The 225,515-nt window shown below is 73.6% G+C and carries 206 protein-coding genes, 1 tRNA gene and 3 pseudogenes (2 of these 210 only partly in view); 127 read left to right on the plus strand and 83 right to left on the minus strand.

Annotation, left to right across the window (positions count from 1 at the left end; all coding sequences use genetic code 11):
- From ABZ810_RS33320 to ABZ810_RS33345, 6 genes are all read left to right on the plus strand, one after another.
- A protein-coding gene (locus ABZ810_RS33320) for a thiamine pyrophosphate-binding protein (protein WP_358410057.1) crosses the window boundary here: on the plus strand, positions 1-1,442 show its 3' portion. 364 nt of this gene lie to the left of the window's left edge; 1,442 of the gene's 1,806 nt are visible here — the last part of the coding sequence; the start codon falls outside the window, past its left edge; it ends in the stop codon at positions 1,440-1,442.
- Complete coding sequence (locus ABZ810_RS33325) at positions 1,439-1,813, plus strand: cupin domain-containing protein (RefSeq protein WP_358410058.1); 375 nt, start codon at positions 1,439-1,441, stop codon at positions 1,811-1,813. The genes ABZ810_RS33320 and ABZ810_RS33325 overlap by 4 nt, the downstream gene beginning before the upstream one ends.
- 85 nt (positions 1,814-1,898) lie before the next feature.
- Positions 1,899-3,062, plus strand: a complete 1,164-nt coding sequence (locus tag ABZ810_RS33330; protein ID WP_358410060.1) for an ABC transporter substrate-binding protein — start codon at positions 1,899-1,901, stop codon at positions 3,060-3,062.
- Between the two features lie 27 nt (positions 3,063-3,089).
- On the plus strand, positions 3,090-3,959 hold the full coding sequence (locus ABZ810_RS33335) for a branched-chain amino acid ABC transporter permease (RefSeq protein ID WP_358410061.1): 870 nt from the start codon (positions 3,090-3,092) through the stop codon (positions 3,957-3,959).
- The gene (locus ABZ810_RS33340; protein WP_358410063.1) at positions 3,956-5,806 is read left to right on the plus strand and encodes a branched-chain amino acid ABC transporter ATP-binding protein/permease; all 1,851 of its coding nucleotides are present in this window, start codon (positions 3,956-3,958) and stop codon (positions 5,804-5,806) included. Before ABZ810_RS33335 ends, ABZ810_RS33340 begins: the two co-directional genes overlap by 4 nt.
- On the plus strand, positions 5,803-6,564 hold the full coding sequence (locus ABZ810_RS33345) for an ABC transporter ATP-binding protein (protein ID WP_358410064.1): 762 nt from the start codon (positions 5,803-5,805) through the stop codon (positions 6,562-6,564). The genes ABZ810_RS33340 and ABZ810_RS33345 overlap by 4 nt, the downstream gene beginning before the upstream one ends.
- Before the next feature lie 129 nt (positions 6,565-6,693).
- Here the strand turns inward: ABZ810_RS33345 and ABZ810_RS33350 are convergent, their stop codons facing one another.
- Positions 6,694-7,686, minus strand: coding sequence for a ThuA domain-containing protein (locus ABZ810_RS33350; RefSeq protein WP_358410065.1), 993 nt, complete (start codon positions 7,684-7,686; stop codon positions 6,694-6,696).
- A gap of 280 nt (positions 7,687-7,966) precedes the next feature.
- On the opposite strand from ABZ810_RS33350, the gene ABZ810_RS33355 reads away from it, so the two are divergent.
- Genes ABZ810_RS33355 through ABZ810_RS33385 form a run of 7 tightly spaced genes read left to right on the plus strand, consistent with a single transcriptional unit; the run spans position 7,967 to position 15,212 of the window.
- On the plus strand, positions 7,967-10,120 hold the full coding sequence (locus ABZ810_RS33355) for a PQQ-binding-like beta-propeller repeat protein (RefSeq protein WP_358410066.1): 2,154 nt from the start codon (positions 7,967-7,969) through the stop codon (positions 10,118-10,120).
- Positions 10,121-10,151: 31 nt separating this feature from the next.
- On the plus strand, positions 10,152-10,292 hold the full coding sequence (gene pqqA / locus ABZ810_RS33360; protein ID WP_358410067.1) for a pyrroloquinoline quinone precursor peptide PqqA: 141 nt from the start codon (positions 10,152-10,154) through the stop codon (positions 10,290-10,292).
- Between the two features lie 8 nt (positions 10,293-10,300).
- Complete coding sequence (pqqB, locus tag ABZ810_RS33365; RefSeq protein ID WP_358410069.1) at positions 10,301-11,200, plus strand: pyrroloquinoline quinone biosynthesis protein PqqB; 900 nt, start codon at positions 10,301-10,303, stop codon at positions 11,198-11,200.
- Complete coding sequence (gene pqqC, locus ABZ810_RS33370) at positions 11,197-11,898, plus strand: pyrroloquinoline-quinone synthase PqqC (protein WP_358410071.1); 702 nt, start codon at positions 11,197-11,199, stop codon at positions 11,896-11,898. The genes pqqB and pqqC overlap by 4 nt, the downstream gene beginning before the upstream one ends.
- Positions 11,888-12,172 carry a pyrroloquinoline quinone biosynthesis peptide chaperone PqqD gene (pqqD, locus tag ABZ810_RS33375; RefSeq protein ID WP_358410072.1) on the plus strand — a complete coding sequence of 95 codons (285 nt, stop codon included), beginning with the start codon at positions 11,888-11,890 and terminating at the stop codon, positions 12,170-12,172. The genes pqqC and pqqD overlap by 11 nt, the downstream gene beginning before the upstream one ends.
- Positions 12,169-13,287 (plus strand): pyrroloquinoline quinone biosynthesis protein PqqE, encoded by a 1,119-nt coding sequence (gene pqqE, locus ABZ810_RS33380; protein WP_358410074.1) that lies wholly within the window; start codon positions 12,169-12,171, stop codon positions 13,285-13,287. The genes pqqD and pqqE overlap by 4 nt, the downstream gene beginning before the upstream one ends.
- Positions 13,284-15,212, plus strand: coding sequence for an FAD-dependent oxidoreductase (locus ABZ810_RS33385; RefSeq protein ID WP_358410076.1), 1,929 nt, complete (start codon positions 13,284-13,286; stop codon positions 15,210-15,212). The genes pqqE and ABZ810_RS33385 overlap by 4 nt, the downstream gene beginning before the upstream one ends.
- On the opposite strand, the gene ABZ810_RS33390 is transcribed toward ABZ810_RS33385, so the two are convergent.
- The gene (locus ABZ810_RS33390; protein WP_358410079.1) at positions 15,193-15,852 is read right to left on the minus strand and encodes a TetR/AcrR family transcriptional regulator; all 660 of its coding nucleotides are present in this window, start codon (positions 15,850-15,852) and stop codon (positions 15,193-15,195) included. The genes ABZ810_RS33385 and ABZ810_RS33390 overlap by 20 nt on opposite strands.
- A gap of 96 nt (positions 15,853-15,948) precedes the next feature.
- Positions 15,949-17,844 (minus strand): TIM barrel protein, encoded by a 1,896-nt coding sequence (locus ABZ810_RS33395; RefSeq protein ID WP_358410082.1) that lies wholly within the window; start codon positions 17,842-17,844, stop codon positions 15,949-15,951.
- A 223-nt stretch (positions 17,845-18,067) separates the two neighbouring features.
- Here ABZ810_RS33395 and ABZ810_RS33400 point away from each other — a divergent pair, with 223 nt between their 5' ends.
- Genes ABZ810_RS33400 through ABZ810_RS33415 form a run of 4 tightly spaced genes read left to right on the plus strand, consistent with a single transcriptional unit; the run spans position 18,068 to position 21,612 of the window.
- Positions 18,068-19,453 carry an MFS transporter gene (locus ABZ810_RS33400; protein WP_358410083.1) on the plus strand — a complete coding sequence of 462 codons (1,386 nt, stop codon included), beginning with the start codon at positions 18,068-18,070 and terminating at the stop codon, positions 19,451-19,453.
- On the plus strand, positions 19,450-20,286 hold the full coding sequence (locus ABZ810_RS33405) for an N-acyl homoserine lactonase family protein (RefSeq protein WP_358410085.1): 837 nt from the start codon (positions 19,450-19,452) through the stop codon (positions 20,284-20,286). Before ABZ810_RS33400 ends, ABZ810_RS33405 begins: the two co-directional genes overlap by 4 nt.
- 25 nt (positions 20,287-20,311) lie before the next feature.
- Positions 20,312-20,761, plus strand: a complete 450-nt coding sequence (aroQ, locus tag ABZ810_RS33410) for a type II 3-dehydroquinate dehydratase (protein WP_358410087.1) — start codon at positions 20,312-20,314, stop codon at positions 20,759-20,761.
- Complete coding sequence (locus tag ABZ810_RS33415; RefSeq protein WP_358410089.1) at positions 20,758-21,612, plus strand: shikimate dehydrogenase; 855 nt, start codon at positions 20,758-20,760, stop codon at positions 21,610-21,612. The genes aroQ and ABZ810_RS33415 overlap by 4 nt, the downstream gene beginning before the upstream one ends.
- Here the strand turns inward: ABZ810_RS33415 and ABZ810_RS33420 are convergent.
- Positions 21,609-22,163: a CBS domain-containing protein gene (locus ABZ810_RS33420; RefSeq protein ID WP_358410090.1), complete on the minus strand. Its 555-nt coding sequence runs from the start codon at positions 22,161-22,163 to the stop codon at positions 21,609-21,611. The genes ABZ810_RS33415 and ABZ810_RS33420 overlap by 4 nt on opposite strands.
- A gap of 178 nt (positions 22,164-22,341) precedes the next feature.
- Here ABZ810_RS33420 and ABZ810_RS33425 point away from each other — a divergent pair, with 178 nt between their 5' ends.
- Positions 22,342-23,337: a hypothetical protein gene (locus ABZ810_RS33425; RefSeq protein ID WP_358410092.1), complete on the plus strand. Its 996-nt coding sequence runs from the start codon at positions 22,342-22,344 to the stop codon at positions 23,335-23,337.
- Between the two features lie 40 nt (positions 23,338-23,377).
- Here the strand turns inward: ABZ810_RS33425 and ABZ810_RS33430 are convergent, their stop codons facing one another.
- Complete coding sequence (locus ABZ810_RS33430; RefSeq protein WP_358410093.1) at positions 23,378-24,058, minus strand: response regulator transcription factor; 681 nt, start codon at positions 24,056-24,058, stop codon at positions 23,378-23,380.
- 243 nt (positions 24,059-24,301) lie between these two features.
- Between ABZ810_RS33430 and ABZ810_RS33435 the strand changes: the two genes are divergently transcribed.
- The gene (locus ABZ810_RS33435; RefSeq protein WP_358410095.1) at positions 24,302-24,871 is read left to right on the plus strand and encodes a hypothetical protein; all 570 of its coding nucleotides are present in this window, start codon (positions 24,302-24,304) and stop codon (positions 24,869-24,871) included.
- A 102-nt stretch (positions 24,872-24,973) separates the two neighbouring features.
- Here ABZ810_RS33435 and ABZ810_RS33440 read toward each other — a convergent pair whose 3' ends face one another.
- From ABZ810_RS33440 to ABZ810_RS33480, 9 genes are all read right to left on the minus strand, one after another.
- Entirely contained in the window at positions 24,974-25,717 is a 744-nt protein-coding gene (locus tag ABZ810_RS33440; RefSeq protein WP_358410097.1) for an arylmalonate decarboxylase, read from the minus strand.
- Positions 25,714-26,343 carry a hypothetical protein gene (locus tag ABZ810_RS33445; protein ID WP_358410098.1) on the minus strand — a complete coding sequence of 210 codons (630 nt, stop codon included), beginning with the start codon at positions 26,341-26,343 and terminating at the stop codon, positions 25,714-25,716. Before ABZ810_RS33445 ends, ABZ810_RS33440 begins: the two co-directional genes overlap by 4 nt.
- Positions 26,340-27,131, minus strand: a complete 792-nt coding sequence (locus ABZ810_RS33450; protein ID WP_358410100.1) for an SDR family oxidoreductase — start codon at positions 27,129-27,131, stop codon at positions 26,340-26,342. Before ABZ810_RS33450 ends, ABZ810_RS33445 begins: the two co-directional genes overlap by 4 nt.
- Positions 27,128-28,078: a hypothetical protein gene (locus tag ABZ810_RS33455; protein ID WP_358410102.1), complete on the minus strand. Its 951-nt coding sequence runs from the start codon at positions 28,076-28,078 to the stop codon at positions 27,128-27,130. Before ABZ810_RS33455 ends, ABZ810_RS33450 begins: the two co-directional genes overlap by 4 nt.
- The gene (locus ABZ810_RS33460) at positions 28,071-28,790 is read right to left on the minus strand and encodes a hypothetical protein (RefSeq protein WP_358410103.1); all 720 of its coding nucleotides are present in this window, start codon (positions 28,788-28,790) and stop codon (positions 28,071-28,073) included. Before ABZ810_RS33460 ends, ABZ810_RS33455 begins: the two co-directional genes overlap by 8 nt.
- Positions 28,787-29,929, minus strand: coding sequence for an aromatic ring-hydroxylating dioxygenase subunit alpha (locus ABZ810_RS33465; protein ID WP_358410104.1), 1,143 nt, complete (start codon positions 29,927-29,929; stop codon positions 28,787-28,789). The genes ABZ810_RS33460 and ABZ810_RS33465 overlap by 4 nt, the downstream gene beginning before the upstream one ends.
- 15 nt (positions 29,930-29,944) lie before the next feature.
- A complete protein-coding gene (locus tag ABZ810_RS33470) occupies positions 29,945-30,886 on the minus strand; it encodes a dienelactone hydrolase family protein (protein WP_358410105.1) in 942 nt (313 codons plus the stop codon).
- A complete protein-coding gene (locus ABZ810_RS33475) occupies positions 30,883-31,698 on the minus strand; it encodes an oxidoreductase (protein WP_358410107.1) in 816 nt (271 codons plus the stop codon). The genes ABZ810_RS33470 and ABZ810_RS33475 overlap by 4 nt, the downstream gene beginning before the upstream one ends.
- A gap of 79 nt (positions 31,699-31,777) precedes the next feature.
- Positions 31,778-33,433, minus strand: coding sequence for a nitrilase-related carbon-nitrogen hydrolase (locus tag ABZ810_RS33480; RefSeq protein ID WP_358410109.1), 1,656 nt, complete (start codon positions 33,431-33,433; stop codon positions 31,778-31,780).
- Between the two features lie 83 nt (positions 33,434-33,516).
- Between ABZ810_RS33480 and ABZ810_RS33485 the strand changes: the two genes are divergently transcribed.
- Entirely contained in the window at positions 33,517-33,798 is a 282-nt protein-coding gene (locus tag ABZ810_RS33485; protein ID WP_358410111.1) for a Dabb family protein, read from the plus strand.
- Positions 33,799-33,801: 3 nt separating this feature from the next.
- On the plus strand, positions 33,802-34,503 hold the full coding sequence (locus ABZ810_RS33490; protein WP_358410113.1) for a hypothetical protein: 702 nt from the start codon (positions 33,802-33,804) through the stop codon (positions 34,501-34,503).
- Here ABZ810_RS33490 and ABZ810_RS33495 read toward each other — a convergent pair.
- The 6 genes from ABZ810_RS33495 to ABZ810_RS33520 form a co-directional block, all read right to left on the minus strand.
- On the minus strand, positions 34,495-35,481 hold the full coding sequence (locus ABZ810_RS33495) for a hypothetical protein (protein WP_358410114.1): 987 nt from the start codon (positions 35,479-35,481) through the stop codon (positions 34,495-34,497). The two genes, ABZ810_RS33490 and ABZ810_RS33495, sit on opposite strands and share 9 nt — an antisense overlap.
- Positions 35,482-35,606: 125 nt before the next feature.
- Complete coding sequence (locus ABZ810_RS33500; RefSeq protein WP_358410116.1) at positions 35,607-37,031, minus strand: aldehyde dehydrogenase family protein; 1,425 nt, start codon at positions 37,029-37,031, stop codon at positions 35,607-35,609.
- Positions 37,028-38,185, minus strand: coding sequence for an FAD-dependent oxidoreductase (locus tag ABZ810_RS33505; protein ID WP_358410117.1), 1,158 nt, complete (start codon positions 38,183-38,185; stop codon positions 37,028-37,030). The genes ABZ810_RS33500 and ABZ810_RS33505 overlap by 4 nt, the downstream gene beginning before the upstream one ends.
- On the minus strand, positions 38,182-39,648 hold the full coding sequence (locus tag ABZ810_RS33510; protein ID WP_358410118.1) for an aldehyde dehydrogenase family protein: 1,467 nt from the start codon (positions 39,646-39,648) through the stop codon (positions 38,182-38,184). The genes ABZ810_RS33505 and ABZ810_RS33510 overlap by 4 nt, the downstream gene beginning before the upstream one ends.
- On the minus strand, positions 39,645-40,913 hold the full coding sequence (locus tag ABZ810_RS33515; RefSeq protein ID WP_358410120.1) for an acyl-CoA dehydrogenase family protein: 1,269 nt from the start codon (positions 40,911-40,913) through the stop codon (positions 39,645-39,647). The genes ABZ810_RS33510 and ABZ810_RS33515 overlap by 4 nt, the downstream gene beginning before the upstream one ends.
- Before the next feature lie 14 nt (positions 40,914-40,927).
- Entirely contained in the window at positions 40,928-42,220 is a 1,293-nt protein-coding gene (locus ABZ810_RS33520; RefSeq protein ID WP_358410122.1) for a flavin reductase, read from the minus strand.
- Between the two features lie 149 nt (positions 42,221-42,369).
- On the opposite strand from ABZ810_RS33520, the gene ABZ810_RS33525 reads away from it, so the two are divergent.
- Positions 42,370-43,197 (plus strand): IclR family transcriptional regulator, encoded by an 828-nt coding sequence (locus tag ABZ810_RS33525; RefSeq protein WP_358410123.1) that lies wholly within the window; start codon positions 42,370-42,372, stop codon positions 43,195-43,197.
- Between the two features lie 29 nt (positions 43,198-43,226).
- Here the strand turns inward: ABZ810_RS33525 and ABZ810_RS33530 are convergent, their stop codons facing one another.
- A complete protein-coding gene (locus tag ABZ810_RS33530) occupies positions 43,227-43,934 on the minus strand; it encodes a hypothetical protein (RefSeq protein WP_358410125.1) in 708 nt (235 codons plus the stop codon).
- Positions 43,935-43,986: 52 nt separating this feature from the next.
- The gene (locus ABZ810_RS33535) at positions 43,987-44,652 is read right to left on the minus strand and encodes a class E sortase (RefSeq protein ID WP_358410127.1); all 666 of its coding nucleotides are present in this window, start codon (positions 44,650-44,652) and stop codon (positions 43,987-43,989) included.
- Positions 44,653-44,849: 197 nt separating this feature from the next.
- On the opposite strand from ABZ810_RS33535, the gene ABZ810_RS33540 reads away from it, so the two are divergent.
- The 6 genes from ABZ810_RS33540 to ABZ810_RS33565 are packed head-to-tail and all read left to right on the plus strand — an operon-like array spanning position 44,850 to position 51,898.
- Positions 44,850-46,184 (plus strand): hypothetical protein, encoded by a 1,335-nt coding sequence (locus ABZ810_RS33540; RefSeq protein WP_358410128.1) that lies wholly within the window; start codon positions 44,850-44,852, stop codon positions 46,182-46,184.
- A gap of 3 nt (positions 46,185-46,187) precedes the next feature.
- Positions 46,188-48,122 carry a hypothetical protein gene (locus tag ABZ810_RS33545; RefSeq protein WP_358410129.1) on the plus strand — a complete coding sequence of 645 codons (1,935 nt, stop codon included), beginning with the start codon at positions 46,188-46,190 and terminating at the stop codon, positions 48,120-48,122.
- Entirely contained in the window at positions 48,119-49,747 is a 1,629-nt protein-coding gene (locus ABZ810_RS33550) for a hypothetical protein (RefSeq protein ID WP_358410131.1), read from the plus strand. The genes ABZ810_RS33545 and ABZ810_RS33550 overlap by 4 nt, the downstream gene beginning before the upstream one ends.
- Entirely contained in the window at positions 49,744-50,313 is a 570-nt protein-coding gene (locus ABZ810_RS33555) for a neocarzinostatin apoprotein domain-containing protein (protein ID WP_358410133.1), read from the plus strand. The genes ABZ810_RS33550 and ABZ810_RS33555 overlap by 4 nt, the downstream gene beginning before the upstream one ends.
- On the plus strand, positions 50,310-50,969 hold the full coding sequence (locus ABZ810_RS33560; RefSeq protein ID WP_358410134.1) for a neocarzinostatin apoprotein domain-containing protein: 660 nt from the start codon (positions 50,310-50,312) through the stop codon (positions 50,967-50,969). The genes ABZ810_RS33555 and ABZ810_RS33560 overlap by 4 nt, the downstream gene beginning before the upstream one ends.
- Positions 50,969-51,898 (plus strand): hypothetical protein, encoded by a 930-nt coding sequence (locus ABZ810_RS33565; RefSeq protein WP_358410136.1) that lies wholly within the window; start codon positions 50,969-50,971, stop codon positions 51,896-51,898. The genes ABZ810_RS33560 and ABZ810_RS33565 overlap by 1 nt, the downstream gene beginning before the upstream one ends.
- Here ABZ810_RS33565 and ABZ810_RS33570 read toward each other — a convergent pair.
- Genes ABZ810_RS33570 through ABZ810_RS33580 form a run of 3 tightly spaced genes read right to left on the minus strand, consistent with a single transcriptional unit; the run spans position 51,888 to position 55,265 of the window.
- The gene (locus tag ABZ810_RS33570) at positions 51,888-53,312 is read right to left on the minus strand and encodes an MmgE/PrpD family protein (RefSeq protein ID WP_358410138.1); all 1,425 of its coding nucleotides are present in this window, start codon (positions 53,310-53,312) and stop codon (positions 51,888-51,890) included. The two genes, ABZ810_RS33565 and ABZ810_RS33570, sit on opposite strands and share 11 nt — an antisense overlap.
- A complete protein-coding gene (locus ABZ810_RS33575; RefSeq protein WP_358410140.1) occupies positions 53,305-54,081 on the minus strand; it encodes a cyclase family protein in 777 nt (258 codons plus the stop codon). The genes ABZ810_RS33570 and ABZ810_RS33575 overlap by 8 nt, the downstream gene beginning before the upstream one ends.
- Positions 54,081-55,265, minus strand: a complete 1,185-nt coding sequence (locus ABZ810_RS33580; protein WP_358410141.1) for a CoA transferase — start codon at positions 55,263-55,265, stop codon at positions 54,081-54,083. The genes ABZ810_RS33575 and ABZ810_RS33580 overlap by 1 nt, the downstream gene beginning before the upstream one ends.
- Positions 55,266-55,350: 85 nt before the next feature.
- Here ABZ810_RS33580 and ABZ810_RS33585 point away from each other — a divergent pair, with 85 nt between their 5' ends.
- On the plus strand, positions 55,351-56,781 hold the full coding sequence (locus tag ABZ810_RS33585; protein ID WP_358410142.1) for a dihydroorotase family protein: 1,431 nt from the start codon (positions 55,351-55,353) through the stop codon (positions 56,779-56,781).
- A 115-nt stretch (positions 56,782-56,896) separates the two neighbouring features.
- Positions 56,897-58,363, plus strand: coding sequence for a sigma-70 family RNA polymerase sigma factor (locus ABZ810_RS33590; RefSeq protein ID WP_358410144.1), 1,467 nt, complete (start codon positions 56,897-56,899; stop codon positions 58,361-58,363).
- A gap of 39 nt (positions 58,364-58,402) precedes the next feature.
- On the opposite strand, the gene ABZ810_RS33595 is transcribed toward ABZ810_RS33590, so the two are convergent.
- From ABZ810_RS33595 to ABZ810_RS33605, 3 genes are all read right to left on the minus strand, one after another.
- Positions 58,403-59,398: a CAP domain-containing protein gene (locus tag ABZ810_RS33595; RefSeq protein ID WP_358410145.1), complete on the minus strand. Its 996-nt coding sequence runs from the start codon at positions 59,396-59,398 to the stop codon at positions 58,403-58,405.
- A gap of 115 nt (positions 59,399-59,513) precedes the next feature.
- On the minus strand, positions 59,514-60,701 hold the full coding sequence (locus tag ABZ810_RS33600; RefSeq protein ID WP_358410146.1) for a DUF4437 domain-containing protein: 1,188 nt from the start codon (positions 60,699-60,701) through the stop codon (positions 59,514-59,516).
- Positions 60,702-60,706: 5 nt separating this feature from the next.
- Positions 60,707-62,227: an AMP-binding protein gene (locus tag ABZ810_RS33605; RefSeq protein ID WP_358410148.1), complete on the minus strand. Its 1,521-nt coding sequence runs from the start codon at positions 62,225-62,227 to the stop codon at positions 60,707-60,709.
- A gap of 92 nt (positions 62,228-62,319) precedes the next feature.
- Between ABZ810_RS33605 and ABZ810_RS33610 the strand changes: the two genes are divergently transcribed.
- From ABZ810_RS33610 to ABZ810_RS33660, 11 genes are all read left to right on the plus strand, one after another.
- Positions 62,320-62,847 (plus strand): MaoC family dehydratase, encoded by a 528-nt coding sequence (locus ABZ810_RS33610; protein WP_358410383.1) that lies wholly within the window; start codon positions 62,320-62,322, stop codon positions 62,845-62,847.
- Positions 62,844-63,806 (plus strand): LLM class flavin-dependent oxidoreductase, encoded by a 963-nt coding sequence (locus tag ABZ810_RS33615; RefSeq protein WP_358410150.1) that lies wholly within the window; start codon positions 62,844-62,846, stop codon positions 63,804-63,806. The genes ABZ810_RS33610 and ABZ810_RS33615 overlap by 4 nt, the downstream gene beginning before the upstream one ends.
- A 73-nt stretch (positions 63,807-63,879) precedes the next feature.
- Entirely contained in the window at positions 63,880-65,085 is a 1,206-nt protein-coding gene (locus ABZ810_RS33620) for a CoA transferase (RefSeq protein WP_358410152.1), read from the plus strand.
- Complete coding sequence (locus ABZ810_RS33625; RefSeq protein WP_358410154.1) at positions 65,082-66,359, plus strand: MmgE/PrpD family protein; 1,278 nt, start codon at positions 65,082-65,084, stop codon at positions 66,357-66,359. The genes ABZ810_RS33620 and ABZ810_RS33625 overlap by 4 nt, the downstream gene beginning before the upstream one ends.
- Positions 66,349-67,368, plus strand: a complete 1,020-nt coding sequence (locus tag ABZ810_RS33630) for a Rid family hydrolase (protein ID WP_358410156.1) — start codon at positions 66,349-66,351, stop codon at positions 67,366-67,368. The genes ABZ810_RS33625 and ABZ810_RS33630 overlap by 11 nt, the downstream gene beginning before the upstream one ends.
- On the plus strand, positions 67,365-67,865 hold the full coding sequence (locus ABZ810_RS33635) for a MaoC family dehydratase N-terminal domain-containing protein (RefSeq protein ID WP_358410157.1): 501 nt from the start codon (positions 67,365-67,367) through the stop codon (positions 67,863-67,865). Before ABZ810_RS33630 ends, ABZ810_RS33635 begins: the two co-directional genes overlap by 4 nt.
- Entirely contained in the window at positions 67,862-68,272 is a 411-nt protein-coding gene (locus ABZ810_RS33640) for a MaoC/PaaZ C-terminal domain-containing protein (RefSeq protein WP_358410158.1), read from the plus strand. The genes ABZ810_RS33635 and ABZ810_RS33640 overlap by 4 nt, the downstream gene beginning before the upstream one ends.
- Positions 68,269-69,411 carry an acetyl-CoA acetyltransferase gene (locus tag ABZ810_RS33645; RefSeq protein ID WP_358410159.1) on the plus strand — a complete coding sequence of 381 codons (1,143 nt, stop codon included), beginning with the start codon at positions 68,269-68,271 and terminating at the stop codon, positions 69,409-69,411. Before ABZ810_RS33640 ends, ABZ810_RS33645 begins: the two co-directional genes overlap by 4 nt.
- On the plus strand, positions 69,408-69,854 hold the full coding sequence (locus tag ABZ810_RS33650; RefSeq protein WP_358410161.1) for an OB-fold domain-containing protein: 447 nt from the start codon (positions 69,408-69,410) through the stop codon (positions 69,852-69,854). The genes ABZ810_RS33645 and ABZ810_RS33650 overlap by 4 nt, the downstream gene beginning before the upstream one ends.
- Positions 69,855-69,858: 4 nt before the next feature.
- The gene (locus tag ABZ810_RS33655) at positions 69,859-71,022 is read left to right on the plus strand and encodes an acyl-CoA dehydrogenase family protein (RefSeq protein ID WP_358410163.1); all 1,164 of its coding nucleotides are present in this window, start codon (positions 69,859-69,861) and stop codon (positions 71,020-71,022) included.
- Complete coding sequence (locus tag ABZ810_RS33660) at positions 71,019-71,864, plus strand: CoA ester lyase (protein ID WP_358410164.1); 846 nt, start codon at positions 71,019-71,021, stop codon at positions 71,862-71,864. Before ABZ810_RS33655 ends, ABZ810_RS33660 begins: the two co-directional genes overlap by 4 nt.
- 30 nt (positions 71,865-71,894) lie before the next feature.
- On the opposite strand, the gene ABZ810_RS33665 is transcribed toward ABZ810_RS33660, so the two are convergent.
- Positions 71,895-73,091 carry a CoA transferase gene (locus ABZ810_RS33665; protein ID WP_358410166.1) on the minus strand — a complete coding sequence of 399 codons (1,197 nt, stop codon included), beginning with the start codon at positions 73,089-73,091 and terminating at the stop codon, positions 71,895-71,897.
- An 85-nt stretch (positions 73,092-73,176) separates the two neighbouring features.
- Between ABZ810_RS33665 and ABZ810_RS33670 the strand changes: the two genes are divergently transcribed.
- The gene (locus ABZ810_RS33670) at positions 73,177-74,064 is read left to right on the plus strand and encodes a hydroxymethylglutaryl-CoA lyase (RefSeq protein WP_358410167.1); all 888 of its coding nucleotides are present in this window, start codon (positions 73,177-73,179) and stop codon (positions 74,062-74,064) included.
- A gap of 75 nt (positions 74,065-74,139) precedes the next feature.
- Here the strand turns inward: ABZ810_RS33670 and ABZ810_RS33675 are convergent, their stop codons facing one another.
- The 3 genes from ABZ810_RS33675 to ABZ810_RS33685 all read right to left on the minus strand — a co-directional run bounded on the left by ABZ810_RS33675 (position 74,140) and on the right by ABZ810_RS33685 (position 75,674).
- Entirely contained in the window at positions 74,140-74,781 is a 642-nt protein-coding gene (locus ABZ810_RS33675) for a hypothetical protein (protein ID WP_358410169.1), read from the minus strand.
- Between the two features lie 111 nt (positions 74,782-74,892).
- Positions 74,893-75,345 carry a hypothetical protein gene (locus ABZ810_RS33680; RefSeq protein ID WP_358410171.1) on the minus strand — a complete coding sequence of 151 codons (453 nt, stop codon included), beginning with the start codon at positions 75,343-75,345 and terminating at the stop codon, positions 74,893-74,895.
- A gap of 116 nt (positions 75,346-75,461) precedes the next feature.
- Positions 75,462-75,674 (minus strand): hypothetical protein, encoded by a 213-nt coding sequence (locus ABZ810_RS33685; RefSeq protein WP_358410172.1) that lies wholly within the window; start codon positions 75,672-75,674, stop codon positions 75,462-75,464.
- 129 nt (positions 75,675-75,803) lie between these two features.
- Between ABZ810_RS33685 and ABZ810_RS33690 the strand changes: the two genes are divergently transcribed.
- Both ABZ810_RS33690 and ABZ810_RS33695 read left to right on the plus strand, forming a co-directional pair.
- The gene (locus tag ABZ810_RS33690) at positions 75,804-76,601 is read left to right on the plus strand and encodes a hypothetical protein (protein WP_358410174.1); all 798 of its coding nucleotides are present in this window, start codon (positions 75,804-75,806) and stop codon (positions 76,599-76,601) included.
- Between the two features lie 123 nt (positions 76,602-76,724).
- Complete coding sequence (locus tag ABZ810_RS33695) at positions 76,725-78,728, plus strand: hypothetical protein (protein WP_358410176.1); 2,004 nt, start codon at positions 76,725-76,727, stop codon at positions 78,726-78,728.
- Between the two features lie 20 nt (positions 78,729-78,748).
- Here ABZ810_RS33695 and ABZ810_RS33700 read toward each other — a convergent pair whose 3' ends face one another.
- Positions 78,749-80,206 (minus strand): sulfatase, encoded by a 1,458-nt coding sequence (locus ABZ810_RS33700; RefSeq protein ID WP_358410178.1) that lies wholly within the window; start codon positions 80,204-80,206, stop codon positions 78,749-78,751.
- A gap of 247 nt (positions 80,207-80,453) precedes the next feature.
- Between ABZ810_RS33700 and ABZ810_RS33705 the strand changes: the two are divergent.
- Positions 80,454-80,702: pseudogene (locus ABZ810_RS33705) on the plus strand (carbohydrate-binding protein); the annotation flags it as partial.
- Here the strand turns inward: ABZ810_RS33705 and ABZ810_RS33710 are convergent.
- The gene (locus ABZ810_RS33710) at positions 80,666-80,833 is read right to left on the minus strand and encodes a hypothetical protein (protein WP_358410384.1); all 168 of its coding nucleotides are present in this window, start codon (positions 80,831-80,833) and stop codon (positions 80,666-80,668) included. The pseudogene ABZ810_RS33705 and the gene ABZ810_RS33710 sit on opposite strands and share 37 nt — an antisense overlap.
- Before the next feature lie 61 nt (positions 80,834-80,894).
- Between ABZ810_RS33710 and ABZ810_RS33715 the strand changes: the two are divergent.
- The 3 genes and pseudogenes from ABZ810_RS33715 to ABZ810_RS33725 form a co-directional block, all read left to right on the plus strand.
- A pseudogene (locus tag ABZ810_RS33715) lies at positions 80,895-81,797 on the plus strand (chitinase); the annotation flags it as partial.
- Positions 81,798-81,938: 141 nt separating this feature from the next.
- Positions 81,939-82,877, plus strand: a complete 939-nt coding sequence (locus ABZ810_RS33720) for a DUF6454 family protein (protein WP_358410386.1) — start codon at positions 81,939-81,941, stop codon at positions 82,875-82,877.
- A gap of 50 nt (positions 82,878-82,927) precedes the next feature.
- Positions 82,928-83,332: a hypothetical protein gene (locus ABZ810_RS33725; protein ID WP_358410179.1), complete on the plus strand. Its 405-nt coding sequence runs from the start codon at positions 82,928-82,930 to the stop codon at positions 83,330-83,332.
- Here the strand turns inward: ABZ810_RS33725 and ABZ810_RS33730 are convergent.
- From ABZ810_RS33730 to pdhA, 3 genes are read right to left on the minus strand one after another with little or no spacing between them, the layout of a single operon-like run.
- Positions 83,329-84,594 carry a dihydrolipoamide acetyltransferase family protein gene (locus ABZ810_RS33730; protein ID WP_358410180.1) on the minus strand — a complete coding sequence of 422 codons (1,266 nt, stop codon included), beginning with the start codon at positions 84,592-84,594 and terminating at the stop codon, positions 83,329-83,331. The two genes, ABZ810_RS33725 and ABZ810_RS33730, sit on opposite strands and share 4 nt — an antisense overlap.
- The gene (locus tag ABZ810_RS33735) at positions 84,594-85,571 is read right to left on the minus strand and encodes an alpha-ketoacid dehydrogenase subunit beta (RefSeq protein ID WP_358410181.1); all 978 of its coding nucleotides are present in this window, start codon (positions 85,569-85,571) and stop codon (positions 84,594-84,596) included. The genes ABZ810_RS33730 and ABZ810_RS33735 overlap by 1 nt, the downstream gene beginning before the upstream one ends.
- Before the next feature lie 2 nt (positions 85,572-85,573).
- Positions 85,574-86,695, minus strand: a complete 1,122-nt coding sequence (pdhA, locus tag ABZ810_RS33740; RefSeq protein ID WP_358410182.1) for a pyruvate dehydrogenase (acetyl-transferring) E1 component subunit alpha — start codon at positions 86,693-86,695, stop codon at positions 85,574-85,576.
- Positions 86,696-86,770: 75 nt separating this feature from the next.
- Between pdhA and ABZ810_RS33745 the strand changes: the two genes are divergently transcribed.
- The 21 genes from ABZ810_RS33745 (at position 86,771) to ABZ810_RS33845 (ending at position 110,549) form a co-directional block, all read left to right on the plus strand.
- On the plus strand, positions 86,771-87,283 hold the full coding sequence (locus ABZ810_RS33745; RefSeq protein ID WP_358410183.1) for an Lrp/AsnC family transcriptional regulator: 513 nt from the start codon (positions 86,771-86,773) through the stop codon (positions 87,281-87,283).
- Positions 87,280-88,353, plus strand: a complete 1,074-nt coding sequence (locus ABZ810_RS33750; RefSeq protein WP_358410185.1) for a P1 family peptidase — start codon at positions 87,280-87,282, stop codon at positions 88,351-88,353. The genes ABZ810_RS33745 and ABZ810_RS33750 overlap by 4 nt, the downstream gene beginning before the upstream one ends.
- A gap of 20 nt (positions 88,354-88,373) precedes the next feature.
- Complete coding sequence (locus ABZ810_RS33755; protein WP_358410186.1) at positions 88,374-88,994, plus strand: TetR/AcrR family transcriptional regulator; 621 nt, start codon at positions 88,374-88,376, stop codon at positions 88,992-88,994.
- Positions 88,995-89,103: 109 nt separating this feature from the next.
- Positions 89,104-91,101 carry a phenylacetic acid degradation bifunctional protein PaaZ gene (gene paaZ, locus ABZ810_RS33760; protein WP_358410188.1) on the plus strand — a complete coding sequence of 666 codons (1,998 nt, stop codon included), beginning with the start codon at positions 89,104-89,106 and terminating at the stop codon, positions 91,099-91,101.
- Complete coding sequence (paaA, locus tag ABZ810_RS33765; RefSeq protein ID WP_358410189.1) at positions 91,098-92,024, plus strand: 1,2-phenylacetyl-CoA epoxidase subunit PaaA; 927 nt, start codon at positions 91,098-91,100, stop codon at positions 92,022-92,024. The genes paaZ and paaA overlap by 4 nt, the downstream gene beginning before the upstream one ends.
- Positions 92,021-92,299 carry a 1,2-phenylacetyl-CoA epoxidase subunit PaaB gene (paaB, locus tag ABZ810_RS33770; protein WP_358410191.1) on the plus strand — a complete coding sequence of 93 codons (279 nt, stop codon included), beginning with the start codon at positions 92,021-92,023 and terminating at the stop codon, positions 92,297-92,299. The genes paaA and paaB overlap by 4 nt, the downstream gene beginning before the upstream one ends.
- Positions 92,299-93,126 (plus strand): 1,2-phenylacetyl-CoA epoxidase subunit PaaC, encoded by an 828-nt coding sequence (gene paaC / locus ABZ810_RS33775; RefSeq protein ID WP_358410193.1) that lies wholly within the window; start codon positions 92,299-92,301, stop codon positions 93,124-93,126. The genes paaB and paaC overlap by 1 nt, the downstream gene beginning before the upstream one ends.
- Positions 93,120-93,608, plus strand: a complete 489-nt coding sequence (paaD, locus tag ABZ810_RS33780) for a 1,2-phenylacetyl-CoA epoxidase subunit PaaD (RefSeq protein WP_358410194.1) — start codon at positions 93,120-93,122, stop codon at positions 93,606-93,608. Before paaC ends, paaD begins: the two co-directional genes overlap by 7 nt.
- Before the next feature lie 2 nt (positions 93,609-93,610).
- A complete protein-coding gene (paaE, locus tag ABZ810_RS33785; protein ID WP_358410196.1) occupies positions 93,611-94,684 on the plus strand; it encodes a 1,2-phenylacetyl-CoA epoxidase subunit PaaE in 1,074 nt (357 codons plus the stop codon).
- A gap of 166 nt (positions 94,685-94,850) precedes the next feature.
- Positions 94,851-96,968, plus strand: coding sequence for an MMPL family transporter (locus tag ABZ810_RS33790; protein ID WP_358410197.1), 2,118 nt, complete (start codon positions 94,851-94,853; stop codon positions 96,966-96,968).
- A gap of 94 nt (positions 96,969-97,062) precedes the next feature.
- The gene (locus tag ABZ810_RS33795; RefSeq protein ID WP_358410198.1) at positions 97,063-98,325 is read left to right on the plus strand and encodes an FAD-dependent oxidoreductase; all 1,263 of its coding nucleotides are present in this window, start codon (positions 97,063-97,065) and stop codon (positions 98,323-98,325) included.
- Complete coding sequence (locus ABZ810_RS33800; RefSeq protein WP_358410200.1) at positions 98,319-99,071, plus strand: DUF1365 domain-containing protein; 753 nt, start codon at positions 98,319-98,321, stop codon at positions 99,069-99,071. Before ABZ810_RS33795 ends, ABZ810_RS33800 begins: the two co-directional genes overlap by 7 nt.
- On the plus strand, positions 99,068-100,312 hold the full coding sequence (locus ABZ810_RS33805; protein WP_358410201.1) for a cyclopropane-fatty-acyl-phospholipid synthase family protein: 1,245 nt from the start codon (positions 99,068-99,070) through the stop codon (positions 100,310-100,312). The genes ABZ810_RS33800 and ABZ810_RS33805 overlap by 4 nt, the downstream gene beginning before the upstream one ends.
- Entirely contained in the window at positions 100,309-101,571 is a 1,263-nt protein-coding gene (locus tag ABZ810_RS33810) for a cyclopropane-fatty-acyl-phospholipid synthase family protein (RefSeq protein WP_358410202.1), read from the plus strand. The genes ABZ810_RS33805 and ABZ810_RS33810 overlap by 4 nt, the downstream gene beginning before the upstream one ends.
- A gap of 2 nt (positions 101,572-101,573) precedes the next feature.
- The gene (locus ABZ810_RS33815) at positions 101,574-102,371 is read left to right on the plus strand and encodes a DUF1295 domain-containing protein (protein WP_358410204.1); all 798 of its coding nucleotides are present in this window, start codon (positions 101,574-101,576) and stop codon (positions 102,369-102,371) included.
- A 53-nt stretch (positions 102,372-102,424) separates the two neighbouring features.
- On the plus strand, positions 102,425-103,996 hold the full coding sequence (locus ABZ810_RS33820; protein WP_358410205.1) for a molybdopterin-dependent oxidoreductase: 1,572 nt from the start codon (positions 102,425-102,427) through the stop codon (positions 103,994-103,996).
- Positions 103,997-104,069: 73 nt separating this feature from the next.
- On the plus strand, positions 104,070-104,696 hold the full coding sequence (locus ABZ810_RS33825; protein WP_358410207.1) for a fasciclin domain-containing protein: 627 nt from the start codon (positions 104,070-104,072) through the stop codon (positions 104,694-104,696).
- An 84-nt stretch (positions 104,697-104,780) separates the two neighbouring features.
- On the plus strand, positions 104,781-105,407 hold the full coding sequence (gene sigK / locus ABZ810_RS33830; protein ID WP_358410209.1) for an ECF RNA polymerase sigma factor SigK: 627 nt from the start codon (positions 104,781-104,783) through the stop codon (positions 105,405-105,407).
- Complete coding sequence (locus ABZ810_RS33835) at positions 105,404-106,123, plus strand: anti-sigma factor (protein WP_358410210.1); 720 nt, start codon at positions 105,404-105,406, stop codon at positions 106,121-106,123. Before sigK ends, ABZ810_RS33835 begins: the two co-directional genes overlap by 4 nt.
- Before the next feature lie 115 nt (positions 106,124-106,238).
- Positions 106,239-108,599 (plus strand): phosphoketolase family protein, encoded by a 2,361-nt coding sequence (locus tag ABZ810_RS33840; protein WP_358410212.1) that lies wholly within the window; start codon positions 106,239-106,241, stop codon positions 108,597-108,599.
- A gap of 345 nt (positions 108,600-108,944) precedes the next feature.
- Positions 108,945-110,549, plus strand: a complete 1,605-nt coding sequence (locus ABZ810_RS33845) for an FAD-dependent oxidoreductase (RefSeq protein WP_358410213.1) — start codon at positions 108,945-108,947, stop codon at positions 110,547-110,549.
- Here ABZ810_RS33845 and ABZ810_RS33850 read toward each other — a convergent pair.
- Positions 110,533-110,940: a DUF3291 domain-containing protein gene (locus ABZ810_RS33850; protein ID WP_358410215.1), complete on the minus strand. Its 408-nt coding sequence runs from the start codon at positions 110,938-110,940 to the stop codon at positions 110,533-110,535. The two genes, ABZ810_RS33845 and ABZ810_RS33850, sit on opposite strands and share 17 nt — an antisense overlap.
- 81 nt (positions 110,941-111,021) lie before the next feature.
- On the opposite strand from ABZ810_RS33850, the gene ABZ810_RS33855 reads away from it, so the two are divergent.
- Entirely contained in the window at positions 111,022-111,573 is a 552-nt protein-coding gene (locus tag ABZ810_RS33855) for a TetR/AcrR family transcriptional regulator (RefSeq protein ID WP_358410217.1), read from the plus strand.
- 44 nt (positions 111,574-111,617) lie between these two features.
- Here ABZ810_RS33855 and ABZ810_RS33860 read toward each other — a convergent pair whose 3' ends face one another.
- Entirely contained in the window at positions 111,618-112,469 is an 852-nt protein-coding gene (locus tag ABZ810_RS33860) for a TetR/AcrR family transcriptional regulator (RefSeq protein WP_358410219.1), read from the minus strand.
- A gap of 189 nt (positions 112,470-112,658) precedes the next feature.
- On the opposite strand from ABZ810_RS33860, the gene ABZ810_RS33865 reads away from it, so the two are divergent.
- From ABZ810_RS33865 to ABZ810_RS33895, 7 genes and pseudogenes are all read left to right on the plus strand, one after another.
- Entirely contained in the window at positions 112,659-113,285 is a 627-nt protein-coding gene (locus ABZ810_RS33865; protein WP_358410220.1) for a GTP cyclohydrolase II, read from the plus strand.
- On the plus strand, positions 113,278-114,078 hold the full coding sequence (locus ABZ810_RS33870) for an inositol monophosphatase family protein (protein ID WP_358410221.1): 801 nt from the start codon (positions 113,278-113,280) through the stop codon (positions 114,076-114,078). The genes ABZ810_RS33865 and ABZ810_RS33870 overlap by 8 nt, the downstream gene beginning before the upstream one ends.
- Positions 114,065-114,832, plus strand: a complete 768-nt coding sequence (locus ABZ810_RS33875; protein ID WP_358410222.1) for a CDP-alcohol phosphatidyltransferase family protein — start codon at positions 114,065-114,067, stop codon at positions 114,830-114,832. The genes ABZ810_RS33870 and ABZ810_RS33875 overlap by 14 nt, the downstream gene beginning before the upstream one ends.
- Positions 114,801-115,763, plus strand: a complete 963-nt coding sequence (locus ABZ810_RS33880) for a zinc-binding alcohol dehydrogenase (protein ID WP_358410224.1) — start codon at positions 114,801-114,803, stop codon at positions 115,761-115,763. Before ABZ810_RS33875 ends, ABZ810_RS33880 begins: the two co-directional genes overlap by 32 nt.
- Positions 115,764-115,823: 60 nt before the next feature.
- The gene (locus ABZ810_RS33885) at positions 115,824-116,222 is read left to right on the plus strand and encodes a 6-carboxytetrahydropterin synthase (RefSeq protein WP_358410226.1); all 399 of its coding nucleotides are present in this window, start codon (positions 115,824-115,826) and stop codon (positions 116,220-116,222) included.
- A complete protein-coding gene (locus tag ABZ810_RS33890; RefSeq protein ID WP_358410228.1) occupies positions 116,219-118,000 on the plus strand; it encodes a glycosyltransferase in 1,782 nt (593 codons plus the stop codon). The genes ABZ810_RS33885 and ABZ810_RS33890 overlap by 4 nt, the downstream gene beginning before the upstream one ends.
- Before the next feature lie 32 nt (positions 118,001-118,032).
- Positions 118,033-118,707, plus strand: a pseudogene (locus ABZ810_RS33895) (lysylphosphatidylglycerol synthase domain-containing protein); the annotation flags it as partial.
- On the opposite strand, the gene ABZ810_RS33900 reads toward ABZ810_RS33895, so the two are convergent.
- Together ABZ810_RS33900 and ABZ810_RS33905 are read right to left on the minus strand one after the other, a co-directional pair.
- Positions 118,672-119,430: a creatininase family protein gene (locus tag ABZ810_RS33900; RefSeq protein ID WP_358410387.1), complete on the minus strand. Its 759-nt coding sequence runs from the start codon at positions 119,428-119,430 to the stop codon at positions 118,672-118,674. The pseudogene ABZ810_RS33895 and the gene ABZ810_RS33900 overlap by 36 nt on opposite strands.
- 178 nt (positions 119,431-119,608) lie before the next feature.
- The gene (locus tag ABZ810_RS33905; RefSeq protein ID WP_358410229.1) at positions 119,609-120,460 is read right to left on the minus strand and encodes a DeoR/GlpR family DNA-binding transcription regulator; all 852 of its coding nucleotides are present in this window, start codon (positions 120,458-120,460) and stop codon (positions 119,609-119,611) included.
- A gap of 272 nt (positions 120,461-120,732) precedes the next feature.
- On the opposite strand from ABZ810_RS33905, the gene ABZ810_RS33910 reads away from it, so the two are divergent.
- From ABZ810_RS33910 to ABZ810_RS33940, 7 genes are read left to right on the plus strand one after another with little or no spacing between them, the layout of a single operon-like run.
- Positions 120,733-121,803 (plus strand): substrate-binding domain-containing protein, encoded by a 1,071-nt coding sequence (locus tag ABZ810_RS33910; RefSeq protein WP_358410231.1) that lies wholly within the window; start codon positions 120,733-120,735, stop codon positions 121,801-121,803.
- Positions 121,800-122,666 (plus strand): ATP-binding cassette domain-containing protein, encoded by an 867-nt coding sequence (locus ABZ810_RS33915; protein ID WP_358410232.1) that lies wholly within the window; start codon positions 121,800-121,802, stop codon positions 122,664-122,666. Before ABZ810_RS33910 ends, ABZ810_RS33915 begins: the two co-directional genes overlap by 4 nt.
- A complete protein-coding gene (locus ABZ810_RS33920; protein WP_358410234.1) occupies positions 122,659-123,921 on the plus strand; it encodes a sugar ABC transporter permease in 1,263 nt (420 codons plus the stop codon). Before ABZ810_RS33915 ends, ABZ810_RS33920 begins: the two co-directional genes overlap by 8 nt.
- A complete protein-coding gene (locus ABZ810_RS33925) occupies positions 123,918-125,435 on the plus strand; it encodes an FGGY-family carbohydrate kinase (RefSeq protein ID WP_358410236.1) in 1,518 nt (505 codons plus the stop codon). The genes ABZ810_RS33920 and ABZ810_RS33925 overlap by 4 nt, the downstream gene beginning before the upstream one ends.
- Positions 125,432-126,925 carry an FGGY family carbohydrate kinase gene (locus tag ABZ810_RS33930; RefSeq protein ID WP_358410238.1) on the plus strand — a complete coding sequence of 498 codons (1,494 nt, stop codon included), beginning with the start codon at positions 125,432-125,434 and terminating at the stop codon, positions 126,923-126,925. Before ABZ810_RS33925 ends, ABZ810_RS33930 begins: the two co-directional genes overlap by 4 nt.
- Positions 126,922-127,545 carry a histidine phosphatase family protein gene (locus tag ABZ810_RS33935; RefSeq protein ID WP_358410240.1) on the plus strand — a complete coding sequence of 208 codons (624 nt, stop codon included), beginning with the start codon at positions 126,922-126,924 and terminating at the stop codon, positions 127,543-127,545. The genes ABZ810_RS33930 and ABZ810_RS33935 overlap by 4 nt, the downstream gene beginning before the upstream one ends.
- Positions 127,542-128,585 (plus strand): 2-hydroxyacid dehydrogenase, encoded by a 1,044-nt coding sequence (locus ABZ810_RS33940; RefSeq protein ID WP_358410241.1) that lies wholly within the window; start codon positions 127,542-127,544, stop codon positions 128,583-128,585. The genes ABZ810_RS33935 and ABZ810_RS33940 overlap by 4 nt, the downstream gene beginning before the upstream one ends.
- Before the next feature lie 14 nt (positions 128,586-128,599).
- Here ABZ810_RS33940 and ABZ810_RS33945 read toward each other — a convergent pair whose 3' ends face one another.
- On the minus strand, positions 128,600-129,421 hold the full coding sequence (locus tag ABZ810_RS33945) for an SAM-dependent methyltransferase (RefSeq protein ID WP_358410242.1): 822 nt from the start codon (positions 129,419-129,421) through the stop codon (positions 128,600-128,602).
- A gap of 213 nt (positions 129,422-129,634) precedes the next feature.
- Here ABZ810_RS33945 and ABZ810_RS33950 point away from each other — a divergent pair, with 213 nt between their 5' ends.
- Positions 129,635-130,657, plus strand: coding sequence for a hypothetical protein (locus ABZ810_RS33950; RefSeq protein WP_358410243.1), 1,023 nt, complete (start codon positions 129,635-129,637; stop codon positions 130,655-130,657).
- A gap of 11 nt (positions 130,658-130,668) precedes the next feature.
- On the opposite strand, the gene ABZ810_RS33955 is transcribed toward ABZ810_RS33950, so the two are convergent.
- The 4 genes from ABZ810_RS33955 to ABZ810_RS33970 form a co-directional block, all read right to left on the minus strand.
- Positions 130,669-131,547 (minus strand): SDR family oxidoreductase, encoded by an 879-nt coding sequence (locus ABZ810_RS33955; protein ID WP_358410245.1) that lies wholly within the window; start codon positions 131,545-131,547, stop codon positions 130,669-130,671.
- 46 nt (positions 131,548-131,593) lie between these two features.
- Positions 131,594-132,892, minus strand: a complete 1,299-nt coding sequence (locus tag ABZ810_RS33960) for a cytochrome P450 (RefSeq protein ID WP_358410246.1) — start codon at positions 132,890-132,892, stop codon at positions 131,594-131,596.
- 41 nt (positions 132,893-132,933) lie between these two features.
- Positions 132,934-134,028, minus strand: a complete 1,095-nt coding sequence (locus ABZ810_RS33965; RefSeq protein ID WP_358410247.1) for a glutamate--cysteine ligase — start codon at positions 134,026-134,028, stop codon at positions 132,934-132,936.
- Between the two features lie 62 nt (positions 134,029-134,090).
- A complete protein-coding gene (locus ABZ810_RS33970) occupies positions 134,091-134,300 on the minus strand; it encodes an HGxxPAAW family protein (protein ID WP_358410249.1) in 210 nt (69 codons plus the stop codon).
- 146 nt (positions 134,301-134,446) lie between these two features.
- On the opposite strand from ABZ810_RS33970, the gene ABZ810_RS33975 reads away from it, so the two are divergent.
- From ABZ810_RS33975 to ABZ810_RS34015, 9 genes are all read left to right on the plus strand, one after another.
- Positions 134,447-136,270 carry a methylmalonyl-CoA mutase family protein gene (locus ABZ810_RS33975; protein ID WP_358410251.1) on the plus strand — a complete coding sequence of 608 codons (1,824 nt, stop codon included), beginning with the start codon at positions 134,447-134,449 and terminating at the stop codon, positions 136,268-136,270.
- Positions 136,267-138,483 (plus strand): methylmalonyl-CoA mutase, encoded by a 2,217-nt coding sequence (gene scpA, locus ABZ810_RS33980; RefSeq protein WP_358410252.1) that lies wholly within the window; start codon positions 136,267-136,269, stop codon positions 138,481-138,483. Before ABZ810_RS33975 ends, scpA begins: the two co-directional genes overlap by 4 nt.
- A 10-nt stretch (positions 138,484-138,493) precedes the next feature.
- Entirely contained in the window at positions 138,494-139,480 is a 987-nt protein-coding gene (meaB, locus tag ABZ810_RS33985) for a methylmalonyl Co-A mutase-associated GTPase MeaB (protein WP_358410254.1), read from the plus strand.
- A 67-nt stretch (positions 139,481-139,547) separates the two neighbouring features.
- Positions 139,548-140,525 carry a GNAT family N-acetyltransferase gene (locus ABZ810_RS33990; protein WP_358410256.1) on the plus strand — a complete coding sequence of 326 codons (978 nt, stop codon included), beginning with the start codon at positions 139,548-139,550 and terminating at the stop codon, positions 140,523-140,525.
- Between the two features lie 101 nt (positions 140,526-140,626).
- A complete protein-coding gene (locus ABZ810_RS33995; protein WP_358410259.1) occupies positions 140,627-141,490 on the plus strand; it encodes a hypothetical protein in 864 nt (287 codons plus the stop codon).
- A 159-nt stretch (positions 141,491-141,649) separates the two neighbouring features.
- Positions 141,650-141,720, plus strand: a tRNA-Asn gene (locus tag ABZ810_RS34000).
- 32 nt (positions 141,721-141,752) lie between these two features.
- A complete protein-coding gene (locus ABZ810_RS34005) occupies positions 141,753-142,193 on the plus strand; it encodes an HNH endonuclease (protein WP_358410261.1) in 441 nt (146 codons plus the stop codon).
- Positions 142,194-142,427: 234 nt separating this feature from the next.
- Positions 142,428-143,363: a hypothetical protein gene (locus tag ABZ810_RS34010; RefSeq protein WP_358410263.1), complete on the plus strand. Its 936-nt coding sequence runs from the start codon at positions 142,428-142,430 to the stop codon at positions 143,361-143,363.
- 234 nt (positions 143,364-143,597) lie between these two features.
- Entirely contained in the window at positions 143,598-144,488 is an 891-nt protein-coding gene (locus ABZ810_RS34015) for a LuxR C-terminal-related transcriptional regulator (RefSeq protein WP_358410265.1), read from the plus strand.
- Between the two features lie 52 nt (positions 144,489-144,540).
- Here the strand turns inward: ABZ810_RS34015 and ABZ810_RS34020 are convergent, their stop codons facing one another.
- Together ABZ810_RS34020 and ABZ810_RS34025 are read right to left on the minus strand one after the other, a co-directional pair.
- The gene (locus ABZ810_RS34020) at positions 144,541-145,965 is read right to left on the minus strand and encodes an ATP-binding protein (protein ID WP_358410266.1); all 1,425 of its coding nucleotides are present in this window, start codon (positions 145,963-145,965) and stop codon (positions 144,541-144,543) included.
- Positions 145,962-147,608: an FAD-dependent oxidoreductase gene (locus ABZ810_RS34025; RefSeq protein ID WP_358410268.1), complete on the minus strand. Its 1,647-nt coding sequence runs from the start codon at positions 147,606-147,608 to the stop codon at positions 145,962-145,964. The genes ABZ810_RS34020 and ABZ810_RS34025 overlap by 4 nt, the downstream gene beginning before the upstream one ends.
- Positions 147,609-147,776: 168 nt before the next feature.
- Between ABZ810_RS34025 and ABZ810_RS34030 the strand changes: the two genes are divergently transcribed.
- A complete protein-coding gene (locus ABZ810_RS34030) occupies positions 147,777-148,832 on the plus strand; it encodes a Gfo/Idh/MocA family oxidoreductase (protein WP_358410270.1) in 1,056 nt (351 codons plus the stop codon).
- 331 nt (positions 148,833-149,163) lie between these two features.
- On the opposite strand, the gene ABZ810_RS34035 is transcribed toward ABZ810_RS34030, so the two are convergent.
- Positions 149,164-149,958, minus strand: coding sequence for a class II aldolase/adducin family protein (locus ABZ810_RS34035; RefSeq protein ID WP_358410271.1), 795 nt, complete (start codon positions 149,956-149,958; stop codon positions 149,164-149,166).
- Positions 149,959-150,071: 113 nt separating this feature from the next.
- Here ABZ810_RS34035 and ABZ810_RS34040 point away from each other — a divergent pair, with 113 nt between their 5' ends.
- The 3 genes from ABZ810_RS34040 (at position 150,072) to ABZ810_RS34050 (ending at position 152,521) form a co-directional block, all read left to right on the plus strand.
- Entirely contained in the window at positions 150,072-151,205 is a 1,134-nt protein-coding gene (locus tag ABZ810_RS34040; protein WP_358410273.1) for a helix-turn-helix domain-containing protein, read from the plus strand.
- Between the two features lie 16 nt (positions 151,206-151,221).
- Entirely contained in the window at positions 151,222-152,100 is an 879-nt protein-coding gene (locus tag ABZ810_RS34045) for an LLM class flavin-dependent oxidoreductase (protein WP_358410275.1), read from the plus strand.
- A gap of 91 nt (positions 152,101-152,191) precedes the next feature.
- Complete coding sequence (locus ABZ810_RS34050; protein ID WP_358410276.1) at positions 152,192-152,521, plus strand: multidrug efflux SMR transporter; 330 nt, start codon at positions 152,192-152,194, stop codon at positions 152,519-152,521.
- Here ABZ810_RS34050 and ABZ810_RS34055 read toward each other — a convergent pair.
- The 7 genes from ABZ810_RS34055 to ABZ810_RS34085 form a co-directional block, all read right to left on the minus strand.
- Entirely contained in the window at positions 152,508-152,894 is a 387-nt protein-coding gene (locus tag ABZ810_RS34055) for a YkvA family protein (protein WP_358410388.1), read from the minus strand. The genes ABZ810_RS34050 and ABZ810_RS34055 overlap by 14 nt on opposite strands.
- A 28-nt stretch (positions 152,895-152,922) precedes the next feature.
- Positions 152,923-153,465, minus strand: coding sequence for a hypothetical protein (locus ABZ810_RS34060; RefSeq protein WP_358410278.1), 543 nt, complete (start codon positions 153,463-153,465; stop codon positions 152,923-152,925).
- Positions 153,466-153,537: 72 nt separating this feature from the next.
- Complete coding sequence (locus ABZ810_RS34065) at positions 153,538-154,395, minus strand: AraC family transcriptional regulator (protein WP_358410279.1); 858 nt, start codon at positions 154,393-154,395, stop codon at positions 153,538-153,540.
- Positions 154,396-154,431: 36 nt separating this feature from the next.
- The gene (locus tag ABZ810_RS34070) at positions 154,432-155,220 is read right to left on the minus strand and encodes a hypothetical protein (RefSeq protein ID WP_358410281.1); all 789 of its coding nucleotides are present in this window, start codon (positions 155,218-155,220) and stop codon (positions 154,432-154,434) included.
- A 174-nt stretch (positions 155,221-155,394) separates the two neighbouring features.
- Positions 155,395-156,801 carry an aldehyde dehydrogenase family protein gene (locus tag ABZ810_RS34075; protein WP_358410282.1) on the minus strand — a complete coding sequence of 469 codons (1,407 nt, stop codon included), beginning with the start codon at positions 156,799-156,801 and terminating at the stop codon, positions 155,395-155,397.
- Between the two features lie 170 nt (positions 156,802-156,971).
- Positions 156,972-157,736, minus strand: a complete 765-nt coding sequence (locus ABZ810_RS34080; protein WP_358410283.1) for a hypothetical protein — start codon at positions 157,734-157,736, stop codon at positions 156,972-156,974.
- A 5-nt stretch (positions 157,737-157,741) separates the two neighbouring features.
- Positions 157,742-158,479 (minus strand): hypothetical protein, encoded by a 738-nt coding sequence (locus ABZ810_RS34085; protein WP_358410285.1) that lies wholly within the window; start codon positions 158,477-158,479, stop codon positions 157,742-157,744.
- 216 nt (positions 158,480-158,695) lie between these two features.
- On the opposite strand from ABZ810_RS34085, the gene ABZ810_RS34090 reads away from it, so the two are divergent.
- The gene (locus tag ABZ810_RS34090; protein ID WP_358410287.1) at positions 158,696-159,148 is read left to right on the plus strand and encodes a hypothetical protein; all 453 of its coding nucleotides are present in this window, start codon (positions 158,696-158,698) and stop codon (positions 159,146-159,148) included.
- Between the two features lie 33 nt (positions 159,149-159,181).
- On the opposite strand, the gene ABZ810_RS34095 is transcribed toward ABZ810_RS34090, so the two are convergent.
- From ABZ810_RS34095 to aceA, 5 genes are all read right to left on the minus strand, one after another.
- The gene (locus ABZ810_RS34095) at positions 159,182-160,138 is read right to left on the minus strand and encodes an ATP-binding cassette domain-containing protein (RefSeq protein WP_358410289.1); all 957 of its coding nucleotides are present in this window, start codon (positions 160,136-160,138) and stop codon (positions 159,182-159,184) included.
- Positions 160,139-160,146: 8 nt separating this feature from the next.
- Entirely contained in the window at positions 160,147-160,956 is an 810-nt protein-coding gene (locus tag ABZ810_RS34100) for an ABC-2 family transporter protein (RefSeq protein ID WP_358410290.1), read from the minus strand.
- Entirely contained in the window at positions 160,949-161,737 is a 789-nt protein-coding gene (locus ABZ810_RS34105; protein WP_358410292.1) for an ABC-2 family transporter protein, read from the minus strand. Before ABZ810_RS34105 ends, ABZ810_RS34100 begins: the two co-directional genes overlap by 8 nt.
- Before the next feature lie 74 nt (positions 161,738-161,811).
- Positions 161,812-163,320, minus strand: coding sequence for a M1 family metallopeptidase (locus tag ABZ810_RS34110; RefSeq protein ID WP_358410294.1), 1,509 nt, complete (start codon positions 163,318-163,320; stop codon positions 161,812-161,814).
- A gap of 193 nt (positions 163,321-163,513) precedes the next feature.
- Positions 163,514-164,797 (minus strand): isocitrate lyase, encoded by a 1,284-nt coding sequence (gene aceA / locus ABZ810_RS34115; protein WP_358410295.1) that lies wholly within the window; start codon positions 164,795-164,797, stop codon positions 163,514-163,516.
- 150 nt (positions 164,798-164,947) lie between these two features.
- Between aceA and ABZ810_RS34120 the strand changes: the two genes are divergently transcribed.
- A complete protein-coding gene (locus tag ABZ810_RS34120; protein WP_358410296.1) occupies positions 164,948-166,387 on the plus strand; it encodes a helix-turn-helix domain-containing protein in 1,440 nt (479 codons plus the stop codon).
- Between the two features lie 31 nt (positions 166,388-166,418).
- On the opposite strand, the gene ABZ810_RS34125 is transcribed toward ABZ810_RS34120, so the two are convergent.
- On the minus strand, positions 166,419-167,231 hold the full coding sequence (locus tag ABZ810_RS34125) for a glycosyltransferase (RefSeq protein WP_358410298.1): 813 nt from the start codon (positions 167,229-167,231) through the stop codon (positions 166,419-166,421).
- On the opposite strand from ABZ810_RS34125, the gene ABZ810_RS34130 reads away from it, so the two are divergent.
- From ABZ810_RS34130 to ABZ810_RS34160, 7 genes are all read left to right on the plus strand, one after another.
- Complete coding sequence (locus ABZ810_RS34130) at positions 167,224-168,861, plus strand: hypothetical protein (protein ID WP_358410299.1); 1,638 nt, start codon at positions 167,224-167,226, stop codon at positions 168,859-168,861. The two genes, ABZ810_RS34125 and ABZ810_RS34130, sit on opposite strands and share 8 nt — an antisense overlap.
- A 76-nt stretch (positions 168,862-168,937) precedes the next feature.
- Entirely contained in the window at positions 168,938-169,843 is a 906-nt protein-coding gene (folP, locus tag ABZ810_RS34135) for a dihydropteroate synthase (RefSeq protein ID WP_358410301.1), read from the plus strand.
- 89 nt (positions 169,844-169,932) lie between these two features.
- On the plus strand, positions 169,933-170,184 hold the full coding sequence (locus tag ABZ810_RS34140) for a hypothetical protein (protein ID WP_358410302.1): 252 nt from the start codon (positions 169,933-169,935) through the stop codon (positions 170,182-170,184).
- Positions 170,185-170,329: 145 nt separating this feature from the next.
- Positions 170,330-171,559, plus strand: a complete 1,230-nt coding sequence (locus tag ABZ810_RS34145; RefSeq protein ID WP_358410303.1) for an acyl-CoA dehydrogenase family protein — start codon at positions 170,330-170,332, stop codon at positions 171,557-171,559.
- 145 nt (positions 171,560-171,704) lie between these two features.
- On the plus strand, positions 171,705-172,346 hold the full coding sequence (locus tag ABZ810_RS34150) for a TetR/AcrR family transcriptional regulator (RefSeq protein WP_358410304.1): 642 nt from the start codon (positions 171,705-171,707) through the stop codon (positions 172,344-172,346).
- Between the two features lie 50 nt (positions 172,347-172,396).
- On the plus strand, positions 172,397-172,732 hold the full coding sequence (locus ABZ810_RS34155) for a phosphomannose isomerase type II C-terminal cupin domain (RefSeq protein WP_358410306.1): 336 nt from the start codon (positions 172,397-172,399) through the stop codon (positions 172,730-172,732).
- 73 nt (positions 172,733-172,805) lie between these two features.
- Positions 172,806-173,774, plus strand: a complete 969-nt coding sequence (locus ABZ810_RS34160) for a phosphotransferase family protein (protein ID WP_358410308.1) — start codon at positions 172,806-172,808, stop codon at positions 173,772-173,774.
- Positions 173,775-173,790: 16 nt separating this feature from the next.
- Here ABZ810_RS34160 and ABZ810_RS34165 read toward each other — a convergent pair whose 3' ends face one another.
- From ABZ810_RS34165 to ABZ810_RS34180, 4 genes are all read right to left on the minus strand, one after another.
- Complete coding sequence (locus ABZ810_RS34165) at positions 173,791-174,408, minus strand: class F sortase (protein WP_358410310.1); 618 nt, start codon at positions 174,406-174,408, stop codon at positions 173,791-173,793.
- A complete protein-coding gene (locus ABZ810_RS34170; protein ID WP_358410312.1) occupies positions 174,395-174,892 on the minus strand; it encodes a hypothetical protein in 498 nt (165 codons plus the stop codon). The genes ABZ810_RS34165 and ABZ810_RS34170 overlap by 14 nt, the downstream gene beginning before the upstream one ends.
- Positions 174,893-175,078: 186 nt before the next feature.
- A complete protein-coding gene (locus tag ABZ810_RS34175) occupies positions 175,079-177,850 on the minus strand; it encodes a family 20 glycosylhydrolase (protein WP_358410313.1) in 2,772 nt (923 codons plus the stop codon).
- 211 nt (positions 177,851-178,061) lie between these two features.
- A complete protein-coding gene (locus tag ABZ810_RS34180; protein ID WP_358410315.1) occupies positions 178,062-179,255 on the minus strand; it encodes an acyl-CoA dehydrogenase family protein in 1,194 nt (397 codons plus the stop codon).
- Positions 179,256-179,308: 53 nt separating this feature from the next.
- Here ABZ810_RS34180 and ABZ810_RS34185 point away from each other — a divergent pair, with 53 nt between their 5' ends.
- Positions 179,309-179,650: a DUF6285 domain-containing protein gene (locus ABZ810_RS34185; protein WP_358410316.1), complete on the plus strand. Its 342-nt coding sequence runs from the start codon at positions 179,309-179,311 to the stop codon at positions 179,648-179,650.
- A 155-nt stretch (positions 179,651-179,805) separates the two neighbouring features.
- On the opposite strand, the gene mctP is transcribed toward ABZ810_RS34185, so the two are convergent.
- From mctP to ABZ810_RS34200, 3 genes are all read right to left on the minus strand, one after another.
- Entirely contained in the window at positions 179,806-181,407 is a 1,602-nt protein-coding gene (mctP, locus tag ABZ810_RS34190) for a monocarboxylate uptake permease MctP (RefSeq protein WP_358410317.1), read from the minus strand.
- A 3-nt stretch (positions 181,408-181,410) separates the two neighbouring features.
- The gene (locus tag ABZ810_RS34195) at positions 181,411-181,746 is read right to left on the minus strand and encodes a DUF3311 domain-containing protein (RefSeq protein WP_358410319.1); all 336 of its coding nucleotides are present in this window, start codon (positions 181,744-181,746) and stop codon (positions 181,411-181,413) included.
- 132 nt (positions 181,747-181,878) lie between these two features.
- A complete protein-coding gene (locus ABZ810_RS34200; RefSeq protein WP_358410320.1) occupies positions 181,879-182,436 on the minus strand; it encodes a VOC family protein in 558 nt (185 codons plus the stop codon).
- A 310-nt stretch (positions 182,437-182,746) separates the two neighbouring features.
- On the opposite strand from ABZ810_RS34200, the gene ABZ810_RS34205 reads away from it, so the two are divergent.
- The 3 genes from ABZ810_RS34205 to ABZ810_RS34215 are packed head-to-tail and all read left to right on the plus strand — an operon-like array spanning position 182,747 to position 186,097.
- Positions 182,747-184,933 carry an anthranilate synthase component I gene (locus ABZ810_RS34205; RefSeq protein ID WP_358410322.1) on the plus strand — a complete coding sequence of 729 codons (2,187 nt, stop codon included), beginning with the start codon at positions 182,747-182,749 and terminating at the stop codon, positions 184,931-184,933.
- 58 nt (positions 184,934-184,991) lie between these two features.
- Positions 184,992-185,141, plus strand: a complete 150-nt coding sequence (locus tag ABZ810_RS34210) for a GPGG-motif small membrane protein (RefSeq protein WP_358410323.1) — start codon at positions 184,992-184,994, stop codon at positions 185,139-185,141.
- Between the two features lie 35 nt (positions 185,142-185,176).
- A complete protein-coding gene (locus ABZ810_RS34215) occupies positions 185,177-186,097 on the plus strand; it encodes an SDR family oxidoreductase (protein WP_358410325.1) in 921 nt (306 codons plus the stop codon).
- An 11-nt stretch (positions 186,098-186,108) separates the two neighbouring features.
- Here ABZ810_RS34215 and ABZ810_RS34220 read toward each other — a convergent pair whose 3' ends face one another.
- On the minus strand, positions 186,109-187,077 hold the full coding sequence (locus ABZ810_RS34220) for a YafY family protein (protein WP_358410327.1): 969 nt from the start codon (positions 187,075-187,077) through the stop codon (positions 186,109-186,111).
- A gap of 97 nt (positions 187,078-187,174) precedes the next feature.
- On the opposite strand from ABZ810_RS34220, the gene ABZ810_RS34225 reads away from it, so the two are divergent.
- From ABZ810_RS34225 to add, 4 genes are all read left to right on the plus strand, one after another.
- The gene (locus ABZ810_RS34225; protein WP_358410329.1) at positions 187,175-187,879 is read left to right on the plus strand and encodes a GntR family transcriptional regulator; all 705 of its coding nucleotides are present in this window, start codon (positions 187,175-187,177) and stop codon (positions 187,877-187,879) included.
- Positions 187,876-189,267: a hypothetical protein gene (locus ABZ810_RS34230; protein WP_358410331.1), complete on the plus strand. Its 1,392-nt coding sequence runs from the start codon at positions 187,876-187,878 to the stop codon at positions 189,265-189,267. The genes ABZ810_RS34225 and ABZ810_RS34230 overlap by 4 nt, the downstream gene beginning before the upstream one ends.
- A complete protein-coding gene (locus ABZ810_RS34235; protein ID WP_358410332.1) occupies positions 189,264-191,093 on the plus strand; it encodes a GMC family oxidoreductase in 1,830 nt (609 codons plus the stop codon). The genes ABZ810_RS34230 and ABZ810_RS34235 overlap by 4 nt, the downstream gene beginning before the upstream one ends.
- 68 nt (positions 191,094-191,161) lie before the next feature.
- Entirely contained in the window at positions 191,162-192,214 is a 1,053-nt protein-coding gene (gene add, locus ABZ810_RS34240) for an adenosine deaminase (protein WP_358410333.1), read from the plus strand.
- A gap of 12 nt (positions 192,215-192,226) precedes the next feature.
- Here the strand turns inward: add and ABZ810_RS34245 are convergent, their stop codons facing one another.
- Both ABZ810_RS34245 and ABZ810_RS34250 read right to left on the minus strand, forming a co-directional pair.
- Positions 192,227-193,486 carry a DUF1266 domain-containing protein gene (locus ABZ810_RS34245; RefSeq protein WP_358410335.1) on the minus strand — a complete coding sequence of 420 codons (1,260 nt, stop codon included), beginning with the start codon at positions 193,484-193,486 and terminating at the stop codon, positions 192,227-192,229.
- Positions 193,487-193,504: 18 nt separating this feature from the next.
- Positions 193,505-195,574, minus strand: a complete 2,070-nt coding sequence (locus ABZ810_RS34250) for a molybdopterin oxidoreductase family protein (protein WP_358410336.1) — start codon at positions 195,572-195,574, stop codon at positions 193,505-193,507.
- Between the two features lie 157 nt (positions 195,575-195,731).
- On the opposite strand from ABZ810_RS34250, the gene thyX reads away from it, so the two are divergent.
- Positions 195,732-196,454 (plus strand): FAD-dependent thymidylate synthase, encoded by a 723-nt coding sequence (gene thyX / locus ABZ810_RS34255; RefSeq protein WP_358410338.1) that lies wholly within the window; start codon positions 195,732-195,734, stop codon positions 196,452-196,454.
- Between the two features lie 3 nt (positions 196,455-196,457).
- Here the strand turns inward: thyX and ABZ810_RS34260 are convergent, their stop codons facing one another.
- Positions 196,458-196,859 (minus strand): VOC family protein, encoded by a 402-nt coding sequence (locus ABZ810_RS34260; RefSeq protein ID WP_358410340.1) that lies wholly within the window; start codon positions 196,857-196,859, stop codon positions 196,458-196,460.
- Between the two features lie 105 nt (positions 196,860-196,964).
- Between ABZ810_RS34260 and ABZ810_RS34265 the strand changes: the two genes are divergently transcribed.
- The gene (locus ABZ810_RS34265; protein WP_358410342.1) at positions 196,965-197,669 is read left to right on the plus strand and encodes a dienelactone hydrolase family protein; all 705 of its coding nucleotides are present in this window, start codon (positions 196,965-196,967) and stop codon (positions 197,667-197,669) included.
- A 5-nt stretch (positions 197,670-197,674) separates the two neighbouring features.
- Here ABZ810_RS34265 and ABZ810_RS34270 read toward each other — a convergent pair whose 3' ends face one another.
- The 3 genes from ABZ810_RS34270 to ABZ810_RS34280 all read right to left on the minus strand — a co-directional run bounded on the left by ABZ810_RS34270 (position 197,675) and on the right by ABZ810_RS34280 (position 199,532).
- The gene (locus ABZ810_RS34270) at positions 197,675-197,959 is read right to left on the minus strand and encodes a ubiquitin-like small modifier protein 1 (RefSeq protein WP_358410344.1); all 285 of its coding nucleotides are present in this window, start codon (positions 197,957-197,959) and stop codon (positions 197,675-197,677) included.
- On the minus strand, positions 197,956-199,044 hold the full coding sequence (locus ABZ810_RS34275) for an exo-alpha-sialidase (RefSeq protein WP_358410345.1): 1,089 nt from the start codon (positions 199,042-199,044) through the stop codon (positions 197,956-197,958). The genes ABZ810_RS34270 and ABZ810_RS34275 overlap by 4 nt, the downstream gene beginning before the upstream one ends.
- Before the next feature lie 83 nt (positions 199,045-199,127).
- On the minus strand, positions 199,128-199,532 hold the full coding sequence (locus tag ABZ810_RS34280; RefSeq protein ID WP_358410347.1) for a PaaI family thioesterase: 405 nt from the start codon (positions 199,530-199,532) through the stop codon (positions 199,128-199,130).
- Positions 199,533-199,712: 180 nt separating this feature from the next.
- On the opposite strand from ABZ810_RS34280, the gene ABZ810_RS34285 reads away from it, so the two are divergent.
- Positions 199,713-200,519 (plus strand): helix-turn-helix transcriptional regulator, encoded by an 807-nt coding sequence (locus ABZ810_RS34285; protein ID WP_358410390.1) that lies wholly within the window; start codon positions 199,713-199,715, stop codon positions 200,517-200,519.
- Between the two features lie 94 nt (positions 200,520-200,613).
- Here the strand turns inward: ABZ810_RS34285 and ABZ810_RS34290 are convergent, their stop codons facing one another.
- Entirely contained in the window at positions 200,614-201,795 is a 1,182-nt protein-coding gene (locus ABZ810_RS34290; protein WP_358410349.1) for a globin domain-containing protein, read from the minus strand.
- A 605-nt stretch (positions 201,796-202,400) separates the two neighbouring features.
- On the opposite strand from ABZ810_RS34290, the gene ABZ810_RS34295 reads away from it, so the two are divergent.
- The 3 genes from ABZ810_RS34295 (at position 202,401) to ABZ810_RS34305 (ending at position 205,028) form a co-directional block, all read left to right on the plus strand.
- Positions 202,401-203,150 (plus strand): gamma-glutamyl-gamma-aminobutyrate hydrolase family protein, encoded by a 750-nt coding sequence (locus ABZ810_RS34295; protein WP_358410350.1) that lies wholly within the window; start codon positions 202,401-202,403, stop codon positions 203,148-203,150.
- Between the two features lie 115 nt (positions 203,151-203,265).
- Positions 203,266-204,219, plus strand: coding sequence for an alpha/beta hydrolase (locus ABZ810_RS34300; protein WP_358410351.1), 954 nt, complete (start codon positions 203,266-203,268; stop codon positions 204,217-204,219).
- Positions 204,216-205,028, plus strand: coding sequence for an enoyl-CoA hydratase/isomerase family protein (locus tag ABZ810_RS34305; RefSeq protein ID WP_358410352.1), 813 nt, complete (start codon positions 204,216-204,218; stop codon positions 205,026-205,028). Before ABZ810_RS34300 ends, ABZ810_RS34305 begins: the two co-directional genes overlap by 4 nt.
- Positions 205,029-205,053: 25 nt before the next feature.
- Here the strand turns inward: ABZ810_RS34305 and ABZ810_RS34310 are convergent, their stop codons facing one another.
- From ABZ810_RS34310 to ABZ810_RS34325, 4 genes are all read right to left on the minus strand, one after another.
- Positions 205,054-205,530 (minus strand): OsmC family protein, encoded by a 477-nt coding sequence (locus tag ABZ810_RS34310; RefSeq protein ID WP_358410354.1) that lies wholly within the window; start codon positions 205,528-205,530, stop codon positions 205,054-205,056.
- A gap of 69 nt (positions 205,531-205,599) precedes the next feature.
- The gene (locus ABZ810_RS34315) at positions 205,600-206,781 is read right to left on the minus strand and encodes an acyl-CoA dehydrogenase family protein (RefSeq protein WP_358410355.1); all 1,182 of its coding nucleotides are present in this window, start codon (positions 206,779-206,781) and stop codon (positions 205,600-205,602) included.
- A 103-nt stretch (positions 206,782-206,884) separates the two neighbouring features.
- Positions 206,885-208,363, minus strand: a complete 1,479-nt coding sequence (locus tag ABZ810_RS34320) for an RtcB family protein (RefSeq protein ID WP_358410357.1) — start codon at positions 208,361-208,363, stop codon at positions 206,885-206,887.
- Between the two features lie 168 nt (positions 208,364-208,531).
- Positions 208,532-209,107, minus strand: coding sequence for a TetR family transcriptional regulator (locus ABZ810_RS34325; protein ID WP_358410359.1), 576 nt, complete (start codon positions 209,105-209,107; stop codon positions 208,532-208,534).
- Positions 209,108-209,453: 346 nt separating this feature from the next.
- On the opposite strand from ABZ810_RS34325, the gene ABZ810_RS34330 reads away from it, so the two are divergent.
- On the plus strand, positions 209,454-212,651 hold the full coding sequence (locus tag ABZ810_RS34330) for a carboxyl transferase domain-containing protein (RefSeq protein WP_358410361.1): 3,198 nt from the start codon (positions 209,454-209,456) through the stop codon (positions 212,649-212,651).
- A gap of 20 nt (positions 212,652-212,671) precedes the next feature.
- Here ABZ810_RS34330 and ABZ810_RS34335 read toward each other — a convergent pair whose 3' ends face one another.
- A complete protein-coding gene (locus ABZ810_RS34335) occupies positions 212,672-213,736 on the minus strand; it encodes an ATP-binding cassette domain-containing protein (protein ID WP_358410362.1) in 1,065 nt (354 codons plus the stop codon).
- A 218-nt stretch (positions 213,737-213,954) separates the two neighbouring features.
- Here ABZ810_RS34335 and ABZ810_RS34340 point away from each other — a divergent pair, with 218 nt between their 5' ends.
- The 4 genes from ABZ810_RS34340 to ABZ810_RS34355 all read left to right on the plus strand — a co-directional run bounded on the left by ABZ810_RS34340 (position 213,955) and on the right by ABZ810_RS34355 (position 222,110).
- Positions 213,955-214,956 (plus strand): NAD(P)-dependent oxidoreductase, encoded by a 1,002-nt coding sequence (locus ABZ810_RS34340; RefSeq protein WP_358410363.1) that lies wholly within the window; start codon positions 213,955-213,957, stop codon positions 214,954-214,956.
- Between the two features lie 192 nt (positions 214,957-215,148).
- A complete protein-coding gene (locus tag ABZ810_RS34345) occupies positions 215,149-216,519 on the plus strand; it encodes a M28 family peptidase (protein WP_358410364.1) in 1,371 nt (456 codons plus the stop codon).
- A gap of 300 nt (positions 216,520-216,819) precedes the next feature.
- Positions 216,820-220,746: a Pls/PosA family non-ribosomal peptide synthetase gene (locus ABZ810_RS34350; RefSeq protein WP_358410365.1), complete on the plus strand. Its 3,927-nt coding sequence runs from the start codon at positions 216,820-216,822 to the stop codon at positions 220,744-220,746.
- A 38-nt stretch (positions 220,747-220,784) separates the two neighbouring features.
- On the plus strand, positions 220,785-222,110 hold the full coding sequence (locus tag ABZ810_RS34355) for a M1 family metallopeptidase (protein ID WP_358410391.1): 1,326 nt from the start codon (positions 220,785-220,787) through the stop codon (positions 222,108-222,110).
- A gap of 15 nt (positions 222,111-222,125) precedes the next feature.
- On the opposite strand, the gene ABZ810_RS34360 is transcribed toward ABZ810_RS34355, so the two are convergent.
- Positions 222,126-223,073, minus strand: coding sequence for a helix-turn-helix transcriptional regulator (locus ABZ810_RS34360; protein ID WP_358410366.1), 948 nt, complete (start codon positions 223,071-223,073; stop codon positions 222,126-222,128).
- A gap of 467 nt (positions 223,074-223,540) precedes the next feature.
- Here ABZ810_RS34360 and ABZ810_RS34365 point away from each other — a divergent pair, with 467 nt between their 5' ends.
- A protein-coding gene (locus ABZ810_RS34365) for an AAA family ATPase (RefSeq protein ID WP_358410368.1) crosses the window boundary here: on the plus strand, positions 223,541-225,515 show its 5' portion. The gene runs 53 nt beyond the window's last position; 1,975 of the gene's 2,028 nt are visible here — the first part of the coding sequence; it begins with the start codon at positions 223,541-223,543; the stop codon falls past the right edge of the window.

Raw genomic sequence — 225,515 nt, forward strand, 5'->3', positions numbered from 1 at the left:
ACTACGGCCGGCATCCCCACCAGGAGGTCAATCTCCACGCCGACGCCGACCAGACGGCGATCTACCGGCCCTTCGTCAAGCGCGCCTGGCACGTCCAGCGGGCCGAGGACCTGGCCCGCTTCACCGAGCGCGCGTTCTGGACGGCGACGTCGGGCCGGCCGGGCGCGGTGCTGCTGAACGTGCCGATGGACCTGTTCTCCCGGCCGGTGCCCGTCCAGGACCATCCGCTCCCGGCGACCGCCGCGGAGCCGGACCTGCCCGCCGAGACCGCGCGGCGGATCGCCGCGATGCTGGCCGCCGCCGAGCGCCCCCTCCTCTACCTCGGCGGCGGCCTTCGCGGCGGGCCCGGCAGGGACGCCCTGCTGGACCTGGCCGAGCACCTGGACATCCCGATGGCGCACTCGCTGATGGGCAAGGGCGCGGTGCCCGACGACCACCCGCTGCTGCTGGGCATGCCCGGCTTCTGGGGGCTGGAGACGACCAACGACTACGCGCGTTCGGCCGACGTCGTGCTGGCCCTGGCGACCCGCTTCGCCGAGACCGACGCCAGCTCGTGGGACCCCGCCTACACCTGGGACCTCGGCGGCGCCTCGGGCGGCCGGCTCATCCAGATCGACATCGACCCGGCCGAGATCGGGCGCAACTATCCCGTCGAGATCGGCGCGGTCGCCGACGTCACCCTGGCCGTGCGGGCCATCGCCGACGCGGTGCGCGAGGCCTGCCCCGACCCCGTCGGCCGGCCCGCGCTGCGCGAACGTATCCGCGCCGCCCGTACCGGCCTGTTCGAGGCCAGCCGCGAACGCGGCCGCAGCGGCGACTTCCCGCTGCGGCCCGAGCGCATCCTCGCCGACCTGCGCGACCAGCTGCCCGCCGGCGCGGTGCTGGTCACCGACGTCGGCTGGAACAAGAACGGCGTCGCCCAGTGCTACGAGCTGCCCGCCGAGGGCCGCTTCATCACGCCGGGCGGCGCCTCGACGATGGGCTTCGGCCCCGCCGCGGCCGTCGGCGTGCAGATCGCCCAGCCGGACCGCGTCGTGGTCGCCCTCGTCGGCGACGGCGGCATGAGCGCCCAGCTGCCGGCCGTGCCGATGGCCGTCGAGCAGGGCCTGCCGGTCATCTTCGTCGTGATGAACAACCGGGCCCACGGGACCATCGCCGACCTGCAGGCCGCCAGCTTCGGCGCCAGCTACGGCTGCGAGTTCCAGGACCCGCAGGGCCGTCCCTACAGCCCGAACTTCGCCGCCTTCGCCGACGCGTGCGGCGCGGACGGCTACGAGATCCCCGCCCCGGACGCGTTCGCCTCAGCGCTCCGGTCGGCGGTCGACCGCCGGCGTCCAGCGGTGCTGGACGTGCCGATGGTCAACGAGCCGGTGCCGACACCCGGGCACTGGAACATCACCGACATCTACCAGGGAGTCTTCCCCGCGGAGGGACCGTCATGATCCGCGTGATCGACCCGTTCGCCCAGGCGCACCCCACCTGGCTGGGCCTCGACGACGCCGGCCACCGCCGCAAGGTCTTCAAGGTCGTCGATCAACACCTGAACGACAGCGAGTTCCTGGTCGGCGGGCTCACCATCTTCGAGCCCGGCGAGGCCAGCTCGCTGCACGACCACCCCGACTCCGAAGAGATCAACTTCATCGTGCGCGGATCGGGGGAGGTGGTGTCGGAGGACGGGCACCGCACCCCGTTCGAGCCGCACACCTTCATGTTCATCCCCAAGGGCGTCAAGCACCAGCACGTCAACACCGGCCGCGAGCCGCTGTGGCTGGTCTTCATCTACGGTCCGCACGGCGAGCTGCCCACCACGTAGCCGCCCCACCCCGCTGCCGTCGTTCCACCGCTTGCCGCCCGAACCCACCCCCGATGCCCGACCTCACACCGACGAGGTGACCTTCATGCTGAGATTTCCCCGCGCGCTCCGCGCCTCAGGCCTGGCCGCGTCCGCGCTGGCCCTGTCCCTGGCCGCGACCGCCTGCGGCGCGCCCGGCGAGTCCGAGGACTCCGGCTCCGGCGGCTCCGGCCCCATCAAGATCGCTCTGGTCGACGCGCAGAGCGGCCAGCTCAGCTCCCTCGGCAAGTGGGAGCACAAGGGCGTCAAGCTCGCCGTCGACGAATGGAACGCGGCCGGCGGCATCAGCGGCCGCAAGATCCAGCTCGACGTGTTCGACGACCAGGGCGACCCGACCGTGGGCACCAACATCGCGCGCAAGATCGACAGCCAGAACTACATCGCGATGCTCGGCACCGCCGAGAGCGCGGTCACCATCGCGATGGCCCCGATCCTCAAGCAGGCCGAGATCCCCAACATCGCGTCCGGCCAGTCGCCGGGCATGGTCGCGCTCAAGAGCCCCTTCCTCTTCCTGAACGGGCCCACCAGCACGACCTACGACGAGACGCTCGCCAAGTACATGGTCGAGAACCGCAAGCTGACCAAGATCGCGATGATCACCAACAACGGCGCGTACGGCAAGGGCGAGCACGACGCCTTCCTCAAGGCGCTCGCGGCGCGCGGCGTCAAGCCCGTCGCCGACGAGATCGTCACCGCCGACCAGAAGGACTTCACCGCGCAGCTGACCAGGATCCGGCAGAAGCAGCCGGCCGCCGTCTTCCTGGGCGCCGAGGAGGTCGAGTCCGGCCTCATCGTCAAGCAGGCCCGCGACCTCGGCATCACCGCGCCGTTCGCCGGCGCCGCGCCGCAGGGCACCCCGGTCTTCATCGACACCGCCGGCGCCAAGAACGCCGAGGGCACCATCGTCAGCTCGCCGTACCTCAGCAACGAGGTCAGCGACGCGGCCAAGAAGTTCGCCACCGCCTACAAGACCGCCTTCAACGAGGAGGCGGAGATGCACGGGGCCAAGGCCTACGACGGCGCGCAGATCCTGCTCACCGCCCTGAAGAACAGCAACGTCGCCAAGGGCAAGGCACTGGCCGAGGCGATCCGCGCGGTGCGGCACAAGGGCCTGCTCGGCGACTTCGTCTACGACGAGACGGGCGTCGGCATCAAGGAGACCGACATCGGGATCGTCAAGGACGGCAAGCTCATCAAGGCCGACGGCTAGCCCGGAAGCGAAACCGGAAAGAGAAACATGCAGGCCTTCTTCCAGACGCTGGCCGGCGGGCTCAGCCTCGGCGCGGTCTACGCGCTGGTCGCCATGGGCTTCTCCCTGGTCTACCGGACCATGGGGCTGGTCAACTTCGCCCATGCCGACGTGCTCATGATCGGCGCCTACGCCGCGTCCACCTTCTACATGTCCACCAAACTGCCGTTCGCGGTGGCGATGGCCCTGGCCATCGTCATCACCGGCATCATCGGCCTGTTCATCGAACGGGTGCTGCGCCCGCTCGAGAACAAGGACTTCACCCTGATGCTGATCGGCACGATCGGTTTCGGCATGGTCCTGCAGGCGGTGGCGATCTTGATCTGGGGGGCGACGGGCCGCGCCGTCGCCTCCCCGGTCACCTCGGCGCCGCTGGACGTGCTCGGCGTCCGGATCCGCACCTACGACCTGGTCGTCCTGGTCATCGCCGCGGTGGCGGTGGTCCTGCTGGTCGGGTTCCTGTCCCGCACCAAGCGCGGCGCCGCCATGCAGGCGGTCGCGATGGACCACGAGGCCGCCACCGCGGTCGGCATCCACGTCGGCCGCAGCAACGCCATCGCCTTCGCGATCGGGGCCGGGCTGGCCGCGCTCGCCGGCGGCCTGGTCGGGCCGTTGCTGTACGTCAACCCGACGATGGGCGGGGCGATCGGGATCAAGGGGTTCGCCGCGGCCATGCTCGGCGGCTGCGGCAACATCCCCGGGGCCATCGTCGGCGGCCTGGCCATCGGCGTGCTCGACTCGTTCGCGGCGGGGCACTTCCAGGGCTACTCCGAGCTCATGGTCTTCCTGGTCTTCACGGTGATCATCATGATCCGGCCGACCGGCCTGTTCGGTGAGATGACGGTGAGCCGCGCATGAACGACCTGCTCCGGCACCGCAACACACCGCGGCTCGGCGGCCTGGCCGGCCTGATCGCGGTGGCCTGGATCCTGCCGTACCAGCTCGGCGGCTACGCCATCCACGTCGTCAACATCGCGCTGGTGTTCGCGCTGCTGGCGATCGGGATGGGGCTGGCGATGGGCATCGCGGGCCAGATCAACCTCGCCCAGGTGGCGTTCTTCGGCGTCAGCGCGTACGCGACGGCGATCCTCACCACCCACAGCGGCTGGGGGTTCTGGCCCGCGGCGGCCCTGGCGATGGTGGCCTCCGCGCTGGTCGGGCTGCTGGTCGGCATCCCGGCGCTGCGGATGCAGTCGCACTATCTCGGCATCGTCACGCTCGGCCTCGCGCTGGGGTTCATCAACTGGACCACCAACGCCGAGGTCGCCGGCGGCGCGGAGGGCATCTCGGCGATCCCGGTGCCGCCGATGTTCGGGATCGACCTGTCCAGCCAGTACCTCTACTACTACCTCGAAGTGATCGTGTTCGCGATCGCGCTGGTCTTCGCCCTGTTCGTGGTCCGCACCGGGCTCGGCCGCAGGCTGATGGCCATGCGCGACGACCCGCTGGCGGCGGGCGCGGTCGGCGCGGAGATCCCGCTGCTGCGCATGACGGCGTTCATGTTGTCGAGCGTGTTCGGCGGCGTCGCGGGCGTGCTGTACGTGGGCCTGATCCGCTACATCGCGCCCGAGACGTTCAACATCGCCAACATGTTCCTGCTGCTGGCGATGGTGGTGATCGGCGGACGGCAGAGCCTGGTGGGCTGCGTGATCGGCGCGGTCGGCCTCACCCTGATCCGCGAGCAGCTGATCGACTACCCGACGTACGCCCAGCTCGGCTTCGGCCTGGTCGTGGTGCTCATGGTGGTGTTCGCGCCGACCGGCCTGGCGGGCATCCCCGTGCGGGCCAGGGCTGCCGTCGACCGGCGCCGCGGCCGGACCGTCGACCGGGCCTCGATGCGGCCGTTCCAGCCGTACGCGCGGGCGGAGAACACGGAGACGGCGGACGAGACCGCCGAGGCCGTCCCGATGCTGGAGATCGACAAGGTCAGCAAGCACTTCCGCGGGCTGAAGGCGCTCGACCAGGTCTCGCTGAGCGTCGGCGCCGGCGAGATCCGCGGCATCGTCGGCCCGAACGGCTCGGGCAAGACGACGTTGTTCAACGTGGTCAGCGGCTTCTACAAGGCGACGAGCGGGGGAGTGCGGCTGGACGGCCGCGCGGTCGCCGGCGAACGTCCCTACCGGCTGTCGGCGCTCGGCGTCGCCCGCACGTTCCAGAACCTGCGGTTGTTCGGTGAGATGACGGTCAAGGACAACGTCCTGGTCGCGCTCGACCGCACCCGCACGTACGCCATCTGGCGCTACCTGCTGTGGCCGGTGGGCGTCTGGCGGCAGGAACGGCGGCTCCACCGCCGCGCCGACGCGCTGCTCGAACGGTTCGGCCTGAGCGAGTTCGCGGGGGCCGCGCCCGGCTCCCTGCCCTACGGGATCCAGCGGCGCATCGAGATCGCCCGCGCCATGGCGGGCGGGCCCCGGCTGCTGCTCCTGGACGAGCCGGCCGCCGGCCTCAACGGCGAGGAGGTCCGCCAGCTCGCCGAGATCGTGCGGTCGATCCGCGACAGCGGCGTGACCGTGGTGCTCATCGAGCACAACATGGGCCTGGTCATGACATTGTGCGAACGGGTGACCGTGCTCGCCAACGGCCAGGTGATCGCCGAGGGCACGCCGGACGAGGTCGCCGCCGACCACGCCGTGATCGAGGCCTACCTCGGCGACTCGGCCATGGCCGACATGCCGCTGCCCGACCCGAGCGAGGTGAGCTCATGACCACGTCCGCACCCGAGCACAAGGCCGCGGACGCGCGGCCGGAGCCCGCGACCCTCACGGTCGACGACCTCTCCGTGCACTACGGGGGAGTCTGCGCGGTCCGGTCGATCGGCTTCACGGTCGCGCCGGGTCAGTCGGTCGGCATCATCGGGGCCAACGGCGCGGGCAAGACCTCCACGCTCAAGGCGCTGATGGGGCTGGTGCCGCGCAGCGGAGGCTCGGTCACGTTCGGCGACACCGACCTGACCAAGGTGAAGGCGCGCGACATCGTCCGGCACGGCATCGGCTACGTTCCGGAGGGGCGGCACGTCTTCCCCGGGCTGCCGGTCGAGAAGAACCTCATGCTCGGCGCCTACGCCCAGTCGTGGCGGGATCCGCGCACCCAGCAGACCCTGGACGAGGTGTACGACCTGTTCCCCGTCCTCAAGGAGATGCGGTCGCGGCTGGCCGGAGCGCTGTCGGGCGGCCAGCAGCAGATGCTGGCCGTCGGCCGCGCCCTGATGGCCAGGCCGCGGCTGATCCTGCTGGACGAGCCGTCGATGGGACTGTCGCCCAAGCTCGTCGAGGACATCCTGGCGGTGCTGCTCCGGCTCCGCGAGGAGGGCCTCAGCATGTTGCTGGTCGAGCAGAACGCCAAGCTGACGTTCGAGGCGACCAGCGACTGCGTGGTGATGGAGAACGGTGAGGTGGCCATGACGGGCACCTCCCGCGAGCTGCGCGAGGACGTCCGCGTGCGGCGCATCTACCTGGGGTTGTGACCGGCCCTGTGTGAAGCGGCGCTGGGCGAAGGCGGCGCTGCGCGAGGCGTTCGACGGTGGCCGGGAGATCTCCGGCCACCGTCGGACGCGCGCACCGCCGCTGCCGGCGGCTCTACCGTCTCGCCGCCGTCAGCGGCAGAAGGGCTTGCGGCCCATGGCCGACTCGATCCCGCCGAGCACCAGGCTCTGGAACTGGCGGGCCCCGGCGAAGGTCGAGCCGTCGTCGGTGAACGCCTTGGCGTCGTGCCCGAGCGTGGTCAGCCAGGCGCGGCCGCCGTCGTAGTACTGGCACCAGGCCACCGGGTGGTTCGCCCCGTGACCCGGGTGCCCGGAACCGCCGGTGACGCCCCGGGCCAGCGAACGTTCGTCCACCGTCGCCAGGATCCGGACCCGCGAGGGGAAGGGGACCAGGTTGTACCACTCGTCGCTGAACGCCCAGCGTGACGGCAGTCCGGCCGTCGAGGAGTCCCTGCGGCTCGTGGTCTGGACGGTGCCGGGCTGGGCCGGGCCGTGGTCGTAGAAGTTGGCGCCGCCCAGCAGGCCCTCGTACCAGGGCCAGTTGTACTCGGTGCCGAACGCGTTGTGGATGCCGACGAAGCCGCCGCCGCCCCGCACGTACTGCCGCAGCGCGGTCTGCGCCGAGTCGTCCAGGGTGTCGCGCGTCGTGCTCATGAAGACCACGGCGTTGTAGGCGAACAGGCGCCCCGCCGACGACAGCTGGGTGACGTCCTCGGTCCAGTCGACGCCGAAACCGTGGTCCTTGCCCATCTTCACCAGGGCGGACTGTGCGACGTTCGCCTCGGCGAGCGGCGGGTTGAGGCCGGCCGCCAGGGCCGGGCCGAGGTTGGCGTGACGGGGCCCGGCGGTGCGGCTGTAGACCAGGATCTTGTAGCCCCCGGCCGGGTCGAAGTTGCCCCAGTCGTGGTAGCAGCGCGGATCGGTGCCGCGGCAGACGCCGTAGTCGGGGTCGCCGAGCTGCTCGGCTCCGCGCGCCGGGGGTGCGGCGGCACGGCCGCCCGCCGCCGCGGGCAGCCCGCTCACCAGGGCGGCCGCGGAGATGACGGCGGCGGTGCCGACGGAGGTCAGCGCGGCGGTGAGCGCGTGGGACGAGGGTCTCCTCATGAAGGGGGGTCCTTCCTCGGGAACACGGGTGGTCCATCTAGTGGTTCGTTTGAACCGCTAAGAGGTTTGCTGACCATCTCATGTGGATCCAGAGACGGCAATACTCGCGCTTTGAGGACCAGTGAAAATGGGGAGCCAACTGCGAGACGCTCTTGCCAGGTGAGCGGGGAGCGGCTTACGGTGTCGTCCGCTAAACGGATCTATCAAACCGTCTAGTGGACCGCTAGGCGGACCTGGGGCGGCCGGAGCCGGGTACGGCGTCCGAGATCAGGAGAGCAACATGAGACGACGGAGATTCCTCACCGGCGCCGCGCTCGTCGGCGGCACCGCGGCGTTCACCTCGGTGACCGAACCCGCCCGGGCCGGCACGGTCGGCGGGCTCGCCGGGCCGGTCCCGCCGCAGTCCCCGGGACTGCGCCCCACCGGACGCGACTTCCCCAAGGTCGGCGGCAACCTCGGCAACCAGAACCACAGCGCGCTGCGCGAGATCACCCGCCGCAACGTCCGCGGCCTGGGCGGCGCGTGGCATCTCAACCTCGAGGGCGGCAGCACCACCGCCACGCAGCAGAGCACGATCGTGGTGGAGGACGGCGTCCTCTACGTGCAGACCCGCCAGCAGAACGTCTTCGCCGTCGACGGCCGCACCGGCGCGGTCAGGTGGAAGACCAACGTCGGCACCGAGCAGACCAACATGCGCGGGGTCGGGCTCGGCGGCGGGCTCGTCTACACCACCTCCGGCGCCAACATCGTCTACGCCCTCGACCAGGAGACCGGCGCCGTCGTGTGGCGGCGCGAGCTGCTGATCCCCGGCGAGGGGGATCCCGGCTGCGACCCGCAGAGCGGCCAGTGCGGCGGCAACCGCGGCGGCCTGGCCGGCGCGATCGTCTACTTCGACGGCCTGATCTACGTCGGCACCGAGGGCAGCACGGCCGGCGCGCGCGGCCGCGGCTACGCCCTCGACGCCCGGACCGGCGAGGTCGCCTGGACGTTCTGGGGCCCGCCCGGCCCCGGCGAGTACGGCAACGACACCTGGGAGGGCGAGACCTGGAAGACCGGCGGCGCGGTCTGCTGGATGCACCCCGCCGTGGACCCCGAGCTCGGCCTGGTCTACTGGACGTTCGGCAACCCGTACCCGCGGACCAACGGCTCGACCCGCGGCGGGCTCAACCTGTTCTCCAACTGCCTGGTGGCCATCGACGCCAGGACGGGCGAGCGCCGCTGGCACTTCCAGTCGGTGCATCACGACATCTGGGACTACGACAACGTGATGGCGCCGGTGCTGGCCGACCTGCAGATCGGGCACCGCAAGCGCAAGGTCGTCGTCTACGGCAGCAAGACCGGCATGTACTACATCCTCGACCGCGCGAACGGGAAGCCGGTCCACGGCATGACCGAACGGCCCGTGCCGCAGGACGCCCGCCAGAAGACCTGGCCCACGCAGCCGTTCCCCGGCGGCGCGCCGTTCGTGCGCCACGCGCCGAGCCAGCACGACACCACGCGGCCGGTGCCGTACTACCCGACCGGGAAGATCTACACGCCGTTCTGGGACGACGCGACCATCCTCTACCCCGGCGCGGGCGGCGGCGCGGACTGGTCGCACCTCTCCTTCAGCCCGCACACCGGGTTCCTCTACGTCGGCTACGGGCTGATCAACTCCTCGTACTCCAACACCAACGGGGGCCGCGTCAACACCGCCCGGCCGCTGGGCGAGTACTTCTCCGGCGGCATCGTCGCGGTCGACCCGCGGACCAACCGCCCGGTGTGGCGCCGCGAGGGCGACTGGTCGCTCGCCCACGGGAACGGCATCCTTAGCACCGCCGGACGGGTGATGTTCCAGGGCCGCCCCGACGGCGTGCTGATCGCGATGGACGACACCGACGGCCGCGAACTCTGGCGGTGGCAGTGCGGCGCGGGCGTGCACACCAGCCCGGTCACCTACGAGATCGACGGCGAGCAGTACGTCGCCGTGCTCGCCGGCGGCAACGGCCTGCCCTACCCCGACATCCCGCGCGGCGACCACCTGTGGGCGTTCAAGCTCGGCGGGAAGGTCGCCCCGGCGCCCGCGCCCGTCCCGCCGTCCAAGCGCAACCAGATCCGCACCGCCGCGGTCGCCGGGACGGCCGCCCAGAACACCGTCACGCTCGGCCGCGTCTGGGACGCCGCCGCGGGCCGTCCCGGGGCCACCGAGAACTTCGTGGCGCAGAACGCCATGGCGCCCCAGCACATGACGGTGCCCGCCGGGACCACCGTCACCTTCGCCAACCCGCCCGGCAACGAGCACAGCCACGGCGCGGCGTCGTTCTTCGAGCACGAGTTCAACACCGGCCGCCTCAAGCCGGGCGAGACCTTCCAGCACACCTTCGACCGCCCCGGCGAGTACTTCTACAACGACCCGGTCTTCCCCCAGAGCACCGGGAAGATCGTCGTCCAGTGACCCGGCCGATCCGCCACCAGAAGGGAACACCATGACCGACAACGCCACGACCGGCGCCGTTCCGGCCGCCGACTCCGCCCCGGCCACCGGCACCACCACCTGGAACACGCCCGACTTCGAGATCATCGAGACCTCCCTGGAGGTCACCGCCTACTTCGGCGCCGAGCTCTGACGACCGGCATGCGGGTCCGGATCCTCGGCACCGCGGCGGGCGGCGGCGTACCCCAGTGGAACTGCGCGTGCCCGGGGTGCGCCGCCGCCCGCGCCGACCCGCGGCTGCGCCGCCGGCACGCCTCGATCGCGGTGGACGACGGGACCGGCCGCCGGTACGTGGTGAACGCGACGCCCGACATCGGCGAGCAGATCGAGGCGTACCCCGAGCTGGCGCCGGGGCCGGGCCGCCGCGAGACCCCGCTCGCCGGGGTGATCCTCACCGATGCCGAGCTCGACCACACGCTCGGGCTCTGGCGGCTGCGCGAGGCGGCGGGGCTGAACGTCATCGCCACCACGACCGTGCACCGGGCGCTGGACGGCGGGCCGCACCTCGGCCAGGTCCTCGGCCCGTACGCCGGGATCACCCGCACCGAGCTGCCGGCGGGCGAGCCGATCGTGCTCGGTGACGGGCGGCTGGAGGTGCGGGCCGTCCCGGTGTCGGCCAAGCGCCCGCGCTACGCCGCCGCGCTCGACCTGGGGGAGGACGGCTGGGTGGCGGCGCTCCGCCTGACCGACCGGCGCGACGGCACCACCCTGGTCTACGCGCCGGCGCTCGCGGCCTGGCCGCCCGCGCTGGACGAGGCGCTCGTCGGGGCCGGCGCGGTCGTTCTCGACGGCACGTTCTGGGACGACGAGGAGCCGCTGCGCGCCGGATTCTCCCGGAAGACCGCCACCGGCATGGGCCACCTGCCGATCACCGGCCCGGACGGCACCGCCGACCGGCTGGCCGCGCTGCCCGCCGCCCGGCGCCTCTACACCCACCTCAACAACAGCAACCCCCTCGTCCTCCCCTGCGACGACGGCCACCGCGAGCTGGCCCGCCGGGGGATCGAGATCGCCCAGGAGGGAGCGGTGATCGAACTGTGAGGTCCCCGTGGACGCCGCACGAGTTGGAGACGCGGCTGCGCGCGCACGCCGCCGAGCACTACCACCACCGCCACCCGTTCAACCTGCGGATGCACGACGGGCTGCTGGCGCCCGAGGAGCTGCGCCGCTGGATCCTCAACAGGTTCCACTACCAGCGGCACATCCCGATCAAGGACGCGCTCGTGCTGTCCAAGCTCGACGACCGCGCGGTGCGGCGGAGCTGGATCCGGCGCGTCCACGACCACGACGACGAGGACGGCGGGATCGAACGCTGGCTGCGGCTCGGCGAGGCCGCCGGGCTGGACCGCGTGCTGCTGCTGTCGGGCGAGGGTGTGCTGCCCGGGGTGCGGTTCAGCGTGCACGGGTACGTCGACTTCTGCCGCAACGGGACCGCCCTCCAGGCCGTCGCGTCCTCGCTCACCGAGCTGTTCGCGCCCGACCTGATGGTCACCCGGATCGCCGCGTGGGAACGGCACTATCCCTGGATCGAGCCGGCCGGCCTCCGGTACTTCCAGGGGCGCGTCGCCCAGGGGCGCCGCGACGCCGGCGAGGCGCTGGCGCTCGTCCACCGGTGGGCGGAGACGCGGCGCGACCAGGAGCGCGTGCTGGAGGCCTTCGCGTTCAAGTGCGAGGTGTTGTGGACGCTCCTCGACGCCGTCGAGCACGCCGGGAGCGGGGTGCGCTCCGATGCCGTCTGACGCGCCCGCGCCCGCCGCCGTGGACTGGCGGCCCGCGCTGCCGCCCTCGGTGCGGCGGCGCCACGACCAGGTGCGCGGCGCCGAGCTCCTGCTCATGCCCGAACGGGTCGTGCGCCTCAACGCCGAGGGCGGCCGCGTGCTGCGGCTGTGCGACGGGCGGACCACGGTCGAGGGCATCGTGACCGCGCTCGCCCGGGACTTCCCGGACGCGCCCATCGCCGCCGACGTCCCCGCGTTCCTCGCCCGGCTCCGCGACCGGGGGTGGCTGCGATGACCGGCGTCCCGGCCGTCGCCGAGGCGCCGTGGGCGCTGCTGGCCGAGGTGACGCACGCGTGCCCGCTGCACTGCCCGTACTGCTCCAACCCGCTGGAGCTGGTGCGCAGGAGCGGCGAGCTGAGCGCCGACGAGTGGGCGCGCGTCTTCGCCGAGGCGGCGGACCTGGGCGTCGTGCAGGCGCACGTCTCCGGGGGCGAGCCGCTGTTGCGGCCCGACCTCGAACGGATCGTCTCCGCCGCCGCCCGCGCCGGGGTCTACACGCAGCTGGTCACCAGCGGCGTCGGGCTCACCGCCGGGCGCCTCGGCGCGCTGCTGGACGCCGGGATCGAGAGCGTGCAGCTGTCGGTCCAGGACGCCCGCGCCGCCGACTCCGACCTGATCGCGGGCACCGCCGCGTTCGCCGCCAAGGAACGCGCGGCGGAGGTCATCAGGGCGGCCGGGGTGCCGTTCGGCCTCAACGTCGTCCTGCACCGCCGCAACCTCGGCCATCTGGCCGCGATCCTCGACCTCGGCCGGGCGTGGGGCGCCGGCCGCGTCGAGCTGGCCAACACCCAGTTCTACGGCTGGGCGCTGCGCAACAGGGCGGCCCTGCTGCCGACGCGCGACCAGCTGGACGAGGCCCGCCGCACGGTGGCCGCCCACCGCGAACGGCACCCGTCCGGTCCCGAGCTGGTGTGGGTCGCGCCCGACTACCACGACGGCGTTCCCAAGCCGTGCATGGGCGGCTGGGGAGCACGGTCGATCACCGTCGGGCCCGACGGGACCGCGCTGCCGTGCCCGGCCGCGTACGCCATCGCCGATCTGGACGCGCCGAACGTGCGTGCCCACGACCTGGGCTGGATCTGGCGGGAGTCGCCCGCGTTCAACGCCTACCGCGGCACCGGCTGGATGAAGGACCCCTGCCGCACCTGCTCGCGCCGGGAGGCCGACTTCGGCGGCTGCCGCTGCCAGGCGTACGCCCTCACCGGCGACGCGGGCCGTACCGATCCCGCCTGCTCGCTGTCGCCCGACCACGGCCTGGTGCTGGCGGCCGTCGCCGCGTCCGGGGACGGCGAGACCGGCCTCCCCGGCCTCGTCTACCGGCGTCCCGGGCGGCGCCGGACCGCGTCGTGACCTCGTTCCCGGCCCTGGCGGCGCCGCTCCGCCTCGGCGGCGTCACCCTGGCCAACCGCATCGTCGGCGCGCCGATGGAGCGCAACTACTGCACGCCCGGCGGCGAGGTGACCGAGGACTACGTCTCCTACCTCCGTGCGCGCGCGGCGGGCGGCGCGGCGCTGGTCTTCACCGAGGCCTCGTACGTGCGCGACGACGGGAAGGGACGCGCCCGCCAGATGGGCGTGGCCCGCGACCGCCACGTGCGGGGCTTGGCGGCGATGGCCCGCGCCGTGCACGAGGCGGGCGGGAAGGTCGGCGTCGAGCTCAACCACGGCGGCCGTACCGCGCAGAGCCGGGTGAGCGGCCACCCGCCGGTCGCGCCGTCGGCGGTGCCGTGCGAGCCCGCGGGCGGCGAGACGCCGCGCGCCCTGGAGACACAGGAGATCTACGACCTGGTCGAATGCTACGCGGCGGCGGCGCGGCGGTGCCGCGAGGCGGGCGTGGACGTGCTGTCGCTGCACGCCGCGCACGGCTATCTGATCCACCAGTTCCTCTCGCCGCTGACCAACCTGCGGTCCGACGAGTTCGCCGAGCCGGGGGCGTTCCTCGACCTGGTCATCGAGGCGGTGCGGTCCGCGGCGCCGGACACGCCGGTGGGCATGCGGATCTCCGCGCTCGAAGGGATGCCCGGCGGGCTCGACGCCGCGCGCACCCTGGCGCTGGTCCGGTCGGCCCGCCTGGACCTGCTCGACTTCATCGACGTCTCGGCGGGCAACTACGAGGCCGCCCAGTGGATGGTGCAGCCCGGCGAATGGGAGCCGGGCGTGCTCGCCCGCCACGCCGAGCCCTACCGCGCGCTCGGCCTGCCGGTGGGCGTCGCCGGGCGCGTCCACGTGCCCGAGGTCGCCGAGGACGTCATCGCCTCGGGACGCGCCGACTTCGTCAGCATGGCCCGCGCCCTGCACGCCGATCCTGACTGGCCGCGCCGCGTCCTGGCCGGCGAGGCGTACCGCCCGTGCATCTCGTGCAACCTGTGCATCGACTCCCTGCACGGCGGCGCTCCGGTGCCCTGCTCGGTGAATCCGGACGCGGGCGAGCGGCCCGCGCCGTCTCCTGTCCGGCCGGGCATCACGCCGCCTGAAGGTGATGTGGTGATCGTGGGCGGCGGCCCGGCCGGGCTGGAGACGGCACGGCTGCTGGCGGGCGCGGGCCGCCGCGTTCGCCTGGTCGAACGGGAGGACCGGCTGGGCGGCGCCTTCCTGCTGGCCGCGCGGCTGCGCTGCAACCCCGAGTACCACCGGCTGCTGCGCTGGTACGAGGGCGAGCTGGAACGGCTGGACGTCGACGTCCGGACCGGCGTCGACGCCACCGACGAGATGATCGCCGCGTTCGGCCCCGCCTCCGTGATCATGGCCACCGGGGGCACCGGCCACGTCCCGGACGTGCCCGGCGCCGGCCTGCCGCACGTCCTCGGGCTCCGGGCCTGGCTGCGGGCCTGGTTGCGGGCCGGCGGCCCGCCCCTGCCGCACTGCACGATCTGGGGCGCGGACGGGGAGGCGATGGCGGCCGCCGACCATCTCGCAGGGCTCGGTGTCACGGTCCTGGTCGTCGGTGCCGGACCGGCCCTGGCACCGGCGGTGGGACGGCGCGCCCGGATGCTCCCGGCGCGGCGGCTCGCCCGCGCGCCGAACGCCGCGATCCTGCTGAACGCGCGGGTCCGGGCGATCCGGCCCGGACATCTGGTCGTCGAGACGCCCGAGGGGACCCGCGAGGTCGCGGCGCCGGGCCCGGTGCTGGTCTCTCAGGGTGTGCGGCCCCGGCGGGACGCGCGGACCGGGCTGCCGGTGGGGGAGGCGGCGGGCGCCTCCGCCTCGCTGCGCGCGGTGCTGGGCGGCGCCGCCTCTCTCGGCGAGGCCGCCCGGGTCAGCGGCCGGCGCCGGTGAGGTAGGCGACGACCATCTCGCCGATCATGCGGCGGTGCCGCTCGCGGTGCTCGGGCGCCGTCATGTCGCGCCCGAACAGCGCGCCGAACGTGTGCTGGTTGGCGATGCGGAAGAAGCAGAACGAGCTGATCATCATGTGCACGTCGATCGCGTCGGCGTCGGCCGTGAAGTCGCCGCCGGCCCGGCCCGCCTCCAGGATCTGCGAGATCAGCTCCGCCACCGGGGCGCCGAGGTTGACCAGCGCCTCTGACTTGCGCAGGTGCTCGGCCTGGTGGATGTTCTCGATGCTGACGAGCTTGATGAAGTCCGGGTGCGCCTCGTGGTGGTCGAACGTGAGCTCCGCCAGCGTCCGGATCGCCTCCACCGGCGCCAGGTGCTGGACGTCGATGCTGGACTCCAGCGAGCGGACCTCGCTGTAGGCCTTCTCCAGCACGGCGACGTAGAGGTTCTCCTTGCCGCCGAAGTAGTAGTAGATCATCCGCTTGGTGGTGCGCATGAGGGCGGCCATGTCGTCCACCCGGGCACCGGCGTAGCCGTGCCGCGCGAACTCGCGCTGAGCGATCTCCAGGATCTCCGCGCGGGTGCGGTCGGCGTCACGCTGCCGTTCTCCGGCGGCGGGCGTTGCGGGCTGCGACGACATGTGACTCCACGGCATGACTACGGAAGCAGGCTCATCCTATGACGCCGGAGGGGCGTTCCGGCGCCGGCCTGTCCGGGGGGCGGGCGTGCGGGCGGGTCAGCCGGACCTGTGGTGGAGCCGCGCGTGCTGGACGGCCAGGCGGACCGGCGCGTTGGCCGCGCCGTACCCCCGGTAGCCGTCCAGGCGCTGCACGACCTCGAAGAACACCCGTCCGGTGGTGGCGGTGTAGAAGTGCAGGAACTCGCCGTGCTCGTCCCGGTCGTACAGGAGCCTCAGCTCGCGCAGCAGCGCGTGCCGCCGGGCGCCCAGGTCGTGCCGGGCCTCGAGGTCGTCGTAGTAGTTGTCGGGCACGGCCAGCGGCGCCGTGCCCGACTCGTGCAGGCGTCGCGCCGTGGCGACGATGTCGGCGCTGGCCAGCGCGACGTGCTGCCAGGCCACGTCCGGCCGCCCGTCGGCGGCGCCGACGTAGGCCACGTTGAGGGCCATCCGCACCCGGTCGTCCGGCGTCGACACCGCGCGGCTGCGCAGCAGGCCGTAGGGGTCGGGCAGCTCCAGGCTCTGGTGCGGGCGGAGCCCGAGGACGCTCTGGTAGAACAGCGACGCCTCGTCGAAGTGGTGCCACGGCTGGGTCAGCGCCACATGATCGATGTGGGTGATGCCGCCCGCGGCCCCGGCGGGGTCGCGGCGGTCCTCGCTGAAGTCGTCCAGCCAGCTGGTGTGGTCGGGCTGCGAGGTCCGGCAGAAGAAGACCTCGGTGCCGTCGGGGGCGGCCACCGCGTCCAGCTGCGCGTCGTGCGGGTCGCGCAGCCGCGGCAGGACGGGGGACAGGAGCGACTCGGCGCGCTTGACCGCCGCCGCCGGGTCGGGGGACTCCAGCCCGATCGCGTTGAGCGCCGGGCCCTCCCGCCCCTCGGGGCTGCCCGCGTTCAGCAGGATCCGCGCCTCGCCCTGCTCCCACAGCTCGACCGGCTTGTGCGCGTGCACCCCGGTCCGGACGAACCCCAGCGCGCCGAGCAGGCGGCCGAGCGGCTCGCCGGCAGCCTCGTCCTCGGACGTGGCTCTGGACGTGGCGCCGGGGGCGGCGGCGGGCGGGACGGCCAGCTCGGCGAACGCGAACCCGGTCGGGGTGACGGCGGGCGGCGGGGCGGTGAGCGAGGCGTGCCCGGGGAGCTCGCCGATCGTGCCGCCGACCCGCTCCTCCAGCGCGATCAGGGAGCGCATGGCGTCCTGGGCGGTGCGCATGGACGCGGCCTGCCGGAAGATGTCGTTGAACACCTCCAGCGACAGCGGCCCGTCGTAGCCCGTGCGCAGCACGTGCGAGACCAGGCCGGCCACGTCGAGGTCGCCCTGCCCGGGGAAGCATCGGTAGTGCCTGCTCCAGTAGAGGACGTCCATCGGCAGGGACGGGGCGTCGGCCAGCTGAAGAAAGAAGATCTTCTCGCCGGGGATCGTCTCGATGGCGTACGGATCGACGTCGCGGGCCAGGATGTGGAAGCTGTCCAGGCACAGGCCCAGGTTCGGGTGGTCGGCGGAGCGCACGATCCGCCAGGAGTGCAGGTAGTCGTTGACGTGCCGGCCCCACGCCAGGGCCTCGTAGGCGACCCGGACGCCGTGCTCGGCGGCGCGCTCGGCCAGCAGCCGCAGGTGCTCGGCGGCCAGGGCGTCGTCGTCGACCGCCGCGGGGGAGACGTTCGAGCAGACCAGCAGGCGGGTCGCGCCGAGCCGCTCCATCACCGCGAACTTGTGCTCGGCCCGGCGCAGCGAGCGGGCGAACTCGGCGGGCGGCACCGCCTCCAGGTCCCGGAACGGCTGGTAGAGCTCGATCCTCAGGCCGAGGTCGGCGCACCGGCGGCGCACCTCCTCCGGGCTCAGGCCGCTCGCGATCAGATCGTTCTCGAAGATCTCGACCCCGTCGAAACCGGCCGCGCCGATGGCGGTGAGCTTGTCGGCCAGCGTGCCGCTGAGGGACACCGTCGCGATGGACCTGCGCATGACGAGACACGCCTCCCGGGAACGGATCGGATTGGACGAACTGGTTCGTTAGCTTATTTCACCTCGTCGTCGCGGTCCATCCATGGAGGTCATCGAGGTTCGGGGACTTGACATGTGACGCCGGCCACCAGCACGATACGGGCAGCCCAAATAATTAACTATCTAGTACGTACGGCTCCTGCTCCCCGCCCCGCCCCCGCACCGCGACCGAGGAGACCCCCGCATGACCGACCACCCCGACGCCCCGCCGCCGGCCGGCCAGGCGCTCTCACCCCACCAGGGCCAGCCCCGCAAGGCCGCCCTCGCCGCCTGGATCGGCAGCGCCCTGGAGTACTACGACTTCTTCATCTACGGGACCGCCGCGGCCCTGGTGTTCGGGAAGGTCTTCTTCCCCGACTCCGAGCCCGCCGCGGGCACGCTGCTGGCGCTGGCGACCTTCGGCGTCGGCTACCTCGCCCGCCCGGTGGGGGCGTTCGTCCTCGGCCACGTCGGCGACCGCTTCGGCCGCAAGAAGGTCCTCGTCTTCACCGTCTCCCTGATGGGCGTCGCGACCTTCCTGGTCGGCTGTCTCCCAACATATTCGCAGGTCGGAGTGCTCGCACCGGTGCTCCTGGTCACGCTGCGGCTGATGCAGGGCCTGTCGGCGGGCGGCGAGCAGGCCGGCGCCAACTCCATGACGCTGGAGCACGCCCCCTCGCACCGCCGCGCGTACTACACCAGCTTCACCCTCAACGGGACCCAGGCCGGCCAGATCCTGGCCACCGCGATCTTCCTGCCGATCGCCGCCATGCCCGAGGACCAGCTCCTGTCGTGGGGCTGGCGCGTGCCGTTCTGGCTCAGCGCGCTGGTCATGATCGCCGCGTACGTCATCCGGAACCGGCTGGCCGAGACGCCGGTGTTCGAGGAGCAGGCGGCGCAGGGCGAGGTCGCCGAGATGCCGCTGGCCGTGCTGTTCCGCGACCACTGGCGGGACGTGCTGCGCGTGATGGTCGCGGCCGTGATCGCCTCGGTGAGCACGATCTTCACCGTCTACGCCCTCTCGTACGCCGTCAACACCATCGAGCTCAGCAAGACGCCGATGTTGTGGGTGGGCGTGCTCGCCAACCTGGCCGCGCTCGCCGCGATCCCGTTCTGGGGCAACATGGCCGACCGGGTCGGGCGCAAGCCGATCTTCATCGGCGGCTCGCTGGGCTGCGCCGTGCTGATGTTCGGCTACCTGTGGTCGATCTCGATCGGCAACTGGGGCCTGATCTTCTTCTTCGGCATCGTGATGTTCGGCCTCGTGCACAGCGCCACCAGCGGTGTGTGGCCGGCCTTCTACGGCGAGATGTTCAGCGCCCGCGTCCGCCTGTCGGGCACGGCCATCGGCACCCAGATCGGCTTCGCGATCGCCGGCTTCGCGCCGACCATCGCGGGGGCTATCGCCGGTTCCGGCAAGGACGCGTGGTTCGGGGTCGCGGTCGTCACCGCCGTCCTGTGCCTGGTGAACGTCGCCGCCGTGGCGACCGGCCGGGAGACCGCCCACGTCCCGACCGAGGAACTGGGCATGAAGCCCGGCGACCGGGTCCCGGCCGGGATGGCGCGCGAGAGCGTCCCGGGACGGTCATGAGCGACGGGTCACCGGACGTGCACGGGTCACCGGACGTGCACCGGTCACCGGACGTGCACCGGGTGTACGCGATCTGCTACGGCCACCGCGACGCCCGGCGCGGCCAGCACTTCCACGGCTACGACGAACGCTGGGACGAGCCCCACCCGACGGCGTACTACGTCTGGCTCGCGGTGTCCGACCGGCACACCGTCGTGATCGACACCGGCATCTCCCCGGACCGGGCGGGCGAGCTCCCGTACCTGGACTACCTGGCCTCCCCGGTGGAGACGCTCGCCGCGATGGGCGTGGCCGCCGGATCGGTCGACCACGTGGTGCTGACCCACCTGCACTACGACCACACCGGCACGGCCGAAGCCTTCGGCGCCGCGCGCTACGTCGTCCAGCGCTCGGAGCTGGACTACTGGACCGGCCCCTGGGCCGAGCGCATCGAACGTGAACGCTGGCTGGTCAGCGACCGCGACATGAAGCACCTGCTCGGCGCCCGGGACGCCGGGCGGGTGCGGCTCGTCGACGGCGACGCCGAGATCGTGCCGGGGCTCAGCGTCCACCACGTCGGCGGCCACACCGCGGGCATGCAGGTGGTCCGGGTCAGGACCGCCCGCGGCCACGTCGTGCTGGCCTCCGACGCGAGCCACTTCTACGAGAACGTCGAGGAGGACCGCCCGTTCGCGATCCTGCACAGCATGACCGGCATGTACGGCGCGTTCGACCGGATCAAGGAGCTCGCCGGCGGGCCCGCCCTGGTCGTGGCCGGGCACGACCCCGAGGTCCTGCGCCGTTTCCCGCGCCTGCCCGGCCCGCTCGGCGACCGCGTCGTGGCGGTCGCCTGACCCCGTGACACCCGACAGGAGATCGATGCAGCCGTCCGTCCTGGTCCTCAACGGACCCAACCTCAACCTGCTCGGCGAGCGCGAGCCGAGCCTGTACGGCACCACCTCGCTGGCCGAGGTGGAGGCCCGGTGCCGCACCGTCGGCGCCGAGCACCGGCTGCACGTCGACGTCCGGCAGAGCAACCACGAAGGGGTCCTGATCGACGCCGTGCACGAGGCGCGGGAGACCGCGGCCGGGATCGTGATCAACGCAGGCGGCTACAGCCACACCTCGGTGGCGTTGCGCGACGCGCTGGCCGCCGCCGGGATCCCGGTGGTGGAGGTGCACCTGACCAACATCCACCGCCGCGAGGCGTTCCGCGCCTCCTCCCACGTCGCCGCGGTCGCCGACGCCGTCATCTGCGGCGCCGGCGCGCACGGCTACGAGCTGGCCCTGCACCACCTGGCCCGGCTGATCGGCAAGGAGCGCGCGTGACCGGCCATCTCATCGGGCTGATCGGCTCGACCATCACCACCTCGCTCAGCCCGGCGCTGCACCACCGCGAGGCCGACCACCACGGCCTGCGCTACCTCTACCGGACGATCGACATCGACGAGCTGGGGCTGCCCCCGGAGGCCGCGGGGGACCTGGTCCGCTCGGCCCGGCGGCTGGGCTTCACCGGCCTCAACATCACCCATCCGTGCAAGCAGACCGTCATCGAGCACCTGGACGAGCTCTCGCCCGACGCCGCCCGGCTCGGCGCGGTCAACACGGTGACGTTCGACGGCGACCGCGCCATCGGCCACAACACCGACTGGACGGGGTTCGCCGAGTCGTTCGCCCGCGGCCTGCCGGACGCCCGGACACGGAGGGTCGTCCAGACCGGGGCGGGCGGCGCCGGCGCCGCCGTCGCCCACGCGCTCCTCACCCTCGGCGCCGACGAGGTCACCGTGGTCGACGTCCGGCCGTCCCGGGCCCAGGCGCTGGCCGCCGAGCTGGAGGCGCGGTTCGGTCCCGGCCGGGCGAGGGCGGGTGCCGTCGCCGACCTCAAGGAGCTGCTCGCGGCGGCGGACGGGCTGGTGAACGCCACCCCGATCGGGATGGTCGCCCACCCGGGCATGCCCGTGCCGGACGCGCTGCTGCACCCGGAATTGTGGGTGGCCGACGTCATTTACCGGCCCATGCGGACCGAGCTCCTCGCCCACGCCGCGAGCCTGGGCTGCCGCACCCTGGACGGCGGCGGCATGGTGGTCTTCCAGGCCGCGCACGCCTTCCGGCTCTTCACCGGCATCGCGCCCGACCCCGAACGCATGCTCGCGCACCTGCTCGACCTCGTCACGCCCTAGTCCGGGGACATGCGGCTGCGGCTCGGGTGCGGCATCGTGCCGGGGCCGGGGCCGGGCTCGGGTTCGTGCACGGGCCGGGGGAGGACCGGCTCGATCCGGTAGAGGGACGGCATGCCGGGCCGCGGGCGGGGCTCGCGGGGCGGGCCCCCGGCGAGCGCGTGGATCAGGTCGTGCGCGGTGAGCAGGCCGATCAGGGCCTCGCGCTCGTCCATGACCCCGACGTAGTCGGTGGCGGCGCTGAGCATGGCGCGGGCCGCGGCGGGGACGGGGTCGTCCGGCCGGACCGCCAGGATCGGCGTGCCCGGCAGGATCTCGCGGACGGGCCGGCGCGCCCGGCCGGGGCCTGACGCCTCCCACGTCGTGGCCAGGCCGCGGGCGTCGATCACCCCCATGAAGTGGCCCTTGTCGTTGACGACGGGCAGATGGTGGACGTGGGCCTGGCACATGAGCTCCCACGCCATGAGCACCGAGTCGTCGGGCGTGATGGTGAGCAGGTCGGTGGTCATGACCTGGGCCACCGTGCGGTCCTCCAGGGGACTGCGTACGGCCATTGTCGACCTCCTGAGATCGGCGGCGGTTCCAGTCTCGGCCGGTGCGGCCCCGGGCGGTCAGGGGCCTTGGTGCCGCGCTCGCGGCCGGAGGTCCCGGCGAGCGGGGACCTTCGGCACTGAACCGGCGCCGTCCCGCGTTGGTGGACTGGTGATCCGGCCCGCGACGAGGGAGAACACCATGGACGCCAAGCTCGCCGAGGACGCGCGCGCCGCGGTGGACGCGGCCACCTGGGCACCGTCGGTGCACAACACCCAGCCGTGGCTGTTCGGCCGGCGGGGCGCCCGGATCAGCCTGCGGGCCGATGCCGACCGGCGGCTGACCGTGGCCGACCCCGACGGCCGGGAGGCGCAGATCAGCTGCGGCGCCGCGCTGTTCACGCTGCGGGTGGCCGCCCGGGAGCTGGGCTACGAGCCGCGGGTGGATCTGCTGCCCGACCCGGACCGGCCGAACCTGCTCGCCGACGTCCATCTGGAGGGACGGGCGGGCGCCACCGACGACAACCGGCGGCTGTACGGCGAGATCCGGCGGCGGCGCACCCACCGGGGCGCCTTCAAGCCCGATCCGGTGCCCGAGGGGCTGCTGGCGTTGCTGCGGCAGGAGGCACAGCGCGAGGGCGCCGCCCTGCGGGTGATCGTGGACGCGCACACCCAGGGGGCGATCGCCGCGCTGACCGTCGCGGCCGAGCACCTCCACCGGCTCACCCCGGCCTACGCGGGCGAACTGGCGCGCTGGGCGCCCGCCCCGGGCAACCCGCGCCGCGAGGGCGTGCACGAGGCGGCCTATCCGAAGGAGGAGCCCCGGACCGAGCCGCACTTCGCCGGGCGCACCTTCGGGCGCGGGCACGGCTGGGGCGCCGAGACGGCCGCCGGCGACCGGCCGGAGGAGCCCGCCGCCGGGGTGGCCTGCGTCCTCACCACCAAGGGGGACGGGCCCGCGGACCGGCTCAAGGCGGGACAGGCGATGCAGCGCGTGCTGCTGCGGGCGGCGGCCGAGGGCGAGGTGTCGGCGGCGTTCCACACGCAGGCCCTGGAGGTCCCCGAGCTCAGGGCGTTCATCGGGGCCCGGTTCTGCGCCGGCGACCACCCTCAGATCATCCTGCGGCTGGGCGTCGCCGCCGGTGGGTTCACCACCGTCCGGCGGCCGGTCGGCGAGGTCCTCACCGAGGAGGCGTAACCGTCCGCGGGGTTGCGCGCCCGCGGGGAGCGCGGCGCCGTCAGCCGGAGTGGGGAGGCGTTGCCTTCAACCGGCTCACGAAGGCCGCCGCCTGGGTGCGGCGGCTCATGCCGAGCTTGGCGAACAGGCTCGACACGTAGTTCTTGACGGTCTTCTCCGCCAGGAACATGCGCTCGCCGATCTGCCGGTTGGTCAGGCCCTCGCCGATCAGGTCCAGGATCTGGCGTTCCTGGTCGGACAGCGCGGCCAGCGGGTCGGCGTGGCGCTCCTGGCGTTCGCGCAGCCGGGCCAGCATCCGGGTGGTGCTGGCGGGGTCGAGCAAGGACTGCCCGGACGCGACCGTGCGGACGGCGCCGACCAGGTCGGAGCCGTGGATCTGCTTGAGGACGTAGCCCGCCGCCCCCGCCATCACCGACTCGAAGAGCGCGTCCTCGTCGTCGAACGAGGTCAGCATGAGGCACGCCACCTCGGGCATCCGGGACCGGATCTCGCGGCTGATGGAGATGCCGTCGCCGTCGGGGAGGCGCACGTCGAGGACGGCGACGTCGGGGCGCGCCGCCGGGATGCGGGCCAGGGCCTGCGCGACCGTCCCGGCCTCCCCGACCACCTCGATGTCGCCTTCGGCGGAGAGCAGCGCGGCCACGCCCCGCCTGACCACCTCGTGGTCGTCGGTGAGGAACACCCGGATGGGGCGGTTCCGTTCGGTGTCCGAGGTCGTCATCGTGGTCTCCCTGTCTCGGTGCGATCAACGTTAGTACCCGACAAATCGGACCTGAAGGGACCAAGGTCCCGGGCGATCCGAAGGGCGGCGGAGGCGGGCCGCCACCCGCCGCGAACGTCCCCGATGCCAGGACCTAAGTCCTTGATCACTCGCGACCAACGTTCCTACCGGCCGGCACCCGGCGGAGAGATCGTAGAGATACCGGGCCACCGAGGCCCGGGACCGGAGAAGAGGTGGAACGTCATGAGTGTTGCGGAGCGTCCCGTCGACAAGCGGCACCGGACCTTGCCGCGACCCCATCTGACCGCCCCCGCCCCGCTGACCGAGTCGGCGGCCGCACGCTACGTCTGGGCGATCACGCGGTTGTCGCTCGCCTGGGTGTTCGTGTGGGCCTTCCTGGACAAGACCTTCGGGCTCGGGCACGAGACCGCCAGGGCGCAGGCCTGGATCGAGGGCGGCAGCCCGACCGCCGGGTTCCTCAAGAACGCGCCGGCGGGCCCGTTCGAGGGGATCTACAAGGACCTGGCCGGCATGGCCTGGGCGGACTGGCTGTTCATGATCGGACTGGCGGGCGTCGGCCTCGCGCTCCTGCTGGGCATCGGCATGCGGATCGCCGCCGCCGGCGGCGCCCTCCTGCTGGTGATGATGTGGACCGCGGTGCTGCCCCCCGAGAACAACCCGTTCATGGACGACCACCTGATCTACGCCCTCGTGATCATCGGCCTGGCCCTGGTCAGCGCCGGGAACACCCTGGGGCTCGGCCGCTGGTGGGGCGAGACCGCGCTGGTCAAGCGCCTCCCGTTCCTCAAGTAGCCGGATCGGGCCGCCGGAGGCGGCGGAGCGTCATCAGGGCCGGAGCCCCCGCTCCGGCCCTTCGCCGTGCCCGGCGGCGGGCGGGCCCGGTCGTCTCCGGGCTCAGAACTCGCGCAGGAGGCGGCCGGCGCCGTGGACCTTGTCGGTGATGCCGTTGTCCCGCAGGGCCATCCACCAGGTGGCGGCGTTGATCGCGATGACGGGCAGGCCGAGCCAGCGCTCGGCCTCGTCGGCGAGCCGGACCATGGAGAGGTTGGTGCCGCACTGGACGAGGGCGTCCACGTCCTCGGCGGCGAGCTCGCGCAGGCCGTCGCGCAGCTCGTCCTCGGTCACGTGCGCGATCGAGACCGCGGTGGGGCACTTCAGGCCGATCACCTTGACGACCTCGAAGCCGAGCTCGCCGAAGAACGTGCGGACGTTCGCGTCGCCGACCGGCTGGTAGGGGGTGATCACGCCGATCCGGCGGGCGCCGACGAGGTTCAGGGCCCGTTCGCAGGCCTCGGCCCCGGTGGCGACCTCCAGGCCGGTCAGGTCGTGGATCTGCTTGACGAACGCGCGGTTGCCCTCGACGCCGCCCCAGAACGTCTCCGCGGACATGCCCATGACCATGTAGTCGGGCTCGCAGGTCATGACCCGTTCGCAGGCCGCGCCGATCTCGTCGCGGATCTGCTCGAGCAGCCGCTCCATGCCGGCGTCGCCCGCCATGTTCTGGTCGCGGATGTGGATGCGGGAGAAGTGGGCGGTGACGCCCGGCACGGTCATGGCGTAGAAGTCCGGCTCGACGATCGTGTTGGTCGAGGGCGCGATGACCCCGAACTTGCGGCGCCATCCGAGTGCGTCGGTCATGCTCTCACCGGTTCCTTGGTGCGGGAGGCCAGGCGCCACGCCCCGTAGGCGAAGGCGGCCTGCGTCAGGGTGTTGCAGCCCTGCTCGATCCACTGCAGCGCGACGGTCTGGTCGGGCCGGGCGGCCAGCGGGCCCAGCACGTACTGCCCGGCGAGCCAGACGCCGAAGAGCGCCGCCGCGGTCGTGTCGCCGTCGGCGCGGGCGAGCAGCGCCAGCCGTACGGCGATGACGCTGACCAGCACGATGGTGAGCACCATCGCGGGCCAGGTGTCCCGGAGCAGGGCGGAGCAGACCAGGCCGAGCACGGGGACCGCGGCGAGCGCGTAGGCGACGCCGCGGCTCTCGGGCAGGAGCGCCCGCGCCAGCAGGGTGAACCCGATCATCAGCAGCGGGAACAGGGCCTGGTTGAGCCACTGGAGGTCGGGGCCGTCGAGCGCCACGATGAGCTTCCAGGTGGCCTTGGACAGCCCGCCGGCGCCGGCGAAGGCCGCGGCGAGGGCGGTGAGGCGCCCGGCCTGCTCGCCCCGCCGCCCGGACACGTACGGGACGAGCAGGGCGATGCCGACCGTGGTCAGCACGACCGGTACGAAGTCCTCGGCGGCGAGCGCGACGGGATAGTCGGTCATGCCGCGTCCCCCGGGTCCCCGAAGAGGTCGCGCTTGCGGAACGAGGCGGTGGCGAAGCGGGCCGCGATCTTGCGCCGGGTGAGCCAGGCGACGCGCCCGCCGTTCCGCGTCCCCGCGAGGACGCGGTCGGCGAGCCACGGGGTCACGGTCTCGACCCGGTCCGCCAGGATGTTGAAGATCTTCTTGGCCTTCTCCAGCTCGGCCGGGTCGTAGTCCTGGATGAGCAGGTCGGTGACGACCATGCCGGGGGAGAGGCGCGCCGCCTTGACCGGGCCGTCCGCGAGCTCCTTGGCCAGCGCGTCGGTGAGGTAGGCGGCGGCGCGCTTGGTCGCGCCGTAGGGGGCCAGGCCCGCGACCCGCCGCCCGTCGCTGCCGAGGCCGTCCATGTTCCAGAGCGTGCCGCCGCCCTGGGCGCGCATCCCGGCGCACGCCACCGCGCTGCCGTGCATGACGCCGAGGAGGTTGGTGCCGACGACCGTGCCGAGCTGGTCGGCCGGCACGTCCCAGACCGGCCCGCGGGAGGTGGAGACGCCCGCGTTGTTGATCCAGTGGTCGACGCGGCCGAACGCGCCGGCGGCGGCGTCCCACAGGGCCTGCACCTGGTCGCGGTCGGTCACGTCGCAGGTGACGCCGAGGAGGCGGTCCGGCTCGTTCAGCTCTTTCAGCGCCCGGTCCACGGCCTCGGGCGTGCGCCCGCAGAACACGACCTGGCAGTCGCGGGCGAGCAGTTCGCGGACGAGCCCGTGGCCGATGCCGCGGGTGCCCCCGGTGACGACGACGGTGGTCATGCCGCCTCCCAGTTCAGGACGCCGTGCAGGACGGAGTGCAGCACGGCGCCGTCGAAGATCTCGTACACGACGGTCAGCGTCCGGCCCGCGCTCATGCCGGGTGCGGCGTCGACGACGAATTCGCGGCCCTTGATCTTCCACGCGCCGGGAAGGTGCAGGCTCAGGTAGTTCGCCCGGCCGTAGGCCTGGGCGTTGCCCCAGGCGTCCGGGCCCTCGGAGAACGAGCGGAAGCCGTCGCGCCGCCAGTCCACGGTGAACCGCCGGTCGGCGGCGCCCTCCCACGTGACGTCCAGCCGGTTGCGCAGCAGGTCCAGCGGCCGCAGGGCGATGGTCACCGTGACCTCGCCGGCGAGCTTCTGGTCGGCACCCCACAACTCGCAGGTGCCGGTGAAGGCGCCGGGCGCCTTGGTCGGCAGGATGAAGGGCGTGGGCCCGTTGCGGGTCTCCTCGCCCAGGAACCCGTCGATGGACGTCCGGGTCTGGGGGTTGGTCTCGTAGTCGGTGCTGCGCCGGTAGACCCCGTTGAAGCAGCCGACCACCGCCCAGCCCTGGTAGAGCACCGACGAGTAGACCTGCGTCTCGCCGTCGGGCAGCACGTGGTTCCAGGTGTTGAGGTCGACCTGCCAGCCGGGACCGTAGTAGTGCGCGTCCACGAAGCCGCCGTAGGGCTGCCCGGTGCCGTGGAAGTCCGGGCCGGTGTAGATCCGGTTCTGGTCGGAGTCGGTGACGCCGAACGCGAACGGCGCCCCCAGCCGGAACCGTCCCGCGAGCGGCCCGCCGCCCTCCAGCCCGCCGTCCATGTAGTACGTGGTGACGCCGTCCTCGAACACCGACGAGCGCCGGATGTCCTCGTACCCGCGCCACGTTCCGTCCGCGTCGAACAACGACGGCCGGCCGTGCCACTCGCCGGCGATCCGGCGCTGCCACTCGCTCGGTTCGTCAGCCACCGCGCACCTCGTCGGCGATCAGCTCGGCGCGGATCCGGTCGGTCTCCTCGTCGCCGAGCAGCCGGGCGACGTTCGCCCACACCGGGTCGACCTCGCGGCTGAACAGCGCGGCGCGGTTGCGGGCGTCCCGCGCGGCCAGGTCGGTGCCGGCGAGGTCGTCGAGCACCTCGCCGGGCAGGCCCTTGTCCAGCAGCGCCCGCCAGTGCCCCAGGTAGGCGTCGGCGAAGCCGCCGACCCGCCGGAACCGCTCCTCGTCGGCGCGGTGCACCAGCATCCAGGGCGACATCATCGCGTACTGGCGCGGCGAGATCGCCGCGCGCGACGCGCCGAACAGCTCGCTCGCCTCCTCGAACACGGGGGTGAGCGGCTGGAACGCGGCGTTGAGGTAGGGGAGGTGCGAGGCGAGCTCGGCCCGCGGGACCAGGTCGAGGTGGAAGGCCAGGTACCCGTTGGCCTCCACCGAGTCGAGGGTGAAGTGCGGCACCGCGGACCCGGCCGGGGTGAACGCGAACACCATGTGGCTGTCCATGCCGATCCGCGGCACCGTGAGGCCGACGTAGACGACCTTGGCCAGGCCCGCCCCGGTGGAGACGGTCATCCGGCCGACCGGGTCGGGCGACATCGGGCTCACGAGGTCCCGCGCGTAGACGGTGCGCAGGTCGTCGGCGAGGGACTCCAGGGTCCGGTCGCAGAGCTCCTTGGGCAGGCTCACGCTCGCTCCTTCTCGACGGCGCCGTTGCCGGCGGGCTCGCCACGGGACTTGTGCAGCCACGCCCGCGCCAGCTCGGGGTCCTCGCGACGGGCGGGGGAGGGGATGACGGTGGCGCGGCGGCGCGGCCCGTCGCCGGTGACCACGTCGTCGTCGCCGACCCACCAGCCGTCGGCCATCAGCTCGCGGCGCCGCCGCCGGTAGGCGACCTGGAGCGCGTCGCTGCGGAGGTGCAGCTCGTCGGACAGGTCGTAGGGCAGCAGTTCCGGGCGCTGGCTCTCGACCACCGGCTTGTCCTGGAGCAGGATCTTCTCGATGCGCTTGAGCGCGTTGCCGTCGGCCCACTTGCCGGTGAAGAAGTTGCGGTAACCGACGATCTTCACCAGGGTGCGGTCCTGGCTGATCGGCACGTTGTGGTCGTAGAGGATCAGGTCGCCGAACGGCAGCCGGACGTGCAGCTTGACGATGTTGGGCAGGTACCAGCCGTTGGTGACCACGACCTGCTCCGGCTTCTCCTTGTAGAGCCGCTTCCACAGGCCCTTGGCGGGCGGCGGGCTGAGCAGGATGTCGGCCTCGGCGTGCCACTCGTCCTGGGTGATCTCGTAGTCGGGGATCTCGGGCTTGTCCGGGTTGCCGAACGAGGTGCCGTGCACGAACGGCGTGTGCGCGGCGTCCACCACGTTCTCGAACGTGCGCTCGTAGTTGGCGTCGAGCTCCATCTCGAAGTAGACCGCCCGGAACGCCGGGTCGTCGTGCTGGGGGAAGTGCGGCAGCGGCGGCCGCTCCTCCTCGGGCAGGTCACCGAGGAACGCCCAGATCAGGCCGTACTCCTCCCGGACGGGGTAGGCGTCGACGCGCGCCTTCCTGGGGATGCCGCGGCCCTCCGGGTTGGCGGGGATCTTCACGCAGCCGCCGTCCGGCCCGTACTGCCAGCCGTGGTAAGGGCAGGCGATCTCCTCGTCGCCCACGAGCCGGCCCATCGACAGCGCGCCGCCGCGGTGCACGCACAGGTCCGACAGGCAGACCACCTCGCCGCTCCGCTTGCGGTAGAGCACGAAGTCCTGCCCGAGGCAGGTGACCTTGCGCGGCGCGCGGGTGACGGCGTGCGCGAACTCCACCGCGTACCAGAAGTTCTTGAGCATGGGCTCCGACTCTCCTTACCTGCGCCGCAGCTCGACGAGCGCGGGATCGGCCTCCGGCGTCACCTCGTCGCCGCGCAGGTGCGCGCGGAGGAAGGAGACGACCAGGTCCGTGTACGCCCGGCGGGCGGCCCCGGGATCGGTCCCGGGGTCGAGATCGAGGAACGCGCGGGCCGCCGTCGGGTCGGCGGGCTCGGCGATCAGGAAGTGGTTGGCGCCGGGCACGACGGCCAGCAGGTCGCCGGCACCGCCGAGCGCCTCGTGGAAGGTGCGGCTCACCGGGTCGTGGCCGGCGCCGCCGTCCTCGCCGTACCGGTCGGAGCTGCCCATGATCACGCCGTCCCGGGTGCCGACGCCGAGGAGCACCGGGCAGTCCGCCTGGGCGGGCAGCACCGTGCCGGCCGGCCAGCCGAGCATCGTGGCGACCATGGTGTGCGTGCCCCAGGCGAAGCAGGCGCGCACGCCGGGGACGAACCGCGCCGACTGCAGGACGACCGTGCCGCCCGCCGAGTGCCCGCCGAGCGCGACGCGGTCCAGGTCGAGCATGCCCTTGAGCAGGTCGACCTCCGTGACCGCCTCCAGCACCGTGGCGATGGCCGGGCAGGTGGGACGGGTGCCGTAGGCGTCCGGCCGCGCCGCGTCCAGGTCGACCCCGGGCGTCAGGCCGACCTGGCCGCCGAACAGCTCGGCCACCCGGTCGAAGGTGACGACGACGAACCCGGCCGCGGCGAGGTCGGCGGCGAACACCCGGTAGGAGTCCTGCCCGACGTTGACGCCCGAGCAGAACACCACCACCGGGAACGGGGCGCCGTCCGGGTCGGGCGGGAGCACACCGGTCAGCCGCTCGGCGTCGGTGCCCGCGGCGCGCGCGGGGTAGTAGATCCTGAGGTGGGCGGTGCCGAACGGCGGCTCGCCGTCCGTCACGGCCGCCCACCAGAGCGACCGGACCGTGGTCGTCATCGCGGCGCCCCGGGCCGCGGCAGCTCGCGGTCGCCGCCCCACAGGCCGCGGACGAGGCGGTCGGTGGTCTCCTGGCCGAAGAACCGCACGCCCATCACGTTGGCGGGGTCGCGTTCGGCGATGTTGCGGCGGATGGCCAGGTCGGACGCGGCGAGCGCGGCCCGCTCGTCCCCGGGCACGGGCTCGGCCTCGTCCACCCAGCCGAGCCACCGGTCGACGTGCTCGTGGGTGAGGCGGCGCACCAGGTCGATGTTCTTCTCGGCGCGCGGGAACGAGTAACACTGGGCGGTGGGGGACAGGCTCGCCCGGATGAAGCCCGCGCGGCTGGTGAACCACTCCAGCTCCGGGTTCTCCTCCTTGACGGCCAGCCAGCCGGCGTTGAGCGGCTCGTAGTAGCGGTCGTAGTAGTCGCCGTCCTGCATCAGGTGAACGCGCGGCACCGAGTCCAGGTAGAACCAGCCCTCCGGCCACACCAGCAGGGCGATGCCGAGGTGCGGCACCTTGACCTGCGGGCCGAGCCACACCGTCAGGTGCAGGTTGGCGAAGCTGGCCTTGGGGTTGCCGAGCCAGGAGTGGACCATCCAGTCGATCTCGGGGCCGGAGTAGGCGGCGAGCCGCCCGCCCGGGCCGTCCGGGTGGTTCCCGTACGACTCCAGCGCCAGCGTGGACGGATCGCGCGCCAGCTCGAAACGGCCGTCGACCTTGGCCTTGAGCTCCGCCAGGAGCTCCTCGAACTGCCGGAAGGTCTCGGTCACGTCGACGACGGGGGACTCGTCCACCATCTGCTCGACGTGCTGCAGGGTCTCCTTCAACAGAACTCCACTCGGTTCGCTAGTGGAAACACCGTTTCCAACCTAGGAACGGCGTCCACGTGTGTCAATGGACGTGCTGTTACGGTGCGGTTTCGCCTGTTTCCGCGAGCGCCGCCACGGCCTTCCAGGGGCGCCCGCCGACCAGGTCGGTGTTCTTCGAGACGTGCCGGTTGCGCGCCTGCGCCGGGTGGACGGTCGCGGCGGTGACCGGGCCGCCGGACGCGGTGACCAGGGGATGGCTGATGCGCCCGGTGAACGGCCCCTCCCACCGGGTCCACAACGTGAAGTCCGCGGGCAGCGCCAGGATCAGCCCCCCGCCCGGCCCCGCCGCGACCACGTTCAGCCGGTTCTCCGCCGAACGTTCGAGCAGGCCCAGCCGGGTCTCCCAGGGTTCGGACGGCGTGAAGGGCACGGCCACGACGTCGGCGTCGGCGATCGCCGCGAGCCGGAACGTCTCCGGGTAGATCGCGTCGTCGCCGACCACGATCGCCAGGCGCCCCCACGGCAGGTCGATCACCTGGATCTCGTCCCCGAGCCCGGTGGCCCAGGCGGCGTGGCGGGCGGTCGCGTGCAGCTGCGGCTGGCGCGCCCGCAGCCCGGCCGCGCCGACCAGCACCCCCACGTGGGACCGCCCGTCCCGGACGCTCGTGACCACGTGCGCGCCGGTGCCGCGGACGGCCGCGCTCAGCTCGGCGGCGACGTTGCCGGGGCCGGCCTCGGTCCCGAAGGAGAGCTCGGGGAGCACCACCAGCTCCGCGCCGCCCCGGGCCGCCTCGCGCACCAGGTCAGCCCGCGCGCGCGGATCCGCGCCGGGCTCCGGGGTCACGACGGCGACGGCCAGCTTCTCGGCGCCCGGCGCGGAGCCCCGCACGCGCGGCGGCTCGGTGATCGGGCGGTAGACCTCGGGGCGCCGGGCGGCGAAGACGTCGGTGCCGTCCGGGCGCGTCTTGGCGTCGGCCAGCTCCGGGTCGATGTCGGCGACCACCACCGCCTCCCCGGTCCGCGGCCCCTTCGCCAGGACGGTGCCGTCCGGCGCCACGATCTGGCTCTCGCCGGCCCCGTGCAGCCACTCCGGCGGCACGCCCAGGCGTTCGCCGATCGAGGGGAGGAGCTCGGCGGGCAGCAGCGGGCCGACCTTGTTGGCGGCCACCACCCACACGCGGTTCTCGGCGGCGCGCACCGGGATGTGCAGGCTCGCCTCGTCGGTGGCGAACGAGTTGAGGCCGTTGAGCAGCACCTGCGCGCCGCGCACCGCCAGATCGCGGCAGACCTCGCTGATCACGCCCTCCATGCAGGCGTACAGGCCGAGCCTGCCGTGCTCGGTCGGCACCACGGGCCCGGTGGCCGTCCCGGGGTCGAGATGATCGCCCTCGGCGCCCATCAGCACGAGCTTGTCGGACTCCGCGACCACCGCGCCGTTGGGGGCGAAGAGCACGTTGGTGCCGGTCGTCCGCCCCCCGTCGCGGGCGAGCGTCACGTTCACCTTGACGTACGCGGCGTGCGTCCGGGCCCTGGCCGCGATCGCGCTCAGGAAGCCGTCCCCGAGCCGGCAGGCGAGCCGGTGCGCCTCCGCCCGGTCGGCGTACCACGACAGGTGGTTGCAGAACTCGGGGAGCACGATCAGCCGCGCGCCCTCGGCCGCCGCGCGGTCGATCATCCGCAGGCACGTGGCGAGGTTGGCCTCGACGTCCCGCCCGACCTCGAACTGGACGGCGGCCACCCGGACCGGACCCATGGAGCCTCCTGGTTCCCCTAGCGAAACGCTGTTTCGCAAACCTACAATCGCGGACTCAGGATGACCAGAGGAAAGGGCCCGCGATGCTGACCCATGTGGTGCTGATGAAGTTCACCGACCCCGCGGACGGCCCCGAGGCCAAGAAGCTGCTCGAAGGGCTCGTGGGCGCGGTCGACGAGATCGCCGCGATGACCGTCGGGCTCGACGTCGTGCGGTCCGGGGTCTCCCACGACCTCTGCATGATCACCACGCACGCCTCGGTCGCCGAGCTGCGCGGCTACCAGGAGCACCCGGCCCACCTGGAGGTGGCGGGCTGGCTCCGGCCCCGGCTGGCGGCCCGCGTCTGCGTCGACTTCGAGAGCTGACGCGTGGTCTCGGCAGCGCTGCTCCTGCTCGCCGCGGTCCAGCTCGCCATGCTGGCGGCGGTCCCCCGTGGTCCCCGCGCACCCGCGGGGGCATCCCCCTCGCCCCTCGCGGCGCCGTCCGCCCCGCTGCCCGCGCTGCTGCTCGTCGCGGTCGGCGCCGGGCTCGCCTACGACTCGGCGATCTTCGGTGCCGGCGCGTTCGTCGGTGAGGGGGACCCGCTGCACCGGCTCAGCGTGCCCCGGTACGTGGGACACGCGTTCCTCACGCCTCTCCTGGTCGTCTGGGCGGCCACCCTCGTGCGGCGGCGGGCCTGGGCCGTCGTGCTCGCCGCGGTGCTCGTCGCCTGGGGCCTCGTCGTCGAACTGGCGAGCCTGAGCCTGGAACCCGAGACGTACGCGGGCACCCTCCGCTACGTCCACGCCGAGCCGGGCGGCCCGCCGATCCCCGCCATCGTGGTCATCGTCGTGCTGTTCGGCGTGGGCGTGGCCGTCTGGCGGCGGGACCGCGCGCCCTGGCTCGCCCTCGGCTCCCTGGTCATGTTCGCCGCGTCCGCCGTGGCCTTCCAGATGCCGCCGCTGGGCAACCTCGGCGAGGCGGTGCTGTTCGCGGCGATCGTGTGGACCGCGCGCACCGCCGGGAACGGCGAAGCCCCGCGTGCCGGGCACGCGGGGCTCCGCCGTTCGGGGCGGGCCGGATCAGGATGAGGCGCCGGCCAGGGTCTGGATCTTGCCGCCGGACAGCTGGCCCTGGTAGTAGGCGCCGCCCGGGTAGTAGTCCGGGGTGCGGGTGCCGTTGAAGCCGTCCCGCGCCCAGCCGACCGCCAGCGTCTGCAGGATCGCGACGTTGGCGGCCTGCGGGGTGCCGCAGGCGATCGTGCCGACCGAGTCGGTGCTCGCGCCCTCGGCGTCGGTGTGCACCCCCGAGGTGATCCGCACGCCCACGAACGGCTTGCGCAGGATGCTCTGGACGGCGGCGGTTCCCGAGCCGCTGTTGTTGCAGGTGGAGTTGGGGGCCGACACCGTCAGGATCGGCAGCGCCGTGCCGGCGAGCCGGCCGAGGGACGCGTCGGTGTTGTCGCCGATGAACGACTTGACCGGGTCGAGCAGCACCAGGCCGCGCAGGCCGGACCAGGCGCCCGGGTAGGTGGAGCGGACCCGGTCGGCGACGTACAGCGCGGCCTCGCCGCCGGCCGAGTGCCCGGAGAAGAGCATCCGCGACGGCATCGTCACCTCGGGCCGCCCGGCCTGGCTCCTGGCCGCGGCGAGGCTGCGGCCGAGCTTGTCGGCCGGGTCGGACGCCTTGCCGAAGAGGTCGGCGACGTTGTTGAGGAAGTCGGTGTTGTTGCCGATGTTCTGCAGGGTGCATCCCAGCAGGTGGGCGGACGGCAGGGTCGGGGAGAAGACCAGGTAGCCGGCGCCGGCGTACTTGCCCGCCAGGTCCCTGACGTGGTCGTTGGCGCGGGCGAAGCCGTGCTGGAGCCAGATCAGGCCCTGCGGCTGCCCGGTCGGGAAGTACCAGTCGGCGCTCTGTTTGAGCGTCGTGAACGCGCAGCGGATGTCGACGGTGGTCTGGACCCTGGTCACCGCCGCCCCGGCGGGAGCCGGAACGGCGACGGTGAGCGGGGCGACCGCGAGCAGGGCGGCGGTCAGCAGCCGGACGGCGCGGCGGACGGTCGGGGGCATGGGGCCTCCAGGTGCACCCAACACCGTTTCGCTGAACGAAACGGTGTTTCCAATACTGGCGCTATTAGGCCCCGTACGCCGCCCGCCGTCAAGACCCCAGTTTCGTGCTGATTCCCGCCGCCGCGTCAGGCCGGGTAGGCCGAGGCGCCCAGCCCGGCGCCGCCCGCGCGGAACGCCGCCGGCGCGTGCACGACGCAGGTCTGCGCGTACTCCAGCAGCCCGTCCACGCCGTACTCGCGGCCGTGGCCGCTGCGCTTGACCCCGCCGAACGGGGCGCGCAGCGACATCCCGGTGCGGTTGTGGGTGTTGACGAACGTGAAGCCCGCCTCGAGCCGCCGGGCGACGCCGAACGCGCGGTCCTCGTCCGCCGACCACACCGAGGCCGCCAGCCCCAGGTCGCCCGCGTTCGCGCGGGCCACCACCTCGTCCTCGGTGTCGTAGGCGAGCACGGGGACGACGGGCCCGAACTGCTCCGCCGCGACCACAGGTGCGTCGTCGGCGACCCCGGTGAGCAGCGCCGGGCGCACGTAATGGCCCGCGGCGAGATCGGCCCGGACCGTGCCGAGCCCGATCTCCCGGCCCCCTCCGGCCAGCGAGGCGGCCGTCATCGCGCGGACCCGCAGCGCGGCCTCCGCCGAGATGACCGGCCCGACCGTGGTGCCCTCGGCGAGCGGATCGCCGAGCACGACCGTGCGGTCGGCCGCCGCGACGTAGGCAGCGGTGAACGCGTCGTGCAGGCGCCGCGGCACGTACAGGCGCTTGGCCGCCATGCACACCTGGCCCGCGGTGGCGAACGAGGCCATCACCAGCCGGTCCATCGCCGCGTCCGACAGGTCCGCGTCGTCCAGCAGCACGACCGGGTCGTTGCCGCCCAGCTCCAGCACGGTCGGCGTGAGGCTCCGGGCGGCCGTGGCGCCGATCGCGCGGCCGGCCGCGTCGCCGCCGGTGAAGGCGACCTTGAAGACCCGTTCGTGCCCGGCCAGCGCGCGGGCCGTCGCGGCGTGCCCGTGGACGACCTGGACCGCCCCCGGCGGGAAGGCCGCCAGCACGCGCGTGATCGTCAGCGGCGCCAGCGGCGAGGGTTTCACCACCACCGTGTTGCCCGCCGCCAGCGCGGGCCCGACCTTGAGCAGGGCGAGGACGACCGGCGCGTTCCACGGCGTCACCGCCGCGACGACCCCGTACGGGCGCTGCCGGAACAGCAGGCGGCCCGCGCCGTCGTCCACCGCGCGGTCGGCCAGCGCCGCCGCCGCGTGGCCGGCGACCCAGCGCAGGAAGGCGGCGGAGAACCGCAGTTCGCCCCGGCAGTCGGCGAGCGGCTTGCCGGTCTCGCGCGCCAGCGGCTCGGCCAGGCCGCCGTCGGCCTCCAGCGCGTCCGCCACCTCCCGCAGGACGCCCGCCCGTTCCTCGACCGGGCGCTCCCGCCAGGCCCGCTGCTCCTCGTCGGCACGCCGGACGGCGGCGTCGACGTCCGCCGGGCCGCCGACCGGAACCCGGCCGACGATCTCGCCGATGCGCGCCGGGTTCTCCCGTTCGATCCAGCCGGTCATGGCACCGACGGCGCCGAGTCGCGCAGCGAGGCGATCATCGAGGTGCGCAGCAGGTGCTCGCGGCACCGTCCCGGGTCGGCGGCCAGCGCCCGCAGCTCCGCGTGGTGCCGCGCCGGATCGGCCGAGCGCAGGCGTTCCCAGTTGGCGTGGGAGACCTGCTGGACGTAGGAGAGCGCGACGTCCCGGCGCACCCCGGCCACGAGGTCGAGCCCGCCGTCGCCGCCGCCGTCGTGCACGTCGGCCAGGGCGGCGGCGAACTGGACGGCGTCGTGGATGCCGCTGTTCATGCCCATGCCGCCGAGCGGGTTGTTGACGTGCGCGGCGTCCCCGGCCAGCAGCACGCGGCCGGAGCGGTAGGTCGCGGCGACGCGCTGGTGCACGCGGTACAGGCTCGCGTGGGCGACGTCCCAGTCCTTGTCGACGACGCCGCGCAGCCGGTCCGGCAGCCGCGCCAGCTCGTCCTCGTCGGGCGTGTCCTCGGGGGTGGGGAGGAGCACCCGCCAGTGGTCGGGCGTGCGCAGCAGGACGAGCCACTCCTCCGGGTCGAAGACGTAGTTGACGGCCGCGATGCCGGGCATGAGGCGGTCCAGGTCCTCCCGGGTGGAGGCGACGAGGAACCGCTCGGGATAGGTGATGCCCTCGAACGCGACGCCGAGCGCGCGCCGCACCCGCGAGTGCGCCCCGTCCGCGCCGATCAGCCAGTCGCCGTGGTGGCGCTGCCCGTCCCCGGTCAGGGCCACCACGCCGCCCTCGCGGGACAGCACGTCGCGCACCGGGGACCGGAAGCGCACCTCGCCGCCGAGCGCGGTCAGGTGGTAGCGCAGGATCGGCGTCAGCTTGCTCTGCTCGCACTGCACCCGGAACGGGTAGGGCGTGTCGCCGTCCAGGACGGACAGGTCGAGCTCGGCGATGACGCCGCCGCGGCGGTCGCGGTACTGGAAGGTGCGGGAGACCAGCCCGCGCTCCATCAGCTCGTCCAGCACGCCGAGGTCGGCGAGCATCTCCAGGGTCGGCGGATGGAACGTGGAGGCGCGCGACTCCCTGGCGAGCGCCGCGCCCTCCTCCAGGACGGTGACCTGGACGCCGCGGCGGGCCAGCGCGAGCGCCGCGGTGAGGCCCACCGGCCCCGCGCCCGCGACGAGGACCCTGGTCATGAGCCCTCCGGGCGGGAGTGCAGGGCGAAGCCGTCCTCGACCCCGACCACGCGCGGGTTGGTGAAGAACCGCAGCGTCTCCGCCGTGCCCTCCTCGCCCAGACCGGAAAGCCCCCACGCGGGCCGCGGCGCGAACAGGTGCAGGCTCATCACGCTGGAGCCGTTGACCTTGACCTCGCCGGCCCGGATCCGCCGCGCCACGCCGAGCGCCCGTTCCTCGTCGGCGCCCACCACGTAGCCCTCCAGCCCGTAGGCGGTGCCGTTGGCGAGGGCGACCGCCTCGTCCGCCGAGGCGTACGGGTGGACCGTCGCGACGGGTCCGAAGATCTCCTCGGTGGCGCGCTCCGCCGGGACCCCCGTCACCAGGGCTGGCGGGAGGAAGTTGCCGTCGCCGGGAACGCTCGTCCACGCCGACACCTCGCCGGCCAGGTCGTCGCGCTGCCGCTCCACCAGCTCCCGGTGCGCGGAGTGCACCAGCGGCCCGAGGTCGGTCTCCTCGTCGCCGGGCGCGCCCGCCCGGAGCGCCGCGAGGCGCTCGCCCACGGCCTCGACGATCTCCTTCTCGCGGTCGGCGGGCACGATGAGGCGGCCCAGCGCGCGGCACCACTGCCCGTTGAGCGTGGTGAGCAGGTCGGCCGCGGCGCGCGCGGCGGTCGCCAGGTCGGCGTCGGGCAGCACGACGAGCGGGTTGTTGCCGCCCAGCTCCAGTTGCACCGGCTTGACGCCCAGCGCGCACGCGGCCGCCACGCCCCGGCCGCCCATCGCGCCGCCGGTGAACGACACCGCGCGGATCCGCGGGTCGCCGACCAGCCGCGCGCCGACCTCACCGTCGCCGAGCAGGAACTGGAAGGTGCCGGACGGTGCCCCGTGCGCGCCGAGGACCTCGGCGAGCACCTCGGCGAGGATCTGGCTGCCGTACGGGGCGTACTCGCTCGGCTTGAGGATCGCCGGGCAGCCCGCGGCCAGCGCGTTGGCCACCTTGTGCGCGGCCATCGGCGCGGGGGCGTTCCACGGCACCAGGCAGGCGGCCGGGCCCCAGGGCAGCCGGTGCACCTCGACGGCGCGCCCGTCCTCGCGCGTGAGCGACCCGGCGTCGGCCAGGCCCGCGCGCAGCTGCCCGGCGGCCAGGCGGAACGAGCCGCCCACGATGACGCCGAGCGGGCGGGTCTGCCGGACGGGAACGCCGGTCGCGAACGACTCCAGCGCCACGATCTCGTCCAGCCGCGCCTCCAGGGCGTCCGCGGCGGTCTCCAGGACGGCCGCCCGGTCCGCGGGCGGCGTCGCGGCCCAGGACGGGGCGGCGGCGTCGGCGGCGGCGAGGGCCCGCTCGACGCGGGCGCCGGACGACGCGCGCGACGGCGTCACCGGCTCGCCGGTCGCGGGGTCCTCCAGGACCAGCGGCAGCTCCGCCGCCGCGGCGGCCCACTCGCCGCCGGCGAGGTCACGGAGCGGGGGGAGGTTCATGACCGGACGCTCGCGAACAACTCGTTCTCCCTGTCGGTCGTGATCAGCTGTGCGGCCTCCAGCCTGCCGCGTTCGGCCGGGAACGTCATCACCAGCCCCATCGCCAGGTCGCGCAGCCCGCGCCCGATGACGCCGTCCATCGTCGCCGCCGAGGTGCCGCAGGCCTTGAACGCGCCCAGCGCCACCTGGAAGCAGGCCTCGGCGATGTCGCCCTTGGCGATCCGCCACTGGCGGTAGACCTCCGGCTTGGGCAGCAGCGGCGGCTCGCCGGTCTCCAGGTCGAGCTGGCGGCGGATCCACAGGTAGGCGGTCTCCAGCCGCTCGGTCATGTCGCCGATGATCACCTGGTGCATGGGGGAGGACGCGACCGGGCGGCCGGAGTCGGCGAACGTCTTGTTCGTCAGCCGGTCCAGCGCGACGTCGTAGACCCGCTGGGCCGCGCCCAGGTAGACCGCCGAGATCGCCAGCTGGTTGCCGACGAAGCTGCCGCGGCTCATCCGCAACATCCGCACGAACGCGCCCGGCACGGTGAGCGCCTCGTCCGCCGGGACGAACACGTCGGTGAGCGTGATGCCGTGGTTGGCCGAGGCGCGCATGCCGAGCCCGTTCCAGGGGTCGCGCGACTTGACCCCGGCGGCGGTGCGCGGCACCAGGAACAGCGCGAGCCCGTCGGCGGTCTCGGCGTCCTCCAGCCGGGCCGTCACCAGGTAGGTGTCGGCGACCCCGGTCGCGCAGCCGAACGACTTGGTGCCGCTGAGCACCCAGCCGCCGTCGGCCGCCCGCGCGGTCGTGGCGATGGCGATGTTGGCGCCGGAGCTCTTGACCTCCTCGCTGGCGAAGTTGGCCATCCAGGTGCCGCCCGCCATCCGGGTCAGCACCTTCTCGGCGAACGCCCGCACCACCGGCACCTCGTCGCCGGTGAAGAGCCCGGCCTCGATCGCCTCCAGCGGCAGCAGCCCGCGCGACGCGCTGGTGTTGTGGAAGAAGAACGCCAGCGCGGTGGACGGGCAGGCCGACCCCATCGCGTAGGTGGCCGCGGCCAGGTCGCGCAGCCCGCCGCCGAGCCCGCCGTGCTCCGCCGGCACGACCAGGCCGAGCAGTCCCGCCTCGCGCAGCAGTTCCACGTGCCGGACCGGGAAGTCGGCGGCCTCGTCGGCCCCGGCGGCCGCCTCCCGGAGCGCGGGCAGCACCGACTCGACCCGTCGCGCGCGGTCCCGTTCGGCCTCGGTCATCGTCTCGACCAGGCGCTGGCCGGTCATCGTCATGGGAATCCCTTCAGTCAGTCGCGTCGATCAGCCGCCGTCGCGCCGACCCGGTAGGTCCGCCCGGGCAGCGCCGCGCCCCACAGGTGTTCCAGCTCGCCCGCCGCGACGATCAGCCCGGCCCGGTCGACCGGGCCCGGGATCTGCAGCTGGCCGGCGAGGAAGAGCAGGTCCTCCGCGCACAACCCGCCGTCGATCCCGCCGAGCGTCACGTCGAAGTGGCGCACGCCGCTCTTCATCGCGGTGAGCGCGTTGACCAGCCCCAGCCCGTACGCCTCGCGCAGGCGCAACCGCAGCGGGACGGGCCTGGCGCGCGCGACGGCGTCCTGGAGCAGGCTGCGGACGTGCAGCGGGGACGCCGCGCCCGGCCCCTCCTCCAGGGCGATCTCGGCACAGCCCATCGCCACCAGGCGGTCGACGGCGCCGAGCACGGCGCCCGACCGCGGCGGAGCGAAGGCGTCGGGGATCCGGCCGACCGTGCCGAGCCCGCGGGCGCGCGCCGCCGCCACGATCTCCGCCGCGTCGTTCTCCTCCGCCCCGCGGCCCGCGTGCACCTCCACCACGCCGCGCCGGGCCCCGGCCAGCCGCGCGAGCTGGTCCGGGCGCCGGACGACCACCGACCAGGGGCCGTCGGTCACCGCGGGCGGCACCCCCGACAACTCCAGGTCGGCCAGGTCGAGCCGGGTCCGCACGCCGGCCGCCCGCACCGAGGCCAGCAGCGTGGCCGCCGCGGTCTCGGTGACGCGCGCCGGGGCGGTGCCGTTGGGACGCAGGCGGCGCCGCAGCACGGCCGCCAGCCCGGTGTCGGCGAGCGTCACCTCGGCGGGCAGCGGGTCGGCGAGCTGGCCCCAGCTGCGGGAGTGGAAGAGCAGCGGCGCGGTGCGGCGCGGTGTCGCGGCGGCCAGCACCTCGCCGACGAAGATGGTGTGGTCGCCGCCGGGGTAGGCGTGCACCACCCGGCAGTCCAGCCAGCCGACCGCGTCGGTGAGCACGGGGGCGCCGGAGACCCGGGCCTCCCACGCCTGCCCGGCGAAGCGGTCGCCCGGCACGCGGCCCGCGAAGCGGTCGCCGATCGGGGCCTGGTCCTTGCCGAGGAAGCTGATCGCGAACACGCCGCTGGCGGCGACGAGGCGGTGGGTGTAGACGTGCTCGGCCAGGCACACCAGGACCAGCGGCGGGTCCAGGCTGACGCTGCTGAACGAGCTGGCCGTCATGCCGTGCCGGGCGCCGTCCGCGACCGTGGTCACCACGCCGACCCCGGTGGGCCACTGGGACAGCGCCGCCCGGAAGGTCTCCGCGTCGACCGCCACGCCCCCACCGTCCGTTTCGCTAATGGAAACAATGTCCCGCTCACGGTAACGACGCGCCGGTGCGGGTGTCAACGCGCGAGTGTTTCCCTTGGGGAAACGTTGTGCCCTAGACTCGCCCTCGTTCCGGTTCCTGCGAGAGGAGAGCGGCCGTGGCGCGAAGCGCGACCGGCCAGGACGCCAGGGCGTCCGGCGGCGACGACGGTGAGGGGCAGAGCCGTTCCATCGCCGCGGTGGAGCGGGCGATGGACGTGCTGCTGCTGTTCGGCCGCAGCTCGCGCCCCGACCTGGGCGTCACCGAGATCGCGACCGAGCTGGGCCTCACCAAGGCCGCCGTGCACCGCATCCTCACCGCGCTGCGCAGCCGCGACCTCATCACGCTCGACCCGGTCAGCCGCCGCTACGCGCTCGGCCACGCGGCGATCGCGCTGGGCCGCGCCTACCTGGCGCGCAACGACCTGCGCGCGATGGCGGCCCCCGAGCTGCGCCGCCTCTCCCAGCTGACGGGCGAGACCGCGACGTTGTCCATCCGGCGCGGCGACACCCGCATGTACGTCGACCAGGCGGTGCCCAGCCAGGAGCTGCGGATGGAGGTGAGCCTCGGCATCCCCTACCCGCTGCACGCGGGCAGCTCCTCCAAGGCGTTCCTGGCCTTCGTCGGCGACGACGAGGTGGCTGGCTACCTGGCCCGGCACCCGCTCGAGCCGCTGACCGGCAAGACCATCACCGACGAGGCGGCCCTGCGCAAGGAGCTCGCGTCCATCCGCAGGCGCGGCTACGCCACCTCGCTCGGCGAGAGGCAGGAGGGCGCGGCCTCGATCGCGGCCCCGGTCTTCGACCGGGACGGGCACGTGCTCGCGACGATCAGCGTCTCCGGGCCGATCACCCGGTTCAAGCCGCGGCTGACCGAGCACGCTCCGCTGCTCTTGGAGGCGGCCGGACGTGTCTCCGGCCAGCTCGGCTACGACCCCGACCGCTGACCCGGCCGCCCGCCCGTGGTCCCGGCGCCCTAGAGGTCGGCGCCGGGTTTGAACACGCCCAGCGCCGCGGCGGCCAGCACCGCCGTCCAGATGGCGAACACGTAGGGCAGGCAGCCGTCCACCGACCGCTTGAGCGCGCGTTCGACCGGCTCGCTGCTGCCGTCGGTCATCAGCGCGCCGAACGCGGCGCCGAACGGGCGCAGGGTCAGCCGGATGCCCAGCCCCGCGGCGATCGCCACCGTGTAGAGCGCGAGCTTGGCGCCCAGCCACCGCGGGTCGGTCCCGACGCCGAACGGGCGGTCGGCCAGCAGGGTGTAGGCGGCGACGCAGGCGAGCGCGGTGACCAGGCCGATCCGGACCGCCCAGTCGGCGCGCCGCACCCACGGGAAACGGCCGTGCGTGCGGTGGTCGACGATGGTCGCCGCCAGCCAGGCCGCGGCGAACGCCCACACCAGCGCGGTCTGCCACCAGGTGAACGCGGGCGCGCCGAACAACCGCGCGCCGTGCGGCTCCAGTGCCATCAGGGTGACCCCGCTCGGCAGGAAGAGCACCAGGCAGATCTTCGGCCCGAGGTCGAGCCCGCTCATGACGCGCAGCGCGGTGGCGCGGGCCGCCGGGGGCAGGTCGGGTTTGAGCACGTACCGGCTGGAGTAGAAGACGCCGAGATCGCCGCCCAGCCAGAAGACGAAGAGCACCAGGTGCAGGAGGATCCACCAGCCGTGCGGATGCGGCCCCATCGGTCACCCACTTTGGAAACGTTGTTTCGTTGTGGGAGACGATAGCAGTGGATCAGCGCATCTCGGCGAACACGACGAGCCGGTAGGCCGCCGAGAACTCCGGGTGGCACGTCGTCAGCGTGAGCGCGCGCTCGCGCGGCCGGACGCCGGGTCGCAGCGGCACCGGCGCGATGACCTGCGTCGCGTTCGGCCGCACCACCATCCGCCCGGTGACCCGGTAGGCGAACGTCCCGGCCGCCGAGTCGATGAGGATCTCGTCCCCGGCGCGCAGCTCGTCGTTGCGGTTGAAGGGCGCGCCGTAGGTGGTCCGGTGGCCTGAGATCACCATGTTCCCGACCTCGCCGGGGCCGGCGGTGCCCGGGTAGTGGCCCGGCCCCCGGCGCAGATCGGCCGGGGTCACGCCCTCCACGACGGCGTACCGGTAGGACGGCCCGAAGCGGGGCACCCGGATGGCGGCGAACGCGCGGCCCTCGACCGGCGCGGCGGCGCGCGTCCGCCTGATCGCGCCGGTCCCGGCGCCGGCGCCGGTGCTCCGGTCGCGCGCCGCCTGGGCCCGCGTCCGTTCCGCCTGCCACTGCCGTTCGAGCTCGTCGTTGAGGCTCTTCTGCTCCTGGCGGGTGTAGCCGCCGGTGCCCCAGACCAGGTACGCGACCAGCAGCGCGAGCACCAGGCCCGCGGTCACCGTCAGCTCGGCCAGGCCGCGGATCAGGGTGCGCATGGCGCCGAACGCTAACCCAATGGAAGGGAAACGGCGATCCCCAGAGTGAAACGTTTCTGTTTCCACCCGCGCCCGGACCTTGACATCGGGCGGCCATCCAGAGTTGCCTATGGGCCACGTTGCGAAACTTTGTTTCCTTCTGCGAAACGCGGCGTCGCGGCGCGGACGGGACGTCCGAGGGAAGGAGCAGGATCCTGATGGCGAGGTATCCGACCGCACGGAGAGCGGCGCTGCGCGGCGCCGCGGCGGCCGTCACGGTGGCGGGCGTCACGGCCGCCCCGATGGCCGCGGGCACCGCGGCGCACGCCGGCACGGGACAGGCCGCGTACGACTGCGCGATCTTCTCGACCCACTTCGACTACACCCCCACCATCACCGTCACGGCGCCCGCCGGCGCGGCGGTGGGCGGCCAGGTCGCGTTCGAGGCCGAGTTCACCCCGATGCCCAACAAGGCCCCGCTGCCGGTGGACCGCTGGACCACCAACGGCATGATGACCCTCTCGGGCGCCCAGACCGGCGACGCCGCCATGAGCGCCCCCGAGAAGACCGGACCCGTCGCGCCCGGCACCCCGATCACCGTCGGCACGCTGCGCGGCACGTTCACCGCCGGGGCCGCGGGCGACGTGGCGCTCGCGCCGGGCCGCATCGTGGTCAACGCGGTCGCCTCGGGCGCCAACGCGGCCATCACCTGCACGCTCAAGTCACCGGCACCGACGCTGGCCACGGTCCGGGTCGGCACGTCCGGCCCGGCCGTGACCGTCACCCCCGGCACCGTGCAGCAGGGCGGCACGATCGCCGTCAGCGGCACCGGCTGGGGGAGCGGCGCGGTGAGCCTCGCCCTCTGCGACGCCAACGGCGCCGCCTGCGACGCGGACGACCTCACCGACGCCACCGCGGCGGTGGACGGCACCGGCAGGCTCACCGGGAGCGCCAAGGTGGCGGCGGGCGCCGCGGCCGGCGCCCGCACCCTCAAGGTCACCCAGGGCGACGTCGGCGAGGTCGTCGCGCTGACCGTCACCGAGAAGACCACGCCGCCCACCGGCACGTGCGGGGACGAGCCCGCCGGGCGGTGCGGCGAGCAGAAGGTCACCCTCAGCGTCGGCTCCGGCCCGCTCACCATGGCGCAGCAGCCCGGCGAGGTCGCGCTCACCCCGATCACGCTCGACGGCACCGAGAAGAGCGCGACCGGCGACCTCCGCCAGGTCAAGGTCGTCGACGCCCGCGGCGGGACGACCGGCTGGACGCTCACCGGCACCCTGACCGACTTCGCCTCGTCCGGCGGCCCCAAGATCCCGGCGGGCAACCTGACCTGGACGCCGAAGTGCACCGCAGGGGCCGGCGCCAGCCCGGTCACCACCGGCAGCGCGGGACCGCTCTCCACCACCACCGCGGCGACGTTGTGCGGCTCGGCCGACGGCACCGGAACGGTCGTCGGCGGCACGTTCACCGCCGACGCGGGACTGGACCTCAAGGTGCCACCGGTCACCGGCGCCGGTGACTACACCGCCGTCCTCACCCTCACCCTGTCCTGAACGATGACGTTCCCCCGACGGTTCGCGGCCGGCGCGGCCGCCGTCATGGTCCTCATGACGGCGGCGCCCGCGGCGGCGGCGGCGCCCGACCCCGCGCCCGCCACCGGCAACGGCTCCTGGTCGGTGGGGCCGGCGAACCGCAGCGGGGCGCCGTCCGCGCGCCCGCACTTCGCGATGGAGGCCCCGCCCGGCGCCACCGTGAAGGACACCGTGCGCGTCGCCAACCTGACCGACCGGCCCCTGGTGTTCCAGGTGTACGGCGCGGACGCCTACAACACCCCGCGCGACGCCGGGTTCGCGCTGCGCACCGCGGCCGAGCCGCGGCGCGACGTCGGGGCCTGGATCAGGCTTCCGGCGGACCGCCTGACGGTGCCGGCCCGGACCGCCCGCGACGTCCCGTTCACCGTGGCGGTGCCGCCGAACGCCACGCCCGGCGAGCACATCGGGGGCGTCGTCGCGCTCAACACCGCCATCGAGAGCGTGCAGAACGCCGGGAACGCCCGCGTCGGGCTGCGCCGCGCCGTCGGGGCCCGCGTCTACCTGCGCGTCGCGGGCCCGGTCAGCCCTGGGCTGCGGCTCGAGACGTTCGCCGTCGACCGGAACGCGCCGCTCGTCCCGTTCGTCCGGAAGGGCGACGGGACCCTGCGCGTGGCCGTCGTCAACACCGGCAACCTCCGCCTGGCGCCCGTCGCGAAGATCCGCGCCACCGGCCTCTTCGGCCGTGTCGTCAAGGTATGGCCCGACCGGCGCGTACCGGAGCTGCTCCCCGGCCAGCGCGCCGAGTTCGCGCTGCCCTGGGCCGGCCCGCCGCCGCTGGACGCGGTGACCGTCCGGGTCGAGCTCACCGCCCCCGGCGGCGTGGAGGTCCGCGCCAAGGAACGGTTCGTCGCGGTGCCGTGGATCGCGCTGCTCGGCGCGGTCGTGGCCGTGTTCGTCCTCTGGTCGGTGCTGCCGCGGCTCATCCGGCGATGGCGGGAACGCGCGGGCCTGGCCGCCGTCGTCATCGTGGGCGCCGTGCTGGCGCTCGTACCGGGCCGTCCCGCGCCCGCCTCGGCGTCGGCCGCGGCGTCCGTCGCGGCGGCCGAGGACCCGGGCGTGACCTCGTCCCCGCAGGAGGCACCGCTCGGCACGCTCGTCCGGGTGCGCGGAAGCGCCTGGACCCCCGGCGCGACCGTGCAGATCTCGCTCTGCGGCGCCAACGCCGTGCACGGCTCGGCCGACTGCGACACCGAGCACGCGGTCACCGCGATGGTCGCGCCCGCGGGCACGTTCGCCGCCGGCCTGACCGCCGGCGCGCCCCCGTCCCCCTGCCCCTGCGTCGTCCGCGTGACCACGCTGCCCGGCTCTCCCGCCGCCCCGGCGGCGGTGAACGCGCGCATCGCGGTCCCCGGCCACCGCACCGGGCCGATCCTCAAGGACATCACGCCGGTCCGCGCCGACGTCGTCAGCGCGGAGGTGACCGGCGGAGGCGGCTGGGGCGAGCTCTTCGGCGGCCGGCCGCGCCGCACCCTGGTCCTCCAGATCCGCAACGCGGGCGCCGAGCCGATCTCCGGCGCCCCGCTCGTCGTCGGCTGGGGTGCGGGCCGCGAGGCCGACTCGCCCCTGGACGCGCCCGGCACCGGCACGCTCCCGCCCGGCCGCACCGCGACCTACCGGGTGCCCGTCGAGCTGCCGCAGGCCTCGTTCGGGCAGTTCGTGGTCGGCGGCCGCTACGCCGGGGCGGTGCCGTTCAGCACGTCCTTCAGCACCTACCCCTGGGGGCTGCTCGCCGTGAACGCCGTGGCCCTCCTGCTGTTCGTGCTGGGCGTCCGGCTGAGCGCCGGGCGCTGGGCGGCGCGGCGCAGGCGCGGAGGCGCCCGCGCGGCCGCGCTGCCCGCCGGGCCGGCGGTCGACCTGGCCGCGCTCGACCGCTTCTTCGGGCGGGAGCCGGGCGGGTGAGGGCCGCGACGCTCGGCGCCGCCGCCTCGGCGCCCCTCGCCGGGGCCACCGTCCTCCTCCTGCCGGACGCGCTCGGCGGCGTGGTCAAGGTGCCCGGGGACGTGGTCCTCTACATCGCGCTGACCGGCCTGCTCCTGGCGTGCGCCGGGGCCCCGCTCACGTTGTGGCTCGCCCGCCGGGCGCCGCTGCCGGGACTGGTCGCGGTCTCCGGCGCGGCGGCGGCCGGGCTGGTCGCCGTCGCCGGCCTGGTGCCGGCGGTGCCGGTGTTCGCCACCTGCCTGATGCTCGCGGGGATCGTCGCCGGCCCGTCCCTGGTCCTGGCCCGCGCCCTGGCGGCCCGCCTGCACGACGCCGACGCCTTCGCCCGGTGGCAGGCCGCCGCGCTCGCGGGCCTGGCCGGGGCCGCCTGGCTCGCCGCCACCCGCTCGGGCGCGGCGAGCGGCGCGCTGGTCATCGCGGGTGCGGGCGGAGCGGTGCTCGCGCTGCTCGCCCTCCGCGCGGGCCGCGCCCCGGCGAGACGCGGCGACGCCCCGGAAACGCCCGTGAGGGTCGCGCCTTCGCTGCCCGCGTACGCCGCGGCCGGACTGGCCGTCGCGGTGCCGGTGCAGTCGGGCCTGCACCTGATGGAGTTCCGCTGGAACGTGATCGGAGAGGACGCGGTCCGGCGGCTCGCCTGGGCGGGACTCGGCGCGCTGCTGCTCGTCCTGGTGTTCCGGCGGGCGGGCCGTTCGGTGCGCACCGTTCCGTGGTCGCTGCTGATGGCGTCTGCGGCGCCGGTGCTGATGGCGACGGCGCCGGGCCCGGAGACGCAGGCCGCCGGGTTCGCCGTCGCCCTCGCCGCGGCGGGCCTGGCCGTGGCCGCGCTCGACACCGCCCTCTTCGCCGCGCTGCCGCCGGAGCGGCACGCGGCCGCCGCGACCGCGACGGCGGTCACCGGCGTCGCCGGGGGACTGGCCGGCTGGGGCGGCGTCCTGCTCCTCGGCTCGGTGACCGGAACGGGGACGGCGCTCACCCTGGCGTGCTTCCCGCTGGTGGCCGCCGCCCTGCTCGCCCTCCGCCTGCGCGACCCCGCCGCCTTCACCCTGCGCGTGGACGCGGGGGACACCGTCGCGGTGTTCGGCGACGGCTCCCGGACGTTCCTGACCTCGCTGCCCGGTCACCTGGTGGACGCCGCGCCGATGGCGGAGAACGGGCAGACCGTGATCGGGCGGCTGGACGACGTCGCCCGGCGGCAGGGGCGGCCCGAGCCCGAACGCACCGCCGAACGTGTCCTCGAGGTCTTCCCCCAGCTGCGGAGCCGCCGCGGCGAGCCGCTGTCCGCCCTGCCCGGCAGCGGGCGCAGGCTGCTCCGGCTCGCCGAGGCGCTCATCGAGCGCCCGCCCGTCGTGCTCGTGGACGGCGTCGCGCCCGGCCTCGAACCCGAGGACGCCGACGGCGTCGCCACGGTCCTGCGCCGGCTCGCCGAGACGGGCAGCGCCGTGGTCGTGGCCGAACCGCGGATCCCGCTCGCCCTCACGCTCGCGCGCCGTGCCGTCGTCCTGCGGCGGGGCCGCGTGACGGCCGAGCTCACCGACCCCAGCGCCGGAGAGGTGGACCGGCTGATGCGTTCAGGAGGTCCCAAGTGATCGCCGCCGTGCTCGTGGCCGCCCTCGCCGCCGCGCCGACATTGCAGGTCAGCCAGGTCACCGACCTGCGCGAGGGGCAGGAGATCACGGTGACCGGCACCGGGTTCCGGCCCGGTCTGAAGTCGGTGGCCGTCGGCCTGTGCCGGGAGGGCTACACCAACGGGCTCAAGGACTGCGACCTGGAGGGCGGCGCCACGTTCGTCAACATCGACGGCAAGGGCTCCTTCCCGGCGGTGCGGCTCAAGGCCCGGCCGAAGTTCAAGGGCATCGACTGCACGACCCGGCAGTGCGTCATCGGCGTCGCGCCGCTGCCGGGGCAGAGCCCGCCCGCCATCGTCAGCGCGAACACCGCGGTCGTCCGCGTCGGCTTCCAGGGGTCGTCCATCAAGGGCGGCGGCTCGCCCGCCCCGGCGCCGCCGCCGGCGGCCGCCCCGGCCTCGGACACCGCGGGCCCCTCGACCGCCCTCTGGGCCGCGACCCTCGGCGTGATCACGCTCGCCGGGATCGCGATCGTCACCAGCCAGCGACGCACCCCCCAGCGACGAAACCCAAGGAGGAACGCATGAGACATGCCCTATCGCGACGCGCCGGCGCCATCGGCGCACTGGCCATCCTGGCCGCCGTGCCGATGGCGACGGCGGCGGACGCCGCGGCGCCGAGCCTGAAGGTGAGCAAGACGACCGGGCTCAAGTCGGGAGACAAGATCACCGTGTCGGCGTCCGGCTTCACCAAGGACGGGCAGGGCCCGCTCGGGCTCTGCAAGCCGCCCGCGGCCGGGCTCGACGACTGCGAGCTGTCCGCGCCCAACGCCTACATGGGCACGATCAGCGGCGGCAAGTGGAGTTACCAGGGCAAGACGTCGGTCCAGGTGACCATCAAGTCCGAGGTCAAGGGCGTCGACTGCACGTCCAAGGCGGGCGCCTGCGTGGTGGCCGTCACCATGCTCGGCGGATCGGCCGCCGACCGCGCGGCCAACACCAAGATCGTGCCGCTCACGATCGTCACGGGCACCGGCGGTGGCGACGACGACGGCGGCGACGGCGGGGACGACGGCGGCACCGGGACTGACGGCAGCGGCACGGGCACCGACAACAACGGTGACCTGCCCAACACCGGGAGCCCCGACGGCGTGCCCACCTACGCCCTGGTCGCCTCGGCCCTCGTGCTCGGCGGCGGCGCCGCCCTGCTGATCATCCCCCGGCGCCGTCGGCGGGAGTCGTGATGCGGCGCGGCGTGCCGGCGCTCCTCTCGCTCGCCCTGGCCCTGGCCGTCACCGGGGCCGCGGCGCCCGCCCGGGCCGCCACCGGCGCGGTCACTGACGCGCCCACCGAGTTCGCGACGACCGTGCACGGCGACGCGGCCGACGTCTACGCCCCGCCCCAGGACGAGATCGGCGGCCGGCTGCCGGTCGCGCTTCTCCTCCAGGGCGCGAACGTCGACAAGGCCTACTACGCCGCGTTCGCGCGGGCGGTCGCCGGCTACGGGTTCACCGTCGTGGTGCCCAACCACCAGCGGGTGATCTTCGGCCAGGCGGGCCTGTACGCCGAGGAGGCCCAGGCCGCCTGGACGGTCGCCTGGGCCCGGCAGGAGGACGGCCGCGCGGGCTCCCCCCTCCAGGGCAAGATCGACACCGGCTCCCTCGTCCTGCTCGGGCACTCCTTCGGCGGCGCCGCCGCGCTGACCCTCACCACCGGCGCGTGCGTCCCGCCGTTCTGCGGCGAACCCGCGGCCAGACCCGCCGAGCTCAAGGGCGCCGCCCTGTACGGGACCAACAACACCCCGCCCGGCGGCGCCGGCAACCCGCCCGTCGCCAACACGGTGCCGGTCGCGCTCGTCCAGGGCACGGCCGACGGCGTGGCGAGCCCGGCCGCGGCCGAGGGCACCTACCAGGCGGTCCAGCAGCCGCCCAAGATGCTGGTGTCGGTCACCGGCGCCAACCACTACGGGCTGACCAACACCCAGAACCCGGCCGGCGCGCTGCCCGACCCGGCCGCGCAGACCGTCGCCCAGGAGACCAGCGTCGCGGCGTCGGCGCGCTGGAGCGCCATGTTCCTGCGCACCGCGCTCGGCGACCGCTGGGCCGCGGTCTGGCTGTACGGGGTGGGCGACAGCGTCGACCCCGCCGTGACCGTGAAGTACGTCAGGCGCTAGCGCGGGTCAGCGCGAGCAGGCCGCCGACGTCGGGAGCGTCCGAGATCCCGGCGACGGCGGACGACAACGCCGTCGCCTGCTCGCCGGCCAGCGCCCGCGCCGCGTTGAGGCCGAACTTGGTGAGCAGCTCCGCCCGGCTCAGCGGATGCGCCGGGCCGCCGCGCGAGGAGTCCACCCGGTGCTCCAGCCGCGCGCCGCCGCGGGTGCGCACGCGCAGCACGGCGGCGAAGGCGACAGGGAAGATCTCCGAAGCGCGCTCGTCCTCCCGGCAGCCGACCTTGGCCGCCAGCGCCAGCCGGGCGCCGTCCGCCAGCGTCGCGTCGGTGAAGTCGTCCAGGTAGACGCCCAGGCCCCCGCCGCCGAGCAGCGCCGTCGCGACCGTGAACGGCCCCGAGAACTTGGCGTGGTACGGCGTGCGGGGCCTGATCTTCTCCGGCCGCGGTTCGGCGACGGTGCGCAGGGTCGGCGCGGGCATGCCGAGCTCGATCTCGGCCACGTCGGCCGGGTCGAGACCCCGGGCGCGCAACGCCAGCGCGCAGTCGATCGCCGGGTGGGTGAAGTGGTTGGACGGGTACGGCTTGTAGACCGTCCGGGTCACCTCCCACCGTTCGCCGAGGCCCGACAGCAGCGCCCCGGCGTCGTAGCGGCCGTCCAGCCAGGCGCGGAAGAAGCCGAACCGGCCCTCCAGCACGGTCGGCGGGCCGGTCACCCCGGCGCGGGCCAGCGTGGCGGCGGCGACCCCGGCGTGCGCGGCCCAGCCGCAGTGCACCCGCTTGACGGTGCCGCCGGTGCGGTTGGCCTCGATCACGCCGGCGCCCATGCTGGCGGCCACGCCGATCGCCGACGCGACGCCCTCCGCGTCCAGCCCGTACAGCAGCCCGGCGGCGGTGGCGGCGCCCAGCGTCCCGCAGATCGACGTGGCGTGCTGGCCGCGCTCGAAGAAGAGCGAGTTGCGGATCTCCGGCAGGTAGGACGCCATGCCGAGGCGGTTGCAGACCTCGATGCCCGCCGCGACGGCGCCGGTCAGCGCAGCGCCGCCGGCGCCGGTCTCCTCGGCCGCGGCGAGCGCCGCGGGGACCACCGCGGCACTGGGATGCAGGACGGAGGGCAGGTGTGTGTCGTCGAAGTCCAGGGCGTGCGCGAGCGTCCCGTTGACCAGCGCGGCGCTGGGGGAGGGGAGCCGGCCGGCCTCGCCGAAGATCCCGGCCTGCGGCGTGCCCGCCCATCCCCGTACCGCCTCCAGCACGGCGGTGCCCGGGCCGCCCTCGGCCCGTCCGGCCAGCGCGTTGCCGATCACGTCGAGAATCCGGCCGGAGACGTCGGCGGCGACCGCGCCGGGGACTCCCTCGTCGCGGCAGCGCACGGCGAAGGCGGCGAGCCGCTGGACGGCGGTGGGCTCGGCCGGCTCAGTCACCGAGCACCGCCAGCGGGCGGACGGGGGCGCCGGTCGCGCCCACGATGGGCAGCGGGTTGAGCACGAGGGTGAACTCGCGCGCGCCGCTGTCGAGCAGGACGTCCAGTTTCATCGTCTCCACGATGTTGACGCCCGCCTCCACGAGCAGGACGCGGTGCACGGGCAGCACGGCGTGCCCGCCGCCGGGCGGCAGGTGCTCGAAGGCGATGGTCTCCCCGCCGACCGCGCGGGGGGCCCGCTCGGCCAGCCACCGCCCGGCCGCCTCGCCCGGCCCCGGCACGCCGCCCTCGCGGCCGGTGAACGCGGGACCGTCGGACCAGCGGCGTGACCAGCCGGTGCCGACCAGCAGCACCTCACCGGGGGCGATCTCCAGCCCGCCGGCGGCCTTGTCGAGGTCGTCCGGCGTGATCTCGTAGCCGGCGGGGAGGACGTCCACGCCGTGCACCGCCGTCACGTCCAGCAGGACGCACCGGCCCACGTACGGCTCGAACGTGTCGATCCCCAGCTCCGCGAAGCCGTCATGGCTCGTCACGTCGGCGGGGCGGACGCCGCCGTGCAGCAGCCCGTCCTGCGAGACGTGCGCGAGGGCGTCGACGTGGGTGCCGACGTGACCGCCGAGGACGATCACCTCGTTGGCGGCCGAGCCGCCGTCGGCGCGCGTCATGTCGCCGTGCCGGCGTTCCAGCGCCATCCGGAACGGCGGATGGTTGGGCGACTGCGGCATGCCCTTGCGCAGCGGCTGGGCGAGGTCGAGCACGCGGCCGTTCATCAGATGACGCCTTTCTCGTGAAGCCGGTCGAGGTCGCCGGGCGGCAGGCCGAGCCGTCCGTACACCTCGGCGTTGTGGGCGCCCCGGGCGGCGCCGGTCGAGCGGATCTCCCCGGGCGTCTCCGACATCCGGAAGAGCACGTTCTGCATGCGCAGCGGGCCCAGGTCGGGGTCGTCGACCTCGGTGACGGTGTCCAGCGCGCGGTACTGCGGGTCGTCGAAGACGTCGCGGACGTCGTAGACCGGGGCGACCGCCGCCTGCGCCTCCTCGAAGGCGCGGACGACCGCCGCGGCGTCGCGTTCGGCGATCCAGGCGCTCACGTACCCGTCGAGCAGGTCGGCGTGCCGGGCGCGGCCCGAGCCGGTGGCGAACCACTCCTCGCCGATGACCTCGGGATGCCCGACCAGCCGCAGCACCCGCTCGGCGACGGCCTGGGCGCTGGTCGAGACCGCGAGCCACCGGCCGTCGCGGGTGCGGTAGACGTTGCGCGGCGCGTTGTTGACCGACCGGTTGCCGGTGCGCTCGGGCACGGTCCCCAGCTGGTCGTACGCCTGGGGCTGCGGGCCGAGCAGGGTGACCAGCGGCTCGATGATGGCCAGGTCGACGACCTGGCCGTCGCCGGTCCGCTCGGCGTGGCGCAGCGCCATCAGCACGGCCCCCACGCAGGTCAGCGCGGCGACGCCGTCGGCCAGGCCGAACGGCGGCAGGGTGGGAGGGCCGCCCGGCTCCCCGGTGACGGCCGCGAAGCCGCTCATCGCCTCGGCGAGCGTCCCGAACCCCGGCCGCCGCGCGTACGGGCCGAACTGCCCGAACCCGGTGACCCTGGCGATCACCAGCCGCGGGTTGACCGCGTGCAGGTCGTCCGGGCCCAGGCCCCAGCGTTCGAGGGTGCCGGGCCGGAAGTTCTCGATCAGCACGTCGGCGCGGGCCGCGAGGCCGAGCAGCAGCTCGGCGCCCTCCGGCACGCCCAGGTCGCACGTGATCGTCTTCTTGTTGCGGCCGAGCATCTTCCACCACAGGCCGTGGCCGTCCTTGGCGGGCCCGTGCGTCCGGGCGGGGTCGCCCCGCACGGGATGCTCCACCTTGATCACCTCGGCGCCGTAGTCGCCGAGCACCGTCGCCGCGAGCGGCCCGGCGAACAGCGTGGCGAGATCGAGCACCACGACGCCTGCGAGCGGTCCCACACATCCTCCAGCGGGCTTCCGTCGAATATGGAAACGACGTTACATTGTGCGGAACACGGAGCGGAACCCTCGAAGGAGGCGGCCGATGGCCCGATACGACCTTCTCGTCCACGGCGGAGTACTGGTCGTGCCCTACCACGGCGAGGTCCGCGCCGACCTCGGCGTGCGCGACGGGCGGATCACCGCCGTCGGCGAGGACCTGGGCGACGCCGACGAAGTGCTCGACGCGACGGGCAAGGCGGTGCTGCCGGGCGCCGTGGACGCCCACTTCCACATCGGCATCTACCGCGACATGGGGATCGACGCCTACGAGGAGACGCGCTCGTCACTGGTCGGCGGCGCGACCACGGTGCTCTCGTACTTCCGCACCGGACAGCACTACCTGGACCGGACCGGCCCGTACAAGGAGATCTTCCCCGAGGTGCTCGCCGCGGTGGAGGGGCGGGCGTTCACCGACTACGGATTCCACCTGGCGCCGATGACGGTGGCGCAGATCGGCGAGATCCCGCGGCTCATCGCCGACCACGGGGTCACCTCGTACAAGTACTACATGTTCTACAAGGGGTTCGACCTGGCCGCCAACAGCCGCGACGCCCGGTCGTTCACCATGGGCGACGAGTACGACCTCGGCCATCTCTACCTGATCCTGGAGCAGCTGGCCCAGTCCCAGATCGAGCACCCGGACCTGCGGTTGTCGCTCTCGCTGCACTGCGAGCAGTCCGAGCTCATGCGCGTCTTCATCGACCGGGTGCGGGCCGGCGGCCGGGCGCAGAACCTGCGCGCCTACTCCGAGGGCCGCCCGCCGCTCACCGAACGGGTCGCCATCGCCGAGGCGACGACCCTGGCCGGCCACACCGGGACCAACGTCAACCTGCTGCACCTGTCCAGCGCCGACGCGCTGCGCGCCGCCGAGACGGCCCGCGACCTGCACGGCAACGACATGCGCCGCGAGGTCACCCTGCACCACCTGTGCCTGGACCACGACTCGCTCGACGCCCGCGGCGGCCTCGGCGGCAAGGTCAACCCGCCGATCCGCACGCCGCTGGACAACGAGTACCTCTGGGAGCGGGTGCGCGACGGCGGCGTCGACTGGGTCGCCTCCGACCATGCCTGCTGCATGGAGGAGCACAAGGGCGACGAGCTGTGGCCGGCCCGCCCCGGCTTCGGCGGGACCGCGCTGCTCTACCCCGTCCTGATCAGCGAGGGCCATCACCGCCGCGACATCCCGCTCACCCGCGTCGCCGAGCTCGCCGCCGCCAACCCCGCCCGCGCGTACAACCTGTGGGGCCGCAAGGGGAGCCTCGCGGTCGGCTTCGACGCCGACCTCACCGTCGTGGACCTCGACAAGCGGCAGCGGGTCACCACCGACCTGCTGCTGTCCGGTCAGGACCACTGCCCGTTCGACGGGGTGGACGTGCGGGGCTGGCCGGTCGCCACCGTGGTCGGCGGCCGGGTCGCCTACCGGGACGGCCGGGTCGTGGGCGAGCCTGGCGGCACCTATCTGCACCGCGCCTGAGATGCGCTTTTTCTGGAGATTCGGCCGAATATGCCGGGTTTCTGTTATCTCTGGGTGGCAGGAGGGTCTCCCGTAAGGCGGCCGGAGGGACCGGGCGCCGGGGAGAGGTGCGAGCGTGGACGACCTGGATCGGCTGGTCGGGGCGGCGCGGGCCGGGGACGAGGCGGCCCGCGAACGGCTCGTGCACGAGCACCTGCCGCTGGTCTACAACGTCGTCGGGCGGGCGCTGGACGGGCACGCCGACGTCGACGACGTGGTCCAGGACACCATGGTGCGGGCCCTGCGCGGGCTGGGCGGCCTGCGGGACCCCGCGCGCTTCCGGTCGTGGCTGGTCGCGATCGCGATGAACCAGGTCCGGCGGCGCTGGCGGTCCCAGCGGGACCGGCCCGTGGTCGGGCTCGACGACGAGACCGCGGCCCAGGTCGCCGACCCGGCGGCCGACTTCGCCGAGGTGACCATCGCCCGGCTGGGCCTGACCGGGCAGCGCCGCGAGGTCGCCGCCGCCACCCGCTGGCTGGACGAGGCCGACCGGGAGCTGCTCGCGCTGTGGTGGCTGGAGGCCGCGGGCGCCCTCACGAGGGCGGAGCTGGCCGCTGCGGCCGGGTTGTCGACCCGGCACGCCGCCGTGCGCGTGAAGAGGATGAAGGAACAGCTCGACACCGGGCGGTCGGTCGTCCGGGCGCTGGCGGCCGAGCCGCTCTGCGGCGAGCTGGCGGAGCTGACCGCGGGCTGGGACGGCCGGCCGTCGCCGCTGTGGCGCAAGCGCGTCGCCCGGCACGTGCGCGGCTGCCGGGCCTGCAAGAACCGGCGGGAGGCGCTGGTCCCGGCCGAGATGTTGCTCGCCGGGCTGGCCCTGGTGCCGGTCGCGCCCGCGCTGCTCGAATCGGCGCCCGGGGAGCTGGTGGCGGCGGCCTCGTCGTTGCCGGCCGCGCCGGTGAACGTCGCCCTCGGCCCGTCCGGCGGGCACGGCCTCAGCCTGCCCGGCGGCGGCTGGACGGCGGCGACCGCCGGCGCCGCCGCGGCGGCCGCGGTCGTCGTCATCGCGGTGCTGCCCGACGATCCGCCCCGTTCCGAGGGCCCGGTCGCGGTGTCGCCCGTACCGGACGCCGGACGGCGCACCGTCCCGCCCCCATCGCCGAGCCCGGCCGCCGAGGCCGACCGGCTGGCCCCGCGCAAGACGGCCCGGCCGGTCGCGGCCTCTGGGCCCGAGGCGCAGGTCGTCGCCCTGGTCAACGCCCAGCGCTCCCGGCAGGGGTGCGGGCCCCTGCGGGCCGACCCGCGCCTGACCACGGCCGCCCGCCGCCACTCCGCCGACATGGCGGCGCGCGGCTACTTCGACCACACCAGCCCGGACGGCAAGGGGCCCGGCGACCGGATCGACGCCACCGGGTTCCGCTGGAGCTCCTGGGCGGAGAACATCGCCAAGGGCCAGGGCACCGCGAGCTCGGTGATGACGTCCTGGATGAACAGCCCGGGACATCGCTCCAACATCGTCAACTGCCGGTTCAGCCTGATCGGCGTCGGGCTCGTCACCGGCTCGGGCGGCCCGTACTGGACGCAGGTCTTCGCCACCCCGCGCTGATCGCGGGCGGCGGGGTGGCGGAGCGGGCGCGGGACGGGCTCAGCGGGCGCCGAAGACCTGGGTCCAGTAGGGGGTGCCGCCCTTGCGGGCGAGGCCGACCCCGATGTTCTTGAACGAGCAGTTGAGGATGTTGGCCCGGTGGCCCGAGCTGTTCATCCACGCGGAGACGACGCTGGCCGGGGTCGGCTGGCCCGCGGCGATGTTCTCGCCGTAGGTCGACCACCGGTAGCCGGCCGCGGTGATGCGGTCGCCCGGGCCCTTGCCGTCCGGGCTGCTGTGGGAGAAGTAGTCGCGCGCGACCATGTCGGCCGAATGCCGCTGCGCGGCGGTCTGCAGCCTGCTGTCGATGGTCACCGGGCCGCAGCCCTTCCTGGCGCGCTCGGCGTTGGTCAGCGACACGACCTGCCCGGCGGACGTCGAGGGGACCGAGCCGCCGCTCGACGGCGGGCGGGCACCGGACCCGGGCGAGGAGGTGCGCGAGGGCTTCCTCGTCGGCGTCGCCTTGCGGACCGGCTTCGGCTTCGCCTTGGGCTTGGCGGTCGGCGAGGCCGACGTCGTGGGCGTCGGCGTGGCCTCCGGAGAGGCGCCGGGGGACACGGTCGTGTCCGTGGCCGGCTGCCCGGGAAGGTCGGCCGCGCCCGCCGTCGAGCCCGACGGCGAGTCGGACGGGCGCGTCAGCGCGTAGCCGGCCCCGGCGATGGTGACCACCGCGGCCGAGCCGAGCGCCGCCACGGCCATCCAGCGGGGGAGGCCGCCGCGCCGATCGTCGTCGGGCCGCCGCCCGCCCCGCTGCGGAAGGCGGCGCGGGCCGCCCCCGTGCGGGCCGCCGGGGTGCCGTCCGCCGGGGCGCCGACCGCCCTGCCGCGGAGCGCCGTGGCTCGCGTCATAGCCCGCGTAGCCGCCGTCGTGGCCCGCGCCGGGGTCCGCGCCGGGGTCCGCGTCGTAGCGGGCGTCGTAGCGGGCGTCGTAGTGCCCTTCGCGGCGGCCGCCGGGGCCGTGGACGGTGTCGCGGGGAATGCCATCGTCGTGGTTCATGCTCACCCGTGCTCGTTCTCGGACTCGAAGTTCGATCAACCGACACTTGAGAGACCCCGGGCACGTTACTGGATAACAGAAACCTCAGGAGAATTTTCTCCTATCAGGCACCGGTTCACATGCCGTCGCCCGCCCAGCGGCCCGCGGAGCGGCTGCGGACGGGCAGGCTCGACAGGATCGGGGCGGGGACCGGGTCGCCCTGCTTCCAGCTCCGGCCGCGGCCCCAGTTGTGCGCGTGGCCGTCGGACCGTTCGTCCGGGTGCTCCAGCGTGGGGGCGTGAGAACCCCAGTCCGGCCCGTGGCCGCCCTGGAGGCGGGCGGCGTCCAGGGCCTTGGCGATGGCGGTGATGCTGGTGTCGGTGCCGTGGCCGTGCTGGACGAAGTCGTCGTCGGGCTCGCCCTGGGACCGCTGGAACTCGACGGAGGCGCGCAGGTCCCGCAGGTCCTGCGCGCTGCGGGCGGGAGTGCCGACGCCGAGGTCGTGCGACGACTGGGAGTAGCGCATGCGGCCCTCGGGCCCCCAGTTGACGGCCTCGCCGCCCCACCGCACCCACTCGTTCTGGGTGTACCAGTTGAAGAGCTCGCCGTCGGAGCGCAGCAGCCAGGTGGCGCCGCCCTCCATGCTGGTGAAGTGGCCGTGCTTCACGCGCGCGGGCCGGAAGAAGTAGGTGCCCAGGTCGAGCGTGCCGAAGTTGTACTCCATGTGGCCCTGGACGGTGTACGCCTCCTCGTAGCACGGATGGTGCGCGAGCCGGTGGTCGGTCCAGCCCTGCTGGGCGTGCACGAGACGCGTGTAGAAGCCGGTCTCCGGGTCGACGTGGAGGTACTTGATGAACAGTCCCGGCATCGGCCCGGGGTTGGGCACCGCGTCCCAGGTCATCGCGTCGCTGTCGAGCACGATGACCTCGCCCCGGCCCGCGACCGAGCCGGGGACGGGCGCGCGGACGTCGTCCAGGCGGTCGAACCCCGCGTCGCCGAACTCGCGGTAGTGCAGGATCCGGGTGCCCTCGGCGAACGTCATGGCCTCGACGGTCACGCCCTTGGGCGCGTGCACGTAGCCGCCCTTGCCGATCTCCCGGCCGCCGTAGGACATCGAGCCCTCGAGGACGTAGTACTCGGTGTCGGCGTGGTGCGCGCCGGGGCCGCGCCCCCAGGCGGTGTGGAAGTCGACGCGCAGCGAGGACGAGCCGTCCTCCTCGTCGACCGACAGCCTGCGCTCGCTCGCGCGGCCCTCGCCGCCGGCGAGTTCGGCGGCGTGCCAGACGTAGTCGTTCTCCTGGATGACCTCGACATGCGGACGCACGTGATTCAGTTCCTTCCGGTGCGGAGCTCGCGCTTGAGGATCTTGCCGGCGGCGTTGCGGGGGAGCGCGGCGACGAACTCGACGTGCCGGGGGACCTTGGGCCCGGCGAGCCGCCGCCGGCAGTGGTCGGTGATCGCGGCCGCCTCGACCGGCCCGGCGGCGACTACGAAGGCGGCGACCTCCTCGCCCCACTTGGCGGACGGGACGCCGACGACCGCGGCCTCGGCGACGCCGGGACAGGTCGCCAGCACCTCCTCCACCTCGCGCGGCGCGATGTTGATCCCGCCCGAGATGATCATGTCCTTCTTGCGGTCGACGACGGAGAGGTAACCCTCCTCGTCGCGGACGACGATGTCGCCCGAGGTCATGAAGCCGTCGGGGGTCGTGCAGGCGGCGGTCGCCGCGGGGTCGTCCAGGTAGCCGTTCATCAGGTAGGGGGAGCGGCTGAACAGCTCGCCGCGCTCGCCCGGCCCGGCCTCGGCGCCGTCGTCGCCGACGATCCGGATCTCGGTCATGAACCACGGGGTGCCGACCGAGCCGGGCTTGCGGCGCGCGTCGTACGGGCGGCAGTTGGAGATCACGCCCGCCTCGGTCGACCCGTACAGCTCGTGCACGCCGACGCCCGGGAACGCCTCCATCACCCACTCCTTGAGCGTGGTGGGCAGCGCCGCGGCGTTGAAGTAGATGGTGTCGAGGCTCGACAGGTCGCGGGAGCGCAGCGCCGTGTCGCCGAGCGCGCGCAGCATGTGCGCGTGCGTGGGCACGAGGAAGACCGACTGCGCCCGCTCCCGTTCGATCAGGTCCAGGAGCGCCTCGGGGTCCCAGCGGCGCAACATCGTCACCATGCCGCCGGTGAACACCGGCGCGTAGCCGAACGCGAAGCCGGCGCCGTGGTGCATCGGCGCCACGGCGACGCTGCGGCGGCCCGGCCCCAGGCCCCAGTCGAGCGCCGCGCCGTAGAACGTCAGCACCCGGGACCGGTGGCTGATGACCACGCCCTTGGGGGCCCCGGTGGTCCCGGAGGTGTAGACGACGGTGAACGGGTCGTCCTCGGCGACCGGAACCCGCGGGTCGGCCGGCGACGCGTGCGCGAGCGCCGCCTCGTACGACGGGCCCGCGCCCGCCGCCCCGATCGCCAGGACGAGCGGGGGAGCCGCGTCGCCGGCGAGGTCGGCGTACGCGGCGTCCAGGAGGAGGGCCCGGCTGCCCGAGTGCCCCAGGATGTGCGCGACCTCGGCGGGCGTGGCGCGGGTGCTGATCGGCACCATGACCAGCCCCGCCTTGGCGATGCCGCAGGCGATCTCCACGTACTCCAGCCTGTTGCCGAGCAGCACCGCGACGCGGTCGCCCGCCGACAGGCCCGCACCCGCGGACCGCGCGGACCGCAGCGCGTTGGCCAGGCGGCTCGCCCGGTCGTCCAGGCCCCGGAACGTCAGCCGCCGGTCGCCGTCGGACACGGCCAGGGCGTCCGGGCAGGCGGCGGCCGACTCGCGGATCCCGCCGGCGATCGAAAGCGTCACCCGCACCGCGTCCCCTCCTCGCTCTTGTTTCGACTAAGGAAACAGTGTTTCACTTTGACGTGCAAGAGGCGGCGGCGAGAAGGGATGTGACCTTGACCGTGCACGAGGCGGGGATCGGGCGGTACTACGAGGACTTCGCGGTCGGCGACGTCTTCCGGCACCCGTTCGGCCGCACGATCAGCGAGGCCGACAACACCTGGTTCACGCTGCTGACGCTCAACACCAACCAGAACCACTTCAACGCCGACTTCGCCGCCCGCGCCCCGTACGGGAAGGTCATCGTCAACTCCGGGCTGACCGTCGCGCTCGTCCTCGGCCTGTCGGTCATCGACATCAGCCAGACCGCGCTGCTGAACCTGGGCTGGACCGACATCCGCCTCACCCACCCGGTGTTCGTGGGCGACACCGTCTACGCCGAGTCGCTGGTCACCGAGGCGCGCGAGTCCGGGTCGCGGCCGTACGCGGGCATCGTCACCTGCCGCACCCGCGGCCTCAACCAGGACGGCGACGAGATCATCTCCTGGATCCGGACGGTGATGGTCTACAAGCGCGACGCCCCGCACGACAAGGGCTACTTCCCCGAGGCCAGGACCGGGCCGATGCGGCTGCCGGAGGGCACGGCGTGAGGATCACCTACGGCCCGTGGGGCGAGACGCTCGGCGAGCTGATCGACGCCGCGGGACGCGCCGAGGCGGCGGGCGCGGAGGTCGTCTGGGTGCCCGAGCTGCACCGCAGCGCCACCGTCGCGGCGGCGGCGCTGGCGATGGGGACGCGGCGGGCCCGGATCGGGACCGCGATCACGCTGGCCTTCACCCGCAGCCCCATGATCACGGCGCTGGAGGCGCTCGACCTGGACGAACTGTCGGGCGGCCGGTTCGTGCTCGGCCTGGGCACCGGCGTGAAGAGGCTCAACGAGGACTGGCACAACGTGCGCTGGGCCCCGCCGGCGCCGCGGCTGCGCGAGACCGTCGCCGCGATCCGGCTCATCGTGGCGCGCGCCGCCGACGGCGTCCCGCTGGTGCTGGACGGCGCGCACGCGCCGCTGAACGTGCGCGGCTACCGGCGGCCCTTCCCGCAGGTCCGCGAGAGCGTCCCGGTGTACCTGGCCGGCCTCGGGCCGGGTCTGACCCGGCTCGCCGGCGAGATCGGCGACGGGTGGATCTCCCACGAGCTGTGCTCGCCCGCGTGGCTGCGCGACCGGTCGCTGCCCATGCTGGAACAGGGCCTCGACGCCGCCGGACGTGACCGCGCCGGCCTGGACGTGGTGGTCTCGGCGGTCTGCTCGATCGACCCGGACCCGGCCGCGGCCCGCGCCCGGGCGGCGAACGTGACGTCCTTCTACGCCTCGGTGCGCACCTACGCGGGCTTCTTCGCCTTCCACGGCCTCGCCGGCGCCGCGCCGGAGGCGATGGCGGACGTGCTGACCCTCGCCGGGACCGCCGCGCAGGTGCGCGAGCGCCTCGCCGGGTACGAGGGGCTGGCCGACACCGTCAAGCTGACGCCGCCGACGCACGGCCTGCCGCCGCACGAGATCCGCGCCGCGCAGGCGCGGCTCATCGAGCTGATCGGAGAAGTGGCGTGCTGATCGGAGAAGTGGCGTGCTGATCGGAGAAGTGGCGTGCTGATCGGAGAAGTGGCGTGCTGATCGGAGGAGTGCGGTGAAGCCGCTTCAGGACGTGCGGGTGGTCTCGCTCGAGCAGTACGGGGCGGGCCCGTTCGGCTCGCTGCACCTGGCCGACCTCGGCGCCGAGATCATCAAGATCGAGGACCCGCGCACGGGCGGTGACGTGGGCCGCTACGTGCCGCCCTACGCCGAGGGCGAGGACTCGCTGTTCCACGAGGCGTTCAACCGCAACAAGCGGTCGTTGTCGCTCGACCTCAGCACGCCCGCCGGCCGGGAGGTCTTCGAGGACCTGGTGCGGGTCAGCGACGCCGTCTACTCCAACCTGCGCGGTGACGTGCCGGCCAAGCTGCGCATCACCTACGACGACCTCAAGCCGCTCAACCCGGCCGTGGTGTGCTGCTCGCTGACCGGCTTCGGGATGACGGGGCCGAGGTCGGCCGAGCCGGGCTACGACTACGTCCTCCAGGGCCTGGCCGGCTGGATGGAGCTGACCGGCGAGCCGGACGGGCCGCCCGCCAAGTCCGGGCTCTCGCTGGTCGACTACTCGGGCGGCTTCGTGGCGGCGCTGGCGCTGCTGGCCGGGCTGCACGCGGCGCGGCGCGACGGCGTGGGAATGGACTGCGACGTGTCGTTGTACGACACCGCGATCGCGATGCTGACCTATCCCGGCGTGTGGCATCTCAACGCCGGGTTCCGGCCGGTGCGCACCCGCCGCTCGGCGCATCCCTCACTCGTCCCGTTCCAGGTGTTCGAGGCCCGGGACGGCTGGCTGGTCGTCGGGTGCGCGAAGGAGAAGTTCTGGCGGCGGCTGACCACGGTCATCGGGCTCCCCGGGCTGGCGGGCGACGCGCGCTTCGCCACGTTCGCCGACCGGCAGCGCAACGCGGCCGAGCTGCTGCCGCTGCTGGAGGAGGTCTTCGCGACCCGCACCGTGGCCGAGTGGCTGGAGCCGCTGTACGCCGCCGCGATCCCGTGCGGGCCGGTCAACGACGTGGAGGGCGCCCTGCGCGAGGAGCACACGCTGGCCCGCGACCTCATCGTCGACACCGAGCACCCGCGGTACGGGACGGTGAGGAACCTGGCGTCACCGGTGCGCGTCGGCGCCGGGCGCCCCTCGTACCGGCGGGCGCCGCTGCGCAACGAGGACGCCGGGCACGTCCTGCGCGACGTCCTCGGGTACGGGCCCGAGCGCGTCGGCGGCCTGGCCGCGGCCGGTGCGTTCGGGGAAGGGGCACCGTGACGATCGCGCGGCGGCTCGCCGAGTGGGCGCTCTCCCTGGAACCGGACCGTGTCCCGGCGGAGGTGCGCGCGGCGGCGGCGCGGCACGCGCTCGACGGGATCGGCTGCGCGGCCGCGGCGGCCCGGACCGGCGCCGTGCCCGCCGGGGTCCTCGCCGCGGGCGACGAGGTCTTCGGCCTCGGCGTGCTCGTCCACGCCCTCGACTTCGACGACACCCACGCGGGCGGGCTCGTGCACGCGACGGCGCCCGTCCTCCCGGTCGCGCTGAAGGAGGGCGCCCGGCTCGGGGCGACCGGGGCCGAGGTCCTGACCGCGCTGGTCGCGGGCCTGGAGACCGTGTGCAGGCTCGGCGCCGCCGCGCCGCACGCCTTCCACGCGCGCGGCCTGCACGCGACCGCCGTGTGCGGGGTGTTCGCGGCGGCGCTGACCGCGGCGCGGCTGCGGCGGCTGCCCGCCGAGCAGGCGGTGCACGCGCTCGGCATCGCCGGCAGCCGGGCGGGCGGGCTGCTGGAGTTCCTCGGCGGCGGCGCGTCCACCAAGCAGCTGCACGCCGGCTTCGCCGCCCGGGACGGCGCGCAGGCCGCGGCGCTCGCGGCGGCCGGGGCCACCGGGCCCGCGACCGTCTTCGAGGGGGAGTACGGCGTCTACCGCGCGCTCACCGGGTGGCGGCCCGCTCCCGGCGACGTCCTCGCCGGCCTCGGCGACCGCTGGGAGACGTCCCAGATCACGATCAAGCCGTACCCGGCCTGCCAGCTCATGCACGCCCAGCTCGACGCCGCCCGGCGGCTGCACGGGGCGCCGGGGCGCGTCGAGGAGATCATCGCGGAGGTGCATCCGGACGCGGCGCCGATCGTGTGCGGCCCCGGCAAGGACCGTCCCCGCGGCCCGTACGAGGCGAAGTTCAGCCTGCCGTGGAGCGTCGCCGCGATGGTGCTGGACGGCGAGGTGACCGTGGAGACCTACGCCGGGACCGGCAGGCCCGACGTGGCCGAGCTCGCGGCCCGCGTCCGTCACGAGGTCGTCGGGTTCGGCGGCGTCGCGGCCGACCAGCCCGGCCGGCTGCACGCCCGGCTGGCGGACGGCGGCCGGGTGTCGGCCGAGGTGCGGCGGAGCCGCGGCGGCCCCGGGGACCCCGGGATCGACGCCACCGTCCGCGCCAAGGCGCTGGCGAACCTCGGGCCGGGCGGCGAGCCGGTCGCCGAGGCCGTGCTCGGCCTGGCCGGCCTGCCGTCGCTCGCCCCGCTCACGAAGGCATTGGAGAAGCATGGCCTCTGACGACATCCGGACCGTCCGGCTCCCCGCCGTGCCCGGCTCGATCACGTCCGCCCACGCGGGCGCCGCCCGGGTGCTCGGCGAGCACTCGCTCGGTCCCCCGGACGTGGTGCACGTCGTGGAGTACGCGACGGCCGCCGCGCTGGACTCGTACGCACGGGTGGAGCGGGCGCGCGCGGCGGCGCTGGGGGAGCACCGCGTCCCGGTCACGACCGTCCCGGTGGAGGCGCTCCTCGACCCCGGCGCCGAGCTGGCGGTCGAGCTCACCGCATTTCCCGGCGGCGGACGTGCGGCGGGCGAGCTGCGCATCGCCGAGGACGTGGTCTACCTTCCGGGCGTGCGGCCGCACGGCGGAGGTGACTTCCGCGCCCAGTACCGCGAGTGCCTGGAGAACGCCGCCCGGCTCCTCGGACCGGCCGGGCTCGGGCTGGAGTCCCTGGTGCGGACGACCGACTACACCGCGACCGCGACCCGGGCCGACTACCCGCGCTGCGGCCGGCCGCGCAGGGACCTGCTCCCCGGGCCGGGACCCGGCGCGGCGGGCATCCTCGTCGACCGGCCGGTGGCCCCCGGCGTCATGGTCTCGCTCGACGCGCTGGCGTCCACGGCGCCGCTGCGCGCGGTCAACCCCGGGTGGCGGCGCTACGCCACCCTCACCTACAAGCCGGGCGTCGTGGCGGGCCGGACGCTGCACATGTCGGGTTTCGGGGCGCTCGAACCGGCCACCCAGAAAGCCATCTTCGCGGGCGACCTGGCCGCCCAGGCCGAGTACGTCTACGCCTCCATCGCGGCCGTCCTGCGCGAGGCCGGGCTGGGTGAGGAGCTCCCGTACGGGTGCGTCACCCGGCTGGTCGAGTACATCACGCCGGACGCCGCCGGCCGCTACGAGGAGGTGGCCGGCATCCGGGCGAGGTACTTCGGCGACGTCCCGGCGCTGACGCCGGTGGTGTGCTCGGCGCTGCTGCGGCCCGAGTTCCTGATCGAGGTCGTGCCGACGGCGGTGCTGCCATGACCCTGCTGACCGACGAGATCAGGGCGCTGGCCGGGCGCGAGGTCTCCTACACCGCGCCCGAGGAACTGGGCCGGGCCGCCCTCCGCTACTTCGCGCTGGCGGTCGGCGACGACAACCCGCTGTACGTCGACGACGAGTACGCACGCGCGCACGGGTACGAGGGCGTCATCGCCCCGCCCACGCTGATCTGCGAGACCAACCAGTACGCCGGGGTGCCGCGCGGCGCCGACGGGTACGCGGGCCACGCCTGGGACATCGACATCCCCGGCACGCGGCTCGTGCGGGGCGGCAACGCCTACACCTTCCACCGGCCGGTCCGCCCCGGCGACGTCGTCACCGCGACCTGGCGCATCGACGCCGTGACCGAGCGGACCGGCGCCGGCGGCCGGCCGATGGTCGTGGTCGAGTCGACCGCCGTCTACCGTGACCAGCGCGGCGAGGCGCTGGTCACCAACACCGAGACGCTGATCTACGTGGCGCTGGAGGCGGCCGGATGAGGATCACCGCGGGCACCGAGGTGCCGCCCCTCGAACGCCGCATCGAACTGCCCGACATGATCGCGTACGCGGGCGCGACCTGGGACTGGCACCGCCTGCACTACGACCCCGCCTACGTGGCGGAGAAGGGGCTCCCGGGCCCGGTCGTGGACGGCCAGGTCTTCGGGGCGCTCCTGGCCGAGCAGCTCCAGGATTGGCTCGGCCCGCGCGCCCGGATCACCGAGCTCCACTTCCGCTTCCGGAACATGGTCTTCGCCGGGGAGACCGTGCGCTGCACCGGCACCGTCACCGCCGCGCGGGACGGCCTGATCGTGGTCGAGCAGCGCGTCGAGGCGGCGGGAAGCGGGGACGGGGACGGCCGGGTCGCGGTCGCGCCCGCCGGGGCCACCGTGGAGATCGGCCCATGACCGTCGCCATCGCCGGCGTCGCCGAGTCCGACCTCGGCGTCACCGGGAAGCCGATCCTGGCGTTGCAGGCGCAGGCCGTCACGCGGGCCCTCGCGGACGCGGGGCTGGCCCTGCGCGACGTGGACGGCCTGGCCACGGCCGGGGCGTCGCGGTTCTCCGCGGCACAGGTGGCCGAGTACCTCGGCATCGCCCCGGCGTGGACGGACTCGACGTTCGCCGGCGGGTCGGCCTTCGAGATGTACGTGGCGCGGGCGGTCCAGGCGATCGAGGCGGGCCAGTGCTCCACCGTGCTGATCTCGTACGGGTCCAACCAGCGTTCGGCCGGGTCGCGCTCGCTGGGCGGGGCGACCGAGACGCACACGCCGCAGGCGCAGTTCGAGACGCCCTACGCGCCGCTGTACCCGATCTCCTACTACGCGATGGCCGCCCAGCGGTACCTGCACAACTGCGGGGCCAAGCGCGAAGATCTGGCCGAGGTGGCCGTCGCGGCCCGCGACTGGGCCCTCCTCAACCCGCGCGCCCACCGGTACGGTGCGGGGCCCCTCACCGTGGACGAGGTGCTCGCCGCGCCGATGGTGTCGTCGCCGCTAGGCACGGCCGACTGCTGCCTGGTCACCGACGGCGGCGGCGCGATCGTGCTCACCTCGCTCGAACGTGCCCGCGACCTGCCCCGCCCGCCGGTGGTGGTGCTGGGATACGGCGAGTCCACCACGCACGACGGCATGGCCGCGGCCGGTGACCTGCTGCGGCCCGGATCCTACGACTCCGGGCGGCGGGCGTTCGGCATGGCCCGTCTCACCCCCGCGGACGTGGACGTGGCGCAGATCTACGACTCGTTCACGATCACGGTGCTGCTGACGCTGGAGGGGCTGGGCTTCTGCGGCCCCGGCGAGGCGGCGGCCTTCGTCTCCGGCGGCCGGACCGCGCCCGGCGGCGGCTTCCCGCTCAACACCTCCGGCGGCGGGCTCTCCTACAACCATCCCGGGATGTTCGGGCTGCTGCTCCTCGTGGAGGCGGCGCGGCAGCTGCGCGGCGAGTGCGGCGAGCGGCAGGTGCCGGACGCCGAGGTCGCGCTCGCGCACGGCACCGGCGGTATCTTCTCCACGCACGCGACCGTCCTGCTGGGGGCCGACCGATGACCGGCACACCGGCGGAACCGGCGGCCTTCGGCGACGTGCCCGCCGACGAGGTCACCGCGCCCTGGTGGGACGCCACCCGCGAGCGGCGCCTGACCGTGCAGCGATGCCTGGAGTGCGGGCACCGGCAGCACTATCCGCGGGCGTTGTGCACCGGCTGCGGCGGTACGGCGCTCGACCTCGCCGAGGTGACGGGCCACGGCACCGTCGACGCGTTCACCGTCGTCCACCGCGCGCCGCCGGGAGGCCCGCCGGCGCCGTACGTCGTGGCCCGGGTGCGGCTGGCGGAAGGGCCGGTCCTGCTCACCAACCTCGTCGGCGCCGACCCCGGGTCCTGGTGTTGCGACCGGCCCGTGCGGGTGGACTGGCGCCCCCTGCCCGACGGCCGGCACCTGCCCGTCTTCGCCCCCGCCCGTCCTGCCCCCGCCCGCCTTCCCGAGGACTGACCGCATGGACTTCGAGCTGAACGACGAGCAGCGCCTGTTCCGGGACACGATCCGGGCGTTCGCCGACAAGGAGATCAGGCCCGTCGCCCAGGAGTGGGAGGCGGCCGGCCGCCATCCGGCCGAGATCATCGAGAGGATGCGCGGTCTCGGGCTCTTCGGCCTGACCGTGCCCGCCGAGTACGGCGGCCTCGCCGTCGACATGGTCTCGTTCGCGCTGGTCTTCGAGGAGATCTCCAAGGCCTGGATGGGCATCGCGGGCATCCTCGGCAGCCACTCGCTGGCCTGCTGGATGATCGCCCGGCACGGCACCGACGACCAGAAGCGGCGGCTGCTGCCCGACCTGGCGTCCGGCGCCCGGCGGACCGGCATCGGCCTGACCGAACCCGGCGCCGGCACCGATCTGCAGGGCATCCGCACCACCGCCCGCCGCGACGGCGCCCACTACGTCGTCAACGGCGGCAAGACCTGGATCACCAACGCCCGGCACGCCGACCCGCTGCCGGTGCTGGTCAAGACCGACCCGGCGGCGCGGCCGGCGCACCGGGGCATGTCCGTCCTGCTGGTCGACGCGGCCACGCCGGGGTACCGCGTGCTCCGCGACCTGCCCAAGCTGGGCTACAAGGGCACCGAGTCGTGCGAGATCGTGTTCGAGGACGCCCGCGTCCCGGCGGCGAACCTGCTCGGCGGCGTCGAGGGCAGGGGCATGCAGCAGGTGCTGTCGGCGCTGGAGACCGGCCGCATCAACGTGGCGGCGCGCTCGCTCGGCATCGCCCAGGCCGCCTACGACGAGGCGCTCGCCTACGCCGGGCAGCGCGAGGCGTTCGGCCGGAAGATCCACGACTTCCAGGCCGTCCAGCTCAAGATCGCCGACATGGCCGTCAAGGTGCAGGCGGCGCGGCTGCTGGTCTACTGGGCGGCGGCGAGCGCGGACGCGGGCCGGCGCGTGGACATGGAGGCCGGGATGGCCAAGACCTTCGCCTCCGAGGCGGCCATCGACTGCGCGCTGGCCTCGATGCAGGTGCACGGCGGTTACGGCTACTCCAAGGAGTTCGTGGTCGAGCGGCTCTACCGGGACGCGCCGCTGATGAGCATCGGCGAGGGCACCAACGACATCATGCGGACGGTCATCGCCAAGGCCCTCATCGCAGGCAAGGGGCGCATCGGATGAGGTCGGCCCTCTACGTCCCCGGCGACGCGCCGGGCAAGCTGGCCAAGGCCTTCTCCTCGGGCGCGGACGAGCTCATCGTCGACCTGGAGGACGCCGTCCCGCTCGCCGGGAAGGAGGCGGCCCGGCGGTCCGTGGCGGAGTGGCTCGCGTCCGGCCCGCGAGGCTCGCGGGGCCCGCGCGTGTGGGTACGGATCAATCCCGGCGAGCCCGGGATCGCCGACGCCCGCGCCGTGGCGTTGCCCGGCGTCGCGGGGCTCTGCCTGGCCAAGGCGGAGACGCCCGCGCAGCTCGAGGCGCTCGACGTCCTGCTCACCGGCCTGGAGAAGGAACGCGGTCTCGACCCCGGCGGCCTCGGGACGATCCCGCTGCTGGAGTCGGCCGCCGCCGTCCTCGCCGCCCCCGCCCTCGCCCGCGCGCCGCGCGTCGTCCGGTTGCAGCTGGGCGAGGCCGACCTGCGCGCCGACCTGGGCGCCGAACCCGGCCCGGACGAGCGGGAGCTGCTGGTGGCGCGCTCCCAGGTGGTCCTGGCCTCGGCCGCCGCCGGGATCGAGCCGCCCATCGCCCCGGTCAGCACCGACTTCCGTGACCTGGACCGGCTCCGCGCGTCGACCCTCGCCCTCCGGCGCCTCGGATTCCGCGGCAGGGCCTGCATCCATCCGGCGCAGATCCCGGTCGTGAACGAGGTCTTCACGCCGACCGGGGACGAGATCGAGCAGGCGCGCGACGTCGTCGCACGGCACGAGGCGGCCCTCGCCGCGGGCAGCGGCGTCGGCCTCGACGCCCACGGCCGCCTGATCGACGAGGCCGTCGTGCGTTCGGCCCGCCGCCTGCTGGACGGCTGAACGATGGTCACCCGATGGCGGGGCGGCGGGTCAGATGGTGCCGTCGGCGGCAAGCCGCGCGGCCTCGGCCTCACTCAGCCCGAGCACCCCGCGGTAGATCTCGTCGTTGTGCTGTCCCAGCGCGGGCCCGAGGGACCGCACCGCGCCCGGCGTGCCGGACAGCTTGGGCACCACGTTCTGCATGGGGAAGTCGCCGAACTCCGGATGCGCCATCCGGATGATCGCCTCGCGGGCGCGGTAGTGCGGGTCGCTCAGCATGTCCTTGGCCCGGTAGGTGAGCCCCGCCGGGATGCCGTTCTCGTGGAGCGTGCCGAGCAGCTCCTCGGGGTCGTGCCCGGCGGTCCAGGCACCGATGATCTCGTCCAGCTCGTCGGCGTTCGCGCCGCGCGACCCGTGCGTGGCGAACCGTTCGTCGGCCGCCAGCTCGGGCCGGCCCATGACCTCGGCCAGCCGCTGCCAGATGGTGTCGCGGTTGGCGGCGATGAGGACCGGGCCGTCCTTGGTGGGGTAGACGTTGCTCGGCGCCACGTTGGGCAGCACCGAGCCGGTGCGCTCGCGCTGGTAGCCCGCGATCTCCCACTCCGGGACGAGCGACTCCATCATCGCGAACACCGCCTCGTACAGCGCCGAGTCGACGATCTGCCCGCGTCCCGTGCGGTTGCGGGCGTGCAGGGCGACCAGGGTGCCGAGCGCCGCGAACATCCCGGCCAGCTCGTCGCCCAGCGAGATGCCGGTGCGCGACGGCGGCTTGTCGGGGTCGCCGGTGACGTAGCGGATGCCGCCCATGGCCTCGCCGATCGAGCCGAAGCCCGCGCGCGGGGCGTACGGGCCGCTCTGGCCGTAGCCGGTGACCCGGGTGATGATCAGGCCGGGGTTGTCCGCCCAGAGGGTCTCGGGCGACAGGCCCCAGCGTTCGAGGGTGCCGGGGCGGAAGTTCTCGACCAGCACGTCGGCCTCGGCGAGGATCCGGCGGGCGAGGGCCTGGCCCTCGGGGGTCCGCAGGTTGAGCGTCACCGACTTCTTGTTGCGCGCCAGGATCGGCCACCACAACGACTGGCCGTGCGGCTTCTCCCGGCCCCACTCGCGCATCGGGTCGCCGCCGCCCGGCGGCTCGAGCTTGATGACCTCGGCGCCGAAGTCGCCGAGGAGCTGCCCGCAGAACGGGCCGGCCAGCAGCTGGCCCATCTCGACGACGCGGAGGTCGCTCAGGGGGGTGTCGGTGGTCATTCAGTCGTCCTCGTACCATCCGGAGAGCTTGTGTTGCATGCAATATAAGGCATAATTGAGGTCAGTTCTACACGTGGGGGTCCAATTGCATACAACAATCATTGAGGTCGGCCCCCGGGACGGTCTGCAGAACGAAGACACGATCCTCTCGGCGGACGACAAGATCGAGTTCATCCGGAGGTCCGTCGAGGCGGGCACCACGCGCGTCGAGGCCGTCAGCTTCGTCAACCCCAAGCGCGTCCCGCAGATGGCCGACGCCGAGGAGGTCATGGCGGGGGTGCCGCGCACGCCCGGCGTCTCCTACATCGGCCTGGTCCTCAACCGGCGCGGCCTCGACCGGGCGCTCGCCGCCGCGGTGGACGAGGTGAACGTCGTCGTCGTGGCGACCGACACCTTCTGCGTGCGCAACCAGGGCTGCACGACCGACGAGGCCCTGGACGCCTGGGACGCCATCGCCAAGGACGCCTCCGGGGTCCCGCTGAGCATGACGATCGCCGCCGCGTTCGGCTGCCCCTTCGAGGGGGAGACGCCGGTCGCACGGGTCGCCGAGATCGCGCGCCGCGCGTACGAGGCGGGCGCCGCCGAGATCGCGCTCGCCGACACCATCGGCGTGGGAGTCCCGGGCCAGGTCCGCGAGCTGACCCGGCGGGTCAGGGAGGCGGCCCCCGGCGTGCCGCTGCGCTTCCACTTCCACAACACGCGCAACACCGGCTACGCCAACGCGATCGCCGCCGTGGAAGAGGGGGTCACCGTGCTGGACGCCAGCACGGGCGGCTTCGGAGGCTGCCCCTTCGCGCCCGCCGCGACCGGCAACATCGCCACCGAGGACCTGCTCTACGCGCTCCACAGGATGGGATACACCACCGGCCTGTCCCTCACCGACGTGGCGGAGACCGGAGCGTGGCTGGGGGAGAGGCTCGGCAAGCCGGCCCCGGCGCTGCTGGGCCGGGCCGGCCCCTTCCCCTCGTCCTGAGGGCGCCGCCCGGGCATGCCGCGGCCCTGCCGGGCGAGCCGGAGATCTCGCCGGCAGGGCCGCGGACGGCTCAGGTCAGGCCTGGCGTGACGCCCTGCGGCGCCGCACGCCCTCCAGGGCCAGGATCGTCACCGCCGCCGTCGTCGCGCCCTGCGCCCGGTGCGAACGGGCGAGCCGCCGCCCCTGGGTCGCCGTCGACGCGGCCGCGGCCTGCATGGCGTCGCTGGACCGCACGGTCTCGCCGACGCCGGTCGCCAGATCGCGCAGCTGCCCGCCGGCGTCCGCCGCCAGCTTCTCGCCCGCGCGCAGCCGGTCCCCGGCGTTCGAGGCCAGCTCGCCCGTCCGGGCGGCCAGGTCACCCGTGCGGGCGGCCAGGTCACCGGCGTGCAGGCGGTCGGCGGTCTGGGCGGCCAGCTGCCCGGCCGAATGGCGGGCGCGCTCCCAGCGCGTCCTCTTCGCCGCGCGCCGCCGCAGCCACACCAGCACGATCGCGCCGCCCGCGGCGACCACGACCGTGCCCACCGTCCCGGTCAGCGGAGCGTTGCGCCGCGCTGCCGACGCGGCCTCGCGGGTCTTGTCCTTCAGCCGTTCGGCCTCGGTGTGCGCCCGGCTCTTGAGGTCGGCCTCGGCGAGGTCCGCCACCGTCCCGCCGAACTCATCCCGGGTCTCGGCGATCTCGTTGTCGACGTCGCCGCTCCGGTCCGTCTCGCCCCTCATCGCTGCGCCCTTTCGTGGTCTCGGCTTGAACTGGGCTCGTTCCCCGTGGTCAAGACCTAAACACCGGCGGCGCGCGAGCGGCGGACGGCGGGGCGGGCTAGCGGGGGCGGGCTAGCGGGGGCGGGCGCCCTTCTCCCAGCCCTCGGCGCAGGCGGCCATGAAGGCGCTGCGCCCGGCGGGGAACTTGCCGCCCTCGTCCACGCCCTGCCGGTACGACGCCGCGCAGAAGTTCTTCGGGGCGTTGTTGCCCATGGTGGCGCGCATTCCGGCGGCCATCTGGACCATCGTCCGGAACGTGTAGCGCTTGCCGTCCGGGTCGATCATCACGATCTCCCGGCTGTTGCTGATCTTGGGCGCCGAGGGCCAGGAGGGGGACGCGGCCGGCGGCCGGGCCGCCGGTGTCGTGGGCGCGGCCGCCGGGCTGGACGGCGTGCCCGGAGCGGCCGGCGCGGCGGTGCTCGCCGACGGGGCGGGCGAGGCGCTCTTCGTGTCGCCGTCGCCGTCGCAGGCGGCGGCGCCGAGGGCCAGGCCGAGAGCCAACGCGATCATCGGCGTCTTCGTCACGGGTCAGCTCCGGGGGGGGGCAGGAGGGCGGATACGCGGTCGGACCATAACAGAACGTTCCATACCGGCAAGCTCTCTGCCGCCGGACCCGCCGCCGCGCCCCCGCCCGAGCCGCCCTAGTCGAGGCCGAGCCGGCGCCTCAGCCGCCGGCGTTCGTCCTCCAGCGTCTCGATCGTCGCGGCGTGCTGCTCGCGCGCCGCCATGTCCTGAGCCGCGTCGCCGGAGTCCTGCGGCTCGTCGGTCGGCGGCCCGATCTCCCGGCGCAGCACCCCCAGCGTGCGCTCGATCTCCGCGAGCCGTTCCGCGGCCTGGTCGTCCTCGGTGCTCATGGCTTCCCCCTCGTCCCTGACCTGCCCTGATCCGCCGTTCCCGAACCCGGCGGCGGGTCGTACCGCCCGATCGAGATCGACATCTGGAAACGTGGGTAGGAGACCGGAAAAGACGGGGGTTCGGCCGGCATGGCAGTGACGAAGAAGGACCGGAAGGCGGCGCTTCCCGCGCCGGGGGCGCCCGGCGACGAGGTGCCGGCGGACTTCGCCCGCGCCTGGATCGAGTTCGCCGATCCGGCCGACGAGGACCAGGTCTTCCGCTGCGACCTGACCTGGCTGACCTCGCGCTGGAACTGCCTGTTCGCGCGCGGCTGCCAGGGCATCGTGCCGGGCCGGGCGAGCGACGGCTGCTGCTCGCTGGGGGCGCACTTCTCCGACGAGGACGACCAGGCGCGGGTCGTCGCGCACGCCGCCCGCCTCACGCCCGAGACCTGGCAGTTCCACGCCGCCGGAGCGCGCAACGGGGTCGTCAAGTCCGCCCGCGACGGCGAACGGCAGACCCGCCTGGTGGACGGCGCCTGCATCTTCCTCAACCGCCCCGGCTTCCCCGGCGGCGAGGGGTGCGCCCTGCACGCCCTCGCCCTGCGCGAGGGCCGCGAGCCGCTGGAGCTCAAGCCGGACGTGTGCTGGCAGCTCCCCATCCGCCGCACCTACGACTGGATCGACCGCCCCGACGGCACCCGGGTCCTCCAGATGACGATCGGCGAGTACGACCGCCGCGCCTGGGGGAGCGGCGGCCACGACCTGCACTGGTGGTGCACCGGGGCCAGGTCCGCGCACGGCGCCGGGGACCCCGTCTACGTCTCCTACCGGCCGGAGCTGATCGAGCTGATGGGCCGCCCCGGCTACGACGTCCTGGCCGGGCACTGCGAGACGCGCCTGACCGGGGCGCTGGCGCTGGCGCCGCACCCGGCCGACCCCGCCTGATCGGACCGGAGGCGGCGGGCCCCGTCCATGGCCGGCCGGGGCGAAGTCGCGCATGCGCCCGCGCCGCCACTTCGGGAAGCGTACGATCCGTGACGAGATGATCGCGCGACGAAGCGAGGGGTCATGGACGAGGCCGTCGAGAGCGTCGAGGGGAACCTGCCGGACGAGCTGCCCAGCTTCGTGGGCCGCGCGCGGGAGATGTCGGAGCTCGACGACGCCCTGCGGGCCTCGCGGCTGGTCACCCTGGCAGGGGTGGCGGGCGTCGGCAAGACGCGGCTGGCGCTCCAGGCCGGCCGGCAGGCCGTCGAGCGGTTCCCCGACGGGGTGTGGCTGGTGCCGCTCTCACCGGTGCGCGACGGCGGCCTGGTGCCGCACGCCATCGGGCTGTCGATGAAGGTCCGCGACCAGACGGCGCGGCCGATGATCACCCTGCTGATCGAGCACCTCGCCGACCGCGAGTGCCTCATCGTCCTCGACACCTGCGAGCACCTGGTGGACGACTGCGGGCCGCTGGTCGTGACGCTGCTCCAGGCCTGCCCGGGGGTGCGGATGCTGGCCACCAGCCGGCAGTCCCTGCGCGTCGGCCACGAGGTCGTGGTCGAGGTGGGCCCGCTGCCCACGGCGGCGGGGGGCGACGCGGCGGCGCTGTTCGTCGAGCGTGCCCGCGAGCACGACCCGGCGTTCGGGCTGAGCGAGACCGACGAGGCCGCCGTCCGCGACCTGTGCGACCGGCTCGACGGGCTGCCGCTCGCGCTCGAGCTCGCCGCCGCGCAGGTGGGCGAGCGCACGGTGGCCGACCTCGCCGAGCGCCCCGACCCGCGCGCCGGCTTCGACGTTCCGCCCGGCTCCGCCGTGCTGGCCCCGCACGGCGGGTTGTGGACGGCGATGGGCTGGAGCCACGAGCTCTGCACGCCCGCGGAGAAGCTGCTGTGGGCCAGGGCGTCGGTGTTCGCCGGGAGCTTCTCGGCCGGCGCGGCGCAGCAGGTCTGCGAGGGCGGGCCGCTCGACGACGTCCCGCGCACGCTCGCCCGGCTCCTGGCCAAGTCCGTCGTGGTGGCCGAGGGCGACCGCTACCGGTTCCTCGACGGCATGCGCGAGTACGGCGCGTTCTGGCTCCGCGAGCTGGGCGAGACCCGCGAGTCGCTCGGGCGGCACCGCGACCGCTATCTGGCCATGGCCCGCGAGGCGTTCCCCGAATGGACGCGCTCGGGTCAGGCGGCGTGGTACCGCGCCCTGTCCGAGGACTTCCCCGAGGTCCGCCTGGCGATGGAGACGTGCCTGGCCGAGCCCGGCCCGGCGGCCGTCGAGCTGTCCGGCGCCCTGTGGTTCTTCTGGTTCTCCTGCGAGTACGAACGCGAGGGCCGCGGCTACCTCGAACGCGCCCTCGACAACGACCCCACCCCCGGCCCCCTGCGCGTCCGCGCGGCCTGGGCGCTCGGCTGCGTGATGATGGCCCAGGGCGACCCCGAGGGCCTCGAACGCTGCATCCGGGAATGCCGGTCGGCCGCGCCCGACCCGGACGGGACGCGCGCCGCCGACTACATCGAGAGCACCGACTGGGCCATGGGCGGGCGCCCCGACCTGGCCCTCGAACGGCTCACGTCGATCGTCTCCAGCCCCTGGCGCGACGGCGTCCAGGAGGCGGTCTGGCTGCTGGCCAGGGCGGCCCTGGTCTTCGCCCGCCTCGCCATGGGCGACCACGGCACCGCCACCAGGATGGCCGAGGAGCTCCGCGTCGACGGCCTGGTCCGCGGCGAGTTCAAGTTCCAGTCGTGGGGCCACTACATCCACTCCCTGGTCAGCCTGTCCTCCGGCGACCACGCCACGGCGGCCGACCACGCCGACGCGGCGTTCCGGGGCAGCAAGGAGATCGAGGACAGCTCCAACATGGCGCTCGCGCTGGAGTCGCTCGCGCTCGCCACCAGCGGCCAGGGCGACCACGAACGCGCCGCCGTCCTGCTCGGCATCAGCCACCGCCTCTGGCACCCCGACGGAGGCCGGGCCCGCTTCACCACGCCCGAGCTGGCCGCCGCCCGCGCGGCCTGCGAAGACCGGATCGTCGCCGCCATCGGCCAGAAGTCCCGCGACGCCTGCTTCGCGACGGGCCTGCGCTCCGCCTGGCCCTAGGGCGCGTCTGCGCCGGGCGGTCAGCGGCGGCAGGTGCCGCCCTTGCACTTCTCCAGGTCGTGCAGCCGTTTCTGGAGCTCCTTCAGGCGTGCCGGGGGAAGCGAGCCGACGGTGTTGGTGAGCTGGTGGGGGTCGGTCGTGATGTCGTAGTACTCGCGCTGCCCGCCCGCGTACTCCACGTACAGCTCGTTCGGCGTCCGGATCGCCTCGTAGCTCGGCGGGTTGCCGCTGGCCGGGGCCTGCCGGTCGGGGTCCGCGGCGGCGTTGTCGGGGCCGTGGTGCTCGATGAGGACGCCGCCGCGCGGCGGCGAGAGCGCCCCGCCCTTCAGGACGGGCACGAGGGACCTTCCGTCGACCGAGGCGGGGATCGGTGCGCCGCCGAGCTGCTGGAAGGTGGGGCACAGGTCGGTGTTCTGGGTGAGGCCCCGATGCGTCCTGCCCGCCGGCACGCCCGGGCCGGTCACCACGAGCGGGACCCTGACGTCGGTGTCGAAGGCGGTCTGCTTGCCCGACATGAGCCGGTGCTCGCCCAGGTGGAAGCCGTTGTCGGAGGTGAAGACGACGTAGGTGTCGCGGTCGGTCCCGGTGGCCTTCAGCGTCGCCTGGACGCGGGCGAGGAGGTCGTCCACGGCCTGCACCGACTGCGCGCGCTTGCGGAACACCCGGTCGATCCGCTGGATCTGCCGCGGCTTCAGCTTCGGGTGGTCCTTCAGCCAGGCGGGCTTGTCGGACAGGTCGGCCTCGTTGAAGGCGGGCGTGCGCGGTGCCTTGAGGCCGGGGAAGGCGTCCTTGTCGCGCGGGGCGGGCGTGAACGGGCCGTGCGGCGCGAACGTGGCGATCTCCAGCATGAACGGCTGCCCGGCCGCCGCAGACCGCCTGATGAAGTCGGTGCCCTTCCGCGCGAGGACGTCGGTCATGTAGTCCTCGGGCCTGCTCCCGTACCGCACCTGGCGGCCGTTCTCGTTCAGCGTGTAGTCGTACCCCCGGTAGCCGTCGCCCGCGACGGCCCACTCGCTCCAGCCGGGCTGCACCGGGTCGGCGGGCTGGTAGCCGTTCATGTACTTGCCCATCATCGCCGTGCGGTAGCCGGTCTTCTGGAGCGCGGTGGCGAAGGTGTCCCGCTGGTTCCCGCGGGCGTTGAACGTCGCGTACCCGCCGTCCCGGCCCTGGTTGGTGAACACGCCGGTGTTGTGCGGGTAGCGGCCGGTGAGGATCGTGGCGCGGGACGGGCAGCACAGCGAGTCGGTGACGAAGTAGTCGGCGAACGTCATGCCCTGGCCCCGCATGCGCTTCACCTGGGGCATGTACGGCACGAGGTTGGGCGCCAGGTCGTCGGTGAGCACGAAGACGATGTTCGGTCTCGTCCCGGCCGCGCCGTTTCGCTGCTCTACCCGGCTTCCCGTGCCGCTGCACGAGGACAGGGCCAGCACCGCGGCGACCAGCACCGCGACCGGCCGGACCGGCGGACGACCTCGCATGGGAGCCTCTTTCTCCGACGACGAAGTGGGGGGTACAACGCTGGGTGCCCGAGCTTGGAAAGCCCTCCACGCCTCCTGAGAGGACCCTGGCAGTTGCCGGATGATTTCCGGGGTTTTCGTGGCCCGGGGCTCGCGGTTACCCTGGGGCTGCTTTCCCGCCGTCGTACGGTCCTGCGCGGAGCGGTTCTGCGGAACCGCCTGGCTATGCGTCGGCTCCTCCGCCGTTCCCGTTAGCTGAGGAGCTTCGATGCTCGTGAAGTACAAGCACTGGCTCGCCGCGCTCGTGGCCGCCTTCGCGGTGGCGACGTTGTCGCTCGGCGCGCTGGTGGCCTTCTCCCCGCCCGCCGCGTCCCTGGTCCCGTGCGCCTTCCACGCGTGGGCCGAGGGCGCCGCCTACACCGCGGGCACCAAGGTGACCTACAACGCCCGCGGCTACGAGGCGCTGGTCACCCACACCGCTCACCCCGGCGCGGGCTGGACGCCCGCCACCACACCGGCGTTGTGGCGCGACCTCGGCGCCTGCGACGGCACCCAGCCGCCGACCACGCCTCCGGCCACGCCTCCGACAACGCCGCCGACAACGCCGCCGACAACGCCGCCCACCACGCCTCCGACCACACCGCCCACGGGTGAGGAGACCTGTGCGGTCAAGTCCAGGCCGGCGGGCAAGGTCCTCCAGGGTTACTGGGAGAACTGGGACGGCGCGAGCAACGGCGTGCACCCGCCGTTCGGTTGGACGCCGATCACCGATCCGCGCATCGGGCGGCACGGCTACAACGTGATCAACGCCGCGTTCCCCGTGATCCGCTCCGACGGCACCGTGCTCTGGGAGGACGGGATGGACGCGACCGTCAAGGTCGCGACGCCCGCCGAGATGTGCGCGGCGAAGGTCGCGGGCGCCACCATCCTGATGTCGATCGGCGGCGCGACCGCCGGGATCGACCTGAGCTCCAGCACGGTCGCCGACCGGTTCGTCGCGACCGTGGTGCCGATCCTCAAGCGTTACAACTTCGACGGCATCGACATCGACATCGAGACCGGCCTCACCGGCAGCGGGAACATCGGCACGCTGTCGGCCTCGCAGGCCAACCTGATCCGCATCATCGACGGCGTGCTCGCACAGATGCCGTCCAACTTCGGGCTCACCATGGCGCCGGAGACGGCGTACGTCACCGGCGGAAGCGTCACCTACGGCTCGATCTGGGGCGCCTACCTGCCGATCGTGAAGAAGTACGCCGACAACGGCCGGCTGTGGTGGCTCAACATGCAGTACTACAACGGCAGCATGTACGGCTGCTCGGGCGACTCCTACTCCGCCGGGACCGTCCAGGGCTTCACCGCCCAGACCGACTGCCTCGACCGGGGCCTGGTCATCCAGGGCACCACCATCCGGGTGCCGTACGACAAGCAGGTGCCGGGCCTGCCCGCCCAGCCGGGCGCGGGCGGCGGCCACATGTCCCCGAGCCTGGTCGCCCAGGCCTGGAACCACTACAACGGTGCGCTGAAGGGGCTGATGACCTGGTCCATCAACTGGGACGGCTCCAAGAACTGGACGTTCGGCGACAACGTCCGCGCCCTCCAGGGGCGCTAGCACGACCGGGCCCGGCCGCCTCGGCGGCCGGGCCCGCCGCACGTTCACCGGAAGGCCACCGGTCGCTCACCCGCGCCGGCCCGCGGGCTGGTTGGCTGACCGGGCCGTTCCCGGTCCTGGGTGAGGAGAAGGTACGTGACGATGGTGCGATGGGCGGTCCCGGCGGCCGTGCTGACGATGGCGCTGGGCCTGTCGGCCGACGTGGGCGCCGCCTCCCGCAAGCCCGATCCCGTGGTGACGGCCGTCCAGTCCCTGGACCGCAACGCCAGGTGGACCGTGACCCGCCGGCTCGACCTGGCGTTCCCCACCCACCATCCGCAGGGGCTCGCCCGGGTGGGCGACCGCCTCTACCTCTCCAGCGTCGAGGTGACCGAGCCTCCGGTCCGCTACCCGGCCCCGGTGGACGGCTACGACCGGAGCCCGGGCAAGGGCCGCGGCCATCTCTTCGAGCTGGACCTGTCCGGCCGCCTGCTCCGCCAGATCACGCTGGGGGAGGGGACGATGTACCACCCGGGCGGCATCGACTTCGACGGCCGCGACCTGTGGGTCCCGGTCGCCGAGTACCGCCCGAACTCCCGGTCGATCGTCTATCGCGTCGACCCGCGCTCGCTGCGCGCCTCCGAGGCGTTCCGGTTCAAGGACCACGTCGGCGGCGTCGTGCGGGACCGCCGGACGGGACACGTCCACGGCGTCTCGTGGGGGTCGCGCCGCCTGTTCGAGTGGACCGAACGCGGCGCGCCGCTGCGGCGCGGCCCGAACGAGAGCCACTACATCGACTACCAGGACTGCGCCGCGGCCGGGCCGGGCAAGGCGGTGTGCACCGGGCTCACCGAATACCCGGTCGCGACCGGCGGCCGGTTCGACCTCGGCGGCATCGCCGTGGTCGACCTCCGCACCGGCGCCGTGGGGCACGAGGTGCCGGTGACCGCGCTCTCCCCGAACGGGCACGTGGTCACCCGCAACCCGGTGCACCTGGAGGCCGATGGCGGCACGCTGCGGATGTGGGCCGCGCCCGACGACGGCGAGGAGCCCGGCGGCACCCGCCTCCTCGTTCTGGAGACCGTTCTCCCGCGCGGCTGAGTCCTGCGCGTCGGCTCGTCACTCCCCGTCATCGCTGCCACACTGAGCGCATGAACGACTGGGAGGAACCGGCGGGACGGCCGGAGCACGCCCCCTACGTGGCGGCCGTCGCCGCGGCGCTGTCCCGGAGCCGTGGTCTCCAGGTGCGCGGCCACGAGCACCGGACCGGCGCCTACACCGGCCGCCGGTACGCGACCGTCGAGGTGGCGTTCGGGCCGGACGTCCTGCGGCTGGAGTGGAACGACCTCGACGGCTGGCGCAACGGGCGCGACAGCGAGATGACCCGCTTCGTCGACGAGGCCGTGCCCTCGCCCGAACGTGTCACCAGGTGGGCGCTGCTGCTCTTCACCGCGCGCCATGACCTCTACGACCCCGGGCCGCCCGCCGACGACGAGCGCGACGTGCTCCGGCTCCTCGCGCGTTACGCGGGTCACCAGGCGGCCGGGGTCCGCTAGAGGTCGGCGAGCGCCTCCCTCGGGCGCTCCGCGCAGTCGGCCACGAAGCGCAGGAACGCGGCGGCGGGCGCGCCGTCGCAGACCCGGTGGTCGAACGCCAGCGACAACTGCGTGATCTTCCGTGCGGTGACCTCGCCGTCCACCACCCACGGCCGGTCGATGATCCGGCCGATGCCGAGCATGGCCGCCTGCGGGTGGTTGATGATCGGTGCGGAGCCGTCGACGCCGAACACGCCGTAGTTGTTGAGCGTGAACGTGCCCGCCGTCAGGTCGGCCACCCCCAGCGAGCCGGCCCGCGCGGCGCCGGTCAGCCGGGTGATCGCCGACTGGAGTCCGCGGGCGCTCAGCCGGTGGGCGTCGCGGACGACCGGAGCGACCAGGCCGTGGTCGGACTGGACGGCGACCGCCAGGTTGACGGCGTCGAACCGGACGATCTCACCGGCCGTCGTGTCGACGCGGCTGTTGAGCTCGGGGTGCAGGGACAGGCCGGCGGTGACGAAGCGGGCGAAGAGCGCGAGGACGCCCACCGGCTCGCGCCGCCCGTCCGCGTTGATCTCCTCCCGCAGGTCGAGCAGGGCGGTGGCGTCGACGTCGACCCAGGTCGTCGCCTCGGGGATCTCGCGGCGGCTGCGGGTGAACGCCTCGGCCGCGGCCCGGCGGGCACCGCGCAGCGGGACGCGCTCGCGAACGGGCGCCGGCTCGCCGCGGGCGGGCGTGGGCGGTGGCTCCGGTGCCGCGGCGCCCTCGATCGCGCGCTGGACGTCGGCCCTGGTGATGAGGTGGTCCGGGCCGGTCCCGCGGAGCCCGGCCAGGTCGACGCCGTTGTCGCGGGCCAGCTTCCGGACCACGGGCGACATCGTCCTCGGCCGGGGACCCCTGGGGGCGGCCGGGGCCCGGCGGGCGGTGCGGCGGCGGCGCCGGGTCCCGGCGCGGGCGGTGCCGTAGCCGACCAGGACGTTGCCCGAGCCCGCGCGTTCCTCCTCCATGTACCGGGCGGCGGCCGGCCCGAGCCCCGGGCCGGGCGGCTCGCCGATCACGACCAGGACCGAGCCGACGGCCACGACGTCGCCCTCCGCCGCGTTGAGCGCCGCCACGACGCCCGCGAACGGGACCGGCAGCTCCATCACGGCCTTGGCGGTCTCGACCTCGACCACGGGCTGGTCGACCTCGACGGTGTCGCCCGCCGCCACCAGCCACCGGACGATCTCCGCCTCGGTGAGGCCCTCGCCCAGGTCGGGCAGCACGAACTCGCGCGGGGCCATCAGTCCTCCCACTGGAGGGTCGCGACCGCGTCCAGGATCCGGTCGGCGCTCGGCAGGTGGTGGTGCTCGAGCTTGGGCGGGGGATAGGGGATGTCGAAGCCGGTGACCCGCCGTACCGGTGCCTCCAGCGAATGGAAGCAACGTTCGGAGACGCGCGCCGCGATCTCGGCCGACACCCCGGCGAAGCCCTGCGCCTCGGCGACCACCACGGCACGGCCGGTCCTGGCGACGCTGGCCATGACGGTCTCGTCGTCGAACGGGACGATCGTCCGCAGGTCGACGACCTCCAGGCTCCAGCCCTCCTCGACCGCCCGCGCGGCGGCCTCCAGCGCGACCGGCACGGCGGGCCCGTACGCGACGAGCGTGGCGTCGGTCCCGGCGCGGCGCACCGCGGCGCGGCCGAACGGCTCGGCCCGCGCGGGCAGCACGGTCTCCTCCTTGGCGAAGTACAGCCGCTTGGGCTCCATGAAGATCACCGGGTCGGGCGCGTCGATCGCCTCGCGCAGCAGGCTGTAGGCGTCGGCCGGCGTCGCGGGCGTGACGACGGTCAGCCCCGGGGTGTGCGCGTAGTAGGCCTCCGACGAGTCGCAGTGGTGCTCGACGCCGCCGATCCCGCCCGCGTAGGGCACGCGGATCACCATCGGCAGCGTGATCGCGCCGCGCGTGCGGTTGCGCATCTTGGCGACGTGGCTGGCGATCTGCTCGAACGCGGGATAGGCGAACGCGTCGAACTGCATCTCCACCACCGGGCGCAGCCCGTTCATCGCCATCCCGACCGCCATGCCGACGATGCCCGACTCGGCCAGCGGGGTGTCGAAGCAGCGCGACTCGCCGAACGTCGCGGTCAGGCCGTCGGTGACGCGGAAGACGCCGCCGAGCGCGCCGACGTCCTCGCCGAACACCACGACCCGCTCGTCCTCCTTCAGCGCGTCCGCGAGGGCGGTGTTGATCGCCTGGGCCATGGTGACGGCGGCCATCGTCACGCCTCCTCCGCGAGTTCGTCCCGCAGGACCTCGGCCTGCTCGCGCAGCTGGGCGGTGGGCGCGGCGTAGACGTGCTCGAACAGCGCGCCGTGCGCCGGGGGCTCGGAGGCGGGCAGCCGGTCGCGCAGGTCGGCGGCGGCACGTTCGGCCGCGTCCTCGATCTCCGCGGCCCGGACGTCGTCGAGCAGGCCGGTGCGCCGCAGGTAGGCGGTGATCCGGTCGAGCGGGTCGCGCTCGCGCCACGCCGCGACCTCGTCGTCGGTGCGGTAGCGGGTGGCGTCGTCGGCGTTGGTGTGCGCCTCGATCCGGTACGTGTGCGCCTCGATCAGCGTGGGGCCGCCGCCCGAGCGGGCCCGCTCGGCCGCCTCGCCGACCGCGGCGAGCACCGCCGCGACGTCGTTGCCGTCGACGCCGACGCCCGGCACGCCGTACCCGACGGCCTTGTGCGCCAATGACGGCGCCGCGGTCTGCCGGGCCAGCGGCACCGAGATCGCGTACCCGTTGTTCTGGACGAAGAAGACGACGGGCGCCTGGAACACGGCCGCGAAGTTCATCGCCTCGTGGAAGTCGCCCTCGCTGGTGGCGCCGTCGCCGAGGAACGCCAGCGCCACGGTGTCCTCGCCCTTGGCGCGGGCCGCGTAGGCGAAGCCGACCGCGTGCGGCGCCTGCGTGGCCAGCGGGGTGCACTGCGGCGCGGTACGGCAGGCCACCGGGTCGTAGCCGCAGTGCCAGTCGCCGCGCAGCAGGGTCAGCACCTCGACCGGGTCGATGCCGCGGGCGACCAGCGCGACGCTGTCGCGGTAGGTCGGGAAGATCCAGTCGGTGGGCCGCAGCGCGAGCACGGCGCCCACCTCGCTGGCCTCCTGGCCGTGCGAGGAGGGGTAGACGGCCAGCCGTCCCTGCTTGACGAGGTTGGTGGCCTGGCGGTCGAACCGGCGGCCCAGGACGAGCGCGCGGTGGGCGGCCTGGAGCGCCTCGGGGCCGGGCGGTTCGAGGCCTCCGGCGCGGGACCTGGCGGAGCGCCTGCCCCGTTCGTCGATCAGCTGGAGGGGAGCCTGGGCGGGCAGCAGTTCGATACCGGACTTCGTTGTCACGGCGTTTCTCCTGGTCTCGGCCATTTGCCCGTTACAGTGCTCTGATCAGCGCCATTCGTCCAGATCACCTGGGCAACCCGAGACAGGTGGAGCGAATCGATGAGTTCCGGTGAGCATGTGTCCACGTCCGGCGGCGCGCCGCGGCAGGTTTCTGGACTTTCGGCCCCGGCCCTGGACGACGTCGACCGGAAGATCGTCGAAGAGTTGTCCAGGGACGCCCGCCTGTCGGTGCGGGCGCTCGCCGAACGCCTGCACATCTCCCGCGCGAACGCCTACAACCGGCTCGACCGGCTGATGGCCGACGGGGTGCTGCGGGGCTTCGCGGCCCGGCTCGACCCGGTCAAGGCCGGGTTCGGCACCTCGGTCTACGTGACCCTGAAGATCGAGCAGAACTCCTGGCGGGACGTCCGCGACCGGCTGCGCGAGCTGCCCGCCGTCCGGCACTTCGCGCTGCTGGGCGGCGACTTCGACGTCCTGGCGCTGGTCCGGGTCCAGGACGCCGCCGAGCTGCGCAGCCTCGTCCTGGAGGAGCTGCACTCGATCCCCGGCGTGCGCAGTACCCGCACCCTGGTGATATTCGAGGAGTCCTCGGACGATCTACTGCTCACATGACAGGCAACGCATCGGGCGGCGCACCGACAGGCGCATCGACAGGAGCTTCGGGCGGCGCATCGACCGGCGGGGCGCGGCTCCGCGACCTGGGGCACCGGATCGGGTGGCTGGAGCCGGGCCCGCACAACGCCATCACCGACGTCGCGGGGGTGCTCGTCGGGCACACGACGCTGGTGGACGACGACAAGGGCGTCTACACCGGCGTGACGGCGGTCGTGCCGGCCGCGCTCGACCACGCCCGCACGCTGCCCGCCGGGCTCCACGTGGCCAACGGGTACGGCAAGCTCGTCGGCGCGACCCAGCTCATGGAGCTCGGCGAGCTGGAGACGCCGATCCTGCTGACCGCGACGTTGTCGACGTTCCGCGCGGCCGACGTCCTGGTGACCCGTCACCTCGACCGCGCCCCGGGGCGCGTCACCACGGTCAACCCGGTGGTCGGCGAGGTCAACGACTACTGGCTGTCGGACGCGGAGCCGCGGCCGATCACCGCCGAGCACGTGCACCGGGCGCTGGACGGGGCGCACGGCGGCCCGGTGGCGATGGGCAACGCCGGCGGCGGGACGGGCGCCTGCGCGCTCGGTTTCAAGGGCGGCATCGGCTCGTCCTCCCGCCGGGTGGAACTGCGGGACCGCGAGGTGACGGTGGGCGCGCTCGTCCAGGCCAACATGGACGGCAACCTGCGGCTGCCCGACCGCGTCGTCACGCCCGAGTCGCTCGGCGTCGAACGGGCCGGGCCGCCGACCGCGTACGGCTCGTGCGTGGTCGTGGTCGCGCTCGACCTCGCCTGCGAATCCCGGCAGCTCGCGCGGATCGCCGCCCGGGGCGCCATCGCGCTCGGCCGGGCCGGAGCCGCGTTCAGCCACGGCAGCGGCGACTACGGCCTGGCCTTCTCCACCGTGCCGGACCAGGCGCCGCGCAAGCTGGACATGGTCGATCTCGACCGGGTGTTCGTCGCGGTCATGGAGGCGGTGGAGGAGGCGGTGCTGGACGGGCTGCTGGCCGCCACGACGATCAGCACCCCGCGCGGGCGGCGGGCCACGGCCGTGCCCCATGAGGCGGTCGCGGTCTGAGCGCCTGGGATACTCGGGTCGTGTCTTCCAGTGTCTCCGCCCGTCAGGGCGCCAGGAGGGGGCGCCCCGGCCACGACCTCGAATCGGTCCTGGCGGCCGCCGCGCAGCTGTTCAACGAGCGCGGCTACGAGGCGACCGGCATGGAGGCGCTGGCGCGCCGGCTCGGCATCACCAAGTCGGCGATCTACCACCATGTCGAGAGCAAGGAAGAGCTGCTCAAGCTGGCCACCGACCGGGCGCTGGACGGCCTGTTCGAGGCCGCCGACGAGGCGCGGGCCCGCGACGGCCGGGCGATCGAGCGGCTGGAGTTCCTGACCGAGCGCAGCGTGCACGTGCTGGCCGAACGGCTGCCGTTCGTGACGCTGCTGCTGCGGGTGCGCGGCAACACCGAGGTGGAGCGGCGGGCGGTGGAGCGGCGCCGCGCGTTCGACCACCTGGTCGCCGAGATGATCGAGCGGGCCGCCGAGGAGGGCGACCTGCGCCCGGACGTCGATCCGGCGGTCGGGGCGCGGCTGCTGTTCGGCATGGTCAACTCGCTGACCGAGTGGTACCGCCCGGACGGCGGCATGGACGTGGACGCGCTGGCCGTCCTCGTCCGCCGGACCGCCTTCGACGGCCTGCGCCTCTCCCGCGACGACTGACCCGGCGTGCCGGCGCGACGCACCGGCCGGACGCGCCCTGGTGTGCCTCGCCCTGCCGGGTTAGAATTACTTACCGAACGTCCGGTCGGTAATTCTGGGAGGACCGCTCATGGCCGTGTTGCGCAGCTACGTCTCCGGGGCCTGGCAGGCGCCGCCGGACGAGGGTGCTCCGCTCCTCGACGCCGTCACCGGCGAGGAGGTGGCCCGGTTCGCCACCACCGGCCTGGACTACGCGGCGGCGCTGGCCTACGGCCGCCGCTCCGGCGCGGCGCTGCGCGAGCTGACCTTCCATCAGCGCGCCGCGCTGCTCAAGGCCCTCGCCTCGCACCTGAACGAGCACCGCGAGGAGCTGTACGCCCTGTCGGCCCGGACCGGCGCCACCCTGGGCGACTCCAAGATCGACATCGACGGCGGCATCGGCACGCTGTTCGCGTTCTCCAGCAAGGGCCGCCGTGAGCTGCCCAACGACTCCCTCTACGTCGACGGCGACGTGGAGGGCCTCAGCAAGGGCGGCACGTTCGTCGGACGCCACGTCATGACCCCGATGCGCGGCGTCGCGGTCCAGATCAACGCGTTCAACTTCCCCGTCTGGGGGCCGCTGGAGAAGTTCGCCCCGGCGTTCGTCGCCGGGATGCCGAGCCTGGTCAAGCCCGCCCCGCAGACCGCCTACCTCACCGCGCGCCTGGTCGAGCTGATCGTCGAGTCCGGGCTGCTGCCCGAGGGCTCCCTCCAGCTCGCCTGCGCCGCCCCCGCCGGCCTGCTCGACGAGCTCACCGGGCAGGACGTCCTGGCGTTCACCGGCTCGGCCGGCACCGGGGCCCGCCTGCGCACCCACCCGGCCGTCGCCGAGCGCGCGGTGCGCTTCAACGCCGAGGCCGACTCGCTCAACTGCTCCATCCTCGGCCCGGACGGCGACCTCGACCTCTACGTCAAGCAGCTCACCGCCGAGATGACCGTCAAGGCCGGGCAGAAGTGCACCGCGATCCGCCGCGCGTTCGTCCCGCGCGACCGCGTGGACGAGGTCGTCGAGGCCGTCCGCGCCCGGCTCGCCAAGGTCGTCGTCGGCGACCCGTCGGCCGAGGGCGTGCGGATGGGCGCGCTCGTCAGCCTTCAGCAGCGCGACGAGGTCCGCACCGCCGTCAAGGCCCTCGGCGGCGAGATCCTCTTCGGCGACCCCGACAACGTCGAGATCACCGGCGACCGCGCGCAGAACGGCGCGTTCGTCTCGCCGCTCCTGCTCCTGGGCGACCCCGATCGCGCCGAGCCGCACGAGGTCGAGGCGTTCGGCCCGGTCGCCACGGTCATGGCGTACGACTCGGTCGGCCAGGTCGTCGACTACGCGGCCCGCGGCAAGGGCAGCCTGGTCGGCTCGGTCGTCACCGAGGACGCCGCGTTCGCCCGCGAGGTCGTGCTCGGCGCCGCCGCCTGGCACGGCCGGATGCTCGTGCTCGACCGGTACGGCGCCAAGGAGTCGACCGGGCACGGCTCGCCCATGCCCGCACTCACCCACGGCGGTCCCGGCCGCGCGGGCGGCGGTGAGGAGCTGGGCGGCGTGCGCGCCGTCCTCCACCACATGCAGCGCACCGCCGTGCAGGGCTCGCCGAACGTCCTCACCGCGATCACCGGCCGCTGGACGCCGGGCGCCGACCGTTCCGACGACGCGACGCACCCGTTCCGCAAGACGCTGGCCGAGCTGCGCGTCGGCGACTCGGTGACCGCCGGGCCGCGCGCCGTCACGCTGGAGGACGTCGACCACTTCGCCGAGTTCACCGGCGACACGTTCTACGCCCACACCGACGAGGAGGCCGCCCGCGCCAACCCGCTGTTCGGCGGCATCGTCGCGCACGGCTACCTGGTGGTGTCGTTCGCCGCGGGGCTCTTCGTCTCGCCCGAGCCCGGGCCCGTCCTGGCCAACTACGGCCTGGAGAACCTGCGCTTCCTCACCCCGGTCAAGCCGGGCGACGAGCTGACGGTGACGCTCACCGCCAAGCAGATCAGCCCGCGCGAGAACGCCGGCTACGGCGAGGTGCGCTGGGACACCGACGTCACCAACCAGGACGGCGCGTCGGTCGCCAAGTACGACGTCCTCACCCTGGTGGCCAAATGAGCACGTTCGACGACCTGATCGCCGCCGACCAGCGGATCGAGCCGCGGGACGAGATGCCCGACGCCTACCGCGGGACCATGGTCCGGCAGATCTCCCAGCACGCGCACTCCGAGATCATCGGCATGCAGCCGGAGGGCTACTGGATCACCCGCGCGCCGTCGCTGCGGCGCAAGGCGATCCTGCTGGCCAAGGTGCAGGACGAGGCGGGCCACGGGCTCTACCTCTACTCCGCGGCCGAGACCCTCGGCGTCGACCGCGACGACCTGTCCGAACGCCTGATCGACGGCCGCCAGAAGTACTCCTCCATCTTCAACTACCCGACGCTGAACTACGCCGACGTCGGCGTGATCGGCTGGCTGGTGGACGGCGCCGCGATCTGCAACCAGGTGCCGCTGTGCCGCAGCTCGTACGGGCCGTACGCGCGCGCGATGATCCGCATCTGCAAGGAGGAGTCGTTCCACCAGCGGCAGGGCTACGAGCTGCTGATGACGATGATGGGCGGCACCGACGCCCAGCGCGCGATGGTGCAGGACGCCACCGACCGCTGGTGGTGGCCGTCGCTGATGATGTTCGGCCCGCCCGACGGCGACTCGCCCAACACCGCCCGGTCGATGGCGTGGAAGATCAAGCGGCACACCAACGACGAGCTGCGCCAGAGGTTCGTCGACATGACCGTCCCGCAGGCCGACCGGCTGGGCGTCACGCTGCCCGACCCCGAGCTGCGCTGGAACGAGGAGCGCGGTTCCCACGACTTCGGCACGCCCGACTGGGACGAGCTCAAGCGCGTCATCTCCGGCGACGGGCCCTGCAACGCCGAGCGCGTCGCCCACCGGCGCCGCGCCCACGAGGACGGCGCGTGGGTCCGCGAGGCCGCCCTCGCCCACGCCGCCAAGCAGACCGCCGGGCAGGAGGGATCGCGATGAGCTGGCCGCTGTACGAGGTGTTCGTCCGCGGCAAGCGCGGCCTCAACCACGTCCATGTCGGGTCGCTGCACGCGCCGGACGACGAGTCGGCGCTGCACAACGCGCGCGACCTCTACACCCGGCGCAACGAGGGCGTGAGCATCTGGGTCGTGCGGTCGTCCGCCATCACCGCGTCCAGCCCCGACGAGAAGGACGCCTTCTTCGAGCCCAGCGGCGACAAGGTGTACCGGCACCCCACCTTCTACGCCATCCCCGACGACGTGCCGCACATCTGATGAGCGGCGACAACGTCTACGAGGCCCTCACCGCCGACGGCACCGGCGACGCGCGCTGGGCGTTCGGCACCGGCTTCAGCGACCCGCTCGAGGGCGTCGAGATGACGCCGGCCGGCGACGACCTGGCCGCCTACTGCCTGATGCTCGGCGACGACGCGCTGATCATGTCGCACCGGCTCCAGGAGTGGGTCACCCGCGCCCCCGAGCTGGAGGACGAGGTCGCGATCGCCAACATCGCCCTCGACCTGCTCGGCCAGGCCCGCCTCCTGCTGGCGCGCACCGGACGCGACGAGGACGAGCTCGCCTTCGCACGCGACGCCGGCGAGTTCCGCAACGTGCGGCTGGCCGAACTGCCCAACGGCGACTTCGCCGAGCTGGTCGTGCGCCTGCTGATCTTCTCGACCTGGCGGCTGGCGGTGGTGTCGCGGCTGCGCGGCTCGTCCGACCCGGTGCTGGCCGCGATCGCGGCCAAGGCGGTCAAGGAGCTGGCCTACCACCGCGACTACGCCGCGCGCTGGGCCGTCCGGCTCGGCGACGGCACGGAGGAGTCGCGGCGGCGCATGCTGGACGCCCTCGACGAGCGGTGGCCCTACGTCGCGGACCTCTTCGCGGCCGACCCCGTGGAGAGGGGCCCGTTCGCCGTCGACCCCGCGTCCGTGCGGCCCGAGTTCGACCAGGTCGTCGGCGAGGTGCTCGGCCGCGCGACGCTGGCGGTGCCCGCCTCCGGCGGCGAGCCCGCCGCGCGCGGCACCCGCACCGGCGCGCTCGCGCCGCTGCTGGAGGAGATGCAGGGCGTGGCCCGGACGCTTCCGGGGGCGACATGGTGACCGCGCTCGAGATCGCCCGGACCGTCACCGACCCCGAGCTGCCCCAGCTCACCCTCGCCGAGCTGGGCGTCCTGCGCGAGGTGGCCGAACGGGACGGCCGGGTCACGGTGTGGATCACGCCGACCTACACCGGCTGCCCCGCGATGGACACCATGCGCGACGACCTCGTCCACCGCCTGGAGGACGCCGGGTACGGCGAGGTCGACGTCCGGGTGACCCTGGCCCCCGCCTGGAGCAGTGACTGGATCACCGCCGAGGGACGCCGCAAGCTCGCCGACGCGGGCATCGCGCCGCCCGGACGCGCTCCGCGCCGCACGTCCGGGCCCGTCCCGCTCACGCTCGGCCCGACCAGGACGGCGGCGTGCCCCCTCTGCGGCTCGGCCGACACCGAGGAGCTGTCGGAGTTCGGCGCGACCGCGTGCCGGGCGCTGCGCCGCTGCCGGTCCTGCCGCGAGCCGTTCGACCACTTCAAGGAGCACTGACCGTGGCCGCCTCCTCCGCCCGGACCCCGCACCGGCTGCGCGTCGACAGCGTCGACCGGCTCTGTGACGACGCGGTCGCCGTGACCTTCGCCGTGCCCGCCGGCCTGGCCGGGCTCTACGCCTTCCGGCCCGGCCAGTCGCTCACCCTGCGGCGCCTGGTCGACGGCCGCGACGAGCGCCGCTCGTACTCGATCTGCGCCCCCGCCGACCGGGCGCTGCGCGTCGGGGTGCGGGAGGTCCCCGACGGCCTGTTCTCCTCGTGGCTGGTCCGGGACGTCCGGCCGGGCGACGAGATCGAGGTGCTCCCGCCGAGCGGCTCGTTCACCGCCGAGCTCGAGCCGGGCGCGCACCACGTGCTGATCGCCGCAGGGTCCGGCATCACGCCGGTCCTGTCGGTCGCCGCGTCCGCGCTGTCGGTGCCCGGCAGCCGGGTCACCGTCCTGTACGGCAACCGCAGCAGCGAGACCGTGATGTTCGCCGACGAGCTGGCCGATCTCAAGGACGCCCACCCCGACCGGCTCCATCTCGTGCACGTGCTGTCCCGGGAGCCGCGCGAGGCCGACCTGCTGACCGGGCGTCTGGACGCCGCCAAGCTGCGCGCGCTCCTGCCCGCCCTGGTGCCGGTCGGCGACGTCGACCACTGGTGGTTGTGCGGCCCGCACGGCATGGTGACCGGGGCCATGGAGGTCCTGGCCGAGATGGACGTTCCGGGGGAACGGGTGCACCGCGAGCTGTTCTACGTCGAGGACGTCCCGCCGCCCCCGCGCGTGCGGCCCGCCGACGAGCCCGCCGGGCCGGTCACCCAGGTCACCGTGGTCCTGGACGGCCGCACCACGTCGCTGGACCTCCCCGAGGGCGCCACCGTCCTGGAGGGCGCCCAGCGGGTCCGCCCGGACATGCCGTTCGCCTGCAAGGGCGGCGTGTGCGGCACCTGCCGCGCCAAGGTCACCGGCGGCGAGGTCACGATGCGGCGCAACTACGCCCTGGACGCCGCCGAGCTGGCCGCCGGCTTCGTCCTCACCTGCCAGTCCGAGCCGGCCGGGGACGCCCCGGTGACCGTCGACTTCGACGCCTGATCGGCGGCCGGCGGGTGCCGCTGCGGCACGTGAAGATCACTGTTTGAGATCATATGCATCCGAACGCCTGGTCCCCCGCGAAGTGAGGTGTAGCGACCCTCGCGGAGGGTAGCGAGCTCAGCGCGCCCCGGAGGTGGGGCGCGGCTCCCCGCAGAAAGGCCCCTGGATGCCCCGGCTCAACCGTCGTCTGCGCTGGCTGGCGCCGTTCCTCGTCCTGCTCGTCTGGCTGGTGGGCGTCGGCCCGTTCGGCCAGTACGCGGGCAAGCTGGGAGAGGTGCAGGGCAACGACAACGCCACCTTCCTCCCCGCCGGCGCCGAGTCGACCAAGGTGCGGCTCCTGGAGGAGCGGTTCAGCGCCCCCGGCGTCACCCCGCTCATCGTGATCTGGGAGGACGGGAAGATCACCGAGGAGCAGCGCGCCGCGGCCGGCCAGGCGCTCCAGGCCGCGGTGCGGACGGGCGTCACCACCGGGACGGTGTCGCCGCCGATCCCCTCCGAGGACGGCGGCGCGCTCCAGGCCGTCATCCCGCTGAAGGAGAGCGCGGGCGAGCCGGAGGAGCTGATCGACAAGATCGAGACGGCGCTCGGCGAGGTACCGGGAACGCGGCTGTACCTGGCCGGGCCGGCGGCGCTCCAGGCCGACCTCTCCTCCGCGTTCGCCGGGATCGACAGCGTGCTGCTCCTGGTGGCGCTCGGCGTGGTGCTGATCATCCTGCTGCTGGTCTACCGCAGCCTCGTGCTGCCGCTCATCGTGATCGTCGGGGCCGTGCTCGCGCTGGCGCTGGCCTGCGCGCTGGTCTACTTCCTCGCCGACGCGGGCGTGCTGAAGCTCAACGGCCAGACGCAGGGCATCATGTTCATCCTCGTGGTGGGCGCGGCGACCGACTACGCGCTGCTCATGGCGGTCCGGGCCCGTGAGGAGCTGGCGGGCGGGGCCGACCGGTGGCGGGCCGCGGCGGTCGCGTGGCGCCGTTCCCTCGCGCCGATCGGGGCCAGCGCGCTCACCGTGGCGCTCGGCCTGCTCACCCTGCTGTTCAGCGACCTCAACTCCAACCGGTCGCTCGGCCCGGTCGCGGCCATCGGCATCGGCTGCGCGATGTTGTCGGCGCTCACCTTCCTGCCGGCGGCACTCGCGCTGCTCGGCCGCAAGGCCTACTGGCCGACCAGGCCCGGCAAGGCGGGAACGGCCGGGACGGCCGGCGTCGGCGTGTGGACCCGCGTCGCCGACCTCATCGGCCGGCACCCGCGCCGCGTCTGGATCGCCACCACGCTGGTCCTCGTCGGCTTCGCGGCGCTGGCGCCCACCCTGAAGGCCGGCGGCATCCCGCAGACCGAGGTGTTCCTCAGCCCCACCCCGGCCGTACGCGGCCAGGAGGCCCTCGCCCGGCACTTCCCCGCCGGCACCGGCAACCCGGGCGTGATCATCACCCGCGCCGGCGCCGCGGCCGCGGTCACCGAGGCGGCCGGACGCGTCGACGGCGTGGTGAACGTCCGGCCCGGCGGCGGCTCCGGCGGAGCCCCCGCGGCCGGGGGACGGCCGCGCGAGGTCGGCGGCCTCGTCAAGCTCGAGGCCACCCTGTCCTCCTCGCCCGACGGCCTCGCCGCCCAGGACACGATCAAGCGGCTGCGCACGGCGGTGCACGCCGTGCCCGGCGCGGACGCGCTCGTCGGCGGCTACACCGCGACCCAGCTGGACACGCGGGTCACGTCCGAGCACGACCGCAGGCTCATCATCCCGATCGCCCTGGCGGTCATCGCGGTGATCCTCGCGCTGCTGCTGCGCGCCGTCGTCGCGCCGCTGCTGCTCATCGCCACGGTGGTCCTGTCGTTCGCGGCCACGCTCGGCATCTCGGCGGTGGTCTTCAACCACCTGTTCGGGTTCACCGGAGCCGATCCGGTGGTGCCGCTGTTCGGGTTCATCTTCCTGGTCGCGCTGGGCGTGGACTACAACATCTTCCTGATGACCCGCGTCCGCGAGGAGACGATCGCGCACGGGACCCGGGAGGGCGTGCGGCGCGGGCTCGTGGCGACCGGCGGTGTGATCACGTCGGCGGGGGTCGTGCTGGCCGCCACCTTCGGCGCGCTGGCGGTGATCCCGCTGGTGTTCCTGGTCCAGATCGCCTTCATCGTGGCGTTCGGCGTCGTCCTGGACACCCTGGTCGTCCGGTCGCTGCTGGTGCCCGCGCTGGTGTACGACCTCGGCGACCGGACCTGGTGGCCCGCGTCCCCGGCGAGCAGGGCGAACGCGGCCGCCGAGACCCGCGAGGAACACCTTGTGACCTGACTCACATCCTGGATCTCCCGGCAACCCCCGGGCCCTCCGGCACCGAAGCAAGGGTGAGAGCCCCCGGACGGTCCCGGGGCTCGGGGAGGTCGGAGTGCCGGACGCGGACGGGCGGCGTGCCATCGCGGTGATCGGGGGTGGGATCTCGGGGCTGACCGCGGCGTACGTGCTGCGCCGGACCGCCGCCGTCACGCTCTACGAGGCCGAAGGGAGGCTCGGCGGGCACGCCCACACCCACGAGGTGGAGGCGGAGCCGGGCGTCCTCGGGGTCGACAGCGGGTTCGTCGTGCACAACGACCGTACCTACCCGCACCTGACGAGACTGTTCGCCGAGCTGGGAGTCGCCACCCGCGACGCCGAGATGAGCATGTCGGTGCGGTGCGGCGGCTGCGGCCTGGAGTACGCCGGGGCCCGCGGCCTCACCGGCCTCTTCGCCCAGCCGCGCTCGCTGGCGCGTCCGCGCTACCTCCGGATGCTGACCGAGGTGCCGCGCTTCCACCGCCGGGCCCGCGCGCTGCTCGCCCGGCCCGGCGACGAGCGCACGCTGGCGGAGTTCCTGGCCGCGGGACGTTTCTCCGCCTACTTCCGGGCGCACTTCATCACGCCGCTCGTCGCGGCGGTCTGGTCGTGCGCGCCGGAGACGGCGGGCCGCTACCCGGCCCGGTACCTGTTCGGCTTCCTCGACAACCACGGCATGTTGTCGGTGCACGGCTCGCCGCGATGGAGGACCGTCGTCGGCGGCTCCCGCACCTACGTCGAACGCGTCGCCAAGGAGCTCACGGCGGTCCACACCGCCACCCCGGTGCGGTCGGTGCGCCGGGTGCCGGAGGGCGTCGAGGTCCGGGACGACTCCGGCGCCGCCCGGGTCTTCGACGGCGCGGTCATCGCCGTCCACCCGCCCGAGGCGCTGGCGATGCGGCCCGACGCCACCACCGTCGAGCGCGAGGTGCTCGGCGCCTTCGCCTACTCGCGCAACCCCACCGTGCTCCACACCGACGACCGCGTGCTGCCGCGCGCGGCCGGGGCGCGCGCCTCCTGGAACTACGCGATGGACTCGTGCCACGACGGCGCCGGGCACGTCCGCGTCAGCTACGACATGAACCGGCTGCAGGGACTGCCGACCGCGCGCCCGCACGTCGTCACGCTCAACGCGCCGGTCCCCGAGGAGCACGTCCTGTCCCGGATGGTCTACGAGCACCCCATCTACACGCCCGAGTCGGTCGCGGCGCAGCGCCGGCTGCCCGGGCTGAGCGACGGCACCCTCGCCTACGCGGGCGCCTACCACGGGTGGGGCTTCCACGAGGACGGCTGCCGTTCCGGCGTCGAGGCGGCCCGCCGGCTGGGCGGCGCATGGTGAGCACCGCGGCACGCCAGGCACCGGCGCTGTACGAGTGCACCCTCGTCCACGTCAGGCCGGGCCCGAGCGTGCGCAACACCTTCCGCTACCGCACCTACATGTGGCTCGTCGACCTGGACGCGCTGCCGCGCCCGCCGCGGCCGCTGCGGGCCCTGGCCCGGTTCCGCGCCGCCGACCACGCCGGAAGCCCGGATCGCACGCTGCGCGAGAACCTGGAGGAGTTCCTCGCCGCCAATGACGTCGTCGCGGACGGCCGGGTGCTGATGCTCGCCCACGCCCGCGTCCTCGGCCACGTCTTCAACCCGCTGACCGTCTACTGGTGCTTCACCGCCGCCGGAGACCTGGCGTGCGTGGTCGCCGAGGTCCACAACACCTACGGCGGCCGGCACCGCTACCTCCTGCACACCGATGGTCGGGGGAGGGCCGAGACCGCCAAGGAGTTCTACGTCTCGCCGTTCTACCCCGTCGCCGGCACCTACCGGATGCGCCTCCCGGTGCCCGGCCCCGATCTCCTGCTCACCATCACGCTGCACGGGGCCGCCCCCGGCCGCCCCTTCGTGGCGTCCCTGCAGGGTGTCCGCAGGCCCGCCACCACGGCCGGGCTGCTGCGCGCGTTCCTGCGCCATCCCTGGGCGCCGCTCGCCGGCGCCGCGCGCATCCGCGTCCAGGGCGTGAAGCTCTACCTGCGCGGTCTGCGGCCCCAGCCACGACACGACGCCACCGTACGAGGGGAAGCCCGGACATGACCGTGCTCGCCGTCGGTCAGGAGGAGACCTGGCCGGACATCACCGCCGTTCCGCGCCCGGGCCTCAGATCCGCCGTGGCCCGCCGGCTCTTCGCTCACGCCGCCGCCCGGCTGCCCGTCACCGTGGTGCAGGGCGACGAGCCGGGACCGCCGCCGATCTGCGAGCGGCCCGTGTTGCGGATCCTGCGCCCCGAACGTTTCCACGCCCGCCTCGGCGCCGCCGGGCTCATCGGGTTCGGCGAGTCGTACATGGCGGGGGAGTGGGAGTGCGACGACCTGCCGGGCGTGCTCACCGCGTTCGCCGAGCAGATGTCCACGCTCGTGCCGCCGTCGCTGCAACGGCTCCGGCGGTTCGCGGTGCTGCGCTCACCGGCGGGCACGACCGGCGACCGGGCCGGGGCCAGGCGCAACGCCGGTCACCACTACGACCTGTCGAACGAGCTGTTCGCGCTGTTCCTCGACGAGACGATGACCTACTCCGCCGCGCTGTTCGACCGGCGTGACGCCTGCCACGGCCGCGATCTCGCCGGGGCGCAGCACCGGAAGATCGACCGCCTGCTCGACCGCACCGGGGTCGGGCCCGGCACCCGGGTGCTGGAGATCGGCACCGGCTGGGGGGAGCTGGCGCTGCGCGCCGGGCGGCGCGGGGCGCAGGTGCGCTCGCTCACGCTGTCCACCGAGCAGCGCGATCTGGCGCTGGCGCGGATCGCCGAGGCGGGGCTGGCCGACCGGGTCCGCGTCGACCTGTGCGACTACCGCGACGCCGAGGGCACGCACGACGCCGTGCTCAGCGTCGAGATGATCGAGGCGGTCGGGGAGCGGCACTGGCCGGAGTACTTCCGCACGCTGCGGCGGCTGCTCGCGCCCGGCGGCCGGGCCGGCCTGCAGGCGATCACCATGCCGCACGACCGCATGCTCGCGACCCGCGACACCCACACCTGGATCCAGAAGTACATCTTCCCCGGCGGGTTCCTGCCGTCGGTCCGGGCGATCGAGGAGCACGCCGCGGACGCCGGGCTGCGCACCGCGGACGTGTTCGAGTTCGGCGGCGACTACGCCCTGACCCTGCGGCTCTGGCGCGAACGGTTCCTCGCCGTCGAGGAGGACGTCGCCGCGCTCGGCTTCGACGCGGTGTTCCGCCGCATGTGGGAGCTCTACCTGGCCTACTCCGAGGCAGGGTTCCGCTCCGGATACCTCGACGTCGGCCAGTTCCTGCTCACCCCCGCGGAGGATCGCCCATGACCACCAGCCAGACCGGCACCGAGACCGGCCGGACCACGCGGACCGGGCGGACCGGCCGCCCGCCGGGCGGCGTGGCCGGGCTGCTCGCGCCCGTGCTCGACGCGCTGTTCGACGGCAGGCCGCCCGTCCGGGTGAAGGCCTGGGACGGGAGCGTCGCCGGCCCCGGCGGCGCGCCGGTCGTCGTGCTGCGGTCGGCGGACGCGCTGCGCAGGATCCTGTGGCGTCCCGGCGAGCTGGGCCTGGCCCGCGCCTACGTCACCGGCGACCTCGACGTGGAGGGCGACCTCCTCGACGGGCTGCGCACGGTGCGCGCCGAGAGCCGGCGCGCCCGCCCGTCCCCGGCGGCGCTGGCCGCGGCGGCCCGGGTGCTGCTGGTGCTCGGGGCGGCGGGCCCGCCCCCGGCGGTGCCGTCCGCCGAGGCGCGCATGACCGGCGGCCGCAGCAACGGCCGGACCCGCAGCAAGGCGGTGGTCGAGCATCACTACGACTTCTCCAACGCCTTCTACGGCCTGATCCTCGACGGCACCATGGCCTACTCGTGCGCCTACTTCAAGCGTCCGCGCATGACCCTCGAGGAGGCCCAGCGCGCCAAGCTCGACCTGGTCTGCCGCAAGCTCGGGCTGAAGCCGGGCATGCGGCTGCTCGACGTCGGCTGCGGCTGGGGCTCGCTGTCGGTGCACGCGGCCCGCGAGTACGGCGCGCACGTCACCGGCGTCACGCTGTCGGGGGAGCAGGCCGCGTTCGCCCGCGAGCGCGCCGCCGGGCTGCCGGTCGAGATCAGGCTGAGCGACTACCGCGACATCGGCGACGGCCCCTACGACGCCGTCGCCACCATCGAGATGGGCGAGCACGTCGGCCGGCGCGGCTATCCCGCGTTCGCCGCCGCCCTGCGCCGCCTGGTCCGTCCCGGCGGGCACGTGCTGGTGCAGCAGATGTCGCGGAGCGGCCGTTCTCCCGGCGGCGGCGCGTTCATCGAACGCTACATCGCGCCCGACATGCACATGCGCCCGCTCGGCGAGACCGTCGCCCTGCTCGAACGCGCCGGTCTCGAGGTGCGTGACGTGCAGGCCATGCGGGAGCACTATGTGCGGACCGTCGACGAGTGGCGGGACACGTTCGAGTCGCGCTGGGACGAGGTCGTCGCGATGGTCGGCGAGGAGAACGCCCGGGTGTGGCGCCTCTACCTCGCCGGCGGCGGGCTGGCGTTCGAGCAGGGACGGATGGGGGTCGACCAGATCCTGGCCGTCCGGAAGGAGTGATCGTGACACCGTTCCTGTGGAGTCTCGCGTGGTCCGCCCTCGGCGTGGTCGCGGTCCTGGCGGTCACGTTCCTGATCGCGCTGCGCGCGGGACGGCACAGCGTCATCGACGTCGCGTGGGGCCTGGGGTTCGCCGCCGCCGCGCTCATCGGTTTCGTCACCTCCGCCGGGCACGGCGACACCGCCCGGCGGGCGCTGGTGCTGACCCTCACCGTGGTGTGGGGAGTGCGGCTGGCCGCGCACATCGCCTGGCGGTCGCGCGGCGGCGGCGAGGACCCGAGGTACGCGGCGCTGCTGGCCAAGGCGCCCGGCAACCCCCACGTGTACGCGCTGCGGAACGTCTACCTCACCCAGGGCGTCATCCTGTGGTTCGTCGCGCTGCCGCTCCAGGTGGCCATGCACGAGGACGCGCCGCTCGGCGCGGCGGCCATCGTGGGCACCGTGTTGTGGGCGGCCGGGATGTTCTTCGAGACCGTCGGCGACCTCCAGCTCGTGCGCTTCAAGAACGATCCCGCCAACAAGGGCAAGGTCCTGGACAGCGGCCTGTGGCGCTACACCCGGCACCCGAACTACTTCGGCGACGCCGTGGTCTGGTGGGGTCTCTTCCTGATCGCCTGCGACCAGTGGCACGGCCTGCTGACCGTTCTGTCGCCGGTCGTGATGACCTGGCTGCTGGCCAAGGGCACCGGCAAGCCGCTGACCGAGCGCCGGATGGCCAAGACCCGGCCGGAGTACGCCGACTACGTGGCCCGCACCAGCGGTTTCGTCCCGTTGCCGCCCAAGCGCACCGCACGTTCCTGAAAGAAATCCGCCGGGGGACCAACCCCCCTGCGTGACCGTTCCGAATACAGGGTGTGAGACCCGCACCCCGCACGGGAACCGCCGCCGTGGTCGGCCTGCTCTCCGGAGCCGCCGCCCTCGGAACGGCCGAGCTCGTCGCCGCCTTCACCGGAGCCCGCACCGGCCCGGTGATCGCTGTCGGCGGCGCGATCGTCGACCGGACCCCCGAATGGCTGAAGGACTTCGCCATCCGCACGTTCGGCACGCACGACAAGGCGGTGCTGCTCACCACGACCGGCGTCGCCGTCGCCCTCCTCGCCATCGCCGCAGGAGTCGCCGCGCGCCGGAGGCCCCGGCTCGGGGTGGCGCTCATCGTGCTGCTCGGCCTGGCCGGCGCGGCCGCCGCGCTCACCCGTCCCGGCGCCGGGGCCTCCGCCGCCCTTCCCTCGGCGCTCGGCACCGCCGCCGGAGCCGGGGCGCTCCTCGCCCTGACCCGGCTCGCCGGGCGGGCGGACACCGCGCAGGGCGCAGCCGCCCCGGGCGGGGGAGACGTCCCGGGCGGAGCCGACGCGCCACCCGGCGGCGGGCGGCGCACCTTCCTGGCCGCCGCGGCCGGCACCGCGGCGCTGGCCGCCACGGCCGGCGGGATCGGGCGCATGCTGGCCGGCCGGCGCAGCGTGGAGGCGGCACGTCAGGCGGTGCGGCTGCCCGCGCCGGCCGGGCCCGCCGCGCCGCTCCCGGCGGGCGCCGACCTCCGGATCCCCGGCCTCTCCCCGTTCACCACCCCCAACGGCGACTTCTACCGGGTCGACACCGCCCTGGTGCTCCCGCAGGTCGACCCCGCCGGCTGGACCCTGCGGATCCACGGCATGGTCGACCGCCCGCTGGAGATCACCTTCGACGAGCTGCTCCGCCTGCCCCTGCTCGAACGTGACATCACCCTCACCTGCGTCTCCAACGAGGTCGGCGGCCCCTACGTCGGCCACGCCCGCTGGCTCGGCGCGTCCCTCGCCGGCCTGCTGCGCCGGGCCGGCGTCCGGCGCGGCGCCGACCAGCTGCTCAGCCGCTCCGCCGACGGGTGGACGTGCGGCACGCCCGTCGCGACCGTGCTGGACGGCAGGGACGCGCTGCTCGCCGTCGCGATGAACGGCGAGCCGCTGCCCGTCAGGCACGGGTTCCCCGCCCGGATGGTGGTCCCCGGCCTCTACGGCTACGTGTCGGCGACCAAGTGGGTGGTCGACCTGAAGGTCACCAGGTTCACCGACGACGAGGCCTACTGGACGGCCCGCGACTGGGCCGAGCAGGCGCCGATCAAGACCCTGAGCCGGATCGACGTCCCCAAGCCGCTGCAGCGGGTCAGGGCGGGGCGCGTGCCGGTCGCGGGCATGGCCTGGGCCCAGCACCGCGGGATCGAGGCGGTGCAGGTGCGGGTGGACGGAGGGCCCTGGCGCTCCGCCCGGCTCGCGCCCGTGCCCGGCACCGACACCTGGCGGCAGTGGGTCCTGGAATGGGACGCCGCACCCGGCACGCACCGGATCGAGGCGCGGGCCGTGGACGCCACCGGGGCGGTCCAGCCCGAGGCACGGGTCCCGCCGTTCCCGAGCGGGGCCACCGGCCGGCATTCGGTGGTGGTCACCGTCGACTGACCGGATCATCGCGCGACCTCACAGAACACCACGAAACGCACCAATGAAGATCACGAGGAAGAGGAGTTCGACCATGAAGCTCTCCACCATCGCCGCGGCCACGGTCACGATGGGCCTGGCCCTCGGCCTCACCGCCTGCGGCGGCGACTCCAAGGACGACGCCGGCTCCGGCGCCATGGCCAACACCCCGCCCGCCTCGGCGAGCGCGACGGCCACCGGCGCCGCGGCCCAGACGTTCGGCGCGGGCTGTGCGGCCGTGCCCACGACCGGCGCCGGCAGCTTCGAAGGCATGGCCGCCGACCCGGTCGCCACCGCCGCGTCCAACAACCCGGCGCTCTCCACGCTGGTGACCGCGGTGAAGAAGGCCGGCCTGGTCGACACGCTCAACACCTCGGACGACATCACGGTGTTCGCGCCGACCAACGACGCGTTCGCCAAGATCCCGAAGGCCGACCTCGACGCCGTCCTCGCCGACAAGAAGAAGCTGACCGACATCCTCACCTACCACGTCGTGGCGGGCCGCAAGGCCCCGGCGGACCTGGCGATGGGGCAGTTCAAGACGCTCCAGGGCGGGAACGTGGAGACCAAGGGCTCGGGCGCCGACTACACCGTCAACGACGCCAAGGTCGTCTGCGGGAACGTTCCGACCGGCAACGCCACCGTCCACATCATCGACACCGTGCTCATGCCCAAGAGCTGACCCCGCTGTGGCGGGCCGCCGGTCCCCGGACCGGCGGCCCGCCACGGGTCCCCGCCCCAGCAGCGACGACGACGGAGCATGAGCATGAGTGAACCGCCCACCGCGCGGCCGTGGTTCCGGTCGCGTGGAATCGCCCAGCCGCCCGTGGCGGCGGTGGACGAGGACCACCGGGCCGGGGGGCTCGGCGAGCTGATCGAGCTCGTGGCCCGCGGTGACCAGGCCGCGTTCGCGCGGGTGTACGAGCAGATCAGCGGACCGGTCTACGGCACCGTGATGCGCGTCGTCCGGGACCCCGCCCAGTCCGAGGAGGTCACCCAGGACGTCCTGGTGGAGGTGTGGCGCCAGGCGTCCCGCTTCGACCCCTCCAGGGGCAGCGCCGCGGCCTGGGTCATGACGCTGGCGCACCGCCGCGCCGTCGACCGGGTGCGCTCGTCGCAGTCGGCGGCCGACCGCGAGCAGCGCGCCGCCACCCGCGACCGCGAGCACGACCACGTCGCCGAGGAGGTGGAGACCAGGCTGGAGCACGAACGGGTGCGCCGCTGCCTGGACGGCCTCACCGACCTCCAGCGCCAGTCGATCTCGCTGGCGTTCTACTCGGGGTACACCTACCGGGAGGTGGCCGAACTGCTGAAGGTGTCGGTCAACACCGTGAAGACCCGGATGCGGGACGGGCTCATCCGCATGCGCGACTGCCTGGGAGTGGAGCGATGACGACACCGCACGACACGCACGCTCTCGTGGGCGCGTACGCCCTCGACGCCCTGTCCGACGTCGAGCGGCGCCGGTTCCAGGACCACCTCGACGGATGCGACACCTGCCGCAACGAGCTGCGCGGCCTCCGCGAGACGACCGCGGCGATGGCCTTCGCCGCCGCGCAGGAGCCGCCCGCCGAGCTGCGCGACCGCGTCATGGAACGTATCGCCGGAGTGCGCCAGGTCCCGCCGCGGGTCGCGCCCGAACCGCAGCGGCGCGGGTTCCCGCCGTGGCTGCTGCTCACCACGGCCGCCGCGAGCGTCGTCCTGGCGCTCGTGCTCGGCGTGTACGCCGTCGTCACGCAGCAGCGGCTGGACGAGACGCGGGCGCAGAACGAGCGCATCGCCGCCGTCATCACCGCGCCCGACGCGCGCCTGGTCCAGGGGCCGGTGACCGGGGGCGGGTCGGGGACGGTCGTCGCCGCCCGTTCCCGGGACGAGGCCGTAGTGATCATGGAGGGACTGCCGACGCTGGCGAGCGCCAAGACCTACCAGCTCTGGCTGATGGGCCGGCAGGCGCCGCGGTCGGTGGGCACCATGACCGCCGCCGACACCGGGCCGGTGCTCGCCGCGGGCCTCGGCGACGCCACCGAGGTCGGGATCACCGTCGAGCCCGAGGGCGGCTCGCCGCGGCCGACCGGCGAGCCGGTCTTCACGGCCGGGCTCTCCGGGTAACGGAGGCGTTCGTCACCCTTCCGCGGGCGACGCGGGACTTTGGTCACGATTGGCCCGACCGCTGGCGGGCAGGGGCCTGAGTGATCAATGAACGCCGCTGAGAGGGGACCGTGCCATGGGGAAGGCCGCGACGTTGCCGGACGAGGAGGCCCGGCTGATCGACGCCTACTGGAGGGCGGCGAACTACCTGTCGGCCGGGCAGATCTACCTGCTGGCCAACCCGCTGCTGGAGGAGCCGCTGGCCGCCGAGCACATCAAGCCCAGGCTGCTGGGCCACTGGGGGACCACGCCGGGCCTGAACTTCCTCTACGCCCACCTCAACCGAGTGATCAAGGCGCGCGACCTGGACATGATCTACATCATGGGCCCGGGGCACGGCGGCCCGGCGGCGGTGGCGAACGCGTGGCTGGAGGGCACCTACAGCGAGATCTATCCCGAGGTGTCGCAGGACGCGGCCGGGATGGGGCGGCTGTTCCGGCAGTTCTCGTTCCCCGGCGGCGTGCCCAGCCATGTCGCGCCGGAGACGCCCGGCTCGATCCACGAGGGCGGCGAGCTGGGCTACTCGCTCTCCCACGCCTACGGCGCGGCGTTCGACAACCCGGACCTGACCGTGGCCTGCGTCGTGGGGGACGGCGAGGCCGAGACGGGGCCGCTGGCCGCGAGCTGGCATTCCAACAAGTTCCTCGACCCGGTCAGGGACGGCGCGGTGCTGCCGATCCTGCACCTGAACGGCTACAAGATCGCCAATCCGGCGGTGCTGGCCCGGATCCCCGAGGAGGAGCTGGTCCAGCTCTTCGACGGCTACGGCTACAACCCCTACCTGGTCACCGGCGACGACCCGGCGAAGATGCACCAGGGCATGGCGGCCGCGCTGGACCGGGCGCTGGACGAGATCGCCTCCATCCAGGACGGCGCGCGGAGCGGGCGGACGACCGAGCGCCGCCGCTGGCCGATGATCATCCTGCGCACGCCCAAGGGCTGGACCGGGCCCAAGGAGGTCGACGGGAAGCCGGTCGAGGGCACCTGGCGGTCGCACCAGGTGCCGCTGTCGGGGGTGCGCGACGACCCGGCGCACCTCGCGCAGCTCGAGAAATGGCTGCGGTCCTACGACCCCGGGCGGCTCTTCGACGCCGACGGGCGGCCTGCGGCCGAGCTGCGGTCGCTGGCCCCGGAGGGCGACCGGCGGATGAGCGCCAACCCGCACGCCAACGGCGGCCTGCTGCTGCGGCCGCTCACCCTGCCCGACTTCCGCCGGCACGCGGTGGAGACCGGCAAGCCGGGCACCACGTTCACCGAGCCCACCCGGCGCCTCGGCGCCTACCTGCGGGACGTGATCGCCGCCAACCCGGACAACTTCCGGATCATGGGGCCGGACGAGACGGCGTCCAACCGCCTCGGCGACGTCTTCGACGTCACCGACCGCGTCTTCACCGGCGAACGGTACGAGTCCGACGAGCACCTGGCCTCGTCCGGACGTGTGATGGAGGTGCTGTCGGAGCACCTGTGCCAGGGCTGGCTGGAGGGCTACCTCCTCACCGGCAGGCACGGGCTGTTCAACAGCTACGAGGCGTTCGTGCACATCGTCGACTCGATGTTCAACCAGCACGCCAAGTGGCTCAAGGTCACCCGGCACCTGCCGTGGCGGCGCCCGGTCGCCTCGTTCAACTACCTGCTCTCGTCGCACGTGTGGAGGCAGGACCACAACGGCTTCACCCACCAGGACCCCGGGTTCCTCGACGTGGTCATCAACAAGAAGGCCGAGATCGTCCGGGTCTACCTGCCGCCGGACGCCAACACGCTCCTCTCGGTCGGCGACCACTGCCTGCGCTCGCGCGACTACATCAACGTCGTCGTCGCCGGGAAGCAGCCCGCGCTCAACTGGCTGCCGATGGACGAGGCCGTCCTGCACTGCACCCGGGGCATCGGCATCTGGGAGTGGGCGAGCACCGACGGCGGCGCCGACCCCGACGTCGTCCTGGCCTGCGCGGGCGACATCCCGACCCTGGAGACGATGGCGGCCGTCGACCTGCTCCGGCAGCACCTGCCCGAGTTGCGGGTCCGCGTGGTGAACGTGGTCGACCTGATGAGGCTCCAGCCGCCCGGCGAGCACCCGCACGGGCTCACCGACGCCGAGTTCGACGCGCTGTTCACCACCGACAAGCCGGTCATCTTCGCCTTCCACGGGTACCCGTACCTGATCCACCGGCTCACCTACCGCCGCCACGGCCACGCCAACCTGCACGTGCGCGGATACAAGGAGGAGGGCACCACGACCACGCCGTTCGACATGGTCATGCTCAACGACCTCGACCGCTTCCACCTGGTCATGGACGTCATCGACCGGGTCCCCGGCCTCGGCGGCCGGGTCGCGCCGCTGCGCCAGCGCATGGCGGACCGCCGCCTGGAGGCGCGCGCCCACACCCGCGAGCACGGCGAGGACCTCCCCGAGGTCCGCGACTGGACCTGGCCCTACTAGAACGGTGACCGCGCACCGATGACCGCGCACCGATGACCGCGCACCGATGACCGCGCACCCGTGACCCGGCCCGGCCGGGTCACGGGAAGACGCCGCGGGCCACGCCTGCTGGACGATGTCGACCATCCAGTTGACGCCGAAGCGGTCGGCGCAGGCGCCGAACTCGTCGCCCCACATCTGCTTTTCCAGCGGGACCGAGACCGTGCCGCCGTCGGTGACCTTCTCCCGGTAGCCGCGCAGTTCGCCGCCGTCGTCGCCGCTGACGCTTGACCAAGCGCTTGCATGGTGGAGTAGATTTCGGCTGTCCGCAGAGCGCGGCAGGCCGGCACCGTTGCGAGGTTCGAAGTGGTTGAGAGCGCTGACTACGTGGTTGTGGGAGCGGGCAGCGCCGGGTGCGTGCTCGCCAAGCGGCTCGCCGAGTCGGGCGCCTCGGTCGTGCTCCTGGAGGCGGGCGGCTCCGACCGGACCTCGCTGGTGCGCAAGCCGGGGCTCATCGCGGTGTTCCACAACGTCCCGCAGCTGAAGAAGAAGCTCGACTGGGGCTTCTACAGCGCCCCGCAGGAGGCCGCCCTCGGCCGGAGGATCCCGCAGACCCGCGGCAAGGTGCTCGGCGGCTCGGGCTCGATCAACGGCATGGTGTTCGTCCGCGGCAACCGCAGGAACTACGACGACTGGGCCGCGGAGGGGTGCGAGGGCTGGGCCTACGACGACGTCCTGCCCAGCTTCAAGCGCATGGAGAACTGGGAGGACGGCGCCAACGACCTGCGCGGTGCCGGCGGCCCCATCCAGGTGACCCGGGCCAAGGACCTCACGCCAGCGACACAGGCGTTCCTCGAGGCACTCGCCGACACCGCGGACGTCAAGGAGAACGACGACTACAACGGCGAGTCGCAGGAGGGCGCGTCGCTCTTCCAGCAGAGCGCGCACGGCGGCCTGCGCTACAGCTCCTCGGTCGGTTACCTCGACGACCACGGGCTGCCCAACCTCACGATCCAGACGGGCCGCCTGGTGACCCGGGTGGTGATCGAGGGCGGCCGGGCGACCGGGGTCGAGGTCGTCACCGGGAAGGGCCCGGTGACGATCCGCGCCACCCGCGAGGTGGTCCTGTCCGCGGGCGCGTTCGGCTCGGCCCAGCTGCTCATGCTCTCGGGGGTCGGGCCCGCCGCGCACCTGCGCGAGCACGGCATCGAGGTGCGCGCCGACCTGCCGGTGGGCGACAACCTGCACGACCACATGTTCGTCCCGATGACGTACCTGATGGAGTCGGCGCGCAACCGCGGCACCGCCCCGTACTTCGCCGCCGGTGTGATCAAGGAGAGGCTGCGCGGCGGCACCTGGGTCGGGCGCAGCGTCTTCGAGGCGGTCGGGTTCGTCCGGAGCCCCCAGGCCACCGACGTGCCCGACCTGCAGATCCACGCGCTGCCATGGGGTTACCCGTCGCCCAACCAGGACGCGCCGATCCGCCACAAGGTCGACCCGAGGCCCTCGCTGACCCTGCTGGCGACCCTGATCTATCCCAAGAGCCGCGGCACGCTCCGGCTCGCCTCCGCCGACCCGGCCGACGCCCCGATGATCGACCCCGCCTACCTCGCCGATCCCGCCGACCGCACGCTGCTGGTGGACGGGATGGAGATCGTCCGCGAGGTGATGGCCGGCAAGGCGATCGCGGACGGCGTCTCGGGCGAGCTGTCACCCGGGCCGAGGTACGCGGACCGGGCGGCGCTGGAGGAGGAGGTGCTCGACCGGGCGACCACGGTCTACCACCCGGTCGGCACCTGCCGGATGGGCGCCGACGAGCGGGCGGTGGTCGACCCCGCGCTGCGGGTACGCGGGATCGACGGGCTCCGGGTCGCGGACGCCTCGATCATGCCGAGCATCACCGGCGGCAACACCAACGCCCCGGTCATGATGATCGGCGAGCACTGCGCGAGCCTCATGCTGGGCGGGTGACCTCGCGCTCGGCCGCGATGCGCCGCCGGGCCTCCTCCCAGCCGACCGGCAGGTCGCTCACCGGAACGTCCCAGAGGACGAAGGTCGACTCGGCGGTGACGTCCCGCAGCCGCCGCATCTCCGACTTGTGCGGGTCGGCCCTGGCGTAGTCGTACAGCGCGTCCTTGCCGCTCCAGGCCGAGAGCGTCCAGAACGTGCCGCGCAGCAGCTCGGCCTTCAGCGATACGCCCCACACGCCGGGGGAGCGGCGCGCCTGCCGCCAGAGCCGCATCGAGGCCAGGAAGAAGCCCGGCACCTGGCGCAGCGAGCGCACCTGCAGCCTGGAGGCCATGACGACCGCCTCGGCACCGGGCGCGGGGGTGTTCGGCTGGATCCACGGAAGGGTCGGCATGACGTGTCCTCTCGTTAACTTGTCACTGACAAGATTGCGCCACGCCCTGCAACTTGTCAATGGCAAGATAGGATCGGCGGCATGAGCGGCTACCACCACGGCAACCTGCGGCGCGCGATCATCGACACGGCCGTCGAGGCGATCGGCGAGTCGGGGACGGCCGCCTGGAGCCTGCGCGAGCTCGCCCGCCGCGCGGGCGTCTCGCACGCCGCGCCCGCCCACCACTTCGGCGACAAGGCGGGGCTGCTGACGGCCGTCGCGGCGGAGGGCTTCACGATGTTCGCCGACGCGCTGGCCGCCGCCGGTGACGACTTCCTCGAGGTCGGGCTGGCCTACGTCCGGTTCGCGACCGGGCACCGGCCCTACTTCGAGGTGATGTTCCGGCCCGACCTCTACCACGCCGACGATCCCGAGGTGCTGGCCGCCGCCACGCGCGCCCACGAGGTCCTCGTGGCGGGGGCCGGCCGCGCCCTCCCCGCCGAGGGCCCCGACGACTGGTCCGGCGCCATCGCCGCCTGGTCGATCGTGCACGGGTTCGCGAGCCTGTGGCTGAGCGGCGCGCTCCCCGAGCGCCTCGGCGGCGACCCGGAGGCCGCCGCGCGGCCGGTGCTGAGGATCCTCACCGGCCGCTGATCCCTCCGGCCGCCGATCTCCCCGGCGTCGCGTCCTCCGGCCCCCTACGCCCCGGACAGCTCGCGGCGGACGGCGGCGATGCGCTCGTCGTCGAACTCCACGTCCGGGTCCGGCTCGATGAACGTCAGGACCACGCTCGCGATCCCCAGGGCCGCCTGCGACCAGTCCGCCGCCTCCGGCGCCCCGTACGGGTTGGCCCGCACCGTCCGCCCGGTGATCCCCGGATTGGACGGGGCCATGATGACCAGCCCGCGCATCGTGGCGTTGGCGAGGGTGGCCGGGACCTCGAACGTCGCGTCCACCAGGTCGGGCCGCAGCCGGCAGCCGAGCAGCCGCGTGAAGTACTCGTAGGATCCGGCGATGCGCCGGGTGAGGTCGCGCTCCGACTCGGTGAGCGCCGCCTGCACCTCGGTGCGCAGCTCGCCGCCCGGCAGGCTCAGGAACGTCGCGTGCAGGGCGATGTAGGTGCGCCACTCGGGTGCGTTGTGGAACGTCTCGAGCTCCCGCACCGCCGCCCGGCGCAGGACCTCGCCCACCAGGGCGCGGCGGAGCGCGGGCGTCCGCAGCCAGTCGAGATGCTCGGCGACGGTCCGCCTGACCGCGGCCTCGGCCTCGTCGTTGGGGGCGCCGACGACCGGGCTCCGGCCCCTGGCCAGCTCCTTGAGCAGTTCGCTGAAGAACAGATCCTTGTAGGGCCAGCGCCGGTAGACCGCGCTGCGAGCCACGCCGGCGTCGCGGATCACATCCTCGAAGCTGATGTGGTCGAGGCCCACGGTCAGCCCGCTCCGGCCGACCATGTCCATGGCCGCCCGGAGCATGCGCTGCTCGGTCTCCTCGTCCGACAACCGCCGGCGCCGCCGGGTGACCCCGCCGGACGCGTGCACGCCTTCGTCCACCGTTGATCCTCTTCGTCAGATTGAGATACGGTGTCTCAAGTTTCAAGTCTTAAGTTTGAAATATTGCTCTGTTCGCAGCATATCGGGTCTCCTGCGCGCTCCGGTGAACCGGGAGACGGGGGTTCGTCCGTATACGGGATTGGTGCGGGTCCCGGGCCGGGCGAGTTCAGTGAACTGACAGGGGAGACGATGCGTGATCCAGACATGGAGCTGATCGAGGTCGCAGAATCCGATCTTCGGACGCGGCGCGGAACGTTCCGCGCGGTCGCGTTCCGGGACCCGGTCGACCGCAACGAACACTTGGCCCTGGTCTTCGGCGAGCCGGGCACGCGGCCCGGCGTGCTGGTCCGGATGCACTCCGAGTGCATGACCGGGGACATCTTCGGCGCGCTGCGCTGCGAGTGCGGCGACCAGCTGAACGCGGCATTGGACACGATCGTCCGCGAGGGCTGCGGCGTGCTGGTCTACCTGCGCGGGCACGAGGGGCGCGGGATCGGGCTCGTCGCCAAGGTGCGCACCCACATCCTCCAGGACGAGGAGGGGCTCGACACCATCGACTCGGCGACGACCCTCGGGCTCCCGGTCGACGTGCGCGACTACGGCCCGGCCGCCCGGGTGCTGCGGCACCTGGGAATCGGCTCGGTGCGCCTGATGTCCAACAACCCCGACAAGGTCAGCGCCCTGAAGTCGTACGGGGTCGAGGTCGTGGGACGGGTTCCCGTCCTGGCGCCCGTCCACGACGGCAACATCGCCTACCTGACCGCCAAGCGGGACCGGATGGGACACGACCTCCCGCAGGTGGGCGCTCATGGCTGACCACGCCGAACTGCTGCCCCTCGCCCGCGAGGCGGTCGCCATGGCGCGCGCCATCATCCGCTCGCGGGCGCCGCGGTCGGTGGTCGCCAAGGGCGACCGCGACCTGGTCACCGACATCGACCTGGCGGTCGAGGAGGCGGTCCGCGACTTCCTGCTGCGCGAGACCCCCGAGATCGGCGTCCTCGGCGAGGAACACGGGCGCACCGGCACCGACGCCCTCTGGTGGGCCCTCGACCCGGTCGACGGCACCTCGAACTTCGCGCGCGGCGTCCCGCTGTGCGCGGTGTCCCTCGGGCTCGTGGACGGCCGGCGCGGCGTGCTGGCGGCCATCGACCTGCCGTTCCTCGACGTGACCTACAGCGCGGCCGACGGCCAGGGCGCCTTCGCGGACGACGAGCGCATCGGCGTCTCCGGCGTGACCGGCCTGCACGACGCGGTCATCTCGGTCGGCGACTTCGCGGTGGGCGGCGACGCGGCGGCCGAGGCCAGGAACCGCGTGCGGCTCGCCCTCCTGGAGGACCTCGGCGCGCGGGCCCAGCGCATCCGGATGATCGGCACGGCCGCGATCGACCTGGCGTGGGTGGCCCAGGGCCGCTTCGACGCCACGGTCATCCTGTCGAACCGGCCGTGGGACACCGCGGCGGGCGTGGTGCTGGTCCGCGAGGCCGGCGGGACCGTCCTGGACCACGACGGCGGTGACCACACGACCGACTCGCAGGTGACGGTGGCCGTGACCCCCGGCCTGCGCGACGAGATCATGACGAGCCTGGGGAGCGCGTATGCGGCGGCTTGAGACGGGCGGCGGGCTGGTCTGCGCCGGGCTGTCCGCGCAGCTGGTGCTGCTGGCGGTGTTGTGGGCGGGATTCGGCCTGGGCACCGCGGCGTGGCTGGCAGGGACGGCCTACGGCGTCGGCCTGCCGCTCCTGCTGGCGCTGGCGCTGAGCCGGTCCGGGCGCCGTTCGCTGGGCCCGGCGGACCGCGTGACGTTCACGCGGGCGCTGCTGGTCGGCGGCGTGGCCGCGCTGGTGGTGGACGGCGCGATGGGCGCGGCCCAGGTCGCCGGGGCGGCGCAGGCCATCCTCGCCGTCCTGGCGGGCGTGGCCCTGGCGATGGACGGGGTGGACGGGCAGGTCGCCCGCCGCACCGGAACCTCCTCGCCCCTCGGCGCGCGGTTCGACATGGAGGTCGACGCCGTCCTCATCCTGGTGCTGAGCGTGCACGTCGCGTACGGCCTGGGCCCGTGGGTCCTGGCGATCGGCGCCATGCGGTACGCGTTCGTCGCGGCCTCGTGGGCGATGCCGTGGTTGTGCGCGAGCCTGCCGCCGAGCCTGGCCCGCAAGACGGTGGCGGCCCTCCAGGGCGTCGCGCTGGTGGCGGCGGGCGCGGGAGTGCTGCCCCAGGCCGCCGCGGCGGCGCTGGCGGCCGTGGCCCTGGCCGCGCTGGTGTGGTCGTTCGGACGCGACGTCGCCTGGTTGTGGCACGCCCGCCGCGTCCCGGCCCGATCGGAGAGTGACGATGGAACGCGCGTTCTGGCTTCGGTCGCCTGAGGCGGGCGAGATCCGGCCGGCCGCCGTGCCCGGCGCCGGATCCGGCGAGGTGCTCGTCCGGACGTTGTACTCGGCGGTGAGCCGGGGCACCGAGACGCTGGTCTACCAGGGGCGGGTGCCCGAGAGCCGGTACGAGGACATGCGGGCCCCCTTCCAGGAGGGCGACTTCCCGGGGCCGGTCAAGTACGGCTACCTCAACGTCGGCGTGGTGGAGGACGGCCCGGACGAGCTCACCGGCCGCACGGTCTTCTGCCTCTATCCGCACCAGACCCGGTACGTGGTCCCGGCCACAGCGGTGACCGTGGTGCCCGACGGCGTCCCCGCCGGGCGGGCGGTGCTCGCCGGGACGGTGGAGACCGCCGTCAACGCGCTGTGGGACGCCGGGCCCCTGGTGGGCGACCGGATCGCGGTCGTGGGCGGCGGGATGGTCGGCTGCGCCGTCGCCAAGCTCCTCGCCGGGATCCCGGGCACCCGGGTCGAGCTGGTCGACGTCGACCCGGCGCGGAAGGGGACCGCCGGACGGCTGGGGGTCGCGTTCGCCTCGCCGGAGGGCGCGGCGGGGGAGTGCGACCTGGTGATCCACGCCAGCGCCACCGGGGAGGGGCTGGTGAGGTCGCTGGAACTGCTCGCCACCGAGGGCGAGGTCGTCGACCTGAGCTGGTACGGCGACCGGATGGTCGCCCTGCCGCTGGGGGAGGCCTTCCACGTCCGCCGCCTCGCCGTGCGCAGCAGCCAGGTGGGCACGGTCGCCCCGGCGCGCCGCGGCCGCCGCACGTTCGCCGACCGCCTGGCGCTGGCGCTGGACCTGCTCGCCGACCCGGCGTTCGACGCCCTCGTCACCGGCGAGAGCCCCTTCGACGACCTGCCCGCGGTGATGGGCCGGCTCGCCTCCGGCGAACTGCCCGCCCTCTGCCATCGGATCGCCTACTGATCCCTGCGGGCCCATCCCTGCGTACTGCTTCGTGCCCACCGATCTCCTGGAGGCCCCGCGTTGTTCAGCATCACCGTCCGCGACCACGTCATGGTCGCCCACAGCTTCCGCGGCGAGGTGTTCGGCCCGGCGCAGAAGCTGCACGGCGCGACCTTCGTCGTGGACGCGACGTTCCGGCGGACCCACCTGGACGCCGACAACATCGTGGTCGACATCGGGCTGGCCACCCAGGAGCTGCACGCCGTCCTCGGGCGCCTCAACTACCGGAACCTGGACGACGAGCCGGACTTCGCCGGCACCAACACCACCACCGAGTTCCTCGCCAAGGTCATCGCCGACCGGCTCGCCGAGCGGGCGCGGGAGGGCGCGCTCGGCGACGGGGCGCGCGGCCTGGACGGCATCACCGTCACGCTGCACGAGTCGCACGTGGCCTGGGCGAGCTACGAGCGGGCGCTATGAACGGGCCCTACGTCGTGCTGCCCGGCGGCGCCGTGCCGAGCGGGGGCAACGTCTACGACCGCGAGGTGCTCCGGCGGATGCCGGCGGCGGTCGACATCGTGGTGCCCGGGCGGTGGCCGCGGCCGGACGCGACGGTCAGGGGGCGGCTGGCCGAGGCGCTCGACGGGCTGCCCGACGACGCCGTCGTCCTGATGGACGGGCTCGTGGCCTGCGGGGTCCCGGAGATCGTCGTACCGCGGGCGCGGCGCCTGACCCTCGCGGTCCTGGTGCACCTCCCGCTCGGCGACGAGACGGGCGCCCCGGACGGGCTGATCGACTGCGAGGGCGAGACCCTGCGCGCGGTGAGCGCCGTGGTGACGACCAGCCGGTGGGCGGCGCGGCGGGTGACCGAGCTGCACGGGCTCCCCGCCGGACGTGTCCACGTCGTCCCGCCCGGGGTCGACCCGGCCCCCGAGGCGCCGGGCACGGAAAACGGCGCCAGACTGCTCTGCGTCGCGTCGCTGACGCCGCGCAAGGGCCATGACGTGCTCATCGAGGCGCTGGCGTCCGTCGGTGACCTCGCGTGGGACTGCCTGTGCGCCGGCCCGGCGACGGCCGACCCCGAGCACGCCGAGTGGTTGCGCAAGCTCATCGAGCATCACGGGCTGGACAGGAGGATCCGGCTGGCGGGCCCGTACGCGGGTGCGGAGCTGGACGCCGCCTACGCCGAGGCGGACCTGCTGGTGCTGCCGTCCCGCGCCGAGACGTACGGCATGGTCGTCACCGAGGCGCTCGCGCGCGGCGTCCCCGTGCTCGCCTCCGACGTCGGCGGGGTGCCCGAGGCCATCGGCGGGGACGCGGGACTGCTCGTCCCGCCCGGCGACGCCGGCGCCCTGGCGGCGGCGCTGCGGCGCTGGCTCGGGGACGCCGGCCTGCGGCGGCGCCTGCGGTCCGCCGCCCGAGACCGGCGCGGGACGCTCGGCGGATGGGACGAGACGGCGGTGGGCGTGACCGCGGTGCTGGACCGGCTCGCCGAGCGGTTCAGCCCCGGCTGGCTCGCGCTGCGGGAGGAGGCCGACGCCGCCGCGCGGGCCGAGCTCGTGCCGCCGGACCTGCGCCGCGGCGCCGGTGACCTGGTCGTGCACGACATCGGCTGCGGAACGGGCTCGATGGCGCGCTGGCTCTCGGAACGGCTGGACGGACCGCGGCGCTGGGTCCTCCACGACCGCGACGCCGACCTGCTCGACCAGGCGCGGCGGAGCGTCCCCGCGGACGCCGAGACGCGGCAGGGCGAGATCGCCGACCTGAGCGCCGCCGACTTCGCCGGAGCCTCCCTGGTCACCGCGTCGGCCCTGCTGGACCTGCTGACCCGGGACGAGCTCACCGCCCTCGTGGACGCGATCGCCGGCGCGGGATGCCCCGCCCTGCTGACCCTGTCGGTGACGGGCCGCGTCGAGCTGTTCCCGGCCGACCCGCTCGACGCCGACTTCCAGGAGGCGTTCAACGGCCACCAGCGCCGGGACGGGCGGCTCGGCCCGGACGCGGTCGCCGCCGCGGTGGAGGAGTTCGAGCGGCACGGCCTGGCCGTGCGTGTGCGGACCAGCCCCTGGCGGCTCGGACCCGAACACGCCGCCCTGACGGAGCGGTGGCTCCGCGGCTGGGTGGCCGCCGCCTGCGAGCAGCGGCCCGACCTGGCCCGGCGTGCCGAAACCTACCTGCGTGACCGGACCGGCACGTGCGCCGCGGGAGACCTGCGCGCCGTCGTCCATCACGCCGACCTGCTCGTGGAGCCACGGTGAAAAAGACCCTGTGCGGAGCGGCGATCCTGGCCGTGCTCCTCTATTGGCAGAGCACGGACGCGTTCGTCGCGGCGTTCCGCGTGATCGACGGCGGGGCGGTCGCCGCAGCGCTGGCGATCGGCGTGCTGACGACGGTGCTCAGCGCCGCCCGCTGGCGGTTCGTGGCGCGCGGCCTGGGTCTCGGGATGTCGATGACGTCGGCCGTCGCCGACTACTACCGGGCGCTGTTCCTGAACGCCGTGCTCCCCGCGGGCGTGCTCGGCGACGTGCACCGCGCCGTCCACCACGGGCGGGACGCCGGGGACGTCCGGCGGGGCATCCGCGCCGTCGTCGTGGAACGTGCGGCGGGCCAGGTGGTGCTCCTCGTCGTCGCCGCCGCCGCGCTGGCGTCCGCCGCCGGGGTCGTCCCCGGCGGGCCGGCCGCCGCCGCGCTGGCGGGCATGACGGCGACGGTGGCGGTGCTCGCGGTCTCGGGGCGGTGGACCTGGCCGGGGGCGCTGCTGCTGTCGGCGGGGGCGCTGGCCGGGCACGTGGCGCTCTTCGTCATCGCGGCCCGGCTCGCCGGGGCGACGGCACCGGTCCTCGACCTCGTCCCGCTGTCGCTGGTGGCGCTGCTGGTCATGGCGCTGCCGGTGAACGTGGGCGGCTGGGGACCGCGCGAGGCGGCCTCGTCACTGGCGTTCGGCGCGGCCGGGCTCGGCTCGTCCCAGGGGCTCACGGTCGCCGTCGTCTACGGCGTGCTGGCCCTGGTCGCGAGCCTTCCCGGCGCCGGCGTCCTGCTCGTCCGGGCGGTCTCCACCGAGCAGCGCGAGGTACGGGCCGAACGACGCGACCAGGCTCGCGAGAAGGTCCCGGCCCTTGCCGGCGGAGGCGAGTGACGGCCGGCCGATGACGCCCGAGCCGGTGTAGGCGGCCATCCCCAGCGTGAGCAGGTGCGGGCGGTCGTCGGCGAGGTGGTCGCCCGCCTCGTGCCCGGGCCGGACGAGGCCGGGATGGGCGTGCAGCAGGATCGACGTCTCGATCTCACCGGCGTGCATGTCGCCGTCCAGCGAGGTCTCGACGCCCGCGGCGCTCCGGGCCGCCTCCCAGTCGGGCACGCCGGGGAACAGCGCCATGCCGCCGCCCGCCTCCTGCACGACGTTGCCGAGGACGTAGTTGCCGCCGTGGCCGTTGACCAGGACCAGCCCGGTCACGCCGGAACGGCGCAGCGACGCGGCGATGTCGGTCACCACGGCGTGCAGCGTGCGCGCCGAGATGCTGACCGTGCCGGGCCAGCCGGCGTGCTCGTGCGAACACGAGATCGTGACGGGCGGCAGCAGCAGGACGGGGTACGCGGCGGCGATCTCCCGCGCGAGCGTGCAGGCGATCACGGTGTCGGTGGCGAGGGGCAGGTAGGGGCCGTGCTGCTCGAAACTGCCGACGGGCAGCACCGCGACCCGGGCGTCCCTGGCCTGCGCGTCGGCGGTGGTCTCGTGGGGGAGCCAGGAAGGCGGCGAAGCCGCCTCGGGGGGCGTGGGGGTTCGTCCCCCCTCGGGCGATCTCGTGCGCGTGGAGTCGTTCATGCTCAGGCCACTGTAGGCCGGAGACGGAGGGGCGTCGCCCGCGACGTCAGGAGTCGGTCCTCGCGGGGCCCAGCGCCGGCGGGTCGCCCGCGCCGGCGACGTGCAGCGGCACGCCGAGTGCGCGCAGCCCGTCGACGGTCGGGCGGGGCGTCCCGGCGTCCACGATGACCAGGTCGAACGCGGTGAGCGGCGCGAGCTGGTAGAGGCCGTTCTTGGCGAACTTGCCGTGGTCGACCAGCAGCACCCGCCGGTCGGCCGACTCCATCAGCGCCCGCTTGACCGCGACGGTCTCCTGGGATTGGTGGTAGCAGTGGCCGTTGGTGATCGCGGTCGTGGACATGAACAGCACGTCCGCGTGCAGTGACCGGATGGCCTCGGTCGTCCGCAGCCCGAGGAAGGCGTCGTAGGCGGGGTAGTACGCGCCGCCCAGCGTGACGAGGTCGACCCCGGGCTCGCCCGCCAGCAGGTTGACCACGGCGAGGAAGTTCGTGATCACCGTGAGCGGGCCGCGGGCGGGAAGCCGGCCCGCCAGCGCGAGGCCGGTGGTGCTCTCGTCGACCATGACCGAGGCGCCGGTCTCGACCAGGCTCTCGGCGGCGAGCGCGAGCTGCTCCTTGGCCTCGGACATCGACTGGAGGCGGTGCCGCACGTCGCCGTGGTGCACCGCGGACGGCTCGGCCGTCGCGCCGCCGCGGACCTTGCGGAGCCAGCCGCGGCTCTGCAGCTCGTCGAGGTCGCGATGGATCGTCATCAGGCTGACCCCGTACGCGGCGGCGAGGTCCTTGGCCTGGACGAACCCCTCGCCGGCGACCCGCTGCCGGATCCCCTCGCGGCGGTCGCGGGCGGCCAGGCCGTCGTTCGCCGCCGGTGTCGCGGCGCGTGGTCCGTCGTCGGTCACCGGGCCGTGCCCCCTGTGGTCGATGGCCGCCGATCGCGGCCGGCCGCGGCCAGGTCATGTGAAAGTGAATGTGAACATAACACAGCTCCATCCATGACTCGGGTGCCCATTGTGGTCCGGTTCGACCGAACGATCAACCCTTCGGCCTGGGTTATCACGCGTTTTGGTGTTAATTTCTCGTTCAGAGTTGACACTTCTCGCACTCATCGTGTTGTGTTCGACATCGGCTCAGCCGCCCCTCTTCACGGGCGGACACCCCCCGAGGAGACCCAGTGAAGAAGTCTCACGTCAGAGCGTTCGCCGCGACCACCGCCGCCCTGGCCGTCCTCGCCCCCCTGACGGCCTGCTCGTCCGGCGGCTCCGGCTCCGGCGGCGCCAAGGGTGCCAAGATCGCCTTCCTGATGCCGGACATCGCGTCCACCCGGTACGAGCTCTACGACGCGCCGCTCTTCAAGGCCAAGATCAAGCAGCTCTGCGCGGACTGCGAGGTGCTGTACCAGAACGCCAACGCCGACGCCGCCAAGCAGCAGCAACAGGCCAACTCGATGCTCGCCCAGGGCGTGAAGGCCATCGTCATCGACCCGGTGGACTCCGCGGCCGCCGCCTCCACCGTGCGGATGGCCCAGTCGCGCAAGGTGCCGATCATCGCCTACGACCGGCCGATCCCCGCCGCCAAGGCCGACTACTACATCTCGTTCGACAACGAGAAGATCGGAGCGATGATCGCCCAGTCGCTGGTCGACCGGCTGAAGAAGGACAACGCCAAGGGCGGCGTCCTCCAGGTCAACGGCTCGCCGACCGACGCCGCCGCCGGGCTGATCAAGAAGGGCATCCACAGCTCCGTCGACGCCAGCGGGTACAAGCTCCTGGCGGAGTACGACACCCCCGGCTGGGAGCCGGCCAAGGCCCAGGACTGGGTGAGCGGCCAGATCAGCAAGTACCGCGGGCAGATCGCGGGCGTCGTCGCGGCCAACGACGGCACCGGCGGCGGCAGCATCGCCGCGTTCAAGGCGGCGGGCCAGGAGGTGCCGCCGGTGACCGGCAACGACGCCGAGCTCGCCGCCGCGCAGCGCATCATCGCCGGCGACCAGTACAACACCATCTCCAAGCCGATCAAGATCGTCGCCGAGGCGGCCGCCAACGCCGCGTACCAGTTCGTCCAGGGGAACCCGCCCAAGGGCAACACCACGCTCTTCGAGACCCCGTCGGAGCTGTTCACGCCGACCGTGGTGACCAAGGACAACATCGCCGAGGTGCTCTTCGGGGCCAACGGCGCGCTGAAGGTCTCCGAGGTGTGCACCCCCGAGTACAAGGCCGCCTGCGACAAGCTCGGCCTCAAGTGAGCACCGCCGTGGCCGCGCCGCCGCTGCTGTCGCTGCGCGGGATCAGCAAGTCGTTCGGGGCCGTCGCCGCCCTCAGCGACGTCGACCTCGACGTCGCGGCGGGGGAGGTCGTGGCGCTGGTCGGCGACAACGGCGCGGGCAAGTCCACGCTGGTGAAGGTGCTGTCCGGCGTGCATCCGCCGGACGCGGGCACCATCACCTTCGAGTCCGCGCCCGTCGGCATCGCCAGCCCGGCCGCGGCGCAGCAGCTCGGCATCGCGACCGTCTTCCAGGACCTCGCGCTCTGCGAGAACCTCAACGTCATCGAGAACCTGTTCCTCGGCCGCGAGATGCGCGCGCTGCGGCTCGACGACGTGACGATGGAGGTGCGCTCGCGCGAGCTGCTCCGGCAGCTGTCGGCCAAGATCCCCTCGGTCCGGGCGCCGATCGCGGCCCTGTCGGGCGGGCAGCGGCAGACCGTGGCGATCGCCCGGTCGCTGCTCGGCGACCCCAAGGTCATCATCCTGGACGAGCCGACCGCCGCGCTGGGCGTGGCGCAGACCGCCGAGGTGCTCAACCTCATCGACCGGCTCCGCGAGCGCGGCCACGGCGTGATCATGATCAGTCACAACATGGCGGACGTGACGGCCGTCGCCGACCGGGTCGTGGTGCTCAGGCTCGGGCGCAACAACGGCGTGTTCGACGCCGAGACGGTGTCCGCGGAGGAGCTCGTCGCCGCCATCACGGGGGCCGGGGACAACGCGGTCACCCGCCGGGTGGCGCGCCGCCGCCGCGCCGTGCCGGAGAAGACCGTGCCCGGCGCCGTGCCGGAGAGGACCGTGCGCGAGGAGGCCGCGCGGCAGGAAGGGGCGGACGATGAGTGAGGCCGACGTGGACGTCGCGGAGATCGAGGCGCCCGCGCCCGCCGCCGCCGAGTTCGACCCCGACCGCCCCCGCGGCGTGCGCGGGACGGTCCAGGTGCTCGGCGCGCGCTTCCGGGGCGGGGACCTCGGCGTGGCCCCGGTGGTCGCCGGACTGGTGATCATCTGGACGGTGATGCAGATCCTCAACCCGATCTTCCTGTCCAGCACCAACCTGGTGAACCTCGCCATCGAGTGCGTCCCGGTCGGGATCATCGCGCTCGGCGTGATGTTCATGCTGCTGGTCGGCCAGATCGACCTGTCGGTCGGGTCGCTCAGCGGCCTCAGCGCCGCCGTGACCGCGGTGCTCTTCGTCGACCACGGCCTGTCGCCCTGGCTCGCGATCGGCGGCGCGGTCGTGCTGGCCTGCCTGATCGGCTGGCTGTACGCGCAGGTGTTCAACCGGCTGGGCGTGCCCAGCTTCGTGATCACCCTGGCCGGGCTGCTGGGCTTCCTCGGCGTGCAGTTGTGGATGCTGGGCGCCAAGGGCTCGATCAACCTGCCGTTCGACTCGGGGCTCGTCACGTTCGCGCAGCTCCAGTTCGTCCCGCCGTGGCTGGCGTACGCCCTGGTCGTCGCCGGCGCGGCGGCGCTGTTCGCCGCCGGGTACGCCCGGGCCGCGGCGCGCCGCCGGGCCGGGCTCCCGGCCACCTCCGTCCAGGCGCTGCTGCTGCGCAGCGCGGTGCTCCTGCTCGGCCTCGGCGTGGCCGTCTGGTACCTCAACCGGGACCGCGGCGTAGGCTGGATGTTCGTGCTCTTCCTCGGATTGGTGCTGGTCACGCACTACGTCCTCACGCGCACGAGCTACGGCAAGTCGCTCTACGCGGTGGGCGGCAACGTGGAGGCCGCCCGGCGCGCGGGCATCAACGTCAAGGCGATCTACGCCTCCGCCTTCATGTTGTGCACCACGCTGGCCGCCATCGGCGGCGTCCTGGCGGCGGCCCGGCTCGCGGCGGCCAACCAGAGCAGCGGCGCCGGGGACGTCAACCTCAACGCGATCGCGGCGGCGGTCATCGGCGGCACGAGCCTGTTCGGCGGCCGGGGCACCGCGTTCGCGGCGCTGCTCGGCATCGTCGTCATCCAGTCGATCTCCAGCGGGCTCACCCTGCTCAACCTCGACTCGTCCTTCCGGTTCATGGTCACCGGCGCGGTCCTGCTGCTGGCGGTGGCGCTCGACTCGGTCGCCCGCCGCTCCCGAGCCTCCAGCGGCAGGGCATGATGGCGGTCGTCTGCGTCGACGCCGGCACCACCATGATCAAGGTGGTGGGCTACGACGGCTCCGGCGCCGAGCTCACGGTGGTCCGGCAGCCGACCGAGGTGCGGCGGCCGCGGTCCGGCTGGGTCGAGCAGGACATGGACGCGGTCTGGCGGGCCGTGGTGCGCGGCGTCCGCCAGGTCGTCGAGGTGACCGGCGCGGACGTCGAGTACGTGGCGCTGACCGCGCAGGGCGACGGCAGCTGGCTGGTCGACGCGGCGGGCCGGCCGACCGGCCCGGCCATCCTGTGGAACGACGGCCGGGCGGCCCCGCTGGTGGAGCGCTGGACCGAGTCCGGCGTGCTGCGCCAGGCGTTCCGCGTCAACGGGTCGCTGGCGTTCGCGGGCGTGCCCAACGCCATCCTCACCTGGCTGCGGGAGCACGATCCGGACCGGGTGGAACGTTCGGCGGCCACGCTCACCTGCGGCGGCTGGATCTTCTCCTGCCTCACCGGGGTGGTGGCGGCCGACGGCTCCGACGCCTCGGTCCCGTTCATGGACATCCGAGACCGGAGCTACTCGCCCGAGCTGCTGAGGCTGTACGGGATGGACTGGGCGCGGCGGCTGCTGCCCGAGCTGCTCCCCGACGACCGGCGGGCCGCCGGGCTGGCGCCGGGCGCGGCGGACGAGCTGGGACTGGCCGCCGGCACGCCGGTGGTGATGGCGCCGTACGACGTCGCCGCGACCGCGATCGGCGTCGGCAGCGTGGAGGTCGGCCAGTCGTGCGTCATCCTGGGCACCACGCTGTGCACGGAGACGGTCGTCGACGCGGCCGACCTGGACGGCGAGCCGTCCGGCCTGACGGTGGCGATGGGCCTGCCGGGCCGCTACCTGAGGGCGTTCCCGACGCTGGCCGGCGGGCAGGTGATCGACTGGGCGTGCCGCCTGCTCGGCTTCGGCGACGACCCTGGCGGCCTGTCCGAGCTGGCCGCGGCCGCGCCGGCGGGCGCGAACGGGCTGGTGTTCCTGCCCTACCTGTCCCCGGCCGGGGAACGTGCGCCGTTCCTCGACCCGCGGGCGCGCGGGGCCTTCCACGGCCTCACCGTCGACCACGACCGCGCCGACCTGGCCCGCGCCGTGCTCGAGGGCCTGAGCCTGGTGGTGCGCGACTGCCTGGCCGCCGCCGGGACCACCCCGACCGAGCTGCGGGTGAGCGGCGGCGGGTCGGCCAGCCCGCAGTGGCTGGGGCTGATGGCCGACGTCACCGGGGTGCCCGTCGTGCGCACCGCCGACGCCGAGCCCGGCGCGCGCGGCGCGTTCATCACGGGCCTGCTCGCCACCGGCCGTGCCGCCACGGCGGGCGAGGCCGTCGCGGCGCACGTCCGCGTCGGCGACGGGTACGAGCCCGACCCGGGCCGTGCCGCCTTCTACGGCCGTCTCTACCGGACCTTCCTGGAGGTCCGCGAGGCCGCCGCCGCGACCTGGCCGATCCTCGCGGCGGCACGAGAACCGAACCGAACGGACGGGGGTGACGCGTGACCCGGCGACGTGACCGGGCGGACGACGTGTGGGTGGGGGTGGACCTCGGGACCCAGAGCGTCCGCGCCCTCGCCGTGACCGCCACCGGCGAGGTCGCCGGGACCGGCACCCGGCGGCTGGCCGGCCGGCGCGACGGTCCCCGCCACGAGCAGGATCCGGAGGAGTGGTGGGAGGCCGTCGGCAGTGCCTGCCGGGCGGCGCTCCGCGACGTCCCGGCCGGGGCGGTGCGCGCGGTCGCGGTCGACGGCACGTCCGGCACGGTCCTGCTGACCGACGACGGCGGGCGTCCCCTGACACCGGGGCTGATGTACGACGACACCCGGGCCGCAGGCCAGGTCGCGCGGGCCGACAAGGCCGGGGCGGAGATCTGGGGACGCCTCGGTTACCGGCGCATGCAGCCCGCCTGGGCCCTGCCCAAGGTGCTGTGGCTCCTGGAGAACGTGCCCGGCGCCGCGGACGCGCGGGCCGTCCACCAGGCCGACTTCGTCAACCGCCGGCTCACCGGCCACGCCGTGGCCACCGACCTCAGCAACGCGCTCAAGACCGGCGCCGACCTCATCGCCGAGGACTGGCCGGAGGACGTCTTCGCCGAGCTGGGAGTGCCCGCCGGGCTCCTCCCGCCCTTGGAACGTTCCGGAACACCTCTCGGCGCCGTGTGCGCCGAGGCGGCGGTGGCGACCGGCCTGCCCGAGGGCACACCGGTCATCGCGGGCTGCACCGACGGCTGCGCCTCCCAGCTCGGGACCGGCCGCCTCACACCGGGCTCGTGGAACTCCGTCCTGGGCACCACCCTCGTCCTCAAGGGGGTCACCACCGAGCTCCTCCAGGACCCGCTGGGCGTCGTCTACTCGCACAAGGCGCCCGACGGCGGCTGGCTCCCCGGCGGCGCGTCCAGCACCGGCGCGGGCATCATCAGCCGCGACTTCCCCGGACGCGACCTCGCCGCGCTGGACGACCTGGCCCGCGACCACGAACCGGCGCGCGCCGTCACCTACCCGCTGGTGTCGTCCGGCGAGCGGTTCCCGTTCGTCGCGCCGGACGCGCGCGGCTTCGTCCTCGGCGAGACCGGGGACGAGGGGGACCGGTTCGCCTCGGTGCTGCAGGGCATCGCCTACGTCGAGCGGCTCTGCTTCGACTACCTGGACCTGCTGGGCGCGCCGGTCGGCGGCGACCTCACGCTGACCGGCGGATCGGCCAGGAGCGCCTACTGGTGCCAGCTGCGGGCCGACGTCCTCGGACGGCCGGTGCTGCTGCCCGAGCAGGCCGAACCGGCCCTGGGAGCGGCCGTGCTGGCCGCCGCCGCGTCCACCGGCGGGCGGCTCGCCGAAACCGCCGCCGCGATGGTGCGCCTCCGCGAGACGATCGAGCCCCGCCCCACCCACACCGCCCGCTTCGACGACGGCTACCTCGCCCTGATCGGGGAGCTGGAGCGGCGCGGCTGGCTGCCGCCGGTGGCCGCCGCGCACGCACGGGAAAGGACGTCACGATGACCCGACTGGTTCTGGTACGCCACGGCGAGACCACGTGGCATGCGGAGAACCGCTACGCGGGGGTCACCGACGTTCCGCTCACCCCGCGGGGCCTGGAGCAGGCGGCGCAGCTCGCCGACTGGGCCCGGACGGCCGATCTGGCCGCCGTGTGGTCGTCGGACCTGACACGGGCCCGGCTGACCGCCGAGCCCTGCGCCGAGGCGGCCGGGCTCGCGCCGCGGATCGACGAGCGGCTGCGCGAGCTGGACTTCGGCCGCGCCGAGGGCCTCACCCGGGCGGAGATGCGCACCCGGTTCCCCGAGGCGCTCCAGGCGTTCCACGACGACCCGGTGAACGGGCACCTGCCCGGGGGAGAGGACCCGGCGGCGGCCGCCGCGCGCTTCACCGCGTGCCTGGGCGACATCGTGGACGGCCATCCCGGCGACCGGGTCCTCGTCGTCGCGCACACCACCGCCATCCGGCTCGCCCTCTGCACGCTGCTCGGCCTGCCGCTCTCCGCCTACCGGCGGCTGTTCCCCGCCGTCCGCAACTGCGCCCTCACCGAGGTCCGCGTCGAGGGCGGCGAGGTCGCCCTCCTGGCGTTCAACACACCCATCGAAGCCCTGGAGCTGCCGCAATGACCGTCCGCATCCTGGCCGCCGGCGACCACTTCGTCCTCAACCGGCTGCTGATCGAGGCGATCCGCGCCGAGGCGCCCGGGGCGGACCTGTCCTTCGCCGAGCTCACCCTGCCCTGGCCGGTGGAGCCGTTCGGGCGGGTCGCCGAGGTCGACGAGGCGTCCGGCACCGAGCGGCAGCTGATCGGGGCGCTGGAGGGCGCCGAGATCTGCGTGACCCAGATGGCGCCGCTCACCCGCACGATCCTGGAGGCGTCCCCGGACCTGCGGCTCTTCGGGATCAGCCGGGGCGGCCCGGTCAACGCCAACCTGGAGGCCGCCGCCGAGCACGGCGTCGCGGTCTGCAAGGCGCCGGGCCGGAACGCGGGCGCCACCGCCGAGCACACCCTCGGCATGATCATGGCCGCCGCGCGGCGCATCCCGCAGACCCACGGCGACCTCACGGCGGGCGTGTGGCGCGGCGACTACTACCGCTACGAGGAGGTCGGCCCCGAGATCGGCGGCAGCACGGTCGGCCTCGTCGGCTGCGGCGCGGTCGGCCTCCGCGTCGCACGCATGCTGCACGTGCTCGGCGCCCGCGTCCTGGTGCACGACCCGTACGCCGGCGACCTCGGCGGCGTCGCCGAGCTGGTCTCCCTCGGCGACCTCCTGGCACAGGCCCAGATCATCTCGCTGCACGCCCGGGTGACGCCCGAGACCACCGGCATGATCGGCGCCGCCCAGATCGCCGCGATGCCGCCCGGCGGCATCGTCGTCAACTGCGCCCGGGGCGCGCTCCTGGACTACGACGCGGTCTGCGACGCGCTCGACTCCGGCCACCTGTACGGCGCCGCGTTCGACGTGTTCCCCGAGGAGCCCATCCCGTCCGGCTCACGCCTGCTGACCACGCCCAACATCACGCTGACCCCGCATCTGGCGGGCGCCAGCAAGCAGACCGCCGCCAACGCCGCGCGCATCATCGCCGGAGAGGTCGGCCGCTACCTGCGCGGCGAGCCGCTGCTGCACAGCGCCAACGGCCTGGAAAAACCCTTTGTGCGCGACTGACCCGCGGGGCTCCGTCAGAGTTTGCGGCCGACGGCGCCGAAGGCGTCGACTTCGGCGGGCTCGCCCCAGGGGGTGGCCTCGGGGCGCCAGCGGGAGACCGAGACGACGCCGGGGTCCAGGATCTCCATGCCGTCGAAGAAGCGGGTGATCTGGTCGGGGGTGCGCAGGGTCAGGGGCGCGTTGCCGGACTGGTTCCAGACCTCGACGATCTGGTCGGAGGCCTCCTTGTGGACGGTGTTGGTGCCGTCGTAGAGGGTGAGGAAGCTGCCCGGGCACAGCCGGCTCTTGAGCCGCTCGACGATGTCGTAGGCCTCGTCGTCGTCGGTGATGAACTCCACGATGCCCATCAGGAAGAGCGCGATGGGCCGGTCGAAGTCGAGGAGGTCCGCGGCCTTGTCCATGATCGACGCGGGGTCGCGGAGGTCGGCGTCGATGTAGGAGGTCGCGCCCTCGGGAGTGCTGGTCAGCAGGGCGCGCGCGTGCACCAGCACGAGCGGGTCGTTGTCGACGTAGACGACCTTGGAGTCCGGGGCGATGCTCTGCGCGACCTCATGGGTGTTGTCGACGGTGGGGAGGCCGGTGCCGATGTCCAGGAACTGCCGGACGCCCAGGTCGGCGGTCAGGTGGCGGACGGCGCGGCTGAGGAACGCGCGGGACGCGCGGGCGAGCGTGGCGACGTCCGGGAGCATCTCCAGGATCTGGTCGCCGACCTCGCGGTCGACCGGGTAGTTGTCCTTGCCGCCCAGCCAGTAGTTCCAGATCCGGGCGACGTGCGAGACGCTGGTGTCGATCCCTTCGTGCGCGGGTTCGTCCGAGGCGCGGGAAGTGTCAGACATCGGGGACCTCCAACAAGAGAAACGTTGTCATTCGCAGAGCGTCGTCCGATGAAGGCGGGGAACCCGGCGCGCACCCCCATCGCAAGCCCAAGGCTAAGGCTGACCCGCCGGTAATCGAGGCAGGGCTCCCCAAACCGTTACATAGTCCCCGGGGGATCGGCGCTCAAGAGAGTCGCAACCGTTCGGCATCCTTCCGGTGGAAGACTGCGACCCATGCCGAATCGCAGTTATCTGACCGAATTCGCGGGCTTGGAGGTCGTCGACTTCCCGTCCGCGTCGCGGCCCGCCGGCGAGCGGTTCGCCGCGGCGAAGGCCGATCCCGCCGCGTTCGCGTGGCGGTTGCGGCTGGAGGCCTGGGACGGCGAGGAGGCCTTCGGCGACCATCTCGCACGGTTCATCGGCGAGGTCGACACCCGGGCCGTGACCGCGCTGGTCATCGGTGACTGCTGGAACGCCGGCCTGGCCAACGACACCCCCGACGGCGTGCGCGACCTGCTGGTCGCGCGGGCCGCCTCGTTCCCCGCGCTGAGGGCGCTGTTCTTCGGCGAGGTCGTCGTGCGGGAGACCCGCCTCATCTCCTGGATCCCGCAGGCCGACGTCTCGGCGCTGCTCGCGGTCTTCCCCCGGCTGGCCGAGTTCGCGGTCCGCGGGGCCGACGCGATGACGCTGAAGGTCGGCGGCGAGCGCACGGCGTTCCGGCTCGCCTGGAACGTGCCGCGGCACGCGGGACTGCGCCGCCTGACGTTCCAGACGCACCGGCTGGACCCGGAGGTGGTGCGCGGCGTCCTCGGCTCCGCCCTGCCGAACCTGGAACGCCTGGAGCTCTTCCTCGGCGACGGCGCCGCGCCCGAGGACCTGGCGCCGCTGCTGGCGGGCGCCTTCCCCGCCCTGAGCCACCTCGGCCTGCGCAACGCGGGGGACACCGACGCCCTGGTCGCCGCGCTGTCCGGCGCCCCCGTCACCGCCGGGCTCGCCTCCCTCGACCTGTCCCTGGGCACCCTGACCGACAAGGGCGCCCAGATGATCCTGGACACCCCCGCCTTCCACGGCCTGGGCCGGCTCGACCTGCACCACCACTACATGTCGGAGGGGATGACCGGACGGCTTCGGGACGGGCTCACCGCCGCCGGCGTCCAGGTGGACGCCGGCGACCGCCGGGAGGCCGAGGTCTGGGACGACGACGAGGACGACGAGGAGTGGGAGCCGGAGGAGCTCGAACCGGCGATCACCGAGTGAGCGCCGGCGGCTCAGAGCCTCTCGTTGTTGGCCGCGCCGCCCGCGCCCACCAGGTCGTTGTCGCCGCCCGCCGCGAGCCACCGCGCCTCGTGCCTGGCCATGACCTTGCGGGCGTGCCGCGTGATGACCGCCGGGACGAGGCCGCGCGCGGCCTGCATGGCCGGGATCCAGGCCTGGCCGTAGACGTGCGGGCGGCGGGCGGCCATGCCGTCGACGAGCCGTTCGACCGTGGGGGCGAGCGGGTAGGTGCGGTTGGCGGGGAACGGGAGACCGGCCCGCATGACCCGCAGCGCCTCGTTCTCGTCGGCGCCGCGCACCATGTCGGTGTCGGTCCAGCTCAGGTAGCCGACGCCGACGCCCACGCCGTGGTGGACGGTCTCGGCGCGCAGCGAGTGGGCGAACGCCTCCACGCCCGCCTTGCTCGCCGCGTACGCGGCCATCATCGGCGAGGCGCAGATCGCGGCCAGGGAGGCGATCTGGAAGAAGTAGCCCTTGCTCTCCCGCAGCGCGGGCAGGAACGCGCGGGCCGTGGCGACGCTGCCGAGCAGGTTGACCTCGATGACCCGGTTGAACGTGCGCGGGTCGGAGTGCTCCACCGGGCCGCCGGTCGCGATGCCGGCGTTGGCCACCACCACGTCGACGCGCCCGTAGTGCTCCACGATCTCCGCCGCGACCCGGGCCAGCGCCGCGTCGTCGGTGACGTCGACCTCCCACCAGCGCGCGTCCGGCCCGCAGCCGGCGGCGGCCGCCTCGAGCTCGCCCGGTTCGAGGCCGAGCAGCGCGACCCGCGCGCCGCGCTCCGCCGTCCGCTGGGCGAAGAGCGCGCCGAGCCCGCGCGCCGCTCCGGTGACGACGATGACCTTGCCCGCGATGGACTTCGACTTCCGCATGGGCAGCAGGGTAGGGCACGGCCCTACTCGCGAGTAACCCGCCCCGTCAGGTCTCGCAGGGAAGGTGCTTGATCCCGTTGATGAGGGTGGAGAGCAGCCGGTCGGGTTCGCCGGTGGACCGCAGGCCGGGCAGGCGCGTGTAGAGCTCGCGGAACATCACGCCGATCTCCCTGCGCGCCAGGTGGGCGCCCAGGCAGAAGTGCGGGCCAGGGCCGCCGAAGCCGAGGTGCGGGTTGGGGGAGCGGGTGATGTCGAAGGCGTCGGGATCGGTGAAGACGTCGGCGTCGCGGTTGGCGGAGTTGTAGTAGAGGACGACCTTGTCGCCCTCGCGGAAGTGGTGCCCGTTCATCTCGTGGTCGCGGGTCAGGGTCCGGCGGAACGCGATGACGGGCGTGGCGTAGCGGATGATCTCCTCGACGGCGCCGTCGACGCGGCCGTCGAAGTCCTCCAGCAGCAGGGCGCGCTGCTCCGGGTGGGCGGTGAGCAGGTGCAGGCCGTGCGCCAGCGCGTTGCGGGTGGTCTCGCTGCCGGCGACCAGGAGGAGGATGAAGAACGAGCCCAGCTCCTGGTCGGTGAGGTGCTCGCCGTCGACGTTGGCGTTGACCAGCCGGGTGGTGAGGTCGTCGCGGGGATGCGCGCGGCGCTCCTTGGCGAGGTTCATCGCCAGCGAGTGCAGGGCCCGCCCCGTGCGCAGGTAGCGGACGGCGACGTTGCCGCCGAGCAGGAAGCGGCGGACGAACGGCTTGTGCTCGATGCCGTCGATGTCGATGCCGAGGTACTCGGAGTCGAACCCGCCGAGGATCAGGTTGGCGCGGCGGATGACGAAGGCGCGCCGTTCGGCGGGGACCCCCATCATGTCGCAGATGATCTGTACGGGCAGGCGCGCGGCGACCTCGGTGACGAAGTCGCCGCCGCCGCGCGCGGCGAGCTCGTCCACGATCTGCTCGGCCTGCGTCTCCACGTCGCGCATGGTGGTCGCGAGCATCTTCGGGGTGAACGCGCGGGAGACGATGCGGCGCAGCCGGGCGTGCCGCGGGTCGTCCATGTTGATGAGCGAGCCGAAGTAGCGGCCCATCCGTCCCGGCATGTCGGCGATCGACGTGGTGTTGGGCTCGCTGCTGAAGATCTCGGGATTGCGGCTCGCCTCGACGACGTCCGCGTGCCGCACCAGGCCGTAGAAGCCGCGGCCCTTCGGGATGAACGCCATCGGCGGCTCGTCGAAGAACCGCGGCCGGTCCATCTCGCGGAGCCGCCGGAACGCCGCGTCCCGTTCGTGCGGGGGCAGTTTCCAGAACTGCAGGTCGCCGAGCTGTGGGCCGGGGGGAGCGTGCGGCGAGGACGTCATGGGGCGGTCCCTGGGGTGGGGGTCACCAGCTGACTAGAACGTTATTCGGTCTCGTCGCCCGGTGCAATGAGCGCGGCGTGGTCGACCACGTCGGTCAGGCGCTCGCGGCGGCGGAACGCGGCCCGCTGCCGGTCGGCGCCGGTGCCGGTGGTCAGGAGCCGCCGCATCCCCGCGGTGACCTGGTCGAGGTCGCCGTTGTCGCGCAGCGCGTCGCGGACGTGGGCGACCAGGTCGGCGGCGAGCCTGCGGTGCGGGACCGGCCGGCCGGTGAACGTGTCGATGCCCGTGCCGGACAGGCCGTCGCGCGCCGCCAGCCAGTAGGCGGCCCGCAGGATCTCGGGCGGGGGATCGGGCGCCGGGGCGTCACCGGTCAGGGACACCTGGACCAGGGCCCGGATCAGCGCGGCGAAGAGCACGGCGTCGTCGGCGGTCAGCGCCACGTCGCCGAGCCTGATCTCGACGGTCGGGAACCGGAACGACGGGCGCACGTCCCAGAACAACGTCGCCGGGTCCATCAGGGCCCCGCAGCCGAGCAGGCTCTCGACGGTGTCCTCGAAGTGCGCGAGCGACCGGAAGTACGGCGGAGGGCCGGCCACCGGCCAGCGCGCCCACGACATCACCCGCCAGCAGGCGTGGCCGGTGTCGCGGCCCGACAGGTAGGGCGAGTTGGCCGCCAGCGCGAGCAGGGTCGGCAGCCAGGGCCGCAGATGGTTGCTCACCTCGAGCGCCACCGCCCGGTCGGCGATGCCGACGTGGACGTGGCAGGAGCAGATGCTCATCTCGTCGTCGAGCGCCCGGTAGTGCGCCAGGCTGTCGGCGTAACGCGGGCCGGCGCTGATCGGGGGCGGGACCGTGTCGCCCAGGACGGGGGTGCCGGTCGCGGCGAGGAGCAGGCCCTCGGCGGCGGCCGCGGCGGCCATCGACCCGCGCATCGCGCGGATCTGCTCGTCGAGCTTGGTCAGATCGTCGCAGGGGGACGTCTTCGCCTCGGCGAGGGAGGCGATCAGCTCGGTCGAGGCGCGGTCGCCCAGATCGGCCGAGGCGCGGCGCACCACCGCCGGGGCGCGGGGAACGATCCGCCGCGACACCGGGTCGACGACGAAATACTCCTCTTCGACGCCGAATCTGAGGGCCATCCCACCACCTCTGCTCCGGGCGGCCACGCCATATCGACGTTACGTGGTGGGGCGCCGCTTCGCTACGAGTGCGGCTCGTCGACGACCACGTCGGTCATGATGTCGACCGCCCAGGCCACGACGCCGCCCAGGAGGGTGATCGCGGCTCCGCCCCAGAACAGGGGCCAGTGCGGGCCGATGACCAGTGCCCAGCCGCCGACGGCGAAACCGATGAAGATGATCGTCACCGCGACCCAGGACTTCGGGCGCCCCGCGTGGCTGCCACTGGACATGCGTGTACCTCATACCTTGTACGTTGAAAGGGGATCTCCGCCGGTCCCGCCGCGGAGAACCCTAGCAACGGCCCTCGTCCGCACGGATCCGGGGTAAGGGGGACCCGGTCGAAATGCCCAGTACGCGCTCGCTTACCATCCCAGGCATGACGGTGCCGCCTGAAGAACTCGACCTGGCCACCGCCTTCCCACCCGCCTCGCGGGACCGGTGGAGGGAGATGGTGAAGGGTGTGCTGCGCAAGTCCGGCGCGGCCGCCGACGACACGCCGCTGGACGAGATCGAGGGCCTGCTGACCCGCGATTCCTACGACGGGGTCCCGATCGCGGCCCTGTACACCGGCGACGACGCCCCGCCCGGCCGCCCCGGCCTGGCCCCGTACGTGCGCGAGGTGCGCCCGGACGGCGAGGGGCTGGCCGGCTGGGACGTGCGGCAGCGCCACGCGCACCCCGATCCCGCCGTGACCCGCGAGGCGATCCTCGCCGACCTGGAGAACGGCGCCACCTCGGTGTGGCTCACGCTGGGCGCCGCGGGCCTCCCGGTGGACGCGCTCGCCGAGGCCCTGCGCGGCGTCTACCTCGACCTGGCGCCCGTCGTCCTGGACGCGGGGGCCGAGACCGAGCAGGCCGCCGAGGCGTTCCTCGCCCTCGTCGCCGAGCGAGGCCACGCCGCGGAGGTGTCCGGCGGCCTCGGCGCCGACCCGCTGGGCCTCCAGGCCCGCACCGGCTCCGGGCCCGGAGCCGCGGCGGCGGCGGGGCTCGCGGTGCGCTGCGCCCGTGAGTTCCCGGGGCTGCGCGCCATCACCGTCGACGGCACCGTCCACCACGACGCGGGCGGGTCCGACGCCGAGGAGCTCGGCGGCGCGGTCGCCGCCGGGGTCGCCTACCTGCGCGCGCTCACCGACGCCGGGCTGAGCGTCGACGAGGCGTTCGGGCAGATCGAGTTCCGCCTCGCCGTCAACGCCGACCAGTTCCTGTCCATCGCCAAGCTGCGCGCGGCCCGGCGGTTGTGGCGGCGCGTCGCCGAGGTCAGCGGCGCCTCCGACGGGACGGTCATGCGCGTGCACGCCGTCACCTCGTCCGCGATGATGACCCGCCGCGACCCGTGGGTGAACATGCTGCGCACCACCGTGGCGACGTTCGCCGCCGGGGTCGGCGGCGCGGACGCGGTCACCGTGCAGCCGTTCGACGCCCGGCTGGGACTGCCCGACGGCTTCGCCCGGCGGATCGCGCGCAACACCCAGACGCTCCTGCTGGAGGAGTCCAGCCTGGCGCGGGTGGTCGACCCGGCCGGCGGTTCCTGGTACGTCGAGCGGATCACCGAGGACCTCGCGCGGGCCGCCTGGGAGTGGTTCACCGAGATCGAACGGGCGGGCGGCCTGGCCGCGGCGCTCGGCTCGGGCCTGGTCGCCGACCGCCTCGCCGCCACCTGGGCGCGGCGCCGCGAGGACATCGCCCGCCGCAAGGCCCCGCTGACCGGCGTCAGCGAGTTCCCCAACCTCACCGAGAAGCCGCCCGCCCGGCCCGCGGCCCCCGTCCAGCCGTCGGGAGGCCTGCCGGCCGTCCGCTACGCGCAGGACTTCGAGGCGCTCCGCGACCGTTCGGACGCCCACGCGGAACGGACCGGGGCGCGGCCCGCGGTCTTCCTCGCCACGCTCGGGCCGATCGCCGTGCACACCGCGCGGGCCTCGTTCGCCGCCAACCTGTTCCAGGCGGGCGGGATCGAGACCGTGACCGGCCCGCCCGGGGAGTTCGCGGCGAGCGGGGCGCGGGTCGCCTGCGTCTGCTCCAGCGACAAGCTCTACTCCGAGGAGGCCGCCGACGCGGCGCGGGTGCTCAAGGAGGCGGGCGCGACCAGGGTCTGGCTGGCGGGCAAGGGAGCCTACGAGGGGGTGGACGCCAACGTCTTCGCCGGTTGCGACGCGGTCGAGGTGCTGGAGACCACCCTCCACGATCTGGGAGTGAACCGATGATCCCCGACTTCGCCGACATCGAGCTCGGGACCCTCGACCCGGGGGCCGCCGACGAGGCGGCCAAGCAGTGGCGCGCGGCCGTCACCGAGTCGACCGGCCAGGACCCGGACGCGCAGACGTGGGACACGCCCGAGGGCATCGGCGTGCGGCCGCTCTACACCGGCGACGACCTGGCCGGGCTCGACTTCCTCGACACCTACCCGGGCATCGCCCCGTACCTGCGCGGCCCCTACCCGGCCATGTACGCGACCCAGCCGTGGACGATCCGCCAGTACGCGGGCTTCTCCACCGCCGAGGAGTCCAACGCGTTCTACCGGCGCAACCTCGCCGCCGGGCAGAAGGGCCTGTCGGTCGCCTTCGACCTGGCCACCCACCGCGGCTACGACTCCGACCACCCGCGGGTGGCGGGCGACGTCGGCATGGCCGGGGTGGCGATCGACTCGATCTACGACATGCGGCAGCTCTTCGACGGCATCCCGCTGGACAGGATGAGCGTGTCGATGACCATGAACGGCGCGGTGCTGCCCGTCCTGGCGCTCTACATCGCGGCGGCCGAGGAGCAGGGGGTGGCGCCCGAGCAGCTGGCCGGGACCATCCAGAACGACATCCTCAAGGAGTTCATGGTCCGCAACACCTACATCTACCCGCCGTCGCCGTCGATGCGGATCATCTCCGACATCTTCGCGTTCACCTCGCAGCGGATGCCCAAGTACAACTCCATCTCGATCTCCGGCTACCACATCCAGGAGGCCGGGGCCACGGCCGACCTGGAGCTGGCCTACACCCTCGCCGACGGCGTCGAGTACATCCGGGCGGGCCGCGACGCGGGCCTCGACATCGACGCGTTCGCGCCGCGGTTGTCGTTCTTCTGGGCGATCGGCATGAACTTCTTCATGGAGGTCGCCAAGCTGCGCGCGGCCCGGCTGCTGTGGGCCAAGCTGGTCAAGCGGTTCGATCCGCAGAACGCCAAGTCGCTCAGCCTGCGCACCCACTCGCAGACCTCCGGCTGGTCGCTGACCGCCCAGGACGTCTTCAACAACGTCGCCCGCACCTGCATCGAGGCGATGGCGGCCACGCAGGGCCACACCCAGTCGCTGCACACCAACGCGCTGGACGAGGCGCTCGCGCTGCCGACCGACTTCTCGGCCCGCATCGCCCGCAACACCCAGCTGCTGCTCCAGCAGGAGTCGGGCACCACCCGCACGATCGACCCGTGGGGCGGCAGCGCCTACGTCGAGCGCCTCACCTACGACCTGGCGCGCCGGGCCTGGCAGCACATCGAGGAGGTCGAGGCCGCGGGCGGCATGGCCAAGGCGATCGACGAGGGCCTGCCCAAGCTGCGCATCGAGGAGGCCGCCGCCCGTACGCAGGCGCGGATCGACTCCGGGCGCCAGCCGGTCATCGGCGTCAACAAGTACCGCCCCGACGCCGACGAGCGGATCGAGGTCCTCAAGGTCGACAACGCCGCCGTGCGCGCCCAGCAGATCGACAAGCTGCGGCGGCTGCGCGAGGAGCGTTCGGAGGACGACGTCCGGGCCAGGCTGGCCGCGCTCAGCAACGCCGCGCAGGCCGCCGAGGACGGGACCCGCCCCGGCGACCTGGCGCACAACCTGCTCGGGCTGGCCATCGACGCGGCCCGGGCCAAGGCCACCGTCGGCGAGATCTCCGACGCGATGGAGCGTGTGTACGGGCGGCACGCCGCGCAGATCCGTACGATCTCAGGCGTGTACCGGGAGGAGGCAGGGCAGGTGAGCGCGATCGAGAAGGCGCGCGCCGCGACCGCCGCGTTCGAGGAGGCCGAGGGGCGCCGGCCCCGCCTGCTGGTCGCCAAGATGGGCCAGGACGGCCACGACCGCGGCCAGAAGGTCATCGCCACCGGCTTCGCCGACCTCGGCTTCGACGTCGACGTGGGCCCGCTGTTCCAGACGCCCGGCGAGGTCGCCCGCCAGGCCGTCGAGGCGGACGTGCACATCGTCGGCGTCAACTCGCTCGCCGCCGGCCACCTCACCCTGGTGCCGGCGCTGCGCGAGGAGCTCGCGTCCCTGGGCCGGGACGACATCATGATCGTCGTCGGCGGGGTCATCCCGCCGCAGGACTTCGACGAGCTGCGCGCCGCCGGCGCCGCGGCGATCTTCCCGCCCGGCACCGTCCTCGCGGACGCGGCGCTCGGCCTGCTGGAGGAGCTGTCGGCCAAGCTGGGGCACGCCGCGTGAGAGCCACCACGTGAAGCCCTCGCTCGACGACTACGTCAAGGGGGTGCGGGAGGGCTCCCGGGCGTGGATCGCGCGCTCGATCACGCTCGTGGAGTCCGGCCGCGCCGACCACCGGGAGCTGGCGCAGCGGCTGCTGGTGGAGCTGACCCCGCACGCCGGGGGAGCACGGCGGGTCGGCATCACGGGCGTACCGGGCGTCGGCAAGTCCACGTTCATCGACGCCCTCGGCACCGACCTGACGGGGGAGGGGCACAAGGTGGCGGTGCTGGCCGTCGACCCGTCCTCGACCCGCACCGGCGGCAGCATCCTCGGCGACAAGACCCGGATGCAGCGGCTCGCCGTCGACCCGAACGCGTTCATCCGCCCGTCGCCGACCGCCGGGACGCTGGGCGGCGTCGCCAAGGCCACCCGCGAGGCGATGGTGGTGATGGAGGCGGCCGGCTACGACGTCGTCCTGGTCGAGACCGTGGGCGTCGGCCAGTCGGAGACGACCGTCGCCGAGATGGTCGACTCGTTCCTCTTCCTCACCCTGGCCCGGACCGGCGACCAGCTGCAGGGCATCAAGAAGGGCGTCCTGGAGCTCGCCGACGTCATCGCGGTCAACAAGGCCGACGGCCCGCACGAGATGGACGCCAGGAAGGCCGCCCGCGAGCTGGCCGGCGCGCTGCGCCTGCTCCGCAGCGACGAGCGGGCCCGCGACATCCCCGTCCTCACGTGCAGCGCCAAGGACAACACCGGGCTCGACACGGTCTGGCGGCACATCGTCGACCACCAGGACCGGCTGCGCGAGACCGGCGAGCTGGAGGAGCGGCGCCGCCGCCAGCAGGTCGGCTGGACCTGGGCGATGGTGCGCGAGCGGCTGCTGACCGAACTGCGCGAGAACCCGGCCGTCCGCGAGCTCGCCCCGGGGCTGGAGACGCAGGTCGCCGAGGGGGAGATCACCCCCGCCCTGGCGGCGGAGCGCATCCTCGCGGCGTTCCGCCGGAACGGTTCCTGACCGGATTCCGGTCATGGGTTAAGCCGGGTGATGCTCGTGGCGCCCCGGAATCCGCTACAACAGTCTGATGGACGTCATCGCGGTCGATGATCCCACGGACGCACAGATCCGGCAGTGGCACGCCGTGCTGCTCGCCGTCCACGCCGACGACCCGGCCGGGGACCCCGCCCCCGAGCCCGAGCAGACGGTGGCGCGCCTGCTGGGCGCCGAGCAGGGTTCGCGGCAGCGGCTCTTCGCCGCCGTCGAGGGCGGCGAGATGGTGGCCGTGGCGGCCCTGCGGCTGCCCGGCGAGCCCGGCGCCGACCGGCCCGGCGAGATCGACATCCGGGTCCGGCCCGGCCACCGCCGCCGCGGGCTCGGCACCCGGCTGCTCGCCGAGGCCGCCCGCGGGCTGCGCGGCGACGGCCGTTCCAGCGTCCTCGCCCAGGTGACCGCCGGGACCCCGGCGATCCCGTTCCTGGAGACGCACGGTTTCCACTGCGTGCTGACGCTGAGCGGGCTCCAGCTCGACCTGGCCGACGTCCCGCCCGAGCGGGTCGCCGCGCTGGTCGCGGCGGGCCCGCCGGGATACGAGCTGGTGCGGTGGCGGGGCGTGGTGCCGGACGAGTACGCCGCGGCGCTGGCGCGGGCGAAGCACGCGATGGCCGACATGTCCGCCTACGAGGGCGCGCCGTGGGACGCCGACCGGGTGCGCGAGATGGCCGAGATGGTCAACAAGCGCGGCGACGGCCTCTACACCGTCGCCGCGGTGCGGGGCACCACGGTCGCGGGGTTCACCGAGATCGTCGTCCCCGCCGACACGCCCGAGTGCGCGGCGCAGTACGACACCGCCGTGGTCCCCGAGCACCGCGGCCGGCGGATCGGCATCTGGGTCAAGGCGGCGATGCTGGAATGGCTGCGCGCCGAACGCCCCGAGGTGCGCGAGATCGAGACCGACAACGCCGGCGACAACGTGCACATGCTCGCGGTCAACGAGGAGCTGGGCTTCCAGCGGCAGCGCGAGTCGCGCGAATACCAGGCCGCGGCCGCCGACCTCCCCGGCTGAGTTATCCCCAGAACCCGGTTCTGGTGCGCCGGCCCGGGTGCCGGCCCGAGCCTGGTCCTGCCCGCGGTCCCTCCCGGACCGCCGCAGGATCAGGAGGCCCCGTGCCCACGCTGACGACCCCCGCGTCGGTCACCACCCGGTTCCTGGTGGCCACCGGCGAGTCCCTCACCCCGCCCCTCGGCTACCTCCGTGACGCCCTCCCCGGCACCCCGTTAGGCCGCACCTCCCTGGGCCGCACCGCCCGCGACCTCCTCGGCTCGCCGCTGCTGGAGGTGGCCGCCGGCCGGCCCGTGCCCACCCCGTGGACGCCGCGGCTCCCGGGCCTGGGCGGAGCGCCCGAGCGGCTGCGGCAGGTCATCGAGGCGAGCCACCACATCGTGCTCACGGCCGTGGCCGCGCCGTCCGCACAGCCCCGCCAGGCCCGGGCCGCCCGGCTGGTGGCCCGCACCCTCGCCGCCGCCGTCGGCGGCGTCCTGGTCGACCTCGACTCCAACCAGGTGGTGTCGGATCGTCCCGAGCCCGCCCGGTTCCACCTCGGCGACGAGTGGATCGGCGTCTTCGTGGCGATCGACGGCGCGCGCGACGCCGAGCGCTGCGTCAGGGTCTCCACCTCCGGCATGCACCGCTTCGGCCTGCCCGAGCTGGTGGCCCGCGAGGTCGCCTACGGCCACATGCTCACCGCCGCCAACGTCCTGCGCGCCCTCGCCCACCGGGTCTTCGCCGACCGGCCCGGCTCCCTGCCCGCCGACGAGACCGTCGACACGGGCGACCTCTACCGCTTCTGGGGTGCGCGGCCGGGCCGCGAGGGAGGACTGCGGGTCCGGCTGGCGGCCGCCGAGGCCGACTGCGCCGGGTGCGAGGCCGCCGTCGAGGTGATCCCGACCACCGGGCGCGGCGACGCCCGCTGGTGGGAGCTGAGGGCGGGCGCGGTGATGCCCAGGCTCATGTCGGCCCTCCCCGAATGACGGATTCCGCGAGTGGCGGCGTTCCCCGGCGCCGGGCCCCTCCAAGCCCGGCGCCGGGAAGCGCCTCCCGGTGGTACGGAAAATCCGTTGCCCGGGTTCGATGGGATCGGCAATCTAATGATGGCGCCGGTAAACCGGCACCGGGAATTGCCGGTTCATTCCTCTGTAGTTCAAAGGCAGAACGCCGCACTGTTAATGCGGATATCCAGGTTCGAATCCTGGCGGGGGAGCGGGCACGAGACAGGTCAGGGAGGTGGAGATGATGACCGTGCTCGTCCTGAACGCGTCCTACGAGCCGTTACAGAACGTCGACCTGCGGCACGCCATCCGCATGCTGGTGCGCGGGGTGGCCGTCGTCGAGGAGGCGGAGGAGGGGCGCACGTTCGGCCGCTATCCCGTGCCGCGGGTCCTGAGGCTGGTCAGGTACGTCGCGATGCGCTGGCGGCACGGCCGCCGCCCGCCCTGGAGCAAGCGCGGCGTGTACCTGCGCGACAAGGGCCTGTGCGGCTACTGCGGACGGCGCGGTCACACCATCGACCACGTGATCCCGCAGTCGCGCGGCGGCGGGGACACCTGGGACAACACCGTTCTGGCCTGTGGCAAGTGCAACAACCGCAAGGGCAGCCGGACGCCGGCCGAGGCCGGTATGCGGCTCGCCCTCGAGCTGCGCGTCCCGCGCTGGGAGGAGCTCGTCGGCTTTTAGCGGCGGCCGGGAGACCGGCCGCCGCTTTTATCCTGTGAGCCCTCATCCGGTAGCATTCTGGTGACTCTGTGTATTGAGTGAAGCCGATGAGGCTAATTGGCCGATTGTGGTAGCGTGCCGCCAATCTTCTGCATGATTCGGAGGAGATCAGTGGCGGCCCCCCTCGACCCCCTCGGCCGGAAACGACGTGATTCCGGCCGGCACCCGTTGCGCCGTAGGTGCGCGGCTCTCGCCGTGGTCGTGGCGACCTCCGCGTTGCTGCCCGCGGCGTCCGGCGGCGCGGCCACCGTGCCCGCGGAGCCCAAGGACGTCCAGAAGGAGTACGCCAAGCTCAAGAAGCGCGCGGACGCCCTCAGCAAGGAGTACCGCGGTGAACTGATCTCCCTGGACCAGGCCAAGCGCGCCGCCGAGCGCGCGGGCCTCGAGGCCGGCCGTCTGACCAAGGACTTCGAGACGGCGCGCGCCGACCTCAGCCGGTTCGCCGCGACCTCCTACATGAGCGGGCGGTTCGACGCGGTCCCCATGATCACCTCGGGCGACCCGCGGGCGGCCATCCGCGACATGACGGTGGTCGAGCACCTCGCCCGCAACAACGGGCGCCGCATCGAGAGCCTGGAGGTCCTCGCCGGCCAGGCGACCAGGTCGCAGCAGACCGCCCGGGCCAAGCTGGCGGACGTGGAGAAGGAGATCGAGGAGCTGGAGGGCCAGCGGGCGCGCGTCAAGAAGCTGCTCGCCAAGTACAAGCCCGAGGTGCCCAGCGCCCCCAGCGCCCCCGGTCGGCCGGACGGTGCGCCCAAGACCAAGTCCCCGCTCGTCGGCCCCTCGATGACCGCCCGGATGCGCACGCTGATGCTGGCGATCGACGGCAGGTACGGCCCGTTCCCCACGATCGGCTGCTCCCGGCCCGGCGACCCGCAGGACCACGGCTCCGGCCGCGCCTGCGACTTCATGGAGAGCACCGGCGGCAACATGCCCAGCGCGGGCGCCCGCGCGCACGGCGACGCCGTCGCCCAGTTCGTGATCAGCAACGCGTCCCGCTACGGCGTGAAGTACGTGATCTGGCGGCAGCGCATCTACGACATGCGCGGCGGAGGCGGCTGGAAGGCGATGTCCGACCGCGGCAGCGTCACCGCCAACCACTACGACCATGTGCACGTATCCGTGCTCTGATCACCGGTCGGCCCGTATACGACCCGCTTCGGGGGTGTGACGTGCGGAACGCCGGGTACATGTGTGACGTCGGCGGCCTTTGCGTTCCGAACACCTGTCGATGACCTTGAGGAGACCCTAGACTCCAACGCGCCGGTCATCGATCACGTTCTGTAGTCATTTGATGGCCGAGGGTGGCGACGAGTTGTGGTGCCGGCGGGGAGAGGCCGGCGCGACGGGGTGGTGACGTACGGGGTGAACTCGCCTGCGCGGGAGGCGGCCGACCAGCTGGTGCGGCTCACCCGTCTCGTCGTGCGCGCCGGCGACCCGCCCGCGCCGTGGCACGAGCCGGGCCCGGGGCCGGAAGGCCGCCGGATCCTGCGGCACAACCAGGCCGAGCTGACCGAGCGCGAGCAGCAGGTCTTCGGGCTCATCGTGAGCGGCGGGTTCAACCGGCACCTGGCGGAGATCCTGGAGATCTCCGAGGAGGCCGTGGAAAGCCACCTCCGGGCGTTGCTGCGCGATTTCGAGCTGCCCCAGCGGATCCCGGTGCCGCCGCGCCGGGCCGCGCCGCGCAGGAGATCGCACCGGCGGCGGACCGCGCTCCTGGTGACGCCCGCCGTCATGGGCGGCGCGCTGCTGGCGTTCCACCTCCAGCCGGTCGCCGTCCGGAGCAAGGAGATCCCGCGGCGGCCCGCCGTCGACGCGCTCAGTCCGCTGGCCGCCTTCGGGGTGCCGCTCGGGCTGCGCCGGAGTGGAGCGTTCCCAAGCCCGCGCCCGACCCTGCCCGGCGGCGTCGCGACCGCGACCTCGTTCTGGGACCCGGCGACCGCGCGGGGCGCGCGGATGTCGTACGACACGCTGGCCAGCCCCTACTGGCCGCTCGGCACCCGGGTGCGGGTCACCTACCGAGACGAGAGCGTCGTCGGGGTGGTCGAGGACTTCGGCCCGGCCGACTGGGCGATCGCGCAGCACGACGTCCCGGCCATCATCGACCTCTCCGAGAAGATGATGGCCGACCTGACCGGCACCAGGTCGCACGCCATCCGGGTGCGCTTCGAGGTGCTCGAATGGGGCCGCGGCGAGGTCTACCGGGCGTCCGGGCCCGGCTACGACCTGGCCACCGGCGGCGGCCGCCCCGGCTAGCCGCGCGCACGTCAGGCCGGTCGCTCGGGCGGGCCGGGTCGGGTGGGCCGGGTCAGGCGGTCTCGGGCGGGCGGTCGTCGGTGAGGGGCAGCAGCACCTCGAATCGGGTCTCGCCCGGCCGCGACTCCACGCGGATGTCGCCGTCGTGCCGGTCGACGACGATGCGCCAGGAGATGTCCAGGCCCAGCCCGGTGCCCTGCCCGACCGGCTTGGTGGTGAAGAACGGGGTGAAGATCCGCGTGAGGTTCTCCTCCGCGATGCCCACCCCGGTGTCGGTGATCTGCACCAGCGCGTGGTCGTTCTCGCGGGCGGTCCGGATCGTCAGGGTGCCCACGTAGTCCATGGCGTAGATGGCGTTGACGAACAGGTTGGTCCAGACCTGGTTGAGCTCGGCCGCGTAGACCGGGACCTCCGGCAGGTCCGGGTCGTACTCCCGCACCACCTGGATCTTGGCCAGCTTGCGCTTCAGCATCGTGAGCGTGCTGTCGAGCAGCTTGCCCAGGTCGGCCCGCTGGTACGGGGCCCGGTCGAGCTGGGAGTACTGGCGGGCCGAGTCGAGCAGCGTGGTGATGCGGCCGGTGGCGTCGGAGATCTCCGCCTGCAGCTGGCCGATCTCGAGGATCTCGGCGAGCCAGCGCATGGCGGCGGGCATCTGGGCCTCGCCCGCCACCTCCGCCACCGCCTCGGCGTCCGCGACGCCCAGGCCGGCGGCGACCAGGCCCGGCGCCAGCTCCCAGGCACCGGCGACGTCGTGCTCCTCCAGCCAGTCGCCCATCTCGTCCTCGGCGTCGCTGACCTCCATCGGGCTGCGCGGGCGGCTCTCCGTCTCGTTCAGGTGCTCGCGCAGCTTGACCAGCTTGGCGAGCCGCTCGCAGTCGACCCCCGCCGTGGCGAGCTCGGCCAGCCGCTTCTGCGCGGAGACCAGCCGGTCGCCCAGCTCGGCGCTGGCGCGGGACGCCGCCGCCGCGGGGTTGTTGAGCTCGTGCGTGAGCCCGGCGGTGATCGTGCCGAGCGCGGTGAGCCGCTCGCGCTGGTCGGCGATCCGGCGGGCGTTGCTCATGCCGAAGAAGATGCCCTCCAGCAGGTGCGCGGCCATCGGGAACCACTCGCGCACGACCTTGCCGAACTTGCGGCCGGGCAGCACGAACATCCGGGTCGGCCGGAGCGCGCGCAGCGTGTGCGCGTACCGCTGCTCGATGCGGTCGTCCAGGTAGGCCATGACCGCGCCGCCGTACACGCCGGGCCTGGCGGTGCGGCTCAGCTCGGCCTGGTGGTCATGGATGAGCTGGCTCTGCGCGATCTCGCCGTCGAGCAGCACGAAGAAGAACTCGGCGGGGTCGCCCTGGGCGCAGATGATCTCGCCCTCGCCGTAGGAGCGCACCGAGCCGTACTTGCAGAGCCACTCCAGCTGGTCGTCGTCCAGCCGCTCGAAGAGGAAGAGCGGACGGAGTTCGTCCGGCGTGACGGTCTCGGTCATGACTGCTCCAGGTAACGGTGAACGAGCGCGACGGCCATGGCCCCGTCGCCGACCGCCGAGGCGACCCGCTTCATCGAGTCGGCCCGGACGTCGCCCGCCGCGAACACGCCGGGCACGCTGGTCTCCAGGTGGTAGGGGTGGCGCTGGACGGGCCAGTCGCGCGGGCGGCGCCCGTCGGCCACCAGGTCGGGCCCGGTGAGCAGGTAGCCGCGGTCGTCGCGTTCGACCACGCCCTCCAGCCAGTCGGTGCGCGGCTCGGCGCCGATGAACACGAACAGCCAGCCGCAGTCGACGGTGCGCTCGCCGCCGGGGCCCGACAGCGTGAGCCGCTCCAGGTGGTCGGAGCCGCCGCCGCCCGTCACCTCGGTGCCGGTGTGCACCTCGATGTTGCCGATCCCGGCGATCTGCTCGATGAGGTAGTGCGACATCGATCGTTCCAGCCCCTCGGACCGCACCACGATGTGCACGCGCTTGGCCACCTGCGCCAGGTTGACCGCCGCCTGCCCGGCCGAGTTGGCGCCGCCGACGACGTACACCTCCTGGTCGGCGCAGCTGGGCGTCTCGGCCATCGCCGCCCCGTAGAAGACGCCGACGCCCATCAGGTCGTCCAGGCCGGTGGCCTCGAGCCGCCGGTAGGAGACGCCGGTGGCCAGGATGACCGCGTGCGCCGCGATCTCGGTGCCGTCGGCCTGCCGCACCACCCGGGCCTGGCCGCGGGTCTCCAGCCCGACGACCTTGCCGGTGGTGATCAGCTCGGCGCCGAACCGTTCGGCCTGGCGGCGGGCCCGGTCGGCGAGCTGCGAGCCGGAGACGCCGTCGGGGAAGCCCAGGTAGTTCTCGATCCGGGAGCTCTGGCCCGCCTGGCCGCCCGAGGCGTGGCGTTCGATCAGGATGGTCCGCAGGCCCTCCGAGGCCCCGTACACCGCGGCGCCCAGGCCCGCCGGGCCGGCGCCCACCACGACCAGGTCGTAGAAGTCGGCGGCCGGCGCGGTGGACAGGCCGACCGCCGCGGCCAGCTCGGCGTCGGTGGGCGCGGAGAGCGTGGTGCCGTCGGCCGTGACGACCAGGGGGAGCTCGGGGGAGCCCGCCGCCTTGATCAGCTCGGCGGCCTCCGGCGAGGTGTCGAGCAGCCAGGTGTAGGGCACCTGGTTGCGCGCCAGGAAGTCGCGGACCTGGTACGAGCGCGACGACCAGCGGTGGCCGACGACGCGCAGCTCGTCCGGCGGGGTGCGCTCGGTCCGACGCCAGGCGTCCAGCTGCGAGTCGATCACCGGGTAGAACTTCTCGTCCGGCGGGTTCCAGGGCTTGAGCATGTAGTGGTCGAGATCGACCACGTTGATGGCCCTGATGGCGGCGTCGGTGTCGGCGTAGGCCGTGAGGAGCACCCGGCGGGCGTAGGGGAACAGGTCCATCGCCTCTTCGAGGAACTCCACCCCGGTCATCTCGGGCATCCGGTGGTCGGCCAGCAGCAGCGCGGTGTCGTCGCCGCGCAACCGCAGCTCGCGCAGCGAGTCGAGGGCCTGCGGGCCGGACTCGGCACGGACCACCCGGTAGGACTCGGCGTACCGGCGGCGCAGGTCGCGCGCCACGGCCCGGGACACGCCCGGGTCGTCGTCCACGGTCAGCAGCACAGGCTTGGACAACACCCAACTCCCTCGGTTCCGCGTGATTCGCTCAAAGCCTACGTCGCTGGAAGATCGCTGCCGAGCTCCGGCCCCGAACCCGGCCGGACGGACGCGCATCGGGGTCGTCCGGCCACCGTGCGTACCCCGGTGCCGCACGCCGTGGCCCGCATCGGCGATGATCAGAACATGGACGTGCGCGTTGCTCTCATCGGTTACGGCACCGGAGGCTCGGTCTTCCACGCCCCGCTGATCTCCTCGGTGCCCGGGCTGCGGCTGGCCGCCGTGGTGACCTCCAACCCCGAGCGCCAGGCGGCGGTGCGCGAACGGTATCCGGAGGCAAGGATCCTCGACGGCGCCGACCGGCTCTGGGAGGCGACCGGGGTCTACGACCTGGTGGTGGTCACCGCCCCCAACCGGCAGCACGTGCCCCTGGCCAGGGAGGCGCTGACCTCGGGCATGGCGGTCGTGGTCGACAAGCCGGTCGCCGCCACGGCGGCGGACGCGCGGTCGCTGGCCGCGTTGAGCGCGGTGCGCGGATTGCCGGTGATCCCGTTCCAGAACCGCCGCTGGGACGGCGACTTCCGGACCGTCAGGAAGCTGATCGGCGACAACGAGCTGGGGCAGGTGAGCCGGTTCGAGTCACGTTTCGAGCGATGGCGGCCCCAGGTCAAGCCGGGCTGGAAGGAGAGCTCCGACCCCAGGGACGCCGGCGGGATCCTGTACGACCTGGGAGCCCACCTCGTCGACCAGTCGGTGCACCTCTTCGGCCGCCCGCAGCAGGTGTACGCGGAGATCGACGTCCGCCGGCCCGGCGCGGAGGCGGCCGACGACGCCTTCGTCGCGCTGAGCCACCTGGACGGCACCCGGTCGCACCTCTGGATGAGCGCGGTCGCGTCCGACCTCGGGCCGCGCTTCCGGGTGCTGGGGGATCGGGCCGCCTACGTCGTCCACGGGCTGGACGGGCAGGAGGACGCGCTGCGCGGCGGTGCGACACCGGGCGACCCGGATTGGGGGATCACCCCGCCCGAGGGGTATGGCACTCTCGGCACGCCCGGTGAGGAACGGGTGCAGGCCACCGAGCCCGGCGCCTACCAGGAGTTCTACGCCGAGGTCGGGCGCGCCGTCCGCGGCGAGGGGCCGCCGCCGGTCTCGATCGCCGACGCGATCCTCGGCCTGGAGATCATCGAGGCCGCCCTGCGCTCCGCGCGCGACGCGAAGGTCGTCGACCTCCCCCTCCAATGACGCCCGTTCGGCAGCGCCCGTTCGGTGGCGCGGGCCGCCTTGTCTCGGGAGGGACAAGCGCGGCACCGGAATCTGTCGGATGCGCACAAGCGCTCGGTCGGGCGCCGTGGTTTGCTGCTCTTGTCGGGCTCACACCGGCATGCGAGGCCCGGGCCGACGCCCCCACGGCCCGGGTCCGCGGCAGCCCGCCCGTCCCGCCAGGCCGCGGCCGGCGCCCGGAATCACCGGCCCCCGCCGGGCGCTCGCCGCCCGGCCCGGCGCGGGACGCGCAAGGCCCGGCCCCGGCACGGCGAGGCACTGCCCGCCCGGGGCCGGGCCCGGTCAGGCGCCGTCAGTCGAACAGGTCGGGCTGCTCACGGGTGATCTGGTCGTACAGCGGCTGGTAGTTGATCCAGCCGACCAGGTCGTTGCCGATCTGCGTGTGGGTCAGTTTGGCGTTCTCGGGCTCGATCGGCACGACGGTGCCGGCCGCCTTGGCCAGGAGCTGCACCTGGCACGAGCGCTCCATGGTGATGAACCACCAGGCGGCGGCGTCGACGGTGTCGCCCACCGTCAGCAGGCCGTGGTTGCGCAGGATGACGGCCTTGTAGTCGCCGAGGGCGGCGGCGATGCGCTTGCCCTCCTCCAGGTCGGTGACGACGCCGGTGTAGTCGTCGAACAGCCCGTGGTCCTCGTAGAACGCGCACACGTCCTGGGTGATCGGCTCCAGCTTCTGGCCGAGCGCGGAGATCGCGCGGCCGTGCGTGGAGTGGCTGTGCGCGGCGGCCACCACGCCCGGCCGGGCCTGGTGCACCTGGGAGTGGATGGCGAACGCGGCCTCGTTGACCGGGTAGCGGCCCTCCACGACCTGGCCCTGGTGGTTGACCAGGATGAGGTCGCTGACCTTGACGTGCTTGAAGGACATGCCGAACGGGTTGACCCAGAAATGGTCGGTGCGCTCGGGGTCGCGGGCGGTGATGTGGCCGGCGACGCCCTCCTCGAACCCGAACCTGCCGAAGATCCGCAGCGCGGCCGTGAGGCGTTCCTTGCGGTGCCGCCGCTCGTCCTCGACGTCGTCGAAGGACGGCGGCAACCGGAAGATCAGATCGGTCGGCAGCTTGTCGAGGAACTTCTCGTCGTCGGACACGGACCCACACTCCTTCGATTGTCTCCTGCCACCAAATATCATCGGCACCACGGTCGCCTAGGCTGGATCAGGCCAACCTGGCCAGAGGCCATTGTCTGGAGCGGACAACCACGATGGAGCACGGGACGTCGGCGCAGGGGGAGACCGGCCGGTTCCTCGCGCTGCTGCTCGAACGCGCGTCCGACCCCGCGCTGCTGGAGGCGACGGTCCAGGCCGCGCGGAGCAGGTCGGAGCTGGTGGCCGCGCTGCCCGAGGAGGAGACCCGGCGGCACACCCGGGCCCTGCTGCGCGGCACGCTGGCGGCCCTGGTCGAGGGCGGCGAGCCGGGCGAGGACGTGCTCCGGGCCGCCGGGCGGCTGGGCGCCGACCGGGCGCGCCAGGGCGTGCCGGTGGCGTCGTTCCTGGACGGGTTCCAGGCCGGCCGCGCGCACCTGGTCACGTCCATGATCGCCGACGGCCGGGCCCGCGGTGTCCCGGCGGACGTGCTGCTCGACGTGGTCACCCGGATCGACGAGATCAACACCGCCCTGGTGCACCGGATGGTGCACGCGCACCGGGTCGCGGAGCTGGAGATGGCCCGGACCACCCGTGAGGGCCACGCGCAGATCCTGCGCCAGCTCCTGCACGGCGAGCCGGTCGCCGCGCTCGGCCCGCTCGACCCGGCCGCCGCCTACCACTGCGTGGTCTCGGACATCAGCGACCCCGCCGTCGCCGCCCGGGTCGAGGCGGCGCTCACCACGCGCGAGCCGGGGCTCTGCGGGCTGGTCGACGGCCGGCTGGTGGCGCTGCTGGCCCGCGTGCCCGCGCTCCCGCCCGGCACGCCCCTGCTGGTCGCCGCGCCGGCGGTGCCGCCCGCCGAGGTCGCCCCGCTCTACGAGCTGGGCCGCCGGGCGCTGCGGGCGGGCGCGACCGCCGGGCTCACCGGCCTGCGCGACCTGACCGACCTGGCCCTGCTCACCGTGACGCGGGCCGAGCCCGAGCTCGGCCGCCTGCTGTCCGCCGGCCTGCTGGCCGAGCTCGACCCGGCGGACCCGTTCCACCGCGAGCTGGCCGAGACCGCCCTGGCCTACCTCGACCACGGCGGGCGCGTCGAGGACACCGCCGCCGCGCTGCACGTCCACGGCAACACGGTGAAATACCGGCTGCGCCGCCTCCGCGAGCTCACCGGCAGGTCCCCGTCCGACGCCGCCGCGGTCGAGCCCGCCGCCCACTGGTGGTGGGCCCTGCGCAGCTGGCTCGGGCGGTGATGTCACGCTGGTGGGTGTGAGCGAACTGAGGATCGGCACGGTCATGTGGCCGATGGAGCCGTGGCCCGCGGCGGGGGAGCTGTGGCGCCGCGCCGAGGGGCTGGGGTTCCACGCGGCCTGGGTCTACGACCACACCGCCTGGCGGGGCACCACGCCGTGGTACGACGCGTACACCACGCTGGCGGCCGCGGCCGCCGTCACCGGGCGGGTCCGCCTCGGCACGCTGGTCACCTCGCCCAACTTCCGGCACCCGGTGCCCACGGCGCACGCGGCGAAGACGATCGACCACATCAGCGGCGGGCGGCTCACGCTGGCGATCGGGGCGGGCGGCGGCAGCCGGACCTCGGACGCCGGGATCCTCGGCGGCCCGGAATGGACGCCGGGCGAGCGCGCCGGCCGCTTCGCCGAGTGGGTGGACCTCCTGGACGCCCTGCTGCGCGGCCCGGAGACGACCTTCGAGGGCGAGTACTACTCCGCGCGCGAGGTCGTGACCTCGCCCGGCTGCGTGCAGCGCCCCCGGATCCCGTTCGCGATCGCCGCCACCGGCCCGCGCGGCCTCCGCCTGGCCGCCCGGCAGGGCGACATGTGGGTCACCACCGGCGACCGTGCGCACCGGCACGACCCGCAGGGGGCGGTCCGCCGGCAGATCGCGGGCCTCGAGGAGGCGTGCGCGGCCGAAGGTCGCGACCCCGGGGAGCTCCGTCGGCTGTTCCTCACCGGATTCACCCACGAGCCGTGGCTGGCCTCCCCGGACGCCTTCACCGACCTGGCGGGCCGGTACGCCGCGCTGGGCGTCACCGACATCGCGCTGCACTGGCCGCGCCCCGGCACCGCCTGGGACGCGGACATGAAGGTCTTCGAGGCGGTCGCGGCCGAGCACGGCGCGCCCGCCTGATCCGTCCCGGCCCGGGAGAGATCACCAAAGCCTGGATGCCCGGGCCCGGGCGCGGCTAGGCTGCCGACCGTCTCGACCGGGAGAGGGCTGAATGCCGTACGTGCTGCTGGGTCTGGCCATCGCCGCCGAAGTGACCGCGACGTTGTCGTTGCGGGCCTCGGAGAGCTTCTCGAAGTTCGGGCCGTCCGCCGTGGTGGTGATCGGCTACCTCATCTCGTTCCTGCTCCTGGGCAAGGCGCTCACGTCCCTCAACGTGGGCCCGGTCTACGCGATCTGGTCCGCGCTCGGCACCATCGGCGCGTTCGCCGGCGGGGTGCTGCTCTTCGACGAGCAGCTCAAGCCGATCACGATCATCGGCGCCGGCATCGTCATCGCCGGAGTGATCGTCATGAACCTGGGCGGCGGCGTCAGTCACGGCTGACGCCCGCCCGCCTCCGGCGGCCGTACTCCTGGCCGAACGCGATGGCCAGCCAGCCCAGGGCGGTGGCGTCGTCGACGATCCCGAACGGCAGCAGCGGGTCCGGGATGAGGTCGATCGGGGAGATGATGTAGACCACCGCCGCGATCATCGCGATGACCTTGCCGGTGCTCGTCCTGTAGTAGGCGTCGACCGCCGTTCCGCCGCGGCCGCCGGGCGCGGTGCGGGTGCGGCGGGCGGCGCGGCGCAGCCGGAGCACGCCCGCGATGACGAGCACGCCGCCCGCGATGGCGATCGCCGCGCCCGCCAGGGCGTGGTCGGTGGCGACCAGCACGAGCGTGCCGGCCACGAGCAGGGGGAGACCGAGCCAGACCATGAGCACCGCCGGATCCGTGTCGTCGTCGTCAGATCCGGTATTGCCCGCCTTCCTCGCCCCATTCGCCGAACGCGGGAGTCGTACTCTGACCAGGCTCTTCGTCGAGGCCCACGAAGACCAGCCGGCGCACCCGCAGGTCCTGGGCCGACCGCGCGGTGCCGGCGACGTCGGCGGACGCCCCGGCGAACACCAGGTCCGCCGCCTCCGCCCAGTCCGGCAGCTTGACGAACTCCGGTGCCCACACCGCCGACCGGTGGCCCATGGTGATCTTGTAGCCGTGCACGCCGGCCTTCGGGTGCGCCACCGGCAGCGGGTCGACGTGCAGCGGGCCGTGCCGGAACGACCCCACGACGGGTTCGAGCATCTCGGACTCGTGCGCGATCCGGTGCAGGTCGTCGCGCAGCGGGCCCTGCTCGTCGGCCACCAGCCAGGCGTGCACGTTCTCCGGCGGCTCGGAGCCGGGGCCGCCGTCGAGGCCCACCCGGGTGTGGCCGTACTCGATCAGCAGGCCGGCCGGCGCGAACAGCGCCGACCGCGCCGTCCCGACACCGAGCAGGATCAGACGTGCCACCTCTCGATCGTCACCCGGCACGGGCGCCGCGTCCAGCCCCGAAAGGGGATATTTACGGAGGTGGGGGGCGGATCAGACCGTCTCGCGCGCGGTGGTGATCAGGTATTCGGGGGCCTGGGCGGCGAGCAACCGGGTCGGCGTGCACCCGGCCAGCGTGCGGAACTCGCGGTTGAGATGGGCCTGGTCGTAGTAACCGCAGGCGATGGCGAGATCGGCCCAGCTCACGGTGCCCGAGGACATCAGCTCGACGGCCCGCTGGAAGCGCAGCACCCGGCCCATCACCTTGGGCGTGAGGCCGACCTGCGCCCGGAAGCGGTGGGTCAGGTGCCTGCGGCTCCAGCCGACCTCCCCGGCCAGCTCGGCGACCGGGGCGAGGCCGCTGGTCGCGCTGAGCATGCGCCAGGCCTCCCGGACCTCGGGATCGGGCGCCGGGCCGGCCTCCAGGCGCGCCAGCAGGAACGTGTCGAGCAGGTCGAACCGCTCGGCCCAGCCGCCGGTGTGCCGGAGCCGGTCGACCAGCGCGGGCAGCGCCGGCCCGAACACCTCGGCCAGGTCGACGGCGAGGTTGGTGAGCTCTTCCAGCGGCATGCCGAGCAGCGTGTAGGCGCCCAGCGGGGTGATGTCGAGCTGGATCCCGTGCTGGCCGCCCTCGCACTCGTACATGCCGTGGCCGTCGTGCATGCCCGCGACGAACGAGCCGAACGCGGTGGGCCGGGCCGCCGGGTCGGGGACCCGCAGCCGGAGCGGCACCCCCAGATTGATGATCATGACCGTGTACCGGGTGGGCAGGGTGCGCATCCGGCTGGGCGCCACCAGCGTCTCCCGGTAACCCTCGTACTCGCGCAGGAACGGGCGCAGCGCGGGGTGGGGTGCGCGGGTGGCCATCTGCCAGGTGCCGCGGTCTTCGAGCCGGACGGAGCGGTCGCTCACCCTTCCAGTCCTATCACCCGGGTGTGACAGCCGGCCTCACTCGTACATCTGCCCGCAGACCGCGATGCGCGCGAGATCGGCCCAGCTCATCGTGGTGATCGAACGTACGTACGAACGAGCGGCGGATCCGGCCGCGGGCCCGCCGGGCAACGGCACCCGCGCGCCGTCCGCCGGGTCCCAGCCGCCGAGGCTGCCCGCCACCGCGCACTCCAGGTAGGTGGCCGGGTCGAAGTTGTACCACCGCGGCGGCGTCGCCCGCCGCCCGCAGCCCGGCGGGCGCGGGGCGTCGACGCCGAAGCGGGCCTGCGGCCCCGGCGGCGCGGCGAGGAACTCCTCCAGGTCGGCGAGCTGGGAAAGGATCACCCGTTCCCAGTCGGCGTACCCCTCCGGCTCGTCGCCGGGGAGCGAGAGGTCCTTGCCGGCCCAGGCCGGATCGAAGCCGGCCGGGGGAGTGGTGGCCGCGGCCGAGAACATCGCGGCCACGTCGTCGGGCTCGAGGGCGGGGAGGGTGCGCAGCGGGCCGCTGACCTTCCACAACGACCGCAGGAACGCCGACAGCGACCACGACCGGGCCCGCGCCTCCTGGCCGAGGTGCAGGAAGTGCAGGTAGAGGTCACGGTTGGTGCGGAGCGCCGGCGCGGGCGGCCCGCTCACCCAGTAGAGCTGCTTGTGCGGGACGCCGCTCTCCATCGCCAGCACCTGGGCGAGGGCGGCGATGCGCGAGTCGTGCGTGGCCACGTGGAACTCGTTGCCCAGGTCGTCCTGGCGAATGACGTCCCACGTCTCCACGGCCCCTCCACGGTCGGCGGTCTGTGCCGTCCCCATGTCCCGAGCTGAGAGTCTCCCATCAGGCGGGCCGACGACCAGTAGTTGCCGTGTCACTTTCCGGACTCGAAGTCGTGACCTTTCGTTCGGGCTCCCGTCACGTTCCGTCGCACCGGACGCGCGGGTCCCGGCGGCACCGCCGCCGGGACCCGTCCGTGCGAGCAGGGGATGGTTTCAGAGCTTGGAGCGGTGGAGCACCTGGATCTCCGTGAACCCGTAGAGGCCCCACGGGCCGTTCTCCACGCCCACGCCGCTCCACTTGAAGCCGCCGAACGGCTGGTGCGGGGCCAGCGCCAGGTGGGTGTTGACCCAGGCGGTGCCGCACTCCAGGCGGCTCGCGACCTCGCCGGCGCGCTCGGCGTCGGCGCTCCACACCGAGCCCGACAGCCCGAAGTGGGTGCCGTTGGCGCGGGCGAGGGCCTCGTCCAGGTCGGAGTACCTGACGATCGGCAACGCCGGGCCGAACTGCTCCTCGTCGACGATCCGGGCGCCGTCGGAGACGTCGGCCAGGATCGTCGGCTCGAAGAAGTAGCCGGGGCCGTCGATGGCCTTGCCGCCGGCCGCGGCGCGGGCGCCCTTGGCGATCGCGTCGGCGACCAGCTCGGAGACGCGCTCGTACTGCGGCCTGTTGTTGATGGGGCCGAGCTGGACACCCTCCTCCAGGCCGTTGCCGACCCTGGCCGCGTTCGCCTTGGCCGCCAGCGCGTCGACGACGTCGCCGTACAGGCTCTCCGGCACGTACACCCGCTTGATCGCCGAGCAGACCTGGCCGTTGTTCATGAACGCGGCGCCGAAGAGCTTGTCGGCGACCGCGGCCGGGTCGGCGTCGTCGAGCAGGATCGCCGGGTCGTTGCCGCCGAGCTCCAGCGTGACCCGCTTGAGGTCGGGCGCGGCGGCCGCGGCGACCCGCTTGCCGGTGGCGACGCTGCCGGTGAAGCTGATCTTGCGCGGCGTCTCGTGCCCGGTCATCCAGGCGCCGAGGTCGTCGCCGCCGGTGACCACGTTGAACACGCCGGGCGGCAGGACGTCGCGCAGGACCTCGCCGAGCTTCAGGCTGGACAGCGGCGTGAAGGGGGACGGCTTGAGGACCATCGTGTTGCCGGCCAGCAGCGCGGGCGCCAGCTTCCAGATGGCCAGCAGCAGCGGGTAGTTCCACGGCGTGATGGCCGCGACGACGCCCATCGGCCGGCGGATGACCTCGACGAAGGCCGCGTCGTCGTCCTGGATGACCTCGCGCGGGAGCTCGAGGTCGGCGAAGTACTTGATCCAGACGCCGGCGCCGACGACCTCCATGGTCGCGTCCGCCAGCGGCTTGCCCTGCTCCAGGGTGAGGATCCGGCCGATCTCCTCCGACTTGGCGAACAGCAGGTCGGCGGCGGCCTGGAGGGCCTTGCGCCGGGCCTGCTCGTCGGCGCGCCACGCGGGGAAGGCCGCCGCGGCGGCGGCCATGGCCTGGTCGAGTTGCTCGCGCGCGGCGTCCGGGGCCTGGTCGGCCACGTCACCGGTCGCGGGGTTGATCACGTCGAACGTCCCGGGCGCTTCCACGCTCTGGCCGTCGATGGTCATCGTGAAGCCGGTCACCGTTGAGCCTCCACTTCGCAGCGCATACCGAATGACGTTCAGTATTCACCCCGGAGGCGTCCCGGACCAGCCCTGGCGAGGATCGACGCCACCGGGCTGAGACGGCGGAGACGCGGATGAGCCCCGCCGCGGGACGCGGGGCGGGGCTCATCCGGCCGAGGGCCGGAGCGTCAGGTCGAGAGCAGCCGGTCCACCAGGTCACGGTAGGCGCGCAGGGCGAGCCGGTGCCGTTCGGTGTCGGGCTGGTCGTCCTCCTTCTCCGAGCGCCACCGGTCGTCCAGCGAACGTTTCCGGGAGCCGACGGCCTGCTTCATGGCCTCGACGACCTCGGTGGTGAGCTCGTCGGCCTTCTTCACGGCCTCCCGGGGGTCGTCGACGAAGTTCGCCTGCACCTCGTGCCAGCGCTCCCGGAACCGCTCGGCGTCCTTGACCTCAAGGAGCCGTTCGATGCGCTCCTCGGTGCCGGCGGGCGCGGCCTTGGGGGCCGGCGTGCCCTTGGGGGACGGCGTGTCCTTGGAGCCCGGAGCGTCCTTCGACAAGGGCGTCTCCTGCGGCTGGGCCGCCGTGGCCGCCGCGGCCGTGGGCCCGGGCGGCGCCGTCGCCGGTGCCTGCGCCGCGCCCGACTGTGCCGCGGCCGGCCGCGCCGTCGGCTCGTGGGCGGGAGGCTGCGACGCGGGCGCGGCGTGCTGGGGCTTGGGGAACGAGGTGGCCACGTCGCTGTCGGTCTTGCCGGAAGCGGTGCCGGGCGTGGGGCCGGCGACGTGGGTGTCCCGGGCCCCGGCGGCCTCGCCGGTGCCCGCGGCCTTCGCGCGCTCGTCGGCGGGCAGGTCCGCGCCGGGCCGGTCGGCGGCCTTGTCGGCTGCGCGGTCGGCGGCGCGGTCGGCCGGCTTGTCCGCGGGCCGCCCCGCGGTCTGGTCGGTAGGTCTGTCAGGCATCGTGGTCAGCTCCTCGGCTGGGATTCGTCGTCGCGGCGCGCCTTGGTCTCGGGCCGCCGTTCACTCGCCCCGTCCCCGGGCCCGCCGGCCTCGGGCGCGCGCTCGGCCCGCGTCTCGGGGTCGGGCTCGGGTTTCGGCGCGGGCTCGCCGGGCGCCGGCTCCGTGGCCGCCGGGGCGGCGGGGGAGGGCGCGGCGGCGCGCTCGCCGTCCGGGACGGCGAGGAGGTCCTCGAAGAGGGCGCGGTAGTGGACCATCGCCTGCCGGAGGTCCTCGGTGGAGGCCTCCTTGCGCGCGGCCCGCGTGCTGATGTCCTGGGCGCGCCGGTAGTGGTCGATGGTCCGGCCGTGCTCGACGGACAGGTGTGCCACCTTCTCGTCGAAGCCCTGGCTGGTGGGGTAGCCGCGCTCACCCATCACGACCGTCACGAGGCGGTCCGCCTGCTCGACGGCCGCCTCGGGCGCGTCGACGAACTGCTCCTGGACGTGCACCCACTGCTCGCGGTACTGATCGCGCTGGCGCGGGTCGAGCTCGCGCAGTTCCAGCTCCTGGTGCCGCTGCTCGCGGGAGAGCAGTTCCCGCTCGGCGGCGGCACGGCCGCCGTGCCGTTCCACGGCCCGGTCGTATTCCGAGCCGAACTGCTCGCGCAGCCGGCGGGTCCGCGCCTGCCGCACCGCGAGCAGGCCCGCGCCGGCGAGGGCCGCCACGACCACCACGGCTATGACGACCATGAGGACGGTCGACATGGTTGCCTCCGAAGGTCCTTTTTCTTCTTTGAACGAACGGCACGCCGATGCCCCCACAAACGGGTTCGAAACAGACGCGCCCGTTGCGGCCCTGCTGGCAGGCGGTACTTTCTTATGTCCCGATTTGCTGCGGTGTGACGGATGTGCATGCTGAGATGTACCGAAACGATCGCCAACCGGCACCCTGCGGCCCGTGCGGATGGGATGTGATCTTCGGTGCGCCACGCCTTCGGATTCCTGCTGGGCATCCTCCTGGCCCCTGCCCTCGTCTACGGGGCGGCCTGGGGATTCGTCCAGGCGGGGCAGTCCTTCGACGGGGTGGGGCAGGAGATCACCGACGACACCCGGATCTACGGCGCGTTCGCGCTGCTCGCCGCGGTCGGGCTGGTCATGGGCGTGATCATCGTTGCCCGGTGGGCCTCCCCGCTGGTGTCGCTGGTGCCCGCGCTCGCCCTGATCGGGTTCTCGGTCTACTTCCTGGTCGATCCCGGCGCCGTGCTCGACCTGCCGGGCAAGGTGCCGCCCGCCGGTGACCTGGACTCCGGCCTGCGGCTGCTGCTCGGGTCCGGCGTCTACGCGATGATGGGCTTCGCCCTGCTGGCCCCGACCTGGGCGCCGCGCCGCTGGTCGGGCCGCCGGGACGACGACGATGACGGCCTTCCCCTCTAGGGGACCCCGGCCGCTCCGGCCGCCGGGCGGCCGTCAGGCGCGGACCTGGCCGCCCCGGTAGAGCCGCGCGACGACCTCCTCGATGTCCGCCTCGCGGATCGCGACGTCGCGCACCTCGTACCGTCCGGTGAGCGCGGCGATGACCTGCGCCGCGTTGGCGTCGCGGGGGAAGCGCAGCCACTGGCGCGGCCCCTCGACCCGGTCGACCGTGACGCCGGGGAGCACGATCGGCGGGCACGGCCGGTCCAGCTCCACGACCAGCACCCGGTCCGCGTCCACGGCGGCGCGCAGCCGCGTCAGGTCGCCGTCGTAGGCCAGCCGCCCGTGATCGATGATCATCACCCGGTCGCACAGCCGCTCGATGTCGCCGAGGTCGTGCGTGGTCAGCAGGATCGTGGTGCCGCGCTCGGTGTTGAGGCGGGCCAGGAACTCGCGCACCGTCGCCTTGCTGACCACGTCCAGGCCGATGGTGGGCTCGTCCAGGACCAGCAGCTCGGGATCGTGCAGGAGCGCCGCCACCAGGTCGCCGCGCATGCGCTGGCCGAGGCTGAGCTGGCGGACGGGGGTGTCGATGAACGGCCCGAGCTCCAGCAGCTCGGAGAGCTCGGCCAGCCGCGTGCGGTGCGCCGCGGCGTCGACGCGGTAGAGATGCCGGATGAGGGTGAGGCTGTCGCGCAGCGGCAGGTCCCACCACAACGTGGTCCGCTGCCCGAAGACCACGCCGAGGCGCCGCGCCAGCGTGGTGCGCCGCCGCGACGGGTCCAGGCCGCAGACGCTCACCGAGCCGGCCGAGGGCGTCAGGATGCCGGTGAGCATCTTGATGGTGGTCGACTTGCCCGCGCCGTTGGGGCCCAGGTAGCCGACGAACTCGCCGGCCGCCACGGTGAACGACACGTCGTCCACCGCGCGCACCGTCGTCCGGACGCGGCGCAGGCGCCCGGCGCGCCGCCGCACGGTGAACGACTTGGCGACTCCCTCGACCTCGATCATCGTCCTCCTCAGCTCCCGGTGGACCGGTAGTGGCGCAGCCCCGCCCGCCACGCGACCGCGGCCAGCGCGCAGAGCGCGGCGGCCACCACGGGGGCGGCGAAGCGCAGCCCCCAGGGCAGGCCGATCGGGTCGGCCCGGTCCAGGACGTACAGCGCGGGCTGCCAGTTCACGAACGCCAGCGGCACGACGAAGGTCACCCCGCGGACGAACTCGCGGCCGAACATGCTGAGCGGGTACTGCGTCAGGAAGGCCCCGCCGTAGGTCACCGACTTGGTGGCGCCGTGCCCGTCGATCAGCACGAACTGCACCGACGCCGTGAGCACCCACAACCCGGCGAAGATCGCGACCCCGGTCAGCACCATCGCCGGGACCATCGCCACCCGCCCCGGGGTCCAGTCCACGTCGAGCCGCGGAACCACCAGCAGGAGCACGCCGGTGGGCGTGACCACCCGGCCGACCCGCCGCGGTGAGAAGTCCTCGGTGGCGATCTGGATCAGCGGGCTCACCGGGCGCACCAGCATCGTGTCGAGCGTGCCCTCCCTGATGTGCCTGCCCAGCCGCTCGGTCGTGCCGAACAGCGAGTCCGCGACCGCGAACGACAACGCCGACGTCCCGTACAGGAACAGCACCTCGGGCGCCTCGAAGCCGGCGATGCGCGGGGCGCGCGCGAACATCACCAGGATCGCGGCCATGTCGAGCGCCCCCACGATCGCGGTCGCCAGGGTGAGCAGCACCAGCGACACCGGCTGCTGCGCCGCCGCCCGGATCCACGTCCAGGCGAGGAGCCCGTACATCCGGACGGCCCGCTGCTCAGCCACCGTGGATCACCAGCTTCCGCCGGGCCGCGCGGGTGAGGAGAGCCCCGGCGGCCAGCAGGACGACCGCCCACCCGGCCTGGAAGCCCAGCGCCGCGATCAGGTCGGCCCCGGTCCGCTTGGCGAGGTAGACGTCGGCCGGCACCTGGATGAGGGCCGCCCACGGCAGCAGGCCGGCCAGGGTGCCGAGCCCGCCGGGGAAGACCACCAGCGGGAGGATCATGCCGGAGAAGAACAGCGACATCACCAGCGCGAGGGCCTGCAGGCCGCGGTCGTCGCGCAGCCAGAACACCCCGAGCGCGGTCAGGTAGCGGATCGCGAAGCTGACCAGCACCGCGAGCACCACCGAGACCGCGAACGCGGCGAGCACGGCCGGTCCGGCGCCGCGCAGCGGGAACACCAGCGCGCCCGCGACCAGCGGGAGGGAGGCGCGCATCAGCAGCTCCGCCGAGGCCCGCCCGAGATCGTCCGACAACCACCAGACCTGGAGGCCCGCCGGGCGGTAGAGGTCGATCGCCACGTCGCCGGTGCGGATGCGGTCGGCGAGCTCCAGCCCGCGGAAGATCTGCACCGGCCCGATCAGGGCCTGGGTGAGGAAGCAGAACGTCACCGCGTCCGCCGCGTCGTACCCGCCGAGCGCGGGACGGGCGGCCCAGAGGGCGATGAGGACGTAGGCCCGCATGAAGCCGAAGACGGTGTTGGTGACCGCTTCGGCGGCGGAGCTGAGGGGGTAGGCGGTGTACCGCCGGAACGCGTACCACGCGACCCACGGATAGACCCCCACTTACCGGAATCATACGGAACGGGACGGGCCCGCTCCATGGACTCCTCCACAGAGCGGGCCCGCCGACCGCCCTGCTACGGGAGCGGGGGCTTGCCGGGGGAGTAGATCCAGGTCTGGAAGAACGCGGTCAGGTCCTGCCCCGACACCTCGCCGGCGAGCGCGACGAACTGCTCGGTGGTCACGTTCTTGTCGGCGTTGCGCGCCACCCAGGTGCGCAGCAGCGTGAAGAACCGCTCGTCGCCGATCCGCTCGCGCAGGAACTGCAGCACCATCGCGCCGCCGTTGTAGACGCGGTTGTTGAACATGGTGTCGCGCTTGGGGTCGGCGATGACGACCGACCACCAGGGGCTGCCCGCCGGGTCGGGGAACGCCCGGCCGTTGTAGGTCGCGCGGGCCGCGGCGGCGACCGTGGCGCCGCCGTGGCGCTCGTTCCACCACTGGTGCGACCAGGTCGCGAAGCTCTCGTTGAGCCAGATGTCCTTCCACCGCTTCGGGCTGACGCTGTCGCCGAACCACATGTGCGCCATCTCGTGCGCGATGGTGGTGGTGTCGCGGACCGCCGAGTAGACGGGCTTGCCCTGGGTCTCCAGCGAGAAGCCCAGCGGCTGGTCGTTGAAGCGCGCGTCGTCGGCGATGGCGCCGGCGGTGTTGAACGGGTACGGGCCCCAGGTCCTGGTCCACAGGTCGGTGGCCTCGTTGGTGGTGTCGAAGAAGAAGTCCACCGCGTTCGGCTGGGAGGCCAGCAGCACCGGGTCGACGGCGGTGTAGTTGGGCGTGCCGAGCGGCGTCCGGCCCGTCTTCACCTGCCACTTCCCGATGTCGAGGGTGGTGAGGTACGACGCCATCGGGCTGTCCTCGTGCCACTGGAAGACCGTCGCCTGGGCGGCGGCGGCGCGGCGGCTGAACGTCGCGGCCCGGTCCTTCTGGCTCCTCAGGACGCCGTTGGTGACGGCGCCGAGCCCCTTGGGCACGGTGATGGTGTAGTCGTAGGTCGCCTTGTCGCTCGGGTGGTCGTTGACCGGGAACCAGGTCGAGGCGCCGTTGGGCTCGCCGCCGACGAACGCGCCGTCGGGCGTGTGCAGGAACCCGTACGGCGAGCCGAAGACGATCGGCGAGCCCACGATGGTCTGCGGCACGCCGCCGTAGGTGATGCCCACCCGGAACGTGGCGCCCTTCCGGATGCCCTTGCGGGGCGTGATGGTCAGCTCCTGGCCGCGCCTCTTGTACGAGGCCCTGTGGCGGTCCACGCTCACCCGTTCCACGTCCATGCCGGACAGGTCGAGGTTGAAGGCGGACAGGTTCTGGGTGGCGCGGGCGGTGAGCGTCACGACCCCGTCGAGCTGGTCGAAGGCGGGATCGTAGGCGAGGTTCAGGTCGTAGTGCAGGGCGTCGTACCCGCCGTTGCCCTCCAGCGGGAAGTACTCGTCGCCGACGCCGTCCGCGCCCGGGGCGTACCGGGTGCGCCCGGCGGAGGCCGATGCCGCCGGCGTGAGGGCGACGACGCTGACGGCGGCGAGGGCCAGGGGGAGCACGCGCCCCGGGATCCGGCGCGGGCCGGCCTGCTTGGGGTGACGCAAGGCCATCTTCTTGATCCTCTCCCTTGAGTGATCGACAGCCCGTCCACATTCATCCCGCTAGGGAGATATGTCGATAGATGTGCCGCATGTGGCCGTGTCACCCGGCGGGAGCCCCGGGCGCACGAGAAGGCCCCTCCGGGGTGTAGGACCGGAGGGGCCTTCTCGGGATCGGGGCCGGGGACGACCGCGGATCAGAGGATCAGTGGAACTGGCCCTCTTCGGTGGAGCCCTTGAGTGCCGTGGTGGACGAGTCCGGGGCGATCGCGGTGCTGACCAGGTCGAAGTAGCCGGTGCCGGCCTCGCGCTGGTGCTTGACCGCGGTGAAGCCGCGCTCGGCCGCCGCGAACTCGCGCTCCTGCAGTTCGACGTAGGCGGTCATGCCCTCGCGGGCGTAACCGTGGGCCAGGTCGAACATGCCGCTGTTGAGCGAGTGGAAGCCCGCCAGCGTGATGAACTGGAACTTGAAGCCCATGTGGCCGAGCTCGCGCTGGAACTTGGCGATGGTCGCGTCGTCCAGGTGCTTCTTCCAGTTGAACGAGGGCGAGCAGTTGTAGGCCAGCATCTGGTCCGGGTACTCGGCCTTGACGGCCTCGGCGAACTTGCGGGCCTGCTCCAGGTCCGGGGTGCCGGTCTCCATCCAGATGAGGTCGGAGTACGGCGCGTAGGCCTTGGCGCGGGCGATGCAGGGCTCGATGCCGTTGCGCACCCGGTAGAAGCCCTCGGCGGTCCGCTCGCCGGTGGTGAACTCGCGGTCGCGCTCGTCCACGTCCGTCGTGATCAGGGTCGCGGCCTCGGCGTCGGTCCGCGCGATGATCAGGGAGGAGACGTTGGAGATGTCCGCCGCGAGGCGGGCGGTGTTGAGGGTCTTGATGTGCTGCGAGGTCGGGATGAGGACCTTGCCGCCCAGGTGGCCGCACTTCTTCTCGGAGGCCAGCTGGTCCTCCCAGTGCACGCCCGCCGCACCGGCGGCGATCATGCCCTTCATGAGCTCGAAGGCGTTGAGCACGCCGCCGAAGCCGGCCTCGGCGTCGGCCACGATCGGGGCGAGGTAGTGCGTGTCGCCCTCACCCTCGGACCACTGCACCTGGTCGGCGCGCAGCAGGGCGTTGTTGATGCGGCGGACCACCTGCGGCACCGAGTTGGCCGGGTAGATGCTCTGGTCGGGGTAGGTCTGGCCGGCCAGGTTGGCGTCGGCGGCGACCTGCCAGCCCGACAGGTAGATGGCCTTGAGGCCCGCCTTGACCTGCTGGACGGCCTGCATGCCGGTCAGCGCGCCGAGCGAGTGGACGTAGTCCTCCTCGTGGAGCAGCTTCCACAGGCGCTCGGCGCCGAGCCGGGCGAGGGTGGCCTCTTCCTGGACCGAACCGCGCAGCCGGACGACGTCCTCGGCGGTGTAGGTCCGCTCGATGCCCTTCCAGCGCTCGTCGGTCTCCCACTGACGCTGCAGCTCGTCGGCTGCGCCCTTGAGGCGACTGTCGCTCATCGTTTTGCCCTTCTGTGTCGTCCCCTGGGTGCTTGGGCATGAGTCTGCCCCGGGTTCAAGCCCTTAATGAACTCGCGGGTAACGAAAGATTGTCGAAATTTCCGCTATCATGAAGCCGTGACGACCTTGCGCCCAGAAGAACCCCTCAACTTGACGAGTGACGTAGATCTCGTCACCTTCGGCCAGCGCCTGCGGCACCTGCGGCGCAGTCGGGGGATGACGTTGTCGGACCTCGGGGAGAAGGTGGGCCGGGCTCCGTCCCAGCTCTCGCTGCTGGAGAACGGCCGGCGCGAGCCCAAGCTCTCGCTCCTCCAGACGCTGGCGAACGCGCTCGAGGTCCCGGTGGAAGAACTGCTGCGGCGCCAGCCGCCCAGCCGCCGGGCCCAGCTGGAGATCGCCCTGGAGGAGGCCCAGCGCGACCCGCTCTACCGGACGCTCGGCCTCGGGCACCTCAAGGTCAGCAAGCGCATGCCGAACGAGGTGATCGAGCACATCCTCGCCCTCTACGGCGAGCTGCGGCGCAGCCGCACCAAGCCGACCGCCAGCCCGGAGGAGGCCCGCAAGGCCAACGCCGCGCTGCGCCAGAAGATGCGCGAGCGCGGCAACTACTTCGGTGAGATCGAGTCGGTCGCCGCGCAGACGCTCGACGCCGTCGGCTACCGCAGCGGCCCGGTCTCGCAGAGCATGCTGATGACGCTGGTCGGCCACTTCGGCTTCACCCTGCAGTACGTGCAGGACCTGCCGCGGTCGGTCCGGTCGGTCACCGACCTGCGCAACCGGCGGATCTACCTCGAGCGCGAGCAGCTCGGGATGCACACGCCGCGGACCATCCTGCTGCAGACGCTCGGGCACATCGCGCTCGACCACGACCAGCCCCGCGACTTCGCCGACTTCCTGCGCCAGCGGGTCGAGGCCAACTACTTCGGCGCCGCGATCCTGATGCCCGAACGTTCCGTCGCCCCCTACCTCCAGGAGGCCAAGGCGGCGCGCGAGCTGTCGGTGGAGGACCTGGCCGACGTCTTCTCCGTGTCGTACGAGATGGCCGCGCACCGGTTCACCAACGTCGCCACGCACCACCTCGACCTGAGCCTGCACTTCACCAAGAACGACGAGAACGGCACCATCTACAAGGCCTACGCCAACGACGGCCTGCTGTTCCCGCAGGACGAGGACGGGGCGATCGAGGGCCAGCGGATGTGCCGCGAGTGGGCCGGACGGCACGTCTTCAACACCGAGGACCGCTTCTCGGTCTACTACCAGTACACCGACACCCCCAAGGGCACGTACTGGTGCCTGTCGCACATCGACCCGTCGCACGAGCGCGACTTCGCCATCACGCTGGGCGTGCGGTTCGAGGACTCGCGCTGGTTCCGCGGCCGGGAGACCACCAACCGGGTCAAGTCGGCCTGCCCGGACGGCGACTGCTGCCAGCGCCCGCCGCAGGATCTGGCCGACCGGTGGGAGGGCATGGCGTGGCCGTCGGCCCGCGCGCACTCGCACGTCCTGTCGGTGCTCCCGCCCGGCGCCTTCCCCGGCGTCGACGAGGCCGACGTCTACGCCTTCCTCGACAAGCACGCCGCGGTGGAGTGAGGGAGCGGCCGGCGGCCCGCCGTCGCGCGGGTCAGGGTTTGCGGGGCGGCAGCGGCTCCTTCATCACGGCGTGCAGCCGCGCCAGGTAGTCCTCCCGTTCGGAGAGGTCGCCGCGGTAGGTGCGGATGACCTTCAGGACCCGCTCGGTCCAGGCGTCCCACTCCGGGCGGACCTCCGGGTCGAGCCGCCCGTGCGCCTCGGCGACGTCGAGGATCGCGCGGGAGATCTCCCCGCCCATGTCGCCCTTGTAGCGGAACCGCTGGGTGAAGAGCCCGATGTGGGTGAGGGTGACGGGCCGGCCGGACAGCACGGCGGACAGGTTGAGGTAGGCCTCGATCCCGAAGTCGGGCGGCGCGTCGTCGCCGAGGATCTCCGGCCGGATCGCGCGGAACCCGCTCAGCGGCCGGCCGCCGAACAGGCCGGACGCCTCGGGCACGAGCGCCGCGACCAGCGGGCCGTAGACGGCGATCGTCGCGCTGAGAATGGGCTTGGGCGGCGGGTCGTCGAAATCGGCGACGACCATGACCGCCGATTCCGGCGCCGTTTCGATTCCGCGGCGCAGGGTCAGGGGAATGTTGCGGCCGTTCTCCACGATGTCGGCGTCCAGAAAACACAACCAGGGCGTACGGGTGGCGCGGGCCACCGCCTTCATGGCGGCGCCCTTTCCGAGCGGCGCGGGCAGCACCTCGCATCCCGCGGAACGTGCGCGGGCGGCGGTCCCGTCGGTCGAGGCGCTGTCGACGACCACGACGCGCGTGGCGGCGTCGGCGGCCTCCCTCGCCTGCCTGATCGCATTCTCTACATAGGGCTCCTCGTTGTGGGCTACGATCGCGATAGTGAGCATTGCGGGTCAGATACCCCCTGACTGGACGATTAGCTGGATCCGCACGTACGACCTCGGTGATCTGGCCGACATCGCGCCACGTGACCTTCTTATCGCGGGAAGTGACGGCCGGGGGCGGCTCCTCGACGTCGACGCCCAGGCGTTCTTCGACATCCAGACCCTGCGGCTCGGGCACGTGGCCCGGTACCGGCTGCCGCCCATCGAGTTCGACGGGATGTTGCGGCTGCGCAGCGGCGACCGGCCGGTCGGCGGCGAGGTGTCGGTCCACCTGCTGGTGCACGCCTCCGGATTCATGGTCATCAGGCCCACCCTACGGTCCGCGTGGCTCGACTACGGCGGCCGCGTCACCGCCGAGGTCCTCGGCCAGCTGGAACGGGCCATGTGGATCACCGGCTATCCGCTGCGCTGGCACGTCTCCCCGGACCAGACCGTCGAGGGCAACGTCCGCTGCCTGATGAACTGGGTCTTCTTCGACCTCTACGAGCGCGTCCACGGCGAGGTGGACCCGGCCAAGGTCGCGTTGTGGGCCCTCGAAGGCCTCCAGGGATGCGACCGGCTGCACGAGATGTACGACGAGGGGCTCATCAACTACCCGTTCCCGGGCAGCTTCGGCGTCCAGTTCGAGATCGTCAACCCGCGGCTGAGCCCCCTCTTCCAGGGCATGGAGACCGAGGGGGAGTGGCAGCGCACCATCGACTACCTCATGTACCCCGACCGGACCGACATCCGCGCGGTGCCGATCACGCTCGGCCGGGAGACGCTGGACCGCTGGTACCTGTCGGAGAACCAGGCGCTCACACTGGTGCCCGCGGGCGACTGCGACGCCGAGATGGACGTCATCGACCCGGACCGCACCCAGCTGCTCGAGGCGCTCGGCCTGCGCCGGGCGGTGCTGCGCTGCGTCCAGCGCGACACCCAGCGGGTGCTCACCGAGCGCCTCACCGTCACCCGCTACCAGCTCGAACGCTGGCAGCACATGGTGGCCAGCACCACCGACGACTACGTCCTGCACGACCGCATCGGGCAGCTCATCGAGCCCATCCGGGTGCACAACAGCAGCGAGATCCTGATCCGCGACCTGGGCGACCTCGAACGGCAGGTGCGGGCCAACCTGGCGTGGTTCCAGGAACGCCTGGACACGCTTTCGGCCTGGACGGGCGGCCTGGTCGGCGCCTCGGTCGGCACCGTGGCGATGGTGCTGAGCCTCCAGGAGGCGCTGAAGGCTGTGCTCAGCCAGACCCTCGGCCGCGAGCCCGACAAGGTGTTCCAGGACTTCGGCTGGCTCTTCGCGCTGACCATGCTGACGCTCATGATCGCCTCGTTCACGCTGGCGGTCACGCTGATCCGCCGCGTGACCCGCACGCTGAGCCCGTTCTCGCGACGGCTGCCGGTGCGCCGCGGCCCGCGGGCCCGTCGCCGTGACCGCGCGATCCGCCGGTCGATCGCCCGGCACACTCCGCCCGCCCCGCCGCCTCCGATCCCGCCGTCTCCCGTCCCGCCCGTTCCGCCGGTCCCGCCCGTTCCGCCGGTCCCGCCCCAGGCGCCTCCCCCTGAGCGCCCGCCGCCTCCCGAACGCCCCGAGCCGCCCTCACCTGGAGGTGAGGGCGGCCAGCAACCCGCCGAGGCTTGAGCACGGCCTGGTCTCGGGGCGTGCTTGACTGGGAACTCGCCGTCGCCCGGCTCCGGGCATCGAGGAGGACGTGTCCATGACGCGGAACGAACAGAGCGCGGGATTCCTGCCTGAGCTGATCCGGCCGGATCGCACCATCGGCGCCCGCCGGTTCGACTTCTCGCGCCGCGTCGCGGTCATGGCGATCATCAACCGCACGCCCGACTCGTTCCACGACAAGGGCGCCACGTTCCAGCTCGCCAAGGCGGTCGAGGCGGCCGAGCGCGCCGTCGCCGACGGCGCCGACTGGCTCGACATCGGCGGCATGCCGTTCGGCAAGGGCCCGGCGATCCCGGTCGCCGAGGAGATCGACCGGGTGGCGCCGGTGATCGGGGCGGCGCGGGCCGCGACCGACGCGGTGATCTCGGTCGACACGTTCCGCGCGGAGGTCGCCGCGGCGGCCCTGGAGGCGGGCGCCGACGTCGTCAACGACACCAGCGGGCTCAAGGACCCCGAGCTCGCGCCCGTGGTCGCCAAGGCCGGGGCGGGCCTGGTGGTGACGCACAGCCTGGCCGGTCCGCGGGTGGAGCACCCGCGACCGGAGTACGGCGACGTGGTCGGCGAGGTGGCCGCGTTCCTGCGCGACCGGGTGGACAGGGCGCTCGAGGCGGGCGTCGGCCCGGACAACATCGTCATCGACCCCGGGCACGACCTCAACAAGAACACCTACCACTCGCTGGAGATCACCCGGCGGCTGCGCGAGATCGCCGCCATCGGCTACCCGCTGCTCGTCGCGGTCTCCAACAAGGACTTCATCGGCGAGATCCAGGACCGGCCGCAGCACGACCGGCTGGAGGGCACGATCGCGGTGCTGGCGGCGTGCGTTCTGGAGGGCGCCCGGATCGTGCGCGTGCACGACGTGCGGGCCGCGGTCGCCGCCGTCCAGATGATCGAGGCGGTGCTCGGATTCCGCGAGCCCCTTGCCCCGCGCCACAACCTCTGACCGTCCTCCAGCCCCCGCCCGGCCACCTTTCCATGGACAAGCTTCGCTGGAGTGATCACAGTGTCCCTCAGAACGTGAGGGAGGTTCATATGACGGTGCGGCTGTACGGCGAACCGGGCGGGCGGGGCGACCTCGTCGCCACGCTGGAGGAGACCGGGGCGCCGGAGGGGACGCCCTGCTGGGCGGCGTCGATGACCAACGACGACGACACCAAGAGCGTGTTCCTGGCGACGCAGTTCGACGCGGCGGCGGCCTACCGCGAGTTCCACGGCGCGGGCACGTTCGACCTGCCCGGCCGGCAGCCGGTGACGATGGTCGCGATCAAGGACCGCAGCGGCTGAGACGCGCCTCCGCGGATGCTCCGCCGGTGCTAAGCCGGGACGGCTTTTCATCGCGTTCTGTGACTCTGGCCACCGTGTTACCCCCGGTAACCCCAGCCGATGCTACCGTTGGTAACAGACGATATTGGAGAAAGGGTCAATAACGATGACGAGCAGCGCGGCGACGCCTTTCTCGCTGGAGCTCAGCGAGGACGTCCGCGAAGTCCAGCAGTGGGTGCACGAGTTCGCCAAGGACGTCGTGCGTCCCGCCGCCGAGGAGTGGGACGAGCGCGAGGAGACCCCTTGGCCGCTGATCCAGGAGGCCTCCAAGGTGGGCCTCTACTCCCTCGACTTCTTTGCCACCCAGTGGCTCGAGCCCACCGGGCTCGGCATCCCGGTCGCGTTCGAGGAACTGTTCTGGGGTGACGCCGGGATCGCGCTGTCGATCGTCGGCACCGGCCTGGCCGCCGCCTCGATCGCCGCCGTGGGGACTCCCGACCAGATCGCCGAGTGGGTGCCCCAGATGTTCGGCACCACCGACGACGTGAAGCTGGGCGCCTTCTGCGCGTCCGAGCCGGACGCCGGCAGCGACGTGGGCTCGATCCGCACCCGTGCGGCCTACGACGAGGCCAAGGACGAGTGGGTGATCAACGGCACCAAGACCTGGGCCACCAACGGCGGCATCGCCGACGTTCACGTCGTGGTCGCCTCGGTCTACCCCGACCTCGGCAGCCGGGGCCAGGCCAGTTTCATCATCCCGGCCGGCACGCCCGGGCTGAAGCAGGGCCAGAAGTTCAAGAAGCACGGCATCCGCGCCTCGCACACCGCCGAGGTCATCCTGGACGGCGTGCGGGTGCCGAGCCACCTGATCGTCGGCGGCAAGGAGAAGTTCGACGAGCGCATCGCGCGCACCCGCGAGGGCAAGAGCTCCAAGGGCCAGGCCGCGATGAAGACGTTCGAGACCACCCGCCCCTCGGTGGGCGCGATGGCCATCGGAGTCGGCCGCGCCGCCTACGACTACGCCCTCCAGTACGCCCAGGAGCGCGAGCAGTTCGGCAAGAAGATCGGTGACTTCCAGGCCATCGCGTTCAAGCTGGCCGACATGAAGTGCCAGGTCGACGCCGCGCGGCTGATGGTGTGGCGGGCCGCCTGGATGGCCAAGAACGGCAAGGACTTCACCAGCGCCGAGGGCTCCATGGCCAAGCTGATGGCCAGCGAGGCCGCCGTGCGCGTCACCGAGGAGGCCATCCAGATCCTCGGCGGCAACGGCTACACCCGCGAGTACCCGGTCGAGCGCATGCACCGCGACTCCAAGATCTTCACCATTTTCGAGGGCACCAGCGAGATCCAGCGGCTGGTCATCGGGCGGACCGTCACCGGCCTCCCGGTGCGCTGACCCGCGTCGATAGCGAGCCCCCGTCCCTCGCGGGCGGGGGCCTCCCGGCCTGCGCGCACGGCGGACGACCGTATTGGACGTTTCGTCAGTGAGATGGGCCACCGGCATGCCGGGCACCGCACAGAGATGGCGTACGGTTCTGCACATGACGACCATGGGGACGGCGCGGGCCGGGGCGGGGCGCGACCCCGGCCGCCGCCGTGCCCTGCTGGAGGCGGCCGACCGCGTCATCCAGCGCGAGGGCCCCGGCGCCTCGATGGCCTCCATCGCCGCCGAGGCGGGGATCAGCAAGCCGATCCTCTACCGGCACTTCGGCGACAAGAGCGGTCTCTACCAGGCGCTGGCCGAGCGGCACACGCGCAAGCTGATCGAGGGCGTCCGGGCCGAGTTCTCCCGGGCCACCTCGGTGCGGGCGCGCGTGCGGTCGACGATCGACACCTACCTGTCGACGATCTCGGCGAACCTCAACCTCTACCGGTTCCTCATGCACCGCGCCAGCGCCGAGGACGCCGCCACGCACGGCGCCATGAGCACGATGATCCGCGGCCTGAGCCGGGAGCTGGCCGAGGTCATGATCGCCGAGGGCGAGCTGGCCGACCGCACCCGCGCCAACGTCTGGGCGCACGCGGTGATCGGCATGGTGCAGACCGCGGGCGACTGGTGGCTCGACCACGTCGGCGAGGTGCCGCGCGAGACCGTGGTCGACAGCCTCGCCGACCTCATACTGGAGGGCCTCCCGGCCGCCGCCGGGTACTCCGACCGTGTTCTCGAGATGTTCCGGAAATGACGATTCCCGAGGTGACAGTGCAGTCCGCCCCTCGAACCGAACCCGCAGTGGTGACCGACGAGCGCCCCTGGGGCCGCTTCGAACGGTTCACGCTCAACGAGCCCTCGACGGTGAAGCTGATCCACGTCGAGCCGGGCCAGCGGCTCAGCCTCCAGCGCCACCGCGACCGCGACGAGTTGTGGGTGGCGCTCGACCCGGGCCTGGTCTTCGAGGTGGCCGGCCGCACGATCCATCCCGAGGTCGGCGACCGGGTGCTCATCCGGGCCGGTGAGACGCACCGCCTCGGCACGAGGTCGGCGACGACGGTCCGCATCATGGAGATCGCGTTCGGCCGGTTCGACGAGGACGACATCGAACGCCTCGAAGACTCCTACGGCCGCACCTGACCCCGTCCTCGCGCGACCGGCACGGTCCCTGCTTGGATGGGGCGAAAGTGGTCACTTATGCGAGGGGTGCGCGGTGGATCTCGACCGGCTGACCGGACCGCTGACCGAGGTGCTCGCCGCGCGGTACGGCGCGGACGTGCGGGTGCGCGGGCTGCGCCGTGACAGCGGCGGCGCGTCCCGGGTCACCTGCGCGTTCGACGCGGTCACCGCGGCGGGGGAGAGCCATCCGCTCATCCTCCGCCTCGAGACGCAGGGGGCGATGGCGAGCAACGCCCTGACGCAGGAGGCCGCGCTGATGCGCGCCGCCGCCGCTGCCGGCGTGCCCAGCCCCGAGGTGGTCGCCGCGATGGGCCCCGAGGGGCCGCTCGGCGCCGAGTTCGTCGTGATGGAACGGGTCGAGGGCCAGACCATCCCGCGCCGCATCCTGCGCGATCCCGCGCTGGCGGACGTCCGGCCGCGCCTCGCCGCGCAGTGCGGCGAGGCCCTGGCGGCGATCCACCGCATCCCCGCCGCCGACGTCCCCGCGCTCGAACGCACCGACCAGCTGGAGGCGTGGAAAGCGGTCCTCGACTCCATCGGGGAGCCGCACCCGGCGCTGGAGTTCGCCCTGCGCTGGCTGGCCCGCAACCGGCCGCCGGCGCACCGGTCCGTCGTCGTGCACGGCGACTTCCGCAACGGCAACCTCATCATCGGCCCCGACGGCATCCGCGCCGTGCTCGACTGGGAGCTGGCCCACCTCGGCGACCCGCTGGAGGACCTCGGCTGGTTGTGCGTGAAGGCCTGGCGGTTCGGGTCCGAGCACCCGGTCGGCGGCTTCGGCCCGTACGAGCAGCTGATCGAGGCGTACGAGCGCGCGGGCGGCACCGAGGTCGACCGGGTCGCGCTGCGCTGGTGGGAGATGTTCGGCGTCGCGCGCTGGGCCGTCATCTGCGTGATGCAGGCCCAGCGCCATCTCACCGGCGGCGAACGTTCCGTCGAGCTCGCCGCCCTCGGCCGCCGCGTCGCCGAGAACGAATGGGACCTCCTCCAGATGTTGCCCTGAGCACCGGGTCCGCCGGCTATCCCGCCCCGACGAGGTGGGCGTAGACGATGATGTTGTCGCGGTAGGAGTGCTCCTCCTTGTTGTAGGAGCCGCCGCAGGTCACCAGGCGCAGCCCGGCGTAGCGCACGTCGCCGTACACCCGGTTGCGGGGGAACTCGTACTTGTGGATCTGCTCGACCGCGTCCACCCTGAAGACCGCCTGGCTCCGGTCGTGCCGCCGGATCCGCACCTCGGTGCCCGGCTTGACCTTGTGGAGCCTGTAGAAGACGGCCTTCCCGTCGAGGTCGTCGTAGTGCCCCAGCATCACCGCCGAACCCCGGCTGCCGGGCACAGGGCCGCGCTGGTACCAGCCGACCTGCCCCGACTTGTCGAACGGCGGGACCTGGACCGTGCCGTCGTCCTTCTTGTCGAGCCTCATCACCGCCGCGTCCAGCCCGATGTCGGGGATCGAGATCCGCCGGGGCGGCGAGACGGCGAGCTCGGCGCCCGCCGGGATGTTCCAGAGCGCCCGCGGGCCGCCGAGGTCGCGGTAGTGCGTCTCGCCGCCGCCGCCCCTCATGCCCTGGCCCATGGCCAGCGCGCCGAGGACGGCGAGACCGCCGGCGATCAGGTAGCCGCGGTTACGCTCGCCCACGGGCCCGGGCCCGGAACAGCACGATCCCGCCGATGCCCGCGGCCCCGGCGACCATGGCCAGGCCGGCGCCGGTCCAGGGCAGCTCGGGCCCCTGGGCGCCGCCGCCGCCCGTCGTCGCCCAGCCGCTGGGATTGCTGTCGTGGCCGCGCGACTTCTTCTTCACGACCTTGACCTTGCCGGTCTGGGAGTAGCCGGACGGGATGCACTTGGCCGTGACGGTGTACCGGCCCGGCTCGTTCTTCTTGACCTTGGCGTCGACGCTGAAGTAGCCGCTGGTCACCGCGCCGCCGCCGCTGGCGGCGCCGGAGACGCTCACGTAGGTGTCGCGGCTGTTGTTGTTGGCCTCGCAACCACCGGAGACGGTGACGGTCTCGCCGGGACTGGCGGTACCCGGGTCGAGGTCGAGGTCGTCGGCCCATGCCGCCGGTCCCGACACGACGAGGGCGAGCACCCCCGTGCTGATGACGGCCGCTCTGGTACGCAACTGGTCCCCCCGGAAACTCGTGGTGCTGTGGGGCAGGGCCCCGCTGACCTCGTGATTCCCGGCCGTCGCGCCGCCAAGGCCGCATTGAAGGGATCTTTGCCGACAATTACCGAAGGCGCGGAGAGGCCGGGCGGCCCGGTGGGGGCGGGCGCCCGGCCTCTCCTTCCCTCTAGCCGGCCGGTCCGGTCACTGGAGCAGCGTCCAGGCCCTGGGGGAGGTGTCCGGGGCCTGGCCGGTGCTCGCCGACCGGGCGGTGAAGATCTCGCCCTGGTACGTGACGAGGGTTCCCGGCCGGTAGGCGGTCCCGTCCTGCCAGGCGGGCACGTTCACCGGGGAGAGGCGGCTCGCCCTGCCGTCCGATGCGCGGGTGCGGGTCAGGGCCGCGCTCCCCGCCCGGACCGGTCCGGTGTAGGCCCGCCAGTGCACGCCGTCGGCGGAGTACTCGATGGCCAGGCCCGGGTTGCGGACGTTGGCCGTGAGCGTGCCGCCGTCGAGCTTCGCGCCGGGCGGCGGGATCCGGTAGTTGACGCCCTCGCCGTGCAGCCCGACCGGCTTGTAGGCGTCCAGCAGCGGGAAGGTGACCTGCCCGAGCGTGTTGTTGAAGGTGTTCCAGGCGGCCGGCATCTCGGCGGTACCGGGGGTCCGGCGGTTCCAGGCGCGCTCGGCGGCGCCGAGCAGCTTGGGGAACGCCTGGTATTCGCGGATCTCCGGCGTCTTGCCGTTCTCGGCCCAGAGCTGGGCCTCCAGCCCGAGGATGTTCTTCCTGCCGGTCTCGGTGAGCCTGGTCCAGTTCGGGTCGGGGGTGAACGGCGCTCCCCACCGGGTCTCGGTGGCGTTGGCGTACACGTTGAACGGCTGGTAGGTGAAGGTGGACTTCTCGTCCACGTACGCGGCCCAGTAGTAGCCGGGCTCGTCCGGGTCCTTGTTGTAGGCCAGGTCCATGTAGAGGTTGGTGGCGTGCGCCAGGATCACCGGCGTGCCCTCGTTGGCGAAGCGGTAGGCCCAGTCCTCGCGGCCCCAGCCCCACACGTTCTGCCACGGCAGCGGCGTGAAGTTCTTCAGCCGGAACGGGGTGTCGGGGTGGGTGACGTCCTCCCAGCCGGAGGTGGCCGGGGCGGCGGTGAGCGCGATGGCGTTCCACTTGGTGAAGAACAGCTCCTTGAGCTGCTCGCCGTTCTTGCCCGCCGTGTCGGGGTCGTTCTCGCAGGCCGGCGAGCCGGACCACCATCCGTCCGGCGGGCCCGGCGGCTCGTCGCCGCCCAGGTTGACCCGGTTGAGCGGGGCGCCCGCCGACCGGTACATCTTCTTGACCTCGCCGACGACCTTCGTCAGGAAGGCGTACGTGCCGGGCACGCACGGATTGGCGAGGTTGTCGTTGTAGTACTGCACGCTGACGTGCCGCGAGGTGTCGGCGGGGTCGAGCAGCCGGTACGTGGCGTCACCGGTGCGCTGGTAACGGCGCTCCATCGACTGGACGGCGGCGCGGGCGTGCGCGGGGAAGTTCAGCTCGGGCACGACCTCGATGTGCCGCTCGGCCGCGTAGGCGAGGATCTCCTGGAAGTCCTTGACCGAGTAGTGCCCGCTGCCCTTGCCGACGAAGTTCTGCATCGACTGCTCGACGCCCTGGTAGGCGGGCCTGCGCCCGAGGTTGGCCTCGGTCTGGCTCCGCGGTTTGCCGGCGACGCCGTCGCCGCCGCCCAGGTCGTTGACCGATCCCATGCCCTGGTGCAGGGACCCGGTCTCGGCGGGGTCGAGGGCGCGCCTGGACCCGAACCCGGTGAGCTCGGGCAGGCCGGGGATCTCGACCCGCCACCCCTCGTCGTTGGTCAGGCCGAAGTGCAGCCGGTTGAGCTTGGTGAAGGCCATCAGGTCCAGGAACTTCTTGACGGTCTCCTTGGTCTCGAAGTGCCGGGCCGTGTCGATGTGCAGGCCGCGGTACCCGAACAGCGGGGCGTCGGCGATCCGCGCCCGCGGCACGGCGACCTGGTCGCCGCCCGCCTCGCGGGCGTTCGCCGGGATCAGCTGCCGGAGCGTCTGGACCCCGTAGAGCACGCCGGCCCTGTCGGTGCCGACGATCTCCACGCCCCCTGCGGTGCTGGTGAGGGTGTAGCCCTCGGCGTCGGCCTCGCCGTCGCGGTCGACGTCCAGCCGGGGGTCCAGGCGGAGCGTGAGGGGCGCGCCGCCGCCCTTGGCCGCGTCGCGCAGCGCGGACCTCAGGTAGGCCGCCTCGCCGCGCAGCGCGGCGGGGTGCGCGATGGACGACGCGCCGTCGATCCGCACCGTGCCGCCGGTCGCGGCGGCCGACAGCGGCTGCGGCACGATGCGCTGCCGCAGCGTGAGGTCCTGCCTGGGCGAGGTGTTCTCGGCGAAGCGGGTCGCCGCCGTCTGCACGGGGCGCACGTCGCCGGAGAACGCCTTGGTCTGCTTCGGGTCCGCGGGGTCGAGCAGCGTCTTGGACGGCATCCAGCGGGGCTTGCCGTCGCCGTGGGCGATGCTCCATCCGGCGGGCCCGTCGGACTTGTGCGTCGCCCAGAGCTCGATGTTGACGTCGATCGCGCGGCGTTCGCCCGGGGCCACCGGCCTGAAGGAGGCGGCGGGTTTGAGCGCGTAGAAGTCGCCGCTCTGCGCCCTGTCGGCGCGGGCCACCGAGAGGCCCTGGCGGGCGAGCTGCTCGCGCGCGATGTCCCCGGCGGCGCCGGGCAGGACCGCGGCGGGCTGGCGGACGGAGTTGAAGTACATCGTCCAGCCGCCGCCGAGCGCGCAGCGGCCGTCGCCGTTGGCGAGGGTCAGCCGCGCGAGGAAGTACGAGGCGTCGGTGACGGTGTGGTCGACCGGCTGGTAGGTCATCAGCAGGTCGCCGGCGTCCGGATAGCAGGCGGCGGACGCGGTGAGGGGGGTGGAGGCCACGGCGAAGGTCGCGGCGAGCGCGACGGCCGAGCCGATGGCTGCGGATCTCATCGGGGTCTTCATGGCAGCGTGGACCGGCTTTCCTTGAGTCGGCGTCGATCTCAGGGCAGCATTTTGAATAGGAAAGTAACCTATCTATTTGCCATGAGCCCAGCGCCTCATCCGGCCATGTGCGAAGGCGCAGGCAGCACCGGGGCGGCCGGAGCCGGACAGCGGGCGGAACTTGACGGCCACGCCGTGAAGGGGGAGGCGGGCGGCCGCGTCAGCGCAGGCCGAACTCCCAGGTGCGCCCCTCCTTGTACTCCTTGAGGATGCGCCGCGCGGTCGTCGTCACGTGCACCTCGTCGGGCCCGTCGAAGATGCGCCCCGCGCGGGCGTGCCGGTACATGTGGTCCAGCGGCGTGTCCGGCGTGAGGCCCTCCGCCCCGTACACCTGGATGGCGCGGTCGATGACGTTGTGCAGCATGCGGGCCGCCGCCACCTTGATGACGCCGATCTCCACGCGCGCCTGCTCGCCGGCGTCGATCTTGTGCGCGGCGTGCAGCGTGAGCAGCCGGGACGACTGGATCTCGGAGTAGGAGTCGAAGACGTGCTGCTGGAGCAGCTGCTTGCCCGACAGCGGCCCGCCGAACGCCGTCCGCTCGTGCAGCCGCGCGCACATCAGGTCGAACGCCCGCTGCGCCTGCCCGAGGAAGCGCATGCAGTGGAAGATCCGGCCGGGGCCGAGCCGCTCCTGGGCGATCACGAAACCGTGCCCGCGCGGCCCGAGGAGGTGGTCGGCCGGCACCCGGACGTCGTCGTACAGCACCTCGCAGTGCGAGCCGTCGAGGCCGAGCACCGGAGTGTCGCGCACGATCGTGTAGCCCGGGGTCCCGGTCGGCACGAGGATCATGCTGAACGACAGGTACGGCGAGGTGTCCGCGGGCTCGGTGCGGCACATGACCGTGGTGTACGCGGCCAGGCTCGCGCCGGTGGTGAACCACTTGCGGCCCCGGATCACCCACTCGTCCCCCTCCAGCGTCGCGGTGGTGGTGAGCTGGGTGGGGTCGGAGCTGGAGATCCCCGGCTCGGTCATCGCGAAGCTCGGGTTGATCTCGGCCTGCACCAGCGGCTTGAGGAACCGGTCGCGCTGCCGCTCGCTCGCGTACCGGTGCAGCATGATCGAGTCCTGGAGCGTGTACGTGCCGAGCGCGAGCTGGCCGAACTCGCTGCGGCCCTGCACCTCGTTCACGTACACGTAGTCGAGGAAGGGCAGCCCGCCGCCGCCCAGCTCCTTCGGATGGCCGAGCGCCCACAGGCCCTCGGCCTTCGCCTGCCGCCGAAGCTCGGCGAGCAGCGCGGTGGCCTCGTCGCCGCCCCTCCTCAGCACCGGCTCGGCGGGCTCGACCCGCTCGGTCATGAAGCCGTGGACGGCGTCGCGGATCGGCCGGACGGACGCGGGCACCTCGAAGCTCATGATCCCTCCTCGGGTCTAGAATCGCATTCTGTCCTGGATCGGGAGGAAGCGCGATGCCCCAGCCGCACGACGCCCCGGACGCCCGCGAGCTCGTCGCGGCCGTCCGCGAGTTCCTCGAACGCGACGTCCTGTCCACCCTGGAGGGGCGCACGCGCTTCCACGGCCTGGTCGCGGTCAACGTCCTCGGGATGGTCGAGCGCGAGCTCGCGCTGGGGCCCGGGCAGGAACGCGCGCACGCGGCGCGGCTGGCCGGCCTGGGCTTCGACGACGACGCCGGGTTCGCCGCCGCGATCCGGGAGGGCCGCCTGGACGACCGCTACGACGAGGTCAAGGAGGCCCTGCTGGAGACCGTCGCCGACAAGCTGGCCGTCGCCGACCCCGCGTACACCGGCTGAACCCCTGCGAGCCGCGCCCGGACGGGCGGCGCCCGTTCATGAGCCGCGCCCGTTCATGAGCCGCGCCCGTTCATGAGCCGCGCCCGTTCATGAGCTGAGCCCGGGCCCCTGGACGGGGACCGGGCTCAGCGGGGTGGGATGGGAAACGGTCCGGATCAGGTCGAGCCGGTCAGCTCCAGGTCCTTGACCTTCGGGTCGCCCTCGTCGGCGGTGTAGTCGTCCGTACGGGTGGCGTCCTCGCCGTCCTTGACCTTGGCGGCCTTGAGGATCACCGTGCCGATGATCGCCACGAGGAGGTTCAGCGCGAGCGCCAGCACCCCGACGTAGATCGTCATCTTGGTGTCGAAGCCCAGCTCGCTCAGGTTGTAGGCCGAACCGCCGAAGTGCTCCTTGCCCTTGGCCGGGTTGGGGATCTCGTAGAGCATCCACAGGCCCCACGCCAGGCCGGCCGCCCAGCCGGCGATCAGCGCGCCGCGGTGGAACCAGCGGGTCATCAGGCCGAGCGCCACCGCGGGCAGCGTCTGCAGGATGATGACGCCGCCGATCAGCTGCAGGTCGATGGAGAACTGCGGGTCCAGCAGCAGGATGCAGGCGACCGCGCCGACCTTGACGATCAGCGAGACCAGCTTGCTGACCGTGGCCTCCTGCTTCTCGGTGGCGTCCTTGCGGATGTACTCCTTGTAGATGTTGCGGGTGAACAGGTTGGCCGCGGCGATCGACATGATCGCGGCGGGGACCAGCGCGCCGATGCCGACCGCGGCGAACGCGACGCCGGCGAACCAGCTCGGGAACATCTGGTCGAACAGCACCGGCACCACCGTGTTGGTGTCGGTGCCGATCGGCTTGACCCCGGCGGCGATGGCCATGAAGCCCAGCAGCGCGATCAGGCCCAGCACGAAGCTGTAGGCGGGCAGGGCCGCCATGTTGCGCTTGATCACGTTGCGGTTCTTGCTGGCCAGCACGCCGGTGATGCTGTGCGGGTAGAGGAACAGCGCCAGCGCCGAGCCGAGTGCGAGCATCGCGTAGTTGAGCTGGTTGGCGTCGTTGAGGAAGATGCCGTCACCGGGGGCCGGCGTCTTGTCGAACTTGGCCTGCGCCGCGTCGAAGATGCCGCCCCAGCCGCCGGCGATCTTGCTCGGGATGTAGATCACCGCGACGATGATCACCAGGTAGATCAGCACGTCCTTGACGAACGCGATGAGGGCGGGCGCCCGCAGGCCGGACTGGTAGGTGTAGGCGGCCAGGATCGCGAACGCGATGATGATCGGCAGGTGGCCCTCGACGCCCATCGCCTTGAGGACGGCCTCGATGCCGACCAGCTGGAGCGCGATGTAGGGCATCGTCGCGACGATGCCGGTGATCGCGACCACCAGCGCCAGCGTCGGCGAGCCGAAGCGGGCCCGCACGAAGTCGGCGGGGGTCACGAAGCCGTGCACGTGCGACACCGACCAGAGCCGGATCAGCACCAGGAACACCAGCGGGTAGACCACGATCGTGTAGGGGACCGCGTAGAAGCCCATCGCGCCGGCGCCGAACACCAGCGCCGGCACGGCGACGAACGTGTAGGCGGTGTAGAGGTCGCCGCCGATCAGGAACCAGCTGACCCAGCTGCCGAAGTTGCGGCCGCCCAGGCCCCACTCGTCCAGGCTGTCCATCGTGGTCGGGCGGCGCCACCGCGCGGCGACGAAGCCCATCCCGCTGACCAGCGCGAAGAGAAGACCGAAGATCACCAGCTCGGTGACGTGATCGCTGCTCATCGGTCAGTCCTCCTTCCGCTTGGTCATGCGGTAGACGACCAGCGTGCTGATCACGCCCAGCGGGATGAAGACGAGCAGCTGGATCCAGTAGAAGGCGGGGAACCCGCCGAGCCGCGGCTCCTCCTTGTTGAACAGGAACGTGAGCAGGGGGATCACGACCGGGACAACGAGCAGCCAGTTCCAGTGACTGCGATCCGAGCGCCGGGGTGCCGGCGGCGGACCTTGCGAGTCCTGCGAGTCTTGCGAGGCCAAGGGGGGTTCCTCCTCGTCGCGTGCGCATCGCGCGACCCGTCCGCATCCTGAGACGGGCCTGAAATCAGGGGTGAGTGGCGGGAGCATAACCACCCCCTGGTCACAGCTGAATCTCAGTCGTGGCACGAGTGGGTGGATCGGTCCAACGGGTCCACGATCCGAAACCCCAGGTCACCGCGCGACCGGACCGAACGGGCGGGAGGCTGCTCGTGGCGGATCTCAGACGGTACGGTCGGCGGCGGTCTTCGGCTCGTGCCGCACGTCCCCGGGCTGGTCGAGGTCCCGCGTCCAGCAGGCGAACTCGACCAGGATCCCGTCGGGGTCCTTGAAGTAGACGGACCGCACGAACACCCCGTCGTGCGGCTCCCTGGCCACCCCGAACTCGCTGTCGTCGTGGTTGAGCAGCACGCCGACGTCGACGCCCTTGGCGATCAGCTTGTCCCGGTACTCCTCGATCCGGTCCGGGGGCACGTCGATGGCGATGTGGTTCATCGAGCCGACGGCCGACAGCAGTTCGCCGCGGTCGGGCAGGTTCTTGGGGGCGGACACGCCGGGCACCGGCTCGGGGGCGTCGGGGAACCAGAAGAACGCCAGCGCGTTGCCGCCCCCGCAGTCGAAGAAGAAGTGCTGTCCCCAGCCCATCGGCAGCTCGATCGTCTTGATCAGCGGCATGCCGAGCACGCCCGAGTAGAAGTCGACCGTGCGCTTCATGTCGCTGCAGACCAGGGCCAGGTGGTTGACCCCGCGCAGTTCGAACTCGGTGTTCGTGCCGGTCATGGCTGGGAGCTCCCGGTGCGGTGGGCGGGCGCGCGCCGGAGGGCGCACGCCCACGTAAGCGGACCCTTTTCGCCATGATGACAAGCCGGGGCCGAATTTAGAACCCCGTTCGGCGAGCGTCGCGGCTCGACCCCCGTCCGGCGAACCGGTAGGCTCGCCGCATGCGAATCGAGACCCACCAGTGGTGGTGGCGCCGCTGAGGCGGTGCCAGATTCGTGCTTGCTCGAACTTTCCGGCGACCGCCCTCACCCGGCGGTCGTCTCGCGTTTCGCCGCCGGTGTGCAGGGCCTGACCACGAGGGGCCACCGCGGTGGAGACCGACCGATATCAGCCGCAGACCAGCGAGTTCGTGACCGCCGGGGGCGTACGGGTCAGCCGTACCGCGACACCCGTCGACCCCGAGCGCAAGTCCGACGTGCTCAACGCCCTCGTCGCCTCGGTGGGCGAGCGGCGCGGCGGCGTCCTCAGCTCCGGCATGGAGTATCCGGGCCGGTACAGCCGCTGGCACATGGCCTACCTCGACCCGTGCCTGGAGATCGTGGCGCGGGGGCGCACGATCACCGCGCGGGCCCTCAACGGCCGCGGCGAGGTGGTGCTGCCCGCGCTGGCCGGCGTCCTGCGCGGCGCCGGCGAGGTCACCGCGGACGAGCCCGGCCGGTTCGGGCTGTTCGTGCCGCCCACCGAGGAGTTCTTCACCGAGGAGGAGCGCAGCCGCCAGCCCACGGTCTTCACCGCGATCCGCGCGATCGTCGACCTGTTCCGGTGCGACGACCCGCACCTGGGCCTGTACGGCGCGTTCGGCTACGACCTGTCGTTGCAGTTCGAGCCGCTGCGGCTCAACCTGGAGCGGCCCGCCGACCAGCGCGACCTGGTGCTGCACCTGGCCGACGAGATGGTGGTCGTCGACCGCAAGCTCGAGGTCTCCCACCGCATGTCCTACGACTTCGAGGTCGGCGGGGCGAGCACCGCCGGGCTGGCGCGCGAGACCGAGCCGACGCCCGCGGTGACCGCGGCGGAGCTCCCGCCGCAGCCGGTGCCGGGGGTCTACGCCCAGATGGTGCGGGACGCCAAGGAGAAGTTCATCCGCGGCGACCTGTTCGAGGTCACGCCGGGCCACGCGATGTACGGGCGCTGCGACTCGCCGTCGGCGTTCTTCGAACGGCTCCGCGAGACCAACCCGGCGCCGTACGAGTTCCTGTTCAACCTGGGGGAGGGGGAGTACCTGGTCGGGGCGTCCCCGGAGATGTTCGTCCGGGTCGGCGGCGACCGGGTGGAGACCTGCCCGATCGCCGGGACGATCCGGCGCGGCCAGGACGCGCTGGAGGACGCCGAGCAGATCCGGACCATCCTGACCTCGCTCAAGGACGAGTCCGAGCTGACGATGTGCACCGACGTCGACCGCAACGACAAGTCGCGGATCTGCGTGCCGGGCAGCGTCAAGGTGCTCGGCCGCCGGCAGATCGAGCTGTACTCGCGCCTGATCCACACCGTCGACCACATCGAGGGCAGGCTGCGCCCGGGCTTCGACGCGCTCGACGCGTTCCTCACCCACATGTGGGCGGTGACGGTCACCGGCGCGCCCAAGGCCTGGGCGATGCAGTTCATCGAGGACCACGAGGACTCGCCTCGGCGCTGGTACGGCGGCGCGGTCGGCTTCGTGGGCTTCGACGGCTCGATGAACACCGGCCTCACGCTCCGGACCGCGCAGATCCGCGACGGCGTCGCCACCGTCCGGGCGGGCGCGACGCTGCTCTACGACTCCGACCCCGACGAGGAGGAGCGCGAGACGCACCTCAAGGCCAGCGCGCTGCTCGGCGCGCTCGCCGAGAGCCAGGCCCAGGCCGCCGTGGACGCCGGCGGGGAGCCGGCCGCGGCGGAGGTGGAGGCGGCGGGCGAGGAGGGCGACCGCCCGGGCGACGGCCTGAAGGTGCTGCTGGTCGACCACGAGGACTCGTTCGTCAACACCCTGGCCGACTACTTCCGGCAGAAGGGCGCCGAGGTCGTCACGCTGCGGCACGGCTTCCCGGCCGGGATGCTGGACGAGCACGCGCCGGACCTGGTCGTCCTGTCGCCGGGCCCCGGGCGGCCCGAGGACTTCGCCACCGCGGCGCTGCTCGACGAGCTGGACGCGCGGCGGCTGCCGGTCTTCGGCGTCTGCCTCGGGCTGCAGGCGATGGTCGAGCACGCGGGCGGCGAACTCTCGCTGCTGCCCGAGCCCGCGCACGGCAAGCCGGGCCAGGTGCGGGTGACCGGCGGCGAGGTGCTCGGCGGGCTGCCCGGCGAGTTCACCGCCGCGCGGTACCACTCGCTGCACGCCAGGCCCGAGCAGGTGAAGGGCTTCGAGGTCACGGCGGTGACCGGGGAGGTGGTGATGGCCATCGAGGACGCCGGGCGCAGGCGCTGGGCGGTGCAGTTCCACCCGGAGTCGATCCTCACCGCGGCGGGCCGGTCGGGGCACCGGATCGTGGGTAACGTACTGCGCCTCTGCCGTAATTAGGGGCGGACCGAAAATAGAGGACGGTTTTGCGGGGTTCCCTCGCGGGGACCCCGCCGCCATGCTGACTCTACTCTGGCTCATCGCGGTGATCATGATCATCGCCGGTATCTATGTCATCATCGCCCGGCGCGAGCTGCTGTTCGGGATCGTCCTCATCGTCCTCGGCTTCCTCGTCGGCCCCGGCGGCGTGAGCATCTTCAATCCCTGACGCGGGCTGTCAGGTTTTCCTGTGACGCTCGTTCCATGAGCGAACGAGAGCTGACCGGGAAGATCGCACTGGTCGCGGGGGCCACCCGCGGAGCGGGCCGCGGCATCGCCGTGGAGCTCGGGGCCGCGGGGGCCACCGTGTACGTGACGGGCCGCACCACCCGTACCGGCCGGTCGGAGATGAACCGGCCGGAGACCATCGAGGAGACCGCCGAGCTCGTCTCCGCCGCAGGCGGGACGGGCATCGCGGTCCCGACCGACCATCTGGAGATCGAGCAGGTCGACCGGCTCGTCCGGCGCATCGACGCCGAACAGGGCCGGCTCGACGTCCTCGTCAACGACATCTGGGGCGCCGACCACCTCTTCGAGTTCGGCAGCGCCCTGTGGGACCACTCGCTGGAGAACGGCCTGCGGCTGCTCAAGCTGGCGATCGAGACCCACGTGATCACCAGCCACCGGGCGCTGCCGCTGCTGATCCGCAACCCCGGCGGGCTCGTCGTGGAGGTCACCGACGGCACCGCCGAGACCAACGCCGAGTACCGCAGGGAATCGGGCTACTTCTACGACCTCGCCAAGTGGACCGTCATCAGGATGGGCCTCGGCCAGGCCGCCGAGGTCGAGCCGCACGGCTGCACCGCGGTCTCGGTGACGCCGGGCTGGATCCGGTCCGAGTCGATGCTGGAGAACTTCGGCGTGACCGAGGACGACTGGCTCGAGGGCGCCCGCACGAGCCCGCACTTCGTCATCTCCGAGTCGCCCGCGTTCGTCGGGCGCGCCGTCGCCGCGCTCGCCGCCGACCCGGACCGGCACCGCTGGAACGGCCGGTCGTCGTCAAGCGGGGAGCTGTCCCAGGTGTACGGGTTCACCGACCTCGACGGCAGCCGCCCGGACGCGTGGCGCTACATCGCCGAGGTCGAACGCCAGGGCAAGCCCGCCGACGCCACCGGTTACCGGTAGAGTGCCGCGGCCTACCGGTAGAGCGCGGCGACGCGTTCGGCCGAGTCGCGCAGCCGTACGCGCAGCTCCGCGGGCTCGACCACCTCGACCTCGGGCCCGAGCCACAACATCTGGGCGAACGCGACGTCCGGTGACTCCACCGGCAGGCGCGTGACCACCCAGCCGTCCGCGCCGGGCGGTCCGGCCCGCTCGGCGGCGCGTTCGGCGGCGTACGGCTCGACCGCGTGGCGCAGCCGCCGCATCCCCCGCGGGCTGAGCCGGACCACGATCTCGTCCCGCAACATCGACCGCAGGAACGCGGCGGCCTGGCCGGTCCAGTAACCGGCCAGGTCGAAGTCCTCGTCCCGGTCGAAGGCCCCGCCGGCCTCCGCGACCTCGGTGATCCGGTCCGCCCGGTAGGTGCGGTGGCCGTCGCCGACGGACGCGACGAGATACCAGGAGCCGTTCTTGAGGACGAGCCCGTAGGGGTCGACGCGCCGGGTGAACTCCTGGTCGGGGCGCCTGCGATAGCGGATCTCGATGGCCTCGTCGCCCCAGACCGCCCGCGCGAGCCGTTCCAGCAGCGGCGGCGGTGAGGCGTCGCCGAACCAGCCGGGCGCGTCGAGGTGGAAACGTTGCCCGGCGCGCGCCGACGCGTCCCGGAACGGGGCGGGGAGGGCGGCCAGGACCTTGAGCTGGGCGGCGCCGACGGCGTCGGCCAGCCCCATGTCGCCGGCCGGGCCCGGCAGCCCGGACAGGAAGAGCGCCTCGGCCTCCTCGCGGCTGAGCCCGGTCAGGCGGGTGCGGTAACCGTCGACGAGCCGGTAGCCGCCGTTGCGCCCCTGCTCGGCGTACACCGGGATGCCGGCCGCCGACAGCGCCTCGACGTCGCGGTAGACGGTGCGTTCGGAGACCTCCAGCTCGCGGGCCAGCTCGGCGGCCGTCATGGTGCCCCTGGCCTGCAGGAGCAGGACGAGAGAGATCAGCCGGGCGGCGCGCATGCCCCCATCCTGGCGCACTTGACGCGGTGATGCCCGGTTGACATGCTCGGGTGGCTCAGTGGATGAGCCACTGAGTCACTTGCCTCAGGAGTCGCCCATGACCTCGCCGATCGCCCGCGACACCGTCGTCGACGCGCTGACCGAACGGCTGCGCGACGACGTGCTGAGCGGGCGCTACCCGCCGGGGTCCTACCTGCCGCCGGAGCGCGAGCTGGCCGCGTCGTACGAGGTGACGCGGACCTCGCTCAAGCACGCCATCGTCCGGCTGGCGCAGGTCGGGCTGGTGGAGACCAAGCACGGGGTCGGCACGCGCGTCCGCGACTACGAGCGCCTCGGCGGCCCCGAGCTGCTGCCCCTGCTGGTCCGCACCGTCGGGCCGACCTGGATGGGCGAGATCTTCGAGGTGCGGCGCGAGGTCGGCGCGCAGGTCGCCGCCAAGGCCGCGGCGCACATCACCGCCGAGCAGCGGGACGGGCTCGTCGCGCTCGCCGGCCGGCTGCGCGCCTGCGCCGACGCGGGGGACGCGCAGCTCACCGAGTGCGAGATGCACCGCGTGATCGCGGCGGCGACCGGCAACCGGGTCTACGGCTTCCTGGTCAACGCGCTGCTCAACGCCTACCTGGAGGTCTGCGAGGTGTTCCGGCACGCCTTCGCCGATCCCGCCGCCGCGGCCGACCGCATCGCCCCGCTGGTCGGGGCCCTGTGCGACGGAGATCCGGAACGGGCCCGCGCCGCCGCGAGCGCCTACCTGGCCGAGACCGAGGCGCTCATGCTCAACCCGCTCGGAGGAGACGTGACATGACCGGCAGACGCACCACCTTCGACGAGGTCATGGAGGGCACGGTCCGGCTCGCGGGGGAGGACCGCGACCGGCCGATGCGGCTCGACCTGTCCGCCGACCTGCCCGGCGTGCTGCGGCCGTGGGGCGACGTGGCGGGCACGCTGACCGGCCGCGCCCGGATCGAGGGCCTGGCCGACGACCCGGCGGCCACCGGGAGCCTGCGGGTGGCGCCGATCACGGCCCGCCGCATCCGTTACACCCTCGGCTTCACCGCCGCCGACGGGCGGCGGCTCCACCTCGACGGCTGGAAGTCGACCACGCCGCGCCGTCCCGTTCACTCGATGACCCACCTGCCCGCGACGATCACCGACGAGGACGGCGAGATCGTCGGTGAGGCGCGCCTGAGCTTCCGGCTCCGCCGCGACCTGGTGCGCTTCCTGGCCGGCTTCCGCTTCCCGGGCGCCGGCCGGACCGCCGTCCCGGGCGCCGCGGCAGGCGCGGGCGGGCGCGCGGGGGACGTGTTCGCCTCGCGCTGGCGCGGGCAGCGGGGACGGCTCGAAGTCTGGTACACCACGCTGACCGACCCCGCCACCGGCACCGGTGTCTGGCTCCACCACGAGCTCGTCGCGCCGAGCGACGGGAGCGCGGCGCGCCTGCACGGCTGGGCCGCGGTCTTCCCACCGGGGGAGCGCCCGGCGTTCGGCCGGTTCGGCCCCGGCCCCTGGGACGGCCAGGACGTCGAACGGCTCACCGGGATCGCGGGCGACATCGGCTGGGAGCTCACCGAGAGCGGTGGGGGCCCGGCGCTCTACACGTTCCCGCGCTGGGCCTGGGAACGTGAACTGCTGCCCGCCGCGCAGATCGTGCCGAAGCCGGCCGCGTCGTACGGCGGCACGCTGCGGGTCGGTGACCGGAAGCTGGACCTGCGGGACGCCCCCGGCGGCACGGCCCGGATCTACGGGCACGGGAACGCCGAACGATGGGCGTGGCTGCACGCCGACCTGGGCGGCGGCGACGTCTGCGAGGTCGTCGCCGCCGTGTCCACCCGCCCCGGGCTCAACCGGCTGCCCGCGCTGCCGTTCGTCCGGCTGCGGGTCGGCGGCGCCGAGTGGCCGGGCGGCGACCCGCTGCTGGCCGCCCTGCGGCTGCGCGCCGACATCGCCCTGCCGACGTGGACGGTGCGCGGGCGGGTGGGGGACCGGCGGATCCAGATCCGGGTCACCCAGCGGCCCGGGGAGACCGTGGCCGTCGACTACTCCGACCCCGACGGACGGCCCGCGGTCTGCCGCAACTCCGAGCGGGCCGACGCCCTCATCGTGGTGTCCAGGCGGACGGGCCGGGAGGGGTGGCGGGTCGAACGCGAATGGCGGCTGGAGGGCACCGCGCACTCCGAGGTCGGGTCGCGATGAGCGCGCTGGGCGGCACGGCCGCGGCGCTGCTCGGAGTGGAGGACGCCGGCGAGCTCGCCCGGATCGAGGCGCGCCTGGAGGCGATGGGACGGGCGTTCCCCCGTCCGGCCCGGGTGGGGTTGCGCTCCGGCGCGGAGGTGCTCGACCTGGCCGCGCGCGTGCTCACCGGGCGGCCGCTGGAGGCACTGGACCCCGGGCGGCGGGAGGCGGTCTGCGCGGTCGTGGCCGCCCGCCCGGCGGGCGCGCGGCTGGTCGAGACGCTCAAGATCCCGCTCCTCCTGGCCGCCGGGACCGAACGGCTGGCCTCACCCCACGACGCGCCGCCGGTCTCCTACGAGGGCGCCCGGCCCGACCCGATCCTGGACTGCACGCCGTCGTCGGAATGGCCGTCCTGCACGACCGCCGGCGCGGTGGTGATCGGATCCGGGGCCGGCGGCGCCGTCGCCGCCCGCACCCTGGCCCGCGCCGGGATACCGGTCATCGTGCTGGAGGAGGGGCGGCGCCACGTCGCCGCCGACTTCAGGGAGCGCGCGCCGCTCGACCGGTTCGTGGAGATCTACCGGGACGGCGGCGCGTCCGTCGCCCTCGGCCGGCCGCCGGTGCTGCTGCCGGAGGGCCGCGCGGTCGGCGGCACCACACTGATCAACAGCGGCACGTGCTACCGCACGCCCGGCCGGGTGCTGCGCCGCTGGGAGGACGTCGCCGGCGTCCGGATCGAGGGCTACGCCGCGTACCTGGACCAGGTCGAGGCCATGCTGGGCGTCGCCCGCCAGCCGCTCGACGTGCTGGGCCGCAACGGCCTCCTCGCGCTGGAGGGCGCGCGGCGGCTCGGCTGGGAGGCGGCGCCGCTGCGCCGCAACGCACCCGGCTGCGGCGGCAGCGGCCAGTGCGCCGCCGGATGCCCGCGCAACGCCAAGAACGGCGTGCACCTCAACGCGCTGCCGCAGGCGTGCGTGGCGGGGGCGCGCATCGTGACGCGGGCGAGGGCGGAGCGCGTCATCGTCGAACGCGGCGCGGCCGCCGGCGTCCGGGCGCGCCGCCCCGACGGGTCGGTGCTGGAGATCCTCAGCCCGCTCGTCGTCGTGGCGGCGGGCGCGACGCAGACGCCGCCGCTGCTGCGGCGCTCGGGCCTGGGCGGCCACCCGGCGCTCGGCCGGGGGATGACCGTCCATCCGGCCACCAACCTGGCCGGCCGGTTCGACGAGCCGGTGCGGTCGTGGTCCGGGGTGATGCAGAGCGTCGGCGTGGAGGAGCTGCACGACGACGGCATCCTCATCGAGGCGACGGCGAGCCCGCCGGGGATGAGCTCGTTCGCGCTCCCCGGGGCCGGCCGCGCGCTGCGGCGGGAGCTGGACGGGTCGGACGGGCTGGCGGTGATCGGCGCGATGATCGCCGACGCGCCGTCCGGACGGGTGCACGGGCGGCGGCGCGCCGTCCTGCGCTACGACCTGGCCCGCGCCGACGAGGCGCGGCTGCGGCGCGCGATGGTCGCGATGGGGGAGATCCTCTTCGCGGCCGGGGCACGCGAGGTGCTCACCGGCCTGCCGCACGCGCCGGTCGCGGGCGGCCCGGGGTCCCTGCGGTCCGCCGTCGCGTCCGCGCCCGTCATGGACCTGCGGCTGGCGGGCTTCCACCCCACCGGCACGGCCAGGATGGGGGCCGATCCGGAACGGGCGCCGGTCGACCCGTCCGGGCGGCTGCGCGGGGTCCGCGGGGTCGTCGTGGCGGACGCGTCGGTCGTGCCCGGCTGCCCCGAGGTCAACCCGCAGCTCACCATCATGGCGCTCGCTCTGCACGTCGCCGACCAGGCGATTTCCGCAACCTGACAACTTTGTGGCAGAAACAGGCCCTTTGACTGTCGGGGAGGGTGCCCGGGTTGTTAGCGTCTCGCGCCATGGCGACAACCGAAGACCACCTCACGGGGGCCGGACCGGCCCCGTCCCTGCACTCCTTCATCGACGCGCTCCCCAAGGTGGAACTGCACGTCCACCTGGTCGGCTCGGCGTCGGTGCCGACCGTCCTGGAGCTGGCCCGCCGGCACCCCGGCGGGCCCGTTCCCGCGAACGAGGAAGAGCTCCGGACCTTCTATCGCTTCACCGACTTCCCGCACTTCGCCACCGTCTACGAGTCGGTCTCCAGCCTGGTGCGCACCCCCGAGGACGTCGCCACGCTGGTCCTGGGCACCGCGCGCGACCTCGCCGCGCAGAACGTGCGCTACGTCGAGCTGACCGTCACCCCGTACACCCACCAGCGCATGGGCATGCCCATGCCCGCCATCACCGAGGCGCTCGACCTGGCCGTCCGGCAGGCGCGCGACCGGTACGGCATCCGGGTCGCCTACATCTTCGACATCCCCGGCGAGTTCGGCCCGGAGGGCTGCCGGGCGACCGCCCGCCACGCCCTGGAGCACCCGCCGGAGGCGCTCGTCGGGTTCGGGCTCGGCGGCATCGAGCAGATGCGCGCGGCGATCCGCGACGAGATCCGCGACGCCTTCCGCGCCGCCCGCGGCGCCGGGCTCCGCAGCCTGCCGCACGGCGGCGAGATGAGCGGGCCCGAGACCATCTGGGAGGTCATCGAGGGCCTCGGCGCCGAGCGCGTCGGGCACGGCATCAGCTGCCTGGACGACCCGCGCCTGGTCGCCCACCTGCGCGAGACGCAGATCCCGCTGGAGGTGTGCCCGACGTCCAACGTGTGCACCGGCCAGGTCCCCGACCTCGCCGCGCACCCGCTGCCGCGGCTGATCGAGGCGGGGCTGTTCGTCACCCTCAACAGCGACGACCCGCCGATGTTCGACACCACCCTCAACGGCGAGTACCGGGTGGCCGCCGACGTCTTCGGATTCGGCCGCGCGGAGCTGGCCGGGCTGGCCCGCAACGCCGTCGCCGCCTCGTCCCTGGACGCGGCCGGCAAGCAGGCCATCGTCCAGGAGATCGACGCCCTCGCCTGAGGGCGCCCGGGGTCAGCCCCAGGCGAGCTTGCGCCAGGGGCTGCCCGGGTCTTCGACCAGGATGCGGTGGCCGGTGAGCGAACGCTGGTACCACTCGCCGAACTCGGCGTCGTCGAAGCGCAACATGCGGCCCAGGATGTAGCCCGCGGAGAAGCCCTCCCACGAGTCGTAGACCTGGGTGGCGTAGTGCCCCGCGCGCAGCACGCCGTCCTCGGCGGCCTCCCCGTCGCAGTAACCGGCGTTCAGCCCCCACCGGGCCATGTTGACCGCGCGGCCGAAGTCATAGCCGATCACGCTGTCGACCCGGCCGTCCGCGGGGAGCAGCCCGTCGATCCGGAAACGGTCCTCGTACCGCAGGATCAGCCGCGACAGCGAGACGAGCTCCTCGGTGGTGTCGATCGAGATCTGCTTCTCCTGGCACCACGCGGCGATGGCCGAGTGCCAGGCGAGCGGGTCGGTCATGCCGGGGGCGCGCCGGTCCAGGACGATCTGGATCGCCGGGTCGCAGTTGTCGGCGGCCAGCAGCCGGTCCATCGCCTCGCGCCAGCTCGCGGAGTCGGTGATGCCCCAGTCGCGTTCGAGCAGCGTGCGGTTGTCGGACGGGTCACGGTCGGTGCCGGTCACGGTGTTCCAGGCGACGCCGTTGCCGACCGCCAGGTGCGCGCCGACCGCCAGCGCCGCGGCCAGCCTGCCCCACGTCGCCGCCTCCGGGTCGGCCACCAGGATGTCGTGGTCGCGGTCGGGCCTGCGCTCGGCCTCGGCGAGCACGGCGGCGACCTGCTGGTAGCCGTCGCCGCTCGGCGGCAGCTGCGCCAGCAGGTCGCGCAGCGGCGCCTGGGCGTCGCGCGCGCCGGCGTCCTTCACGATCAGGCGGGCGGCGTGCACCGCCGCACGGTCGGCCCGCTTGTGGTCCTGGAGGGAGCGGAAACCCGTCATCGCGCCCCACGCGCGCCGCGCCGCCTCGCCCGCGCGCCCGGCGCCCGCCAGCACGTGCGCCGCCTGCCCGTCCAGGACCGCGCGCACCTCGGCGTTGCCCCGCAGCCCGCCCGCCGCCTGGTCGGCCCGCGCCAGCACCCGCAGCGCCTCGTCGGTGCGGCCGGCGGCCTGGAGCGCCCGCGCGTGCCGCCCGCGCACCGCGACCGCCGAGGCCCAGTCGCCGCCCGCCTCCATCGTGTCGGCGACCGCGGCGAACGCGGCCGCGGCCTCCTCGGGACGTCCCTGCCGCTCGAACTTCCTGGCGCGGTCGAGCAGCTCCGCGGCCTGGTGTGTCATGAGATCACACGGTACCGGTCATGACAGCGGTTCGACCTCGACTCGGGTGTCGTGGAACACCGGGCCGCCCGCCAGGTCGGTCGCGCGCTCGTCGACGACCGCGTTGGCGTTGGAGCCGCCCATGGACTTGGCCCAGTGCCCCTTGGGCGAGCACACCACCCCGGGCCGCACCCGGTCGGTCACCTCCACCCTCGCCTCGAACGCCCCGCGGTCGTTGCGGACCCGCGCACGCTGCCCGTCCGCCAGCCCGCGCTCCCGGGCGTCGTCGGGGTGCACCTGCACGACCGGGCCGCCCGACCTGCGCCGCAGCACCGGATCGTTGGCGAAGATCGTGTTGAGGAACATGTGGGAGGCCCCCGACACCAGCGCCAGCGGGAACTCGCGCGCCCGCGCGCCGTCGGCGACCTCGGCCGGCGGCACGTAGCCGGGCACCCCGGGATGGCCGCCGCCCGCGGCCCGCGCCGACCGGAACTCCAGGCGGCCCGACGGCGTCGGGAACTCCCGCGCGTACGGCAGGAACGGGTCGGGCACCGAGAAGCGCGCGTACCCCTCCTTGCGCAGCCGGTCGAGCGTGATGCCCTCCAGCCACGGATGGCCCGACCCCAGCAGCTGCTCGGCCAGCCTCTCGTCGGAGTCGTACAGGCTCGGCTCGGTCAGCCCCATCCGCTCCGCCAGCCGCCGGAACGTCTCGGTGCCCGGCAGGCACTCGCCCGCCGGCTCCACCGCGGGCTCGTTCCACGCCAGGTACATGTGCCCGTAACCGGCGTTGAGGTCCGCGTGCTCGTGCTGCATCGTCGCCGGCAGCACGATGTCGGCGTAGTCGGCCGTGTCGGTCGGGAACTGCTCCAGCACCACCGTGAACAGGTCGTCCCGCTCCAGCCCGCGCCGGATCTTGTTCTGGTGCGGCGAGCTGGCCACCGGGTTGGCGGCGATGACGAACAGCGCCTTCACCGCCGGATCGACCTCGAGCAGCCCCTCGCCGAGCTTGCTCTGCGAGAGCGTCCGCACCGGCCCCGGCCGCAGGTCGTCGCGGTAGAGCGCGGGCTTGTCGAGCTTGACGTGCGCGGACGTCGAGTAGCTGACGCCGCCGCCGCGCAGTGCCCAGTCGCCCGTCACCCCGGCGATGCCCGCGATCGTCCGCAGTGTCATCCCGCCGCCGGCGTTGCGCTGCAGCCCCATCGTCGCCCGGATCGCGGTCGGCCTGGTGCGGGCGATCCGCTCGCCCAGCGCCACGATCGCCTCGACCGGCAGCCCGGTGATCCCGGCCGCGCGCTCCGGCGGGTACTCCGCGATGGTCTCCCGGAACTCCTCCCAGCCCAGCGTGTGATCCCTGAGGAACTCCTCGTCCTGCGCCCCGAGCCCGACGATCACGTTCATCAGCCCCAGCGCCAGCGCGCCGTCCGTCCCCGGCATCGGCGCCAGGTGCTCGTCCGCCTGCTTCGCCGTCCGCGTCAGCACCGGATCGATCACCACCAGATGAGCGCCCTCGGCCCGCGCGTCCTGGATGAACTTCCAGACGTGGTGCCCGCTGGTCAGCGGGTTGCTGCCCCACAGGATGACCAGCCTGGCGTGCGCGAGGTCCTCCGGGTCGATGCCCGCCGACGACCCCGTCGCCTGCTTGAGCCCCTCGCTGCCCGCCGCCGAGCAGATGTCGGGGTCATGAGCGGACGCTCCGAGCACGTTGAAGAACCGCCGCCCGGGAAAACCGCTGAGGCCCTGGACGAAGCCCAGCGTGCCCATGCCCCAGTAGGGCCAGATCGCCTCGCCGCCGTCCTCGGCCAGGATGGATCCGAGCCTCCCGGCGATCTCGTCGAGCGCCTCGTCCCAGCTGATCCGCTCGAACCGCCCCTCGCCCTTGGCGCCCACCCGCCGCAGCGGGTACAGGATCCGGTCGGGCGACTCCGCCCGTTCCAGCCACCGGTTGACCTTGGCGCACAGCGCGCCCCGGGTGTACGGGTGATCGGGGTTGCCCCGCAGCTTGACGGCCTTGCCGTCCCGGACGGTCACCACCCAGGAGCACCCGTCCGGGCAGTCCAGCGGGCAGGCCCCCAGGACCTTCAGCTCCCCGCCCGTCGGCTCCGTGCCCATCAGACGCCCTCCCTCACCTGCGGAAGTCCCCAGTCTGCTCGATGGCATCACGAGTGTCATCTTGAGACGGACATTACGCCGCGCGGCGGCCCCGGACTGTCGGCGGTCGGGACTATGGTGTCCCGGGCGGTGAACGTACGACGAGGGGAAGATCGCCATGGATGACTTCGAGATCGAGTTCCGCGGCGACGTGGTGGTCGAGCTGATCAAGTCGGCGGCGTCGGACGCCGACGTGCTGTGGGCCGCGCGCGTCTCCACCAAGGGCGAGAGCTCGCTCGCCGAGATCGAGGCCGACCCCGAGCGCTCCAAGGGCCTGATCAACTACCTGATGCGCGACCGCCACGGCACCCCGTTCGAGCACTCCACCCTGACCTTCTACGTCAAGGCCCCCATCTTCGTGTTCCGCGAGTTCATGCGGCACCGCACGTTCAGCTACAACGAGGAGTCCGGGCGCTACCGCAAGCTCGACCCCGTCTTCTACGTGCCCGGTCCCGACCGCAAGCTCGTGCAGGAGGGCAAGCCCGGCAAGTACGTCTTCGTCGACGGCACCCCGGAGCAGCACAAGCTGGTCACCGAGGCCACCCAGGAGAGCTACCGGCAGGCCTACAAGGCCTACCTGGAGATGCTGGAGGCCGGCGTCGCCCGCGAGGTCGCCCGCACGGTCCTGCCGGTCGGCCTCTACTCCTCGATGTACGCGACCTGCAACGCCCGCGCCCTGATGAACTTCCTCTCCCTGCGCACCAAGCGCGAGGACTCCACGTTCCCCTCGTTCCCGCAGCGCGAGATCGAGATGGTCGCCGAGCAGATGGAGGCGCAGTGGGCGGCCCTCATGCCCCTCACCCACGCCGCCTTCGAGGCCAACGGCCGCGTCTGCCCCTGAGGCCTAGGAAGGCCGCTCCTGGGGCCGCGCGTAGGTGGCGATCTCGATGAGGTTGTGGTCGGGGTCGCGGAGGTAGACGCTGCGGATGGGGCCCGTCGCGCCGGTGCGGTCGACGGGGCCCTCCTCGATGGGGACGCCGTGGGCGGCCAGCTCACCGATCACCTGGTCGAGGGGGTCGGTGGTGATGAGGCAGAGGTCGGCGGTGCCGGGGAGGGCATGCGCGGCCTTGGGCTCGAACTCGTGGCCGGCCCGGTGCAGGTTGATCTTGCTGTGGCCGAAGGTGAGGGCGTGGCGCCCGTCGCCGAAGGAGTCGTGGGCCATGCCGAGCACGCGTGTGTAGAAGCCGATGGTGGCGTCGAGGTCGGTGACGGTCAGGACCAGGTGGTCGAGCCGGTCGATGCGCATGTGATCGACGGTAGCCGGTGATGCGCGTCACACTGGGGTCGCGGGTCTAGGCGTACGTTGTACGTAGGGCCATCGTGATGGAGCATGCCGCACATAGAGATCCCTGTGGGAGCGACGAGGCTGCCCGGCTACCTGGCCGTGCCCGAAGGTGCCGGGCCGTGGCCGGGTGTCGTGATCATCTTCGAGGCGTCGGGCGCCACCGAGGACATGCGGGACCAGGCCGACCGGTTCGCCCGTGAGGGTTACCTGGCCGTCCTGCCCGACCTTTATGACGGGCGGCCCTGGCTGCGCTGCGTCCGCAGGGCGATGCGGGATCTGACGCGCCGCACCGGGCCGAGCTTCGAGTACATCGAGGCGGCGCGGGGCCTGCTCGCCGGGCGGGACGACTGCACGGGGGACGTCGGCGTCATCGGGTTCTGCATGGGCGGCGGGTTCGCCCTGGTGGCGGCGGCCAAGTACGACTTCGCGGCGGCCTCGGCCAACTACGCGCTGCTGCCACGCGGGGACATGGCCAGGGCGCTGGAGGGGGCGTGCCCGGTCGTGGCGAGCTTCGGCGGCAAGGACCGGACGCTGCGGGGCGCCGCGGGCAGGCTCGAACGCGCCCTGACCGAGGCCGGGGTGCCGCACGACGTCAAGGAGTACGCCGGGTCGGGGCACAGCTTCCTGACCGAGTCGAAGGTGCCCGCCGCGCTGGGCCCGGTGATGAAGATCATCATGGGTCATGGGGAGGGCAAGGAGAACGCCGCGGACGGATGGCGGCGCATCTTCTCGTTCTTCGGCGAGCATCTCCAGAAAAAATCTACAACGTAAAGGCGTCAGCCTCCGGAGACCGCCGGGAGGATGAAGACCTCCGCGCCCGGGACCAGGGGAGTCGCCAGCAGGGCCAGGTCGCGCACGTTGGACGGGCCGACGAAGACGTTGACGTGCGGCCGCAGCACGCCCCGCTCGTCGCGGATCCGGCGCTCGACGGCGGGCAGGTCGGCGGCCAGCGCGTCGAGCAGGTCGCCGACCGTCGCGCCGTCGGGCACCTCGAACCCGACGGCGGGCTCGGCCCCGGCGATGTCGCGCAGGGCTCCCGGGAGGCGGACCGTGACGTTCATACCGTCACGGCGCGGACGCAGAGCACGTCGGGCAGGTGGCCGACCACCTCGGTCCACGTCTCGCCGTCCTCGGTGCCGGCGTAGACGCACCCGTCGCGGGTGCCGAAGTAGACGCCCGCCGGGTCGGCCTGGTCGGTGCACATGGCGTCGCGCAGGACGGTGGTGTAGACGGGCTCCCGCGGCAGGCCCTCATCGAGGCCGCGCCAGGTGGCGCCCGCGTCGTCGGAACGGTAGACGCGCAGACGGTGGCCGGCCGGGCTGCGGTCCTCGGCGCCGTTGAGCGGGAGCACGTAGACGGTGTCGGGGCGGTGCGGGTGCACCACGAGCGGGAACCCGAAGTCGGCCGGGAGGCCGTCGTCGATGCGCGTCCAGGTGGTGGTGCCGTCGTCGCTGCGGTAGACGCCGCCGTGGTGCTGGAGGAAGTAGCGGCCAGAGGGATGCCGGTCGACCTTGTGCACGCACTGGCCGTACTCGGGGAAGGCCTGGTCTTCGGGCAGGAAGTCGGCCTTGATGCCCGCGTTGCGCGGCGTCCAGGTGGCGCCGCCGTCGGTGCTCCGGTAGACGCCCCCGGTGGAGATCGCGACCGTGATCGTCTCGGGGTCGGCGGCGTCGGGGAGGACGGTGTGCAGGCACAGGCCGCCGCCCCCGGGGTGCCAGGACGGCCGGTGCGGATGGTCCCAGAGGCCTTCGACGAGGCCGAACGTGGTGCCGCCGTCGGTGGACCGGAACAGCGCCGCGGGCTCGACCCCGGCGTAGACCACCGAGGGGTCGGCGGGAGAGAAGCGGAGCTGCCAGATGTCGGCGACGCTCGCCCCGGTGCCCTCGGGGAAGGCGAGCGGCGCGCCGCCGGCGTCCTTGGACGGCTCGCTCCAGGTGCGGCCGTGGTCGTCGGAGGTGACGAGCGCCAACCCCCAGAACGGGCTGTTGACCGCGGCCAGCATCCGGCCGTCCGGGCCGATGCCGACCGCGGTGACGGGCGTGCTCGGGAACCGGAGGGGATCGGTCGTCCAATCCTTCCGGCCGTTGTGGCTGCGGGCGGTGAACAGCCCCTTGCGGGTCCCGATGACGAGCACGACGTCGTCCATGGCGTTCTCCCCGTTGAGAAGTGGCCTTCGAACGCCATGTTCGCACAGGCGGCCACGGAACGTCCGCCAGAGTGTTCGAACGGTCAGGGACGCAGGACGGCCTGGGTCTGGGTCACCTGGGCGACGCGCCTGCCGTCGGCGTCGTAGATGTCGGTCTGGACGACGATGGACGACTTCCCGACGTGCAGGGGGCGCGCCACGCCGCGCGCGTGCCCGGACCGGACGGCGCGGAAGAAGTTGGTCTTGGACTCCAGCGTGGCGGTCGACGCGCCCGGGGGCAGGTTGAGGAACGCGCAGGCGCCCCCCAGGGTGTCGGCGAGCGCCATGAGGGCGCCGCCGTGCATGATGCCGCCGGAGGTGCACCGGCCGGGCTCCCAGGCGAGCCGGCCGCTCACCTCCTCGGGCGCGGCGGCGTCGATCTCGACGCCGAGCGCGCGGGCGAACGGCATGGCGTCGACCAGCTGGTCGGGGGTGAGCTCGGTGGTCATGGGACCACCCTCGCGCCGGGACCGCGGCACGTCCATGACGTCCGGGGTAAAAGCGCCACCTTCGGCGGATCTCGCGCGGTCCGGCGGGAACGCGGGCCGGGCGGGTCGGGGCGACCGGCATTACCTGCCACGTAATCGCCCGCCTGACCCGTGATCGGTAACGTCGGCGCCGTGACCACGATGACGACTTCGCTCAGTGACGTACGGCCGGTCGGGGAGCAGCTGCGGGCCTGGAGGCAGCGGCGGCGGCTGAGCCAGCTGGAGCTCGCCTCGGCGGCCGACGTGTCGACCCGGCACCTCAGCTTCGTGGAGACGGGGCGGTCGGCGCCGAGCCGGGACATGGTGCTGCGGCTCGCCGAGCACCTGGAGGTGCCGCTGCGCGAGCGCAACCTGCTCCTGGTGTCGGGGGGATACGCGCCGGTCTACACCGAGACGCCGATGCAGGAGCCGCGCATGGACTCGGTGCGGTCGGCGCTGCGGCTGCTGCTGGACGCGCACGAGCCGTTCCCCGCCGTGGTGGTGGACCGGTTCTGGAACCTGATCGACGCCAACTCCGCCGCGGCGCTGTTCATGGACGGGGCGCCGCCGGAGCTGCTGGAGCCGCCGGTGAACGTGCTGCGGCTGAGCATGCATCCCGAGGGCATGGCCAGGAACATCGTCAACCTGGGGGAGTGGCGGGCGCACATGGTCGACCGGGTGCGCCGGCATGTGGCGCTGACGGCCGACGAGGGGCTGGCCGAGCTGTACCGCGAGCTGCGCGACTACCCGGGCGCCGACCCGGTGGCCGAGGCCGTGGTGACGCCGGTGGGCAACGAGGTGGTCGTGCCGCTGCGGCTGCGCGCGGGGGATCAGGAGCTGTCGTTCTTCAGCACGATCGCCACGTTCGGCACGCCGGTGGACATCACCGTCGCCGAGCTGGCGATCGAGTCGTTCTATCCGGCCGACGCGGCGACCACCGAGTTCCTCCGGCGCCGCGCCGGATGGTGACCCGTCCATCCGCCCGTCCCGCCGTGCCCGTCCCGGCCTGACCGCGCCAGGCCGGGACGGGTCCCTGGGGTGGAGGAGCCCGCTGAGCGGGGCGCTAGGCCCCGGTGACCACCCCCCGCAGCGCGCTCTCCGCGTCGAGGAGGTCGTGGTGGATGCGCGCCGGCGGCACGCCGAGCCGCTGGAGCTCGTCCACCGCACGGCGGATCATCGGGGTCGGCCCGGCCACGTAGACGTCGTGGTCGTCCCAGTCGTGGAAACGGTCGAGCACGTCGGCGACCCGGCCGCGCATCCCGTCGAATCCCGGCTCGTCCGACAACACCGGCACCACCCGCAGCCACGGGTAGCTCGACTCCAGCAGCCGCAGGTCGGGCAGGTCGTACAGGTCGGCCTCGCGGCTCGCGCCGGCCAGCAGGTGGATGTTGCGGTGCCGGCCGGACATGATCACCTGCTCGGCCAGCGCCTTGACCGGCGCCAGCCCGGTGCCGCCCGCGACGAACAGCAGGTCGCGGTCGGACTCGGGGTCGAGCGTCATGCCGCCCATCGCGGGGCCGAGCAGCAGGCTGTGGCCCGCCGCGGTGTGGCGGACCAGCGCGCCGCTGACCCAGCCGCCGGGCAGCGCCCGGACGTGCAGGCGGACCATCCCGTCCGAGCGCGGCGCGTTGGCGATCGAGTAGGGCCGCCACACCCTCGGCCAGCGCGCGGTCTGCACCGTGAGGTACTGCCCGGCCTGGAAGGACAGCGGCTGCCCGGGCCGCAGGGTCAGCACGGCCACGTCGTGGCCGCGCCGGTCGTGTTCGACCACCTCCGCCACCCACCAGGGCGGTGACGCGGCCGCGTCCTCGTCGGCGGCGGTGATCATCATCTCGCTGGCCGTCCGGTAGGCGTCGGCCCAGGCGGCCTCGACCTCGGGGGTCCAGGCGTCGCCGCTGAACTTGCGCAGCGTCGCGATGAGCGCGGCGCCGACCGCCGGGTAGTGCTCGCGCAGCACGCCGAACTTGCGGTGGTCGCGGCCCATCTGCGCGAGGTAGGTCCCCAGCGTGGCGGGGCTGTCGAGGCTCCAGACGATCTTCGTGAGAGCGTGGAAGAGGCGGTCGCGCTGGACGTCCATTGCCGGTGGGAAGAGGGCGCGCAGCCGCGGATTCTCCGCGAATAGGCGCCCATAAAAATAGGCGGCGGCCTTATCTCCGGTCGGCGCCAGTTGTGCGAAATTCTCTTTGACTACACGGGGTTCCAATGACATCTGCCAAGCTCGCCCCCTGGCTTTGTCTCCAGGCATCCCGATGTTCCCCGGCGTCTCCGTCGCCCTCGAGTGGCCCGGCCTGCCGCGATTCTCGCACCCAAAGCCGCTGGTACTCAACCGTTTCACGGCAAGGTGGCCACATCTGCACCAAGGGTAATCGGAAGTTGATTCTCCGTAATCCCCCTATGGGTCCCATGGTGGAGGAATACTGATCGGTATTCAACGTGCCCGGTTGAGGGCAGTTGTTCGCCGTGCCGAATTGGCGAAGTCGATCGACCGGTCGCGGTGACGCCTGGGTTTTCTCACCGTACGGCAAGGCGTTTGCCGCATGCGCGGTGGAAAAACCTCAACCCGGGGAGGAGGTTTCCGAATTGGTTGCCGCGGTGCCCGGATCCGGTGGGGATTCCGGACCGTCACCCTGACCGGGCCTGAAAGATCGTTCAGACTGCGAGTTGGACCGGGGTCTCCGCATTGGCCTGCGTGAATCAGGGGGTTGCGGCAAGCTGGGCCAAGACCGGGCCAGGGGTGGGACGGTCCGAAAAGCGGGGGTCATGCTCGACGATGACCCTGGCGAACGCGGCGATTCGCCGCACATCGGTACCGAGCCGTGGCCGGGCTCACCGAGGAGGGGAAGACACGACATGTCAGAGCCGACCCGCGGGGCTCCGGGCCCCCGCGCCGACGACGGCGCGCCGCCGCTCATCGGCGTCACGACCTACCTCGAACCGGCGCGCTGGGGCGTCTGGGTGCGCGAGGCCGCCCTGCTGCCGGCCCCCTACGTGCGCGCGGTCGAACGGGCCGGGGGAGTGCCCGTCCTGCTGCCGCCCCTGGCCGCGCTGGGAGGGATCGACCCGCTGGTCTCCGGGCTCGACGGGATCGTGCTGGCGGGCGGCGGCGACCTCGACCCGGAGCTGTACGGCGCCGACCGGCACGAGGCGACCGGGCCCCCGCAACCGCAGCGGGACCGCTTCGAGCTGGCCCTCGTCCGCGCGGTGGTGGAGGCCGACCTGCCGTTCCTGGCGATCTGCCGGGGCATGCAGGTCCTCAACGTCGCCCGCGGCGGCGCGCTCATCCAGCACCTGCCCGAGGCGGTCGGTCATGAGGGGCACGCGCCCGCGGCGGGGCTGGTCGGCGCCCACGGCGTGCAGATCAGCGCGACGAGCACCGTCGGCAAGATCCTCGGCGACCACGCCGACGTGCCCACGTACCACCACCAGGCCGTCAGCCGCCTGGGCAAGGGCCTGGTCGCGGTGGCCTGGGCGGACGACCAGGTCGTCGAGGCCGTCGAGCTCCAGGGCCACCGGTTCGGCCTGGCCGTCCAGTGGCATCCCGAGGAGGGCGACGACCGCCGCCTGTTCGAGGCGCTGGTCGCCGAGGCGTCCGGCCGCTGACCCGTGGCCATGCCCGCGGGCCGTGGCCGCCGCCGACCGGCGGGCACGCTGATCGTTTGGCCGCGCGGGGCGGCGGGTACCGTGGCCTGACGCCACCTGCCCAGGAGGTCGCCGCATGCCCCTCGACCCGCAGACCGCCCGGTTCCTCGACGACCTGCGCGCCCTGACCGCGTTCGGCGCCACCGAGCCGGCCATCGAGGACATGCGGCGCGAGCTCGGCGCGGCGGTCTTCGCCGAACGGCGCGACCTGCCGCACGTGACCGACCTCAGCGTGCCCTCCGCGGGCGGCCCGGTGCCGGTGCGGCTCTACCGGCCGGTGCCGCCGGGCGGGCCGCCGCTGCCCTGCGTGATCTACTTCCACGGCGGCGGCTGGGTGATCGGCGACCTGGAGAGCGTCGACGCCACCTGCCGCGAGCTGGCCGCCGGCGCCCGCTGCACGGTGCTCAGCGTCGACTACCGGCTGGCCCCCGAGCACCCGTTCCCGGCGGCCGTCGAGGACGCCTGGGCGGTGGCCGCCGCCGTCGCCGGCGACCCCGCGCGGTACGGCGCCGACGCGCGGGCGCTCGCCGTGGCCGGCGACAGCGCGGGCGGCAACCTCGCCGCCGTCGTCGCGCTGCTGGCCCGCGAGCGCAGGCTGCCGCTGGTGCACCAGCTGCTGATCTACCCGGTCACCGACGTCGCCATGGACACCGCGAGCCACGCCGAGTTCGCCACCGGATACGGCCTCGACGGCCCGACCCTCGCCCGCTTCACCGCGCTCTACCGGGGCGCCGCCGATCCCGCCGACCCCCGGCTCTCACCGCTGCGCGCCCCGGACCTGTCCGGGCTGGCGCCCGCCACCGTGATCACCGCCGAGTACGACATCCTGCGCGACGAGGGCGAGGCCTACGCGCGCCGCCTCGCCGGGGCGGGCGTGGACGTCGAGGCGCGGCGTTTCGAGGGCGTCGTGCACTCCTTCTTCATGCTCCCCGAGATGTTCGACGCCGGTGTCGAGGCCATGGAACGCGCTGTGCGACGATTGCGCGCGGCCTTCGACAACGCGATCTCCGGGGAAGCGGGTGCGGCATGAGCGGCGACGGCGACGGGCTGGAGCGTTACGGCGCGTACGAGCGGCTGAAGACCGACTGGGCGGCGCCGCGGGTGCTGCGGGTGACGATCAGCAGCCCGGGCAAGCTCAACGCGGTCGACACCGTCGGGCACCGCGAGCTGGCCGAGATCTGGCGGGACGTCGACGCCGACGAGCGGGTGCGCGCGGTGGTGGTGCGCGGCGAGGGCACCGCGTTCTCCGCGGGCGGCGACCTGGCCATGATCGAGGAGATGATGGACGACCACGTGGTCCGCGCCCGCATCATGCGCGAGGCCCGCGACATCGTCATGAACCTCGTCAACTGCGCCAAGCCCGTGGTCAGCGCCATCCAGGGCCCCGCGGTCGGCGCCGGCCTCGCGGTCGCGCTGCTCGCCGACATCTCCGTCGCCGGGCGCACCGCCAAGCTGCTCGACGGGCACACCCGGCTCGGCGTCGCGGCCGGCGACCACGCGGCGATCGTCTGGCCGCTGCTGTGCGGCATGGCCAAGGCCAAATACCACCTGCTGCTGAACGACGTGCTGACCGGCGAGGAGGCCGAGCGCATCGGCCTGGTCAGCCTGTGCGTCGACGACGACGAGGTGCACGCCCGGGCCCTGGAGATCGCCGGCAGGCTCGCCGGGAGCGCGGCCGAGGCGGTGCAGTTCACCAAGCACGCCCTCAACAACTGGCTGCGCATGGCCCAGCCGGCCTTCGACGCCTCGCTGGCGCTGGAGTTCCTCGGGTTCACCGGCTCCGACGTCCGCGAGGGCGTCGCCGCCATCCGCGGCAAGCGGCCCGCCGACTTCGCCTGACCGCAGGCCGCCCGCCCCGCCCGCCTCAGGAACCGGGGCCGGCGGCCGTCGGCTCGTGGTGCACCTTGAAGTTGACCGAGTTGGCGATGAAGCACATCTGGTGCGCCCGCTCGTGCAGCGCCACCGCGCGCTCGGCGTCGGACGGATCGGTGACGGTCACGTGCGGGCGCAGGACGACCTCCTCGAAGTGCCCGCTGCCGTCGGGCGTCTCGGCCATCGTCCCGTACGGCCGGTCGGTGTACGCGGTGACCGTGATCTTGGCGCCGACGCACAGGTGCAGGAACCACAACATGTGGCACTGCGAGAGCGCCGCGACCAGCAGCTCCTCGGGGTTCCAGCGTTCGGGGTCGCCCCGGAACGCGGGATCGGCGGAGCCGGCGAGCACGGGTTTCCCCTCGGCGCGGATCTCGTGCGAACGTTCGAACGCCCGGTAACCGCTGGTGCCGGTGCCCGAGTTGCCGGTCCACACGACCTCGACCTCGTAGTGGTGCGACTTCGCCATGACCGCCTCCTGCTCCGCTGCCCTCAAGAGGCCAGGATTCCCCCCGGTGGAAACCCTTGAACCCGCCGTTCAGTAGGACTTCGGGAGCCCCAGTTCGTGCTGGGCGATGTGGGCGAGGACGAGCTCCTCCGCCACCGGGATGTTCTTGGCGATGCGCGCGTCGCGGAACATGCGCGCCACCGGGTACTCCAGCGAGTACGCCATGCCGCCGTGGGTCTGGAACGCCCGGTCGGCCGCCTGCCACGCCGCGTCGGCCGCGGTCAGCTTGGCGATGTTGGCCTCCGACCCGCACGGCTGCCCCCGGTCCCACAACCACGCGGCCTTGTAGGTCATGAGGCGGGCCAGCTCGACCTGCGCCTTGACCTTGGCCAGCGGGAACGCCACCGCCTGGTTGGCGCCGATGGGCCTGCCGAACGGCGCGCGGTCGCGGGCGTAGTCGCAGGCGATCTCCAGGACCAGCTCGCCGAAGCCCACGCCGCTGGCCGCCGCGAGGATGCGCTCGGGGTTGAGGATGTCCCACATCACCGCGAAGCCCTGGTCGACCCGGCCGAGCACCCGTTCGGCCGGGACCCGCACCTCGTCCAGGAACACCATGCTGGAGGCGACGGTGTTGGTGCCGAGCTTGGGGATCGGCTGGTAGGTGAGCGTGCCCGCGGCGACGGCCTCCTTGACGTCCACCAGGAGGACCGTGAAGCCCGCCGTGCGCGGCTTGGCCTCGGCCGCCGGGATCGTCCGCGTGACCAGCACCAGGAAGTCGGCGCGCTCCACCCCGGAGATCCAGATCTTCTGGCCGCTCACCACGAAGTGGTCGCCGTCCCGCCGCGCCTGGGTGGTGATGTTGATGGCGTTGCTGCCGGCGTCCGGCTCGGTGATGGCGAAGCAGGTCTCGACCTCGCCCGACACGATCTTGGGGAGGAGCTCGCGCTTCTGCTCCTCGGTGCCGTGCCGCATGATGGTCAGCCCGCCGAACGCGGGGGTCAGCAGGTACATGAACGAGGCCGCGCCGCCCGCGCCGCCCGCCGCGAGGCTCTCCAGCGCGACCGACAGCTCCAGCAGGCCCTGCCCGGCGCCGCCGTACTCCTCCGGGATCGCCAGGCTGTGCCAGCCGCCCCGCACCAGCTCCTGCCAGACCTCCTCCGGCCAGCGCTTCTCGGCGTCGCACCGGTCCCAGTAGGCCTGGTCGTACTTCGCGGCGATCGCCCGCACGCCGTCCCGTACCGCGATCGCGCTCTCGGGCAGGTTGAAGTCCATCTCGCGCCTCCGCAGCCTCGCTCGAATGCCGTTGCGCGCCCACCGTATCCGACGCGGTAAGCGTTCACTGACATCAACCCCGGACCTCGGTCTGACCTGGGGATCAGCCCTTGACCGTCAGCAGCGGGCGAAGCTCGGCGACCACGTCCGCCACGCCGCCGGCCGCCAGGCCCGCGACCACCGGCCCGATGTCCTTGTACGCCCAGGGCGCCTCCTGCTTCAGGTCGCGGCGCCAGGCGGCCATGACGTCCGCCCGCCGAGCCACCACCGGATCGCGGTGGTCCAGCGGCGTCACGACGCGGAACTCCCGCAGGAACGCGTCGAGCTCGGCGTCGCTCGCCCGCGCCGTCGCCCCGCGCGGCACCCGGCGCCCGGCGCCGTGGCACGCGCTGGCGAGCGTCCGCCCGTTGCCCTGACCGCGCAGGACGTAGCTGGAGGCGCCCATCGAGCCGGGCACGATCACCGGCTCCCCCCACATCGCGTACGGGCCGCCCGCCGTCTCGGCGTAGCCGCCCGCCGGAGTGGCGCCCTTGCGGTGCACGACCCGGTCGCCGTCCTGCCAGAAGAGGTTGTGCGGCGCGTCGTACAGCAGGCCGGACGACAGGTCCCCGCACTCGGCCGCCAGGCCCGCCCGCATCGTGAGCGCCAGGAAGAACCGGTTGCCGACCGCGAAGTTGGCCGCGTTGGCGAACGCGTCCAGGTAACGGCGCCGGGCGGGCGCGGAACGTTCGTCCAGCACGAACGGCAGGATCCCGTTGCGCGGCCGGGGCATGCCGGACGGCCAGCCGGCGCGCAGGGCGTCGAGCGCCGTCGTGTTGGCCTGGTGCCCCAGCCCCAGCGAGCCGCTGTGCGCCATCAGCACCACCGCGCCCGGGGCCAGGCCCCAGGCGTGCGCCGCCGCCGCGTCGTGGACGGCGGCGACGTACTGCAGTTCACAGAAGTGGTTGCCGCCGCCGATGCCGCCGATCAGGCTGTCGTGGCTCGCGCTGCCGATCCAGTCGGCGAACGCGCCGGCGGTGGACGCGGGGAACGCCGGGGCGTGCATGCGGTCGACGCCGTCGTCCAGGTCGCCCGGCTGGATCCCGGGCCACCGCGTGGCGTCACCGGTGAGCAGGAGCCCGGGCAGCCCTTCGCGCAGCAGCGCCTCGCGCTGGGCGGGGCTGAGCGCGATCCGCCTGCCGCCCTCGAAGAACAGGTGCCGCAGCCGCCGTTCGAGCGCGTCGAGCCGGGGCCGGACGTCGTCGGCGCGGAGCGAGGTGACCTCCAAGCGCATGCCGCAGTTGACGTCGTTGCCGACGGCCTGGGGGAGCAGGGCGTGCTCGGTCTCCAGGACCGTGCCGATCGGGATCCCGGCGCCCTTGTGGAAGTCGGGGGTGAGGGCGACGCGCGTGATGCGGGCGTCCGGTGCCAGGCCGGCGAGGGTGTCGGCGGTCTCCAGGAGGGTGAGCACCTCGTCGACGGCGGCGGGTTCGAGCGGGACGTCCGGGCCGGCGCAGATCTCGACCGGGATGTCCCAGGGGTTGGGGAGGCGGAGCCAGTTCTCGTCGTCGCGGACGAGGCGGTGGTCTTGGCGGGCGCGCATGAAAGGGGTCCTTCGGGCTGCTGAGCGCGCGGCGAGGCCACGCGAAGAGAAAGGGGAAAGCGAAAAGGGGAAAGGGGCGAGCGAATCGGCTCGCCGGGTCCTCGGGTTCAGCAGCCGCGAGGTCAGTGATCTCAGAAGGTAGCCGGTCGGCGCGCCGGGCGCGACCGGTTATTCGCCGGGCACGTCCAGATAGCGGGTGACCATGCGGGCGATCAGGTCGGCGACGCGGTCGGGCGGCTCGGTGGGCAGCACGATGTGGCTCATCGTCAGCCGCACCGCCGCCTCGGCGATCTCGGCGAACGCGGCCGGGTCGAGCTCGGGCCACTGCGCGCGGGCGTGCTCGACGATCCGGGTGCGGGCGGTGAACAACACCGGCTCGGCCTGCGTGGTCAGCAGCGGCAGCAGCTCGTCGCCGCCCGCGCCGGTGAGGACGACCTTCTTGATGGGGTCGTCGGCCGACAGGCCCAGCGTGAAGCGGACCGCGGCGGCGACGGCGGCGTAGAGGTCGTCCGCGTGCTCGGTCAGGACCCGGTCGATGCCGTCCAGGTACCGCTCGTTGTCGCGCAGCACGACGGCCTGCGCCATGCCCCACTTGTCGCCGAACTCGTTGTAGACGGTCTGCCTGCTGACCCCGACGGCGGCGGCCACGTCCTGCATGCGGACGCCGCGGTAGCCGCGCCGGACGAGCAGCTCCGCCGCCGCGTCGAGCAGCGAGTCACGGAGAGAGGAGTGTTCTGCGGTCATCCGGACCCTCCCTTCCAGGCGACGACGCCGATGACCATTATCGTCGGCCCCATGGTCGACGAGGACTACGTGACGCTCAATCGTGCCCTCCGGGACGAGCGTGTGCCCATACACGTCGGCAGTGACTTCTGCGACGTCGCGGGCTTCCGGCGCACGTCGTGAGCGCGCTGGCCGGGGCCGGGCTGCGGGTGGGGTTCCTGCACGAGTTCGACCACACCCTCTTTCCGCGCCACCGGGGCCTGGAGCGGGAGGGCACGGCCTACCGGCTCCCCGGAGGACGGCCTCGGGTGCCTTTGATGTACTCCTTGAAGGCGGGCAAACCCGGCACGTCCCGATGGGGAGGGTCATGAACGGCATCCTGGTGGCCAACCGCGGTGAGATCGCCGTGCGGGTGATGCGCGCGGCGTCGGAGCTGGGCATCAGGACGGTCGCGGTGCACACCCGTGACGACGCCGGCGCGCTGCACGCGCGGCGGGCGGACCAGGCCCGCGAGCTGCCCGGGACCGGTGCCGCCGGCTACCTGGACGCCGAGGCGATCCTGGCCGCGGCCAAGGACGCCGGGGCCGACGCGGTCCATCCGGGCTACGGGTTCCTGAGCGAGAACGCGGCGTTCGCGGCGCGCTGCGCCGCCGCCGGGCTGACGTTCACGGGGCCGCGGCCGGAGCTGCTGGAGCTGTTCGGCGACAAGACGCGGTCGCGGGCGCTGGCGGAGCGGCTCGGCGTTCCGGTGACGCCCGGGACGGGCGGGCCGACCGGACAGGCGGACGCGGTGGCGTTCGCCCGGGAGCACGGGCCGGTGATGATCAAGGCGCTGGCCGGGGGCGGCGGCCGCGGGATGCGGGTGGTGGAGGACCCCGCCGAGCTCCCCGAGGCGTACGAGCGGTGCCGGTCGGAGGCGCTGGCCGCGTTCGGCGCCGGCGAGGTCTACGTCGAACGGTACGTGCCGCGGGCGCGGCACATCGAGGTGCAGATCGCGGGCGACGGCTCCGGCGCGGTCACCCACCTGTGGGAGCGTGACTGCAGCGTGCAGCGGCGCCATCAGAAGCTCGTGGAGATCGCGCCCGCGCCGGCCCTCCCGGAGGGCCCGCGCGCGGCGATCCTCGACGCGGCGTGCCGGATGGCCGCGGAGGTGCGCTACACGAGCCTGGGCACGTTCGAGTTCCTCGTCGCGGGCGAGGAGTTCTGGTTCCTGGAGGCCAACCCGCGGCTCCAGGTCGAGCACACCGTGACCGAGGAGATCACCGGCGTCGACCTGGTGAAGGCGCAGATCAGGCTGGCCCGCGGCGCCCGCCTGGCCGAGGTCGGGCTGGCCTCGCCGCCCACCGCGGCCGGGTGCGCGATCCAGGCGCGGGTCAACACCGAGACGCTGGACGCCGACGGCACGCCGCGACCGCACGCGGGGACGCTGGCGGTCTTCGCGCCGCCGACGGGCCCCGGCGTCCGCGTCGACACCCACGGCTACGCCGGCTACACCACGAGCCTGCGGTACGACCCGCTGCTCGCCAAGGTCATCGCCCGCGCGGAGGACTTCCCCGCCGCCGTGGCCCGTGCCAGGGGGGCGCTCGCCGAGTTCGAGATCTCCGGTGTCGCGACCAACGTCCCGCTGCTGCGCGCCGTCCTGGAGCACCCGGACTTCGCCTCCGGCGCGTTCGACACCGGGTTCGTCACCGGTCACCTCGGCGAGCTGCCCACCGACCGGCCGGACGCGGTGGGCACGGCGGACAGGGCGGACGCGGCCGGGGCCGAGGTGGTCGCCGCGCCGCTCCAGGGCACGGTGGTGAGCGTGGAGGTCGCCGAGGGGGACCTCATCCGGGCGGGAGCGCCGGTGGTGATCCTCGAGGCGATGAAGATGGAGCACGTGGTGCGCGCCGGCACGTCCGGCTTCGTCCGCTCGCTGGCCGCCGCGGCCGGTGACACGGTGGCCGAGGGCGCCGCGCTCCTGCTGCTGGAACCCGCCGAGACGGACGGCGACCACGCCGACGACGAGGCGGAGATCGACCTGGACGAGATCCGCGCCGACCTCGCCGAGGTGCGCCGGAGGCACGAGATCGGCCTGGACGCCGCGCGGCCGGAGGCCGTCGCCAAGCGGCACGGCCGCGGGCATCGCACCGCCCGCGAGAACATCGGCGACCTGTGCGACCCGGGCACGTTCACCGAGTACGGCGCGCTGGCGATCGCGGCCCAGCGCCGCCGCCGGCCGGTGGAGGAGCTGATCGAGCGCACCCCGGCCGACGGCCTGGTCTGCGGCGTCGGCGACGTCAACGGGAGCCGGTGCGCCGTCATGTCGTACGACTACATGGTGCTGGCGGGCACGCAGGGCCACCAGAACCACCGCAAGACCGACCGCGTCTTCGAGCTGGCCGAACGCCGGCGGCTGCCGCTCGTGCTGTTCGCCGAGGGCGGCGGCGGGCGGCCCGGCGACACCGACACCAGCTCGGTGTCGGGCCTGGACGTCATGAGCTTCCACGCGATGGGCAGGCTGAGCGGCCTGGTCCCGCTCGTCGGCATCGCGTCCGGGCGCTGCTTCGCCGGGAACGCGGCCCTGCTGGGCTGCTGCGACGTCATCATCGCCACCCGCGACGCCAACATCGGCATGGGCGGCCCCGCCATGATCGAGGGCGGCGGGCTCGGCGTCTTCCGGCCGGAGGAGATCGGGCCCGCCGCCGACCAGGTGCCCAACGGCGTCGTCGACGTGCTCGTCGACGACGAGGCCGAGGCCGTCGACGTCGCCCGGCGGTACCTGTCCTACTTCCAGGGGGACGGCGCCTTCCGGCCGGACGGCGACGGCTGGACGTGCGACGACCAGCGGATCCTGAGGCACCTCATCCCCGAGAACCGGCTGCGCGCCTACGACGTCCGGCGGGTCATCGAGCACCTCGCCGACACCGGCTCGGTGCTGGAGCTGCGCCGCGGCTTCGGCGCCGGGGTCATCACCGCGCTCGTCCGTGTCGAGGGGCGCCCGCTGGGCCTGATCGCCAACAACCCGGTCCACCTGGGCGGCGCCATCGACGCCGACGCCGCCGACAAGGCCGCGCGCTTCCTCCAGCTGTGCGACGCGCACGGGCTGCCGGTCGTCTCGCTCTGCGACACCCCCGGGTTCATGGTCGGCCCGGACGCCGAGCGCACCGCCACGGTCCGCCACTTCAGCCGCATGTTCGTCATCGGCGCGAACCTGCGCGTCCCGATCATCACGATCGTGCTGCGCAAGGGGTACGGGCTGGGCGCCCAGGCGATGGCGGGCGGCAGCTTCAAGGCGCCGCTGGCCACCGTCGCGTGGCCGACCGGCGAGATCGGCGGCATGGGGCTGGAGGGCGCGGTCCGCCTGGGCTTCCGCAAGGAGCTCGAGGCCGCCGAGGATCCCCGGGCTCTGTTCGAGCAGATGGTCGCCCTCGCCTACGAGCACGGCAAGGCGCTCAACGCCGCCTCCGTCTTCGAGCTGGACGACGTCATCGACCCGGCCGACACCCGCCGCTGGATCACCACCGCCTTCGACGCCGCGCCGCCCGTCCCGGCGGATCCGCGCCCCTGGATCGACACCTGGTGAGGTTCGGGCGACGGTGACGTTCAGGCCACGGCGACGGGCGCGCCCGGACGGCCGTCGCCCGCGGCGGGCCGTCCCAGGTAGGCCTCGTGGACGCGGGGATCGGCGCGCACCTGGACGGGCGGGCCATGCGAGACCAGCTCGCCGCGGTCCAGCACGCAGAGCACGTCGCAGACGCCCATGACCGTCTCCAGGTCGTGCTCGACGAGGAGCACCGCCACCCCCTCGGCGGCGAGGTCGCGCAGCAGGCACTCCAGCGACCGGGCCGCGGGCACGGGCAGCCCGGAGAAGGGCTCGTCGAGCAGCAGCAGCCGCGGCTCGGTGGCCAGCGCCCGCGCGAGATCGAGCAGCCGCGCGGCCCAGGGCGGGACCCGCGCGGCCGGGCAGGCGGCGTACCCGGCGATCCCGACGCGCTCCAGCAGCCGGTCGGCGACCGGCCCCGCCTCGCGCCGCGCCTGGCGCCGTCGCCGCCACCCCCGCCGGCCCGCGCGTCCAGGGGTCTCCCGCGTCATCGCGTGGATCTCGGCGGCGACCAGCACGTTGCCGCGGACGCTGAGCGAGCCGAACGGCTCGGGGCGCTGGAACGTGCGCGCCATGCCGAGCCGGGCCCGGACGTGCGGGGCGGCCGAGCCGAGATCGGCGCCGCCGAGCCGCACCGGGCCGCCGGGCGGCCGCCGCAGCCCGGTGACGGCGTCGAGGAACATGGTCTTGCCCGCGCCGGCCGGCCCGATCAGGCCGGTGACCGTGCCCGGGGGCGCTTCGAGGCCCGCCGCGCACAGGCCCTCGTCCGGGTGGCCGGGAGTGGTCCGCCGCCGGCGGCCGCGGCCCGCCGAGACGACCGCGCACGCGGCGGCGAGCACCAGCGCCAGGAGGCTCGCGACGGCCAGCGGACCGGCCGCGGGGGATTCCCGCCACACCCCGTCGAGGAGGGCGGCCGCCAGGCCGGTGAGCCCCGCCGGGCCGGCGAACAGCGCGGCCCGTGCCGCCCGGGTGTCGACGCCGAGCGTGGCGCAGGCGATGTGGCTGTCACGCAGCGCGAGCAGGAGCCGTCCGTGCGGGCCGCGCCGGAGCGCCGTCGCGAAGTGCACATCAGCCCCCGGTGTGGACGACCTCGCCGGATGTCCTGTGATCTGGATCACTGGCGGTTCCTCACCCTACTGACGGCGATGTCGCGTTTCAACGGCCCGCCGCGCGCGGCGCCGCCGGCAGGTATGCCGGTTCCGTTCGCGTTTCCGGGAGTTGCTCTCGGTTTCCATTGATTTCTCCCGGTGAGAGAAGGGTGAATGCTCCGAGGACGGGAGATCTCATGGGTGAGCGGCAGGGGCGGGCGCTGGTGCTCGCGCCGATGCGGGGGGACGGCTGGGAACGGCTCGGCGAGCTGACCGAGGTGGTGTACGAGCCGGCCGCCGAGCAGCGGCCGTACCGGCTCCACTCGGCCGCCGACCTGGCGCGCAGGCTCGCCGAGACCGGGGCGTCGATCCTGGTGACCGAGGCCGACGAGGTCGCCGGGCCGGTGTTCGACCACCCGCTGGAGTTCATCGCCGTGACCCGCGGCGACCCGGTGAACGTGGACGTCGCGGCGGCCACGGCGCGCGGTGTCCCGGTGCTCTACACGCCGGGGCGCAACGCCGACGCGGTCGCCGAGCTCACCGTGGCGCTGCTGTTCGCCGCCGCGCGCGGGGTCGTCGGCGCCGACCGCACGGTGCGCGAGGGGTCGGTGTACTCCGACGGCGTCATCCCGTACCAGCGGCACCGGGCGTGGCAGCTGGCCGGGCGCACGTTCGGCATCGTGGGCCTGGGCGCGGTCGGCCGCGCGGTCTGGTGGCGGATGGACGGGCTGGGGCTGCGCGTGATCGCCTGCGACCCGTACGCCGACGGCGCCACCCACAAGCTCCCCGCGCTGCTCGGCGTGGCCGACGTCGTCTCGATGCACGCGGGCCTCACCGAGGAGACGCGCGGGATGATCGGTGAACGCCAGTTCGAGATCATGAAGCCGGGCGCGCTCTACCTCAACACCGCCCGCGCCGAGCTGCACGACACCGACGCGCTCGTGGGCGCGCTGGCGTCCGGGCACCTGGCGGGGGCCGGGCTCGACCACTTCTCCGGGGAGTGGCTGGAGCCCTCTCACCCGATGGCCGGGCTGCCGAACGTGGTCCTGACCCCGCACATCGGCGGGGCGACCTTCGACGCCGAGTCCAACCAGGCGGCGATGGTGGCGGCGGACGTCGAGCGTCTGCGGAGTGGGGAACGCCCCCTGCACTGCCTCAACCCCGAGGTCCTCCAGGTGGGGCACGAGCCGGCCTCCTGAGAGGGGCCGCTTGATCACGTTTCGGTTGCGCAGCGGTAGACGATCTTGCTTGATGAATGGGGCATTTCGTAAATTCGCGGCAAACGGGGTGCCCCTGACTCCCCGGCAGGTCAGCGCCGACCGTACCGCCCCCGTCGATCCGGGAGCCGGTCGCGGCCGTCGTGACCTGTTCTTACTCCCCGGAGGAGACGCATGACCGAGGTCAACCGCCGCGACCTGCTGGCCGGAGCCGCGGCCTTCGCGGGCTTCGCCACCGTGGGCCTGCTGCCCGGAACGGCCGCCGCCGCGACCCGGCAACGCCCCGGCGCCGCCCTGCCCCCCTCGCTGAGCACCGGTGACAAGGCCGTGGTCGCGCGGGTGGACGCCCGCCGCGCGCTCCGGCACCTCAAGGTGCTGAGCGACCAGATCGGCTGGCGCGTCGCCGGCACCCGGCAGGAGCACCAGGCCGCCCGCTACATCGCGGGCGAGCTGCGCGACCTGGGCTACAAGGTCGAGCTCCAGCCGTTCCCGGTGCCCGACAAGAACCTCGCCGAGATGTGGGTCGAGGTGAACCGCCGCCGCGAGCACTGGCAGAGCTGGGCGGTGCTGAACGCCGCCACCGGCCGGGTCCGGGGCGAGGTCGTCGACCTGAAGAACGCGACCGAGGTCACCGCCGACCTGACCGGCAGGATCGCGCTGTTCGACCGGGTCGCCGGCAAGGAGCTGGACCAGGCCAAGGCCGCCGTCGCCAAGGGCGCCGAGGCCGTGCTGATCCAGAACGTGCGCTCGGCCACCTACCCCGAGCGCAAGGCGCAGTCGCTCAACGTGGTCTTCGCCGAGTACGTGGACGCGCCGGTGCTGATCCTGGCCGAGTACCACGGCACCCAGCTCCGTTCGGGCGCCCGCCACTTCTCGCTCGAGGTCACCAAGCACACCAACCTGACCTCCTACAACGTGCTCGCCTCGCGCAAGGCGACCTTCCCCAACCCCGAGGGCAAGGCCGTCATGGTCAGCGCGCACTACGACTCGGTGCCCGGCTCGCCCGGCGGCAACGACGACGGCAGCGGCACCGTCCTGTGCATGGAGCTGGCCCGCGTCCTGAAGCGCCTGCCCACCCAGCAGGACATCCGCATCAGCCTGTGGGGCGCGGAGGAGCTGGGCCTGGTCGGCGCCCGCTACTACGTGAGCCGGCTCAGCGAGGCCGAGCTCAAGCAGATCACCGGCGTCTTCCAGAACGACATGGTCGCCACCAGCCACCCGCCGGCGGGCACCTACTGGCTGCTGTCGGTGGACGGCAACGCCAACACCACCACGACGGCCGTCCTGGAGTCGGCCACCCGCCTGGGCTACGTCGGCCAGACCAAGGGCCCGGTCGCCCGCGGTTCCAGCGACCACGAGGCCTTCTACGAGAAGGGCGTCGCGGCGGGCAACTTCAGCTGGCGCGGCGGCGAGTCCCCGGCCCAGCTCGAGCCCGTCTACCACACCCCGGAGGACACGATCCGGGGCAACGTCAGCACCCAGCGCCTCCAGGTGTCGCTGGAGCTGATCGGCGCCGCCATGTACGACGTGGCGCGGCGCCGCTGACCCGCGTTTTCGCACGTTCCACGGTGGCGGGTCCGCTGTCAGGAGGTTCCTGGCGGCGGGCCCGCCACTGAGCGTGTTCATCCCCATCGAGTAGAGTGTCGAGCTTGTGGCACGCGGACCGCGTGCCGGACGTGACCCGTCCGGACGGTCCGCTGCCTGCGGGGATCCAGAGAATCCCCAGGTGGCGCTTGGTGTGCGCCGCCGTGGACGGCCCAGCGGCACGGGCCCCGTGGTGGGACGGGGCTGACAACGTGATGCCGTGGTGGAGCGGCCGCCATCACCTCGACACCGGGGGAGAATTTGCGTCCACTTCCGGCCGACGTGCCCTTGGCCGTGCACGAGACCGCGCTCGCGACGGAGCCCGAGCCCGCGACGGCGCCCGAGCCTGAGAGACCCCGCGCGGTCTACCGGTCGCCCGGTGGCCCGCCCGCGCCGCGCACGCTGCTCGACGTCCTCGACGAGACCGCGCTCCTGCACCCCTACGCGCCCGCGCTCGACGACGGCACCACCTGCCTCGACTACGACGGCCTGCGCGCCGAGGCCGGGCTGGTGGCCAAGAAGCTGGAGCAGGCCGGGATCGGCCCCGGCGACCGGGTCGGCGTCCGCGTGCCGTCGGGCACCGTCGACCTCTACGTGGCCGTCCTGGGCGTGCTCGCCGCCGGCGCCGCCTACGTGCCCGTCGATGCCGACGACCCGGACGAACGCGCCGACCTGGTGTTCGGCGAGGCCGGGGTCTGCGCCGTCATCGGCGAGGCCCGCACGATCGAGACGCGCGGCACGCCCGGCGGGCGCAGCGGGCGGCCCGGTCCCGGCGACGACGCCTGGATCATCTTCACCTCCGGCTCGACCGGCAGGCCCAAGGGCGTGGCGGTCACCCACCGCAGCGCGGCGGCCTTCGTGGACGCCGAGGCGCGGCTGTTCCCGGCCTCCCCGGGCGACCGGGTGCTGGCCGGGCTGTCGGTCGCCTTCGACGCCTCCTGCGAGGAGATGTGGCTGGCCTGGCGGCACGGCGCCTGCCTGGTGCCGGCGCCGCGGTCGCTGGTGCGCACCGGCATGGACCTCGGGCCCTGGCTGGCCGGGCGCGGCATCAGCGTGGTGTCGACCGTGCCGACGCTGGCCGCGCTGTGGCCCGTCGAGACGCTCGACGGCATCCGGCTGCTGATCTTCGGCGGTGAGGCCTGCCCGCCCGAGCTCGCCGCCCGGCTCGCCGTTCCCGGTCGCCAGGTCTGGAACACCTACGGCCCCACCGAGGCCACCGTGGTCGCCTGCGCCGCGCCGCTCGGCGGCGACGGCCCGGTCCGCATCGGCCTGCCCCTGGACGGCTGGAGCCTGGCCGTCGTCGACCCGGCGGGCGAGCCCGTCGCGGCCGGCGAGACCGGCGAGCTGGTCATCGGCGGCGTCGGCCTGGCGCGCTACCTCGACCCCGCCAAGGACGCCGAGAAGTACGCGCCGCTGCCCTCGCTCGGCTGGGACCGCGCGTACCGCAGCGGCGACCTGGTGCGCGCCGACCCCGAGGGCCTGGTGTTCGTCGGCCGCGCCGACGAGCAGATCAAGCTCGGCGGCCGGCGCATTGAGCTCGGCGAGATCGACGCCGCCCTGCGGGCGCTGCCCGGGGTCACCGGGGCCGCGGCCGCCGTCCGCACCACCGGCGCGGGGCACCAGCTCCTCGTCGGCTACCTCGTGCCCGGCGACGGGTTCGACGAGAACGCCGCGCGCGAACGCCTCCGCGAGGCGCTCCCGGCGTCCCTGATCCCGCGGCTCGCCCGCGTGGAGACGCTGCCCACCCGCACGTCCGGCAAGGTCGACCGCGACGCCCTGCCGTGGCCGCTGCCCGGCACCGGCGACGACGCCGCAGGCCCCGGCGACGCGCCCCTGACCGGGGCGGAGGAATGGTTGGCCGCCCGCTGGGCCGAGATCCTCGGCGAGGCCCCGCCCGGCCCCGGCGCCGACTTCTTCGCCCTGGGCGGCAGCAGCCTGGGCGCCGCCCGGCTCGTCTCGGCGCTGCGCCCGCACCACCCGTCGGTCGCGGTCGGCGACGTCTACGAGCACCCGACCCTGCGCGCCCTGGCCTCCCACCTGGGCGCCACCGAGGCGGAGGAGGCGCCGCGCGCCGAGGTCTCCGACCGCACCGTCGCGCCCGTGCCGAGGCGGGCCGCGATCGTCCAGACGCTGCTGATGCCGCCGCTGCTCACCCTCGGCGCGATGCGCTGGGTGGTGGGGCTGGCGGCGCTCAACAACCTGGCGGGCCTGCCCTGGGCCCCCGCCGTCTCGTGGTGGTGGGTGCTGGCCGGCGCGCTGCTGTTCGTCATGCCGCTGGGGCGCATGGCCCTCAGCGTCGCCGGCGCCCGCCTGCTCCTGCGCGGGGTGCGGCCCGGCGACCACCCGCGCGGCGGCGCCGTGCACCTGCGGCTCTGGACGGCCGAGCAGATCGCCGTGCGCCTCGGCGCGGCCGAGCTGAGCGCCGCGCCCTGGTTCGCCTTCTACGCCCGCGCGCTCGGCGCCCGCGTCGGCCCCGACGTCGACCTGCACTCCCCGCCGCCCGTCACCGGGATGTTGCGCGTGGGCCGCGGCGCGGCCGTCGACCCCGAGGTCGACCTGACCGGCCACTGGCTCGACGGCGACGTGCTGCGGATCGGCGAGATCCGGATCGGCGCCGGCGCCACCGTCGGCGCCCGGACGGTGCTGTTCCCCGGCGCCAGGATCGGCAAGAACGCCCGCGTGGTGGCGGGCTCCGCGGTCACCGGCCGGGTCCCCGCCGGGCAGCGCTGGGCGGGCGCGCCCGCGGTCCGGCGCGGCAAGGCCCGGCCCCACGAGGGCGCCCCGCCCGCGCGGCGGCGCCGCTGGGCGGTCGTCTACGGCGCCACGGCGCTGCTGCTCGGCCTGCTCCCGCTGGTCACCGCGCTCCCGGGGCTGGCGGTGCTCGCCGCGTTCGCCGGCGACGCGGCGTCGCTCGGCGCGGCGCTGCCCGCGGCCCTGGCCGCCGTTCCGCTCGCCACACTCGCCGCGATGGGCACGTTCGCGCTGACGACCCTGGTGTCGGTCCGGCTCCTCGGGGTGGGCCTGGGGGAGGGCGACCATCCCGTGCACAGCCGCCAGGCCTGGCAGGCCTGGGCGACGAGCCGCCTGATGGGGATGGCCAGGGTGTGGCTCTTCCCGCTGTACGCGAGCATCCTGACGCCCGCCTGGCTGCGCGCCCTGGGCATGAGGGTCGGGCGCGACGTCGAGCTGTCGACCGTGCTGGCGCTGCCCTCGATGACCACGGTCGCCGACGGCGCGTTCCTCGCCGACGACACCATGGTCGCCCCCTACGAGCTGGGCGGCGGCCGGATGCGCGTCGCCAGGGCCCGCATCGGCAAGCGTGCCTTCCTCGGCAACTCCGGCATGGCCGGCCCGGGCCGCAAGGTGCCCAAGGGCGGGCTGATCGGCGTGCTGTCGGCGGCCCCCAAGAAGGCCAAGGCCGGCACCTCCTACCTGGGCATGCCGCCGGTCAAGCTGCGCCGCGCGGTCGGCGACTCCGACCAGTCCCGCACCTACGAGCCGCCGCGGCGGCTCAAGGCGGCGCGCGCCGCGGTGGAGCTCTGCCGCATCGTGCCCGCGATGCTGACCGTCGCGGTCGGCGTGCTGGCCGTCGCCGCGCTGGAGTGGCTGGCCGCCGCGTACGGGTTCGGCGCCGCCGCGCTGCTGTGCGGCGTGGTCGCCCTCGGCGCGGGGATCGCCGCCGCGACCCTCGCGACGCTGGCCAAGTGGCTTCTCGTCGGCCGGATCAGGGCGGGCGAGCGGCCCCTGTGGAGCTCGTTCGTCTGGCGCAACGAGCTCGCCGACAACTTCGTCGAGGTGCTGGCCGCCCCCTGGTTCGCCGAGCCGTGGCTGGGCACCCCGGTGCTCAACCTGTGGTTGCGGTCGCTCGGCGCCCGCATCGGCCGCGGCGTCTGGTGCGCCACGTACTGGCTGCCCGAGGCCGACCTCGTCCGGCTCGGCGACGGCGCGAGCGTCAACCAGGGCAGCGTCCTGCAGACGCATCTGTTCCACGACCGGATCATGAGCATCGATACGGTCGTGCTGGAGCGCGGTGCGACGCTAGGCTCCAACGGGGTCGTCCTGCCCGCGGCGCGGGTCGGGGCGGACACCACGGTCGGACCCGCGTCGCTGGTGATGCGCGGCGAGCAGCTGCCCGCCGGCACCCGGTGGCTGGGCAACCCGGTCGCGGCGTGGCCCCGCGCACGCTGACCAGCCCGACCCGGAGGACCTGACCGGCCGTGAACAGCATGAGCGAGCCGGACGACGGGCGGTGCTCCTACTTCCCGGGGCACGGCGCCGGCGGCTACCGGATCGCGCACTACGACCTCGCCCTCGACTACAAGGTCGGGCCCAACCGGATGACCGCCACGGCGCGGCTGTCGGCGGTGGCCACGGCGCCGCTGGTGCGGTTCGATCTGGACCTTGGACCGTTCCGGGTCAACCGGGTGCTGGTCGACGGCGACCCGGCGCGTTTCCGGCAGCGGCGCGACAAGCTGCACGTCACCCCGCCCCAGGCGATCGGCCTCGGCCAGGCGTTCGGCGTCGAGGTGCGCTACGCCGGCAACCCGCGGCCGATCTCCAGCCCGTGGGGCGGGCTCGGCTGGGAGCAGCTCACCGACGGCGCGCTCGTCGCCGGGCAGCCCATCGGCGCGCCGTCGTGGTTCCCCTGCAACGACCGCGCCGACCACAAGGCCTCGTTCCGGATCGCGGTGACCACCGCGTCGGCCTACCACGTGGCCGCCACCGGCAGGGAGGCCGGCCGGACCCGCTCCGGGGCCACCACGACCTGGGTGTACGAGCAGGACGAGCCGATGGCGCCCTACCTCGCCAGCGTGCAGATCGGCCGCTACCAGAGCACCCTGGTGCACGGCCGGATCCCGCAGCACCTGATCTACCCGAGCGCGGCCGTCGGCCGGGTCCGGCACGACTTCGGCCGGCAGCCCGAGATGATCGAGGTGTTCGAGGAACGGTTCGGGCCCTACCCGTTCGGCGCCTACACCGTCGTGGTCGCCGACGACGAGCTGGAGATCCCGGTCGAGGCGCAGGGCATGTCGATCTTCGGGGTCAACCACGTCGACGGGCGGCGCGGGGCCGAACGGCTGGTGGCGCACGAGCTGGCGCACCAGTGGTTCGGCAACAGCCTGACGCTCGCCCGCTGGAGCGACATCTGGCTGCACGAGGGCTTCGCCAGCTACGCCGAATGGCTCTGGTCGGAGGCGTCGGGCGGCGAGCCCGCCGACGAGCACGCGCTGCGCTGGCACGGCCGCCTCGCCGCCCAGCCGCAGGACCTCGTGCTCGCCGACCCCGGCCCGCGCCGCATCTTCGACGACCGCGTCTACAAGCGCGGCGCGCTCACGCTGCACGCGCTGCGCCGCACGATCGGCGACGGCCGGTTCTTCCCCATGCTGCGCGAGTGGACCGCCGAGCACCGGCACGGCACGGTCACGACGGCGGAGTTCGTGGCGCTCGCCGCGCGGTACGCGGGGGACGGGGGAGACGGGGGAGACGCCGCCCGGACCGGGCCGCTCCTTGGGGCGTGGCTCCACGCCCGGCCGCTGCCCCGGCTCCCCTGACGCGCTCCGGCCCGGTCAGTCCCACTCCCACCGGATGCCGTGCACGCCCGGCTTCACGTTCTGCTCGGCGATGTGCGCCATGTGCCGGCCGGTGAGCCGCAGCTCGGCGACGTCGGCCGGCGGGGTCGACACGTTCGGCTGCCGGTAGCGGTGGCACCGCGCGGGCAGCGCGGCCGGATCGAAGTGCACCTGGAGCAGGTACTCGTGCGCGGGGAACCGGAACCACCGGCTGTAGGAGTCCGACGGCGGCCCGCCCTCGGAGTAGCCGAACTCGTACTCGACGACGTAGGTCTCGCCGCGCTCCAGCGGGCGCTCGAACAGCAGCTCCGCCGCCGTCACGCCCTCGTCGGGGTCGGTGCGCACCCGGCCGGGCCGGCAGTACGCGACGCGTTGCAGGCCGGGGAGCACGCCCTCCTGGTTGTGGTGCAGGGCCACGTGCCGGTCGACGCCGCCGGCGCGCGCCCGCAGCACCAGGCGGGTCCGCACGGTGCGCTCCTCGCGGCCGGGGCCCACCGTGAACCGCTCGTGGCAGCTGACCCATTCCAGCCGGCCGTCGTCGCGGTTCTCGATCTGGCCGAGCAGCCGGTCGACGCTGCCGTGCACTTCGCAGATGTCGCGGTAGGGGAGCGCCCCCGGCACGTGCCGGACCCAGCGCCCGCGCGGGCGCGGCGGGCCGAGCAGGGAGACCAGCGACTCCGCCGGGACGCCGAGGATCTCCTCCAGGGCGCGCACGGCGTGCAGGGAGTTGGACCGCTCGGGCCGGCACCGCCCGCGCTGCCAGTTGCTGAGGCTGGCCAGGCTCACCCGGATGCCGCGTCCGGCGAGCCGCGCGTGCAGCCGTTCCAGGCTCAGCCCGCGGGCGCGGATGGCCGCGCGGAGAGCGGCGTCGAACGACGCGGCGTCCGGGACGCCGGGGGGTCCGGGTGGGGCGGTGCGCGACACGGAACGGGCTGGCGGGGCCATCGGGAGCCTCCAGGCGGCGCGAACGGGCCGGAATGATCACGAAGGTACCGTTCCGCCGGACGGCCGGGAAGCCTTACGGCGGAGGCCGGGAAGCCTTACGGCGCCGGGCCGCGCGCGTACGGGCGCGGCCGCCGACCGGGCCCGCACGCGCACCGGAATGGGTGTGCGCGTGCGGGCGGTCCCAGGACGCCGGGGTCTTGAAGACTGCGCCGGGGAGGCCGGCGGGGCAAGACGCGGGACCGGGTCCGCGGCCAAACCCTGAATCGGCGGCTCTAAAAGCTGAAAAACCGCCCTGGCCGGATGCGGCCGGAGAGAGGTCGTGCCAGGTGGGACGAGTGCGCCGGTCCCAGCCCTTCCGGCTCGTCACGGCCCGGCCGGGACCGGCGCTGGATCTTTAGAACGATTCCCGGCCGCGCGGGTGGGGTAGTCTGGCCGGTTCCCCCTCACGCCGCCGGAGGTCTGCACGCATGCCCACGACCGACCAGGCCGAGACGACCACCGACCAGGTCCTCGCCGACGAACGCGCGCACCTGGCCGAGTCGCGCGCGGCGCTGCGCCGCATGCGCGAGCACACCGAGTCCCTGTCCGCCGACGTCGCCGCCGACTGGGTGTCCAAGCAGATCCTGGAGGCGCAGCTCGAACTGCGCGTCGCCGCGCTCGCCGACCATCCCGGCACCCCGCTGTTCTTCGGGCGGATGGACCACGACGGCGAGGCCGCGTCCGACGAGCTGCCGGCCACGATGTACGTGGGGCGGCGGCACGTCCACGACGGCGACGAGGGGCGCCCGCTGGTCCTGGACTGGCGTGCGCCGGTCTCGCGCGGCTTCTACCAGGCGGGCCCGGCGGACCCGATGGGGTGGGCCCGGCGGCGCCGGTTCGGCTTCCACGGCGGCGAGCTGACGGCGTTCGAGGACGAGCCGCTGGACGGCCGGTCCCTGGGCCCCTCGGCCATCCTGACCGAGGAGATCGAACGCCCGCGCACCGGGCCGATGCGCGACATCGTGGCCACCATCCAGCCCGAGCAGGACGTGATCGTCCGCGCCGACCTGCTCCGGACCGTCTGCGTGCAGGGCGCGCCGGGCACCGGCAAGACGGCCGTCGGCCTGCACCGGGCGGCCTACCTGCTGTTCACCCACCGCGAGCGGCTCGCCCGCTCGGGCGTGCTGATCGTCGGGCCCAACCGCGCGTTCCTGGCCTACATCTCGGCGGTGCTCCCGGCGCTCGGCGAGATCCAGGTCGACCAGGCCACCATCGACGACCTCCTCGGCGAGCCGGCGGCGGACGAACCCGCCGGGGCGGCCGCGATCAAGGGCGAGGCGCGGATGGCGGACGTGCTGCGCAAGGCCCTCTGGCGCCACCTGCGCAAGCCCGAGGAGGGCCTGGTCGTCACGCGCGGCGCCAGCCGGTTCCGGCTCGCCGACCACGAGGTCCGCCAGATCGCCGCGGCCCTGCGCGGGACGATGCGGTACGGCAACGGCCGCGCCGCGTTCGCCCAGCGGCTGGCCCACCAGATCCTCGTCCGCATGGAGGAACGCGGCGAGGCGCCGGACGACCGCGTGCAGGACCAGGTCGCCCGGTCCAAGCCGGTCAAGGAGCTCCTCGACGCGGTCTGGCCCAAGGTGACCGCCGAGCAGGTGCTCTACGGGCTGCTGTCGGACGCGGACGTGCTCAGGGCCGCCGCCAGGGGAGTGCTGAGCGACGAGGAGCAGGCCGCGATCCGCTGGGCCAAGCCCGCCCGCTCGCACCGGTCGGCGCGCTGGACCACGGCCGACCGGGCGCTGCTGGACGAGCTCAACGGCCTCATCGAACGCACGCCGTCCCTCGGTCACCTGGTGGTGGACGAGGCCCAGGACCTGTCGGAGATGCAGCTCCGCGCGCTGGGCCGCCGCTGCGCCACCGGGTCGGCCACCGTCCTCGGCGACCTCGCCCAGGGCACCACGGCCTGGTCGGCGCGCTCGTGGGAGGACGTGCTGCGGCATCTGGGGCAGGAGGAGGGCGAGGTCACCGAGCTCACCCTCGGCTTCCGCGTCCCGGGCGCGGTGCTCGACTTCGCGGCCCGGCTGCTGCCGCAGGTGGCGCCCGGGCTCGCCGCGCCGCGGTCGCTGCGCGCCGGGGCCGGCTCGCTGACCCTGCGGGCCGTCCCGGACCTGGCCGCGGGCGTGGCCGGCGCGGCCCGGACGGCGCTGGAACGCGAGGGCTCGATCGGCGTGATCGTCGCCGACGACGCCGTTCCGGCGTACGCCGCGGCGCTGGCCCGGGCCGGGCTCGACCACGCCGTGCTGGGGCCGGAGGCCACCGGAGACCAGCGGCTCCTGGTCGTTCCGGCGACCCTGGCCAAGGGCCTGGAGTACGACCACGTGATCGTCGCCGAGCCCGCCGGCATCGTCGCGGCCGAGGAACGCGGGCTGGCGCGGCTGTACGTCGTCCTCACCCGGGCCGTCA

It is taken from the genome of Spirillospora sp. NPDC047279 (genome assembly GCF_040643285.1).
Taxonomy (GTDB): domain Bacteria; phylum Actinomycetota; class Actinomycetes; order Streptosporangiales; family Streptosporangiaceae; genus Spirillospora.

Coding starts and splice junctions, on each gene's coding strand:
- ABZ810_RS33325 (WP_358410058.1), top strand. CDS start 1,439: ATGATCCGCGTGATCGACCCGTTCGCCCAGGCGCACCCCACCTGGCTG.
- ABZ810_RS33330 (WP_358410060.1), top strand. CDS start 1,899: ATGCTGAGATTTCCCCGCGCGCTCCGCGCCTCAGGCCTGGCCGCGTCC.
- ABZ810_RS33335 (WP_358410061.1), top strand. CDS start 3,090: ATGCAGGCCTTCTTCCAGACGCTGGCCGGCGGGCTCAGCCTCGGCGCG.
- ABZ810_RS33340 (WP_358410063.1), top strand. CDS start 3,956: ATGAACGACCTGCTCCGGCACCGCAACACACCGCGGCTCGGCGGCCTG.
- ABZ810_RS33345 (WP_358410064.1), top strand. CDS start 5,803: ATGACCACGTCCGCACCCGAGCACAAGGCCGCGGACGCGCGGCCGGAG.
- ABZ810_RS33350 (WP_358410065.1), bottom strand. CDS start 7,686: ATGAGGAGACCCTCGTCCCACGCGCTCACCGCCGCGCTGACCTCCGTC.
- ABZ810_RS33355 (WP_358410066.1), top strand. CDS start 7,967: ATGAGACGACGGAGATTCCTCACCGGCGCCGCGCTCGTCGGCGGCACC.
- pqqA (WP_358410067.1), top strand. CDS start 10,152: ATGACCGACAACGCCACGACCGGCGCCGTTCCGGCCGCCGACTCCGCC.
- pqqB (WP_358410069.1), top strand. CDS start 10,301: ATGCGGGTCCGGATCCTCGGCACCGCGGCGGGCGGCGGCGTACCCCAG.
- pqqD (WP_358410072.1), top strand. CDS start 11,888: ATGCCGTCTGACGCGCCCGCGCCCGCCGCCGTGGACTGGCGGCCCGCG.
- pqqE (WP_358410074.1), top strand. CDS start 12,169: ATGACCGGCGTCCCGGCCGTCGCCGAGGCGCCGTGGGCGCTGCTGGCC.
- ABZ810_RS33390 (WP_358410079.1), bottom strand. CDS start 15,852: ATGTCGTCGCAGCCCGCAACGCCCGCCGCCGGAGAACGGCAGCGTGAC.
- ABZ810_RS33395 (WP_358410082.1), bottom strand. CDS start 17,844: ATGCGCAGGTCCATCGCGACGGTGTCCCTCAGCGGCACGCTGGCCGAC.
- ABZ810_RS33400 (WP_358410083.1), top strand. CDS start 18,068: ATGACCGACCACCCCGACGCCCCGCCGCCGGCCGGCCAGGCGCTCTCA.
- ABZ810_RS33405 (WP_358410085.1), top strand. CDS start 19,450: ATGAGCGACGGGTCACCGGACGTGCACGGGTCACCGGACGTGCACCGG.
- aroQ (WP_358410087.1), top strand. CDS start 20,312: ATGCAGCCGTCCGTCCTGGTCCTCAACGGACCCAACCTCAACCTGCTC.
- ABZ810_RS33420 (WP_358410090.1), bottom strand. CDS start 22,163: ATGGCCGTACGCAGTCCCCTGGAGGACCGCACGGTGGCCCAGGTCATG.
- ABZ810_RS33425 (WP_358410092.1), top strand. CDS start 22,342: ATGGACGCCAAGCTCGCCGAGGACGCGCGCGCCGCGGTGGACGCGGCC.
- ABZ810_RS33430 (WP_358410093.1), bottom strand. CDS start 24,058: ATGACGACCTCGGACACCGAACGGAACCGCCCCATCCGGGTGTTCCTC.
- ABZ810_RS33435 (WP_358410095.1), top strand. CDS start 24,302: ATGAGTGTTGCGGAGCGTCCCGTCGACAAGCGGCACCGGACCTTGCCG.
- ABZ810_RS33440 (WP_358410097.1), bottom strand. CDS start 25,717: ATGACCGACGCACTCGGATGGCGCCGCAAGTTCGGGGTCATCGCGCCC.
- ABZ810_RS33445 (WP_358410098.1), bottom strand. CDS start 26,343: ATGACCGACTATCCCGTCGCGCTCGCCGCCGAGGACTTCGTACCGGTC.
- ABZ810_RS33450 (WP_358410100.1), bottom strand. CDS start 27,131: ATGACCACCGTCGTCGTCACCGGGGGCACCCGCGGCATCGGCCACGGG.
- ABZ810_RS33465 (WP_358410104.1), bottom strand. CDS start 29,929: ATGCTCAAGAACTTCTGGTACGCGGTGGAGTTCGCGCACGCCGTCACC.
- ABZ810_RS33470 (WP_358410105.1), bottom strand. CDS start 30,886: ATGACGACCACGGTCCGGTCGCTCTGGTGGGCGGCCGTGACGGACGGC.
- ABZ810_RS33480 (WP_358410109.1), bottom strand. CDS start 33,433: ATGGGTCCGGTCCGGGTGGCCGCCGTCCAGTTCGAGGTCGGGCGGGAC.
- ABZ810_RS33485 (WP_358410111.1), top strand. CDS start 33,517: ATGCTGACCCATGTGGTGCTGATGAAGTTCACCGACCCCGCGGACGGC.
- ABZ810_RS33495 (WP_358410114.1), bottom strand. CDS start 35,481: ATGCCCCCGACCGTCCGCCGCGCCGTCCGGCTGCTGACCGCCGCCCTG.
- ABZ810_RS33500 (WP_358410116.1), bottom strand. CDS start 37,031: ATGACCGGCTGGATCGAACGGGAGAACCCGGCGCGCATCGGCGAGATC.
- ABZ810_RS33505 (WP_358410117.1), bottom strand. CDS start 38,185: ATGACCAGGGTCCTCGTCGCGGGCGCGGGGCCGGTGGGCCTCACCGCG.
- ABZ810_RS33510 (WP_358410118.1), bottom strand. CDS start 39,648: ATGAACCTCCCCCCGCTCCGTGACCTCGCCGGCGGCGAGTGGGCCGCC.
- ABZ810_RS33515 (WP_358410120.1), bottom strand. CDS start 40,913: ATGACGATGACCGGCCAGCGCCTGGTCGAGACGATGACCGAGGCCGAA.
- ABZ810_RS33530 (WP_358410125.1), bottom strand. CDS start 43,934: ATGGGGCCGCATCCGCACGGCTGGTGGATCCTCCTGCACCTGGTGCTC.
- ABZ810_RS33535 (WP_358410127.1), bottom strand. CDS start 44,652: ATGCGCACCCTGATCCGCGGCCTGGCCGAGCTGACGGTGACCGCGGGC.
- ABZ810_RS33540 (WP_358410128.1), top strand. CDS start 44,850: ATGGCGAGGTATCCGACCGCACGGAGAGCGGCGCTGCGCGGCGCCGCG.
- ABZ810_RS33545 (WP_358410129.1), top strand. CDS start 46,188: ATGACGTTCCCCCGACGGTTCGCGGCCGGCGCGGCCGCCGTCATGGTC.
- ABZ810_RS33560 (WP_358410134.1), top strand. CDS start 50,310: ATGAGACATGCCCTATCGCGACGCGCCGGCGCCATCGGCGCACTGGCC.
- ABZ810_RS33565 (WP_358410136.1), top strand. CDS start 50,969: ATGCGGCGCGGCGTGCCGGCGCTCCTCTCGCTCGCCCTGGCCCTGGCC.
- ABZ810_RS33575 (WP_358410140.1), bottom strand. CDS start 54,081: ATGAACGGCCGCGTGCTCGACCTCGCCCAGCCGCTGCGCAAGGGCATG.
- ABZ810_RS33585 (WP_358410142.1), top strand. CDS start 55,351: ATGGCCCGATACGACCTTCTCGTCCACGGCGGAGTACTGGTCGTGCCC.
- ABZ810_RS33595 (WP_358410145.1), bottom strand. CDS start 59,398: ATGAACCACGACGATGGCATTCCCCGCGACACCGTCCACGGCCCCGGC.
- ABZ810_RS33630 (WP_358410156.1), top strand. CDS start 66,349: ATGGCCTCTGACGACATCCGGACCGTCCGGCTCCCCGCCGTGCCCGGC.
- ABZ810_RS33635 (WP_358410157.1), top strand. CDS start 67,365: ATGACCCTGCTGACCGACGAGATCAGGGCGCTGGCCGGGCGCGAGGTC.
- ABZ810_RS33640 (WP_358410158.1), top strand. CDS start 67,862: ATGAGGATCACCGCGGGCACCGAGGTGCCGCCCCTCGAACGCCGCATC.
- ABZ810_RS33645 (WP_358410159.1), top strand. CDS start 68,269: ATGACCGTCGCCATCGCCGGCGTCGCCGAGTCCGACCTCGGCGTCACC.
- ABZ810_RS33650 (WP_358410161.1), top strand. CDS start 69,408: ATGACCGGCACACCGGCGGAACCGGCGGCCTTCGGCGACGTGCCCGCC.
- ABZ810_RS33655 (WP_358410163.1), top strand. CDS start 69,859: ATGGACTTCGAGCTGAACGACGAGCAGCGCCTGTTCCGGGACACGATC.
- ABZ810_RS33660 (WP_358410164.1), top strand. CDS start 71,019: ATGAGGTCGGCCCTCTACGTCCCCGGCGACGCGCCGGGCAAGCTGGCC.
- ABZ810_RS33665 (WP_358410166.1), bottom strand. CDS start 73,091: ATGACCACCGACACCCCCCTGAGCGACCTCCGCGTCGTCGAGATGGGC.
- ABZ810_RS33675 (WP_358410169.1), bottom strand. CDS start 74,781: ATGAGGGGCGAGACGGACCGGAGCGGCGACGTCGACAACGAGATCGCC.
- ABZ810_RS33685 (WP_358410172.1), bottom strand. CDS start 75,674: ATGAGCACCGAGGACGACCAGGCCGCGGAACGGCTCGCGGAGATCGAG.
- ABZ810_RS33690 (WP_358410174.1), top strand. CDS start 75,804: ATGGCAGTGACGAAGAAGGACCGGAAGGCGGCGCTTCCCGCGCCGGGG.
- ABZ810_RS33695 (WP_358410176.1), top strand. CDS start 76,725: ATGGACGAGGCCGTCGAGAGCGTCGAGGGGAACCTGCCGGACGAGCTG.
- ABZ810_RS33700 (WP_358410178.1), bottom strand. CDS start 80,206: ATGCGAGGTCGTCCGCCGGTCCGGCCGGTCGCGGTGCTGGTCGCCGCG.
- ABZ810_RS33720 (WP_358410386.1), top strand. CDS start 81,939: ATGGTGCGATGGGCGGTCCCGGCGGCCGTGCTGACGATGGCGCTGGGC.
- ABZ810_RS33725 (WP_358410179.1), top strand. CDS start 82,928: ATGAACGACTGGGAGGAACCGGCGGGACGGCCGGAGCACGCCCCCTAC.
- ABZ810_RS33730 (WP_358410180.1), bottom strand. CDS start 84,594: ATGGCCCCGCGCGAGTTCGTGCTGCCCGACCTGGGCGAGGGCCTCACC.
- ABZ810_RS33735 (WP_358410181.1), bottom strand. CDS start 85,571: ATGGCCGCCGTCACCATGGCCCAGGCGATCAACACCGCCCTCGCGGAC.
- pdhA (WP_358410182.1), bottom strand. CDS start 86,695: ATGGCCGAGACCAGGAGAAACGCCGTGACAACGAAGTCCGGTATCGAA.
- ABZ810_RS33745 (WP_358410183.1), top strand. CDS start 86,771: ATGAGTTCCGGTGAGCATGTGTCCACGTCCGGCGGCGCGCCGCGGCAG.
- ABZ810_RS33750 (WP_358410185.1), top strand. CDS start 87,280: ATGACAGGCAACGCATCGGGCGGCGCACCGACAGGCGCATCGACAGGA.
- paaZ (WP_358410188.1), top strand. CDS start 89,104: ATGGCCGTGTTGCGCAGCTACGTCTCCGGGGCCTGGCAGGCGCCGCCG.
- paaA (WP_358410189.1), top strand. CDS start 91,098: ATGAGCACGTTCGACGACCTGATCGCCGCCGACCAGCGGATCGAGCCG.
- paaB (WP_358410191.1), top strand. CDS start 92,021: ATGAGCTGGCCGCTGTACGAGGTGTTCGTCCGCGGCAAGCGCGGCCTC.
- paaC (WP_358410193.1), top strand. CDS start 92,299: ATGAGCGGCGACAACGTCTACGAGGCCCTCACCGCCGACGGCACCGGC.
- paaD (WP_358410194.1), top strand. CDS start 93,120: ATGGTGACCGCGCTCGAGATCGCCCGGACCGTCACCGACCCCGAGCTG.
- ABZ810_RS33790 (WP_358410197.1), top strand. CDS start 94,851: ATGCCCCGGCTCAACCGTCGTCTGCGCTGGCTGGCGCCGTTCCTCGTC.
- ABZ810_RS33800 (WP_358410200.1), top strand. CDS start 98,319: ATGGTGAGCACCGCGGCACGCCAGGCACCGGCGCTGTACGAGTGCACC.
- ABZ810_RS33805 (WP_358410201.1), top strand. CDS start 99,068: ATGACCGTGCTCGCCGTCGGTCAGGAGGAGACCTGGCCGGACATCACC.
- ABZ810_RS33810 (WP_358410202.1), top strand. CDS start 100,309: ATGACCACCAGCCAGACCGGCACCGAGACCGGCCGGACCACGCGGACC.
- ABZ810_RS33825 (WP_358410207.1), top strand. CDS start 104,070: ATGAAGCTCTCCACCATCGCCGCGGCCACGGTCACGATGGGCCTGGCC.
- sigK (WP_358410209.1), top strand. CDS start 104,781: ATGAGTGAACCGCCCACCGCGCGGCCGTGGTTCCGGTCGCGTGGAATC.
- ABZ810_RS33835 (WP_358410210.1), top strand. CDS start 105,404: ATGACGACACCGCACGACACGCACGCTCTCGTGGGCGCGTACGCCCTC.
- ABZ810_RS33840 (WP_358410212.1), top strand. CDS start 106,239: ATGGGGAAGGCCGCGACGTTGCCGGACGAGGAGGCCCGGCTGATCGAC.
- ABZ810_RS33850 (WP_358410215.1), bottom strand. CDS start 110,940: ATGCCGACCCTTCCGTGGATCCAGCCGAACACCCCCGCGCCCGGTGCC.
- ABZ810_RS33855 (WP_358410217.1), top strand. CDS start 111,022: ATGAGCGGCTACCACCACGGCAACCTGCGGCGCGCGATCATCGACACG.
- ABZ810_RS33865 (WP_358410220.1), top strand. CDS start 112,659: ATGCGTGATCCAGACATGGAGCTGATCGAGGTCGCAGAATCCGATCTT.
- ABZ810_RS33870 (WP_358410221.1), top strand. CDS start 113,278: ATGGCTGACCACGCCGAACTGCTGCCCCTCGCCCGCGAGGCGGTCGCC.
- ABZ810_RS33875 (WP_358410222.1), top strand. CDS start 114,065: ATGCGGCGGCTTGAGACGGGCGGCGGGCTGGTCTGCGCCGGGCTGTCC.
- ABZ810_RS33880 (WP_358410224.1), top strand. CDS start 114,801: ATGGAACGCGCGTTCTGGCTTCGGTCGCCTGAGGCGGGCGAGATCCGG.
- ABZ810_RS33890 (WP_358410228.1), top strand. CDS start 116,219: ATGAACGGGCCCTACGTCGTGCTGCCCGGCGGCGCCGTGCCGAGCGGG.
- ABZ810_RS33920 (WP_358410234.1), top strand. CDS start 122,659: ATGAGTGAGGCCGACGTGGACGTCGCGGAGATCGAGGCGCCCGCGCCC.
- ABZ810_RS33925 (WP_358410236.1), top strand. CDS start 123,918: ATGATGGCGGTCGTCTGCGTCGACGCCGGCACCACCATGATCAAGGTG.
- ABZ810_RS33935 (WP_358410240.1), top strand. CDS start 126,922: ATGACCCGACTGGTTCTGGTACGCCACGGCGAGACCACGTGGCATGCG.
- ABZ810_RS33940 (WP_358410241.1), top strand. CDS start 127,542: ATGACCGTCCGCATCCTGGCCGCCGGCGACCACTTCGTCCTCAACCGG.
- ABZ810_RS33945 (WP_358410242.1), bottom strand. CDS start 129,421: ATGTCTGACACTTCCCGCGCCTCGGACGAACCCGCGCACGAAGGGATC.
- ABZ810_RS33950 (WP_358410243.1), top strand. CDS start 129,635: ATGCCGAATCGCAGTTATCTGACCGAATTCGCGGGCTTGGAGGTCGTC.
- ABZ810_RS33955 (WP_358410245.1), bottom strand. CDS start 131,547: ATGCGGAAGTCGAAGTCCATCGCGGGCAAGGTCATCGTCGTCACCGGA.
- ABZ810_RS33960 (WP_358410246.1), bottom strand. CDS start 132,892: ATGACGTCCTCGCCGCACGCTCCCCCCGGCCCACAGCTCGGCGACCTG.
- ABZ810_RS33965 (WP_358410247.1), bottom strand. CDS start 134,028: ATGGCCCTCAGATTCGGCGTCGAAGAGGAGTATTTCGTCGTCGACCCG.
- ABZ810_RS33970 (WP_358410249.1), bottom strand. CDS start 134,300: ATGTCCAGTGGCAGCCACGCGGGGCGCCCGAAGTCCTGGGTCGCGGTG.
- ABZ810_RS33975 (WP_358410251.1), top strand. CDS start 134,447: ATGACGGTGCCGCCTGAAGAACTCGACCTGGCCACCGCCTTCCCACCC.
- scpA (WP_358410252.1), top strand. CDS start 136,267: ATGATCCCCGACTTCGCCGACATCGAGCTCGGGACCCTCGACCCGGGG.
- ABZ810_RS33990 (WP_358410256.1), top strand. CDS start 139,548: ATGGACGTCATCGCGGTCGATGATCCCACGGACGCACAGATCCGGCAG.
- ABZ810_RS34005 (WP_358410261.1), top strand. CDS start 141,753: ATGACCGTGCTCGTCCTGAACGCGTCCTACGAGCCGTTACAGAACGTC.
- ABZ810_RS34020 (WP_358410266.1), bottom strand. CDS start 145,965: ATGACCGAGACCGTCACGCCGGACGAACTCCGTCCGCTCTTCCTCTTC.
- ABZ810_RS34030 (WP_358410270.1), top strand. CDS start 147,777: ATGGACGTGCGCGTTGCTCTCATCGGTTACGGCACCGGAGGCTCGGTC.
- ABZ810_RS34040 (WP_358410273.1), top strand. CDS start 150,072: ATGGAGCACGGGACGTCGGCGCAGGGGGAGACCGGCCGGTTCCTCGCG.
- ABZ810_RS34050 (WP_358410276.1), top strand. CDS start 152,192: ATGCCGTACGTGCTGCTGGGTCTGGCCATCGCCGCCGAAGTGACCGCG.
- ABZ810_RS34055 (WP_358410388.1), bottom strand. CDS start 152,894: ATGGTCTGGCTCGGTCTCCCCCTGCTCGTGGCCGGCACGCTCGTGCTG.
- ABZ810_RS34070 (WP_358410281.1), bottom strand. CDS start 155,220: ATGGGGACGGCACAGACCGCCGACCGTGGAGGGGCCGTGGAGACGTGG.
- ABZ810_RS34080 (WP_358410283.1), bottom strand. CDS start 157,736: ATGCCTGACAGACCTACCGACCAGACCGCGGGGCGGCCCGCGGACAAG.
- ABZ810_RS34085 (WP_358410285.1), bottom strand. CDS start 158,479: ATGTCGACCGTCCTCATGGTCGTCATAGCCGTGGTGGTCGTGGCGGCC.
- ABZ810_RS34095 (WP_358410289.1), bottom strand. CDS start 160,138: ATGATCGAGGTCGAGGGAGTCGCCAAGTCGTTCACCGTGCGGCGGCGC.
- ABZ810_RS34110 (WP_358410294.1), bottom strand. CDS start 163,320: ATGGCCTTGCGTCACCCCAAGCAGGCCGGCCCGCGCCGGATCCCGGGG.
- aceA (WP_358410295.1), bottom strand. CDS start 164,797: ATGAGCGACAGTCGCCTCAAGGGCGCAGCCGACGAGCTGCAGCGTCAG.
- ABZ810_RS34125 (WP_358410298.1), bottom strand. CDS start 167,231: ATGCTCACTATCGCGATCGTAGCCCACAACGAGGAGCCCTATGTAGAG.
- folP (WP_358410301.1), top strand. CDS start 168,938: ATGACGCGGAACGAACAGAGCGCGGGATTCCTGCCTGAGCTGATCCGG.
- ABZ810_RS34140 (WP_358410302.1), top strand. CDS start 169,933: ATGACGGTGCGGCTGTACGGCGAACCGGGCGGGCGGGGCGACCTCGTC.
- ABZ810_RS34145 (WP_358410303.1), top strand. CDS start 170,330: ATGACGAGCAGCGCGGCGACGCCTTTCTCGCTGGAGCTCAGCGAGGAC.
- ABZ810_RS34150 (WP_358410304.1), top strand. CDS start 171,705: ATGACGACCATGGGGACGGCGCGGGCCGGGGCGGGGCGCGACCCCGGC.
- ABZ810_RS34175 (WP_358410313.1), bottom strand. CDS start 177,850: ATGAGATCCGCAGCCATCGGCTCGGCCGTCGCGCTCGCCGCGACCTTC.
- ABZ810_RS34180 (WP_358410315.1), bottom strand. CDS start 179,255: ATGAGCTTCGAGGTGCCCGCGTCCGTCCGGCCGATCCGCGACGCCGTC.
- ABZ810_RS34185 (WP_358410316.1), top strand. CDS start 179,309: ATGCCCCAGCCGCACGACGCCCCGGACGCCCGCGAGCTCGTCGCGGCC.
- mctP (WP_358410317.1), bottom strand. CDS start 181,407: ATGAGCAGCGATCACGTCACCGAGCTGGTGATCTTCGGTCTTCTCTTC.
- ABZ810_RS34195 (WP_358410319.1), bottom strand. CDS start 181,746: ATGCTCCCGCCACTCACCCCTGATTTCAGGCCCGTCTCAGGATGCGGA.
- ABZ810_RS34200 (WP_358410320.1), bottom strand. CDS start 182,436: ATGACCGGCACGAACACCGAGTTCGAACTGCGCGGGGTCAACCACCTG.
- ABZ810_RS34210 (WP_358410323.1), top strand. CDS start 184,992: ATGCTGACTCTACTCTGGCTCATCGCGGTGATCATGATCATCGCCGGT.
- ABZ810_RS34215 (WP_358410325.1), top strand. CDS start 185,177: ATGAGCGAACGAGAGCTGACCGGGAAGATCGCACTGGTCGCGGGGGCC.
- ABZ810_RS34220 (WP_358410327.1), bottom strand. CDS start 187,077: ATGCGCGCCGCCCGGCTGATCTCTCTCGTCCTGCTCCTGCAGGCCAGG.
- ABZ810_RS34225 (WP_358410329.1), top strand. CDS start 187,175: ATGACCTCGCCGATCGCCCGCGACACCGTCGTCGACGCGCTGACCGAA.
- ABZ810_RS34230 (WP_358410331.1), top strand. CDS start 187,876: ATGACCGGCAGACGCACCACCTTCGACGAGGTCATGGAGGGCACGGTC.
- ABZ810_RS34235 (WP_358410332.1), top strand. CDS start 189,264: ATGAGCGCGCTGGGCGGCACGGCCGCGGCGCTGCTCGGAGTGGAGGAC.
- add (WP_358410333.1), top strand. CDS start 191,162: ATGGCGACAACCGAAGACCACCTCACGGGGGCCGGACCGGCCCCGTCC.
- ABZ810_RS34245 (WP_358410335.1), bottom strand. CDS start 193,486: ATGACACACCAGGCCGCGGAGCTGCTCGACCGCGCCAGGAAGTTCGAG.
- ABZ810_RS34250 (WP_358410336.1), bottom strand. CDS start 195,574: ATGGGCACGGAGCCGACGGGCGGGGAGCTGAAGGTCCTGGGGGCCTGC.
- thyX (WP_358410338.1), top strand. CDS start 195,732: ATGGATGACTTCGAGATCGAGTTCCGCGGCGACGTGGTGGTCGAGCTG.
- ABZ810_RS34260 (WP_358410340.1), bottom strand. CDS start 196,859: ATGCGCATCGACCGGCTCGACCACCTGGTCCTGACCGTCACCGACCTC.
- ABZ810_RS34270 (WP_358410344.1), bottom strand. CDS start 197,959: ATGAACGTCACGGTCCGCCTCCCGGGAGCCCTGCGCGACATCGCCGGG.
- ABZ810_RS34275 (WP_358410345.1), bottom strand. CDS start 199,044: ATGGACGACGTCGTGCTCGTCATCGGGACCCGCAAGGGGCTGTTCACC.
- ABZ810_RS34280 (WP_358410347.1), bottom strand. CDS start 199,532: ATGACCACCGAGCTCACCCCCGACCAGCTGGTCGACGCCATGCCGTTC.
- ABZ810_RS34285 (WP_358410390.1), top strand. CDS start 199,713: ATGACGACTTCGCTCAGTGACGTACGGCCGGTCGGGGAGCAGCTGCGG.
- ABZ810_RS34290 (WP_358410349.1), bottom strand. CDS start 201,795: ATGCCTGGAGACAAAGCCAGGGGGCGAGCTTGGCAGATGTCATTGGAA.
- ABZ810_RS34295 (WP_358410350.1), top strand. CDS start 202,401: ATGTCAGAGCCGACCCGCGGGGCTCCGGGCCCCCGCGCCGACGACGGC.
- ABZ810_RS34300 (WP_358410351.1), top strand. CDS start 203,266: ATGCCCCTCGACCCGCAGACCGCCCGGTTCCTCGACGACCTGCGCGCC.
- ABZ810_RS34305 (WP_358410352.1), top strand. CDS start 204,216: ATGAGCGGCGACGGCGACGGGCTGGAGCGTTACGGCGCGTACGAGCGG.
- ABZ810_RS34310 (WP_358410354.1), bottom strand. CDS start 205,530: ATGGCGAAGTCGCACCACTACGAGGTCGAGGTCGTGTGGACCGGCAAC.
- ABZ810_RS34315 (WP_358410355.1), bottom strand. CDS start 206,781: ATGGACTTCAACCTGCCCGAGAGCGCGATCGCGGTACGGGACGGCGTG.
- ABZ810_RS34320 (WP_358410357.1), bottom strand. CDS start 208,363: ATGCGCGCCCGCCAAGACCACCGCCTCGTCCGCGACGACGAGAACTGG.
- ABZ810_RS34325 (WP_358410359.1), bottom strand. CDS start 209,107: ATGACCGCAGAACACTCCTCTCTCCGTGACTCGCTGCTCGACGCGGCG.
- ABZ810_RS34330 (WP_358410361.1), top strand. CDS start 209,454: ATGAACGGCATCCTGGTGGCCAACCGCGGTGAGATCGCCGTGCGGGTG.
- ABZ810_RS34340 (WP_358410363.1), top strand. CDS start 213,955: ATGGGTGAGCGGCAGGGGCGGGCGCTGGTGCTCGCGCCGATGCGGGGG.
- ABZ810_RS34345 (WP_358410364.1), top strand. CDS start 215,149: ATGACCGAGGTCAACCGCCGCGACCTGCTGGCCGGAGCCGCGGCCTTC.
- ABZ810_RS34355 (WP_358410391.1), top strand. CDS start 220,785: ATGAGCGAGCCGGACGACGGGCGGTGCTCCTACTTCCCGGGGCACGGC.
- ABZ810_RS34360 (WP_358410366.1), bottom strand. CDS start 223,073: ATGGCCCCGCCAGCCCGTTCCGTGTCGCGCACCGCCCCACCCGGACCC.